189 protein-coding genes, 8 tRNA genes, 2 pseudogenes and 2 riboswitches (1 of these 201 cut by a window edge) are annotated in these 230,686 nt (G+C 46.1%); of the genes and pseudogenes, 82 read left to right on the top strand and 117 right to left on the bottom strand.

Annotated elements, in window-relative coordinates:
* Positions 1-366 precede the first annotated feature (366 nt).
* Positions 367-4,830, top strand: a complete 4,464-nt coding sequence (gltB, locus tag NKU06_RS09355) for a glutamate synthase large subunit (RefSeq protein ID WP_254730306.1) — start codon at positions 367-369, stop codon at positions 4,828-4,830.
* 119 nt (positions 4,831-4,949) lie between these two features.
* On the top strand, positions 4,950-6,371 hold the full coding sequence (locus NKU06_RS09350; RefSeq protein WP_254730304.1) for an FAD-dependent oxidoreductase: 1,422 nt from the start codon (positions 4,950-4,952) through the stop codon (positions 6,369-6,371).
* A 382-nt stretch (positions 6,372-6,753) separates the two neighbouring features.
* Here NKU06_RS09350 and NKU06_RS09345 read toward each other — a convergent pair whose 3' ends face one another.
* The gene (locus NKU06_RS09345) at positions 6,754-6,984 is read right to left on the bottom strand and encodes a hypothetical protein (protein WP_254730302.1); all 231 of its coding nucleotides are present in this window, start codon (positions 6,982-6,984) and stop codon (positions 6,754-6,756) included.
* A 296-nt stretch (positions 6,985-7,280) separates the two neighbouring features.
* On the opposite strand from NKU06_RS09345, the gene NKU06_RS09340 reads away from it, so the two are divergent.
* The gene (locus NKU06_RS09340; protein ID WP_254730299.1) at positions 7,281-7,622 is read left to right on the top strand and encodes a hypothetical protein; all 342 of its coding nucleotides are present in this window, start codon (positions 7,281-7,283) and stop codon (positions 7,620-7,622) included.
* 87 nt (positions 7,623-7,709) lie between these two features.
* Here NKU06_RS09340 and NKU06_RS09335 read toward each other — a convergent pair whose 3' ends face one another.
* From NKU06_RS09335 to NKU06_RS09295, 9 genes and pseudogenes are all read right to left on the bottom strand, one after another.
* Positions 7,710-8,099, bottom strand: coding sequence for a hypothetical protein (locus NKU06_RS09335; protein WP_254730296.1), 390 nt, complete (start codon positions 8,097-8,099; stop codon positions 7,710-7,712).
* A 148-nt stretch (positions 8,100-8,247) separates the two neighbouring features.
* A complete protein-coding gene (locus NKU06_RS09330) occupies positions 8,248-8,631 on the bottom strand; it encodes a hypothetical protein (protein ID WP_254730293.1) in 384 nt (127 codons plus the stop codon).
* 120 nt (positions 8,632-8,751) lie between these two features.
* Positions 8,752-8,994 (bottom strand): annotated as a pseudogene (locus tag NKU06_RS09325) (integrase core domain-containing protein); the annotation flags it as partial.
* Between the two features lie 71 nt (positions 8,995-9,065).
* Entirely contained in the window at positions 9,066-9,992 is a 927-nt protein-coding gene (locus NKU06_RS09320) for an IS3 family transposase (RefSeq protein WP_254769553.1), read from the bottom strand.
* Complete coding sequence (locus NKU06_RS09315) at positions 9,989-10,240, bottom strand: transposase (protein ID WP_254769551.1); 252 nt, start codon at positions 10,238-10,240, stop codon at positions 9,989-9,991. The genes NKU06_RS09320 and NKU06_RS09315 overlap by 4 nt, the downstream gene beginning before the upstream one ends.
* A gap of 35 nt (positions 10,241-10,275) precedes the next feature.
* A complete protein-coding gene (locus NKU06_RS09310) occupies positions 10,276-10,746 on the bottom strand; it encodes an outer membrane protein assembly factor BamE (protein ID WP_254730286.1) in 471 nt (156 codons plus the stop codon).
* Positions 10,747-10,825: 79 nt separating this feature from the next.
* Positions 10,826-11,023, bottom strand: a complete 198-nt coding sequence (locus NKU06_RS09305) for a YadA C-terminal domain-containing protein (protein ID WP_253223428.1) — start codon at positions 11,021-11,023, stop codon at positions 10,826-10,828.
* A gap of 72 nt (positions 11,024-11,095) precedes the next feature.
* Positions 11,096-11,593, bottom strand: a complete 498-nt coding sequence (locus NKU06_RS09300; RefSeq protein WP_253223427.1) for a hypothetical protein — start codon at positions 11,591-11,593, stop codon at positions 11,096-11,098.
* 131 nt (positions 11,594-11,724) lie between these two features.
* Positions 11,725-25,641 carry an ESPR-type extended signal peptide-containing protein gene (locus tag NKU06_RS09295; protein ID WP_254769552.1) on the bottom strand — a complete coding sequence of 4,639 codons (13,917 nt, stop codon included), beginning with the start codon at positions 25,639-25,641 and terminating at the stop codon, positions 11,725-11,727.
* Between the two features lie 1,126 nt (positions 25,642-26,767).
* Between NKU06_RS09295 and cysT the strand changes: the two genes are divergently transcribed.
* From cysT to NKU06_RS09270, 5 genes are all read left to right on the top strand, one after another.
* Complete coding sequence (cysT, locus tag NKU06_RS09290) at positions 26,768-27,652, top strand: sulfate ABC transporter permease subunit CysT (RefSeq protein ID WP_254730278.1); 885 nt, start codon at positions 26,768-26,770, stop codon at positions 27,650-27,652.
* 15 nt (positions 27,653-27,667) lie between these two features.
* Positions 27,668-28,513, top strand: a complete 846-nt coding sequence (gene cysW / locus NKU06_RS09285) for a sulfate ABC transporter permease subunit CysW (RefSeq protein WP_254730275.1) — start codon at positions 27,668-27,670, stop codon at positions 28,511-28,513.
* 37 nt (positions 28,514-28,550) lie between these two features.
* Positions 28,551-29,270, top strand: a complete 720-nt coding sequence (locus tag NKU06_RS09280) for a sulfate/molybdate ABC transporter ATP-binding protein (RefSeq protein WP_254730272.1) — start codon at positions 28,551-28,553, stop codon at positions 29,268-29,270.
* Positions 29,271-29,454: 184 nt separating this feature from the next.
* Entirely contained in the window at positions 29,455-29,748 is a 294-nt protein-coding gene (locus tag NKU06_RS09275) for a hypothetical protein (protein WP_254730269.1), read from the top strand.
* 36 nt (positions 29,749-29,784) lie between these two features.
* Complete coding sequence (locus NKU06_RS09270; RefSeq protein ID WP_254730266.1) at positions 29,785-30,555, top strand: hypothetical protein; 771 nt, start codon at positions 29,785-29,787, stop codon at positions 30,553-30,555.
* 92 nt (positions 30,556-30,647) lie between these two features.
* Here the strand turns inward: NKU06_RS09270 and NKU06_RS09265 are convergent, their stop codons facing one another.
* From NKU06_RS09265 to cydD, 4 genes are read right to left on the bottom strand one after another with little or no spacing between them, the layout of a single operon-like run.
* Positions 30,648-31,556 carry an IS3 family transposase gene (locus NKU06_RS09265; RefSeq protein ID WP_254732049.1) on the bottom strand — a complete coding sequence of 303 codons (909 nt, stop codon included), beginning with the start codon at positions 31,554-31,556 and terminating at the stop codon, positions 30,648-30,650.
* Positions 31,547-32,071: a helix-turn-helix domain-containing protein gene (locus NKU06_RS09260; protein WP_254729162.1), complete on the bottom strand. Its 525-nt coding sequence runs from the start codon at positions 32,069-32,071 to the stop codon at positions 31,547-31,549. Before NKU06_RS09260 ends, NKU06_RS09265 begins: the two co-directional genes overlap by 10 nt.
* 59 nt (positions 32,072-32,130) lie before the next feature.
* On the bottom strand, positions 32,131-33,843 hold the full coding sequence (locus NKU06_RS09255) for an amino acid ABC transporter ATP-binding/permease protein (RefSeq protein ID WP_254730263.1): 1,713 nt from the start codon (positions 33,841-33,843) through the stop codon (positions 32,131-32,133).
* Positions 33,843-35,630, bottom strand: coding sequence for a thiol reductant ABC exporter subunit CydD (gene cydD / locus NKU06_RS09250; RefSeq protein WP_254730260.1), 1,788 nt, complete (start codon positions 35,628-35,630; stop codon positions 33,843-33,845). The genes NKU06_RS09255 and cydD overlap by 1 nt, the downstream gene beginning before the upstream one ends.
* A 121-nt stretch (positions 35,631-35,751) precedes the next feature.
* Here cydD and NKU06_RS09245 point away from each other — a divergent pair, with 121 nt between their 5' ends.
* From NKU06_RS09245 to NKU06_RS09235, 3 genes are all read left to right on the top strand, one after another.
* Entirely contained in the window at positions 35,752-36,324 is a 573-nt protein-coding gene (locus tag NKU06_RS09245) for a 5-formyltetrahydrofolate cyclo-ligase (protein ID WP_253223419.1), read from the top strand.
* A 618-nt stretch (positions 36,325-36,942) separates the two neighbouring features.
* Positions 36,943-37,194: a transposase gene (locus NKU06_RS09240; RefSeq protein WP_254769551.1), complete on the top strand. Its 252-nt coding sequence runs from the start codon at positions 36,943-36,945 to the stop codon at positions 37,192-37,194.
* Complete coding sequence (locus NKU06_RS09235) at positions 37,191-38,117, top strand: IS3 family transposase (RefSeq protein WP_254769550.1); 927 nt, start codon at positions 37,191-37,193, stop codon at positions 38,115-38,117. Before NKU06_RS09240 ends, NKU06_RS09235 begins: the two co-directional genes overlap by 4 nt.
* A gap of 222 nt (positions 38,118-38,339) precedes the next feature.
* On the opposite strand, the gene NKU06_RS09230 is transcribed toward NKU06_RS09235, so the two are convergent.
* Together NKU06_RS09230 and NKU06_RS09225 are read right to left on the bottom strand one after the other, a co-directional pair.
* Complete coding sequence (locus tag NKU06_RS09230) at positions 38,340-39,629, bottom strand: adenylosuccinate synthase (RefSeq protein ID WP_254730254.1); 1,290 nt, start codon at positions 39,627-39,629, stop codon at positions 38,340-38,342.
* 60 nt (positions 39,630-39,689) lie between these two features.
* Positions 39,690-40,967, bottom strand: coding sequence for an ATP phosphoribosyltransferase regulatory subunit (locus NKU06_RS09225; protein ID WP_254730251.1), 1,278 nt, complete (start codon positions 40,965-40,967; stop codon positions 39,690-39,692).
* Positions 40,968-41,391: 424 nt separating this feature from the next.
* Here NKU06_RS09225 and NKU06_RS09220 point away from each other — a divergent pair, with 424 nt between their 5' ends.
* The 3 genes from NKU06_RS09220 to NKU06_RS09210 all read left to right on the top strand — a co-directional run bounded on the left by NKU06_RS09220 (position 41,392) and on the right by NKU06_RS09210 (position 46,384).
* Positions 41,392-42,759 (top strand): magnesium and cobalt transport protein CorA, encoded by a 1,368-nt coding sequence (locus NKU06_RS09220; protein WP_371928008.1) that lies wholly within the window; start codon positions 41,392-41,394, stop codon positions 42,757-42,759.
* A 228-nt stretch (positions 42,760-42,987) separates the two neighbouring features.
* Positions 42,988-44,826 carry a monovalent cation:proton antiporter-2 (CPA2) family protein gene (locus NKU06_RS09215; protein WP_254730248.1) on the top strand — a complete coding sequence of 613 codons (1,839 nt, stop codon included), beginning with the start codon at positions 42,988-42,990 and terminating at the stop codon, positions 44,824-44,826.
* A gap of 104 nt (positions 44,827-44,930) precedes the next feature.
* Positions 44,931-46,384 (top strand): IS3 family transposase gene (locus tag NKU06_RS09210; protein ID WP_254728775.1). Its coding sequence is split into 2 segments (ribosomal slippage): positions 44,931-45,441 and positions 45,441-46,384, totalling 1,455 coding nucleotides; the frame shifts between segments, so codons are not numbered across the junction.
* A gap of 73 nt (positions 46,385-46,457) precedes the next feature.
* On the opposite strand, the gene carB is transcribed toward NKU06_RS09210, so the two are convergent.
* The 4 genes from carB to NKU06_RS09190 form a co-directional block, all read right to left on the bottom strand.
* Positions 46,458-49,694 carry a carbamoyl-phosphate synthase large subunit gene (gene carB / locus NKU06_RS09205; protein ID WP_254730245.1) on the bottom strand — a complete coding sequence of 1,079 codons (3,237 nt, stop codon included), beginning with the start codon at positions 49,692-49,694 and terminating at the stop codon, positions 46,458-46,460.
* 34 nt (positions 49,695-49,728) lie between these two features.
* Positions 49,729-50,670: a restriction endonuclease gene (locus tag NKU06_RS09200; RefSeq protein WP_254730242.1), complete on the bottom strand. Its 942-nt coding sequence runs from the start codon at positions 50,668-50,670 to the stop codon at positions 49,729-49,731.
* 6 nt (positions 50,671-50,676) lie between these two features.
* Positions 50,677-51,876, bottom strand: coding sequence for a glutamine-hydrolyzing carbamoyl-phosphate synthase small subunit (gene carA, locus NKU06_RS09195; protein ID WP_254730239.1), 1,200 nt, complete (start codon positions 51,874-51,876; stop codon positions 50,677-50,679).
* Positions 51,877-52,202: 326 nt separating this feature from the next.
* Complete coding sequence (locus NKU06_RS09190; RefSeq protein ID WP_254730236.1) at positions 52,203-53,279, bottom strand: DUF475 domain-containing protein; 1,077 nt, start codon at positions 53,277-53,279, stop codon at positions 52,203-52,205.
* 416 nt (positions 53,280-53,695) lie between these two features.
* Here NKU06_RS09190 and NKU06_RS09185 point away from each other — a divergent pair, with 416 nt between their 5' ends.
* From NKU06_RS09185 to ybeY, 5 genes are all read left to right on the top strand, one after another.
* Complete coding sequence (locus tag NKU06_RS09185; protein WP_254730233.1) at positions 53,696-54,175, top strand: hypothetical protein; 480 nt, start codon at positions 53,696-53,698, stop codon at positions 54,173-54,175.
* Positions 54,176-54,370: 195 nt separating this feature from the next.
* Positions 54,371-54,455: transfer RNA gene (locus tag NKU06_RS09180), tRNA-Leu, on the top strand.
* 128 nt (positions 54,456-54,583) lie between these two features.
* Complete coding sequence (locus NKU06_RS09175) at positions 54,584-54,982, top strand: diacylglycerol kinase (protein WP_253223410.1); 399 nt, start codon at positions 54,584-54,586, stop codon at positions 54,980-54,982.
* A 39-nt stretch (positions 54,983-55,021) separates the two neighbouring features.
* Entirely contained in the window at positions 55,022-56,101 is a 1,080-nt protein-coding gene (locus tag NKU06_RS09170) for a PhoH family protein (protein ID WP_254730230.1), read from the top strand.
* A gap of 104 nt (positions 56,102-56,205) precedes the next feature.
* Positions 56,206-56,640, top strand: a complete 435-nt coding sequence (gene ybeY / locus NKU06_RS09165; RefSeq protein WP_371928048.1) for an rRNA maturation RNase YbeY — start codon at positions 56,206-56,208, stop codon at positions 56,638-56,640.
* A 61-nt stretch (positions 56,641-56,701) separates the two neighbouring features.
* On the opposite strand, the gene pyrF is transcribed toward ybeY, so the two are convergent.
* From pyrF to rpsA, 4 genes are all read right to left on the bottom strand, one after another.
* Positions 56,702-57,391: an orotidine-5'-phosphate decarboxylase gene (gene pyrF, locus NKU06_RS09160; protein WP_253223407.1), complete on the bottom strand. Its 690-nt coding sequence runs from the start codon at positions 57,389-57,391 to the stop codon at positions 56,702-56,704.
* Positions 57,392-57,462: 71 nt separating this feature from the next.
* Positions 57,463-57,855, bottom strand: coding sequence for a LapA family protein (locus NKU06_RS09155; protein ID WP_253223406.1), 393 nt, complete (start codon positions 57,853-57,855; stop codon positions 57,463-57,465).
* 27 nt (positions 57,856-57,882) lie between these two features.
* On the bottom strand, positions 57,883-58,191 hold the full coding sequence (locus tag NKU06_RS09150; RefSeq protein WP_253223405.1) for an HU family DNA-binding protein: 309 nt from the start codon (positions 58,189-58,191) through the stop codon (positions 57,883-57,885).
* Positions 58,192-58,426: 235 nt separating this feature from the next.
* The gene (rpsA, locus tag NKU06_RS09145; RefSeq protein WP_254732044.1) at positions 58,427-60,106 is read right to left on the bottom strand and encodes a 30S ribosomal protein S1; all 1,680 of its coding nucleotides are present in this window, start codon (positions 60,104-60,106) and stop codon (positions 58,427-58,429) included.
* Between rpsA and NKU06_RS09140 the strand changes: the two genes are divergently transcribed.
* Positions 60,105-60,299 (top strand): hypothetical protein, encoded by a 195-nt coding sequence (locus NKU06_RS09140; protein ID WP_254732199.1) that lies wholly within the window; start codon positions 60,105-60,107, stop codon positions 60,297-60,299. The genes rpsA and NKU06_RS09140 overlap by 2 nt on opposite strands.
* 18 nt (positions 60,300-60,317) lie before the next feature.
* Here the strand turns inward: NKU06_RS09140 and cmk are convergent, their stop codons facing one another.
* The 5 genes from cmk to ppsA all read right to left on the bottom strand — a co-directional run bounded on the left by cmk (position 60,318) and on the right by ppsA (position 65,814).
* A complete protein-coding gene (cmk, locus tag NKU06_RS09135) occupies positions 60,318-61,028 on the bottom strand; it encodes a (d)CMP kinase (protein WP_253223404.1) in 711 nt (236 codons plus the stop codon).
* 28 nt (positions 61,029-61,056) lie between these two features.
* Positions 61,057-61,521 (bottom strand): tRNA adenosine(34) deaminase TadA, encoded by a 465-nt coding sequence (gene tadA / locus NKU06_RS09130; RefSeq protein ID WP_254730224.1) that lies wholly within the window; start codon positions 61,519-61,521, stop codon positions 61,057-61,059.
* Between the two features lie 95 nt (positions 61,522-61,616).
* Positions 61,617-62,327, bottom strand: a complete 711-nt coding sequence (gene ung / locus NKU06_RS09125) for a uracil-DNA glycosylase (protein WP_254732042.1) — start codon at positions 62,325-62,327, stop codon at positions 61,617-61,619.
* 9 nt (positions 62,328-62,336) lie between these two features.
* Positions 62,337-63,278, bottom strand: a complete 942-nt coding sequence (locus NKU06_RS09120) for an RDD family protein (protein ID WP_254730221.1) — start codon at positions 63,276-63,278, stop codon at positions 62,337-62,339.
* A gap of 160 nt (positions 63,279-63,438) precedes the next feature.
* Positions 63,439-65,814 (bottom strand): phosphoenolpyruvate synthase, encoded by a 2,376-nt coding sequence (ppsA, locus tag NKU06_RS09115; RefSeq protein WP_254730219.1) that lies wholly within the window; start codon positions 65,812-65,814, stop codon positions 63,439-63,441.
* A gap of 339 nt (positions 65,815-66,153) precedes the next feature.
* Between ppsA and NKU06_RS09110 the strand changes: the two genes are divergently transcribed.
* From NKU06_RS09110 to sthA, 3 genes are all read left to right on the top strand, one after another.
* Entirely contained in the window at positions 66,154-67,017 is an 864-nt protein-coding gene (locus tag NKU06_RS09110) for a pyruvate, water dikinase regulatory protein (protein ID WP_254730216.1), read from the top strand.
* 39 nt (positions 67,018-67,056) lie between these two features.
* Positions 67,057-67,413, top strand: a complete 357-nt coding sequence (locus NKU06_RS09105; protein WP_254730213.1) for a DUF4377 domain-containing protein — start codon at positions 67,057-67,059, stop codon at positions 67,411-67,413.
* A gap of 93 nt (positions 67,414-67,506) precedes the next feature.
* Entirely contained in the window at positions 67,507-69,084 is a 1,578-nt protein-coding gene (gene sthA, locus NKU06_RS09100) for a Si-specific NAD(P)(+) transhydrogenase (RefSeq protein ID WP_371928047.1), read from the top strand.
* Positions 69,085-69,159: 75 nt separating this feature from the next.
* On the opposite strand, the gene NKU06_RS09095 is transcribed toward sthA, so the two are convergent.
* A complete protein-coding gene (locus NKU06_RS09095; RefSeq protein ID WP_253223399.1) occupies positions 69,160-70,233 on the bottom strand; it encodes a mechanosensitive ion channel family protein in 1,074 nt (357 codons plus the stop codon).
* An 83-nt stretch (positions 70,234-70,316) separates the two neighbouring features.
* Positions 70,317-71,525 (bottom strand): Mrp/NBP35 family ATP-binding protein, encoded by a 1,209-nt coding sequence (locus tag NKU06_RS09090; protein WP_254730207.1) that lies wholly within the window; start codon positions 71,523-71,525, stop codon positions 70,317-70,319.
* A gap of 140 nt (positions 71,526-71,665) precedes the next feature.
* On the opposite strand from NKU06_RS09090, the gene queA reads away from it, so the two are divergent.
* Both queA and tgt read left to right on the top strand, forming a co-directional pair.
* On the top strand, positions 71,666-72,748 hold the full coding sequence (queA, locus tag NKU06_RS09085; protein WP_254730204.1) for a tRNA preQ1(34) S-adenosylmethionine ribosyltransferase-isomerase QueA: 1,083 nt from the start codon (positions 71,666-71,668) through the stop codon (positions 72,746-72,748).
* Positions 72,749-72,831: 83 nt separating this feature from the next.
* Positions 72,832-73,995, top strand: coding sequence for a tRNA guanosine(34) transglycosylase Tgt (tgt, locus tag NKU06_RS09080; protein ID WP_254730201.1), 1,164 nt, complete (start codon positions 72,832-72,834; stop codon positions 73,993-73,995).
* Positions 73,996-74,061: 66 nt separating this feature from the next.
* Here the strand turns inward: tgt and NKU06_RS09075 are convergent, their stop codons facing one another.
* The 5 genes from NKU06_RS09075 to prmB form a co-directional block, all read right to left on the bottom strand.
* Entirely contained in the window at positions 74,062-74,478 is a 417-nt protein-coding gene (locus NKU06_RS09075; protein ID WP_254730198.1) for a hypothetical protein, read from the bottom strand.
* A 214-nt stretch (positions 74,479-74,692) separates the two neighbouring features.
* Positions 74,693-75,097, bottom strand: coding sequence for a hypothetical protein (locus tag NKU06_RS09070; RefSeq protein ID WP_253223394.1), 405 nt, complete (start codon positions 75,095-75,097; stop codon positions 74,693-74,695).
* 269 nt (positions 75,098-75,366) lie between these two features.
* Positions 75,367-75,834, bottom strand: coding sequence for a Cys-tRNA(Pro) deacylase (gene ybaK / locus NKU06_RS09065; protein WP_253223393.1), 468 nt, complete (start codon positions 75,832-75,834; stop codon positions 75,367-75,369).
* Positions 75,835-75,923: 89 nt separating this feature from the next.
* Positions 75,924-77,012 carry a chorismate synthase gene (aroC, locus tag NKU06_RS09060; protein WP_254730196.1) on the bottom strand — a complete coding sequence of 363 codons (1,089 nt, stop codon included), beginning with the start codon at positions 77,010-77,012 and terminating at the stop codon, positions 75,924-75,926.
* Between the two features lie 3 nt (positions 77,013-77,015).
* Positions 77,016-78,128: a 50S ribosomal protein L3 N(5)-glutamine methyltransferase gene (gene prmB / locus NKU06_RS09055; RefSeq protein WP_254730193.1), complete on the bottom strand. Its 1,113-nt coding sequence runs from the start codon at positions 78,126-78,128 to the stop codon at positions 77,016-77,018.
* Between the two features lie 268 nt (positions 78,129-78,396).
* Here prmB and NKU06_RS09050 point away from each other — a divergent pair, with 268 nt between their 5' ends.
* Positions 78,397-79,539 (top strand): cupin domain-containing protein, encoded by a 1,143-nt coding sequence (locus NKU06_RS09050; protein WP_254730190.1) that lies wholly within the window; start codon positions 78,397-78,399, stop codon positions 79,537-79,539.
* A 143-nt stretch (positions 79,540-79,682) separates the two neighbouring features.
* Here the strand turns inward: NKU06_RS09050 and rplI are convergent, their stop codons facing one another.
* From rplI to NKU06_RS09025, 5 genes are all read right to left on the bottom strand, one after another.
* Positions 79,683-80,159 (bottom strand): 50S ribosomal protein L9, encoded by a 477-nt coding sequence (gene rplI / locus NKU06_RS09045; RefSeq protein ID WP_253223389.1) that lies wholly within the window; start codon positions 80,157-80,159, stop codon positions 79,683-79,685.
* Between the two features lie 16 nt (positions 80,160-80,175).
* The gene (rpsR, locus tag NKU06_RS09040) at positions 80,176-80,403 is read right to left on the bottom strand and encodes a 30S ribosomal protein S18 (protein WP_049235696.1); all 228 of its coding nucleotides are present in this window, start codon (positions 80,401-80,403) and stop codon (positions 80,176-80,178) included.
* 16 nt (positions 80,404-80,419) lie between these two features.
* Complete coding sequence (gene rpsF, locus NKU06_RS09035) at positions 80,420-80,821, bottom strand: 30S ribosomal protein S6 (protein WP_253223388.1); 402 nt, start codon at positions 80,819-80,821, stop codon at positions 80,420-80,422.
* A gap of 167 nt (positions 80,822-80,988) precedes the next feature.
* Entirely contained in the window at positions 80,989-81,474 is a 486-nt protein-coding gene (locus tag NKU06_RS09030; protein ID WP_253223387.1) for a hypothetical protein, read from the bottom strand.
* Between the two features lie 111 nt (positions 81,475-81,585).
* Positions 81,586-81,906, bottom strand: a complete 321-nt coding sequence (locus NKU06_RS09025; RefSeq protein ID WP_254732040.1) for a YcgL domain-containing protein — start codon at positions 81,904-81,906, stop codon at positions 81,586-81,588.
* 183 nt (positions 81,907-82,089) lie between these two features.
* Positions 82,090-82,218: riboswitch (glycine riboswitch) on the top strand.
* 17 nt (positions 82,219-82,235) lie between these two features.
* A riboswitch (glycine riboswitch) is annotated at positions 82,236-82,366 on the top strand.
* A 132-nt stretch (positions 82,367-82,498) separates the two neighbouring features.
* On the opposite strand from NKU06_RS09025, the gene gcvT reads away from it, so the two are divergent.
* The 4 genes from gcvT (at position 82,499) to gcvP (ending at position 87,436) form a co-directional block, all read left to right on the top strand.
* Entirely contained in the window at positions 82,499-83,602 is a 1,104-nt protein-coding gene (gene gcvT / locus NKU06_RS09020) for a glycine cleavage system aminomethyltransferase GcvT (RefSeq protein ID WP_254730187.1), read from the top strand.
* A gap of 51 nt (positions 83,603-83,653) precedes the next feature.
* Positions 83,654-84,034, top strand: coding sequence for a glycine cleavage system protein GcvH (gcvH, locus tag NKU06_RS09015; RefSeq protein ID WP_254730184.1), 381 nt, complete (start codon positions 83,654-83,656; stop codon positions 84,032-84,034).
* 61 nt (positions 84,035-84,095) lie between these two features.
* Positions 84,096-84,563, top strand: coding sequence for a hypothetical protein (locus NKU06_RS09010; protein ID WP_253223383.1), 468 nt, complete (start codon positions 84,096-84,098; stop codon positions 84,561-84,563).
* A 17-nt stretch (positions 84,564-84,580) separates the two neighbouring features.
* Positions 84,581-87,436, top strand: a complete 2,856-nt coding sequence (gene gcvP, locus NKU06_RS09005; RefSeq protein WP_254730181.1) for an aminomethyl-transferring glycine dehydrogenase — start codon at positions 84,581-84,583, stop codon at positions 87,434-87,436.
* 130 nt (positions 87,437-87,566) lie between these two features.
* On the opposite strand, the gene NKU06_RS09000 is transcribed toward gcvP, so the two are convergent.
* Complete coding sequence (locus NKU06_RS09000) at positions 87,567-88,178, bottom strand: FxsA family protein (RefSeq protein ID WP_254730178.1); 612 nt, start codon at positions 88,176-88,178, stop codon at positions 87,567-87,569.
* Positions 88,179-88,294: 116 nt separating this feature from the next.
* Between NKU06_RS09000 and ruvC the strand changes: the two genes are divergently transcribed.
* Positions 88,295-88,885: a crossover junction endodeoxyribonuclease RuvC gene (ruvC, locus tag NKU06_RS08995; protein WP_253223380.1), complete on the top strand. Its 591-nt coding sequence runs from the start codon at positions 88,295-88,297 to the stop codon at positions 88,883-88,885.
* Positions 88,886-89,036: 151 nt separating this feature from the next.
* On the opposite strand, the gene NKU06_RS08990 is transcribed toward ruvC, so the two are convergent.
* Entirely contained in the window at positions 89,037-89,918 is an 882-nt protein-coding gene (locus NKU06_RS08990) for an META domain-containing protein (protein WP_254730175.1), read from the bottom strand.
* A 329-nt stretch (positions 89,919-90,247) separates the two neighbouring features.
* Here NKU06_RS08990 and NKU06_RS08985 point away from each other — a divergent pair, with 329 nt between their 5' ends.
* A complete protein-coding gene (locus tag NKU06_RS08985; protein WP_254730172.1) occupies positions 90,248-90,955 on the top strand; it encodes a TerD family protein in 708 nt (235 codons plus the stop codon).
* A 128-nt stretch (positions 90,956-91,083) separates the two neighbouring features.
* Here the strand turns inward: NKU06_RS08985 and NKU06_RS08980 are convergent, their stop codons facing one another.
* The 4 genes from NKU06_RS08980 to NKU06_RS08965 form a co-directional block, all read right to left on the bottom strand.
* Positions 91,084-92,676: a Na/Pi cotransporter family protein gene (locus NKU06_RS08980; RefSeq protein WP_254730169.1), complete on the bottom strand. Its 1,593-nt coding sequence runs from the start codon at positions 92,674-92,676 to the stop codon at positions 91,084-91,086.
* A 70-nt stretch (positions 92,677-92,746) separates the two neighbouring features.
* On the bottom strand, positions 92,747-93,469 hold the full coding sequence (locus NKU06_RS08975; RefSeq protein ID WP_254730166.1) for an LrgB family protein: 723 nt from the start codon (positions 93,467-93,469) through the stop codon (positions 92,747-92,749).
* A complete protein-coding gene (locus NKU06_RS08970) occupies positions 93,469-93,846 on the bottom strand; it encodes a CidA/LrgA family protein (protein ID WP_253223374.1) in 378 nt (125 codons plus the stop codon). The genes NKU06_RS08975 and NKU06_RS08970 overlap by 1 nt, the downstream gene beginning before the upstream one ends.
* 72 nt (positions 93,847-93,918) lie before the next feature.
* Complete coding sequence (locus tag NKU06_RS08965) at positions 93,919-95,202, bottom strand: FAD-dependent monooxygenase (protein WP_254730163.1); 1,284 nt, start codon at positions 95,200-95,202, stop codon at positions 93,919-93,921.
* A 404-nt stretch (positions 95,203-95,606) separates the two neighbouring features.
* Here NKU06_RS08965 and NKU06_RS08960 point away from each other — a divergent pair, with 404 nt between their 5' ends.
* Positions 95,607-96,785 (top strand): MFS transporter, encoded by a 1,179-nt coding sequence (locus NKU06_RS08960; RefSeq protein ID WP_254730160.1) that lies wholly within the window; start codon positions 95,607-95,609, stop codon positions 96,783-96,785.
* 41 nt (positions 96,786-96,826) lie between these two features.
* Positions 96,827-97,429, top strand: a complete 603-nt coding sequence (locus NKU06_RS08955) for a glutathione S-transferase N-terminal domain-containing protein (protein ID WP_254730157.1) — start codon at positions 96,827-96,829, stop codon at positions 97,427-97,429.
* Between the two features lie 124 nt (positions 97,430-97,553).
* Here NKU06_RS08955 and NKU06_RS08950 read toward each other — a convergent pair whose 3' ends face one another.
* Together NKU06_RS08950 and NKU06_RS08945 are read right to left on the bottom strand one after the other, a co-directional pair.
* Entirely contained in the window at positions 97,554-99,590 is a 2,037-nt protein-coding gene (locus NKU06_RS08950; protein WP_254730155.1) for a UvrD-helicase domain-containing protein, read from the bottom strand.
* A 255-nt stretch (positions 99,591-99,845) separates the two neighbouring features.
* The gene (locus NKU06_RS08945) at positions 99,846-100,838 is read right to left on the bottom strand and encodes a polyprenyl synthetase family protein (RefSeq protein WP_253223369.1); all 993 of its coding nucleotides are present in this window, start codon (positions 100,836-100,838) and stop codon (positions 99,846-99,848) included.
* A gap of 320 nt (positions 100,839-101,158) precedes the next feature.
* Between NKU06_RS08945 and NKU06_RS08940 the strand changes: the two genes are divergently transcribed.
* The 8 genes from NKU06_RS08940 (at position 101,159) to NKU06_RS08905 (ending at position 108,937) form a co-directional block, all read left to right on the top strand.
* Positions 101,159-102,232 carry a 3-deoxy-7-phosphoheptulonate synthase gene (locus NKU06_RS08940; RefSeq protein ID WP_254730153.1) on the top strand — a complete coding sequence of 358 codons (1,074 nt, stop codon included), beginning with the start codon at positions 101,159-101,161 and terminating at the stop codon, positions 102,230-102,232.
* A gap of 78 nt (positions 102,233-102,310) precedes the next feature.
* Complete coding sequence (locus tag NKU06_RS08935; RefSeq protein WP_253223367.1) at positions 102,311-103,015, top strand: Smr/MutS family protein; 705 nt, start codon at positions 102,311-102,313, stop codon at positions 103,013-103,015.
* Between the two features lie 31 nt (positions 103,016-103,046).
* Entirely contained in the window at positions 103,047-103,535 is a 489-nt protein-coding gene (locus tag NKU06_RS08930; RefSeq protein WP_254732197.1) for a glutathione peroxidase, read from the top strand.
* Between the two features lie 217 nt (positions 103,536-103,752).
* Positions 103,753-103,828, top strand: a tRNA-Val gene (locus NKU06_RS08925).
* 4 nt (positions 103,829-103,832) lie between these two features.
* Positions 103,833-103,909 (top strand) — tRNA-Asp (locus NKU06_RS08920).
* 558 nt (positions 103,910-104,467) lie between these two features.
* Positions 104,468-105,856, top strand: coding sequence for a DASS family sodium-coupled anion symporter (locus NKU06_RS08915; RefSeq protein WP_254730150.1), 1,389 nt, complete (start codon positions 104,468-104,470; stop codon positions 105,854-105,856).
* A 337-nt stretch (positions 105,857-106,193) separates the two neighbouring features.
* Positions 106,194-107,687 carry a 30S ribosomal protein S12 methylthiotransferase RimO gene (rimO, locus tag NKU06_RS08910; protein ID WP_254730146.1) on the top strand — a complete coding sequence of 498 codons (1,494 nt, stop codon included), beginning with the start codon at positions 106,194-106,196 and terminating at the stop codon, positions 107,685-107,687.
* Between the two features lie 101 nt (positions 107,688-107,788).
* On the top strand, positions 107,789-108,937 hold the full coding sequence (locus NKU06_RS08905; RefSeq protein WP_254730144.1) for a sugar transporter: 1,149 nt from the start codon (positions 107,789-107,791) through the stop codon (positions 108,935-108,937).
* A gap of 117 nt (positions 108,938-109,054) precedes the next feature.
* On the opposite strand, the pseudogene NKU06_RS08900 reads toward NKU06_RS08905, so the two are convergent.
* The 19 genes and pseudogenes from NKU06_RS08900 to NKU06_RS08810 form a co-directional block, all read right to left on the bottom strand.
* Positions 109,055-109,692 (bottom strand): annotated as a pseudogene (locus NKU06_RS08900) (nicotinamidase).
* A gap of 12 nt (positions 109,693-109,704) precedes the next feature.
* The gene (locus NKU06_RS08895; RefSeq protein WP_254730141.1) at positions 109,705-110,508 is read right to left on the bottom strand and encodes a ferredoxin--NADP reductase; all 804 of its coding nucleotides are present in this window, start codon (positions 110,506-110,508) and stop codon (positions 109,705-109,707) included.
* Between the two features lie 99 nt (positions 110,509-110,607).
* Positions 110,608-112,086 carry an NADH-quinone oxidoreductase subunit N gene (locus NKU06_RS08890; RefSeq protein ID WP_254730138.1) on the bottom strand — a complete coding sequence of 493 codons (1,479 nt, stop codon included), beginning with the start codon at positions 112,084-112,086 and terminating at the stop codon, positions 110,608-110,610.
* Between the two features lie 2 nt (positions 112,087-112,088).
* A complete protein-coding gene (gene nuoM / locus NKU06_RS08885) occupies positions 112,089-113,789 on the bottom strand; it encodes an NADH-quinone oxidoreductase subunit M (RefSeq protein ID WP_253223360.1) in 1,701 nt (566 codons plus the stop codon).
* Between the two features lies 1 nt (position 113,790).
* Complete coding sequence (nuoL, locus tag NKU06_RS08880) at positions 113,791-115,662, bottom strand: NADH-quinone oxidoreductase subunit L (RefSeq protein ID WP_254730135.1); 1,872 nt, start codon at positions 115,660-115,662, stop codon at positions 113,791-113,793.
* Positions 115,663-115,665: 3 nt separating this feature from the next.
* The gene (gene nuoK, locus NKU06_RS08875; protein WP_371928046.1) at positions 115,666-115,944 is read right to left on the bottom strand and encodes an NADH-quinone oxidoreductase subunit NuoK; all 279 of its coding nucleotides are present in this window, start codon (positions 115,942-115,944) and stop codon (positions 115,666-115,668) included.
* Positions 115,945-116,036: 92 nt separating this feature from the next.
* On the bottom strand, positions 116,037-116,678 hold the full coding sequence (nuoJ, locus tag NKU06_RS08870; protein ID WP_254730132.1) for an NADH-quinone oxidoreductase subunit J: 642 nt from the start codon (positions 116,676-116,678) through the stop codon (positions 116,037-116,039).
* A complete protein-coding gene (nuoI, locus tag NKU06_RS08865) occupies positions 116,675-117,223 on the bottom strand; it encodes an NADH-quinone oxidoreductase subunit NuoI (RefSeq protein ID WP_253223357.1) in 549 nt (182 codons plus the stop codon). The genes nuoJ and nuoI overlap by 4 nt, the downstream gene beginning before the upstream one ends.
* 12 nt (positions 117,224-117,235) lie before the next feature.
* Positions 117,236-118,219: an NADH-quinone oxidoreductase subunit NuoH gene (gene nuoH, locus NKU06_RS08860; protein ID WP_371923548.1), complete on the bottom strand. Its 984-nt coding sequence runs from the start codon at positions 118,217-118,219 to the stop codon at positions 117,236-117,238.
* A gap of 47 nt (positions 118,220-118,266) precedes the next feature.
* Positions 118,267-121,326, bottom strand: a complete 3,060-nt coding sequence (nuoG, locus tag NKU06_RS08855) for an NADH-quinone oxidoreductase subunit NuoG (protein WP_254730129.1) — start codon at positions 121,324-121,326, stop codon at positions 118,267-118,269.
* A complete protein-coding gene (gene nuoF, locus NKU06_RS08850; RefSeq protein ID WP_371928045.1) occupies positions 121,326-122,696 on the bottom strand; it encodes an NADH-quinone oxidoreductase subunit NuoF in 1,371 nt (456 codons plus the stop codon). Before nuoF ends, nuoG begins: the two co-directional genes overlap by 1 nt.
* A 53-nt stretch (positions 122,697-122,749) precedes the next feature.
* On the bottom strand, positions 122,750-123,259 hold the full coding sequence (gene nuoE / locus NKU06_RS08845; RefSeq protein ID WP_253223353.1) for an NADH-quinone oxidoreductase subunit NuoE: 510 nt from the start codon (positions 123,257-123,259) through the stop codon (positions 122,750-122,752).
* Between the two features lie 34 nt (positions 123,260-123,293).
* Positions 123,294-125,051 carry an NADH-quinone oxidoreductase subunit C/D gene (gene nuoC, locus NKU06_RS08840; RefSeq protein ID WP_254730121.1) on the bottom strand — a complete coding sequence of 586 codons (1,758 nt, stop codon included), beginning with the start codon at positions 125,049-125,051 and terminating at the stop codon, positions 123,294-123,296.
* A gap of 88 nt (positions 125,052-125,139) precedes the next feature.
* Positions 125,140-125,811 (bottom strand): NADH-quinone oxidoreductase subunit B family protein, encoded by a 672-nt coding sequence (locus NKU06_RS08835; protein WP_254730117.1) that lies wholly within the window; start codon positions 125,809-125,811, stop codon positions 125,140-125,142.
* Positions 125,812-125,947: 136 nt separating this feature from the next.
* Positions 125,948-126,550, bottom strand: coding sequence for an NADH-quinone oxidoreductase subunit A (gene ndhC / locus NKU06_RS08830; protein ID WP_371923490.1), 603 nt, complete (start codon positions 126,548-126,550; stop codon positions 125,948-125,950).
* Between the two features lie 233 nt (positions 126,551-126,783).
* The gene (locus tag NKU06_RS08825) at positions 126,784-127,002 is read right to left on the bottom strand and encodes a heavy-metal-associated domain-containing protein (RefSeq protein WP_253223350.1); all 219 of its coding nucleotides are present in this window, start codon (positions 127,000-127,002) and stop codon (positions 126,784-126,786) included.
* A gap of 95 nt (positions 127,003-127,097) precedes the next feature.
* Positions 127,098-127,799: a DUF305 domain-containing protein gene (locus NKU06_RS08820; RefSeq protein ID WP_254730114.1), complete on the bottom strand. Its 702-nt coding sequence runs from the start codon at positions 127,797-127,799 to the stop codon at positions 127,098-127,100.
* A 65-nt stretch (positions 127,800-127,864) separates the two neighbouring features.
* Positions 127,865-128,536 (bottom strand): outer membrane lipoprotein chaperone LolA, encoded by a 672-nt coding sequence (gene lolA / locus NKU06_RS08815; protein WP_254730111.1) that lies wholly within the window; start codon positions 128,534-128,536, stop codon positions 127,865-127,867.
* Positions 128,537-128,833: 297 nt separating this feature from the next.
* The gene (locus NKU06_RS08810) at positions 128,834-130,999 is read right to left on the bottom strand and encodes a cation-translocating P-type ATPase (protein WP_254730108.1); all 2,166 of its coding nucleotides are present in this window, start codon (positions 130,997-130,999) and stop codon (positions 128,834-128,836) included.
* 210 nt (positions 131,000-131,209) lie between these two features.
* Between NKU06_RS08810 and NKU06_RS08805 the strand changes: the two genes are divergently transcribed.
* Both NKU06_RS08805 and NKU06_RS08800 read left to right on the top strand, forming a co-directional pair.
* A complete protein-coding gene (locus tag NKU06_RS08805) occupies positions 131,210-131,755 on the top strand; it encodes an SH3 domain-containing protein (protein WP_253223346.1) in 546 nt (181 codons plus the stop codon).
* 21 nt (positions 131,756-131,776) lie between these two features.
* Positions 131,777-132,670, top strand: a complete 894-nt coding sequence (locus NKU06_RS08800; protein WP_254730103.1) for a M15 family metallopeptidase — start codon at positions 131,777-131,779, stop codon at positions 132,668-132,670.
* A gap of 59 nt (positions 132,671-132,729) precedes the next feature.
* On the opposite strand, the gene NKU06_RS08795 is transcribed toward NKU06_RS08800, so the two are convergent.
* Together NKU06_RS08795 and argC are read right to left on the bottom strand one after the other, a co-directional pair.
* Complete coding sequence (locus NKU06_RS08795; protein ID WP_253223344.1) at positions 132,730-133,674, bottom strand: D-alanyl-D-alanine carboxypeptidase family protein; 945 nt, start codon at positions 133,672-133,674, stop codon at positions 132,730-132,732.
* 180 nt (positions 133,675-133,854) lie between these two features.
* The gene (argC, locus tag NKU06_RS08790) at positions 133,855-134,928 is read right to left on the bottom strand and encodes an N-acetyl-gamma-glutamyl-phosphate reductase (protein ID WP_253223343.1); all 1,074 of its coding nucleotides are present in this window, start codon (positions 134,926-134,928) and stop codon (positions 133,855-133,857) included.
* Between the two features lie 288 nt (positions 134,929-135,216).
* Here argC and NKU06_RS08785 point away from each other — a divergent pair, with 288 nt between their 5' ends.
* Positions 135,217-136,494 carry an O-acetylhomoserine aminocarboxypropyltransferase/cysteine synthase family protein gene (locus NKU06_RS08785; RefSeq protein ID WP_254730100.1) on the top strand — a complete coding sequence of 426 codons (1,278 nt, stop codon included), beginning with the start codon at positions 135,217-135,219 and terminating at the stop codon, positions 136,492-136,494.
* A gap of 112 nt (positions 136,495-136,606) precedes the next feature.
* On the opposite strand, the gene NKU06_RS08780 is transcribed toward NKU06_RS08785, so the two are convergent.
* The 14 genes from NKU06_RS08780 to NKU06_RS08715 all read right to left on the bottom strand — a co-directional run bounded on the left by NKU06_RS08780 (position 136,607) and on the right by NKU06_RS08715 (position 153,966).
* Positions 136,607-138,133, bottom strand: a complete 1,527-nt coding sequence (locus NKU06_RS08780; RefSeq protein ID WP_254730098.1) for an acetyl-CoA hydrolase/transferase family protein — start codon at positions 138,131-138,133, stop codon at positions 136,607-136,609.
* A 352-nt stretch (positions 138,134-138,485) separates the two neighbouring features.
* Complete coding sequence (locus NKU06_RS08775) at positions 138,486-138,614, bottom strand: methionine/alanine import family NSS transporter small subunit (RefSeq protein ID WP_253223340.1); 129 nt, start codon at positions 138,612-138,614, stop codon at positions 138,486-138,488.
* Positions 138,615-138,624: 10 nt separating this feature from the next.
* Complete coding sequence (locus tag NKU06_RS08770) at positions 138,625-140,112, bottom strand: sodium-dependent transporter (RefSeq protein WP_253223339.1); 1,488 nt, start codon at positions 140,110-140,112, stop codon at positions 138,625-138,627.
* 269 nt (positions 140,113-140,381) lie between these two features.
* Positions 140,382-141,155 carry an acyl-ACP--UDP-N-acetylglucosamine O-acyltransferase gene (gene lpxA / locus NKU06_RS08765; RefSeq protein ID WP_254730095.1) on the bottom strand — a complete coding sequence of 258 codons (774 nt, stop codon included), beginning with the start codon at positions 141,153-141,155 and terminating at the stop codon, positions 140,382-140,384.
* A 2-nt stretch (positions 141,156-141,157) separates the two neighbouring features.
* Entirely contained in the window at positions 141,158-141,685 is a 528-nt protein-coding gene (gene fabZ, locus NKU06_RS08760) for a 3-hydroxyacyl-ACP dehydratase FabZ (protein WP_253223337.1), read from the bottom strand.
* 26 nt (positions 141,686-141,711) lie between these two features.
* On the bottom strand, positions 141,712-142,725 hold the full coding sequence (gene lpxD / locus NKU06_RS08755; RefSeq protein ID WP_254730092.1) for a UDP-3-O-(3-hydroxymyristoyl)glucosamine N-acyltransferase: 1,014 nt from the start codon (positions 142,723-142,725) through the stop codon (positions 141,712-141,714).
* Positions 142,725-145,211 carry an outer membrane protein assembly factor BamA gene (gene bamA / locus NKU06_RS08750; RefSeq protein ID WP_254730088.1) on the bottom strand — a complete coding sequence of 829 codons (2,487 nt, stop codon included), beginning with the start codon at positions 145,209-145,211 and terminating at the stop codon, positions 142,725-142,727. The genes lpxD and bamA overlap by 1 nt, the downstream gene beginning before the upstream one ends.
* Positions 145,212-145,416: 205 nt before the next feature.
* Positions 145,417-146,793: an RIP metalloprotease RseP gene (rseP, locus tag NKU06_RS08745; protein WP_254730086.1), complete on the bottom strand. Its 1,377-nt coding sequence runs from the start codon at positions 146,791-146,793 to the stop codon at positions 145,417-145,419.
* Complete coding sequence (gene dxr, locus NKU06_RS08740) at positions 146,790-148,037, bottom strand: 1-deoxy-D-xylulose-5-phosphate reductoisomerase (RefSeq protein ID WP_254730084.1); 1,248 nt, start codon at positions 148,035-148,037, stop codon at positions 146,790-146,792. The genes rseP and dxr overlap by 4 nt, the downstream gene beginning before the upstream one ends.
* A 30-nt stretch (positions 148,038-148,067) precedes the next feature.
* Entirely contained in the window at positions 148,068-148,916 is an 849-nt protein-coding gene (locus NKU06_RS08735) for a phosphatidate cytidylyltransferase (protein ID WP_254730082.1), read from the bottom strand.
* A gap of 100 nt (positions 148,917-149,016) precedes the next feature.
* Positions 149,017-149,778, bottom strand: coding sequence for a polyprenyl diphosphate synthase (uppS, locus tag NKU06_RS08730; protein ID WP_254730080.1), 762 nt, complete (start codon positions 149,776-149,778; stop codon positions 149,017-149,019).
* Positions 149,779-149,920: 142 nt separating this feature from the next.
* Positions 149,921-150,475 (bottom strand): ribosome recycling factor, encoded by a 555-nt coding sequence (frr, locus tag NKU06_RS08725; RefSeq protein WP_254730079.1) that lies wholly within the window; start codon positions 150,473-150,475, stop codon positions 149,921-149,923.
* Between the two features lie 108 nt (positions 150,476-150,583).
* Positions 150,584-151,309 (bottom strand): UMP kinase, encoded by a 726-nt coding sequence (gene pyrH, locus NKU06_RS08720; RefSeq protein ID WP_253223329.1) that lies wholly within the window; start codon positions 151,307-151,309, stop codon positions 150,584-150,586.
* A 1,121-nt stretch (positions 151,310-152,430) separates the two neighbouring features.
* Positions 152,431-153,966, bottom strand: coding sequence for a helicase HerA-like domain-containing protein (locus NKU06_RS08715; protein ID WP_371928044.1), 1,536 nt, complete (start codon positions 153,964-153,966; stop codon positions 152,431-152,433).
* A gap of 222 nt (positions 153,967-154,188) precedes the next feature.
* On the opposite strand from NKU06_RS08715, the gene NKU06_RS08710 reads away from it, so the two are divergent.
* The 4 genes from NKU06_RS08710 (at position 154,189) to NKU06_RS08695 (ending at position 157,413) form a co-directional block, all read left to right on the top strand.
* Positions 154,189-154,449, top strand: a complete 261-nt coding sequence (locus NKU06_RS08710) for a DUF2798 domain-containing protein (RefSeq protein WP_254730076.1) — start codon at positions 154,189-154,191, stop codon at positions 154,447-154,449.
* Between the two features lie 14 nt (positions 154,450-154,463).
* Positions 154,464-155,057 carry a DUF2939 domain-containing protein gene (locus NKU06_RS08705; RefSeq protein ID WP_254730074.1) on the top strand — a complete coding sequence of 198 codons (594 nt, stop codon included), beginning with the start codon at positions 154,464-154,466 and terminating at the stop codon, positions 155,055-155,057.
* A gap of 90 nt (positions 155,058-155,147) precedes the next feature.
* The gene (locus tag NKU06_RS08700) at positions 155,148-156,308 is read left to right on the top strand and encodes a WG repeat-containing protein (protein WP_254730072.1); all 1,161 of its coding nucleotides are present in this window, start codon (positions 155,148-155,150) and stop codon (positions 156,306-156,308) included.
* Positions 156,309-156,459: 151 nt separating this feature from the next.
* The gene (locus NKU06_RS08695) at positions 156,460-157,413 is read left to right on the top strand and encodes a WG repeat-containing protein (RefSeq protein ID WP_254730070.1); all 954 of its coding nucleotides are present in this window, start codon (positions 156,460-156,462) and stop codon (positions 157,411-157,413) included.
* A 74-nt stretch (positions 157,414-157,487) separates the two neighbouring features.
* Here the strand turns inward: NKU06_RS08695 and NKU06_RS08690 are convergent, their stop codons facing one another.
* From NKU06_RS08690 to NKU06_RS08675, 4 genes are all read right to left on the bottom strand, one after another.
* Positions 157,488-159,641: a M3 family metallopeptidase gene (locus tag NKU06_RS08690; RefSeq protein WP_254730068.1), complete on the bottom strand. Its 2,154-nt coding sequence runs from the start codon at positions 159,639-159,641 to the stop codon at positions 157,488-157,490.
* A gap of 162 nt (positions 159,642-159,803) precedes the next feature.
* On the bottom strand, positions 159,804-161,423 hold the full coding sequence (locus NKU06_RS08685; protein WP_254730066.1) for an efflux transporter outer membrane subunit: 1,620 nt from the start codon (positions 161,421-161,423) through the stop codon (positions 159,804-159,806).
* 9 nt (positions 161,424-161,432) lie between these two features.
* A complete protein-coding gene (locus NKU06_RS08680) occupies positions 161,433-164,573 on the bottom strand; it encodes an efflux RND transporter permease subunit (RefSeq protein ID WP_254730064.1) in 3,141 nt (1,046 codons plus the stop codon).
* A gap of 19 nt (positions 164,574-164,592) precedes the next feature.
* Positions 164,593-166,029 carry an efflux RND transporter periplasmic adaptor subunit gene (locus NKU06_RS08675; protein ID WP_254730062.1) on the bottom strand — a complete coding sequence of 479 codons (1,437 nt, stop codon included), beginning with the start codon at positions 166,027-166,029 and terminating at the stop codon, positions 164,593-164,595.
* A 522-nt stretch (positions 166,030-166,551) separates the two neighbouring features.
* Here NKU06_RS08675 and NKU06_RS08670 point away from each other — a divergent pair.
* Together NKU06_RS08670 and NKU06_RS08665 are read left to right on the top strand one after the other, a co-directional pair.
* Positions 166,552-166,625, top strand: a tRNA-Cys gene (locus tag NKU06_RS08670).
* Positions 166,626-166,698: 73 nt separating this feature from the next.
* A tRNA-Leu gene (locus NKU06_RS08665) sits at positions 166,699-166,785 on the top strand.
* A gap of 71 nt (positions 166,786-166,856) precedes the next feature.
* On the opposite strand, the gene tsaA is transcribed toward NKU06_RS08665, so the two are convergent.
* A complete protein-coding gene (gene tsaA / locus NKU06_RS08660; protein WP_254730060.1) occupies positions 166,857-167,573 on the bottom strand; it encodes a tRNA (N6-threonylcarbamoyladenosine(37)-N6)-methyltransferase TrmO in 717 nt (238 codons plus the stop codon).
* Between the two features lie 54 nt (positions 167,574-167,627).
* Here tsaA and NKU06_RS08655 point away from each other — a divergent pair, with 54 nt between their 5' ends.
* From NKU06_RS08655 to NKU06_RS08645, 3 genes are all read left to right on the top strand, one after another.
* Positions 167,628-168,281, top strand: coding sequence for an IS1595 family transposase (locus NKU06_RS08655; protein ID WP_254728721.1), 654 nt, complete (start codon positions 167,628-167,630; stop codon positions 168,279-168,281).
* A gap of 155 nt (positions 168,282-168,436) precedes the next feature.
* A complete protein-coding gene (locus tag NKU06_RS08650) occupies positions 168,437-169,210 on the top strand; it encodes a ferredoxin--NADP reductase (RefSeq protein WP_254730058.1) in 774 nt (257 codons plus the stop codon).
* A gap of 101 nt (positions 169,211-169,311) precedes the next feature.
* The gene (locus NKU06_RS08645; RefSeq protein WP_254730056.1) at positions 169,312-169,935 is read left to right on the top strand and encodes a hypothetical protein; all 624 of its coding nucleotides are present in this window, start codon (positions 169,312-169,314) and stop codon (positions 169,933-169,935) included.
* Between the two features lie 85 nt (positions 169,936-170,020).
* On the opposite strand, the gene NKU06_RS08640 is transcribed toward NKU06_RS08645, so the two are convergent.
* Entirely contained in the window at positions 170,021-170,446 is a 426-nt protein-coding gene (locus NKU06_RS08640; protein WP_254730054.1) for an HIT family protein, read from the bottom strand.
* Positions 170,447-170,550: 104 nt separating this feature from the next.
* Between NKU06_RS08640 and NKU06_RS08635 the strand changes: the two genes are divergently transcribed.
* On the top strand, positions 170,551-171,213 hold the full coding sequence (locus NKU06_RS08635; RefSeq protein ID WP_254730052.1) for a hypothetical protein: 663 nt from the start codon (positions 170,551-170,553) through the stop codon (positions 171,211-171,213).
* Positions 171,214-171,454: 241 nt separating this feature from the next.
* Here the strand turns inward: NKU06_RS08635 and NKU06_RS08630 are convergent, their stop codons facing one another.
* Positions 171,455-173,137, bottom strand: a complete 1,683-nt coding sequence (locus tag NKU06_RS08630) for a BCCT family transporter (protein ID WP_254730050.1) — start codon at positions 173,135-173,137, stop codon at positions 171,455-171,457.
* A gap of 582 nt (positions 173,138-173,719) precedes the next feature.
* On the opposite strand from NKU06_RS08630, the gene ilvD reads away from it, so the two are divergent.
* Positions 173,720-175,618 (top strand): dihydroxy-acid dehydratase, encoded by a 1,899-nt coding sequence (gene ilvD / locus NKU06_RS08625; RefSeq protein WP_254730048.1) that lies wholly within the window; start codon positions 173,720-173,722, stop codon positions 175,616-175,618.
* Positions 175,619-175,741: 123 nt separating this feature from the next.
* Here the strand turns inward: ilvD and NKU06_RS08620 are convergent, their stop codons facing one another.
* Positions 175,742-177,511 carry a glutamine--tRNA ligase/YqeY domain fusion protein gene (locus NKU06_RS08620; RefSeq protein ID WP_254730046.1) on the bottom strand — a complete coding sequence of 590 codons (1,770 nt, stop codon included), beginning with the start codon at positions 177,509-177,511 and terminating at the stop codon, positions 175,742-175,744.
* 202 nt (positions 177,512-177,713) lie between these two features.
* On the opposite strand from NKU06_RS08620, the gene NKU06_RS08615 reads away from it, so the two are divergent.
* Positions 177,714-178,223 carry a peptidylprolyl isomerase gene (locus NKU06_RS08615; protein ID WP_371928007.1) on the top strand — a complete coding sequence of 170 codons (510 nt, stop codon included), beginning with the start codon at positions 177,714-177,716 and terminating at the stop codon, positions 178,221-178,223.
* A complete protein-coding gene (locus NKU06_RS08610; RefSeq protein ID WP_254730044.1) occupies positions 178,223-179,017 on the top strand; it encodes a UDP-2,3-diacylglucosamine diphosphatase in 795 nt (264 codons plus the stop codon). Before NKU06_RS08615 ends, NKU06_RS08610 begins: the two co-directional genes overlap by 1 nt.
* Before the next feature lie 45 nt (positions 179,018-179,062).
* Here the strand turns inward: NKU06_RS08610 and NKU06_RS08605 are convergent, their stop codons facing one another.
* From NKU06_RS08605 to orn, 4 genes are all read right to left on the bottom strand, one after another.
* Complete coding sequence (locus NKU06_RS08605; RefSeq protein WP_254730042.1) at positions 179,063-179,860, bottom strand: transporter substrate-binding domain-containing protein; 798 nt, start codon at positions 179,858-179,860, stop codon at positions 179,063-179,065.
* Between the two features lie 93 nt (positions 179,861-179,953).
* Positions 179,954-180,829 carry a pirin family protein gene (locus tag NKU06_RS08600; protein WP_254730040.1) on the bottom strand — a complete coding sequence of 292 codons (876 nt, stop codon included), beginning with the start codon at positions 180,827-180,829 and terminating at the stop codon, positions 179,954-179,956.
* Positions 180,830-180,940: 111 nt separating this feature from the next.
* Positions 180,941-181,816: a pirin family protein gene (locus tag NKU06_RS08595; RefSeq protein ID WP_254730038.1), complete on the bottom strand. Its 876-nt coding sequence runs from the start codon at positions 181,814-181,816 to the stop codon at positions 180,941-180,943.
* Positions 181,817-182,097: 281 nt separating this feature from the next.
* Entirely contained in the window at positions 182,098-182,685 is a 588-nt protein-coding gene (gene orn, locus NKU06_RS08590) for an oligoribonuclease (protein ID WP_254730036.1), read from the bottom strand.
* A 296-nt stretch (positions 182,686-182,981) separates the two neighbouring features.
* Between orn and NKU06_RS08585 the strand changes: the two genes are divergently transcribed.
* From NKU06_RS08585 to NKU06_RS08575, 3 genes are all read left to right on the top strand, one after another.
* On the top strand, positions 182,982-183,653 hold the full coding sequence (locus NKU06_RS08585; RefSeq protein WP_253223305.1) for a DUF2062 domain-containing protein: 672 nt from the start codon (positions 182,982-182,984) through the stop codon (positions 183,651-183,653).
* Between the two features lie 238 nt (positions 183,654-183,891).
* A complete protein-coding gene (gene metK / locus NKU06_RS08580; RefSeq protein ID WP_253223304.1) occupies positions 183,892-185,052 on the top strand; it encodes a methionine adenosyltransferase in 1,161 nt (386 codons plus the stop codon).
* A 122-nt stretch (positions 185,053-185,174) separates the two neighbouring features.
* Positions 185,175-185,507, top strand: a complete 333-nt coding sequence (locus NKU06_RS08575) for a DUF3144 domain-containing protein (protein WP_253223303.1) — start codon at positions 185,175-185,177, stop codon at positions 185,505-185,507.
* Between the two features lie 47 nt (positions 185,508-185,554).
* Here the strand turns inward: NKU06_RS08575 and NKU06_RS08570 are convergent, their stop codons facing one another.
* From NKU06_RS08570 to NKU06_RS08560, 3 genes are all read right to left on the bottom strand, one after another.
* Positions 185,555-186,445, bottom strand: a complete 891-nt coding sequence (locus tag NKU06_RS08570; protein WP_254730034.1) for an ABC transporter six-transmembrane domain-containing protein — start codon at positions 186,443-186,445, stop codon at positions 185,555-185,557.
* Positions 186,438-186,869 carry a MarR family winged helix-turn-helix transcriptional regulator gene (locus NKU06_RS08565; RefSeq protein ID WP_254730032.1) on the bottom strand — a complete coding sequence of 144 codons (432 nt, stop codon included), beginning with the start codon at positions 186,867-186,869 and terminating at the stop codon, positions 186,438-186,440. The genes NKU06_RS08570 and NKU06_RS08565 overlap by 8 nt, the downstream gene beginning before the upstream one ends.
* 77 nt (positions 186,870-186,946) lie before the next feature.
* Positions 186,947-187,192, bottom strand: a complete 246-nt coding sequence (locus tag NKU06_RS08560; protein ID WP_254730030.1) for a DUF333 domain-containing protein — start codon at positions 187,190-187,192, stop codon at positions 186,947-186,949.
* Between the two features lie 260 nt (positions 187,193-187,452).
* Here NKU06_RS08560 and ppc point away from each other — a divergent pair, with 260 nt between their 5' ends.
* From ppc to NKU06_RS08545, 3 genes are all read left to right on the top strand, one after another.
* Positions 187,453-190,206, top strand: coding sequence for a phosphoenolpyruvate carboxylase (gene ppc / locus NKU06_RS08555; protein WP_254730028.1), 2,754 nt, complete (start codon positions 187,453-187,455; stop codon positions 190,204-190,206).
* Positions 190,207-190,273: 67 nt separating this feature from the next.
* Positions 190,274-191,590: an ArgE/DapE family deacylase gene (locus NKU06_RS08550; protein WP_254730026.1), complete on the top strand. Its 1,317-nt coding sequence runs from the start codon at positions 190,274-190,276 to the stop codon at positions 191,588-191,590.
* A 340-nt stretch (positions 191,591-191,930) separates the two neighbouring features.
* Positions 191,931-193,082, top strand: a complete 1,152-nt coding sequence (locus tag NKU06_RS08545; RefSeq protein ID WP_254730024.1) for an ArgE/DapE family deacylase — start codon at positions 191,931-191,933, stop codon at positions 193,080-193,082.
* Between the two features lie 85 nt (positions 193,083-193,167).
* Here NKU06_RS08545 and lolD read toward each other — a convergent pair whose 3' ends face one another.
* Positions 193,168-193,842: a lipoprotein-releasing ABC transporter ATP-binding protein LolD gene (gene lolD, locus NKU06_RS08540; RefSeq protein ID WP_254730023.1), complete on the bottom strand. Its 675-nt coding sequence runs from the start codon at positions 193,840-193,842 to the stop codon at positions 193,168-193,170.
* Positions 193,843-193,852: 10 nt separating this feature from the next.
* Positions 193,853-195,097: a lipoprotein-releasing ABC transporter permease subunit gene (locus tag NKU06_RS08535; RefSeq protein ID WP_254730022.1), complete on the bottom strand. Its 1,245-nt coding sequence runs from the start codon at positions 195,095-195,097 to the stop codon at positions 193,853-193,855.
* Positions 195,098-195,319: 222 nt separating this feature from the next.
* Between NKU06_RS08535 and NKU06_RS08530 the strand changes: the two genes are divergently transcribed.
* Positions 195,320-196,285 carry a hypothetical protein gene (locus NKU06_RS08530; RefSeq protein WP_254730019.1) on the top strand — a complete coding sequence of 322 codons (966 nt, stop codon included), beginning with the start codon at positions 195,320-195,322 and terminating at the stop codon, positions 196,283-196,285.
* A gap of 67 nt (positions 196,286-196,352) precedes the next feature.
* Here the strand turns inward: NKU06_RS08530 and NKU06_RS08525 are convergent, their stop codons facing one another.
* Positions 196,353-196,745 carry an ArsC/Spx/MgsR family protein gene (locus tag NKU06_RS08525; protein WP_254769549.1) on the bottom strand — a complete coding sequence of 131 codons (393 nt, stop codon included), beginning with the start codon at positions 196,743-196,745 and terminating at the stop codon, positions 196,353-196,355.
* 121 nt (positions 196,746-196,866) lie between these two features.
* Here NKU06_RS08525 and leuS point away from each other — a divergent pair, with 121 nt between their 5' ends.
* The 10 genes from leuS to NKU06_RS08475 all read left to right on the top strand — a co-directional run bounded on the left by leuS (position 196,867) and on the right by NKU06_RS08475 (position 206,832).
* On the top strand, positions 196,867-199,497 hold the full coding sequence (leuS, locus tag NKU06_RS08520) for a leucine--tRNA ligase (RefSeq protein WP_254730015.1): 2,631 nt from the start codon (positions 196,867-196,869) through the stop codon (positions 199,495-199,497).
* Positions 199,497-200,012, top strand: a complete 516-nt coding sequence (locus NKU06_RS08515; protein ID WP_253223291.1) for a hypothetical protein — start codon at positions 199,497-199,499, stop codon at positions 200,010-200,012. The genes leuS and NKU06_RS08515 overlap by 1 nt, the downstream gene beginning before the upstream one ends.
* On the top strand, positions 200,012-201,031 hold the full coding sequence (gene holA / locus NKU06_RS08510) for a DNA polymerase III subunit delta (RefSeq protein ID WP_254730013.1): 1,020 nt from the start codon (positions 200,012-200,014) through the stop codon (positions 201,029-201,031). The genes NKU06_RS08515 and holA overlap by 1 nt, the downstream gene beginning before the upstream one ends.
* Before the next feature lie 413 nt (positions 201,032-201,444).
* Positions 201,445-202,779 (top strand): efflux RND transporter periplasmic adaptor subunit, encoded by a 1,335-nt coding sequence (locus NKU06_RS08505; RefSeq protein ID WP_254730010.1) that lies wholly within the window; start codon positions 201,445-201,447, stop codon positions 202,777-202,779.
* Positions 202,780-202,787: 8 nt separating this feature from the next.
* On the top strand, positions 202,788-204,821 hold the full coding sequence (locus tag NKU06_RS08500) for a MacB family efflux pump subunit (protein ID WP_371928006.1): 2,034 nt from the start codon (positions 202,788-202,790) through the stop codon (positions 204,819-204,821).
* A gap of 109 nt (positions 204,822-204,930) precedes the next feature.
* Complete coding sequence (locus NKU06_RS08495; protein WP_254730008.1) at positions 204,931-205,836, top strand: 1,4-dihydroxy-2-naphthoate polyprenyltransferase; 906 nt, start codon at positions 204,931-204,933, stop codon at positions 205,834-205,836.
* A 164-nt stretch (positions 205,837-206,000) separates the two neighbouring features.
* A tRNA-Lys gene (locus tag NKU06_RS08490) sits at positions 206,001-206,076 on the top strand.
* Between the two features lie 20 nt (positions 206,077-206,096).
* Positions 206,097-206,172 (top strand) — tRNA-Lys (locus tag NKU06_RS08485).
* A gap of 4 nt (positions 206,173-206,176) precedes the next feature.
* A tRNA-Asn gene (locus tag NKU06_RS08480) sits at positions 206,177-206,252 on the top strand.
* 274 nt (positions 206,253-206,526) lie between these two features.
* On the top strand, positions 206,527-206,832 hold the full coding sequence (locus NKU06_RS08475) for a CopG family transcriptional regulator (RefSeq protein ID WP_253223287.1): 306 nt from the start codon (positions 206,527-206,529) through the stop codon (positions 206,830-206,832).
* A 109-nt stretch (positions 206,833-206,941) separates the two neighbouring features.
* Here NKU06_RS08475 and sppA read toward each other — a convergent pair whose 3' ends face one another.
* The 11 genes from sppA to ccoN all read right to left on the bottom strand — a co-directional run bounded on the left by sppA (position 206,942) and on the right by ccoN (position 219,512).
* Positions 206,942-207,964: a signal peptide peptidase SppA gene (gene sppA, locus NKU06_RS08470; protein ID WP_254730006.1), complete on the bottom strand. Its 1,023-nt coding sequence runs from the start codon at positions 207,962-207,964 to the stop codon at positions 206,942-206,944.
* Between the two features lie 94 nt (positions 207,965-208,058).
* Positions 208,059-210,632, bottom strand: coding sequence for a ComEC/Rec2 family competence protein (locus NKU06_RS08465; RefSeq protein ID WP_254730004.1), 2,574 nt, complete (start codon positions 210,630-210,632; stop codon positions 208,059-208,061).
* 28 nt (positions 210,633-210,660) lie between these two features.
* Positions 210,661-211,395, bottom strand: a complete 735-nt coding sequence (gene ispD, locus NKU06_RS08460) for a 2-C-methyl-D-erythritol 4-phosphate cytidylyltransferase (RefSeq protein ID WP_254730002.1) — start codon at positions 211,393-211,395, stop codon at positions 210,661-210,663.
* A gap of 98 nt (positions 211,396-211,493) precedes the next feature.
* On the bottom strand, positions 211,494-211,913 hold the full coding sequence (locus tag NKU06_RS08455; RefSeq protein WP_253223283.1) for a septum formation initiator family protein: 420 nt from the start codon (positions 211,911-211,913) through the stop codon (positions 211,494-211,496).
* 3 nt (positions 211,914-211,916) lie between these two features.
* On the bottom strand, positions 211,917-213,230 hold the full coding sequence (gene eno / locus NKU06_RS08450) for a phosphopyruvate hydratase (RefSeq protein ID WP_253223282.1): 1,314 nt from the start codon (positions 213,228-213,230) through the stop codon (positions 211,917-211,919).
* A gap of 65 nt (positions 213,231-213,295) precedes the next feature.
* Complete coding sequence (kdsA, locus tag NKU06_RS08445; RefSeq protein ID WP_253223281.1) at positions 213,296-214,159, bottom strand: 3-deoxy-8-phosphooctulonate synthase; 864 nt, start codon at positions 214,157-214,159, stop codon at positions 213,296-213,298.
* Between the two features lie 100 nt (positions 214,160-214,259).
* Entirely contained in the window at positions 214,260-215,894 is a 1,635-nt protein-coding gene (locus NKU06_RS08440) for a CTP synthase (protein ID WP_253223280.1), read from the bottom strand.
* Positions 215,895-216,138: 244 nt separating this feature from the next.
* Positions 216,139-217,218 (bottom strand): cytochrome-c oxidase, cbb3-type subunit III, encoded by a 1,080-nt coding sequence (gene ccoP / locus NKU06_RS08435; protein ID WP_254730000.1) that lies wholly within the window; start codon positions 217,216-217,218, stop codon positions 216,139-216,141.
* On the bottom strand, positions 217,215-217,391 hold the full coding sequence (locus NKU06_RS08430) for a CcoQ/FixQ family Cbb3-type cytochrome c oxidase assembly chaperone (protein ID WP_253223278.1): 177 nt from the start codon (positions 217,389-217,391) through the stop codon (positions 217,215-217,217). The genes ccoP and NKU06_RS08430 overlap by 4 nt, the downstream gene beginning before the upstream one ends.
* Positions 217,391-218,029 carry a cytochrome-c oxidase, cbb3-type subunit II gene (gene ccoO, locus NKU06_RS08425; protein ID WP_253223277.1) on the bottom strand — a complete coding sequence of 213 codons (639 nt, stop codon included), beginning with the start codon at positions 218,027-218,029 and terminating at the stop codon, positions 217,391-217,393. The genes NKU06_RS08430 and ccoO overlap by 1 nt, the downstream gene beginning before the upstream one ends.
* A 10-nt stretch (positions 218,030-218,039) precedes the next feature.
* Positions 218,040-219,512 carry a cytochrome-c oxidase, cbb3-type subunit I gene (gene ccoN / locus NKU06_RS08420; protein WP_254729998.1) on the bottom strand — a complete coding sequence of 491 codons (1,473 nt, stop codon included), beginning with the start codon at positions 219,510-219,512 and terminating at the stop codon, positions 218,040-218,042.
* A gap of 629 nt (positions 219,513-220,141) precedes the next feature.
* Between ccoN and NKU06_RS08415 the strand changes: the two genes are divergently transcribed.
* The 3 genes from NKU06_RS08415 (at position 220,142) to NKU06_RS08405 (ending at position 222,972) form a co-directional block, all read left to right on the top strand.
* Entirely contained in the window at positions 220,142-220,525 is a 384-nt protein-coding gene (locus NKU06_RS08415; protein ID WP_253223275.1) for an SCP2 sterol-binding domain-containing protein, read from the top strand.
* 297 nt (positions 220,526-220,822) lie between these two features.
* Positions 220,823-222,262: a cytochrome c oxidase accessory protein CcoG gene (ccoG, locus tag NKU06_RS08410; RefSeq protein ID WP_253223274.1), complete on the top strand. Its 1,440-nt coding sequence runs from the start codon at positions 220,823-220,825 to the stop codon at positions 222,260-222,262.
* A gap of 71 nt (positions 222,263-222,333) precedes the next feature.
* Entirely contained in the window at positions 222,334-222,972 is a 639-nt protein-coding gene (locus tag NKU06_RS08405; protein WP_254729996.1) for a FixH family protein, read from the top strand.
* 61 nt (positions 222,973-223,033) lie between these two features.
* Here NKU06_RS08405 and NKU06_RS08400 read toward each other — a convergent pair.
* The 4 genes from NKU06_RS08400 to NKU06_RS08385 all read right to left on the bottom strand — a co-directional run bounded on the left by NKU06_RS08400 (position 223,034) and on the right by NKU06_RS08385 (position 226,624).
* A protein-coding gene (locus NKU06_RS08400) for an IS3 family transposase (protein ID WP_254728775.1) occupies positions 223,034-224,487 on the bottom strand; the annotation gives its coding sequence in 2 pieces (ribosomal slippage) (positions 223,034-223,977 and positions 223,977-224,487; 1,455 coding nt in all).
* Positions 224,488-224,557: 70 nt separating this feature from the next.
* Positions 224,558-225,538: a LysR family transcriptional regulator gene (locus NKU06_RS08395; RefSeq protein ID WP_254729994.1), complete on the bottom strand. Its 981-nt coding sequence runs from the start codon at positions 225,536-225,538 to the stop codon at positions 224,558-224,560.
* A gap of 81 nt (positions 225,539-225,619) precedes the next feature.
* Positions 225,620-226,048, bottom strand: a complete 429-nt coding sequence (locus NKU06_RS08390) for a hypothetical protein (RefSeq protein ID WP_254729992.1) — start codon at positions 226,046-226,048, stop codon at positions 225,620-225,622.
* An 81-nt stretch (positions 226,049-226,129) separates the two neighbouring features.
* The gene (locus NKU06_RS08385; RefSeq protein ID WP_254729990.1) at positions 226,130-226,624 is read right to left on the bottom strand and encodes a L,D-transpeptidase; all 495 of its coding nucleotides are present in this window, start codon (positions 226,622-226,624) and stop codon (positions 226,130-226,132) included.
* Positions 226,625-226,867: 243 nt separating this feature from the next.
* Here NKU06_RS08385 and argG point away from each other — a divergent pair, with 243 nt between their 5' ends.
* The 4 genes from argG to NKU06_RS08365 form a co-directional block, all read left to right on the top strand.
* Positions 226,868-228,211, top strand: coding sequence for an argininosuccinate synthase (gene argG / locus NKU06_RS08380; protein WP_078253426.1), 1,344 nt, complete (start codon positions 226,868-226,870; stop codon positions 228,209-228,211).
* Between the two features lie 279 nt (positions 228,212-228,490).
* Entirely contained in the window at positions 228,491-229,552 is a 1,062-nt protein-coding gene (pyrC, locus tag NKU06_RS08375; RefSeq protein WP_254729988.1) for a dihydroorotase, read from the top strand.
* The gene (rnt, locus tag NKU06_RS08370; protein ID WP_254729986.1) at positions 229,552-230,232 is read left to right on the top strand and encodes a ribonuclease T; all 681 of its coding nucleotides are present in this window, start codon (positions 229,552-229,554) and stop codon (positions 230,230-230,232) included. The genes pyrC and rnt overlap by 1 nt, the downstream gene beginning before the upstream one ends.
* A gap of 35 nt (positions 230,233-230,267) precedes the next feature.
* Positions 230,268-230,686, top strand: partial view of a YajQ family cyclic di-GMP-binding protein gene (locus NKU06_RS08365; RefSeq protein ID WP_254729984.1) — the 5' portion only. The gene runs 70 nt beyond the window's last position; 419 of the gene's 489 nt are visible here — the first part of the coding sequence; it begins with the start codon at positions 230,268-230,270; its stop codon lies beyond the right edge, outside the window.

Below are 230,686 nucleotides of genomic sequence, written 5' to 3'. Positions count from 1 at the left end.
GAGTAAGTATAGCAAATTTTTACACATTTGCATAAGACCGCCCAAATTTTACCCAACCAATCCTTTGCTTATATCCTTGATAACTGCAAGTTTTTTCACGATTATTTTTAAATATCGCCCTATTTATCATAAAAAATGATATAGACATAATAAATTCAAATGAAAACTAGATTTTTTATAAAAAAAAGTATAATATATCCGATGTCGTCAGTGCCTGCCCTGATTTTTGTATGAATTTTATACAAAATAATGCTAGCGCGCGACTTTGTACAGAGTGATGTTAGCGATAATAACAAGGACAAGCCAAGCGTTACTCAGTTTTGCCATTTTCCAAGCGTTTTGCTTGGTTTTTTAAAAGGATAAGCCATGTCAATGATCAGCTCCACCAGCCATTTGGCAAGCCCAAATGATTTTTCTGATAACTGCGGTTTTGGTTTGATTGCCCATGTCGAAGGGATGCCAAGCCACGACCTAGTCAAGACCGCCATTCATTCACTCAGCTGCATGACGCACCGTGGTGGTGTCGCTGCTGATGGCAAAACTGGTGATGGCTGCGGCCTGTTGATTGCTAAGCCTGAAGGGTTTTTTAAGGCGGTAGCCAAAGAATTGGGCTTTGAACTATCTGAAAATTTCGCGGTCGGCACAGTGTTTGTTAATCTGGACAAAGACAAAGCTGCACACAGCATTAAAGTCTTTAATGACGCCATCATCGCTGAAGAGCTGAGCGTCGCTGGCTGGCGTGATGTGCCTGTCAATCTTGACATCGTCGGTGAAATCGCTCGCGAAAGCCTGCCTGATTTTAAGCAAATTTTCGTCAATGCGCCAAGCGATATGCCTGCTGAAGTGTTCAATCGCAAGCTGTTCGTCGCACGCAAAAAAGCTGAGCTTGCCCTAACAGATGATGAGCTGTTCTATGTCACTGCGCTCAACTGCCAAACTGTGATCTATAAAGGTCTTGTGATGCCTGCCGATTTGCCAAATTTCTTCTTGGATCTGCAAGATGAACGCTTGGCATCGCACATTGTCGTGTTCCACCAACGCTTCTCGACCAACACCCTACCAAAATGGCCACTGGCTCAGCCGTTCCGCTACCTTGCGCACAATGGTGAATTGAACACCATCACAGGTAACCGCAACTGGTCTGTGGCACGCACACCAAAACTAAAAACCGACAAACTGCCAAGCCTACAGCAGCTTGCGCCACTGGTTAATACCACAGGTTCTGACTCATCTAGCCTTGATAATATGCTAGAAGTCTTGATGAATGGTGGCATGAGCCTATTCCATGCGATGAGCATCCTTGTGCCACCAGCGTGGCAAAATGTCGATAGCATGGACATGGATTTGCGTGCATTTTATGAATTTTATTCACAGCACATGGAAGCGTGGGACGGCCCTGCAGGTCTTGTAATCCAAGATGGTCGCTATGCAGTGTGTATGCTTGACCGCAACGGCTTGCGTCCATCTCGCTGGGTTACGACCAAGAATGGCTACATCACCGTTGCATCAGAAGTCGGTACTTGGGATTATGCCCCTGAAGATGTCACTGGCAAAGGTCGTATCGGCCCAGGTCAAATGCTGGTCATCGACACCCACAGCGGTCAGATCATGGACACCAAGACCATCGCAACCATCTTGAAAAAAGCCCATCCATATCGCAAATGGCTGCGCGAAAATGCCATGCGCATCCGTGATGTCGAAGCTATCGAAAAAGCACAAGCGGCTGATGTCAAAGACACTGACACCATCGCATCGCTACAAAAGATGTTCCACATCACCAGCGAAGAGCGCACCGAGATCATCCGCCCTGCTGCCGAAAACGCCCAAGAAGCGGTCGGCTCAATGGGTGATGACACGCCGATGGCAGTGCTGTCACGCCACATTCGCCATGTCGCTGACTTCTTCCGTCAGCAGTTCGCTCAGGTGACGAACCCACCGATCGACCCACTGCGCGAATCGATCGTGATGAGCTTGCAAACTTGCCTAGGTGCTGAGACAAACATCTTCACCCCGTCGGCAAAAGACGCACACCGTATCATCTTATCATCACCGATCCTATCAGCAAGCAAGATGGCGCAGCTAGAAGCCTTGCAAGATCCTGCGTTCTTAAGCCGTCGCATTGATCTTAATTATGATGAAAACTTAAGCCTAAAAGCTGCAATCGAAAATATCTGCGCTGATGTGAAAGCTGCGATCGAAAGTGGCTATACCTTGATCATCCTATCGGATAAAAACATCGCCAAAGGCAGAGTGCCAGCCAATGCGGTACTGGTCACAGGCGCGGTACATCATTACCTGATCAAACAAGGTCTGCGCACCAATGCCAATATCGTCGTTGAGACTGGCTTTGTACGCGATCCACACCATGCAGCGGTACTGATCGGCTTTGGTGCAACCTGTATCTATCCATACCTTGCTTATGATGTGATTGATAATCTGGTAGCAACTGGCGAAATCGAAATCGACGCCATCACCGCGCGCGCCAATTTCCGTAAGAGCATTGATAAGGGCTTATTAAAAATCCTATCAAAAATGGGTATCTCAACCATTGCATCTTATCGCGGCGCACAGCTGTTTGAAGCTGTTGGTCTGTCAGAAGAAATCGTTGAGCTGTGCTTTGTTGGTGTGGCAAGCCGTATCAAGGGCGCAACTTTTGAAGATTTGGCAACCGATCAAGCCATCCTTGCCAAAAATGCCTTTAATCGCCGCACACCGATCGATAAAGGCGGCTTGATTAAGTTTGTCTTTGATAAAGAATACCACGCGTTCAACCCTGATGTGGTGCGCGCACTACACGCAGCAGTGCGTTCAGGCGATTATAGCGAATACCAAAAATACGCTGACATCGTCAATAATCGCCCTGTCGCCACCATCCGCGACCTGCTATCGCTCAAAACCGATGGCGAAATCAGCATCGATGAAGTCGAAGGCATCGAAAATATCCTACCGCGCTTTGACTCAGCAGGTATGTCACTCGGCGCACTATCGCCAGAAGCGCACGAATCAATCGCAATGGCAATGAATACCATCGGCGGTCGCTCAAACTCTGGTGAAGGCGGTGAAGACCCTGCGCGCTATGGCACTTTGAAAAACTCAAAAATCAAGCAAATCGCATCAGGTCGCTTCGGTGTAACCCCTGCATATCTGCGCAGTGCTGAAGTCCTACAGATCAAAATCGCTCAAGGTGCAAAACCAGGTGAAGGTGGTCAGCTACCGGGTGGTAAAGTCAATGGCTTGATCGCACGCCTACGCTACTCAGTACCGGGCGTGACACTGATTTCACCACCGCCACATCATGATATTTATTCGATTGAAGATTTGGCGCAGCTGATTTTTGATCTAAAACAAGTCAATCCAAATGCCCTAGTTTCAGTGAAACTGGTCTCTCGTCCTGGTGTGGGTACGATTGCCACAGGTGTTGCCAAGGCTTATGCAGACCTAATCACCATCTCAGGCTATGATGGCGGTACAGCGGCATCGCCATTGTCATCGATCCACTACGCAGGCTCGCCATGGGAGCTAGGCTTGGCTGAAGCACATCAGTCTCTGCGCGTCAATGGTCTGCGTGATAAAGTGCGCATCCAAACGGACGGCGGTCTAAAAACTGGCCTAGATGTGGTGAAAGCTGCCATCCTAGGCGCAGAAAGCTTCGGCTTTGGTACGGCACCAATGCTCGCTGTCGGCTGTAAATATCTGCGCATCTGCCACTTGAACAACTGCCCAACTGGTGTTGCCACACAGCGCATCGACTTGCGCGAAGAGCATTACATCGGCGAAGTAGATATGCTGATTAACTTCTTCAAATTCGTCGCTATGGAAACGCGCTACTGGATGGCGAAACTGGGCGTTCGCACGCTAGAAGAACTGGTCGGTCGCACTGATTTGTTAGAAATCCTAGAAGGTGAAACTAGCAAACAAAACCATCTGGATCTAACGCCGCTACTGTACAGCCACCCACGCGCCCAAGGTGCGCCGCACACTTGCCAAGTGGCGAACAATGAACCATTTGACAAAGGCGTACTGGCTGAACGCATGGTCAGCGATATGGCGATCAACATCAAAAAAGGCTACGGCGGCGAGTACAGCTACCGCATCAATAACTGTGATCGCTCAATCGGTGCGCGCATCTCAGGTGAGATCGCTGCCACTTGGGGCAACCTAGGCATGAGCGATAAGCCTATTAAGCTGCACTTAACAGGTACTGCAGGTCAGTCACTGGGTGTGTGGAACGCAGGCGGTCTGAACATCGAGCTTGAAGGTGATGCCAACGACTATGTCGGTAAAGGCATGGCAGGCGGCGAAATCGTCATCTACCCACCACGCACTGCCCACATCAAGACCAGCGAATCTGCCATCATCGGCAACACTTGTCTATATGGTGCAACTGGTGGTGCACTGTATGCCGCTGGTACTGCAGGCGAACGCTTCGCGGTGCGTAACTCGGGCAGCCATGCCGTCGTCGAAGGCGCAGGCGATCACTGCTGTGAATACATGACAGGCGGTGTGGTGACAGTACTGGGTCGCACAGGTCTGAACTTCGGTGCAGGTATGACAGGTGGCTTTGCTTATGTGCTTGATATGCAAGGTGATTTCTTCGACCGCTGCAACCACGAGCTGATCGACCTACATCGCATCTCAAGCGAGCAAACCGAAGAACATCGCATTTATTTGCGTAAAATCATCGAAACTCATGTCGAAAAAACAGGCAGCGTCTGGGGTCAGACCATCCTAAGCGACTTTGAACATTATGTTCGTAAGTTCTATTTGGTCAAGCCAAAAGCGGCAAACATCGCCACTTTGGTGAAATCAACCATGGCCGATCCACAATAATTGACTGTTTTTACTAATTTTTGATATGAATTTTGGGTGTTGATTGTTGGTGTGAAAGCATTTTGACATCATGGACAATTTCAAAATACGACTCAATCAGCGCCAAAGGAGATAACTAAATGACTGCTCGCTTACATAATGATTTTCAGTTTTTGGATACGCCACGCACCGATCCAAGCAAAAAATCCATCGAATCTCGCAAAACTAAGTTTATCGAGATTTACAAACCATTTGACCAAAAATCAGCCACCGAGCAAGCGCACCGCTGCCTTGAGTGCGGCAACCCGTATTGCGAATGGAAATGCCCTGTACATAACTACATTCCAAACTGGCTAAAGCTTGCCACTGAAGGCTTGATCGAGCAAGCTGCCGAGCTGTGCCACACCACCAACACCCTGCCCGAAGTCTGTGGCCGTGTCTGCCCACAAGACCGCCTGTGTGAAGGCGCGTGTACGCTGAACGACGGCTATGGCGCGGTGACGATCGGTAATATCGAAAAATACATCAACGACACCGCCTTTGAGCGCGGCTGGCGACCCAATATGAGCAATGTCATCTGGACGGACAAGCGCGTCGCAGTCATCGGTGCAGGTCCTGCAGGTCTTGGCTGTGCGGATATCTTGGTGCGTAATGGCGTGCGTCCTGTGGTGTTTGACAAGCGCCCTGAAATCGGCGGTCTTTTGACTTTCGGTATTCCAGAATTTAAGATGGAAAAAGAAGTGATGATGCGCCGTCGTGAGATTTTCACCGACATGGGCATTGAGTTTCGCCTAAATACCGAAGTTGGCAAAGACATCACTATTGAAGAAATCTTAACTGAGTTTGATGCTGTATTTATGGGTATGGGTACTTATACCTATATGCGCGGCGGCTTTGCAGGTGAAGATTTGGACGGTGTGTATGACGCACTGGATTTCTTGATTGGTAATGTCAATCACTGCCACGGCTGGCAAAGTGATGCTGAGCCGTACATCGATATGAATGGCAAACGCGTCGTGGTATTGGGCGGTGGTGATACCGCCATGGACTGTAACCGTACAAGCATCCGCCAACAAGCTGCATCGGTCACCTGTGCCTATCGCCGTGACGAAGACAGTATGCCAGGCTCAAAGCGTGAAGTGACCAATGCACGCGAAGAAGGCGTGAATTTCCTATTCAATCGCCAGCCTGTCGAGATCGTCGGCGAAAATGGCAAAGTCACGGGCGTCAAAGTCGTTACCACCACGCTTGGCGAGCCTGATGCCAATGGTCGCAGAAGCGCGGTGATCGTCGAAGGCTCAGAAGAGATCTTGCCTGCTGATGCAGTGGTGCTTGCCTTTGGTTTTCGCCCAAGCCCTGCCGAGTGGTTTGCCGCCCAAGGCATTGAGATGCACGCCGATGGCCGCGTGATCGCTGCTGAGAAGCAAACCTACAAATTCCAAACCAGCAACCCAAAAATCTTCGCTGGTGGTGATATGGTGCGCGGCTCAGACCTTGTTGTGACTGCGATTTGGGAAGGTCGTGAAGCTGCCAAAGGCATCTTGGATTATCTGGAAGTCTAAGATAATTTGACAAGCCAAAAAAATAAGCATATCGATGAGTGTCGGTATGCTTATTTGTTTGGGTATATTTATGAGTGCGTAGGCTACACACTATGCACCGTTGATTGAATGGTTTTTTTGATGGTGTATGATATATACCCCACACTTACTTTAACGCATCACAAAATTTTTGCGAGAATAATGAGAAGGCTTGTAAATGAGAAGTAGTAAAGTTTTTCTTTTATTAATTTGTATTTTTTTATTTGTTTTTATTGTATATAGCATATTATCAAATCATATAATTGGAACTCTTTATTAAATAGTATGCAGTGTGTACACCGTGCACCATTGATTAATTATCTTTTTTGATAGGACACGGTATGCACCTACTGGACTAATCATATCAGCCAACAAACACCCATCCCATGACAAGACCAACCATCATCAGCCACCACAGATATTTTGCCCATCGGTTCATCTTGGTGAGCATAACATCACCCCATTGATGCGCATATCGACCAAGCACGGCATCCACCACCCTACCTGCCAACCATACCACAAGCCCCACTGCCAAAAACTGCCCCCAAGTCATCCACGCGCCCTGTCGGTCAAATCCATAGTGCTGTGCAATCATCTGATTTCCATAGATAAACAAGAGTAGACAGATACCGTTAGGTAAGGCATAAATCCATCGATATTGGGTAAAAAATTGCTTTCGACGCTCTTTAGTGAGTTTCATTGTTATCTCCCTGAATATTTTCTTGATATTTTATATTAAATAATAATGATTATCAATATCTTTGAGAATTGGGAATGCTTTTAAATCTAAGTCATGCGGTGCATAGGGTTCACACCGTGCACCGTTGATAGACGGGTTTTTGATGGCGTATAATATGCATATTACCTCCACTTACAAAAAAGTAATCATTCATGAAAATTGAAATTGTGTTATCCCATGAACATCCAGCACAAAATGAAAACTTATTCAGACTAGGCTACCTAAAAGTTATCGAAGAAGAAAATGAAATTTATTTTTTCAAAGATAAGACTTGTATGATTTTTTTGACTATCGATAGCTTGGCTGAATTTTTATTTAGCAAGAATAAACATTGTAGATGGGTCGGAGAAGACTCTGGAATGGTTTATAGCATAAGAAAACATAAAGAGAGCTTAATTTTTTCAGGGGATGATTTTACTTACACATGCAATGAATCTGAATTTACAAATGCCTTATTTTGTGCAATGACTACTTTAGCTATTTATAGTGCGTAGGCTACACACTATACACCGTTGATTGAATGGTTTTATGGTGTATGGTATGTACCCTGTTGGGCTGACCGCCGAGTAGATCATAAGCAATTAATTACACTTTCCATTTAATTTAGTTTGGCTTTCTGTTCGGCATTCGTGTTCAGAAAAATATATGTAATTTTTATTTTCCATACAATCTTCTATTTCCTTTATGCGTTTTTTTACATCATTAGCACTCATGTCTGGAGTTCCAGCATTCATGTCCAAAGTTCCATTCATATAGTCTTTTACACCACACTGCTGAAAATCTCTCCAGCGTTGTTCGGGGTCGGTATCACCAATACTGTCCTTTTTTTGCCAACGCTGTACTACTTTCACCTCTGGACGAGCAGAACAATCAGCACTCTGTGGATAAATCCAACACCCTTTTGAATAATAACAACTACTTAAAAATACTGTAAACAAACCAAGAATAATGATTTTAGCTACGCTCATCATTGACCTCCTAATTTAAATAGAATTACAAAAAAATCTGAAGATAGCACATCAGTGCGTAGGGTGTGCACCGTGCACCTTTGATTGAATGGTTTTTGATGGTGCGTGGTATGTACCCTGCTGGGCTGACCGCCGAGTAGGTCATAAGCAATTAATTACATTTGCCATTTAATTTGGTCTGGCTTTCTGTTCGGCATTCATATTCGGTAATAAATATATATCCCTTATCTTTTACGCATTGGTACTTTTTAGACCTTCTGACCTCAAAAGCATCGTCAGATTCATTGGGGCGAGTACCATTAAAAATAGCCATGCCATAATCAACACCTCCTACTCCACATTCTTTTAAATCCCTTATTCGCTGTTCAGGGTTGGTGTTGCCAATACTATCCTTTTTTTGCCATTGCTGAATGCCTTTCACTTCTGGACGAAAAGGACAATCAGCACTCTGCGGTCCATAGATACACCCCTTTGAATAGTAACAACCAGATAGCATGGCTGTTACCAAACCCAAAATCATCATTCTTAACATCATTGACCTCCCAATTTTAATAGAATTACAAAAAAATCTGAAGATAGCACATCAGTGCGTAGGGTGTGCACCGTGTATCGTTGATTGAATGGTTATTATGGTGTATGTACCGGTCAACTATTTTCAAACAACCCCTAAGAGGGTTTTGTTAAAAAACTGTCGTTCTTTTTCAACAGGGCTTAGGTAGTTATTAAAGCTGTGGGGTCTGAGTTGACTGTAATAGCCAAGGATATAATTTGCCACGTCTACTTTTGCTTCTTGGATATTCTCATAGCCATGTTTTGGCATCCATTCAGTTTTAAAACTTCGAAAGAAACGCTCTGTTGGTGCATTATCCCAGCAGTTGCCCTTTCTACTCATACTGTGTGTCATCTTACATCTAGCAACGGCATCAGCAAAGGCGCGACTGGTGTAATGAGTGTACCGGTCAACTATTTTCAAACAACCCCTAAGAGGGTTTTGTTAAAAAACTGTCGTTCTTTTTCGACAGGGCTTAGGTAGTTATTAAAGCTGTGGGGTCTGAGTTGACTGTAATAGCCAAGAATATAACTTGCCACATCTACTTTTGCTTCATGAATATTCTCATAACCATGTTTTGGCATCCACTCATATTTAAAACTTCGAAAGAATCTTTCTGTTGGTGCATTATCCCAACAGTTGCCTTTTCTGCTCATACTGTGTGTCATCTTACATCTAGCAATAGTATCAGCAAAGGTGCGACTGGTGTAATGAGATCCTTGATCTGAATGAAATAACACACCGGTTGGTTGAAAGCGTATGGTATAAGCCATGGCTAAAGCTTTGGTGGTCAGCTCACTGTTTGGATGATCACTCATGGCAAAGCCAATGATGTGTCTGGCATATAAATCCATCACCACAGCCAAATAACAAAATCCTGCTTTGGTGTGAATATACGTCACATCCGATACCCATACTTGATTGGGTGCAGCTGGTGCAAACTGCCGTTTTAGCAAGTTGTCATGCGCTGTATGTGCTTGATCAGCTAAGCGATAGCGATGCTTGATGCTTTGGCGACTGATGAGTCCTTGTGCTCTCATTAATTGACGCGCTTTATAGCGTGTTAGTTTAATCTGATGAGCACGACTAACCATAGCAGCAATACTTCTAGAGCCTGCCGATCCTTTAGAGCAATCAAATGCTTGTTTTACCCATAGGCGCAGATTAATCTCTTTACGTGTTGGCAGTTTTGGTTTTTGCTTGACATAATAAGTACTTCGGCAAATACCAAATAGCTGACACAGCTTTGCTTTACTGATGCTGTATTGCCCCATCAATTGCTCTATTAGCGGGATAGTAAGCTGTCTTGAGCTAATAGAGCGGATGCCTTTTTTAAAATATCTCACTCAAGTCTTAGCTGGGCATTTTCTTTACGAAGTCGTTCAAGCTCTCGTTGTTCTGGTGTTAGAGCATGACCTGTGGCTAATGGCTTGCCTTGAAGTTCAAGACGATAACGTTTAAGCCAGTTTTCTAAAGTAGATTTACCGATATCATATTGCCTAGCAACATCAACAACACGCTGATTTTGCTCTTCAATGAGTTTGACCATTTCTAGTTTAAATTCGTTGCTGTACTGCTTACGCTGTTTTGTCATGAGAGATTACTCCTAGTTTGGGGTAGTATAACCTCTTATGGGGTGTCTGGGAATATTGTACCGGTACATACAATGACTTCTGGCGCTGGTTGTGCTGGTGGGCAAGCACCATCCACAGGATCTACTGGATTCCAGTAGAAGGTACGGGTGAACTTGTCTTTGTCAAATAGGACTTTGAATTGGCAAGTGGTCACATCATCAGTACCAACACCTGGGGTGTGGAAGTGGAATAGATAGTTCCACTCACGTGGACGCCATACTTCATCATAGTGTGGACGGCCAAGTAGTTGGTATAGTTGGTCTTTGGTCATGCCAGCTTTGACTTCTTTTAGGCTAGCAAGATTTGGGAAAGTACCACGGTTTTTGTCAAAGGTGACAGAATCCCAACGAGGCCATACTGGGTTATCAGTTGTACCTTCAGCGGTGACTTTGGTTGGAGTAGTACCACAAGCAGTCATGGCAGCAGCTAGGGCTGATACTGCTAGGGCTTTGTAGATGGTTTTCATGGTTAAGTCCTTATGATAAGTAAATTAGGAAAAACTACCCCATCGTGTGATGGGGAGGTTTTGTGGGTTTGGTGGTAGATTACCACTGCCAGCCCATACCAGTACCGATGGTGAAGTCACCTTGGGTGTTGGCGCTACCTGACATCTTGAAGATCAAGCGTTCGTTGTCGCTTGCACTTGAGAAGCCAACAGCAACTGCACTTTCACCTTTGTGATGACCTAGACCTACACCTAGCAAGTTCGCACCTGGACGGGTAACTTGTGGGATGTTGATCATCGCAGCAGAACCTGCGATGCCTGCACGGCTCTCATCTTCTAGGTCGTCGATACGGTTATTGACACCACCGATCTACTGATTGAACACATCTTGCAATGCATATAGCTGGCTACCATTGATCACATCTGTAGATGATGGACTGATCGCACCATTGGCGACATTGGTGATTTGGTTACCACCGACGCTTAGAGCTGGTACAGCTGTATCATCGATTTTTTGACCTGCAGAGTTATAGTTACCACCTGCGACTGTGGTTAGTGCTGTATTGCCTGCAGTACCTTGAACATTTACTGTATTGGCATTAACCGTTGGTGCTGTGACAGATTTTTCAATCTTCACATCTGGCGCCATATTATTGACAACATCGTTGTTATCTGCAGATTTGGTGATATTGATGTTGCCATCAGTATTGTTCATATCTACAGTTTCACCTGGATTTACAACTGAACCATTTGCACCTTCTGCGGTTAGTGTGAAGCCTGATTTATTGATCGCATCGGCGACATTTTGAGCAGTAGCGACCTGATTACCTGCTTTATCAAAGTAGTATAAATCCAAAATACTGCTCATGCAAAACACTTGTTGCTTGAGCAGTTTTTCTATAATGATTAATTAATCAATCTATTAGTAGATTGCATAAATAAAAACAGCGCCCACACTGTGAACGCTGTTTTTGTTGGTGTTTGCTAATCAGTCAGCAATTACCATTCCCAGCCCATACCGACACCGGCACCGAATTTGTTTTCGGTATTGGCATCGACATTCGCCTTGAAGGTCAAGCGGCCGTTGTCACTTAGGCTACTAAAGCCAACCGCAACTGCGCCTTTGTCACCATAAGAGCCTAGACCTACAGCCAGCATAGATGAGCCTGGACGATGGACTTGTGGCAAGGCAGCGACTGCACGAGCACCTGCCATACCGCCTTCCATATCGTCTTCTAGACCATTAATGCGGTTGTTGATGTTGGTCACAGCACCTTGAAGCTGATTCACATTCACTGCATCTGTGCCTTTGACACCTGGTGCGACATTGGTGATGCGGCTTGGTGCTGTCGGGCTACCGACGCTTAGCTCGCTCACGCCATCTTCGGCAGTGTTGCCAGTCATGGTTACAGGGCCGACATTCACGGTGTTGGCAGTGACAGAATCTACAGTGATGTCTTTGGCAATATCAACCGAGAACTCTTTACCACCTGTTGCGTTGGTCTTGTCGGTTTTGACAACGACATTGTCACTACCCGCAACCACAGTTTCGCGAACGTTATTCACTTTGGTTGCTGCCTCAATCTTATCTTTGGTGTCTTGTGATAGATCGATGCTGTAGTTGGTAGTGTGATTTGCCTTCGTCTCTGGAGTGACAGTCACATAGTCAGACCCTGCTGATGCTGTTGTTTTAACGGCATGAACAGTGTATGGATCAGCTTGTGTGCCCGTACCCGTCACTTCGGTGTTATCACCCGCCTTAACATAAGTCTTGGCTGCAGCAACTGTATCTTGAAGTTGTTTCACATTCACTGCATCGCCATCTTCAACACCAGCTTTGACATTGCTAATCGTCGCACCACCCACATTCACAGTTGCATCACCAAGCTTGATGGTAGTACCGCCATTGCTGATTGATGTGATGTCGGTTAGATCACCTTTGACATTGACTTTGTATGGGTCAGTATCAGTGCCTGAGCCTTCTACTGTGGTGTTTTTACCATTGACCAGTTTGGTTTTTGGTAGGTTATCAGTGTTTACAGTTAGGTTGCCATCCCTATCAAAGGTAATGGTATTGCCATCAGTTTTGATGTCAAAGGTTAGACCATTGGTTGTGACATTAGCTGTAGTGCCTTTGCCATCAACGGCTTTGACGTCTGCTTTTAGTACGCCGTTCGTTAGGGTTAGATCAACCGTGTTGGTATCTTCAACCTTAGTGGCAGCGTTGTTAAGCACGTCTTTGGCTTTGTCAGTTAGGCCTACTGCATAATCAGTGGTGGTAGTACCAACTGCTGACTTAGTGCCATTAGCAGTCACAGTCAAGAACTCGCTTGAGCCATCTTTGACAGATGCTGTAGCGGTGGTGTCTTTGGCGTTGATCACATATGGGCTAGTGGTTGTACCTTCGCCTGTGATATCAACATTATTACCTGCCTTGATTGCAGTTTTGTTCGCAGCCACTGTATCTTGAAGCTGTTTCACATTCACTGCATCATTATCATCAACACCAGCGGCAACATTGGTGATCTTGGTCGCTGAGCCGTCAGACTTACCAACATTGATATTGTTGCTCGCATCAGCTTTGATGATTGGGCCGTTTTCATTAAACTGCACTGAAGTAAATACAGGTGTATCTACCGTTGCTACAGTCAATGATGTGCCTGAGCGTGTGATGCTGATATTCTTGCCATTGACAAAGTCAACCTCATCACCTGGTTTGACCAGAGCACCTGTGTCGCCATTAGCCTTAATGGTAAAGCCTGAGTTGTTGATGGCATTGGCAATGTCAACTGCAGTCGCAAGCTTGCTCGCTTCATCACCTGTTGGGACATTGACCGTACCAGTCGCTGTATTGGTCAGCGGCGTGGTTGCTACAGATAGCTCGCCATCAGCATTTTTGACGATGGTTGTGCCATCAGTATTGACCGATAGATCAAATTTCTTCGCACCTTTCTCTGTCTTACCTTCGGTGATCGTTACTGACTTATCAGTTGACACCACTTCTTCTTGTGATGCTTGTAGCTGTTCATAGTTCACAGCATCACCAGCTTTGGTGCCGTTGGCAACGTTGGTAATCGTCGCACCACCCACATTCACAGTTGCATCACCAAGCTTGATGGTGGTGTCACCATTGCTGATTGATGTGATGTCGGTTAGATCACCTTTGACATTGACTTTGTATGGGTCAGTATCAGTGCCTGAGCCTTCTACTGTGGTGTTTTTACCATTGACCAGTTTGGTTTTTGGTAGGTTATCAGTGTTTACAGTTAGGTTGCCATCCCTATCAAAGGTAATGGTATTGCCATCAGTTTTGATGTCAAAGGTTAGACCATTGGTTGTGACATTAGCTGTAGTGCCTTTGCCATCAACGGCTTTGACGTCTGCTTTTAGTACGCCGTTCGTTAGGGTTAGATCAACCGTGTTGGTATCTTCAACCTTAGTGGCAGCGTTGTTAAGCACGTCTTTGGCTTTGTCAGTTAGGCCTACTGCATAATCAGTGGTGGTAGTACCAACTGCTGACTTAGTGCCATTAGCAGTCACAGTCAAGAACTCGCTTGAGCCATCTTTGACAGACGCTGTAGCAGTGGTGTCTTTGGCGTTGATGGTATAGGTGATTTCACCGGTCGCATCGTTAGTGACATTGGTCACTTCAACATTTGTACCAGCCTCTACCTTAGTACGTGCCGCCTTGACAGTGTCATTCAACTGCTTAACGTTCACCGCATCAGTGTCTTCAGTACCCGCTTTCACATTGGTAATTTGGTTATTACCCATGTTGATCACTGAATCTGGGCTGACTGTGAAGTTCTTCACAACTGTATCACCTGTAGCTGTTAGGTTGCTTGTGGTGATGTTGTTAAAGGTCACATCGTCTTTTGTGGCGATATTTAGCTTATTGCCACTACCAGAGATCTTGATGTTTTTACCTGCATCGATGTTTAGCGTATCGCCAGCAGTGATGTTCGATGAATCCGCTGTTGTATAGCTATTCTCACCACCATCAGCGATAGAAGCAACTTTCCATGAGACATTATTAATTGTCTTAACAATGTCACCAACAGTGGCGACTTTATTGCCTTCAGTAGTAACTGCTTGACCTGCAACCACGGTTGAAGTACCCGTATTTACTGTTGCGGTGATGGTATTGCCTGTTTTGGTGAAGTCAATGCTATCACTATCTTGAACTTCAGTCACAGCATTATTAATTACTGTCTTGGTTGCATCATCCAAACCAACGGTATAGTTAATCACACCATTAGCATCTTCTGTACCACCAGTGATTTCCACTTTACCATCAGTAGCTGCGGTCACTGTTGTTTTGGTTGCATCAACCTTATAAGTGGTTTTGTTACCATCTTTAGTTGGGGTCACTGTGGTGTTTTTACCTGATACCACTTCTGTGCTAGCAAGACCATCAGTATTCACTGTCAAGTTGCCATCTACAACTTTAATGGTTGTGCCGTCAGTCTTAACATCAAAGGTGATGCCATCAGTACCAACTTTTGCGTCAGTGGCTACGCCATCGACGAAGTTTAGGCTGTCACCGAATTTCACTTTTGCCGCTTCAGTGTTGCCATCAACTTTGGCTGTCCAGTAACCTTGATTCACTGCAGTGACAACATCTGCAACAGTTGCTACGCCATTGGTGTTTGTTACATCACCCAATGCACCATTAGCGGTTTGTGCATTGAATGTGCCTTTTTTCACATCAACATTGTAGTTTTGACCTTTGGTGTCATTCAACTTATCTTTAGTGACCGTTAGCAAGTCTGGGGTACCAGTAGATACAGACTCTTCTTTAGCAAGCTGTTCTTTGGCTGCATCGCTTAGATCAAAGACGACTTTGCCATCAGCACCAACGGTTGCGACAGTTTTGTCACCATTAGTGAAGTCTAGACCTTTGTTTAGGTTAACGGTTTGTGCATTTCCACCATTAGCTTTGTAAGTTAATGGAATAGATTCTGCAGCCTTAGTGCCATCAAAGGTGACGTTATAGGTATCTACACCATTCTCATCTGTCTTAGTTACAGCAATTGGAGCTGTACCTGTGACATTGATTGCTTCTTTGGCAGCTGTTTTGACTGCTGCTTTAGATACACCAACTTTATAAGTTTCACCTGCATTGCCTGCAGCAGCACCTGACTCAGTGCTAACGGTTGCAATGTTGTCAGCCACTGCGTCATCTAGGACGACTTTTTCGACTGATTTGGCTGCGATACGCTTGATGTCACCGATGTTTGCACCGTTGCTATCTGTATCACCGCCTGAGCCTACATTTGTCAGGGTATTGCCACCCATATCCACTGCTGAATTTGGCTTGATAGTGAAGTTCTTCACAACTGTATCACCTGTAGCTGTTAGGTTGCTTGTGGTGATGTTGTTAAAGGTCACATCGTCTTTTGTGGCGATATTTAGCTTATTGCCACTACCAGAGATCTTGATGTTTTTACCTGCATCGATGTTTAGCGTATCGCCAGCAGTGATGTTCGATGAATCCGCTGTTGTATAGCTATTCTCACCACCATCAGCGATAGAAGCAACTTTCCATGAGACATTATTAATTGTCTTAACAATGTCACCAACAGTGGCGACTTTATTGCCTTCAGTAGTAACTGCTTGACCTGCAACCACGGTTGAAGTACCCGTATTTACTGTTGCGGTGATGGTATTGCCTGTTTTGGTGAAGTCAATGCTATCACTATCTTGAACTTCAGTCACAGCATTATTAATTACTGTCTTGGTTGCATCATCCAAACCAACGGTATAGTTAATCACACCATTAGCATCTTCTGTACCACCAGTGATTTCCACTTTACCATCAGTAGCTGCGGTCACTGTTGTTTTGGTTGCATCAACCTTATAAGTGGTTTTGTTACCATCTTTAGTTGGGGTCACTGTGGTGTTTTTACCTGATACCACTTCTGTGCTAGCAAGACCATCAGTATTCACTGTCAAGTTGCCATCTACAACTTTAATGGTTGTGCCGTCAGTTTTGACGTTGAAGCTTACACCACCGTCTTTAAGTACCGCGTCTGTCGCTGTACCGTCTACGAAGTTGAGACTATCCCCAAAGTTCACATCAGCAACTTTGGTTGAACCATCTACGTTCGCTGTCCAGTAGCCTGTATTGACCGCAGAGACGACATCAGCAACGGTTGCTACACCATTGGTATTTGTAACATCGCCCAATGCACCGTTATTGGTTTGTGCATTGAATGTGCCTTTGGTAATATCAACCTTAAACTCTTTACCGCCTGAGGTGTTTTGTGCGGTGTTGTCAACAGTCACAAGACCTGAGTCACCAGCAACAACGGTTTCAACTTTGGCAAGCTCTGCTTTAGCATCATCGCTTAGATCAAAGACAACTTTGCCATCTGCACCAACGGTTGCGACAGTTTTGTCACCATTGGTGAAGTTTAAGCCTTCGCTTAGGTTAACGGTTTGTGCATTTGCACCATTGGCTTTATAAGTTAATGGTGTAGTTTTTGCTGCTTCTGCACCATTGTAGTTTACTGTGAAGGTTTCTACACCGTTCGCAGTTGCATTGGTTACGGTAATTGCTTTGCCATCACCAACAACATCAATTGCTTCTTGAGCAGCTGTTTTGACTGCTGCTTTAGATACACCGACTTTATAGGTTTCGCCTGCTTCACCAGCAACTTTACCTGACTGGGTGTTCACGGTTGCAATGTTGTCAGCAACTGTGTCATCTAGGACGACTTTTTCGACTGATTGAGCTGCGATACGCTTGATGTCACCAATGTTTGCACCGTTGCTATCTGTATCACCGCCTGAGCCTACATTTGTCAGGGTATTGTTACCCATATCCACTGCTGAATTTGGAGCAACAGTAAAGTCATTGACTGTGGTTGCGCCAGTTGCGGTCAGATCAACGGTAGTGACACTGTTGAGTGAAATATCATCTTGCAATGAATAGGTGAATACATCGGTTGCTTGATCTAGTGCCAAGTTCTTACCTGCACGCAAGGTGACAGTTTCACCTGGGTTGATCAAGGTAGTTGCGTGTGTACCTTTGGCTACACCACCATCAACCACATCACCTTTGACATTCCAGCCTGAGTTATTGATCACTGTTGCCAAGTCTTGTGCATTCACCAGTTTTTTCGCATCATCTGCTGATGGTGCATTCACTTGACCTGCTTTGTCTAGACCTGCTGCTACAGCTGTCAACGTCGTTGTTTTCACATCTGCTTGGATTTTGTTATCCGCTGTTTTGGTCAAATCAACGGTATCGGTATCAACAACATCTACTACAGCATTGTCGATGATATTCTTCGTTGCTGCATCCAAGCCAACTGTGTAGTTAATCACACCGTTTTGGTCTTCAGTACCACCAGTGATTTCCACTTTACCACCAGTAGCTGCGGTCACTGTGGTTTTGGTTGCATCCACTTTGTATGGATTTGCTTCCGTACCATCGCCTTGTACTGTAGTGTTTTTACCATCAACCAGTTTGGTTTTTGGTAGGTTATCAGTGTTTACAGTTAGGTTACCGTTGTCATCAATCTTGATGGTTGTGCCATCAGTTTTGACATCAAAGGTGATGCCTTTGTCACCATTTGCTCCGTCAACGATTCTTGCTGTTGTGCCTGTACCGTTAACGAAGTTGATGTCGTCACCAAAGCCGACTTGTTCAACTTGGTTGCCACCAACTTTTGTGGTCAAGAAGCCTTTATTCACTGCTTCAACAACATCAGCGACAGTTGCAACACCAGTGTTACCTGCTGCTAATTCACCTGTTGTGCTTGGGTTGTTGAATGTGCCTTTGGCAATATCAACCTTAAACTCTTTACCGCCCGAGGTGTTTTGTGCGGTGTTGTCAACAGTCACAAGACCTGAGTCACCAGCAACAACGGTTTCGACTTTGGCAAGCTGTGCTTTGGCATCAGCATTTAGATCAAAGGTAACAACACCATCTGCACCAACGGTTGCAACAGTTTTGTCACCATTAGTGAAGTCTAGACCTTTGTTTAGGTTAACGGTTTGTGCATTTCCACCATTAGCTTTATAAGTTAATGGAATAGATTCTGCTGCTTTTGTGCCATCAAAGGTGACATTATAGGTATCTACACCATTCTCATCTGTCTTAGTTACAGCAATTGGTGCTGTACCAGTGACATTGATAGCTTCTTTGGCAGCATCTTTCACAGCTTGTTTAGACACACCGACTTTATAGGTTTCACCTGCATTACCTGCAGCATCACCTGATTCGGTGTTCACTGTTGCGATGTTGTCAGCCACTGTGTCGTCTAGGACGACTTTTTCAACAGACTTGGCTGCGATACGTTTGATGTCACCAATGTTTGCACCGTTGGTGTCTGTATCACCACCGCTTGCAACGTTAGTAATCACTGTATCGCCTGCATTGATACCATCTTGATTGATGGTGACAGGACCTACAGTTAGGTTACTTGCTGACACGTTGTTGAAGGTGACGTTTTCAGCGGTTGCGAAGGTGAACTCATTGCCTACACGTTTAACGGTTAGGTTTTTACCTGCGCTGTAAGTGATTTCTTCACCTGGGTTGATTAAGGTTGCTCCCTCTTCATTACCTTCAGCTTTGTTACCGCCTGTTGTGACGTTAAAGCCGATTTTGTTAACCGCTTCGATTACGTCAGCTACGGTTGCTACACCGTTTTTCGTGCCAGCAGTATTTAGAGCACCTTCTGTTGTTGCACCATTGAAAGTACCTTTGGTGACATTCACAACAAAGTCATTACCGCCTGTTGAATTCTTGGTGGCATTGGTAGTGACTGTAACAAGGGCAGGTGTGCCTGTAGAAACGGTTTCTTCTTTAGCGATTTGAGCCTTAGTTGCTTGATCAAGATCTAGGCTATAAGTCGTGGTTTCTGTACCGTTCGCATTGGTTGTTGTGGTTGGTGTTACAGTAATATTAGAGCCTGTTGCTGGTGCAACAACTGTTTTATCTGCATGAACAGTGTAGTCCGTGCCACCTGTCGTTGCATTTGGTGCAGAAGTAACCGCAGTGTTATCCCCTGCCAATACCGCTGTCTTAGTTGCATTTAACTGTTGTAGGTTAACTGCATCTGTTGCATTCGTACCATTTGCTACATTGGTGACGGTGTTGCCACCCATGTTCACTGTACCACCTTGGTTTACAGTGAAATTATTGGCTGTCACATTGTTGAACGTCACATTGTCTGATGTTGCGATATTTAGGGTATCGCCCTCACCACTGATTGCAATGTTTTTACCTGCGTTGATGTTTAACTTATCTCCTGCACTGATCTTAGATGTATCAGTTACTTTGTAAGTATTTTCACCACCTGTAGCTACTGAGTTTACAGACCAAGACACATTGTTAATAGCATTAACCACATCACCTAGGTTTGCTACCTCATCCGTATCAGTTGTGATTGCTTTGCCATCACCACCCGCTGTTGATGTACCTGTGTTGACTGTTAAGTCTTTAGCACCATTTGTACCATCAGTGATACTGATAGAGTTATCGCTTGAGACCAGGTTCACATCATAAGTGATGTCTTGGCCTGAGATACGTGCAGTTGTACCTTTGCCGTCAACAAAGTTGATGTCATCACCAAAGCCTACTTGCTCAACTTGAGTACCGTTAACTTTTGTGGTTAAGAAGCCTTTATTTACTGCATCTACAACATCTTTAACTGTTGCTACGCCTGTATTACCTTCGGCCAACTCACCCGTCGAGGTTGGATTATTGAATGTACCCTTAGTTACATTCACCACAAAGTCATTACCACCCGTTGCATTTTTCGTTGCATTGGTCGTTACTGTTACTAAATCAGGGGTACCTGTAGAAACAGTTTCTTCTTTAGCGATTTGATCTTGTGTCGCTTGATCTAGCGCAACATTGTAAGTAGTGACGTTATTGCCAGTATCACTTGGTGTAACTGTCAGACCTGTACCTGTTGTGACGACAGTTTTTTCTGCATCAATCGTATAGGTCGTTGTACTACCTTCTGTTTTAGACGCTACATTAGTGTTATTACCTGCAGCAACGACTGTTTTTGGTAGTGCATCGGTATTCACTTTTAGGCTGTTGGTAGCTTGATCAATTTGGATGGTAGAGCCGTCAACATTGGTGTTATAAACTACAGCACCATCTTTGACTGCAGCGGTTGTGCCCGTGCCATTAGCAAAGTTAAGCGTATCACCAAACTTAATGTCAGCTGCTTTTGAGCCATTAGCATTGACAGTGAAGAAGCCTGAATTCACCGCAGTCACGACATCAGCTACAGTGGCTACGCCTGCTGTCGTACCGTCAGCATTTAGCTTACCTGCTGTTGTTACACCATTGAATGCACCTTTGGTGATGTCAACGGTATAATCAGTAATCTGTGTAATACCATCAGCACGAGTAGCATCTGCTTTAGTAACAGTCACTAGGCTACCATCTGCTGCTTTGACGTGTGCAGAAGTATCGGTGTTGGTATCGGTATCAACGACTTTTGATTTTAGCTTACCATCAACGACTTCAAGGGTATTTTCATCAATGCTTAGACCGACTTCATAGTTAGTCACGCCAGTTGCTGATTTAATACCTTCTGTGACGGTGATTGGTGAGGTTGCTGCTTTTGATACCGTGGTTTTTTCTGCATCCACTGTGTAAGTCGTGGTTGTGCCATCAGTCTTGCTTGAAACTACTGTGTTATTACCCTGTGCTACCACAGTTTTTGGTAGTGCACTGGTATTCACTTTTAGGCTGTTGGTAGCTTGATCAATTTGGATAGTGGTGCCGTCAACATTGGTGTTATAAACTACAGCACCATCTTTGACTGCAGCGGTTGTAGCTGTGCCATTAGCAAAGTTAAGCGTATCACCAAACTTAATGTCTGCTGCTTTTGAGCCATTAGCATTAACAGTGAAGAAGCCTGAATTAACTGCAGTCACGACATCAGCTACAGTGGCTACGCCTGCTGTCGTACCGTCAGCATTTAGCTTACCTGCTGTTGTTACACCATTGAATGCACCTTTGGTGATGTCAACTTTAAACTCTTTACCGCCTGTGTCATTGTTGTTTGGTGAAGTCACAGTCACGAGACCTGAATCACCTGCGATAACCGTCTCGACTCTATCGAGTTTATTTTGTGTCTCTTGATCTAGCGCAACATTGTAAGTGGTGACGTTGTTTGCACTATCTCCCCCTGATGTACTAACAGTTAGACCTGTACCAGTGGTGACGACAGTTTTTTCTGCGTCAATCTTATAGGTCTTGCCATCAGCCGACGGTCTTGCGGTGACATAAGTGTTATTACCAGCCACGACAGATACACGCGTTGCATTCAGCTGTGATAGATTCACTGCATCATTTGGTTCGGTGCCGTTAGCAACATTGGTAATTCTTGTCGCTGATCCATCCGGTTTTGCGACTTTGATGTTAGTACCTCCATCATTAGTGATTTTCGGTCCGCTACTGCTAACAAACTGTACGCTATCAAAGATTGGGTTGGTGGCGATTTGGATTTGTACGCCTTGATTATCAACTACCGTTTGGACGTTACGCGCACTGTAGTTGCCAGTAGTTGCCGCATCAGCATTACGCGATAGTTGTGTTCCTACGTTCGCACCCTTGATAACAATCTCATCGCCCAAAATACGTTCTAAGCCATTTTCACTAGCAAAGTTCATGGTGGCATTCGCACCATCTTTGTTGCTATTGGCCTTAAAGGTGATTGGCTTAGCTGCTTGATGTGCGACAGCATAGAGCTGCGAGCCATTGATGGCGTCTGTTGATGTTTTTGAGATTTCACCGGCGGCGACGTTTTGGATACGACGTTCTGCACCTGATGAGCCGACAGAGACTGCACCATCTGATGTCGCACCTGCAAAGGCTTGACCACCAACTGAGGTTGAACCATAAGTAAGATAACCGACAGTAGCTGTCGAGACTGTGCCACCAGCACCTGCAGTTGTCGCTGTGGCGCCACTTTGCTGGTCTTTATCCCATGTCTTAAGCGTACCAACGCCGTCACCACCGACACTGCCTGTACCACGAGTAACCTCTGATTCATTACCAAGATAGACAGAGTTAGCTACCGTTCCTTCGCCAGAATCAACCGCCAAATCGGTCGAGCTACGGCCGATACCGCTACCTAGTACAAAGGTATTAGCCGATGTAATGGTATTGTTATTACCAATCGCATACGAGCCATCTGCATCAGCCGTTAGGTGTGATGGATCACCGAATGCACCTGCGTTGTCAGCTTCGATAGTATGACCCACGCCCACAGCAACCGATTGATTGCCTGTTACATTTGAGCTTTTACCGATGGCGATAGATTCAGTGCCCAACGCTTTGGTACTTGTACCGATGGCGATGGTGTCTGCTTTTGCAGTATCAAGCTTGGCTTTGGCAGTAGTAAGAGCCTGTTCCAGACCTGGTTTGGCAGCTGCTAGATTGTTTAGTTCAGTTTGGTATTTGGTAATATTTGCCGTGTCATTTTTAGCAGTAGCTGCAACCAATAGCCCTTGATTAACTCGGGTATTACGCTCATTAGTGAATAAATCATTTTGTGCTTTGGTAAAGGCATCCACATCCGCCTTAGCGATACCCGCCAACGAAGACTGACCAATAGCAATACCATTTGTACCTGATGCCGTTGATGACACACCTATAGCGGTGGCATTATCACTTACCGCATAAGCACTGTGACCGTATGCAGCAGAACTTGCTCCTGTACTACGAGAACCTCTACCCACAGCGGTAGAATTTGCTCCATAGTTACGTGCTGCTGTACCAATTGCGATACCATTTTCACCCTTGCCAATAGCATACCAACCTTGTGCAATCGTAGCTGTAGCGTGTGCTTCGGACATATCGCCAATTGACATTGAGCGGTCAGCACCACTATGTACCAATGACCCCTTACCTAATGCAATAGCAAGTGTACTTTGCGATGTTGCCTCTGAACCGATTGCGGTTGCACCTTCTTGGCTAGCCAAACTGCCTGAACCAATGGCGGTTGTATAGTTTGCGCGAGCCTTAGAATCAAAACCAACCGCAACCGCTTGTTGTGCATCAGCAACCGAGCCAACACCATAGGCACTTGAGCGATCGCCCAATGCACGGCTATTAACACCTACTGCGGTAGCAAATTGCGATAGACCTGCATCCGCCGCTTGACCGATTGCCACACTCGCGTCTTTGGCTGTTGCCTTCGCACCGATTGCAATCGCTGTACCAAGATCAACTTCTTCGCCATTACGCATGGTAGTGTTAGAAACTTTCACGCCTGCCGCTGTTGCACTTTGACCGATAGCAATAGATGCCGGTTGAGATCCTTTGGCTGCACTTGCACGAGCATTCTCACCAATTACAACTGCACCATTTGCACCCTGCTGAACATCTTCTCTATTTGGTGTATTGGCATCATCTGCCAAACCTGTTGCTGCGGCATTTGCACCAATCACAACGGCAGAACCCGTTGAGTTTGAGTTTTTACCAATTGCAATACCGTATTGAGAAATGGCTTTGGCTTCTACACCCGCAGTAACAGAAAACGCACCTGTCGCACCTGCTTTGTCCGTAATACGACCTTTGTTGGTCACAGGATCGCCAGCACCTTGGTTGGTGTTGTCATTGGTATGGAAATAAGTGCTCTCAATCTCACCGCCTAGCGCAGCAGCGACTGCATATAGCTGTGAGCCGTTGATGGCATCAGTTGAAGTCTCACTCAAGCGACCTGCAGCGACATTGGTGATGGTGCGTTTTACATTATCATTACCCACACTGACCGTTGAGACAACATCATTGCCATCAAAATTATATTTAAATGAACCAAGAGTTGTATTTTCTGTTTTGATTGCTGGCGTTGTCTTAGAGTTACTACCCAGTGCAACACTATTCTCTTGATCTGCAATTGTACCACGACCTAGCGCAAGAGCATTTGCGCCACTTGCGACAGACTCATGACCCATCGCCGTTGCAAAATCCCCTGTCGCATCCGCTTCGTTACCCACTGCCGTTGCACCTGCTTTGGTCGCCGTGGTATTACGACCGACAGCCACCGCAGATTCGCCACTGGCTGTTGAGTTCACACCCGCTGCGACAGCATTCTCACCTGATGCATTTGATTTAAAACCCGATGCAGTTGAATGATTACCTTCAGCTTTGGCTTGTGCACCAGTTGCAGTTGCTTTTTCTGCTGCTACAGATTGGGCACCTGAAGCTGTACCATCACGACCAGTGACATCAGCGTGATAACCGACTGCCGTACCTTCATCACCGTTAACCATCGTGAAGGTACCTAGTGCGGTTGAACCCCAGCTAGATGCATTTGCTTGTCCACCCAGTGCATTAGCGTAAGAACCAGTCGCCTTAGATTGTACACCCGTTGCTGTACTCCACGCAGCCGACGCATTTGACTCCTGACCTGTTGCAATACTTGCATATCCCACCGCTTTGGCATTCTGACCAGTTGCTGTTGACAGCATCGCTGCTTCAGCAGCTTCACCAAGGGCGGTTGCTTGCTTACCGCGAGTTATTGCATTTACACCGATGGCAACGCTTTCTGCTCCCGAGGTATCGCCACCAGCCAAAACTTGTGCGCTATGACCGATAGCGATGCTTTTAGCCGCATGAACAAACGAGCCTGCCCCCAATGCCATAGTGTTCGCATTTAGAGGATTCCCTTTTTCATCACGTGGTGGATTGTCATTAACATTACCACCCCATGCTTCGATAATACTTGCCGATGTTGTCACCGGCGTAGCCGCCTGTGCCTGTCCACCTATCAACGCACTCCCTGCAACTGCCAGTGATACCACGGCAGCAGCTTTTGATAGTTTTGCTCGCTTATCCGTCTTGGACGAAGTTTTACCTTTTGCTTGAGCGATCTCAGATACCGCTACCCATGTTTGGGTTGCGTGGTTCCAAATAACCTTATAGACCTTGTTCATACATCACCTTATATATGAGCTAATGAATGCAATATGTGCTTTATTATTGATTGGTACATTTATCAATTTTTTATGATAAATCACCAAACAATACTCCAAATAAATCATGATCAAAAAACTCAGTAGATAGACCATGAACAGTATTATTTTAGCAATAAAATTTATACAATGCTACACCCCCCCCTCTGCAGAAAATATGAAAACACGATAGATAAATATTTGATATTATTTTATAAGTTATTGTTTTATAATATATTTTATTTTTTTAAAATTGGTATATAATACTTAATTTTATTTATTAATACTTAATTAAAATAATGATACAAAGTTACTAGATATTCAATTATTACCATAAGTTATGTAAATTAATGTAATATATAAAAATGTTATAATAATACGATATGTTTAAATTTTATTCATATAAGTTTTTGATTTATAGAGAAAAATCTGATATATCCAAAAAGTTTATAATTAATAACAAAATTATAATTATATAAAAAGTCTATACTATATTGCATTTATTGGGATTGATTATCATTAACCTTTATTAAAATTAAATTTAAAAGTGCGGATTATTAAGCAAGCCTTGATATTTCTTTGCTACGAAAGTTGAATTTATATTTTTTTGTAAATTTTTATATAAATTTATAGTTTTGTATGTTTTTTAATCAATCCATAAACTTTGTAGGGAATTTTTTGTTTATTTTTTAGGCAGTTAGGCAAGCCGTGCTCAGTGAACAAGTGTTGTGTTATATTGGTTTTATTAAATTTTTATTGATAATTTTATGGGTTGTACGATATTTTCATTCAACCATAAAATAGCAATGCATCACCAAGTACGAGTGATGACAAATAAAAAGGGACTGTCTTAGATAACTAAACCAAACCACCCCTAACTAATTGTTTTAAAAATGGAGTTTTTGGTCATTATCTAGGATAGCGCCTTAAATAATTTATCTTGTTTGTCTTATCATGCCTTTAATTCTAATGCCATCTCTTAAATTCCAATATCGAAAATAAAAAGTCCATTTTGTTAGTAGTGTTTTGGTGGGTGATATTTTAAAGTACGCTATCAAATATATTATCCATTATCATTGATTTAGCAGTCGCCATCACAGGATTTATTATGAGTGTGTCATCATCCACCAACCAACCAAAAAACCGCGCCCATCGTGTGATGCCGTTTTTTGGGCTAAGCCTTGGTGTTAGCGTGTTTGCCCTATCGCTATTGGTTGTGTTGCCTTTTGCGATGATGATTTTGACGACGCTTGAGATGGGCTTTGCTGACATCATTCGCACCATCCGTGAGCCACAGGTCTTTGCCGCCATCAAGCTATCATTGAGCATGGCTGCGCTTGCCACCTTGACCAATGTCATCTTTGGCACGCTGATTGCTTGGGTGCTTGTGCGCTATGACTTTTGGGGCAAATCCATCATCAATGCCCTGGTTGATTTACCTTTCGCCCTGCCGACAGCGGTGACTGGTATTGCACTTGCGACACTCTATGCGCCCAACGGACTATTTGGTCAGTGGTTTAGCCAACTTGGTATCGCCTTGACTGGTGAGCCGATTAAGATTGCCTTTACGCCGATTGGTATTTGGCTTGCGCTTGTCGTTGTAAGTTTCCCATTCATCGTGCGTGCAGTACAGCCCGTCTTGGCAGAATTATCTGTCGAATTTGAAGAAGCGGCGGCGGTGATGGGTGCGTCTCGCTTGACGACATTTCGCCGTGTGGTATTGCCTGAGATTACCCCTGCGATTTTGATTGGCTCGGGGATGATGTTCGCTCGTGCGACCGGTGAATACGGCTCGGTGATTTTTATTGCTGGTAATATCCCGATGCAATCAGAAATCCTGCCCTTGATTATCGTCTCAAAGCTTGAGCAATTTGATGTCGCAGGAGCGGCGTGTGTGGCGTTATTTATGCTGCTACTATCACTCATTGTGCTATTTGGCATCAACTTTGCCCAATGGAAACTATCTGCCCGCTTGGGTGCAAAAACCAATTAATCACACAGGTCAGCTATGGTAAGTTCAACTCAATACGCATACCAAAACAATCCTGCCACTCGTGATAAACCATGGGTCAAATGGCTACTGATTAGCCTTGCCTTGCTATTCATGGGTGTGATGCTTGTCGTACCTTTATTATCGGTGTTTTATGAAGCATTGCGTGAAGGTTGGGCGGCTTATCAGGCAGCACTCGTTGAGCCTGATGCGCTCTCGGCGATTAAATTGACGCTCATCACCACTGCCATCGTACTACCAATTAACACCCTTATTGGTGTAGCATTGGCATATTTGATTACTCGCCATAAATTCCGTGGTAAATTTATCATCACCACCTTGCTTGACCTACCCTTTGCGGTATCGCCTGTGGTAGCAGGCCTGATGTTTGTGCTGGTTTTTGGTGCCAATACGCTGCTTGGCGGTTGGCTTGAGAGCATGGGCATTCAGGTGATTTTTGCGACGACAGGGATTGTGCTTGCGACTTTATTTGTCACTTTTCCGTTTATTGCTCGTGAGCTGATTCCGCTGATGCAAGCCCAAGGTGACAGCGAAGAAGAAGCAGCATTGACCCTAGGGGCGAATGGCTGGCAGATGTTTTGGAAAGTGACTTTGCCAAATATCAAATGGGCGCTACTGTATGGCATCATCCTAACCAATGCTCGCGCGATGGGCGAATTTGGTGCAGTGAGTGTCGTCTCAGGGCATATCCGTGGCGAGACCAATACCATGCCGCTGATGATTGAGATTGCTTATAACGAATACGCCTTTACTTTGGCATTTGCACTATCGAGCCTATTGGCACTATTGGCACTGGTGACACTGATTATCCAAGGCATCATGACGCGCAAACAAAGTCACTGATTATCTATTATTTATAAATATTGCATTGAGAATTACCATGAGTATCGAAATTAAACACATTCATAAGAAATTTGGCGACTTTGTGGCACTTGGCGATATTAATATCGAAGTCCCAACAGGCGAGCTAACCACCTTGCTTGGCCCATCAGGGTGTGGCAAAACGACACTGTTGCGCATCATCGCAGGGCTAGAAAATGCCGACAGCGGCCGCATCGCCTTTGAAGGTGTGGATGTCACCGATATCCCTGTCCAAAAGCGTGGTATCGGCTTTGTGTTTCAGCAATACGCCCTGTTTCGCCATCAAACCGTCGCCCAAAACATCGCCTTTGGTTTGACGCTACTACCAAAAAGTGTGCGCCCTGACGCTCGCGGTATTGATCAGCGTGTCGATGAACTACTTGAACTGGTGCAACTTCCCCAAACCAAGCATCGCTATCCACACGAACTATCAGGCGGTCAGCGTCAGCGTATCGCGCTGGCTCGTGCACTCGCAACCAAGCCGCGCCTACTGCTACTCGATGAGCCATTTGGCGCACTCGATGCCAAAGTGCGTAAAGAGCTACGCACCTCACTCAAGGATATTCAGCGTGAGATTGGCATCACCAGCATTATGGTGACGCACGACCAAGAAGAAGCGCAGGCGATATCGGATAAAATCGTCATCATGAATCATGGTAAGGTAGAACAAATCGGCACGCCTGCTGAGCTGTTCGCCACACCAAATAGCGATTTTGTGGTGGATTTTTTGGGTTTGTGATTTGCTAAGTTTGCAGTTATTTATTTTCACCGCTGTTATGGCGGTGATTTTTTTGGGTGGGTGACTGTGGTTGTTATTTGATTGAAATAGCCCCATAACAACCCGCATTATGCACCCACAGCCCCAATCTGCCCACATAGTAGCCCGTAGGTTGGGTTAAGCTTGCAAAACCCAACATTTTTCTATGAAAATAACTTCTTTATTTAATGACAATGTTGAACAATTGGGTTGGTTTTTGGCAAAACTTAATTTATGTGTAGCATTGCTCTTTGAATTCATTCCACACATTAATTCATCACAAGCATTTGATTTAAATAAATTTTATAAAAATCTTGGGCAATTGTCGATTGACTGCCCTAACAGCACACCCATACTCAATTTTTTGAATAAGTGCCAACACTCACCACCATTGTATCAGCTTTGTCCACAAAATGCTTATTTACCATCAAAAACACACTTCTTGGCAAAAATTTGTTAAAATGGACAAATTTACACACAAAACACAGCCAAAACCATGAATGACACCACAAATTCCAAGTACGATGCCAACGAAATCGGCGCAGAATGCTACGAAGAAACCTTTGATGCAGCGCGATTGTTTGATTCTTTTTTGATCGGTTGGCAGCAGACTTTGGGCAATATTAAGCATAATTATGCCACTGCTGCTGACAGTTATATTGATGAAGTTTTATTAACAGTCAGTGAACAGCAAATCAATGATGCGCTGTATCGCTTCGTCACGCGCAATGTCAAGATGCTGCACGATGTACATCTTGATCTGCATGATGGCTGGCTCAGATTGTATTGCACTGTTGATTTTCATGGGATTTTTGCCAGTGTCGCCAGTAATTTTGAATTGGTGAATCTACAGCTAGATCGCCATCATCAGCGCCTGATCCTAAGACAGATCAGCGACACCGATGTCATCGAACTGCACACGCGCCAATGGTACAAAGCACCGCTTGCCAAGTTCGCCGTCGCAAGCTATCGTGCGATCATGCGTAAAGATCCACTACCGTTTATTTTAAGTTCGATTAAAATTAAAGGCGTGCCATTTACCGAGCATAAAGACGATGTGATTTATTTGGACATCGGTCGTTGGCTTAAGGCTGACCATAAGGACAAATTGCGCCAAGCGCAGGTCAATCACGCCACGCTCAAAAACGAACAACTACTGCTCAAGCTACAGCCGAACTTCACCGAAATTTTCAGCTTCGGTGATCCTAATGCCGACATCATCACCGCTAAAGATAACCCGAACAAAGCGGATAAAAAGGCGGATTAGCGATAGCTTGGCAATATATGCAAAAACGGCTGATTATCACTGAACCGACCCCCAAATCTTAGACAAAGTTAAGATTAAGGACTAGGTTTAAATTAAGTGGTTTGGTCAAGGACTAAGCGCCTGTATTTTACAGGACTTAGTCCTTTTAGTTTAATCTTTATTCTATCATGATTGTAGTAATGGATGTACTCATCAATCGCTTGTTTAAGCTCATCAATGGAGGTAAATCTTCTTTGATGTTTGTCATGAAAGAAGATTTCTTCTTTTAATGTGCCAAAGAAGCTTTCTATCACCGCATTATCCAAGCAATTGCCCTTTCTTGACATACTTTGAATGATGTTGTTGTCTTTTAAGGTTTGTTGATAATTTTGCATTTGGTAGTGCCAGCCTTGATCTGAATGCAGAATCAATTGTGGTTTGCTGCTATCGTTGCCAGCATTATCATCTGCTTGCAGTCGCTTTAGTGCCTGATCAAGCATCTTGGCAACCAAGCCATAATTTGGGCTACTGTGCATCTGATAGCTAACAATTTCTCCATTAAACAAATCCATGATGGGAGACAAGTAAAGCTTTTTGACATTACCTTGTTTATCCAACACTTTAAACTCAGTGACATCAGTCGCCCATTTTTGGTTGGGTCGATCTGCTTTAAAATCACGCTTGAGTACATTATCAGCGATTTTACCCACCTTACCCTGATAAGCACTAAATCTGCGTTTAGAGCGAATCCGTGCTTTCAGTCCCATTTGGTTCATCAGTCGCCACACTTTTTTATGATTGATGACAAAGCCTAACTGTTTTAAGGCAAGGGTGATTCTGCGATAGCCATATCTGCCTTGATGGGTGTGATATATCTTTTTGATTGCATCTTTGATGTCTTGATGTTTATCCTTTTGCTTGAATTGCTTTAAGTGATAATAAAAGGTTGCTTTGGCAACACCAAGATAAGTCAGTAATTGTTTTAATGGATAAATCTGCCTTAGCTCGTCAATCACTGTGATTTTATTGATGATGATTTGCTTTTTCTTTGCTGACGCTCCAAGGCTTCTAACTTTTTTAAGATGTCATTCTCCATGCGTAAGTGTTGTAATTCAGCAATCAATTCAGCATGGGTCTTTTGTTCATCAAGTTTGGATGTTTGGCTTGCTTTGCTGGTCTTTAGCATAGATTGCCTGCCTTTGGGTTTAGGAGTCAGTCCCATGATACCATGAGTTTGATAAGCTTTTAACCATTGAAACAGCACACTTGGGTTGCTGATATTTAATTCAATCGCCAAAGTGCGTATGGATTTACCAGCAAGTAGTTGTAATACTGCAGTGTGTTTGAATTCTGGTGAATAACTAGCTTTGCTCTTTCTGATACGAATACCATCAACACCATGAGTTTGGTAGAGTCTCACCCAGTTTTGGACAATAGAGCGTTTAATACCAAAAGAGTTGGCTGTGTTGTGGTAACTATGTCCTGTTAAATAATGATCAATGACTTCAAGTTTAAAGTCAATTGTGTATTTGGTCATAAAAACACCCCAAAGGTTGTCTAACTTTTGGGGTGCGGTTCACACACCAGCCGTTTTTATTATTCGCCCACTTTCAGCACATCCACCGCGCCCATCTCATCCCACAGCTGATGTGTGGAGATGATCAACAAGCCGATGCGTCCTGCACGCTGTTCGTCTGCCAAATACTGCCAAACGATTTTGCGCGTATCGCTATCAAGCCCTGCAAATGGCTCATCCAACAGCAGCAGTGATTTTGGCGCAAGCAATAAACGCGCCAAGGCTATGCGCCGCGCCTGACCGCCCGATACCGCCATGCCATATTCGCCCAGTGGCGTGGCAAGACCCTGCGGCTGCGCGCGCACCCAGTCGCCCAGACCCACCGCATTCAGCACCGCGTACAGCTCATCATCGCTGGCAGTTGGCTTTCCTAAGCGTAAATTATCCGCCAAAGTCTGATCAAAAATATCCACCGCCTGACCCAAAAAGCCCATCGACGCACCAAAATCTACCGTCTGAAGCTCAGCCGATTGCACAGCATCAGCAAGGCACATCTGCCCTGCCACTAGCTGATGCTCTTGGGCAATGGTGTGGAGCAGTGTCGATTTGCCCGCGCCTGAAGCGCCGACGATTAGGCAAGGTTTATCATGCGTAATAACGGCGTTCAGATGACTTGCACCGATAATGGCTTTGGGCGCTTTGACTGTGGCATTTTCAATTTTTAATGATAGGTGATTGATGTCATATTCATCAATATGCACAGATTTGGCAATGTTATCTTCATCAGCGATCATCGCATTTAGGCGATCTTTGGCGACCAATGAGCGGCCATATGCCAAAGGCTCAGCCACCAAATTTTGTAAAAATTCACCCAAGCCCACCAAACCCAAAAACAGCGCCAAAGCCACTGCCGAGCTCATCATCGGATAGTCATTTAGCAGATGCTCGGTAAATGGCACGATGTCAGCCGCCGCAAAAAATTCGCCCATCGCCCATAGTAATAGTAGCAAGGCAACAGCGTGTAGTATCTGAATCACAAAGGCACTGATACGGCGCAGTCCGTGTGTGGACAATGTAAGCGCGTGCCGCTGATTTTCGATATGGGTCAATTGTGCGGTTTGCTTACGCCATTGCCCCCAAATCAGCAGCGATGTCAAGGCAGGCAAAGTGTCTAACAGCTGTGATTTGTGCTGTTCGTGCAGTGTACTTTCTTGAATGGCAAATGCCTTAGCAAGATAAATCACCACGACTGCGACCGCCATCGCCGCGATGAGTAGCAGCACCGACAGCCACGCACTTGGCAAGACAGTGATCATCACCGCGCCCACCGCAAGCACCGCGCCGACTGCCATCACCCACGGCGTGACGAAGCGCAGGATAAATTCATTCAGTACATCGATGTCTTTGACCAGTCGGTGCATTCTTTGGCTGCTTGAGCCTGCTTGCGCACTGCGTGTGGCGAAACTTAAGCTTGCCCAACGCTGAAAAAACCGCACGCGCAAATCTTTCAGCAGCCCAAATACCGCATGATGCGACACCATCAGATCACCATAACGCGACAAGGTGCGCACGATGGCAAAGCCACGAATGATCCCCGCTGGCATCATATAATTAAAGGTATGACCGCCGACCGCCACAAGCCCTGCCGCCGCCGACATGGTGACGAACCAGCCTGAGAGTATGGTCAAGCCAAGCACCGACCACACGGTCAATAAGCCTAGAAACCACGCCAAAACCCACACGGCTGTCTGCGTGCCGATCAGTTGGCGCAGTTGAAATTGTGTCTTTTTCATCACGCCCCCATATCCGCGTGCGGCGCGCCCAAGCGATGACATACCGCGAACGATGCCGCCGTCTCATCATCATGCGTCACCCAAATAACCGTCCTACCCACCGCCAAACGCTTCAGCAGCGCCGTAATCCGCTCAGCCGTCTCAGCGTCCAAATGCTCAGTCGGCTCATCCAATAGCCAAATCGCAGCGTCTTGTAATAATAGCTGCGCGATGGCAAGCCGATGCGCCTGACCACCCGATAAACCACCGCCGCGCTCAGCAAGCACGGTATCTAGCCCCTGTGGTAATGCCGTCACCACATCTTGTAAGCCCACTGCGTCCAGTGCAGCCATCAGCTCATCATCGATGGCATCAGTCTTGGCAAGTCGTAAATTATCCGTAATCGACATCGGCAATAATGCTGGCGTCTGTGCCAAATAGCCGATTTGTTCGCGCAGCTTAACAATATCTAGCGTATCCAATGAATGCATCTGCACACCATCATCAAAGGTGATCGTGCCTGTAAACTGTCCAAAGCCAAGCAAAACTTGTAAAATCGTCGATTTGCCAGAGCCGCTTTGACCTTGCACGCCTGTGATTTGCCCTGCTTGAAAATCAAGACTGGTCGGCGGCAAGCGCAGTCGCCCATCATCACCAAAGACGGTGACTTTGTCCAGTCGGATGCTTGTTTTATCCGTGATGATCAGCGGTGTTTTGCCAGTTTGTGCAGGTTTGAACGCCAAAAAATCCACCATCGCCTTTGCCGCGCCTTGTGCTTGTCCTTTGACATGATACTCCGCCCCAAGTCGGCGCAGTGGCGCATAAAATTCAGGCACAAGCAGCAAAATCATCAGCGCTGCACTGTAGCTCGTCACCATCACACCCGTCTGCCACGGCAAAATCCCCATCAAGCCAAAACCCAAATACACCGCCACCAGTGCAATCGATAAAGCAGATAAGAACTCAAGCACCGCACTGTTTAAAAACGCAATCTTTAGCACATCCATGGTTTTTTGGCGGTAGGATTCGCTCGAGCGCTCAATATCCTGCGTTGCGATCTGTACTGCATTTAGCCGAGCTAAAGTATTCACACCGCGAATCCAGTCAAAAAACCGCCCGCCAAGCTGTCCCATCGCATCCATCTGCTCACGGCTTTTGCGCGCGGTCGCCATGCCAATGATCGCCATAAAAATCGGCACAAGAGGCGCGGTAGCGAGCAAAATCAGCGCCGATACTTTACTAAAAAAACTGATGCAAATTGCCAATAAAATCGGCGTCGTCACCGCAGTCATTTTCTGTACTTCAAAGCGCGCAAAACCAAGCAAATGTTCAGGCTCATCGACGACTTTGCTTGCCAAAACCCCATCCGAGCCAAAAAATCTACGCGCCACGCCCATCCCGCCAAGCTTCGCCATCAATCGCGCGCGTACATCGCCTGCCACCTGTACGCCCACACGCGTCAAGATCGCATCTCGTGCATAACCCACCAACGCACGACATACAAACACCAAAAACAGCACTGCCAAATACAACCACAACGCAGCAATAGCCATCGCATCATGATGGGCAAACTGAGGGATGAACGGCAATAACCATCCATCAAAAATCAGCACAATCACCCACGCCTGCACCATGAGCAATAGCACATTGACAACATCACACAGCCATGCCAGATAGATGGATTTTTTGACAGGTTTAAAGGTTTGTTTTAAAAAATTATTAGCAGCGATGTCAGCAGGATCGCGGCGAGAATTTTTGTCTTTACTGGCGCGCTGTTTGGTGGGCGGGGCGGTGGTTGTGGCGGTCATGGTGGTTAAGATTTATAATTATCAACAAATGTGCTATTATCCCCAAAAAGCTTCAGTTTTTCAACAAATCCGCACGAAATTCTTGGCTTTTTATTCACTCATTCATCCATACCGACCAAATATGATGACAGCCAGCCCCATTTCTCGTAAAACCTTTACCAAACAGCGCCGCGCCCTATCCGCCAAGCAGCGGCAAACGACAGCATTTTTAGCAAGTCGGCACTTGCTCAAATTATTTCGCCAATTGCCACGCCATGCCAAAATCGGTATTTATTTGGATGATTTTGGTGAGCTGCCAACCGATGTAATTGCCAAGCTTGCCATGCGTTTGGGATTTGAGATTTATCTGCCGATCACCAAAGCCAATCAAGCCTTGCGATTTGCCAAAGCAGTCCTGCCTATCACAAAAACTGCCGTCATGCGCCATTACCTAGGTATGCTTGAACCTGTTACCCAAGATATTATCGCTGCGGCTCATCTGGACGCCATCATCTGCCCTTTGGTCGCGGTGGATATGCGTGGTGTACGCCTTGGCATGGGTGGTGGCTATTATGATCGCACTTTTGCCAAATGCACCAAAACCATCAAAGTCGCTTGGTGCTATGAGTTTCAAGTGGTGGATAATCTGCCAAAACAACCTTGGGATCAGGCGGTGGATATGGTGCTGACCGAGAAACGGATAATGCGGGTTTAGGGGTGTAAGATTAGGTGATTGTTAGATATATTTCACACACTAATAAAATACAAGCAATTGATTTAAAATAATATTTTTAGGATATTGACATTTCGGATGTCTCACTGGTGCATGGATGCGCCCTTACCTTTGCTACTATTGCAACTCAAGTAACCGTAGGGTGTGTTCCACGCACCAATTTATCACAAGCATTTGATTTTTAAAATAAAATTTAATAAAATCTTGGAAAAATTGATATATCGGTTGTCTTTACGGTGCGTACAACACACCCTTGTATCTTACCACCTAAGACTAGCTATCTTGGTGGTAGCATGGTAGATTATACCATCAACCTAAGTTACTTGTGAGTTTTTACGCACCCTAAGTACTTTGATGCTGTTTTGTAGATTAAACCCAAGTAACTTCCTTTTCATCGTAAATCTGAATGGTATCCAAGCACTTGATTGTCATACAATCAATGATGCTGAATGAACAAGGCGAGATGACAATGACTTATTACATCGGTGTTGATGTCAGTAAACATAAACTGGATGTGGCTTGGCTCAAAGACTGTACCGGTACAATATTCCCAGACACCCCATAAGAGGTTATACTACCCCAAACTAGGAGTAATCTCTCATGACAAAACAGCGTAAGCAGTACAGCAACGAATTTAAACTAGAAATGGTCAAACTCATTGAAGAGCAAAATCAGCGTGTTGTTGATGTTGCTAGGCAATATGATATCGGTAAATCTACTTTAGAAAACTGGCTTAAACGTTATCGTCTTGAACTTCAAGGCAAGCCATTAGCCACAGGTCATGCTCTAACACCAGAACAACGAGAGCTTGAACGACTTCGTAAAGAAAATGCCCAGCTAAGACTTGAGTGAGATATTTTAAAAAAGGCATCCGCTCTATTAGCTCAAGACAGCTTACTATCCCGCTAATAGAGCAATTGATGGGGCAATACAGCATCAGTAAAGCAAAGCTGTGTCAGCTATTTGGTATTTGCCGAAGTACTTATTATGTCAAGCAAAAACCAAAACTGCCAACACGTAAAGAGATTAATCTGCGCCTATGGGTAAAACAAGCGTTTGATTGCTCTAAAGGATCGGCAGGCTCTAGAAGTATTGCTGCTATGGTTAGTCGTGCTCATCAGATTAAACTAACACGCTATAAAGCGCGTCAATTAATGAGAGCACAAGGACTCATCAGTCGCCAAAGCATCAAGCATCGCTATCGCTTAGCTGATCAAGCACATACAGCGCATGACAACTTGCTAAAACGGCAGTTTGCACCAGCTGCACCCAATCAAGTATGGGTATCGGATGTGACGTATATTCACACCAAAGCAGGATTTTGTTATTTGGCTGTGGTGATGGATTTATATGCCAGACACATCATTGGCTTTGCCATGAGTGATCATCCAAACAGTGAGCTGACCACCAAAGCTTTAGCCATGGCTTATACCATACGCTTTAAGCCAACCGGTGTGTTATTTCATTCAGATCAAGGATCTCATTACACCAGTCGCGCCTTTGCTGATGCCGTTGCTAGATGTAAGATGACACACAGTATGAGTAGAAAAGGCAACTGCTGGGATAATGCACCAACAGAGCGTTTCTTTCGAAGTTTTAAATATGAGTGGATGCCAAAACATGGCTATGAGAATATCCAAGAAGCAAAAGTAGACGTGGCAAATTATATCCTTGGCTATTACAGTCAACTCAGACCCCACAGCTTTAATAACTACCTAAGCCCTGTTGAAAAAGAACGACAGTTTTTTAACAAAACCCTCTTAGGGGTTGTTTGAAAATAGTTGACCGGTACAGGTATCTACAGGTAATTACTATTTTTTATATCCAAAAGGTGCTTATATTGAGTTAGCTTGTCTGTTTGCATATTCTCTTTCCTTATTTTGATATCACCGTTCTTTATTTATTCAGACATAAGGCATACCCCACACAAGACCAAGACCGCCACCCCAAACAAAAACCGCCAATCATCACAATCGGCGGTTTTGTGCTTTTAGCGATTAGGCATCATACGGATCGCGCAGTACGATGGTCTCATCACGGTCAGGGCCTGTTGAGATGATGTCCACAGGGCAGCCGACTAGCGTCTCGATACGCTTGATGTAGGCTTGTGCATTAGCCGGCAAGTCTTCAAACTTGGTCACGCCGATGGTTGATTCGCTCCAACCTGGCATGGTTTCGTATTTTGGCGAAACTTTTTCGTAGTATTCTGCATCAAATGCACCTGCGCACTCGCCTGCTGGTACTTCATACTCAGTGCAGATACGGATTTTTTCCAAGCCGTCAAGTACATCAAGCTTGGTTAGGCAGATGCCTGACATTGAGTTTAGCACCACCGCACGGCGTAGGCTCACTGCATCGAACCAGCCACAGCGACGCGCACGACCTGTGGTCGCACCAAATTCATGGCCGACTTTGGCAAGGTGTGCACCCACATCATCAAATAGCTCGGTCGGGAATGGACCTGAGCCGACACGCGTGGTGTATGCCTTGGTGATGCCCAGTACATAATCTAGGTACAATGGGCCAAGACCTGTGCCAGTCGATACACCGCCTGCTGTGGTGTTTGAGCTGGTGACGAATGGATAAGTACCATGATCGATGTCAAGCAGCGTACCCTGCGCACCTTCGAACATCAAGTTTTCGCCCTTTTGACGGCGTGATTCTAGTGCTTCGGTCACATCGACCACCAAGTCTTTTAGCTCAGCTGCCCATTCTTGGCACAGCTTAAGCGTCGCTTCATAGTCAATGGCATCGACTTTGTAGTATTGGGTCAGTGCAAAGTTATGATACTCCAGCAGATTTTGTAGTTTTTCTGGTAGGTCATCACGGAACAGATCCGCTACTTTCAGCGCACGGCGTGCAACTTTATCTTCATAAGCAGGACCGATACCACGACCTGTCGTACCGATTTTACCACTGCCGCGCTTGATTTCACGCGCTTGATCCAGTGCCACATGATATGGCATGATCAGTGGACACGCAGGCGAGATGCGTAGACGCTCACGCACAGGCACGCCTTTTTCGATCAAGCCGTTCATTTCTTTAAGCAGCGCATCAGGGGCAAGCACCACGCCATTACCGATAAAGCAAGTCACACCTTCACGCAAGATGCCTGATGGGATGAGATGTAGTACGGTTTTTTCGCCGCCAACGACCAGCGTATGACCTGCATTATGACCACCTTGAAAGCGTGCTACCGCTGTCGCTTTTTCGGTTAATAGATCAACGATTTTGCCTTTGCCTTCGTCGCCCCATTGGCTACCAAGTACTACGACATTCTTACCCATGATAATTCCTTAAGTTTAGATAAACATGAAATTGAATGAATTAAATTTAATTAAAATAGATTAAAAATCATCACCAACCAACTGCACCGACCACTGCGCCTGCTCTGTATCGAAATGCAGCACGCCATCGATACTCTGCGGCTTATCATCAGCAGATAATGGCTTGATGACGATACAGCCTTCATTTTGTAGCGTTTTGATTTGCTCATTTAGGTCGGCTTTTTGTTCAGCGCTTGCCGCTTGCAAATCATTAAAATCCACCACAATCACGGTGTCTTCTTGCAGCTCGACAAATTCAAGCAAGCGGTTTAGATCCATACTAAAGCCTGTCGCCGCGCGATCTTGGCCATCAGCAGATACGCCCTTGAAGCGACCGCCGCGCACCAAAGCTTGAGTCTGTGCGGTTTGGCTGTGGTTCAAATAGACATTGAACACCACGCCTGTGTGATAGTGATAGCCTGACAATTCGGTAACATCAAGGCTAACACCCATGCCAAGCGTGCGAATGTGCGCGATCAATGCGACGATTTCATGGGTCGCAGCGACGATGGTGGTATCAGCATTCGCTTGGGCTGATAATTTACCCAATAAATTGGCAGCATTTGGCACGCCATCTTGTGCAAGGGTATGCTTGGCAAGCACGACAAAGTCATTTGCACCTGCCGGATTGGCAAGCTCATCGCCTAAAGCTTGACAAAATACCGCAAGCTCAGGCATGGCTTTTTTATGATAAATCGCCATCAGCTCATCGACTTTTGCCGCTGGCACGCCATGAATCTGGCACAGCTGACGGAAAATCGCCACATGACCGACATCGACATGCAAGCTTTCGCGCGCAAGCCCAATCTCATCCATCAATGCCGCGAACAAATCCAACAGCGAAATCTCTGCATCAATGGTATCAACGCTGAAAATCTCCGCGCCCATTTGTAGCGGCGTACGCAGACCAAACAGCCCAGTTGGCAAGGTTTTCACCACCTGACCGACATAGCAATAACGGCTGACGCCTTGGCCATATTTACTGTCAATGCGTAGAATCTGCGGCGTAATGTCTGCACGCAAGCCCATCAAGCGACCGTTTAGCTGATCGATGAATTTGAAAGTTTGACGCTTAAGATCTTCATCAGCATTACCAAGCAGGCTCTCAGTATATTCGATTAGGGGCGGTGAAACCAAGCGATAGCCGTGCGCCGTCAGGACGAACAGCAAGGCATCGCGCAGACTTTCTTGTTTTTGCGCATCCTTGAACAAGACATCCGCCACCCCATCAGGCAACAGCCAATTTTGGTGAATCTGCTTGGTGGCAAGTTGGTCGGTATCGGTGCAATTGTGTGGCACAACAAACCCCTGTTAGGCAAACAAAAGGCGGTTAAATGAACATTCACTTAACCTACAAAAAGAATAAATACAATGCGGTGAAAAAATTGGAAGCGCAGCCAAAGCGAATGGCGAATAAGAATTTTTTCCTATCTAGTGTACCACACAAACCAATCCTTGCAAGTGTAAATTGCAAAAAATTTCTGATTTTTTGTCCATTGTCATCATTAATGGATAATTTTAATAAAATTAAGTGATAAATTTAAACAATAAAACCATAAAACCTGGCTAAATTCTTGCTTAAATTCTTGAAAAATAGATGAAATTTTACCAATTTATTGCTATAATTACTCATTTTGGCAGTTGCAAGAAATTTCATTGGCTATATTTGATGGCATTTGGGTTTTTGGCGACATCTTTTTGGTAAACTTTGGGGGAATTTGTGATGACTTTAAAAAACGACACAGACTTAAGCACCACCCCACGCCGACAGCCAAACTCCCAGTCCGCACAAGATGCAGCCGATTTGCACCAAGATGTATCAGCAGATGCGCCGCAAACTTTGCCGCAAGATGACAAGCCCGATCAAGCCGATTTGTTCGATGATGAGCCGATCGATGACGATGCCAAGCGTGATGATGATTATCTGGATGAAGCAGAATCGCGCGAAGAAGCCGAACCAAAATCTGCCGAAACCTTCCATGACACGCACGACAGCTATATCTATGGCGACTCTGATGCCACGCTCGAAGACACCATCGAGACGATGACTGTCTATGACCCTGATGCTGATCGTTTTGAAGACATTGAGCAATCAGGGGATAACGAGACCATTGTCTGCTACTCATATTCTCGTAAAACAGGCGCACCGATTGAGCCTTTGGTAATCGAAGATGTCAGCCGCGCCTTGACCAATAACAACCAGTTCATCTGGCTTGGGCTATATGATCCAAGTCTTGAGACGGTCAAAGAAGTGCAAGACGCCTTTGATCTGCATGAACTTGCGCTAGAAGATGCATTTGCCGATCATCAGCGCCCAAAAGTCGAAAGCTATGGCAATGATACGATTTTCGTCGTCGTGCGTACCGCCAAGCTTGAAGACAACCAAATCCGCTATGGTACGACCGCGATTTTTATGGGTAAAAACTTTATCATCAGCGTGCGTCGTGGTGCATCGAACTCATACAGCCCTGTGCGTGAGCATTGCCATCGCCGCCCTGAGAAGCTGCGCCTTGGGCCGATTTTCGTGCTGCACGCGATTATGGACTTCATCGTCGACAACTACTTGCCAATCACCGACCGCTTGGGCAACTACTTACGCGAACAAGAGCGCAATATTTTCTCGTACGAATTTAGTAAATCAACACTCAAAAGCCTGTACGAATTAAAATCACAACTTGTCCATATGCGTGCGGTGATTTTGCCTGTGCAAGATGTGTGTAATTTCTTTATCAACCACAAAAAAAATGAGCTAGTTGCTGCCTTCCCTGCTGCCGCCAAGCCGTATTTTCGCGACGTCAACGACCACCTGCTTCGCTCGATCGATGCGGTCAATGGACTTAACGAAATGCTGTCTGTGGCGATGGATACCTATATGGCGATGGTAACCATGGGGCAGAACGATGTCGTACGTAAGCTGGCTGCTTGGGCAGGTATCGCTGCGGTGCCGACAGCGGTGGCAGGCATTTATGGCATGAACTTTGATTATATGCCTGAGCTGCATTGGCAATATGCCTATTTTGTCGTGGTTGGCGCAGTCGTGACGGTGTGTCTGTATCTGCACCATAAATTCCGCAAAGCGGGTTGGTTGTAATTTATAAGTTTTTATGATGATAAAATCATATTTTCTTATTTTTCGTGATGTTATTTGATAAATTTATCAATAATTCGCTATGATGACAGCATGGATGTTGCTATGCTGTCTTTTTATTAATTAAAAAATATTACTTAAAAACGATTTAAAACTTATTAAATACTGCACAATGCACAACTGAGTGTATCAGTGCAAATTGTTCCATTTTTAACAAAACAAGGTAAAACTATGGCTGAAGCAGGTATGGCAGCTGAGCTGATCAAAGTCGTGACCCTATTGGGTGCGGCGGTGATTGCAGTGCCGATTTTTCGTAAAATTGGCTTAGGTTCAGTGCTTGGCTATTTGGCAGGCGGGCTGTTGATTGGTCCGTTTGGACTGGGGATTTTCACCGATCCTAATACCATCATTCATGTGGCTGAGCTTGGCGTGGTGATGTTTTTGTTCATCATCGGGCTTGAGATGCAGCCTGCGCATTTATGGGGATTAAGACGGCAGATTTTCGGCTTAGGTTCATTGCAAGTACTTGGTGCGACTACCTTGATGACCGCGGTGATCATGCTGTTTGGTGCGTCGTGGCAAGTGGCATTCATCGGCGCGGCAGGCTTTGTGCTGACTTCGACCGCGATTGTGATGACAAGTCTTGGCGAGAATAACGAGCTGAGCACCCCAAAAGGTCAAAGCATGGTGTCGATTCTACTATTTGAAGATTTGCTCATCGTACCACTGCTTGCCATCGTTGCCTTTCTTGCGCCTGTGGTACAGACGAGCGATACCCCTGCTTGGCAGTCGATTTTGATCGCGATTGGTTCGCTGCTGGCGCTGTTTTTCGCTGGTCGCGTACTGATTAATCCATTGTTTAAAATCCTAGCCAAGACTGGCGTACGCGAGATCATGACTGCGGCTGCCTTGCTTGTGGTGCTTGGCTCTGCTCTATTGATGGAACTTGGCGGACTGTCGATGGCGATGGGTGCGTTCGTCGCTGGTGTGTTATTATCCGAATCCAGCTTTCGCCATCAGCTAGAAGCGGACATTGAGCCGTTTCGTGGTTTGCTCTTAGGTCTATTTTTCTTAGGCGTCGGTATGGCGCTAGATTTATCAGTTGTCGCGGATAACTGGCAGCTGATCAGCCTTGGCGTGCTGGCACTGATGGCGACCAAAGGCGTGTGGATTTATCTGGTGGCGCGCACGACCAAATCCGATCATGCTATAGCACTTGAGCGTGCGGTGATGATGGCACAAGGCGGTGAATTTGCGTTTGTGCTATTCTCGGCAGCTGCTGCCCAATCGGTGATCGATGCCACCACGCACGCCAACTTAACAGCAATTGTGGTGATGTCGATGGTGCTGACGCCGCTGTTTTTGGTCATTCATGGTAAGTTTGCCAAAACTGCCGATCGCACCACTGCTCGTGAAAATGATTTTATCGATGAAGAAAATCCCATCATTATCCTTGGGCATGGTCGCTATGGGCAGGTGGTCAATGGCGTGCTGACTGCGTGCGGCTATCACACGACCTTGATCGACTCAGATGCCGACCATGTCGATGGCTTGGCAAATCTTGGCATTAAGACTTATTTTGGTGATGCGACACGCTTTGATTTGCTTGAGATGGCAGGCATTGCCAAGGCAAAACTTGCGATGATCACCATAGATGATCCCCAAAAATCACTTAGCATTGTCAAGCACCTGCGCCATGATTTTCCAGATTTACCCATCGTGGCGCGTGCTTATGATCGCATTCATGCTTATCAGCTGCACCGCGCTGGTGCAAATGCGGTCATTCGTGAGACCTTTGACTCAGCGGTGCGCAGTGCCAAGACGGGGCTTGAGCTGCTTGGCATGGACAGCGACACTGCCGAGCGTATCGCGCATTTATACCATCATCGCGATCGTGATGGTGTGGCAAAAGCGGCAGAATCGTATGATCCTGACATCAGTCGCTACAAAAACACGCATATGATCAGCCTATTGACCGAGCATCGCGCTGACACCAAAGTGATGATCGATAAGCTGATGCGCGGTGAAGAGATCGAATGGCAGCCTAAGCGTGGGACTTATTTGCCTTAAATGCCTTAAGCTTCGTTGATTATTTTACAAATTTGATCAATAAAAAAATACCGACAAGCATTTGAACCGCACCCCAAAAGTTAGACAGCCTTTGGGGTGTTTTTATGACCAAATACACAATGGACTTTAAACTGTCCGTCATTCAACATTATTTAACAGGACATAGTTACAATCAGACAGCCAAATTTTTTGGCATAGAAAGCTCTATCATCCAAAACTGGGTGAGACTCTACCAAACTCATGGGATTGATGGCATTCGCCCAAGAACAAGCAAAGCCAGTTATTCACCAGCATTTAAACACACAGCAGTATTACAATTACTCTCTGGCAAATCTATGCCAACAGTTGCCACTGAATTAAACATCAGTAGCCCAAGTGTGCTCTTTCAATGGTTAAAAGCTTATCAAACTCATGGTATCATGGGACTTACTCCCAAACCTAAAGGCAGAAGACCTATGAGCAAATCAACCAATAAATCAGATAAAGTAGCCAAAGCAACGAAAACAAGCAAAGTAGCTAAAACAGCCAAGGTGGACAGGACAGATAAAACACTAACCAATGAACACGCCGAGTTACTCAGACGCATTCAATATCTAGAAGCTGAGAATGCTTATCTAAAAAAGCTCGATGCCTTAATTCGTCAAAAACACAACGCATCATCACCCAAGAAAAAGTGATGATTGTGCAAGAATTAAGGCAAACCTATCTGATTGATGATTTGCTTAACGTGTCACACTTACCAAGAAGTACTTTTTACTATCATCTAAAACAATTAAGCAGACCTGAGCAAGACACTGTTATCAAAGATAAAATCCAAAACATCTACCACGCTCACAAAGGCAGATATGGCTATCGGCGTATTACCCTAGCACTAAAGCAGTTAGGCTTTGTTATCAATCATAAAAAAGTGCAACGGCTAATGCACGAGCTTGGGCTTAAAGCAGTAATTCGTCGTAAGCGAAGCAAACACAGCACTTACCGTGGACGAGTAGGCAAAATCGCTACCAATGTCTTAAACCGTGATTTTAAAGCAGACAAGCCCAATCATAAATGGGCAACAGATGTCACTGAGTTTAAAATACAAAGCAAAACTTATGATGGCGGTATCAAAGAGCAAAAGCTGTATTTATCACCCATCATTGATTTGTATAATGGTGAGATCATTAGCTACAGTATCAAAGACAGACCGACTTATGAGTTAGTGCAAGACATGCTACACAAAGCCATAACAACGCTAACTGGTGATGACAAACCCATCTTGCATTCTGACCAAGGCTGGCATTATCAAATGAGCAATTACCAACAAACCTTAAAAGACAATGACATTATCCAAAGTATGTCAAGAAAAGGTAACTGCTTGGATAATGCAGTGATAGAGAGTTTCTTTGGGACATTAAAAGAAGAGATATTTTATGAGAAAACTAAATTCACTTCACCAGATGAGCTTAGAAAAGTGATTGATGAGTACATTCACTACTACAACCATGATAGAATAAAGAGCAAATTAAAAGGACTGAGTCCTGTACAATACAGAACTCAGTCCTTGATGAAACCTTAACCGTTAATCTTAGTGTCTAAGAATTGGGGGTCGGTTCAATTAAACCTGTCGGTATTTTTTATTTGTGCGGATATTATGCGTGCAAATCTTGCAGCTTATACACATCAAATGGCAGTTTGACTTGGTACGCCATGCACACCGCTTGAGCAGCACTCATCGTGGTCACATAGAACACCTTGTTTTGTAGGGCGCTGCGACGGATCAAGAACGAATCTTCTTGAGCTTGCTTGCCTTCGGTGGTGTTGATGACCAAGTGGATTTCACCATTTTTTAGCATATCAACAATGTGTGGACGACCTTCGTTGACCTTATTGATACGCTCACAAGCGATGCCTGCATCCGCCAATACCTGCTGAGTGCCACCTGTCGCCACAAGCTTAAAGCCATAACCGACAAGCTGCTTACCAAGCTCGGCCAGATGCTTCTTATCACTATCACGCACTGACAAGAAGGCTTTTTTGACTTCGCCTGCTACCGGCAAGCCTGGTAGGCGTTCGTTTGAGCCGATGACAGCTTTGTAGAAAGCTTCGCCAAAGGTCTTGCCCACACCCATCACTTCACCTGTTGATTTCATCTCTGGGCTTAGGATTGGATCCACACCTGGGAACTTGGCAAATGGAAATACCGCTTCTTTGACCGAATAATGTGTCGGGATGATTTCACTGGTAAAGCCCTGCTCTTCTAAGCTCTTGCCTGCCATACAACGGGCAGCGACTTTGGCAAGTGATGTGCCGATACATTTTGAGACAAATGGCACTGTACGGCTCGCGCGTGGGTTCACTTCTAGGATATACACAGTGTTATCTTTGACCGCATATTGCACATTCATCAGACCGACCACACCCAACTCTTTTGCCATGGCGATCGTCTGCTCACGGATCTGATCTTGGATGTCATTACTCAACGAATACGGTGGCAAGCTACACGCTGAGTCGCCTGAGTGCACGCCTGCTTGTTCGATGTGCTGCATGATACCACCTATGACGACGGTTTTGCCATCAGACACACAATCCACATCCACTTCGATGGCATCATCCAAGAAGCGATCTAGTAGTACTGGTGCTTCGTTCGATGCTTGTACCGCCTCACGCAGATAGCGTTTGAGCTCATCTTCGTTATACACGATTTCCATCGCACGGCCACCTAGGACATAGGATGGACGGACAACTAGTGGATAACCGACAGATTGTGCTTTGACGATACCATCTTCGCTACTGGTCGCCAGTGCGTTTGGTGGCTGATTTAGGTTCAGCTGATGTAACATACGCTGGAAGCGTTCACGGTCTTCGGCACGGTCGATGGCATCAGGGCTTGTGCCAATGATTGGCGCACCTGCTTCTTCGAGTGCACGAGCAAGTTTCAATGGCGTTTGACCACCATACTGCACGATGACGCCTTTTGGTTTTTCGGTGCGGATAATCTCAAGCACATCTTCTAGCGTTACAGGCTCAAAGTATAGGCGATCTGATGTGTCATAGTCTGTTGAGACAGTCTCTGGGTTACAGTTTACCATGATGGTCTCATAGCCATCTTCACGCATGGCAAGTGCTGCGTGCACACAGCAGTAGTCAAACTCGATGCCTTGACCAATACGGTTTGGGCCACCGCCGATGACCATAATTTTATCTTTGTCGCTTGGGCGTGCTTCGCATTCATCATCATAGCTTGAATACATATAAGCGGTCGAAGTCTCAAACTCTGCCGCGCAGGTATCGACACGCTTATACACAGGATACACACCAAGATCCCAACGCTGTTTACGCAGTTGTTTTTGGCTGATGCCCATTAAGTTGGCGATACGAAGATCGCTCATACCCTTGCGTTTAAAGGCGCGCAGATTGTCAGCAGTCAGACCACCAAAGCCCAGTGATTTGATTTCGCTTTCGGTTTTGACGATGTCTTCAATTTGTACCAAGAACCAAGGATCGATTTTGGTGTATTGATAGACTGCATCCAAATCAAAACCATGGCGAAACGCTTCAGCGATATAGAAGATACGATCAGGCGTTGGAATCGACAGCTTGTTTTTGATTTCACTATTGATGGCATCGGCTGACTTGCCTTCAAGCTCAATGATTTCATCAAAGCCAGTCGCACCCGTTTCTAGGCCACGCAAAGCTTTTTGCATTGATTCTTGGAAATTACGACCAATCGCCATCACCTCACCCACCGATTTCATCTGAGTGGTCAAGGTATTTTCGGCCTGTGGGAATTTTTCGAAGTTGAAGCGTGGAATCTTGGTCACGACATAGTCAATCGATGGCTCAAAGCTTGCTGGCGTTTTGCCACCTGTGATGTCATTTTTTAGCTCATCTAGGGTGTAGCCGACAGCCAATTTGGCGGCGATTTTGGCGATTGGGAAACCAGTTGCCTTAGATGCCAATGCTGATGAGCGACTCACACGCGGGTTCATCTCAATCACCACCATGCGACCATTGGCAGGGTTGATACCAAACTGCACATTTGAGCCACCAGTCTCAACACCGATTTCACGCAGTACTGCGATCGATGCATTACGCATCAGCTGATATTCTTTATCAGTTAAGGTTTGTGCTGGGGCAACGGTGATTGAGTCGCCAGTATGCACGCCCATTGGGTCGAAGTTTTCGATTGAGCAGACGATGATGCAGTTGTCGTTCTTGTCACGCACCACTTCCATCTCATACTCTTTCCAGCCGATCAAGCTTTCGTCAATCAACAACTGATGCGTAGGTGATAGATCAAAGCCACGCTCACAAATTTCAATAAATTCATCGCGGTTATAAGCAATACCACCACCCGAGCCACCCATGGTAAATGAAGGACGGATAATCACAGGGAAGCCAAAGCGTGCCTGAATCTCAAGTGCTTCTTCCATCGTCTCAGCGATGTCAGCGCGTGGGCATTCTAGGCCGATTTTTTTCATGGCTTTGTCAAACAGCTCACGGTCTTCGGCTTTTTCGATGGCATCTTTGGTCGCACCAATCAGTTCACAGCCATATTTGGCAAGCACGCCATGCTTATCCAAATCTAGTGCACAGTTCAGAGCAGTTTGACCGCCCATGGTTGGCAAAATAGCATCTGGACGCTCTTTGGCGATGATACCCTCAACAGTCTGCCAAGTGATCGGCTCAATGTAAGTCGCATCCGCCATCACAGGGTCAGTCATGATGGTTGCAGGGTTTGAGTTCACTAGGATAACTCGATAACCCTCTTCTTTTAGGGCTTTACAGGCTTGAGCGCCTGAGTAGTCAAACTCACACGCTTGACCGATGACAATCGGGCCTGCGCCGATGATTAGGATACTTTTAATATCATTGCGTTTTGGCATAATCTTACCCTTTTGGTTAAATCTTTAAATCTAGTTATTCAAAAAAATCTTCGTCAATTTCACAAATTTCAAGCAATTGTTTGGTCTGAATACCAACTTTGTAGCGAATCATCAGCGTCACCAAATCCTGACCATCAATCAGCACCACCTTACCCAATAGCTTTTCAGCGTACTCTTTAGCAGATTTGGTAAATGATGATGTGGTGATAAACACACCACGCTCAACGCCGCGACCTTGCAACGCACCAACAAACGACTGAATTTCTTTACTACCAATCGTGTTGCCATCATGATAGCGTTTGGCTTGGATATAGATATTTTGGATACCAAGCGGATCTTGCTTAATCACGCCATCAATACCGCCATCATGCGATTTACCGACATGTTCAAACAAATTTTCTTTACCGCCATAACCCATCGCAAGCAAAGTGCGAATCACCGCCTTTTCAAAAAATTCAGGTGTCTGAGTCCGCAGTCGCTCAAGCAAATCCACCGCCAACAAGTTTTCAAGCTCTTGCACCGCTGTGATGGCTTGTTGTTCATAATCAATCTCGACATCAAGGTCAGTATCGTTCAGATTCACTGCCAAATGATCGGTTTGACTCTGCTGTGTTTTACGGGCTTTGATTTCTGCTTGGTAATTATCCCAATCAGCCAAACCCACAAATTGCTTTTCGCTAATACCTTGCAAATCACGCCACTCTTTGGCTTTGTTGGTGCCAAGCGGTGTAATTTGATAAGTAGCTCTTGCCAATCTTTTAAAAATACCTGCTTTGGTAAAGCCAGAAATCGCCCAGCCCAAAGAATTTTCGACACGGCTTTGACCCGATGCCAACGGTGCTGCCAATTCTTCTTTAGTGATGTTGGCAAGTTTAGCAGTATCTGCATAAATCTGATGGCGGGTGCGTACTTGCCCATCCGCCATCAGTGCCAATACCCAACGGCGAGATACATCGTGGCTGGTAATCACTTGCATGACCAACTAGCCCTTAAACTCGCTCATCTGCTCAATAAATTGATCAAACAGCACTGCACAATCATGTGGGCCTGGGCTAGCTTCTGGATGTCCTTGGAAGCTAAATGCAGGACGATTGGTCAGCTCGATGCCTTGGTTTGAGCCATCAAACAATGAGCGATGTGTCACACGCACTTTGGCAGGCAGGCTTGATTCATCGACCGCAAAACCGTGGTTTTGGCTTGTGATCATCACAGTACCATCTAGGATATTTTGGACTGGATGGTTCGCTCCGTGATGACCAAACTTCATCTTCAAGGTCTTCGCCCCACTTGCCAATGCCAATAGCTGATGACCTAGGCAGATGCCAAACACTGGAATGGCGGTCTCATTAATAATATGACGAATCGCATCGATGGCATAAGTACATGGCTCAGGGTCGCCAGGGCCATTTGACAAGAAAATACCATCTGGATTATGCTTTAGCACTTCAGCCACAGGCGTGGTCGCAGGTACGACAGTGACATGACAGCCACGATCGACAAGCATACGCAAGATGTTGGTTTTGACACCAAAGTCATAAGCCACAATATTAAAGCGATGCTCGATATCTTCACCAAGCTTACGGAAGCGGCCACCAGTCTCGGTTGTCTTAGCATTGCGACCATCATTGGCAAGCTCCCATGAGCCTTCAGTCCAGATGTAGCCGTCTTGGTCGCAGCAGACCTTGGCAAGGTCTTGACCTTTCATCGATGGTGCTGATTTGGCAAGCTCAATCGCACGAGCTTCATCGATATTGCCATCGCTATCGGCTGTCATGATGCAGCCATTTTGAGCACCTGTGGTGCGTAGTAATGTGGTCAGCTTACGAGTGTCAATGTCAGCGATCGCCACGACATTATTGGCAATCAGATAATCTGACAGCGAGCCTGTGGCACGAAAGTTTGAGTGCAGTAGCGGCAAATCACGAATAATCAACCCTGTCGCCCACACCTTATGGATGCGACCTGATTCACGATCTTCATCGTTACAGCCCGTGTTGCCGATGTGCGGATAGGTCAAGGTGACCATTTGTCCTGCATAGCTTGGGTCGGTTAAGATCTCTTGGTAGCCTGTCATCGCTGTGTTAAATACCACTTCACCGACAGTTTCGCCTGTGGCACCGATGCTTACGCCACGGAAGATTGTTCCGTCCGCCAGTGCTAAGATTGCTTTTACTTTTGCCATCACCCGCTCCGATTAATGCTTATTACTACTAGATATCTGCTATAAGGCATTGATTTTTAAGAATTTTCCCAAAAAATAGCCCGCAAAAAAGCGAGCAAACTAAAGAAAAATAAATAACTTAAATTGCATATAAGGCAAGATTTAAGCTACTCTTTTTCATGTTCACTCGCTTTGATATAGATTTTGCACATTATACAAAAAACTTTACAAAAATACCAGTGATTTTTTGACAAATTTATCAAATTTCCATACTCATATCATTATCCACTTCACATAAAAAAATACCCACCATCAAGGCGGGTATTGTCAGCATTTAGACATTTTGACTAAGATGCTGGATTTCTGCGATTGTATTGTACAGAGTTAAAGATCGACAGTGCAATAAATGCCACACCAATCAGACCTGTCACAATCTCAGGAACGTGGAATTTGGTCGATAGCAGCATAATAATCGCCAATGCACCGATGGCGTAATGCGCACCATGCTCAAGATACACAAATTCGCTCAGCGTGCCTTTATCCACCAAATAAATGGTCATCGAACGCACAAACATCGCACCAATTGCTAGACCAATCATGATGATAATCACATCGTTGGTGATGGCAAATGCACCAATCACACCGTCAAAACTAAACGACGCATCCAGCACTTCTAGATATAGAAAACCTGCCACACCACCTTTTAGGATGGTTGGTGATACACCTGCGGTATTGGTGATGACATTGCCTTTGGCATCATAAACCACTTCGTCAGGATCACTCTCACCTTCAAGCAGTGCCGAGAGTACGCTGACACCCAGATACACCAAGATACCCCAGATACCTGCCACAAGTACTACGCCCTGCTTGGCTTCATCGACCCAAGTCATCGAAATCATCAGCACAACCAACGCCACAAACACGCTCATTGCATCGACTTTACTAAAGCGGACAAGGCGCGCTTCTAGCCAGCGGAACCAATGGATGTCTTTGTCGCCGAACATGAATTTTAGGAAAACCAGCAATAGGAACATACCACCAAATGCCGAAATCTCAGCATGATGCGCGTTCAAATGCTCTGCATATTTGGTTGGGTTGGTCAGTGCCAAATTCACCACTTCCATCATGCCAAGATTAGCAGTGACGGCAACGATGACGATTGGGAATACCAAACGCATACCAAATACCGCGATGATCATACCGATGGTCAAGAAGATTTTTTTCCAAAAATCGCTCCAGCCCTTAAGAATGGATGCGTTCACCACCGCATTATCGAATGATAATGACACTTCCATGATCGCCAAAATCGCAGTCACACCCAGTGCCAAAAACATCGCCGAAATACCGCCGTGGCTATAACCCCACCACGCTGCAATAATAAAGCAGACGACGGTAAAAATAATATCAAATAAAAAATGTCGCATAAGTGCCCATATATCAAGGATTTGCGCTCATTGATTGCGCTTGACAATCATAAGCTTTTTTACATTCATAATGTATGTTTTTGACACAACAAAAAGCCAAAACCATCACGGTCTTAGCGCATAAGTCAAACTTCAAGAAAATAAGTAATTTTTCTTAAAACATCATTTACAAACTAATCTGTATATTATATCCAGTGCTTTGCGACTTTGCAACGCTGAAATGCAGTATTTACAATTTCTCTATACAAAATTACACCCATCAATTTATGCATAATTAAGATGTGTTTATCAGAGATAATTTACCAATGAATAACAATTTTATCCACAATCCACATTGTCAAGCCAAACAAAAACCGCTAGACTAATACAAAACCCTGCCCAATTTGGGCTTTTTGGTCAATTTTTTTGGAAATTGTATGAAAAAATTCGCTTTTTGTATTTTGGTTGCTGCCCTTGGCGTAAGCAGCCAAGTACAAGCCGCTAACGAACCTACCAGCCAACTGGCAGCAAAAGGCGGTCGTTATACTTTTGGTATCTTCCAAGAGTCTGCCAATACCCTACGCCCACAGCCGACCAATGTAATCTCACGCTCAAATCCCACCCACCGTGCGTGTTGGAGCGTGATCGCTGGTACGCCTGTTTTTGGCAGCAAAGTCAATGTCAAAGAAGTCTTCACATCGCCAGCAGGCAGCAGCTTCACCGATGGCAAATCAATCGTCCAAAGCTCAATCGACGGCACTAAGCACACCGTGAGCAACATGGCGGACAGCATTGCGCAGTCATCGGTACAACGCTGCTGGAAGTTCGATAACAACGACCCTATCGGTACTTATACGCTGACTGTCGAAGTTGATGGCGTTCCAACCCCTGTGCAAACCTTTGAAGTTGCACCATAATTAGTTTGATAAATTATTGATTTTATTGAGATTTTTATGCTTACAAATTAAGTCAGGCTATAATGGTCTGACTTTTTTTGATTTTTTTACAAAAAACACTTGCCAAATAAAATTTTTGCGCTATAATAGCCGACATTGAAACGCACTACACTATCTTGATGATAGCTTGATAGACAATAGTTTCAAAGACAACTTGGGGTCGTGGCGGAATTGGTAGACGCACTGGATTTAGGTTCCAGCGCCGCGAGGTGTGAGAGTTCGAGTCTCTCCGACCCCACCATATTTAAGAAACTCACAGCTTTTGCTTGTGAGTTTTTTGTGCCTTTTTAAAAATAGTTTGGCAAAAACCCTTTAAGAAACACCCAAAGACCGATATAATAAGACATCTATTGTTGTTAAGCGTTTTATATGAACCAAAAACCTAGCTACGCCCAAGACATGAAGGGCAAAACAGGCATTCGCCGCATCATCAAAGCAGCAGGTTATTCGATTGATGGCTTTAAGGCGGCCTTTAAAAGCGAAGCTGCCTTTCGCCAAGTAAGCCTACTGAACATCTTATTAGTCATCGTTATTTTCGCCCTGCCCTTTACACTCGCCATCAAGATGATTTTGCTGTTAGTCAGTGCTTTATCCATCATTGTTGAGCTATTTAACACTGGGCTTGAAGCGGCGATTGATCGCATTTCGGATGAATTTCACCCATTATCAAAAGTCGCCAAAGATGTCGGCTCGGCCGCGCAGATGGTGATTTTGACCTTGCAATTTGTCCTATGGCTGATGGCATTGTATCAGCTATATTTCACTTAACATATTGTATTTTATAATTTATCAACAAAAGGAAAACCCTTGAGCATCACTCGCACCATTACCCTTGAGATTGACACCCATGAACTGCGTACCCTATTGGGTGAATATAATAAACACTTAAAATACATTCAAGAAAGACTAGAAATCCAAATCATCAACCGCCAAAATCAGTTCATCATCACAGGCGACTTGACCGCCGTAGAACGCGCTGAGATCATCCTTGCTAAGCTTGCCGAACTTGCCCAAGAGCAAGACGACATCGACGGTGAAGAGCTGCATTTGGTCATCCAATCCAGCTTATCGCGTAAAGCCGATGCACCAAGCCAAGCCAAAACCCCTTATGCCGACATCAGCCTGCGCACGCGCAAAGGCAAAATCACCCCACGCGGCTATAATCAGCAGGAATATGTTAAGAAAATCTTAATTTCTGATGTGTCTTTTGGCGTTGGTCCTGCAGGTACAGGTAAGACTTATCTTGCTGTGGCGTGCGCGGTTGATATGCTTGAGCGCGGTGAGATTGAGCGGATTTTGCTTGTGCGTCCTGCAGTTGAAGCGGGTGAAAAATTAGGCTTTTTACCAGGGGATTTGACCCAAAAAATCGATCCGTATCTGCGCCCACTGTACGATGCGCTGTATGAGATGCTTGGCTTTGAAAAAGTTGGCAAGCTGCTTGAGCGCCAAGTTATTGAAGTTGCGCCACTTGCTTATATGCGCGGTCGCACGCTGAATAATTCTTTTGTAATTCTCGATGAAGCACAGAACACCACGCCTGAGCAGATGAAGATGTTTTTGACGCGTTTGGGCTTTGGTTCACGCGCGGTGATCACAGGCGACATGACGCAGGTCGATTTGCCACGCGGTCATAAGTCAGGTCTTGCTCAGGCTCTGCAAATCCTATCAAAAATTGATGAAATTCATATCACTCGCTTTGATAGTAAAGATGTCGTGCGTCATCATTTGGTGCAAAAAATCGTCCAAGCCTATGATGCGTTCGATGATGAACAAGAAAAAATCCAAGCGCAGAAAAAAGCCGAACGCCTAGCTGTCAAGCTTGCCGAACAAAGCGATAAGATCGAATCAAACACTCAAACTTCCACCACTCAAGGTGAAGCATCATGAGTCATGAAGTTTTTGTCAGCTGCAATGATATACTTGATGGCGCGCTTATCGCCCAATATGATGGCTTTGATTTTGAAACGGTACTTGCCACCGCCCTATCTGTGATGGATGATAAATTGGCAAATGGTGCATCATTTCGCTATTTTGATAATGCGGTGGATTATTGGCATAAGCCTAAGACCTTAAGCATCTATATCACCGATGCCCAAGAAGGTCGTGCGCTCAATCTTGATGCACGCGGTAAAGATTATGCCACCAATGTGCTGTCTTATCCGAGCGAATTGCCAAGCTATTTATTGGATGAATTGCCTGAGATTGAATTGGGTGAGTTGATTTTTTGTCATGATGTCGTGGCAAAAGAAGCTGACGAACAAGGCAAACGCTTTAATGATCATTTAACGCACTTAACCGTACACGGCATTTTGCACCTGCTTGGTTTTGATCATGAAATCAGCGATGCTGATGCTGATGAGATGGAAAGTTTTGAAATTGAGATTTTGGCGAAATTGGGGATTGGTAATCCTTATTTGGATCAATAAACCCTACAAACAAAAAGCCTTGGCTGTATTGCACAACCAAGGTTTTTTTGCTATAAACCACTTAAATCTGCGACAAAATCAGTCTTAGCTTGTCATTAGGATTATCCGCAGTAGTAATCGAACGCCCAATCACCAGAAAATCTGAGCCATTATCAAGCGCATCTTTTGGCGTGCAGATGCGTTTTTGGTCATCTTTGGCATCCTCCGCTAGACGAATACCCGGTGTAACCAATTTAAAATCCGCGCCGAATTTGGCTTTTAATTTCGTCGCTTCTTGCGCTGAACAGACTACACCGTCCAAACCTGCGGTATGTGTCAAGCCTGCCAAATGCTCCACCTGCTCGGCAACGCTGCGATTAATACCCAGCTCTTGCAAATTGGCATCTGTCATCGATGTCAGCACCGTCACCGCAATCAAAAGCGTATTATAGCCACTTGCACTCAATCGCTCTTTACACAGTCGCATGGCATCAACGCCAACGCTGGCATGAATGTTAGTCATCCACACGCCCATATCCGCCGCCGACAGCACTGCTTGCGCCGTGGTATTAGGAATGTCGTGAAATTTCAGATCCAAAAACACATCAAAGCCACGCTGATGAAATGCTTTAACCACATCAACACCGCAAACAGTAAACAGCTCTTTACCCACCTTTAGTCGGCATAGTGATGGATCTAAGCTATCCGCCAGTGCCAAAGCGTCAGTTAAGTTGTGCTTATCCACCGCAACAATCACAGGCGATGTACTCATAATTCACTCCAGATTAAATTTTTGGCAATAAAAAAACCGTTTGAAATAACGGTTTTTATTTTAACACATCTTTATTGTTGTGTGTGCCCAACTTGTTGTTGTGGCGCATTGACAGTTGTTTCAGTCATTGCAGCCAAAGTGTCATTTTGACGCGCCATCTCAAGCTGTTTGGCTTGCTCAGCAAGTTTTAGATTGGCATCTGTCAATTGCGCTTGGACGGTATTGACTTCTTTTTTCAAGCGGCTGATTTCCCATTTATTTTGGAATACACGGAAAATAAGCAGCGCAAGCAAAATACCGATCAACACACCAAGAAAAATGGTCGCAACCAGTACCAAACCCAAGCTCATATCCGCCACTTGTGAAAACAGCAGATTAACCGTGATGGCTTGGTTATTTAACACCACCAACGCCAATGAATAAGCAAAGGCGATGACCAATAAGATAATCAGAATAATATGCATAAAAAAACTCAATGTCTTTCGGGTGGATCAGTCATTGACTGCATTGACGGCTTCGCGAAGTGCTTTACCGGGCTTGAAAAATGGTACTGCCTTGGCATCCACCTGAACCTGCTCACCCGTGCGTGGATTACGCGCCATGCGTGCTGTACGATGATGTAAACAAAAACTGCCAAAGCCGCGAATTTCGATACGACCATCATTGACCAATTCATCGACCATCATCGCCATGATCAGACGCACCGCTTCATCAACCGTATGCTCTTCTAAGCCTTCGCTGACCGCAGCCAAATTGGTAATTAAATCAGACTTGTTAATAACAGCTTGTGCTGATTGCATGAACACCATCCTTTTAGCACCAATAACTTTCAAACCTTTTTTGTCATCAGTCAAATCAAACTCATGTTCTGTAATAATAGCGTAATTTTCGCAAAAAGTGAACGAATATTTTGTTAAAATTCATTGAATTAAGCAGTGTTTTGTAAATTTTATCATTTGCGCACCGGTTCAAATGATGTAAACACAAAAAAAGCGATGGGTAAAACACCCATCGCTTTTTTAAAAGTGCTAGTGATTAGCCTTTTAGCGCATCACCGAAGATGTCGCCAAGTGTTTTTGGCTGTGCTTCAGTTGCTGCAGTGTTTGAAAGCTCTTTGATGGCTTGACGCTCATCTGCTTCATCTTTAGCCTTGATAGATAGGCTGATGCTGCGAGATTTACGATCTACACCAACGATTTTTGCTTCAACTTCATCACCAACATTCAATACTTTAGAAGCATCTTCAGTACGCTCGCGTGCGATGTCAGCAGCGCGTAGGTAGCCTTCTACCTCTTCAGCCAAAGTGATGACTGCACCTTTAGCGTCAACTTCTTTTACAGAACCTTTAACAATGGCACCGCGATCGTTCGCTAGTAGGTATTCGTTGAATGGATCTGAGTTCAGTTGCTTGATACCTAGGCTGATGCGGTTTGCTTCTGCATCTACAGATAGAACAACAGCTTCTACAGTGTCGCCTTTTGAGTAGTTGCGGATTACTTCTTCGCCAGCTTCAGTCCAAGAGATGTCTGATAGGTGAACCAGACCATCGATACCACCTTCTAGGCCGATGAATAGACCAAAGTCAGTGATTGACTTGATGGTACCGCTGATTTTTTGACCTTTTTCGTGGTTCTTGTCAAACTCTGCCCATGGGTTTGGCATGGTTTGCTTGATACCTAGGCTGATACGACGACGCTCGCCATCGATCTCAAGAACCATCACATTCACTTCGTCGCCCACTTGAACAACTTTTGATGGGTGGATGTTCTTGTTGGTGTGATCCATTTCAGAAACGTGTACCAAACCTTCGATGCCTTCAGCGATCTCAGCGAAGCAGCCATAATCAGTTAGATTAGTTACGCGTGCTTTGGTGATTGTGCCTACTGGATAAGTTTTTTCAACTTCGTTCCATGGATCAGTACCAAGTTGTTTTAGACCTAGGCTAACACGGTTACGCTCACGGTCAAACTTCAATACTTTAACTTTTAGGTCTTGACCAACTTCAACAGCTTCTGATGGATGCTTGATACGCTTCCAAGCCATGTCAGTGATGTGTAGAAGACCATCGATGCCACCTAGATCAACGAATGCACCGTAGTCAGTTAGGTTCTTAACGATACCTTCTACTTCCATACCTTCTTCTAGTTTGGCTAGTAGTTCATCACGCTCTGCTGAGTTTTCAGCTTCCATAACGGCACGGCGAGAAACCACGATGTTATTGCGTTGCTTGTCGATCTTGATAACTTTGAACTCAAGCTCTTTGCCTTCTAGGTGAGTTGTTTCGCGTACTGGGCGAACATCTACTAGAGAACCTGGTAGGAACGCACGAACAGAACCGATTTCAACAGTGAAACCACCTTTAACTTTAGAAGAAATAACACCTTTAACGATTTCGTCGTTTTCGTGTAGCTGCTCAAGTGCACGCCAGCTTTCTTCACGCTTCGCTTTTTCGCGTGATAGCACAGTTTGACCCATGCCATTGTCCACAGCTTCAACAACCACATCGATGCTGTCGCCTACTGCTACTTCAAGCTCACCAGCTTCGTTTAGGAACTCTTCACGAGCAACGATGCCTTCAGACTTAAGACCAGTGTCCACTGTAATCCAATCGCTGTCAATCGCAACCACAGTACCTGAAATCACTGAGCCACGCTCAATGTTAAGACCTTGTTCTGATTGGCTTGCTTCAAACAGTTCAGCAAATGATACCATTATGTTTACCTTAAAAAATATAGCCACAGCCTGCCAGCACAGTGTGGTTCAGTTAAGCATGATGCCAAGCATTGCTGGATTTTCACTTCGCTCACGCATTAAAAAATTTAAACCGCATTATTTTACATCATTTTTAACCAAAAATCACCCAATTTTTACAGTTTTCTTGAGCTTTTTTGGTGTGATGACGGATTAAAAAAATGCTCAGCGTGCCTTAATTTGTAAAGACAACACCTTTTTGTTCACAAAAAGCTCGCACCCTGGCATAGACTTGCGACGCATCAAGCTCAGAGCTATCCAGCACCAACGCATCATCAGCAGGCTTAGACGGGGCAACACTGCGGTTCTCATCGCGCTCATCACGCGCTTTGATGTCATTTAAAATCGCATCATAATCCGCCGCTTTGCCTGCTTGCTTTAGCTGTGCCACACGGCGATCGGCGCGCGCAGCAGCACTGGCGGTCAAAAATACCTTCACAGGCGCATCAGGAAATACCACCGTTCCCATGTCGCGACCATCGGCGATCACGCCATTTTGGGCTGCCATGTTGCGCTGCACATCAAGTAGCGCGGCACGCACTTTAGGAAAGACCGCAACTTTTGACGCATAGCTGCCCACCGTTTCATTGCGAATATCATCTTGTAGTGGTTTGCCATTGATGACAATTTCCACCGCCTTGGTATCGTGGTTGATCACAAAAGCAAGGTTTAAAGATTGGGTTAATTTTTCTAATTGCACTTCCAAATCTGCCACGCCATCGACAAGCAAGCCTGCTTGATGCGCAAGCAAGCCAACGATGCGATACAGCGCGCCACTATCCAGTAAATTATAGCCCAATTCATCCGCCAAGCGATACGCCAGCGTACCTTTGCCCGCGCCACTTGGGCCATCGATACAGATGACGGTGTGTGTTTGATTTGTCATAATAAATTCTCAAACCTGTTTAAAGTTCTTAACTTTTTGCCAATTTTTCTGATCGTTTATCTTTACGGCGTTGTTTAAAAAAATTACTCAATACTTGTGAGCATTCACACGCCAATAAGCCATTTTGTACCGCGATATGATGATTATAAAAATCCATCTGATGCAAACTTAACCGGCTGCCAACCGCGCCAGATTTCGGCTCACTTGCGCCATATACCACACGAGTGACGCGCGCATGAATCAGCGCCCCAAAGCACATGGTACAAGGCTCAAGCGTCACATACAGCGTGGTATCCTTAGGCAGACGATAATTATTCAGCCGCGCACAAGCATCCTGCAGTGCAGCGATCTCAGCGTGTGCCGTGGGATTGTGCGTACCGATTGGGCAGTTATAACCCTGCCCGATGATCTGTCCATCATGCACAAGCAGCGCGCCGACAGGGATCTCGCCTGCTGCCGCGCCCTGCTTTGCCAATGCCAACGCCTGCTGCATTATCGCCACATCAAACAATGACCAAAATTGACAATGGCGAAAATGAATATCAGCCCAATTGGCTATAGGTTTCTTAAGATTAATTGACATTATCTTTAGGGTAACTGCCAATCAATCGGTGTTTTACCATGCTTGATCAAATAAGCATTGGTCTTAGAAAACGGACGGCTGCCAAAGAATCCACCGCGATTTGCCGACAGTGGCGATGGATGATTTGCCGTCAAAACCAAATGCTTGCTTGTGTCAATGAACCGCCCTTTATTCTTGGCATAACTGCCCCACAGAATAAAAACCGTACGGTCGGTTTGTTCGTTCAACACCTTGATCACATAATCGGTAAATTCTTCCCAACCTTGCTTTTGGTGGCTACCCGCTCTACCCATTTCTACGGTCAAAGTAGCATTGAGCAGCAGCACGCCTTGGGTCGCCCAATGGGTTAGATCGCCATGATGACTGACAGGAATACCCAGATCTTGCGCAAGTTCTTTTAAGATATTCTGAAGACTTGGCGGTTTTGGGATGATCTTTGGCACACTGAACGATAAGCCCATCGCCTGCCCTGCACCATGATAGGGATCCTGCCCCAAGATCACCACTTTCACCTGCGATAATGGCGTCAGATGAAAGGCGTTAAAAATCTGCTTGGTCGGCGGAAAAATCTCTTTGCCTTCTGCGTATTCGCCTTGTAAAAAAGTCCGCAAGCCATCCATCGTCGGGCTTAATAACGCAGGCGCCAGTGCCATTTTCCATTCATCGGGCAGCTGTACACGCGCAAGGGTCGCCTGTGCTTGTTCTGTCAATTGCATCATTTTATCTTATTTCTTTTTGAAGGGAACAGATGAAGTTTTGACCACCACAGTGCCTGCCAATTTATCATGCCATCCTTGTCTGTTGCGATCACGACTTGCGATGAAATAGTTAATCATCAATAAAATCAATGATAAGTTAATCGGCACAGGTAAGCCTGATGCTACTTGATAAATCACAAACAGCAGCAGTACGCGCAAAATCACGCGCTTAAAGAAATTGGGCTTGTCATGCGTCTTATCATCGACCGTGCGAATACCGACCACCATTTTACCAAATGACTGACCGCGCGCGATGATCAAAATCAGCTGAATCACCACATATGACAAAATCAGCGCACTGGTCAGCGTCATCGCCTGCGGTGCAATCTGTGTCGCAAGCTCTTGGGCATATGCCATGCGCTCAGTGAATGCGCCTGTATTCAGCTTGACAGGATCAGGATTGAGCGACATAAAGCTTTGTAAAAACGGCAACAGGCTCAATAAAAACAGCACAAAATTCACCACCGTCGCCAAAAAGCGCGAACCGATGCTGGCATAAATCGCCTGCTCACCTACTTTAGGTTGCATGCTTTGCGGTGCGCGCTCTTGGGTGGTTTTAGCTTGCTCAGGGGTAGCGCGACCATACAAATCAGCAACACTGACGCGTTTTTTATCTTCAGTCTTTGGCAGAGCATCATCAGTCGGATGAAAATCAGGATTATCCCCAAAATCGCGCTGCTGTGGTGCAGTTGTGGTTTGGCTTGGTGCGACTGTGCTGGCAGACTTAGGCAAAACAGGCGCATAATGCAATTGACCTTGGGTTAATTCGCCCAATTTTTGCCATTGACTCATTCCCTTATGCCACGCCAAATCATCCAGCAGCACTTCGCCTGATGACAGCATGGTGTTTAGTTCATCTAGGGTATAAGGCCCTGCTTGCACATTATTTCTTGCCAAATAGATTTTCATAAACCGCCTAATTGTTTTACTTAAATTTTTAAATGCAACAACCTAGTATTGTAAACCATGTGATAGAAATAAAAAAGGCTTCAGCCGATAAATTGATACAAAAATAAAACAGCACAAGTATCGTACTCATGCTGCTTTATTCAGTTTAACTCATAACTACTTATGATTTATTCTTATCATCTGCTAGGAACAACCAAGTATCAAGCACTGTATCAGGGTTTAGCGATACTGAGCTGATACCTTGTTCCATCAGCCAATAGGCAAGATCTGGATGATCTGATGGGCCTTGACCACAGATACCGACATATTTGCCTTGTGCGCGGCAAGCATCGATGGCAGTTTTTAGCAGTTTTTTCACCGCTGGATCACGCTCGTCAAACAGATGCGAGACAATGCCTGAGTCACGGTCTAGACCTAGGGTCAGCTGCGTTAAGTCGTTTGAACCGATTGAGAAACCATCGAAATATTGCAAGAATTCATCTGCCAAAATCGCATTGGTCGGCAGCTCGCACATCATGATAATTTCAAGACCATTTTCACCGCGTTTTAGACCATTTTTCTCAAGTAATTCAATCACTTGCTGTGCTTCGCCTGTGGTACGCACAAATGGAATCATGATCTTGACATTGGTCAAGCCCATGTCATCACGCACATATTTTAGCGCGCGGCATTCAAGCTCAAAGCAGTCGCGGAAATTTTCTGACACATAGCGGCTGGCACCACGGAAACCAAGCATTGGATTTTCTTCTGATGGCTCGTACAGCTTGCCGCCGATTAGGTTGGCATATTCATTTGACTTAAAGTCAGACATACGCACAATCACAGGCTTGTTGCGGAACGCCACTGCCAAGGTTGAGATACCTTCAATCAATTTATTGATATAAAACTCAACTGGTGAGTTGTAGCCTGCCATGCGCTCTTGTACCGCTTGTACGGTTTCTTGTGGTAGGCTATCGATGTTCAATAGCGCCTTTGGATGCACGCCAATCATGCGGTTGATGATAAACTCAAGACGCGCAAGACCCACACCTTCGTTCGGGATTTGGGCAAAATCAAAGGCACGATCTGGGTTGCCAACATTCATCATCACCTTAAAGCCAAGCTCAGGCATGGTGCTGATTGAATTACGCTGTACTTCATAGTCCAGTAAGCCTTCATAAATAAAGCCAGTATCACCTTCAGCACATGATACAGTGACTTCTTGACCATCGGTCAGCACTTCGGTGGCATTACCAGAGCCGACGATCGCAGGCACGCCCAATTCACGAGCGATGATCGCCGCATGGCAAGTACGACCGCCACGGTTGGTGATGATCGCTGATGCGCGCTTCATCACTGGTTCCCAATCTGGATCAGTCATGTCTGATACCAGCACATCACCGTCTTGGACTTTGCTCATCTCATTTAGATTGGTGACGATACGCACCTTGCCGCCGCCGACACGCTGACCGATAGAGCGACCTTCGGTAAGTACTTTTGCACCTTTAGAATTGATGACATAGCGCTCCATGTGGTTTTTGTCTTGGCGAGACTTGACCGTTTCTGGACGCGCTTGCACGATGAAGATTTCACCTGTGTCGCCATCTTTTGCCCATTCGATGTCCATCGGCTGACCGTAGTGCTTCTCGATGATCATCGCTTGCTTGGCAAGGCGTGTCAGCTCATCGGTGGTTAGGGCAAATTGATTGCGATCGGCTTTTTCGACATCGACAATCTTGGTTGATTTGGTGGTGCTGCCTTCATCGCCATAGACCATTTTCTTTTGTTTTGAGCCTAGGTTACGGCGCACGACCGCTGGGCGATTTTGTTCAAGCAATGCTTTTGATAGATAAAACTCATCTGGGTTCACCGCACCTTGCACGACCATCTCGCCCAGACCATAGCTTGCAGTGATGAAGACCACTTCATCAAAGCCCGACTCGGTATCTAGCGTAAACATCACGCCTGAAGTACCTGTCTCTGAGCGCACCATGCGCTGAATGCCTGCTGACAGCGCTACGCCTGCGTGCTCAAAGCCTTTGTGCACGCGATATGCGATCGCACGGTCGTTGTACAATGAAGCAAAGACTTCTTTGATCGCGATCAGTACATTGTCAATACCGCGAATGTTTAAGAAAGTCTCTTGCTGACCTGCAAATGATGCATCTGGCAAGTCTTCTGCTGTTGCTGATGAGCGCACCGCCACCGCGATGTCTTGACCGCCTGATAATTCATCGAACGCTGCACGGATTTCATCTTCTAGATCTTTTGGCAATTCTTGGTCAATCACCCAACCACGAATCTTCGCGCCTGTCTCGGTCAAAAGCTCAACATTATCAACATCCAAGCCTTTTAGCTCAGCATTGATCTTATCCAATAGACCTGTTTCGTTCAAAAAGCGGTTGAACGCATCAGATGTGGTGGCAAAGCCATTTGGCACATTCACACCTAAGTTGCCCAAGTGGCTGATCATCTCGCCCAGTGACGAGTTTTTACCGCCGACCAGTTCAACATCGTGCTTGCCCAGCTGATTAAATGGAATGACTTGCTTGCTCATGGTGATAAACTCCAAATAAAGGAATGCTGTAATAAGATTTCATTCATCTGCCATCATAACGATGGTGTGATTTGATATTAAATCTGTATCAAAGCAATTTATAAGATTTGTCGATTATAACGACAAAAAAAACAATACACAATGCATTTATCGTTATATTTTTGAATTATATACTGACATTTTTAAAATATATATCAAAACCCTTGAATTTTTTATTATTTTATGATTCAAATTCATTCAATGATACAAAACACAACACAGCCGCCGTGCAATTTACTCACAACTTTTATTTTTTATGCTATAATCAGCCAATATGATTGTTTAAAAGGTGCTTTTGACATGTATGTCCACACCCCCACACCAAGTACCCTACCCAAAGACCCTGTTCGCAGTGCGTTTTTTATCTCTGATGGCACAGCGATCACCGCAGAAACGCTAGGCAAATCGCTATTAAGCCAGTTCGCTGATGTTGAATTTGATATTCAAGTCATCCCTTATGTTGATAGCGTTGAGCTTGCTAAGGATGCAGTTGCTCGCATTAATAAAGCTTATAAAAATACCAATCTGTTGCCACTGGTCTTTGATACCATCGTCAGCGATGAGATTCGCGAAGTCATCAATACTGCCAATGCGTGCAATCTTGATATCTATGAAGGCTTGATCACGCGTATTGCCACCGAGATCAACCACAAGCCAAATCCACACGCAGGCATGGCGCACAGCAGTGTCGATTCGGATGACTATAAAGCGCGTATCGATGCGGTGCATTTTGCCTTAGATAATGATGATGGCGCGCGTATTACTCATTATGATGGCGCAGATATTATTCTGGTCGGTCTGTCGCGCTCAGGCAAAACACCGACTTCGCTGTATCTTGCCCTACAATACGGTATCCGCGCAGCGAACTATCCATTGACCGAAGAAGACTTGGACACCAGCAACCTACCACCTGCCCTAAATGCACATAAGCATAAATTATTCGGTCTAACCATCGATACCGAACGCTTGGTGCGCATTCGCCAAGAGCGTAAAGCAGGCAGCCGCTACGCAAGTCTTGCTCAATGTCAAGCTGAGCAGCAAGCAATCCAAGCCATCTACAGCACCCAAAAAATCCCCAATCTGAATGTTTCTGAAATGTCTGTCGAAGAGATCGCCACGCGTATCCTTCAGATGACTGGACTGAAGCGTCGCATTGGGATGTGATTGTAAATTATTTATTTTTAATTATTATTTAAATTTATTATGAAAAAAATTGCTTTAATTACCCTAAGTTCTGCCCTACTACTGACTGCTTGCCAAAAAAGCGTGCCGAAACCTGAACCGCTATATGCGCCAAACATCACCCTTGCCCCATCGCAAGTGCTAGAGATCGCACCGACACGCTCAATCTGCCAATCATCACAGCCAATGCAATGCTTGACTGTCAAAGCACAAGGCGCAAGCGATCAAAATGCGTTCGGTATTGGTTATAACAACATCAAAGGCTTTGAGCCAAAAACTGGTATCAGCTATAAGATCCGTGCTGCACAAGAGATCGACCAAAATACAGGGCAGCCGACAGGGTTTTGGCAATTAAACGAAGTGCTGTCACAATATTAATAACTGTCCAAAGATAGCCAAAAACACAATGCGGTAATTTAAGGATTGCGAATGACAAAAAAAAGCAAACAACCCAATAATCAACAACACAAAATCAATAAGGTAGCCGCCGTGACCAATGAAACTCTCGACGCGGCAGTCGAAACTGCCAACACCCAAAGTACTGCCACCCAGCAAGGCAACACCTTTGAACATGTGGATCACGACCATCTGCACCCAAGCCTAATCAGCCCCTTAGATGGTCGCCGCATCGGTCTGAACACACATACCAAAAGTAAAATCAAGCACGGCTATGAATACGACGCCATCGTCCTAGGTGCAGGCCCTGCTGGTGAAGCAGCAGCGATGAAGCTTGCTAAATCAGGCTACCGTGTCGCTGTCATCGATCCGCGCGAACAAGTCGGCGGTAACTGCGCGCATGTCGGTACGATTCCAAGTAAAGCACTGCGCCAATCGGTATTTAACCTGATCAGCTTTCGCCGTGATCCACTATTTAATAAAGCCAAAGAAAGCTATCAAGTGCCACTGAATAAAGTACTGAGCCGTGCGCGTGAAGTCATCCGCACACAAGTACAGACACACAAGCTATTTTATGAGCGTAACCAAATCGAAGTCATCCAAGGCTGGGGCAGTTTCATCGATGCGCATACTTTGGAAGTCTATACCCACGATCATGAACCTACCAAAACCATCACCTTTAACCAAGCAGTGATCGCGGTCGGTTCACGCCCTTATCGTCCTGATACACTTGACTTTGAGCATCCGCGCGTCTTTGACTCTGATACTATCTTGCAGATGGATTATATCGCGCGCAAGATCATCATCTACGGTGCAGGCGTCATCGGCTGTGAATACGCATCGATTTTCACAGGGCTTGGCTATGTGGTTGATTTGATTAACAATAAAGAGCAGCTGTTAAGCTATTTGGATGAAGAGATTTCGGATGCATTAAGCCACGACTTACGCCAATTCGGTGTGCGCATTCGCAACCACGAAGAGATTGATCGTCTTGAGACGCACGATGACTGCGTGATTCTACACCTAAAAAGCGGTAAAAAGATCAAATCAGACGCTATTCTATGGTGTAACGGTCGCTCGGGCAATACCGACAGTCTAAACCTAGAAGCCGTGGGCTTAACCGCCAACAACCGCGGTCAGCTGGAAGTTGATCAAACCTATCGCACCAGCGCGCCACACATCTATGCGGTCGGTGATGTCATCGGTTGGCCATCACTGGCATCGGCTGCCTATGACCAAGGTCGTAATGCGGCAGGCTTTATGGTCGGTGATAAAGATGCCGAGTTCATCAGCAGCGTACCGACAGGTATTTATACCATTCCTGAGATTTCAAGTATCGGTAAAACTGAAGCTGAACTGACCGCTGAGCAAATTCCTTATGAAGTCGGTCAAGCCTTCTTCAAGCACTTAGCACGCTCACAGATCATTGGTGAACGCTCAGGCGTCCTAAAAATCCTATTCCATCGCGAGACCCTAGAGATCTTGGGCATTCATTGTTACGGCAACCATGCATCTGAGATTATTCACATCGGTCAGGCGGTGATGAAGTGCGGTCATACGCTTGAATATTTCATCAATACCACTTTCAACTACCCAACGATGGCAGAAGCCTATCGTGTGGCGGCTTTGAATGGTATGAACCGAATCTTCTAAGTGTTTATGCTAAAATAAAATCACGCTCAAGTTTGGTGCTTGGGCGTGATTTTTTGATATGCTAAAAAAATAAGCTTAATCAGGGGTTTGACTATCAGCCGTACTGTCTTTTTGGACAGGTTTGGCTACTTGTGCCAGTTTTAATAACTCATCCAAATGCTCAATCTGTATCGTGCGATTCGGATAAGGAATGCCTATGCCTGCATCATCCAAGGCATATTTGACTTCTTCTAACAGCTCGCACTGCACTGTGTACCAGTCATCATTCGTCGCCCATACGCGCAGGAGTAGATCAACTGAACTCTCACCCAGTGCCGTCACCACCACCGTTGGCTCTGGATCGGGCAGCACCTTACCGTGTTCTTTGGCAAGCTCAACCATCACCTTGCGTGCTGTGCGAATATCGGCATCATAACTGATACCCACAGCGATATCCACACGGCGCGTTGGTAATGATGAAAAATTGGTGCTGGATGAAGTCATGATGTCACCATTTGGGATGATGATTTCATGATTATTAGCCGTCTTAATGCGCGTATTGACAAGCGTGATGTCAAGCACCGTGCCCGTTTTTCCGCCCACTTCCACGACATCACCACGCCCAAAGGGACGAAAAATCACAATCAAAACACCCGCTGCTAGATTGGATAATTGATCTTTTAGCGAAACACCGATCGCTACGCCTGCTGCACCCAAAATGGCAACAAATGAGTTGGTATTGACGCCCAATTTATTCAGCGCTGCCAAAATCACCGCCACCAGCATAATGCCATACAGCAAATTACCCAAAAAGTTTGCCGCCGTGCTATCCAGACGGCTGCGCGCCATGATGCGTTTGGCGACATTGACAATGCGCTTGCCAATCCATTTACCGACAAAGAAAATGATCAGCGCAAGAATGATCTTGCCCGACATATCGATCGCCATCTGGGTCAGTGTCGCAATATCAATAGGAATACCCAAAAACTCAAGCGCGTTATTCGTGCTATGCTCAAGCGATTCTTTGGTCACTTCAGCAGCGTGCGTGGCAGCTTCTTTGGCAGTTTCAGCGGCTTTTTGGGCGTCGCTTGCCGCTTGTGCGACAGTGTCTGCGGTTTGCTCTACCGTTTTTTCAACGACTTTTTCTGCTGCTTTGGTCACATCGGTCATAGAATGGTATCCATTTTTTTAATTTAAATTTTAAATTTATTGATCAATAAACAGCTAAGAACTGTATGAATTTTTAACAAAAATCAGAAAAACCGACCAGTTGGTTTTTTGGCAAATTGTCCAACGCGCGCATCCACCGCCGTTGCAATCGCTTGATAATGCTCGCCCAAATGATTCTCATGCAGCACACTTGGCGCGCCTTCATCCATAGAAACGCGAATCTTAGCATCCAATGGTAACTGCCCTAATAGTGGTACACCATAAGCCGTCGCCATCTCATCACCGCCACCACTGCCAAAAATCGCTTCGGTATGACCGCACTGGCTACAAGTATGCAGCGCCATATTTTCAACAATCCCAAGCACAGGAATCTCAGTTTTATAAAACATCTCAATGCCCTTTTTGGCATCCAATAGCGCGATGTGCTGCGGCGTGGTGACAATCACCGCACCCGTCACAGGGATTCTTTGGGCAAGTGTCAGCTGAATATCGCCCGTTCCTGGTGGCATATCAATCAGCAGATAATCCAGCTGTGGCCAGTTGGTCTGATTATACAGCTGCATCAATGCCCCCGTTGCCTTGATGCCACGCCAAGCCACAGGGGTGTCTTCTGATGCGATCAGGTTGCCAATTGACAGCACCGCCATACCACCTGCATCGATCGGTACAAATTGATCATTTTCTACTTGTGGCTTGACTTCCGCAATCCCTAGCATAGCTGGAATGGATGGGCCGTAGATGTCGGCATCTAGGATACCGACTTTTTTGCCAAGCTTTTGTAGTGCAAGTGCCAAGTTCACCGTTGTTGTCGATTTGCCCACACCGCCCTTACCTGACGCGACAACGACAATGTTACTGATACGCGGGTGCGCGCTCAGCTCGCTTTGCTTAGGTGCAGCTTTGGCAGGCTTAGCATCATCTTGATGGGTTGGGATTTTGTCATCGGCTTTGGGCGCGGGCTGATACGACTGCACCACTGCATCGCTTTTGGCTTTGGCAGTATTATCAGCTTGGGTATCGGCATAGGCGATGGCTTCTTTGGCAATCGAAACATTGATATTAACTTCATTGACACCCATCGGATACAGGCGCTGCTGCAAGCTGCGATACTCGCGCTCAAGCTCAGCGGTATCATCACTCATGCCAATGCGCATGGCAAGCTCAAGCACATCACCTTTTAGCTCCGATGATTTGACAAATCGCATAAACGGCTGACCAAACAGACTGCGCGACTCAAGCTCTGCTTGCACTTGTTCTTGTAATGACATTTTCTTTTTAAATATATTAAACATAGTCTGCCTTTGGTTTTTAATTCTCAACAAATCGCCTTATTTTAGCACAATTTGGACCGATTGACACCGCCAAGAGAAATCGCTAGAGAAACGCCTGATTTTTTGGTAAAATAAGCAGTTTTCATTATCATTACGACACCATGAGCCAAACCAATACCCCTTTGCTGGTCAGCGATTATGATTATCATCTGCCTGATGATCTGATCGCGCGCCATCCACTTGCTGAGCGTAGCCAGTCACGCCTGATGCACCTTGCTGATGGCAAGATTAATGATCGACAGTTTGCTGATTTATTAGATTTATTAAATGAAGGTGATCTGTTGGTGCTGAACGATACTAAGGTTATGAAAGCACGCTTATATGGTCAAAAAGCTACAGGCGGTGCGGTGGAAGTGCTGGTTGAGCGACTTTTACCCGATGAAGATGGGATGCTGCCACACCGTGCGCTGTGTCATGTTCGCTCAAGCCGTGCGCTCAAAGCGGGTCAGACGCTGTCTTTGGCTGATGGTCAGATGACAGCCATCATGCTCGGTCGTCAAGAGAATTTATTTATCTTAGCATTCGCTGCGCCGATTTTGCCTGATTTGGATCGCTATGGTGAGATGCCGATTCCGCCATATTTTGAGCGTGATGCCGACGATATGGACGATGAACGCTATCAGACCGTGTTTCACAATCCTGACAAGGCCGCAAGTGTCGCTGCGCCGACTGCAAGCCTGCATTTTGATGATGAATTATTAGATAAAATTAAAAACAAAGGCGTGCAAATTGCCTTTGTGACGCTGCATGTTGGCGCAGGTACTTTTGCCCCAGTTAAGGCAGATGATTTGCGTGATCATATCATGCACGCAGAATTTGCTCACTTGTCCCAAGCGACTGCCAACATCATCAATGCCACCAAAGATGCAGGCAAGCGCGTGATTGCGGTAGGCACGACGGTGACGCGCACACTTGAGACCGCGCATTTACACCGTAAAGATGGCAAGCTTGTCGAATGTGCAGGTGATACGACGATTTTTATTTATCCGCCTTATCAATTTGGTGTGGTGGATTGCTTAATTACTAATTTTCATCTGCCAAAATCAACGCTTTTAATGCTCGTTTCTGCTTTTGCAGGCGTTGATAATATCAAAAATGCTTATCAGCACGCCATCAATCAACAATATCGATTTTTTAGTTATGGCGATGCGATGTTTTTACAGAAAAATGATGGCTTTTCTTAAAATCAAAATCAGTTATTTGAAATAAAGTGATCTTTTTTTGAATAATTATTTTAAATTTTCGAATTGATATTTTAGAGAAATTTATGAAATTTACCCTACACAATACCGATGGCGGTAATAATCACGCGCGCCGTGGCACAGTGCATTTGGCACATGGCGAAGTACAAACCCCTGCTTTTATGCCAGTTGGCACTTATGGTACAGTCAAAGGTATGCTACCGCGCGATATCCACGGCATCGGCGCGGACATCATTCTTGGCAATACTTTTCATCTGTGGCTGCGCCCTGGGATGGAAGTGATTCGCAAATTTGGCGGATTGCACAATTTCATTCATTGGGACAAGCCGATTTTGACCGATTCAGGCGGCTTTCAGGTGTTTAGCCTTGGGGCGATGCGCAAGATCACCGAAGAAGGTGTGGCGTTTCGCTCGCCTGTAGATGGCGCGAAGGTGTTTTTGTCGCCTGAGGCTTCCATGCAGATCCAAAATGATCTGAACTCTGACATCGTCATGCAGTTTGACGAGTGCACGCCTTATCCTGCCACGCACGAAGAAGCGAAAAAGTCGCTTGAGTTGTCACTGCGCTGGGGGCAACGCTGCATTGATGAACATCAGCGACTGGGTAATAAAAACGCCCTATTTGGCATCATCCAAGGCAGTATGTACAAGGATTTGCGCGCGCAATCCCTGCAGGGCTTATTAGATATGCCGTTTGATGGCTATGCTATCGGCGGTCTGTCTGTAGGCGAGCCAAAAGATGAGATGATCGGCGTGCTCAATTATCTGCCGAAAGCCATGCCAAGCGACAAGCCACGCTATCTGATGGGCGTCGGTAAGCCAGATGACATCGTCGAAGCAGTACGCCGTGGCGTAGATATGTTTGACTGCGTGATGCCGACGCGAAACGCGCGCAATGGTCATTATTTCGTCACAGGCAATAGCGAAAATAAAGGCATCGTGCGCATCAAAAACAGCCAATATCGCCTAGATACTGCGCCGCTTGATGAGCATTGCGACTGCTACACTTGCCAAAACTTCAGCCGCGCCTATCTGTATCATCTGCACAAGTGCAAAGAGATGCTCTCAGCGCAGCTTGCCACCATTCACAATCTGCGCTACTATCAAAGACTGATGGCAGACATTCGTAAAGCCATTGATGAAAATCGCTTTGATGAATTTGTCGCCGAGTTTTATGGCAATTGGGGCATGGCAGTGCCCGAATATGATAAGGATGAGCATCGGATTTGACAGCCGCGCAATAAAAAAATCCGCCAAGCTGAATGGTTTGGCGGATTTTTGGTATTTAAATTGCAATCATGACGCAGGCTTAATATCCACTTCGATCTCAAAATCTAGGACATTTGGACGCGTGGCGATGGCATCGTATTCTACACGGATGACATGGCGACCATTGTCCGTCACAGTATAAATACCATTGGCAAAGTCATGAAAAACAGGCATTCTCAGCGTTGGTTTTAGGCTACTATTTGAAACCACGACCGAGATTTGATCGCCCACTTTAGGATAGATAAAATAGTCACAAGAACTGGCAGAGATGCTCTCTTGGCGTACTGACTGGGTGGTATCGACACGCTTTTGGATCAAGCGCGGGCAAGCATCAGCAGCACTGCGTCGCGTCACGACATCATTCTCACCTGCCACAGTATTGTCGATCGTCTGGGTGGTTGGCTCGGTTTTTTGGGTGTTTTCGCAGGCGCTGAGTATACACATCGCCAACACAGCAACGCCAATCGTTCGACTTGTTTTTTCAAAAAAATATTGCATCTGGTCAATTCCCGATTCACCAAACAGCTGATACCTTCTGGAAGCATCTTTCGCCCATTGCCAAGACCGCAACTGCTTTTACTATTTACAATTATAACACAGTTTTTACAAAAGTAAACAAAAAGCCTTGAAACCAATATTCTCAAGGCTTTAGCATCAATTACTGACCCAAAAAGCTGGTTGCGCAAGCATTGATGGTCTTGGTCACCGCCGATGCTACCACTTGGGTACGCGCTGCAGGACTTACCGCCGCTTGAGCGATTTCGGTGATGGTGACGCTTTGCGGGGCTTTTTCAGCGACACAGCCGCAGACATTGTTTTCAAGTGCAGTTTTTTGTTCGCTACTTAGCACCATTGACGCGGTTTTATAAATCGGTTGGTTGTTTAGCTCTGTACGGCACTTGGCATCGACTGCTTGTTGGAAAATCGCCATACCGACATTGGTCGCTGTACCCACGCCGATCGCCGTCGCATCACCTGCAGTCGCTGCACCTGTCGTACCGCCAGCCGCACAGCCCGTCAATGCCGCCACTGCCAAAATCGCTGCACCAAAACTCTTTTTCATAAGACACCTTTATTAATTAACATACCAATGAACACTTGGCTTGTAAAACTTGATCAAAAATACACCACCACTTTATTTATATTTATGCAAAATTACCTGAAAATACAAACAAGTAGGTATAAGGTGAATGTTAAAAGGATTGTGCGATTTTTACAAGTAGCAAACTACAAACTGATACTTCAAAGTACAAATAAGTACAAATCATTACATTTGGTTACGCTTGTATCACTAAGCTTGTCAGAGTGGTGACATGGCTCAATGACTACCATTCAAGCATCAAGCACATCTGCGACAGTCGCAGATAAAACTTGCACCAAATCATCAGGATGAATGCCAATATCACAGCCACGGCGACCACCACTGATATAGATTTTGTTAAACTGCTTAGCAGAAATATCCAATACGGTTTTTAGGCGTTTTTTCTGTGCAATCGGACTGATACCACCGACGATATAGCCTGTGATGCGCTCAGCGTCTTTTGGTTCTGCCATCTGTAACTTTTTTACCCCGACGGCAGCAGCAACCTTTTTAAGATTTAATTTATGATTGACAGGTAAAATCGCCACAAAATAAGTCGCACCATCAGTTACAAGCAAGGTCTTAAACACTTCATCGACCGACAAACCCAATGCTTCAGCTGCTTCTAGCCCAAAATCATGGCGGTTTGGATCGTGCTCGTATTCATGGATACTGTGGGTGATTTTTTGCTTTTTTAATAAATTAATCGCAGGAGTCATGGCTATCCTTATTGTAAATTTCTTAAACAATATAAAATCTTAAAACCCAACAAAAAACCACAAACGCAACGCACTTGTGGTTTAGAAAGTTAAGCAATCGGCTTTAATGGCGGTACGACATCGGCATTTTGTGCGCGATGACGCATCAGATGATCCATCAGCACAATCGCAAGCATCGCTTCAGCAATTGGCGTTGCGCGTACGCCGACGCACGGATCATGACGCCCTTTGGTGATGACATCGACCACTTCACCGTCCAGATTGACGGTTTTACCTGGTGTGGTGATACTCGCGGTTGGCTTAAGTGCGATGGTAACCTTAATCGTCTGACCGCTTGAGATACCGCCCAAGATACCGCCTGCATGATTTGCCGTAAAACCATTTGGCGTCAGCTCATCACGGCTTTCGTGACCAAACTGCCCAGCCACCGCAAAGCCATCGCCGATCTCCACACCCTTAACCGCATTGATACTCATCATCGCATGAGCAATGTCGGCATCAAGTCGATCGAACACAGGCTCGCCCAGACCCACTGGCACATTCTCAGCATAAATCTCAAGGCGCGCGCCACAGCTTGTACCTTGTTCACGCAGCGAAGTCACCAGAGCTTCAAAACGTGGCACAGCATCAACATCGCCACAGAAAAATGGGTTATTGCCCACTTCATTCCAATCCAGCTTTTCAGCCTTTTCTGTGCCGATTTGGGTAACATGGCCACGAATGACGATACCGCATTTTTCTGCCAAATATTTCTTGGCAATCGCCCCAGCTGCCACACGCATTGCCGTCTCGCGCGCCGATGAACGACCGCCGCCACGATAATCGCGAAAGCCGTATTTCATCGTATAAGCATAGTCGGCGTGATTTGGGCGAAAAGTTGTTGCGATATTGCCATAATCTTTGGATTTTTGGTCAGTGTTACGAATCAAAAGCCCTATTGGCGTGCCAGTGGTTTTGCCTTCAAAGACCCCTGAGATGATCTCGACTTCATCAGGTTCTTTGCGCTGCGTGGCAAATTTGGAAGTACCTGGTTTGCGGCGATCCAGCTCAATTTGTAAATCTTCTTCCGACAGCGACAGTCCTGGTGGCACACCATCGACGATCGCCATCAAGCCTACGCCATGTGACTCACCGCAAGTGGTAACGGTGAACAGTTGTCCAATCGTATTGCCAGCCATGAGTTACAAGCCCCCTTTGACACGCTCAACTTGGCGCGCAAAATCTTCACGATATTCAAGCAGTTCTTCACAACTGATGGCAAACACACCGCTGCCGCCCTTTTCAAAAGTCAGCCATTCAAACTGAATCTCAGGATAAGCTTGGCGCAATGCCCATTCGCTATCACCCACTTCACAGACCAACAAACCATCACGCGTCAGATAATCAGGCGCGTCATGCAAGATTTGATGCACCAAATCCAAGCCATCTTGCCCTGCTGCCAAGGCGTGCTCAGGCTCGTGCAAAAACTCAGGCGGCAAATCTGCCATCACCGCAGCATCAACATATGGCGGATTGGTCACGATCAGCTCGTATTGATTCTCAGCAGGAATCTTGGCAAACAAATCAGACTCAAGTAAATTCACCTGATGCTCAAGCTCATGATGCTCAACATTCGTCCACGCCACTTCTAGCGCATCTTTGTCAATATCTGTGGCATCAACATTGGCATCAGGAAATGCCTTGGCAAGCGCTATGGCGATACAGCCAGAACCTGTACAAAGGTCCAAAATACGCTCAGGCGCGGCAAGCTGCTTTTCTTCCAAGCCATGATCAAAAAACTTATTCTTACGCGCGTCATCGACATCAAAATACGGGTAAAATTGCTGATTGATCAGCTCAGCAATCGGCGAACGCGGAATCAAAACGCGCTCATCGACATAAAATGGCAAACCGCAGAAATATGCCAAATTAATCAAATAACTCAATGGCTTACGCTGAATAATGCGCTCGGACAACAAGGTCAGCACTTCTTGCTTTTCGCTTGGGGTGAGTTTACAGTCCAAAATCTGCTCATCCGCCGACCATTGCAATGACAATGAATGTAGCACAATCGCCGCCGCTTCAGCAAATTCATCAGTCGTGCCTTGTGCTACTACCACATCATATTGGCGCAGTTTCGTCACAACAAAACGGATAAAATCACGAATGGTCACCAAAGCTTGCTCAGCTTCGCCAAGCTCAGCGTACAAAGCCGCGATGTCTGCTTGGGTCAGCTCGCCATTTTCGCTTGGAATGTATTCAAATTCATGCTCTAATAAGTCGTCATGATTTGCAGTTTCATTAAATTCTGACATAAATAACCTTAAAATTCGGATTTATCCACAGGCGCGATTGGCAAGTTCATCCACATCACCCATTCACGCCCAAAATTGGGTGAAAATTACCCTTATTATAAAGAAAAGCGGTGAAAATTGCCACAATTGCCACAGTGAATTTCTAAAATTTTCATCATTTGATAAAGATCAATCATAAAGCGCGCGATTGGGTTTGGATTTATCCAGAAAAATTGCTACACTATGCAAAAGCTTTTTTGATTTTAATTGAAATACACTGGACAACTGAATGAAACACAATGAATATTGCTTGCCTAATGGCATGAGCGCTGAGACTTTTTTGGCAGAATATTGGCAGAAAAAGCCGCTTTTGATTAAGGGTGGTTTGCCTGCTTTGGTGGGAATGTTTGAACCTGAAGATGTGCTTGGATTGACTTTAGAAGATGGTGTATCGGCGCGTCTGATCAGCCAAAGTGACGCCGATGAAAGCCAATGGTCATTGAAAAATTCGCCACTTTGTGAAGAAGATCTACAAAATACACCAAAGCTTTGGACGATCTTGGTACAAAATCTTGAGCAGTGGTCGCCTGAATTAGGTGAGTTGTGGTCGCATTTTGACTTTATTCCAAAATGGCAACAAGATGACATCATGGTCTCGGTCGCGCAAGCTGGTGGCTCGGTGGGTGCGCATTATGATGAGTATGATGTGTTTTTGGCGCAAGGTTATGGCTCGCGCCGTTGGCAGCTGGGCAAGATGTGCGACGATGGCACGCCATTTGTACCTAATCAGCCTATCCGCCTATTGGATAATATGGGCGAGATCATCTTTGATGAAGTGCTGGAAGCGGGCGATGTGCTGTATGTACCGCCGATGCTGAGTCATCATGGTATCGCTCAAGATGATTGCTTGACTTTCTCATTTGGTTTTCGCCGCCCAAACCTTGTACAGATCATCGATGAAGTCGCCGATGTCGCAACCAACCACTCAGAACTTTTCCGCGTTTTGACCTTGCCACAAGCCGCACAAGCCGATGCTTATGAGCTGAGCCGTGATAGTATTGCCGCGATGAAGCAGGCGCTGCTTGACCTACTTAATTCAGAAACAGGTGATCAAATCATCGCCGATGCAGTGGCTGAACTGGTCTCAAAACGCCAATATGAACTACTTGCTTTTGAAGATGAGCTAAATAGCCAAGAATTAAAATTACGCCTAAGTGATGGTGAGTGCCTGATGCTCAATCCTGCTTGTCGCTTTGTGCGTGTGAATGATGACTGGTATGTCAATGGCGAGTGTATCTGCCTGAATGATACCACCCTATCGGTGTTTGTACGCTTGATTGACGGCGAAGTCCTAAGTTATGATGATGTGCCAAATGCCACCATGGATGAAATCACTGGCTGGCTGAATGATAATTGGTTGGTGTTGGTGTAAGTTTATTCTGCTGATGACCCTGCCATGATCTGATAATGGATTGTGGCAGGGTTTTTGTTTAACTTATCAAATTCACTATTTTATTAACAAAAACAAAAAACCCCCAAAGCTATACACTTCAGGGGTTTGTAATCCTTTAAGGATTATTCTTCGTCAGCATCAGCAGCTGGTGCATCTTCTGATAGGATAGTTACCAAGATGTCAGCAGAGATATCATGGTGTAGTTGGATGGTAACTTTGTACTCACCAACTTGACGGAATGCGCCTTCTGGCATCTTCACTTCTTGACGATCTACTTCTAGGCCAGACTTAGTCAAGGCATCAGCGATGTCACGAGTACCGATAGAACCGAATAGCTTGCCCTCATCACCAGACTTAGCACGCATGATGACATTTACATCAGTTAGTGCTTCAGCGCGTTGCTTAGCAACTTCTAGTTCTTTTGCTTCGATCGCTTCTAGTTCAGCACGGCGTGCTTCAAACTTAGCGATGTTCGCTTCAGTTGCAGGTAGTGCTTTGCCTTGTGGGATTAGGTAGTTACGACCGTAACCAGCTTTTACATCAACCGTTTCACCAAGTTTACCAAGATTAACGACACGCTGTAATAGAATAACTTGCATGATTTATCTCCGTTAATTACTTGTGGTTGTCAGTGTATGGCAATAGAGCCAAATAGCGAGCTTGCTTGATCGCCACAGCCAATTGACGCTGATATTTGTTAGAAGTACCAGTGATACGGCTAGGAACGATTTTGCCATTTTCGCTGATGTATTGCTTTAGTAGTTCTACATCTTTGTAATCGATGTGAGTGATGCCTTCAGCGGTAAAGCGGCAGAACTTACGACGACGATAAAAACGTGCCATGATGAAATCTCCTTAATTAGTTATCGCTGTCAGCGTCGCTCTCACCTTGCTCGGTGCGAACTTCGTTACGACGGTTAGCTTTGCGAGTGCGCTTATCTTCTGCTTCTTTCGCTAGTGGCGATTGTTCAGTGATAGCTGCTTCGCGGCGGATAACTAGGCTACGGATGATGGCATCGTTGTACTTGAACAATTCTTCTAGCTGAGCTAGAGTTTCGTCGTTACATTCGATGTTCAGTAGCACATAGTGTGCTTTGTGGATTTTGTTGATTGGGTAAGCCAATTGACGGCGACCCCAGTCTTCTAGACGATGGTTCGCACCACCATTCTCTTCAACGATAGTACGGTACTTAGTTACCATGTCGGCAACTTGGTTGCTTTGGTCTGGATGAACCAATAGCACCACTTCATAATGTCTCATAAGGACTCCCTACGGATTAAAACAGCCACCATCAGACCGTATCTGACAGCAGCAAGGAGATTGAAAAACAAGGCTTGGCAAGCCAAACCTATTTAACAAAGCGCGTATTATACACACAAAATTAACCAATGACAAGTTTTATTTTACTTAACCATTGGCAATCAAACTTATGCCTGTGACTGGTTTTGGTTCATTTGGCGTTTTTGTTCTTGGATGCGTGCGGTTTCTGCTTGATTTTCGGTGGTATTTGCGATTACGCTACGCAGCATTTGCCAAATCGCACCAACGACAAGCAAGGCTGCAAACACTGCCAAAATCGGCAAAAACGCCACCACAGCACCCGCAAAATCTTTCATCAAAATCGCATGAAACACACCAAGCATCGCAGGTGCAACTTCACCGCCGCCGCCAGCTGCCTGACCAGGTGCGAACAAAATCGCTGCCACCATCACCCAACTGATACCCTTAAAAGGACGCGGAAACAATCGCGCAATCAGCCACCACAGAGCCAACACCAGCACACATCCCACGACATACACCGTCAATGGCAACTGCGCCGCAGGTATTGAGTCTGTGACATTAGCCCACCATGCAAAAAATCCTGCCAAGGCTTCGCTGATTTTCTCAAGCGGCAAATCTTTCAACCAATTCATGGATACTACCAACTATGAAATTTTCGCCTATTTTATCATGCTTTTTGTCAAAAACTGTTAAAAATTCGTAAAATGGCAAAAATTTGCATAAATTCAATCAGTTATGTATGCTTAGTCGTACTTTTTATCTTGGGCGTCACGCGCTTTAGCCAATGCTTGTGCTGCCAAAATATCCGCAGGCGGTGCTTGCACATAATAACCCTGCTCACTAAGCTTAGCACGCACTTCATCGATATTGGCGCGTGCCAATTTATCACGCGCTGACAAATCCAAATGTAGTACAAACTGCCCCATACCAAGCTTAGTACGCATCGCAGCAGGCAGCACGCCAAGCCAATCGGTCAGCTTATCGGTGTCATTGGGATAATCAGGACGCGCGATATACACATACCAATCTTCGTTTTTTGGAAATTTATACACATCACAATGCATGGACTCACCTTTATTCATCTTTTAAATATTCATCAGTGCTTTTTAATCACAAATTACCCACAAAGGCAAATTTGGCGTGAAAATCAAACAATTCTTACGCCAATTTTACACAAAAAGCAATATTTTTGGTAAAAGTCGATAATTTTACTTGTAAATTGTAGCATTATTTTTCATAATAAGGGGGTCTGATTTTCAGGAGAGCGTGTTTTTGTTTTTAAATGGAAGGATAAAACAGCAAAACACCACCGAAGGCGTAAACTGTGCTTGACACATTCCCCATAATCGCTCAGGTAAAAGGACTGAAAATCTCGATAAACCTCAATGGTTTATCAACACAATCTGGAGAGTGGCGGCTTGTACCAATGTACCAAACACACAAGCTTTGCCCACCGAAGGGAAGAAGATTGCTTTTGTCCTAAAAGTAATTGAAAATCTCAGGTCAAAGGACAGATGGGGTGCTAATTGTTAGGCGTAATTGCCCTAAATTTGTCATAATTGCGTGTTATCATTGATTTGATACTATACATCAATTTGATACAAAGCAAGACAAATTGCGATGTTTGCACTTTTTTCTGAAAATAAGGAATTTACCATGACCGCACCACAACGCACCCCTTTATACGATTCTCATGTCGCTTTTGATGGCAAGCTGATTGACTTCGGCGGTTGGGAATTGCCTGTCAATTATGGCTCACAAATCGCCGAACACGAAGCTGTGCGTACCGATGCAGGGATGTTTGATGTCTCGCATATGCTTGTTACCGATGTCACAGGCGATAATGCCAAAGCATTTTTCCAAAAACTCATCGCCAACGATGTCGCCAAGCTGTCTTTCGTCGGTAAAGCCCTTTATTCAGCAATGCTAAACGACAACGGCGGCGTAATCGATGATTTGATCGTGTATCGCACCAATGAAGCTGAGACCGCATATCGGATCGTCTCAAATGGCGCGACGCGTGAAAAAGACTCAGCACAGTTTGCCAAAGTCGGTAGTGAGTTTGGTGTCACCCTAACCCCACGCTATGATGTGGCGATGATCGCCGTACAAGGTCCAAAAGCAGTAGAAAAACTACTGACCGTCAAGCCTGAATGGGCAGAAAAAGTAAATGCACTTAAGCCATTTGTTGGTGTTGATTTGGGTGATGATTGGTTCGTTGCGCGCACAGGCTACACAGGCGAAGATGGCGTGGAAGTGATCATGCCTGCCGATAAAGCAGGAGAATTTTTTAAAGCGCTAGCAGATGCAGGCGTACAGCCATGTGGTCTGGGCGCGCGTGATACCTTGCGCATGGAAGCAGGCATGAACCTATATGGTAACGACATGAACGACGATGTCAGCCCACTAGAAGCAGGCATGGCATGGACTGTCGATCTAAAAGATGAAAGCCGCAATTTCGTCGGCAAAGATAAGCTTGTCGCCCTAAAAGCTGCTGGCGTCAAAGTCAAGCAAGTCGGTCTGCTACTAACCGGTAAAGGCGGCGTGCTGCGTGACGGCATGGAAGTCGTAACCGATTTAGGCAATGGCATCACCACAAGCGGCGTATTTAGCCCAAGCCTAAAACAATCTATCGCCATCGCACGCATTCCGGCTGAGTTCACTGGTGATGCTGCCAAAGTCATCATGCGTGGCAAAGAAGTCGATGTCCGTGTATTGAAATTGCCATTTGTCCGTAATGGTAAAAAGCAGTTTAATTAATTCATTATTTAACCCTTTTAAAATACAAACCCCACTCACAGGAGAGAACCCATGAGCAATATCCCAGCTGATCTAAAATATGTCGCAAGCCACGAATGGCTACGCCTAGAAGCAGACGGCACCATCACTGTCGGCATCACTGACCACGCCCAAGATTTGCTTGGCGATGTGGTATTCGTTGAGCTACCAGAAGTTGGCACCACTGTTGAAGCCGACCAAGAAATCGCTGTCGTTGAATCTGTCAAAGCTGCCTCTGATGTCTATGCACCGATCGCTGGTGAAATCGTTGAGATCAACGAAGAGCTGGTAGATAGCCCAGAGCTTGCGAACGAAGACCCATACGGCAAAGCATGGTTCTTTAAAGTTAAGCCTGCCAATCCTGCCGATTATGACAGCCTAATGAGTGCAGAAGAGTACGAAAGTAGTCTGTGATTAAAAAGTCATGGCGTGAGTTTGATATTCACGTCATGACTTTTAATTTTAGCAACATTAAATGAAAGTAGAAGTTTTAGAATACGACAATTACTCAAAAATTCATTATTATAATGATGGTATGAGTTATCGTGTTTTAATTTTGGATAATAACAAACACATTATCCAAGATGAAATCTCTGAATATGACCCAAGCGGTAAATTGATTGCTGATGTTGTGTTTGGTATAGACCACACTACAATTATTGGTATGCGTAAATATACGGAGCATGGTTTTGAAGATTATCGCAAACTCAATGATAAATTAATTTTAACCCAATCTCAAAAAACAGAATGGATTGAAGTTGATAAAAAAGCCAAAACATCATTTTATGACACAAATGGCGATTTGGTTTATTATGATATTTTTGAAAAAGATGATGATTGTGGCATGGTCATTATGGGTTCTTTTGACAAAAATGACATACAATTTTTTTGGGATAATTCACCCAATGAAGTGAAATTATTACAAAGCTATTCTGATTACTAACCCTAAAAGGATAACTTATGTTATTTAACACCTTTTCCGATTTATTTTATGAAAATGCTTTTGTCCATCGCCATCTTGGCAAGGATGCAAGCGAACAACAAGCCCTGCTAAAAGCTGTGGGCTTTGATGATATGGACAGCTTTATCGACGCTGTCGTCCCAAAAGCCGTCCGCTTAGGTAAAGAGCTTGATTTGCCAGCGGCGGTGAGCGAACACAACGCCCTAGCCAAGCTGCGTAAAATGGCGGACAAAATCACCGTCTCAAAAAGCTACATCGGTCAAGGCTACAGCCCAACTCGCCTGCCTGCAGTCATCCAGCGCAATGTACTAGAAAACCCAGGCTGGTACACCGCCTACACCCCATACCAAGCTGAGATCGCCCAAGGTCGCCTAGAAGCTTTGCTAAATTTCCAACAAGTCTGTATTGATTTGACTGGTATGGATTTGGCAGGTGCAAGTTTGCTTGACGAAGCGACCGCCGCTGCCGAAGCGATGGCAATGGCAAACCGTGTAAGCAAATCAAAATCTAACGCATTTTTTGTAGATAGCCGTACCTATCCACAAACCCTTGATGTCATTCGCACTCGTGCCAAATATTTTGGCTGGGATGTAGTTGTCGGTGATTTTGACACTGCCAAAAATGGCGATTTCTTCGGTGCGTATTTCCAATACGTCGGTAAAGAAGGCGATGTGGTTGATTTGACTGACATCATCGCAGCTGTCAAAGAAAAAGGTGCTTATGCCATCGTCGCCAGTGATATCCTAAGCCTAGTCCTGCTTAAATCCCCTGCCAGCATGGGTGCTGATATTGCTCTAGGCAGCACACAGCGTTTTGGTATCCCAATGGGCTTTGGCGGTCCACACGCAGCGTATTTTGCATTCAAAGATAAAGATAAGCGTTCTGCCCCTGGCCGTATCATCGGTGTATCTATCGATGCTCAAGGCAACACCGCTCTACGCATGGCACTACAGACTCGTGAACAGCATATCCGCCGTGAAAAAGCCAACTCAAACATCTGTACTTCTCAAGTACTACTTGCCAACCTAGCTGGTATGTACGCTGTCTATCATGGCCCAGTGGGTCTAAAACGCATTGCCACTCGCATTCATGCACTGGCGGTCGCATTCAGTAACGCCGTCAAAGCCAAATTCGCTGTCGTACATGGCACATTCTTTGATACCGTGCTTGTGGATGTGGCGGACAAAGCGACAGCCGATGGCATCATGCAAGCTGCCAAAGCGGCAGGCTATAGCCTATGGCGTGATGGCGATACTCGCATTTCGGTAGCGTTTAACGAATTGACTGACGAAGAAGAATTTAACGCTCTTTGTGGGTTCTTCGGTGTCGCTGGTACTCTAGATGAAGTCAAATCAGTGCTTGGCTCACAAGTGCGTACTGATGACATTTTGACCCATCCCGTGTTCAACAGCCACCACACTGAGCATCAGATGCTACGCTATTTGAAATCTTTAGAAGACAAAGATTTGGCGATGAACCGCTCAATGATTTCGCTTGGCTCATGCACTATGAAGCTAAACGCTACAAGCGAAATGCTACCAATCACTTGGAATGAGTTTGCCAATGTGCACCCATTCGCACCACGCGACGAAGTGGTCGGCTACATTGAGATGATTGACAGCCTACAAGACCAGCTAAAAGCCATCACAGGCTTTGATGAAATCAGTATGCAGCCAAACTCTGGTGCATCTGGTGAATATGCCGGCCTACTTGCCATTCGTCGCTATCACGAAAGCCTAGGTCAAACTGACCGCAATGTCTGCCTAATCCCACGCTCAGCACACGGTACCAACCCTGCGACCGCTCAAATGATGGGTATGAAAGTCGTCGTTGTAGCGACCGATGAACAAGGTAACGTTGACCTAGACGACCTAAAAGCCAAGTGTGAAGAGCATTCAGCCAACCTAGGCGCTTTGATGATTACTTATCCATCAACACATGGTGTGTTTGAAGAAGGCATCCGTGATATCTGTGATCTGATTCACACTCATGGCGGTCAAGTCTATATGGACGGCGCTAACATGAACGCCCAAGTCGCCATCATGCAGCCTGCTGATGTCGGTGCGGACGTGCTACACATGAACCTACACAAAACCTTCTGTATCCCACACGGCGGTGGCGGTCCTGGCATGGGTCCGATTGGTCTGAAAAAACACCTAGCGCCATTCATCGCAAGCCACAGCGTCGCCCCTGTGCATAATGCTGTCGAAGGTCAATCTGCTGTCTCAGCAGCACCGTACAGCTCTGCAAGCATCCTGCCAATCTCATGGATGTACATCACCATGATGGGTCGTGATGGTCTATTGGCAGCGACCAAGCAAGCGCTACTTAACGCCAACTATGTGGCAAGCCAGCTATCTGCTGACTACCCTGTGCTATACACAGGTAAAAATGGCCGTGTGGCACACGAATGTATCATCGATATTCGCCCACTCAAAGCAGAAACTGGCATCACCGAGACTGACATCGCCAAGCGCCTGATGGACTACGGTTTCCACGCGCCGACCATGTCATTCCCTGTGGCAGGCACCTTGATGATTGAGCCGACCGAATCTGAGAGCAAAGATGAGCTTGACCGCTTTATCTCAGCATTGAAGCAAATCAAACAAGAAGCCCTAAAAGTACAAGCAGGCACCGACGGCTGGACAGCGGACAATAACCCACTGGTGAACGCACCGCACACCCAAGCAGTCGTCACTGGTGAATGGGATCGCCCATATAGCCGCACTGAAGCTGCTTTCCCACTAGACTACATCAAAGCACACAAATTCTGGCCATCAGTCGGTCGTGTGGATGATGTCTATGGCGACAAGAATTTAATCTGTTCTTGCCCAAGCATTGACAATTATGAATAACTCATGATTTAGCAGTGCAAATCGCCCATCGATCAATCGGTGGGCGATTTTTTATATACTTAATAACTTTGTTGAAATTCAAACAAAATAAAAACCAACCGACTGGTTGGTTTTTAGCATTCAATCTGGCTCAATCATCATTCGCTGATGTGATGCGTTTGACATTTTTATTCACTGGTGTGGCATCGCCATCGACCGTCGTACCGCCAAAGCCTGATTGACCAAAAGGATTGCCTTGACCGAATGGATTTTGGCCATTCATACCACCAAAGGGATTACCACCCATGCCGCCCATCGCACCGAATGGACTTTGACCGCCCATTTGATTTGCCATCATTTTCATCAGCTTGTCTTGATTTTTCATGGCATAGTTTTTCGCCGCAGTGGTTAGTTTGCGCTGCACAAATGGTAACAGCAGCACAACCGCCGCCACATCGCTGATCAGACCTGGTAACAAGAACAACACACCTGCAATGCCTGACGCCACTGCCTTAGTCACTAAGCCTTCTGATGGCTGATTGGCAGGATTGGGGATGACGCCACTTTGCATCGCTTTCATCTGCTGCGCCATTGGGTTTAGCGTGCCTGCCGCCTTACGGATAAAGCTCAATCCGATAAATGCCGCTGCCACGAACCAAAAGAACACATACCAGCCGCTCATACCCGGCATTTGGGCAACCAAATACCACACCAGCATCTCGATGATGAACCAAACCAAAGCAATGCCAACCAAAGCACCCATAGCAATTCCTTATAAAAATTCGCAAAAATAGAAAAATACGCTATACTAACAGACTATTTGGGCGATTGACAAGTTTTCAAGCCCTTTATACTTATTAATTACGCAATATAAACATTATGACCCTAATCATCGGCATCGACCCCGGTTCGCGCAAGACAGGCTATGGCATCGTCAGCACCGAAGGCGACAAAATCACCTTTTTGGACGCAGGCACCATTCGCACAAACAGCACCGAGATGAGCGAGCGCATCGCGCAGATTTTTGCAGGCATCACGCGCATCGTCACCCATTACCAAAAATACAGCGACAAGCCCATGCACGCCGCCATTGAGCAAGTATTTATGGCGGAAAACCCCGATTCAGCATTGAAGCTTGGGCAAGCGCGCGGGGCTGCCATCGCCGCACTGACCGCGCTTGATTTATCCGTCTCAGAATACACCGCGCGCCAAATCAAACAAGCCGTCTGCGGCTACGGTGCAGCGGACAAGGATCAGGTCAGCGCGATGGTCTGCCGCATCTTATCACTTGAAGTAATCCCCCAGCAGGACGCCGCCGATGGGCTTGCCTGCGCCATTTGCCACGCACATTCAAGCCATTCGATGCATAAGCTCATCGGTAACACCGCCCTACTCGGTCGCGCCACATCCAAGAAAAAAGGACGCTGGCGACTGACTGATGATGATTTATTAAATTTAAAAAATAGATGATTCGGGAAGATTAATTGGAAGCAAACAACCTGATGATGTTAATTTACTTAGTGTAGTCAAGTGATGTACTTTGTTGAGATACGATAATTCACCACCAATACAAAAACAGGACAATCATTTAATCGCCCTGTTTTATCGATGATTTTGTCAATCAGCGAATCACTTCGCTCTCGACCATCTGATCAAAGACATAATAAGGATTTGGTTCGCCGTTTGGATTGTTAAACGCGTTCAAACGGATGATTTGGCGGATGTTTGGGTCAAATTTAAAACCATCAATCTGACCATCGAAATTACGCCACGCGCCTGCGCCTGTTTTGATGCCTTGTTCATCATAATTGACATTGCGCACTTTTAAGCACAGCTGATCATTGCCCGCGTCATCGACACAAGCCACCTTCTCAGGTGCGATCTCCCAGTATAGCTGTACAGGCTTGCCATAGCGGACTTCAGGCTTCATCGCGCCCTGCCAATGCATCACCAAGCCACCTTTCGACTGAGTCATCTCAGCGGTGAAATTGGTTTCATCAATTTTTAGCGTTAATAAACTGCCGTCCAGATCATGCGCAAAGCGATTTTCGGCATTTGTCAGATCGCCACAGTGGATCAGCGTGCTGAATGCATCACCTGTAAAAGTAACCTGACCAAGCTCCAACTGATACTCACCGCCCGCGCTATTACAGCCAAAAGTATAGCCATAACGCTGCGCACCATTATCACTACTGAAGGCCAAAGACCCTTGTTGATTTTTAATAATATCTTGATAAACTTGCAATGGCGCACCCTGCATTGTCGCATCAACCAAGCGCCAATGATATTTCGATAAAGTTTGATAACCTGCATAAACCGTGTGCGATTGGTCAGGTAGCGCCGCCACAGACTGAATCGTCTTCTGCGGCAGATGCACTTCGCTGACCGCACCATTCACCGCTTCACCGACCTGCTGACAACCAGCCAAAGCCGCAGTAAAAGCAATACTGATGGCAGTGAGCGTCACAGTGATGGGCAAGGGGCGAAAAGTCGGCAGTTTCATAGTAGTACCATTATTTTATGAAATTTTTAAAATATCTTTTCAAATACTATAAATATTTAGTGGGTTTAGGATTGACAAATCCTGATGATGGATAATGACAATCATCAAATTTTTACCGTAGTTATTTTAGCATTTTCACCCCAAAATCACCACCGAATAGCACCGCGACTTTGTATTGATTATACGAGTAAATGTGTGTTTTTGTTAATGAATGTCGTACAATTGCAAATACACTCGTTCACTCATTACACAGTTGCGATTAGGGTAGGAATTTATACATAAGTTTGCTAGAATAGGCTTTTTATATTCTGATGACTTAAGCATTTACCATGACCGATTTTACTCAGACGAGCACAACCCCAGCACCAAGCGCGCCATTGATCGAGTTTTTTGAAGATCAAAAGCTCAATCACTTAGGCTTGACAGGCAGCAGCCTGCACGCGTGTGTCGATTATGATGAGACTTTAGTGCCTAAGCGCGGTTTGGATGCGCTCCTTGGTAAATTACCACTTGGTAGTAGTGCGCCTGTGTCGATGGATATTGATCTGTACTGCTTGGTGTTTGACCGTCAGCATCAGCTGCTAGAGCAGATTTGGTATGGTAATCTGCGTAATGATAGCGCGTCGATTCGCCATAAAGGTGATGCCCTGATCGGTGCGCAGTGCTTTGAAGACAGTCTGATCAGTCAAGAAGAGATTTGGATTCGTCCTAATGAGCTTGATGAGCAGTGCAATCAGCTTGTATTTGTCATGGCAAGTTATCACAATCAGCCGCTACGCCTTGCTAATAAAGGTATTGCCACTTTTCGCGACAATGAATACAACATCGCCCATCGTATCGAATTATCTCAACTGGACAAAAAAACATGCGCCATCATCGCATGGCAGCTGACGCGTGACGGCGGTGATTTTCGCCTGTCTGCGCCATTGGCTGCACTTGATGGCTTTCAATCCAAAAATAGTGACAATTTAGCTACTGCGGTTAAAGATTGGCTAAAAAGCCATCAGCAGCGTTGGGCAGCAGATGTCAGTTCATAATGTTTAATAATTTGACATTATTATTAATTTTTAAACATTGAAATTTTAAAATTAAATAATAAAAACAGCAATGATGAATGATGGTTATTGCTGTTTTTTATTCAGATGGTATCAAGTATATTATTTAATTAAATCATCTCATGTTTTATCTTTGGAGATTCAAGCACCAAAAGCATTTTGGCTGTATGCTTAACCAAGCGGTCCAACCAGCGGCGTGCCACAATCAGATTGAGTGCATCTGCTGCGTGTGTCTGTGTATGTGCTGAATACTCAATGATCGCAAGGCGTACATCGGTTTTTTGTGCTTTCATTGAGTCGCCAAACTGTACAAAACTTGCCACAAATTCACTCGGCAGATATTCATGCTCTTGTGTCAAATATGCCGCCAACTGTTCAAACTTCGCCGTCACTTCACGCATCAATGATGCATCGGCATAACCATGCAAAACATCAATGAATTCAGCGTGTATCAGATCTTCACGAATCACACGGATATAGACGATGAGCTGTAATAAGCGCATGAGTTTTTCTTGATCGGCTTGCGACTGCGGCACAGGCATTTTGTTCAGATATTCATCCACTTTTTGTAAACAATCATCCAGCTGCGCGACATCAATAGCAGTACCCGACATCTCGCCGCGGCAAGCTTTCACCAGTTGGCTGAGTGTTGCTGCAACAGTTTGATTCAGTGCAGATTTGGCAGCGCTGATGGCGACTGCTGGTACAGAAAACAAGCTTTCGTCCAGATAAAGCGTGTGTGCGCCATCTATGCGCTCAGGAATCATGCGCTCAAGCACCCATTGAAACTGACGCGTAAACGGCATAAAAATCATCGCACCCATGATACTAAATGCTGTGTGAAATAAGGCAATCACCAAGACATTGTCCCAATCTTGTAACCACCCTGTACGCACTTGCCACAACAGCAGCGGCATCAGCACAAAAAACGCCACCACCGCCGTCAAGACATTGAACACCACATGCACCGCCGCGGTACGCTTCGCGCTCACCGTTGCGCCGATGGCAGCAAGTACCGCAGTTGCCACCGTGCCGATATTTTGCCCAATGACCAGTGTCAAGGCTTGTGGCATATCAATCGCCCCGCCTGCCAATGCCGCCAAAGTCGCGGTAATCGCCGCACTCGATGACTGCAGCAAAATGGTCATCACAATGCCAATCAGCACCAAAATCAGCCGCGTCAAGACATCATTATTCGACCAACGCGCCAAATCCACTTGCTCAGCAAAGCCTGCCATCGCACTTTGTAGAAAATCAATGCCGATAAACAACAAGCCAAAACCTGCCAAAGCAAGCCCTAGCAGCGCGACAGTATTTTTGCCAAGCAATTTCATCATCGCGCCGACACCAACCATCGGCAAGGCAACCATCGATACTGAGAATTTCAGCCCAAGCAGCGCCACCATCCAGCCTGTGCTAGTCGTGCCGATATTAGCGCCGATGATCACGCCGATGGCTTGGGTGAAGCTTAGTACCCCTGCACTGACAAAGCCAATGGTCGCAAGCGTCGTCGCCGTCGATGACTGCACAACCAGCGTAAAGCCGATGCCTGACATCATCGCCTTAAATGGCGAACCTGTAAATCGTCCAAGCCACTGCCGCAAGCTTTCGCCCGCCATCGCCTTTAGGCTGTCGGTCATCAGGCTCATGCCAAGCAGGAACATACCGATGCCACCTGCCAACTGAATGATGATTTGTTGCATAATTATCTGCTTGTTCGTTTAAATTATCTTAAAATTATCAGTGGATGAAAATGATTTTTTCCGCCAAAATTCATAACAAATACGGCACCAAAATCGGCGCTAAAAACGCCGTCATAACCCCATTTAGAATCAATCCCAAAGTGGCGTAGGCGACATATTTTGCACCCAGCTGCATCGATCGCACCGTGCCTAAAGCGTGTGATGCACTGCCCAATGACAGCCCCATTCCCATGGGCAGCTTAAGCCCAAAGCGGTGTAAAATCCACACGCCCATCACTTGCCCGACCACGCCTGCGATCAAGACCGTCGCTGCCGCAATGCCAACCACACCGCCAAGCACCGTCGTCACTTCGATAGCAATCGGCATGGTGACCGATTTGGCAGCTGTCGCAACCGCGCTCTGATCACTACCGCCAAGCACACGCACCAAGCCCACTCCTGTGACAATCCCCACCACACTGCCAATGATCTGCGAGACGATGACAGGCAGCCACTGCGCTTTGATTTTTTGCCATTGGATATATAAAGGCACAGCAAGGCAAACCACCACAGGCTGTAGCCAAAAAGTGATGTAGTTGCTTGCTTTTTCAAAACTCGCCCAGTCAATATCAAACAGCATCAGCACACCGATTACCACCACTGTCGTGACCAGCGTCGGATTAATCAGTGGCTGACCAGTGCGATTGCGCAGCCATACTGACAATTCAAACACGCCAATCAGCAGCATCAATAACAAAAATGGACTGCGCAGCAGCTCATGACTTAGAGCAAGATACTGATCGACCATCGCCATCACGCACCTGCCTTAGTGCGTTTTTGCTGGTGCGACTTTTGTAGTTTTCGCAGCCAAGTATAAGACCCTGCCGTGCTGATCAGCACCAATACAGTGCTCAATGAGACCGCGACAATCAGCACCCACAAGTCATCACGGATGATGTCAAGATACTGCATGATCGAAATACAAGCAGGAATAACAAGCAAAACTAAATAATCCATCAGCACTTTGGCAAGCTTTTCGACCGTTGCCAATTGCACCACGCCCGTTTGTAGCGCGATAAACAACACCACAAGCCCAATGATACTTGGCGGTAATGGCAAATCAGTCAGTGCAATCACCACTTGACCAATGAACAAACAGCCAAAAATCACCAAAAATGCCTTTAATATCATCCGTTATCCTTGTTATTTTTCATTATGCTAATAATTTTATTAAAATAATTATACAAACCGCTCAATGCCAATTTATGATTTTAAACCCATCGCATAAGTCGCTACCAATGGCTTAATCCCAGGGATTTTATCAAAACACACAAGACCAACATTACGCGCAAATTTCATCACAGGATTGGGGTGGCAGAAGCTACCGACGACGGTATCGCAGAATTTGATCACGCGTTTTTGGTCTTTTAGGCGTGATTGTTCGTACGCTGCCAAGCGATCATAACGCCCAAAATCCACCGCATCACCATCATCGGCTCGCGCTTTGGCAAGCAGATTTGCCATCGAATATGCATCGCGCAGACACAGATTAAACCCTTGTCCCGCCACAGGATGCAAGGTGTGCGCAGCATTACCCATGATGACAAATCGCCCTGAGACCTGACGATGTGCCAGCACCTTAGTCAGCAGATATGCACCGCGTTTGCCTGTGGCGACAAATCTCCCTGCTGCTGTGCCAAAGACTTGCTGCAGGGTTTGTAGGTACTTGTCATCATCATTAAGATATTGATTTTCTTCGCCTTTTTTACAGATAAATACCACCGAGCGGCGATAACCTTGGGTGCTGCCTGTGCCGCCATCGCCCCTGCCATCAGTCAGTGGCAGCACCGCCAATGGCCCTGCCGTGCTGAATCGCTCAATCGCACTGTGTCGATGCGGCTCATCGGTCTGCACCACGCCGACGATGCCCACTTGACCATACTCATGCGTATCGACATCGATGCCAAGCAGCTTACGCACGCTAGAATGCTGACCGTCGCACGCCACTACAAGTGTCGATGTCAAAACACGGCTTTCACCTGTGTCAAACTGCACCGTCACGCTTGCCGACTGCTCATCTTGGGCAATGTCCGTCACACTTGCGCCATCATACAGCGTGATGTATGGACTGTCCTTGACAGCAAGCAAAAGCTGCCTGCCAAGATGGGCGTTCTCCATCACCTGCCCAAAGCTTTCCACGCCTTCAGCGTCTTTTTCTAGGCTTGCCTTGCCAAAGCTGCCCACTTCACTGATCAGCACGCGATCGATACGGCAGGCATGGCTTTGTAAGCGATCCCACAAGCCAATCTCTTGATAAATTTGCACCGTGCGGCGCGACAAAGCGGTATTACGGCTGTCCAAATACTGCGTACGCTCACGATCATCATCGACTTCTATGGTCGGATAGCGAAAATGCTCAAGCAGCACGCAGTCAATCTGATGATGTGCCAATAAAAGCGCAAATGACAAACCGACATTGCCACCACCGACAATGATGATGGACTGATGCGTGCTTGTGGTCTTATTATGCTGTGTGTCGGTGGTCATGGTCGTAATTCCAAAATATGAATGCGAAATTTAATGATAAAGTTTAATGATAATGAATGAATGATAATTATTCTACAAATCGCATTATTTTAGCAGATTTTTGGGGAGTTTTGGCGGTTTTTGCTTAAGGATTTTGGGTGGATATTTTTAAATAAATTTATATTATTTTTACAAAACATCTTTATCAAGATGCACAAATCTGATTAATATTATAGAATTTTATTAAAATTTATAAAAAAAAATATATTCATTTAAATGATTTCAATTTGTTTTAAAAATCTTCCCATCAATCCTGTCCAATTCATCATCGAAATCTATAAACCCATTATTATAACTGATATATCATTGCAACCATGCCAAACTGTGTTACAATGCCTAAGATTTTTGTAAATTTTATATCAATCATGAATACCATCGCCCCACACAAAGCTGCGCCCACTTTGGCAGAGAAATTCACCGTCGCCATGATTGGCTTTTTTGCCTTTTTACAAGTCTATTCAGTGCAAGCGATTTTGCCCGTGCTGATTCATGATTTGAATGCCAATGAGATCGAAGCTGGGATGGCGGTCGGCGCAACGGTACTTGCCATCGCGGTGATGTCGCCATTTATGGGGATGCTGTCTGATGGCTTGGGGCGTAAGCCTTTCATTGTCGGCGGGCTATTTTTACTTGCCATTCCCACAGGGCTCATCGGCATCAGTAGCAGCATGAGCGAGATTACGGTGTGGCGGTTCTTACAAGGGATTAGCGTACCAGGGATTACGGTGGTGCTGATCGCTTATATCAGCGAAGAATACAGCGAGCATCTGGCGACGATGATGGCGCTGTATGTGTCAGGCACGGTGCTGGGCGGGTTCAGCGGGCGGTTTTTTGCAGGACATCTTGAGCATTTTATCGGTTGGCGTTATGGCTATGGCGTGATGGCGATTTGTACGCTGATTGGTGCGCTGTGGGTGATGAAAACTTTGCCAAAATCGCGCAATTTCATCATCAGCGAAAGCTTTAAAAACGCTTTTGAGACGCTATTATCCCACACCAAAAATCCCCATGTCATCAGCAGTAGCGTACTGGGCGCGTGCGTGCTGTTTACCTTGGTAGGCTGCTTTACCTTTGTTAATCTGCACTTAGCGAACGCACCATATCAGCTAAGCACCGCAGCCCTTGCCAATATTTTTAGTATTTATCTGATCGGCATGGTCATCACGCCGATGTCAGCCAAAGTCACGGCGCGCTTTGGCACGACTACGACCATCATCGCCGCTGTGGTCACATCCGCCATCGGCATTGCGCTGACTTTGGCGACGCCGCTGTGGGTCGTCATCGCAGGACTGACTTTGATGTCGTCAGGCGTGTTCGTGACACAGTCGGCAACCATCGCCTATCTGACGAGCCATGTCTCACAAGGGCGATCGCTTGCCACGGGGATTTATTATATGTCCTACTATGGCGGCGGCTTTATCGGCGCGTGGATTTGTGCTTTGGTTTATGCGCGCGGACAGTGGGATTGGACAGTGATGGCGATTTTGCTACTGCAAGCCATTGCCTTGATGATTGTGCTGATTTTTATGCGTGGTCGTGATTGATTTCTATAAATTTTAAGTTAATAGAAAATTAGGAAAATATGATGAATAATATCCAAAAACCCACTTTATATGTCAGCACCACATCGCCATTTACACGGATGATCATCAGCATTGCGCATCTATACGGCGTGGATGCCAAGCTTGAATTTGTGTTGCCGTGGCAGACACCAAGTGAGCTGACCCAAGCCAATCCCTTAAGCCAAGTGCCTGCTTTGGTGCTGGCAGACGGTACGGTCATCACCGAAACGGCTTTGGTGCTACAAGCCTTAGTACCACAAGCGTTTGATACTCAAACACTGCCCACACTCAGTAAGGCATTGGGGCTGTTACACCTAGGCGTGCGCAGTTTTACCATCGTGTATTTTGGCAAGAGTGATTGTGGCGATCATCCTTTGGTCACGCGTTCCAATACCTTATTGCAGCAAGCATTATCCGCCCTACCACCGCTTGAGTTTCAGCATAGTGCAGGCGACATCGCGCTGTATTGTGCGCTTGCGTGGCTTGAGTTGCGCTTACCACAAATTTATGACAGCTTAAGCGATATAAATAAACAAGCGGTTGCAGCTTTTGGCAATGATGAGCTGATACGAAAAACTTCGGCAGATGCGCTGGAGAAGCTTCCGAAGAGTGTGATGGGTTTGTAAAAAACTTACTTTAAAATCAAATATCTGTGCACAAATGCACCCTGCAAGCCCTACCAAAAAGCAAAATCGATTTGTAAAAATAAACCCAAGTGATGAGCTTGGGTTTATTTTTAAGTATATCAATCTACCCCTTCTTCTTCGCCGCAAGCATCGCTTGAATATTAGCAAGATATTCACTTGCCACTTGCTTGGAGTCTTTTTTGACCGCGCCTTTTTTGGCAGGGTAATCGATATGCTCAAGCGGCAATTCGTCTAAGAATCGCGATGGCGTTGTGGCTTTTAGATCTTTGCCAGCACGGCGTTTTTGGGCAAGTAGCAGCGTCAGCTCAAGGCGCGCGCGCGTGATGCCTACATACATCAGCCGCCGCTCTTCTTCGATGCTGTCGGTCAAGATCGAATTGCGATGTGGCAAAATCTCTTCTTCACAGCCGATGATATATACAAAGTCAAACTCAAGACCCTTAGCGGCGTGTAAGGTCATTAAGTTTACCTTATTGGTATTTTCTTCTTCTTGCTGCTGCTCCAGCATATCAAGCAGCACAAGCTTACGAATCACCGCATCGATGGTTTGCTCATCTTCATCTTCAGCGCGATTGATCAGCGCTGTGATGCTCGAGTACAGCGATTCGATATTATCAAGGCGTACCTTTTCTTGCTGCGGCGTTTTGGCATCATCTTTAATATAGTCAATGTAGCCAATCTCAACAATCATCTGACGCACAAGCGGCATCGGATCAGGATTGTCATATAGATCGCGCGTATAGCGTTCGATAAATTCGCCAAAATCCGCCAAGGTATTGCTTGCCTTTGCACCTACTGCCGCTTTTAGTCCTGCATGACTGCACGCAGACAGCAGCGAAATGCCGTATTCTTGGGCAAGTAGTCCCAATTTCTCAAGCGTTGCCGAACCCATACCGCGCTTTGGTGTGTTAATAATTCTTAAAAATGCTGCATCATCATCTGGATTGATAATGATCCGCAGATAGCTCATGATGTCTTTGATTTCGGTGCGTGCAAAGAATGATGTGCCGCCTGATAATTTATAAGGAATATCAAGCTGCCGCAATTCAGTTTCTAAGATTCGCGCTTGAAAATTACTGCGATACAGCACCGCATATTGATCCCAAGTATTACCATGACGCAAGCGATGCGTTAAGATTTCCTTAGCAACGCGTTCCACTTCATCAAGATCGCTTGGGCAAGTCACCACGCGAATTAGCTCGCCATGCCCTTTATCCGACCACAACGCCTTTTCAAAGATATGCTCATTATTGGTGATCACTGAGTTGGCAGCGTTCAAAATGCGGTTGGTCGAGCGGTAATTTTGCTCAAGCTTAACCACGGTTAATGATGGAAAATCTTCTTTTAATAGCGCCATATTTTCAGGCTTCGCACCACGCCACGCATAGATCGATTGATCATCGTCGCCAACGACGGTAAAGCGCGCCGTAACACCGACCAAAAGCTTGATCAGCTCATACTGCGCGGTGTTGGTATCTTGGTATTCATCGACCAATAAATAGCGGATGCGATTTTGCCACTTATCGCGCACTTCTTTATTTTCGCTCAAAATCCGTACTGGCATCACGATCAAATCATCAAAATCCACCGCATTATACGCGCGCAAATTCCGCTCATATAAGGCATACAGATGCACAAACATCATATCTTCAGGATTGTCAATGGTCTCAGCAGCATCTTCAGGAGCGACAAGATCATTTTTCCAATCAGAAATCATCTTAATCGCCTTACCAACAAGCTCACGACTCTCCGCACCGCTCATGTTGTCGCGCATCATCAGCTCAGTCAAAAGTCGCTTAGAATCATCGCTGTCCATGATCGAAAAATTGGATTTCAGTGGTGTATTTTTTAGTTCAAATCGTAAGAATTGTAAGCCAAAATGGTGAAATGTCGAAACCGTCAAACCTCGCGTTTTCTCGCTTGGGAGTAGCTTTTGCACACGAGCTTTCATCTCACGCGCCGCCTTATTGGTGAAGGTCATCGCCGTGATGCGATCGGCTGGGATGTTGCAATTTTGAATCAGATGGGCGATTTTTTGGGTGATAACCGAAGTCTTGCCCGACCCTGCGCCCGCCAAAACCAACAAAGGCCCTGACACATGGATCATCGCTTCATGCTGTCGCGGATTGAGTTTGCTCATAGTGCTGATACTTCTTGATGATTATGAAAACTGTTTATTATACGAGATTTTTTGCGGATTGTGGGAAGTTTCTTACTGCTGTTGCTGGGTTTGTTACTGGTAGTTGATATTATATTAATTAGTTTTATAAATTTATATTATAAATAATTAATTACACTTTTTCCTATGAAAAAGTGTAAAATCCAAAATTTAAGCACAAAAAAAATCAGCCAATTTCAACTCAAACTTTGAAAATGGCTGATTTTTATAAGGATTTTACACCAATCGACTGCTCGCAAGCTCCGTCAATTGATATAAGCCATCACGGTAGCGGTTAGCAGGTAGGTTCTCAAGCGCCTTTTGAGCAAGGCGTGTCTCTTCTAGCGCGCGTGATTTACAATAATCCAGCGCACCTGATGACTGCACAAGTCCGATCAACAGGCTGACATCTTCCACCTTGCCTGTCTGCACCGCGATACGCAGCGTATCATAATGTACATCATTATTTTGTTTTAGAATTTCTAAAGTTTTGATGATTGGTAATGTCGGCTTACCTTCTGCCAAGTCATCGCCAAGATTCTTACCCATTACCGCCACATCACCTGTGAAATCCAGCACATCATCAATCATCTGAAACGCATTACCAAAATGATAAGCAAACGCACCCAAATCATCCAGATACTCATCACGACCTTGTAAAATCGCTGCACCCTTGGTCGCCATCATAAACAGACGCGAAGTCTTGCCATCGATGATTTGTAGATAATCAGCTTCTACTGTCTGTGGATTGTGCTGATGCTGCAGCTGCAATACTTCCCCTTCGGCGATGTCACAAGTCCCATCACTGAACAGCTTAAGCAGGGGTAAATTATTAAATCCTACCAATAAATTAAATGAACGAGCAATCAGATAATCCCCCACCAGCACCGCCGTTGGATTATCCCAAGTGGCGTTCGCCGTCGGCTTACCGCGGCGCATACCCGACGCATCAATGACATCATCATGCACCAGTGTCGCCGTGTGCAGCATCTCAGTGATCGCCGCCAGCTGCATCGCCTGCTCACTTTGTACATCTTGTAGCATTCGCGCGGTCAAAAGCGTGATCAGCGGACGCATTCGCTTGCCGCCAGCATCGATGACATGCTTAGATACACTCATCACCAGCTGCACTTTAGAATTCAGACTGCCAAAAACCTGCTTATCCATGATGGCAAAATCTTCAGCGACGATCGATTGGATATTGGCATAAGTCGGGGTAGAAGTCGTCATAAATCGCTCAAACTTATTATTGAAAAAATCGCTTTATCATACCACAAGCGCGGCAGTTACTCAAAAAATTTCCATGACTTGGCTTATGCAATGGGTTTATTAAATTGAGTGTATAATCCTTTGTATTTTAGCCAATCAATCCAGCAAGACTCATACAGTTGGTTTGCTTAGAACTATTTTTCATAACTATTTGACATATTTTTCTAAACCAAGTGTACATTAGTGCTTGTAATACACGCCAACAACAGGCATAATGTGGCATGAAATTTTGTGACGCTGCCCCTTGGTAGCCACAAACCCACCGACTAGGAAAGCCCATTATGATCACCCAAAATAAAGACATCGACGACGTGAACATCGACAAAATCATTCCGCTAATTACACCAAGCAGCCTAAAAGCCGAGCTACCACTATCTGATACCGCGTACCAAACCGTACTAGACGGCCGCAAAACCATCCAAAACATCCTAGATGGCATCGATAAGCGCGTACTGGTCGTGGTCGGCCCTTGCTCAATCCATGATCCTGTGGCAGCACATGAATATGCAGATAAACTAAAAGTGCTTGCAGAAGAGCTGAAAAATGAGCTGTTCATCGTCATGCGTGTCTATTTTGAAAAACCACGCACCACCACAGGCTGGAAAGGTCTGATCAATGACCCAGACATGAACGACAGCTTCGACATCGAAAAAGGTCTGCACATCGCAAGAAAGCTGTTGCTTGAGCTGAACGAAAAAGGCCTGCCGTGCGCTACCGAAGCCCTAGATCCAAACACACCACAATATATGCAAGATCTGATCAGCTGGTCAGCCATTGGCGCGCGCACCACCGAGTCGCAGACACACCGTGAGATGAGCTCTGGTCTGTCTTGCCCGGTTGGCTTCAAAAACGGTACTGACGGCAGCATGACGGTCGCGGTCAATGCCATGCAAGCGGTGCAATCAGGTCACAGCTTCCTAGGTCTGTCAGCCGATGGTCAAGTGGCTATCATCAAATCAAAAGGCAACAAATACGCCCATGTGGTGCTGCGCGGTGGCAATGACAAGCCAAACTATGACGAAACCGCCGTCGCCGCTGCCGAAAATGAACTTGCCAAAGGCAAAACCAATGGCAAAATCATGATCGATGCAAGCCATGCCAACAGCGGCAAAGACCCATACCTACAGCCGATGGTCATCAACAATGTCGCAGGTCAAATCGCCAAAGGCAACAAATCAATCATGGGTCTGATGATCGAAAGCCACCTAAAAGGCGGTCGCCAAAATATCCCAGCCAATCTTGCAGATCTAGAATACGGCAAATCAGTCACCGATGGCTGCCTAGATTGGGAAGTGACAGTTGAGACTTTACGCAGCTTTGCTAAAGAAGTCAAAGAGCATCTGCCAAACCGCTAATCGCAGGACACTACACAAAAGCCGTCGCCTTGACGGTTTTTGTCATTATATATTGATCAAAATTATTCAGAGTAACTTATGTCAAATCCAAGCTTTAAAGATTTATTATCCAAAGAACTACACGACAATCTCAAATCCCTTGCCAAGCCAAGCTCCAAGCCTGACAGCGAAACCGGCAAACCCACCGAACCTGTCGCACTGATGAACGCCAAGCAAGTGGCGGGCGAAGTCAAGCGCTTCAATCATGAACAAATCGACGAAGATAAAGTGCTGTTCATGCAGGCGATGAGCGGGGTTGCGCCCCTAAAAACCGATGAAGTGGTGCTTCACAAACCTGCCAAAGCCGACGAAAACGCCCTACGCCGCCGCGCTGCTGCTGAAGGCGGAGAAGACATCGGCGGCAACCTGTCTGATATGCAAGCGCTACTTAATCCTGTGGCAGGCGAAGCTTATCTGTCTTATAAAAACCCAACACTACAAAACAAAATCTTCGAGCAGCTAAAACAAGGCAAACTGCGCTGGTATGATGCGGTGGATTTGCACGGCTCAAGCATTGAAGATGCGCGCAATGCCGTACAGCTGCTGATTCACAATGCCATGACCAATGGCGAAACCGTGGTGAAAATCGTCCACGGCAAAGGTAAAAATGCCATCATCAAAACCTGCGTCAATGGTTGGCTACGACAAATCAGCGATGTCATGGCATTCGTCTCCGCCCCTGCCAATGACGGCGGTAATGGCGCGGTGCTCGTGCTATTAAAGCGTAAGAAGTTTGAGCAATAACATCAAAGCCATCACGAATACGGACAACGCCATGACCGCCATTTATGACTTTTGCGCCCAAGATTTACAGGGTAACACCATCAATTTTGCTGACTTTACTGGCAAAGTGCTAGTCATCGTCAATACTGCAAGCGAATGCGGCTTCACCCCACAGTTTGCAGGACTGCAAGCCCTACATGAACAATATCACAATCAAGGGCTTGTAGTGATTGGTTTTCCATGCAATCAATTTGGCAAGCAAGAGCCTAATCACGGCACGGCGATCGGTGAATTTTGCCAAAGAAATTATGGGGTAAGCTTTCTGATGATGCAAAAAATCGATGTCAATGGCGAGCACACTCACCCGATTTATACTTGGCTCAAATCACAGCAAGGCGGACTCTTGACCGATGGCATCAAGTGGAATTTCACTAAATTTCTCATCGGTCGTGATGGCAAAGTCATTGACCGCTATGCTCCGATGACCAAGCCTGAAAATTTAGCAGCAGATATTGAGACAGCTTTAGCAAAATCGCCCTAAGTTTGATGAAAATAAGTTGTTAATTTTCAATAGTTTATAAAATTTATCACAAATTTATCAAATTTTTGATAAAAAATGTTTGACACCTGTGTAAATTTCTATATAATACGCACCACAACGAACGAACACAGCAACACACTGTAGCGTGTTTGGTTCAAGACTTAAAATGTGATACCTTGACACAGTATCAATTTTCCAAATCGGAAAAGACATTTTAGGGTGGTTAGCTCAGTTGGTAGAGCATCTGCCTTACAAGCAGAGGGTCAGCGGTTCGATCCCGTTACCACCCACCACTATGCAGCGGTAGTTCAGTTGGTTAGAATACCGGCCTGTCACGCCGGGGGTCGCGGGTTCGAGCCCCGTCCGCTGCGCCACTTTTAGTGTAGCTTTTATAAGCTTTTCACTTTCTCCCCAAGTCTCCCCTGGCTTGGGGATTTTTTCTTTTGGTGGTTTCGCGCCTGCTTTAAGCTTTGGCATTATCACCTCCTTCTTTTTTCAATCTTATCTTTTTTGGCAAACCCCCTCCCAACCTCCTCTTTGAAAAGGAGGAACTGTTCCTTTTCAGCTAATGCTTACAAGATACGGCTCCCTCCCCTTAATCAAGGGGAGAGCTGGGTGGGGTTTGATGGAAAGAAAAAGAAGGGAAAATCACTCCTTTTTTAGCTAACACGAATCCCACCACAAATTATCTGTATATGTTATAATTTGTATAAATAATTTGGATGACTCCCTATTGCATCCCTACTTTTGTTATTCAATCCAAAATCACACCATTTAGACAATAATAATCTAACCATGGAAAATGATGCCGTAGCCTTGCGCCTGCTTTAGCAATATGGTGCAGATGGGTAGGCTGGCGGTTCACAATGAAATACAGTTGATTCACTTTGCAAGACTTGAGCGGCTGTTGTGCTTTACTTAGGAGTATGTTGATGAATTTGTTTTCGCAATTTCAGCAATCCAAACATCGAGGCTTAATCATCTTAGCCTTGGATTTGATTTTATTTTTCATATTGATTCACACGCTACCTTTTAGCCCATCAGAAAATAAGGGCTTGGCGCTGCTGGTTTTTGCTGGCGTCTTATGGCTAACCGAAGCTTTTAATATCACCGTTACCGCGCTGATGATTCCTATTTTAGCCATCGGCATGGGATTATTAAAAACCAAAGATGCCTTTGCCACCTTTTCTGAGCCGATTATTTTTATGTTCTTTGGCGGCTTTGTTTTGGCAGCGGTCTTGCAAATTCAAGGTTTGGATAAAGTCTTGGCGCATTTTATCATCAAGCTTGCCAAGGGTAATTTGAAAAAGACAGTATTTTATCTGTTTTTCGCTACCGCCTTTATCTCCATGTGGATGAACAACACTGCCGTGGCTGCGATGATGCTGCCTTTGACCATAGGCATCCTAAGTGGTGTAAATATCGCTGAAGATCGTCGCACATACTCATTTGTCCTAATGGGCATTGCCTTTAGTGCCAATATTGGCGGTATCGGCACCTTGGTTGGTAGTGCACCCAATGGTATTTTGGCATCACAGTTGGATATTACCTTTGCCGAATGGCTAAAATTCGGCATGCCTGTTATGCTGCTACTATTGCCAAGTATGCTATTGTCACTATGGGTAGTCTTGCGCCCAAATCTCAATGCCAAATTCGACTTTAAAGTCGATGCCATCAAACTCACCCCACAAAACAAAACCACCCTAATCATCTTCTTTACCACCGTCCTGCTGCTGTGCTTTGGCTCAATCATCAACCCAATCATCTCAGGCGTTTTGGGTCTAGATGGCAAAATCGCAAGCTTTGATAGTGTCGTGGTGATGGTTGCGGTGATTGCCTTGATCGTAGCAGGTACGGCGACTTGGACGCAAATCCAAGAGCGTGTCGAATGGGGTATTTTAATGCTATTTGGTGGCGGTCTGACACTGAGCGTGGTGCTCAAAGACTCGGGTGCAAGCCAAATCATGGCAGACACCATCGTGCATTTGGTCTCTAGCCAACATTGGCTGGTGATTACGCTTGCTTTGACGGCATTTATCGTGTTTTTGACCGAATTTACTTCCAATACCGCAAGTGCTGCCTTGCTGATGCCGATTTTTATCGCAGTTGCACAATCACTGGGCATTGAACCGATTGCCCTTGCTGCCATCATCGCTTGTGGTGCCAGCTGCGCCTTTATGCTGCCAATTGCCACTCCACCAAATGCGATTGTCTTTGCTACAGGACATATTAAGTTTAAAGAAATGGTGCGTGTCGGCTTGCTATTAAACATCTGCTCGGTATTAATCATTGGCGGCTTGGCTTATTTCTTCTGGAAATAAGAATGACAAAAAATCAGCATGGCGATCGCTATGCTGATTTTTTTGATTCTAGATATTGTATTTACAGCATGGTGGTAATCACCCCGATTCTTGGTAGTTAGTAGCAGAAACCGCTTAGTGTCTTAAATTCCGTGACTTAGTTGATTTTAGTTTGATGCTTTAACCAAAAATAAGAAGTTGCCTAATAACACTTTTGACAGTATAAGATGATTTTTTGCTATTACTTCTCCATTACCGACCCAATCAATCACACCACACCAAACCACCCCATACAATTCCCATGCATTTTATGCTAAAATAAGCAATTTTATTCAAGATAACTTGCCAAGAGTGCATCATGACATCACCGACCATTTTTGATCCAAAAAACCAAACACCAAACCCGAGCGAGCCTGCCTATCACCATAAAGCCAATCACAACCAAAATCGCAGCATTGATGAATCCGCTGCCGCCATCGCACAAGCCACAGGTAGTGCACCCAAAGTTGGCTTTGTCTCCTTAGGCTGTCCTAAGGCCCTCGTTGATAGCGAACGCATCATCACCGAGCTGACTCGTGAAGGCTACCAAGTCGCCAAAGATTATGACGGTGCGGATTTGGTCGTGGTCAATACCTGTGGTTTTATTGAGTCGGCCGTCCAAGAGTCGCTCGATGCCATCGGTGAAGCCATCAACAAAAACGGTAAAGTCATCGTCACCGGCTGTCTAGGCAAAAATGCCGACAAAATCCGCACCATGCACCCATCGGTGCTGGCGGTCACTGGTGCACACGCCTATGATGAAGTGGTATCAGCCGTCACTCATCATGTACCAAAACCTGCCAAATCAAAGACTTATGATCCAAAAATTGACCTCATCAACGATGCAGGCATCAAGCTGACGCCCAAGCATTATGCTTATCTAAAAATCTCAGAAGGCTGTAATCATCGCTGTACATTTTGTATTATCCCATCATTGCGTGGTGATTTGGTCAGTCGTACCATTGATGGCGTAATGAAAGAAGCCGTCGCACTCAAAAATAGCGGTGTCAAAGAGCTACTCATCATCTCCCAAGATACCTCTGCCTACGGTGTCGATACCAAGTACAAGACAGTATTTTGGGATGGTCAGCCGATTAAGACGAAGTTTTTTGATCTGTGCGAGCAGATGGCAAAGCTAGGCATCTGGGTGCGTCTGCACTATGTTTATCCTTATCCCCATGTCGATCAAGTCGTACAACTTATGGCAGATAGCATGGCAAAATCAGGCGGTACAGGCGGACTGTTGCCCTACCTTGACATTCCATTCCAACACGCCAGCCCAAGTGTGCTAAAAGCCATGAAACGCCCTGCAATGAGTGAAGACACCCTTGAGCGTATCCGTGCATGGCGTGCGATTTGTCCCGATATCGTCATTCGCTCAACTTTTGTGGTGGGCTTCCCTGGCGAAACTCAAGAAGATTTTGAATACCTACTTGACTGGCTAAAACAAGCTCGTCTTGATCGTGTCGGCTGCTTTACTTATTCAGAAGTCGAAGGCGCGGTGGCGAATGACTTGCCAAACCCTGTACCTGAGCACATCAAACAAGAACGCTATGAACAACTGATGGCACTTCAACAACAAATCAGCAGTGAAAAGCTTGCCGAAAAAGTGGGCAAACGCCTAGTCGTGCTCGTCGATGAGATTGATACCGAAGAAAACATCGCCATCTGCCGCAGCTATGCCGATGCGCCTGAGATTGACGGTCATGTGTATGTGGACAATATCGATACGACAGTCAAAGCTGGCGATATGCTGACGGTGACGATTGATGAAGCCAGCGACTATGATTTGTTTGCAAGCTTTGGTTCTTGATTCGCTTTTAAATAACTTTATAACCACCCAAAATCTACCACAAGCCATTCGCTGAATGGCTTTTTTTATCTCATATAATGATAACTAAATAATAACTAACCATGACCAACACCAACCAAAGCTTTCTACCTGTCATTATTCTTGCGTTATCCGCATTTATTTTTAATACCACTGAGTTTATCCCCATCGCCCTACTGACAGACATCGGTACCAGCTTTGGTATGACTGCCAGCCAAACAGGTATCATGATGACTGTGTATGCATGGATTGTTGCTGTGCTATCTTTGCCAATGATGCTTGCGACCGCTACCATCGAACGCAAAAAGCTACTGTTGATTCTTTTTGGCTTATTTGCCATCGGTCATATCGTCTCATACCTTGCTACCAGCTTTACCATGCTGCTTGTGAGCCGTGCGATCGTGGCGATTACCCATGCAGTATTTTGGTCAATCACTGCAAGCCTTGTCGTGCGTCTAGCACCCATTGGTAAAGAAACTCAAGCATTGGGACTACTATCCACAGGCAGTGCATTGGCAACCGTGCTAGGCTTGCCACTGGGTCGTGTACTAGGTCAGGCACTGGATTGGCGAACCAGTTTTGGGATGATTGGTGTGATTGCCATGTTTATCATGCTACTGCTCGCCTATCTACTACCGCGCTTACCTGCCAAAAATTCAGGGAATCTATCTAGCCTACCAAGCGTCATCAACAACAAGCCCTTGTTATCCGTCTATGCCATGATTGTGCTGACTGTTACAGCGCATTTTACTGCATATAGCTATATTGAGCCATTTGTGCTTGATATCACAGATTTTGGTGCAGATTTTGCGACGATGACTTTGCTGCTGTTTGGCGCAGCTGGGATTGTAGCAAGCATTTTGTTCGGTCGATATTACGAAAAACTGGGTGATCGATTTATTACCATAGCATTTGGCGGTATGCTTATTGGACTTGTTGGCTTGATGCCGATGGCTGACATACAGGGTATTTGGACAGTTTTGGTGTTTATTTGGGGCGTATCGCTGACCGCTTTGGCACTGTCATTACAGATTCGCGTGCTAAAACTTGCACCAAAAGCCACTGATGTCGCCATGTCGATTTTTTCGGGAATTTTCAATGTCGGTATTGGTGGCGGTGCGATGGTTGGCGGTCTTGTGATTGCAGGATTTGGCTTACCAATGATTGGCTATGTGGGTGCATTGATTTTGATGGGTGCGGTTGGGGTGTTTTTATACAGAAAAAAAGCATGACAACCGCCATGCTTTTAATTTATTTTAAAGATAATAGTCAAACAAATTTGAAATAAGGCAAGGAAAACAGGCGAAGTTGCACAAGCAGTACACGCACGAGTTCAACACAGCATTATTTCAAAGTTGGCAGACTGTAAATTTCTCAAAATCCAAATTCACCCCAAGTGCCTGCATATCATCAATGGCGTCTTGCAGTGAGCCATCTTGATCAATGGCAGCGGTCGCATCCATCAGCACCGTGCATTGATAGCCTAGGTTCACCGCATCGATCGTGGACCAAGTCACGCAATAATCGGTCGCGATACCAACAAAATACAAAGTATCAATGCCGCGCTGCTTCAGATAGCCATCCAAGCCTGTCATCGTGCCATCTGCTTCCATGAACGCCGAATAGCTATCCACCTGCGCATTATAACCCTTACGCAAAATCAGCTCGGCGTGCGGAATTGATAAATCGGCATGAAATTCGGCATCTTGTGTACCTTGCTCGCAGTGATTCGGCCACAGCACCTGCTCGCCATACGACAGCACAATGGTATCAAATGGCTTTTGCCTTCGTGATGCTTGGCAAATGAAATGTGATTGCTCGGATGATAATCCTGTGTCAAAATCACATGGTCGAACTGCTTGGCGATTTCATTGATAATCGGCACGATACGCGCAGCATTTGGCACAGCCAGATTGCCTGTGATAAAGCCATTTTGGACATCGACCACAATCAGTGCTGTGGTGGCTTGATTAATATTTTTCATCATTTTTTCATCCATTTACCAATAATTCTCAACAGCGATATTGCCCACGCCGCGGCGATTCATCGTCAAGCCTTTGGCTTTGAGTGCTTCTTTGGTATCATCAACCATCTGCGGATTGCCACACAGCATGGCATGGCAGTCTTGATCAAATGTGATGCCTGCAGTTTTTTCAAGCTCGCCATTGGCAATGAGCATCGGCAGTCGCTGATTTAGACAGCCCGCCACCGCTTCACGCGTGACGATTGGCACATAGATGAACTTGGCAGGATTATCCACTAAACTTGCAAAATCATCAGCAATCTGGTGGATGTTATCTTGATACGCCAATTCACTCGCCGTACGCGCGCTATAAGCAAGCACAATATTATCATACTGCTGCCAAGTGTAGAGATCTTGCAGCATTGATAAAAATGGCGCAAGCCCTGTTCCTGTTGCAAGTAGCCACAGCGTATTTGGCTTTGGCTCTTGATAGCGCGATAAAGTCAAAAAGCCAAATGGCGTAGTGTTCAAATACAGCGCATCGCCCACTTGCAAATCTTTAAGCTGCGATGTAAACGCGCCACCAGGCACAACCACTGAGAAAAATTCCAGCGCTTCATCATAAGGCGATGACACCACCGAATACGCACGAAAAATGGTCTCATCGGGCGCATCCTTGCCTTGATTGGCGGTAAGCTTACTTGGATTGACCCCAAGGCGGACGAACTGCCCTGCTTCAAAACGAAAACCATCTGGTCTTGTGGTGGTAAAACTGAATAAAGAATCCGACCAGACGGTTTTTGATAATACGGTTAAGACGACGGCTTTGTCATCACTCATTGTTAAATTTTTCCTTATATTTTATCCTGTTAACTATACCAAAGCTCACAAAACAAAACAAGCACCATTTTGTGGTGCTTGTTCGGTCATGGGCGCGATTTAGCCAATGGTTGCAAATGACACCATCTGCATTAGACCTTCTGGCAAGATACCAAAGACCACCACCAGAACGGTGACAATCATCACCATGATACCACCAGCCTTGATGCCCCAATGCTCATGCGCATCGTATTCTAGCTGTACTTTTGGTTTTTGGTACAAGGTTACCAAAACGCGCAAATAGTAGTACAAACCGATGGCGCTGCCTAGGATCACCATACCTGCTGCCCAAAAGCGCACGCCTTGAACCGCGGTAAAGAAAATGGTGAACTTAGTGACAAAACCTGCCGTCAGCGGAATACCTGCCAATGACAATAACATCACTGTCAAGACACCTGACAGTACAGGACGACGCCAGAACAGACCTTGATAAAAACGCAGCTCATCCGCTTCGCCACTGATCGATGTATGACCGCGCTCACGGTACGGGCTTGACATCAAAGCAATCACACCGAATGCACCGATCGAAGTCAGCGCATACACCGCCATATACATACTGATGACGCTTGTGCTGCCTGAGCCGACTGACAGCAGCGCGATCAGAGCATAGCCAATGTGCGCAATCGATGAATAAGCAAGCATACGCTTTAGGTTCTGTTGGCGAATGGCAAGTAAGTTACCCAATAGAATTGACAAGGCAATGATCAAAATCAGCACATTATCAAAGGCAGGCATCACAGGTACCATACTACCGATCATAAAGCGCAGTGCCAATGCCATCATCGCCACCTTGCTCACACTTGCTAAGAATGCCGCCACTGGCGCAGGTGCACCTTCATAGACATCAGATACCCACGCGTGGAATGGTGCTGCTGATAGCTTGAAGGCGATCGCTGCCATCATCATCACAGAACCTGCGACGAATAGGCTTGAGACTTGGCCTGAGAACAGCAGTTTTGCCAATTCACCAAAGTACAAAGTACCTGCATCAGCATAGATCAGCGCCATCCCCATCAATAGGGTTGCTGATGCTGCTGCCGACATCACGAGGTATTTTAGACCAGATTCTAGCGAACGCGCGCGCAAGAAAGTATAAGCAAGCATACCATACATCGGCACAGACAATAGCTCAAGGCTCATAAAGAATGATGCCAAATGCTGCGCGCCTGTCATCAGCATCGCGCCCATCGTTGAGATCAGCATCAATAGATACAGCTCGTCTTTATTGTCTTTCAATGTCTCAAAATAACCATAAGACAGTGTACAGCACGCTAATGCTGCGATGACGATCACACCCATATTGAACTTGGCAAATCCGTCAAATAGGTACAGATTGCCAAACGCTTCACCTGAGATGATCAAGCCTGATGCTTGTGCGATCAATGCCAACAAGGCAATGTTCAAGCCGACGACGCTTAAGGTCGCCACCCAAAAATGCGAACGCTTGATGGCGATGGCAATCATCACCACGAGCGCTGTCAATGCCACCACAATCACTGGCAGCAGTGACGAAACAGATGCAAAAACCATACTATTCATAATCACTCCCCATGATTGTGGTTATCGCCCACTGGGCTAAAAGATTGATTTTCACCGCGCTCATACAAGCGATCGTGATTGTCGTGCATATATTCCGCCATCGACCCATCAATCAGACGCACACCATGCGCAGGCTCGGTAGCTTGTACTTGATTGGCATACGCTTGGGCGATCCACTGCATTGAGCCTTGTGATTTATCCATCACAGGCTGTGGGTATAGACCAAGCCATACCAGACCCGCGCCCAAGGTCAATAACAAGACCAATTCGCGCTTGCCAAGATCTTTTAGCTTACCGCCATTTTGCTTGACCAATGCCACAGTGGTGTTGTCACCAAATAGTGCTTGATAAATCATGATCAGCGCATATAGACCTGCTAAGACAAGGCTTGCTGTAGCGATGACAGTTGCGATCGGATGTAGTTCAAACGCACCAAGCAGAATCAAGATCTCACCGATGAAGTTACCCGTACCCGGAATACCGAGTAGTGCTGCACTAAAGAACATCAGCAGCGGTGCAAAGTAGCGGAACTGACCCCACATACCACCCATCTTAGTCAAATCACGCGTATGCAAGCGTTCGTACAACTGACCTGCCATGATAAATAGCGCCGCACTCGACAGACCGTGCGCAATCATCTGCACCATCAAGCCTTGTAGCGATACCAAAGTACCAGCGAACACCGCCAATACCACAAAGCCCATGTGTGACACACTCGTATAAGCAAGCAGACGCTTGATGTCGGTTTGGGCAAAGGCAAGTAGTGCGCCATACACCACACCGATCATACCAAGCACGATGGCAACCGGAGCGAATTCAGCCGATGCTGTTGGGAATAATGGCAAGACAAAGCGCAACAGACCAAATGCCGCTGTCTTGATCAAGATACCTGCCAAGTCCACCGAACCTGCTGTCGGCGCTTGTGCGTGCGCGTCAGGCAGCCAGCTGTGTAGTGGGAATACTGGCAATTTCACCGCAAAACCGATGAAGAAGCACAGCATGATGATGTATTCCCATGCGCCCAGATTCAGACCCAGTAGGTCATGATAATCAAAGCTTAGCACGCCAGTTTGGCTAAAGTGAATGATGACAAGCAGCAAAATACCGATCAACATCACAAGACCTGATGCTTGGGTGTAGATGAAGAATTTGGTTGCGGCATATTCTTTGGTGCGACCGCCTGTGGCATTATGACCCCACAGCGCAATCAAGAAATAAATCGGCAACAGCATCATCTCCCAAAAGAAGAAGAATAAGAATAAGTCAATTGCCAAAAATACACCAATAACGCCGCCTAAGCTCCACAGCAGATTCAGCATAAAAAAGCCGACGCGTTTTTGGATTTCACCCCAAGAACAGCCCACCGCCATGATACCAAGAAATGCTGTCAAAGCCACCATCAATAGTGACAGACCATCCATCGCTAGGTGGAATTTGATGCCTAAGCTTGGAATCCAAGGTAGCACAAACTGCGCTGCCCAAGGTAAATTTGCCTTATCTGCCATGCCATCTGTTGCAAGCAAGGTATTAAAATTCCCCTGCTGCCACAACACAAGCGATAGACCAAATGTCACAATCATTGCAATCAAGGCAATCCATCGTGGCAAGCGATCGCTTACTTTTTCAATAAGCCAGCACAGCACACCTGCAATAAATGGAATTGCAATCAATGCTGGCAGTATCCAATTTTGTTCTAATGCCATCTTACACCACCATCATCATTGCCAAGATTAGAATAATTACCAAGCCAAAACCAAAGCCTGCCATGTGGGTGCGCAATAGCCCTGTTTGGGTTTTTGCAGTGATTTTGTTGCCCACAGATGCCAATGTCGGGAAAATACCGATCAGCTTATCGACAGGATCAGCTTTTAGCCCTTTGGTGATTGCCAAGAACGGCTTGACAAATACAATATCATACAAAGCATCAAAGCCCAAACCGTGATAGCACCAGTGATACAGCGCACCACCGATGGCAGTCTTTTTAAAGCCATCAACCAAGCGACCTTTATTCACTGCATACAATAGCACCGCCAAGATCAAGCCTGCCGCCATAAAGCCAGTGGCAATCAGTTCAGCCGTGTGCTTGGCGTGTGCTTCACCTGCAGCTTCAAGTGCCGCACCTGGACCCAATGGCAAGACATCAGCCAATGGCGTTACGATCATTGCACCGATACCAGTCGATAGCACAAGCAACACCACCAATGGCAGCCAGTATGAGATGCCCGATAGCTTGTGTGCGTGGGTTTTTTCTTCACCAAAGAAAGTGATCCAAATCATACGGAAAGTATAGATTGATGTTAAGAATGCGCCGACGACACCTGCCCAAAACAGCGTTTGGTAACCGCCAGCGTACGCTTCCCAAAGAATCGCTTCTTTAGAATAAAAGCCCACGGTAATCCAAGGCAGCGCAACCAGCGCACCACCACCGACAACAAAGCAAGCGAACACTAATGGGATTTTCTTATATAGACCACCCATTTTAAAGATATTTTGCTCATGATGTACTGACAAGATCACCGCACCCGATGACAAGAATAGCAATGCCTTAAAGAATGCGTGCGTCATCAAGTGGAAAATCGCCACTTGCCATGCGCCCACGCCCAGTGCGATGAACATATAACCAAGCTGACTCATGGTGGAGTATGCCAAGATACGCTTGATGTCGGTCTGCGCCAAGGCACAAAAACCCGCCACCAACATTGAGATTGCGCCAACACCACCAACCCAGTACAGCAGTACTTCAGGCGTCAGGATAAATAGCGGATGCATACGCGCGATCAGATACACGCCAGCTGTAACCATCGTCGCTGCGTGGATCAGTGCTGAGACAGGTGTCGGACCTGCCATCGCGTCAGCCAGCCAAGTGTGCAGCGGAATCTGCGCTGACTTACCCCAAGCGCCACCAACCAACATCATGGTGGTCAAAATCATCGTTGGGTTATTGAGCGTAAATACTTCAGGTGCTTTGGTAATGATCTCAGAAATGGTCAAAGTGCCAAATTCACGGAACAATAAGAACAGACCAATTGCCAGGAACACATCACCGACACGCGTCACAGTAAATGCCTTGATCGCTGCACGACCATTAGCACGCTCGGTATAATAAAAGCCGATCAATAGATACGAGCAGATACCGACACCTTCCCAACCTAGGTAAAGTAGCAATAAGTTATCCGCTTGTACCAAAAGCAGCATACTTGCCACAAATAGGTTCAGATAGCTAAAAAAGCGTGCAAAACCTTCTTCACCCTTCATATACCATGAAGCGAATAGATGAATCAAAAAACCAATGCCAGTGATAATCCCTGTCATAGTCAAGGTCAAACCATCAAAATGCAAACCAAAAGCAGGGGCAAACTCACCCACTTTCAGCCATGTCCACAACGGCACATTGATTGCTTGACCATTATAATTATTCAAATACTCCATTGATGCCATCAATGCCGCAATTGCTGACAATGCCATCGAACCCACACCGATGATGGTTGCCATCATCTCAGATAGGCGATCTCGCAAACTCGCTAAGATCAAAAAACCAATCAGTGGGCAAATAAAAGTCCATGCTAACATATTCATAATTTACCCCTTCAATCTGCTGGCTTGATTCACATCAAGATTGCGGAATCGATGATAAAATTGCAACAAGATAGCCAAACCAATAGCAGCTTCAGCAGCTGCCAAAGTCAGGACAAAAATAAACATCACCTGCCCATCAGGACTGCCCCAAATATTACCGCCAACAACGAAAGCCAACGCGGTCGAGTTCATCATGATCTCAAGGCTCATCAGCATAAACAGCACATTGCGGCGCGCCATCACGCCAACCAGACCGATGGCGAATAAAATCGCGCACAACATCAGCGCGTGTGATACAGGAATGCCCAAATTGGCAATCTGTTCACCTGCTTGTGCTGCAGCTTGTGTGACTGATGTCTGCAAATTTGTCGCCATTACAGACCCCCTTTGTTATTATTATGTTGTGTAAAAACTGGTCCATCTGGCTGATGGTTCGGTGCATTTGCGCCTGCTTCAGTGTCTTGATAATGACTGAAGTTCTCATCATCCAAAGCTTTTTTGCCCAAGTGATATGCTGCGACCAACGCACCCAATAATAAGAATGCCGCCACTTCCACCAGTAGCACATACTGGGTAAATAGGCTTGTACCCACCGCTTTGGCATCTACTGTTTGGGCGTTTAGCATCTGAGCGCCATTTGGTGATGCGCTGATGATACCAACCAATACCGCAGCGATGATCAAAGTTAAGCCTACTGGTGTCGCCCACGCATTCGATGTCAGCCATGATTTTTCTTCACTGACATCCGTGCCAAGATTTAGCATCATGATCACAAAGACGAACAGCACCAAAATCGCACCGGCATATACGATGACTTCCAAGACACCTGCAAACGGCGCACCCAAAATAAAGAAAATCCCTGCCACTGCCAATAGTGATACAATCATCGACAAGATGGCGTGTACTGGATTGGCGTGCGTTACTACACGGAAACTGGCATAAATCGCCACCGCTGCCAAGGCATAAAAACCCACCAAATTGGCATTGCTTAAAATATCAGATAAAATCGTCATCATGGTAACAAACTCCGCACATCAATCGGTGTCGCTTCGTTTTGGTGCGAGCCTTTTGGTTGTTTTTCGGTCGCCATGCCAGTGACACGGTAATAGTTATAATCAGGATATTTGCCTGGTCCTGAGATCAGCAGATGCTCTTTTTCATAGACCAAGTTTTGGCGATTGTACTCACCCAATTCAAAATCAGGGGTCAGCTGAATCGCTGTCGTTGGGCAAGCTTCTTCGCACATACCACAAAATACGCAGCGCGAGAAATTAATACGGAAAAATTCTGGATACCAGCGACCATCTTCACGCTCGGCTTTTTGTAGGCTGATACAGCCCACAGGACACGCCACAGCACATAAGTTACACGCCACGCAGCGTTCATCACCATCAGGATCACGCGTCAGAATAATGCGACCACGAAAACGCGGCGGCACTGGCACGGGTTGTTCTGGATATAAAATCGTATCACGCGGACGCAAGGCATGGCTATTGACCATCCACAATGAGCGGACGATACTGATGATGCCAACTGCCGTATCTTTTAGAGTTGTAAACATATTTCACCAGCCTTATTGTACTAATAAAATGACAGCTGCAGTTACAAGCAAATTCACCAAAGTGACTGGCAAACACACTTTCCAACCAAAGTTCATCACCTGATCATAACGCGGACGCATCAATGAGCCACGCGCAAGGATAAACATGGTCATAAAGAACAAAGTCTTTAGCATGAACCACACCACAGGGGCGATGAATGGAATGTCAATGCCAAACGGTGGCAGCCAACCGCCAAAGAACAAGCAAGTCATCAGCGCCGAAATCAGCACGACATTGACATATTCACCGATGAAGAACATACCAAATTTCATGCCTGAATATTCAACATGATAACCTTCAGCAAGCTCTTGCTCAGCTTCTGGCTGGTCAAAGGGATGGCGGTGCGTCACTGCTACGCCTGCCACCACGAATGCCAAAAAGCCAAAGAATTGTGGAATGACATTCCAAACGGTCGCTTGTGCTTCAACGATGTCGCGCAGGTTAAACGATCCCGCCATCGCCACCACACCCATCAGTGATAAGCCCAAAAAGACTTCATAACTGATGGTTTGGGCAGATGAACGCAGACCGCCTAGTAACGAGAATTTGTTCGCCGATGACCAACCACCAAACATCACTGCATAGACAGCTAGTCCTGCCATGGCAAAAAAGAACAATAAGCCAATATTCCAATCTGCTGCGCCCAATGTTGGGCTTAGTGGAATGATGGCAAAGCTTGCCAAAGCAGTGAACATCGCAATCGCAGGCGCTAGGGTGAAGATTTTTTTGTCAGCAAATTCTGGCGTCCAGTCTTCTTTGAAAAAAATCTTCAGCATATCCGCCACCAGCTGTAGCGAACCTTGCCAACCCACACGGTTTGGGCCGTAGCGGTCTTGCCACAGTGCAAGCATACGGCGCTCATAGACGATCATCAGCGCCGCGACAATCACTAGACCTAGGAAAATCACCAAAGCCTGAATGACCAAAAACAATACCGACCACACATCAAAGCTCATCGCATTCGCCAAAAATGCTGGTACTTCTGGAATAATACGAGATGACATTACACAGCCTCCATGGATGGTGCGACATTCACAGGCGTATCACTTGCCTTAAATAATGGATTGTTGTGACGGCTTGGCAGATTCTGCACGCTCAGCTGATAAGCAGGCTGATAGACAGGATCTACGCTGTCAGCACGCTTGATGGTCGTTGGCACTTTTGGTGATAGTGGCACTTGACCTGCGGCATAGCCGATGCAGCCTTCAGGGATGAACTCATTAATCAGTACAGGCAATACGATCTCGCCTTGTACGCTTTGGATACTGAGCAAATCCCCTTCGCGCACTTGCCAATGATTGGCATCTTCTTCATTGACATACCAACCGATCGGTTTGATTTGACCTGCTACCACTGGGCTTCGGCTCGCCATCGGTGATGATGAGAAGATATTATGCACAGGCACTAAGCGCACGATACCATTAAATACACTGGTCGATGCAGGATCCTGGATCTCAGTGCGATGGCTGTGATAAGTCGTATCCAATCGTGGCAAAATATCAAACAGACGCACGCCGACATCACCGCCTTTTAGCTTACCACCGACTTTATCTTGGTATTTGTTCCAAGCTTGTGGTGAGTTCCACCCTGCCGCCCATGCAAATGGGATGCTCGCTGGGTTGGTTTGGTTCCCCACATAGCCCTCCATCGAGAAAGTCAACGCTGTATCTAGATCCTTTGGCTGCATTGGCTCATGGATTGATAGTGGCGCACGCATCGCGGTACGGCCTGAGTAGCGGCGTGGTTCACGCGCGATTTTCAGACCTGTGATGCGATAGTCGGCATTCGGTGCGGCTGCTTTGATATTTGCCAAAGCAGGTACTTCATTGCCAATATCATCAATGACTTCGTCCAAGTGCGCTGCGCTCGCGCCTTTACCAGTCTCAAAGCCAAGTGCATACAACCAACGCCACGCGTCTTTGATCTCTGAAGTTGGCTCATAATATTTTTTATCATAAGCTTGGAAGAAACGCTGCGCGCGACCTTCGGCTGAGACAAGTGTGCCATCACTTTCGGCAAAGCTTGATGCTGACAGCACCAAATCCGCGCCATCATGCCACGGATAATTTTGATGATCGATAACAATCACAGTCTTGTCATGAAGCTTGCCCAAGACATTGATACTGGCAAGTTGGCTCAAATCATTTTCTAGTACCACCGCCACTTCAAAGTCTGACGCCAGCACTTCTTCGATTGATTTACCACCAAGCAAGCTTAGACCTGCGCTGTTCGCCGCTGGTAAGGCAAGATAAATGCCCGCCACAGGTGCAAAGCGCTTATCTAAGGCTTTTGGCTCTGGAATGCGTACCAGTTGCGCTTGCTCTGCCTTATCTGTATTCGTACCTTCATGCTCAGGCTTGGCTGCCAATTGTGGATCATGTTCAGGCAGTTCTGCTGCGTTCAGCGCATCCACTTGCGCTTGATATGCTTGTAGCTCAGCATCGTTTTGCGCTTTGATCGCTTGGCGTTTTTTGGTCAAGGCGGTCGTGATAAAACCTGCTGCATCAATCACATGGCTTGATGACAATGAAGCACCTGAGATGACCAATGGCTGATTAGCAGTGATTAGATCTTTGGCGATTTGATAAGCCAAATCCAGCATTTCATCGCTGGCATTCAAGCTTGGCTTGGCAAGACGATCCAAATCCGTGCCGAAAGTCTCAATCACTTCACCGACCAAGTAGCCCAAGCGCGCAACATCTTCGATCGTCGCCACAGCAGACACCTTAGCAATGTCATCAAGCTTGGTATCGACCACATCGACGACATAGATCGGACTATTGGCATTTTGACCAATACGCTTGACAGGCTCAGCCAGCCAATGCTCAGTACGCAGCGCTGTCGCCATGTCTTTGGCTTTATTTTTCGCTGCTTGGCGTACAGACAGTGCCACACGCGCCGAAGTCTGCGTGATGTCTTCACCCAAAATGAATACTGCATCAGCTTGCTCGATTTGGGCAACCGAAACATTATACACGCTATCATTACGAAGAATTTGCACCGATTTATCAATCAAACTTTGGGTTGCTAATGATTGACCTGTGCTGTAATTATCCGCACCGACCAGTTTTTTGAGCGCAAAGTTATTCTCAATGCTGCTTGCATCTGAGCCGATACCGATGGCTTTTTTACCTTTTAATAATTCAATGGCGGTATCCAATGCTGCATCAGCGGTGAGTGCTACTTTGCCATTGGCGGTGTTTTGGCATGGGGTCAATGGGCGATCGGCACGATTGACATAACCATAACCGAAGCGGCCGCGGTCACATAGGAAATAACCATTGACATCATGATTATAGCGGTTTTCAATGCGGCGCAGCTCACCATAACGCTCGCCTGCTGAGATGTTGCAGCCTGTAGAGCAACCATGGCACACGCTTGGCGCGTACTGCATATCCCATTTACGGTTGTAGCGGTCTGAATGCGTGGCGTCGGTAAATACACCTGTTGGGCAGACTTCGGTCAAGTTACCGCTAAATTCACTTTCAAACTGACCATCTGCTTCACGGCCAAAATACACGCGGTTGTTCGACGCATACACGCCCATGTCTTCGCCGCCTGCATAGTCTTTATAAAAACGCACACAGCGATAGCACGCGATACAGCGGTTCATCTCATGATTGATGAATGGGCCTAAATCTTGGTTGTGGTGCGTGCGCTTGGTAAAGCGATAACGGCGCTCGCGATGACCTGACATATAAGTCATGTCCTGTAGATGGCAGTGACCACCTTCTTCACAAGTTGGGCAGTCGTGCGGATGGTTGGTCATGATGTACTCAACGATACGCTTACGAAATGCCTTAGCTTCATCATCATCAACCGAGATATACATATCATTGGTCGGCGCAACCATACAGCTCATCACCAAACGGCCACGACCTGCGGCATAATCTTCGGCGTTGTTGTATTGCTTGACTGCGCACTGACGGCATGAGCCGACCGAGCCCAAAGCAGGATGGTAGCAGAAATACGGGATGTCGATGCCCAATGACAAACAGGCTTGTAATAGGTTATCAGCACTATCGACTTCGACAGTTTTACCATCAATATGAATGACTGCCATCACACACCCCCTTGTTGTGCTGATTGCTCAGCTGCATCTGGTGCAGGCTGATTGATTTTATTGTCAAATTCATGGCGGAAATATTTCAATGCACTCATCAATGGCTCCATCGCCCCTGGTGCGTGCGCGCAGAAAGTCTTACCAATCCACAGATCGCGTGTCAGCTCGGATAATTTGTCAATATCTTCAGGCTTGCCGTGACCATTGTCGATGGCATCAAGCATTTTTACACCCCAAGGCAGACCGTCGCGGCATGGTGTACACCAGCCACAGCTTTCGCGTTGGAAAAATTGCTGTAGATTTTTTGACAAGCTCACCATGTCCTGAGTCTCATCCACGACCATCATTAAGCAAGTACCCAAGCGACTGCCTGCTTTCATGATTGGATCAAAGTCCATCACAAGATCAAGATGCTCATCGCTTGCGGTCAGAAAATCGGTACTTGCACCACCTGGTAGCCAAGCTTTTAGCTTCAGACCATCTTGCATACCACCAGCCAGCTCAATCAACTCACGCGCAGTATAACCAAATGGCACTTCCCACAGACCTGCGTCCTTGACACGACCTGAACAGCCCATGATCTTGGTCCCTGGGGTTTCTGATTTGCCTTTTTTCTTTGGTAAATCCAGGTACCACTGCACGCCATTTAGCATGATGGCTGACATATTATTCAGTGTTTCGACATTGTTCACCACCGTCGGACGACCCCACGCGCCTGAGACTTGTGGGAAAGGCGGCTTAGTGCGTGGATTGGCACGGCGACCTTCTAGGCAGTTGATTAGAGCTGTTTCTTCACCGCAAATATAGCGACCTGCGCCCGTATGCACATGCAGATCAAAATTAAAACCACTGCCAAGAATATCATCGCCCATAAGGCCCGCTTCATGCAGCTCTTTAATTGCAGCTTCTAGGCGTTCAGCCGCTAGGATGTACTCACCACGGATAAAGATATAGCCGACACTAGCACCGATGGCATAGGCGGTAATCAACATCCCTTCGATCAACTGAAATGGCAGACGCTCCATCAATAGACGGTCTTTAAATGTCCCTGGTTCCATCTCGTCAGCATTACAGATCAAGTAGCGCACACCGCCATCTGGTGGTGTCATGAATGTCCACTTCAAGCCTGCGTTAAAGCCTGCACCACCACGACCACGGACATTGGCAGTTTTGATCATCTCGCCGACTTCTTTTGGGGTTTTTGATAAGGCGATTTTTAGACCTTCAAAGCCTTTTAGAGCAAGGTAATCAGCAAGTTTTAGCACCGCATCTTGGTGGAACAAGCGCCAAGTCAATGGATGCGTAAGACTGGTTGGCGCTTCACCTTCTGCCAAGCCCACACCATAGATCGGCACGCGCTGATTATTCAGCTGACTTGGTGCTAAGCCATTTTTACGAGCATCGATTTGTTCTGCAACTGTTTTCATGCGTATTGCTCCAATAATAATGACACTTCGCTTGGCAGTACAGGACCATAAGTATCTTCACCGATCAGCACGCTTGGGCCTTTATCGCAGTTACCTAAGCAGCAGATTGGCAATAGCGTAAATCTGCCATCGGTAGTGGTCTGACCAAAGTCAATACCCAGCTGCTTTTTGAACTCATCTGCCAGTGCTTCATAGCCTGTCAAATAGCAGGCGATCGAGTCACAGATCAAGATCACATGACGACCAACAGGGCTGCGATAGATGCGATTAAAGAATGTCGCCACACCTTCCACATCAGTCACAGCGATGTCAAGCATATTGGCAATCGCCGCCACTTGGGCATCATCGACCCAACCGTTGCGTTTTTGAACCAATTTAAGTGCATCAAGTACTGCAGCACGCGCTTGTGGGTAGTGATGAATATATTCATCAATGCCTGCAATTTCTTCCTTGGTCAAAATGGATGCCACATCCACTTTGGGGGTTTTATCAGTTACAATTTTCATATAAACCCTTATTTTTGTTATTATCACATCTTAATTATCGATCACAATCCGCCATGACAATATCAATACTTGCCAAGTAAATGATCGCATCAGACACCAATGAACCATTGATCACGCTTGGCATTTGTTGCAAGTGTGCAAAGGTCGGTGTGCGAATACGCGTACGATAGCTCATCGTTGAGTTATCTGAAGTCACATAGTAGCTGTTCAGACCCTTGACACCTTCGACCATTGCGCAGCTTTCGCCCGCTGGCATCACAGGACCCCATGAGACCGATACGAAGTGGTTGATCAAGGTCTCAATGTCTTGGAGCGTGCGGTCTTTTGGTGGTGGTACAGCCAGCGGATGCTCGGCTTTATAAGGGCCTGATGGCATATTGTTCAGGCACTGCTCAATGATGCGCAGACTTTGGCGAATCTCTTCAATTTTCACCAAGCAGCGATCATAAGCATCACCGTTATAGAATACCGGCACTTCAAAGTCAAAGTTTTCATAACCCATATACGGGCGCGCCTTACGCAAGTCAAAATCAATACCTGTCGCACGCAGACCTGCACCTGTCACACCCCATGCCAAGGCTTGCTTAGCATCGTATTGGGCGACCGCTTGGGTGCGGCCTTTTAGCACCGTGTTGGTCATCGTCGCTTTGAAATATTCATCAATACGCTTTGGCATCCAGTCAAGAAAATCTCGCACCAGTTTTTGCCAGCCATTTGGCAAATCATGTGCTGTACCACCGATACGGAACCATGCAGGGTGCATACGATAGCCTGTCACGGCTTCGATGACATCATAGGCCTTTTGGCGGTCGGCAAACATATAAAAGACTGGCGTCATACCGCCGGCGTCTTGGATAAATGTGCCCCAGTACAACAGGTTGTTAGTAATGCGGAAAAATTCACTCATCATCACACGGATGGTCTGAGCACGCTCAGGCACAGTGATGCCTGCCAATTTTTCGACTGCCATGATATACGGCAACTCATTCATCACACCGCCCAGATAGTCGATACGGTCGGTATAAGGGATGAACGAATGCCAAGTCTGACGCTCTGCCATCTTCTCAGCACCACGATGGTGATAGCCGATGTCAGGGATACAGTCCACAATCTCTTCACCATCCAGCTGTAGCACTAGGCGGAATGCACCGTGTGCTGATGGATGGTTCGGGCCGATGTTTAGGAACATGAAGTCTTCATCACGACCCGAGCGTTTCATGCCCCACTCTTCAGGCACAAAGCGTAAGTTCTCTTGCTCAAACTGCTGCTTGGCGGTATTTAGAAAATATGGTGTAAATTCGGTCGCACGCGCGTGGTATTCTTTGCGCAGCGGATGACCTTCCCAGTATTTTGGCAATAAGATACGCGTCAAGTGCGGATGACCATCAAAGATGATGCCAAACATATCGTACACTTCGCGCTCATACCAGTTGGCATTTGGATAAATCTTGGTCGCTGATGGGATGCTTTGACCTTCTTTTAGCGCGACTTTTACGCGGATATCTTCATTGCGCTCAAGGCTCATCAAGTGATAAAACACAGTAAAATCACTTGGCGGCAAGCCATAGCGATGGGTGCGCAGACGCTCGTCAATGGCAGACAAATCCACCAGCATGACATAGGGCTTTGGCAAGGTGCGCAGCGTCATCAAAACATCCAACACATGATCAGCGCTCACCCAAATGGTCGGAATACCATCTGCTGTTTCTTGGATGGTATATTGCCCATGATGCTTAACATTTAACGCCGTAAAAATCGCGTGATGCTTCGGCGCAGTATCATTGAAACTCATTTTGTTATTATCCTTAGTGATGTTCAATCAAAACATCAAACACCGATTAAATTAGAAAGTAACAAGCGATCGATGATCGATTAAAATCTTACCAAGCATCATCTTGGCTGCGCAGATTGACCGTTTTGATGCGTTCTGCGTTTTTGCGATCGCGCTCTGGGGTCATCACAGGCTGGATGATACCATGCTCATCTAGGTGAATGCCCAATGGACGGCGTTCGTGCGTGATTGATTCTTGTAGCAGCATCAAGGCTTGGATCAGTGCTTCAGGACGCGGTGGGCAACCTGGGATATACACATCCACAGGCAAAATCTTATCAACCCCTTGTACGACCGAATAGATGTCATACATACCGCCTGAGTTGGCGCACGCACCCATAGAGATGACCCACTTCGGCTCTAGCATTTGCTCATACAGGCGCAAAATAACTGGCGCCATCTTCACAAAGCAAGTCCCTGCTACGATCATCACATCCGCCTGACGCGGTGACGCACGGATAACTTCTGCACCGAATCGCGACAAGTCATGCACGCCTGTCAAGGTGGTGGCGTATTCGACATAGCAGCAGCTTGTACCGAAGTTAAACGGCCACAGTGAGTTTTTGCGACCCCAGTTCGCTGCAGCGTGTGTTAGGTCTTCAAGCTTTGCCATAAAGACATTTTTCTCGACTTCAGCTTGTGTGATGCCGTCAATCAGCTCGCGCGATTGTTTTGGGAATTGTTCTTTTGATGGATTGGCTTTGGTTAGTGTGTATTTCATAGCGGTACACTTCTTATTTTGGTTATTGGTGATCGATCGGCTCAGAACCGATCGCTATCCCTACGCTAAACTTCCCTAGATGTCCTTGTCATTGATAAAACAAAACGCCACAGCACTCGCCGTAACGCTTGTTTATTCAGTCATCCTGTTGGCGAAAGTCTTGAGTGGTAACTCGGCCAGTGGTGTTAATGTGGTCGATGTTCGCCATGTGCGCACGGTTTTTCTCAATGTCATTTGAGACATTGATACGGCCTGAAGATTGCGCTGGTACTTTACCTGTTGGGTCGGTGTGCAGCTCATCGATGCCATTGAAGGCAGTGATGCTCGCTAGATCAAACCCTGCAGGCTTAGATAGGATGCGTGGTTTTTTCTTGCGCTTATCTGCTGGCGCCCAGTTCATCGCACCCAAGCGCATTTCATAGATCAAACCTACAAACAAAATGGCGATAAAGATGGCAGCTGCAGTAAAGCCATACCAATTGACTTCACGCACGCTCACCGAATAGGCGTATAAAAACAGTGCTTCTAAATCGAAAATGACAAAGAAAATGGCAACCAAATAGAATTTGGCAGACAGTCGAATGCGCGCCGAACCTGCTGACACCACACCCGCTTCGAAGGTTTCTTGTTTTTGGAGACCTGATGACCGACCGCCCAAAAGACGCGGTACAGTCAGCATAAAAACGACTAGCCCAGCGGCGGCTAGCAAAAATGCGATCGCTGACCAATTGGCTAACATAATCACCTCTGTGTGATTTCTTTTATTAGAATAAAAACGGCGGTATTATAACATAAATCCAACAATTACGACATTTTAGTGATGAATTTGATTGTAAATTATTATTTCTTATTTTTATGCCGCCATATCCATGACAAATAATCTTGCTTATTTTTTACACAAAACTTGCTTTTTTATGATTGATAATTATTGTTAAAGCAATGATTTTTAATTTTTCAAGATTTATTGTGAATTTATGCAGTGATAATCTCTGGCTCAAAGCCCGCATCATCAATGGCTTGTAAGATCGCATCTTGGTCAATCTGCGCTTCATCATAGCCAATCACCGCTTGACGAGATGGCAAATCAATAGAAATCGATGTGATACCGTCTAAAGCTTGCACGGCTTTTTGGACACTGGCAGTACAGCCGCCACAGGTCATGTCTGAAATGGATAAGTGTAATGTTGTCATTTGTTATTATCCTTGTTGTTGTTTTGTAGCGTGGTTATTTTACGATATTTTTGGCAAAAATGCAAAAAAACCAATGCTAAAACATCGGATTTTGTTCATGGATTATTGATTTGCTTAAGCCAATTATTAAGCTCTTTATTATGCAGCGTATGGTCATCGATATTTTGCTGCGCTAATGCCAAGATCTCATCGTCCGCGCCAAGCTTGATGATTTGGGCAGATAAATCGATCGCCAGTTGGTTCTGTAACAGCATCGCATGAGCAAACAGCACATCAGGCGTCTGTAGATCTGATGACAGACCCTTGTCCAGTTGATCCAATTTACCCTGCAGATTCTGCTGAAGACTCAGCCATTTGCCCTGCATCTGCGCCGCTTGATCATCATCTGTCTGCGCGCGCTGCTGCCAGTCACGCATCCACTGTAGCTCAGCTTGCTCGCCATCGATGATCGCTTGGGCGAACTCGCGCATTTGGTTATCTTTGCCATAGCGAAGCTCGGTATAAGCCATCGTGATCGCCGCTTGGTGATGCGCACTCAACGCCTGCACAAACCTGCCTTGTGCCGATGGCGCATCGATCGTCTCGTGCTGCATCTGCTCGATGGCATCACGCAGTTTTTGGCGGTATTTTGATGCTTGTATCTGTGCGGTATCGGCACTGTTTGTTTGCTCGGCTTGCAAGGAAGCTGATTGCGCACCTGCTTTAGTGTTGGTTTTGGCGGTATTTTGGCTACACGCCGTCAGCACCAAAGCGGCAAACATCGCCGTCAGCCCTTTATGACGAAAAACCCAAGTCATAGACCCAACCATTTTTCAAAAAATCCAAGAAAGCTGCCATGCGCACAGCATGGCAGCCTTTGATATTATTGACTGATGACATCCACGCCTGCAGGTGGCTTGAAGTTAAATTGTGATGCATCAATCTTTTTATTCATGGTGATTTTGCTAAAGCGAATACTGGTGGTCTGACCTAAGTTGTCATTAAGCACCATCATCACAGGCTTGCCACCATTAAAGCTGATCGAGACATTTTTAAAGTTGGCGTTGTTTGATTTTGGTGTTAGGACAAAATAGTACTTGGCAGCATTCGGCTGACTGACGGTGAAGTTACGGTTGATTTGATTGACATCACCTGACAGTAGCAAGGCTGGCGTTTCGCCGACTTGGTTGCCCACCGATTGCTTGGTTGCTTGTTGTAGGTCTTTATCATACACCCACAGCGTATCACCATTGGCGACGATCAGCTGCTCTGCTGGTGATTTGGTTTCCCAGCGGAACTGGTTCGGACGCTGTACGCTCATCGAGCCGCTGAACTTGGTGGTTTTTTTGCCCGCGACTGTGGTTTGGGCGAAATCCGCACTCATTGATTTGGTGTTGCTAAGTAGGCGATTTAGCTGCTTGACCGCGTCTGCTTGGCTGGCTGGGGCAGCATATACTGTGGTGGTTAATACAGGGGCTGCGATCGCACCCATGACAGTGGTCGCCATCACTGCTTTAAGAAGGCTTGCGCGCGCTGTTTGGTTAAAATTTGACATAAGTAAACTCCGAAAAATTCATCTATTATAAATGAAAACGCGAGAAAAGCACATCAAAACGCGTCATCGATATGGGTGCATTGTGCCAGTTTTATATGTTGCAATCTAGATGAAAAATGCTAACAGCTGCACGCATTTGTAACGCAATTGCTCAAATTTTCGGCAAATGACGCAATTTTTGGTAAGAATTGGCAATTTTCGCAGTATTTGTAACAAATTATGACAAATTAGCAGTGTTGTCAAGTGAAATGTTGTACACCAAAACCAATCCTTGCACTTGCCAACTTAAGCTTAAAATCAAAGCTTTGTGGTCAAATCCAAGCGTTTTAGGCGAATGGCGTTCAGTAGTACCGAGATTGAGCTTAATGCCATCGCCGCTGCTGCCATCGCAGGGCTAAGCAGCCCCAATGCCGCAAGCGGTATGCCGATGCAGTTATAGATTAGGGCGAAAAATAGATTTTGCTTAATCGCAGCTAGAGTGCGCTGTGCGATGTGATAAGCATAATACACATGGCTGAGTGATTCACCGAGTAGTGTCGCTGATGCAGTGTGGCGCGCGACATCGGTTGCGCCACCGACCGCGAAGCTTGCCTGTGCTACCGCCATCGCTGGTGCGTCGTTCACCCCATCGCCGACCATCGCCACCTGATGACCATCAGCCGCCAAACGCTCAATGGCGGACAATTTATCGCGTGGTGACATTTGCCCTGTGGCATGAGTAATGTTCAGCGCATTTGCAACCTTGGCGACCGCAGAATTCCGATCTCCGCTCATCAGCACCGTCTGCACGCCTGCACCTTGTAAAGCGGTGATAATCTGTGCTGCTTCGTCTTTGATGGTGTCATCCAGCGCAAAAATCGCCGCAGGCTTATCATCGATCGACACTGCCACAAGCGTTGATGCCGCTGATTTCTCTTGCCAATCAGTATCCAGTCCTGCCAACACCTGCTCATCGATACCGACAAAGCTTGGCGTACCAACACGCACTCTGCCAACGCCTGCGATCTGCCCCATTAAGCCCGATCCTGTGACGGTGCTGACATCTAGGGCGGTGTACAGCGGTAGGCGTCTGTCTTGGGCGTGACTGATGATGGCGTGCGCAAGCGGATGGGCAGCGTATTGTTCAAGGCTTGCTGCGATGGATAACAGCTCATCGGCGTGATAACGATGATTAATGATCTGCATCGCGGTCACGCTTGGCTTGCCTGTGGTCAGCGTCCCTGTTTTATCAAAGACAATGGTATCAATGCGCCCTGCTCGCTCAAGGCTCACCGCATCTTTATACCACACGCCGTGGCGCGCACCAACGCCCATTCCTGCCATGATCGCAGCAGGCGTAGCAAGCCCCAAGGCACACGGACAAGCAATCACCAATACCGCCACCGCACGCATCAAGGATGTGTCAAAACCCAAACCAAAACCAAAATTTACCACAAAAGTAATGATCGAAATCGCCACCACCACAGGTACGAATACCGCCGAGACACGATCAGCAAAGCGCGCAATATCCGCCTTACTGCCTTGGGCATCAGCAAGCGCACTCATCATATCACCAAGCTTGGTCGCCTGACCTGTCGCCGCCGCACGATACACCACACTGCCATCACCAAGCGTGCTGCCTGCATAGACAGTGTCGCCGATGGCTTTAGGCACAAGCATACTTTCGCCTGTCAGATGCGCTTCATTGGCAAGCGCGCCGCCTGTCACCACCATGCCATCGACAGCGATTTTATCCCCTGTATTGGCAAGCAGCTCATCACCAACAGCCACACTCTCGATACCCACTTTAACAAAGCCGTCAGCGACTTTTTTATGCACCATACTTGGGATCAACTGGGTCAATAGCTCAATACTATCTAGACTTTGGGTCTTGGTACGATGTTCAAGAAATTTACCCAATCTTACAAAAGCAATCACCATCACCGACGCTTCAAAATACACCCCATGCATCGCGTGCGGATCGGTGAGCCAAATATAAGTCGAATACGCCCAAATCGCTGTCGTACCGATGGCAACCAGCACGTCCATATTGGCAAGTCCTGCTCGCACGCTTGCCCACGCCCCTTGATAAAAGCGCGCGCCAAATACCACCTGCACAATCGTCGCAAGCACAAACTGCGCCCACACAGGCATCATCAGATCATGGCGACCCATCATCATACCGATCATCCCCACCATAAATGGCAGCGCAAGCACAAACAGCACCCACAGCTGCCACGGCACGCGTGTATCGACTTTGGGTTTATCGATCGTAGCTTCAAAGCCAGTTTTCTGAACCCATGCGATGATCTCATCGCTGCTTGTGGCATCGGCTTGATAATCCACCTGCAGTGTCTCGGTGGCGAAATTCACCGTCGCTTTATTGATCGCAGGTTTTTTGTTCAGCACTTTTTCGATACGATTGGCGCAGGCTTGGCAGGTCATGCCTGTGATGGCAAATTGTTGGTGAATTTGTTTACTCATGATCAGATCCTTTTTTGTATATGATAAACCCTGACCTTGGGTAAAAGTCAAGCAGTTTCAACCAGTTAGCACAGCCATGGTGATCAGCTTAGTAAGATTATGGATAGATTAATTTACAGTTTAAGCATATAAATAAATTTCATTGATAAGGCTGTAAGAATTTGGTAAAATTTGATTGATGAGTGTTAATTGGTTAATTTAGGAGTTGTTATGAAACGCATTTTTATGATCGCAGGGGTAAGCCTTGCATTGACTGGCTGTGATGGGGATATCATCAAGAGCATCGCACGCGCTATCTTGGCAGATGAACAACCACAGCAGCAAGCACAAGTTGCACAGCAGCCACAAGCAGTACAACCTGTGATCGTTCAAGATCCAAATGCACAAGTGCAAGCACAACAGCCAGTAGAAGTGGTCCAGCAGCCACAAGTCGCTGCGCCTGTACAAGCTGCGCCAAAACAAAAAACAACAGCAACACCTGCACCTGCGCGTAAAGCAGCACAGCCTGCCTATTCTGAAACTCCTGTAAATCTGCCCGCAACCGTCATCACACGCCACGGCAGCAATGTCATGGTACGTCGCAGCCCATCACGCAGTGCGGGTAAAGTCGGCTATCTATACACCACTGAGCAGATCTATGTCATCGCTGAAACCAACAAATGCGAAACCATCAACGGCATTTATAACTGTTGGGTAAAAGTTCAGGACGCGACAGGCTTGACAGGTTATAGCTTTGGTGGCTATTTGAATTACTAAGCCCATACGGTTGGATATATAATGAAAAAATACGAAACAGGCAGCGTCAAGACGCTTGGCATTTTGATTTTTCTTGCAGGCGCATTGATGGCGTTGTACTTTGGGCAAAAGATTTTTGTCGGTGATCAGCAGTCAGAGTTGGCAGATAATACCGCCCAAGAACCTGTGGCAATCGGTGAAATCAAAACACTGGATGAGACAGCAGAGCAAGAGCCACAAACTACCCAAGAGCAACCAGTCAAGACCAATGCCTTGACCGCTGATCAAACACCAACGACCGCAGCACCTGCACCAGCAGGCAAGCTGTCTGAAGTGCATGGCGTGGGTAACGATCATGTACTGGTCGGCATTCCAAGCCAATACACCACCAAGGCTGAACAAGTGCATAAAGATGTCTATGACCCACTGATGCAACTGATCGCTGCCGCCAAAGCTGATGGCATCAATCTGACAGTGGTTTCTGCTTACCGTTCCTATAAGCGCCAAAAGCAAATTTGGGAAAATAAATGGGGCGGTACTGCTGACAATGATACCCAAAAAGCATTGGATATCTTAAAATGGTCATCATTTCCCGGTACAAGTCGCCATCACTGGGGTACTGAGATTGACTTTAACAGCGTGGCATTGAACTACTGGAATGGCAAAGAAGGTATGCGCGTGCATCAATGGTTGGCCGCCAATGCGCCAAACTATGGTTTTTGCCAAACCTATGGTCCAAACCGCACCAAAGGCTACAGCGAAGAAGCGTGGCACTGGTCACATATCCCAACTGCACAGCAGTATTTTGACCAAATCCGCGATCCACAAACTCTCGCTCTAGTCACCAGTCAATCTATCAAAGGTGCAGCAGCCCTGCGCGAACTTGGCACAGTCGCTGACTATGTGACTGGTATCAGCCCTTGCCACCCATCATAAATCATAAGATGACAAGCATAAAAAAGAACCTAACTTTAGGTTCTTTTTTATTGGGCAGATTATAGACAATCACCATTTTTCAACAGTCGCTTGGCGGTATCTGTACCTTTAAACTTCCAATGCCAACTTTCTTCAGCTACGCCACTTTTGGCTGAATATTCCTTGGTAAAAGTCTGATACCAACCGTAATCGGCTGCATTATCCAGCAGCCATTGATAGCCTTTGGTGTTGGCAAAGGTGTCATTGATCGGTGAAAAATCCACCGCCAAACCTGTATGATGCTCAGAATACCCAGATGGCGCTGAGAAACGATAAATCTGTTTGGCAGGTTTCTTTTCTCTTGTTTTGCGATTGATAATATCCTGCTGATGCGACAACGAGCGAAATGCCGAACCCAAAGTCAAAGGCGCGCGAGCTGCTTTGGCATCTGCCATCATCTGACGCAAAGACGGCGCTGCATCTTTATGCACCAAATATTTACCCACGCTGACTAAGTCAGTTTTTGGCGTTTCTTCAAATTTAAAATGACTGATGCCAACACTTTTGGCGGCTTTATTTGGTGTACATTCGGGCATGACATCGACAGTGTTATCAGCATCTTGTTCAACTACTGATACCAATGCTGATTTTGGCGCGATCGTAGGTGTGCTTGGCATCACCACACTTTCAAACTTACTGGCAGCAACAGGCGTATGCACGCGACCGTTAATTTCAAAAGGCACAGTCAAAGGGTTTTGCATGGCGGTAACTGTCGTAGGTGCTACAGCGGCATCGGTCGCATAATTTTGCCCACTGACGGCATTTTGTTTTAAAAACTGTGACAGCGGCTTGGCTTGTATAGGCTCAGCAACGGTTTTTTGTGGTACAGGTTTTTGTTGCTGATTTTCATAAGTAGAATGATCTGTGACCAAAAAATTACGCTTGGTGGCAGTTTGTGTATTTTGCGCATGGGCAGTCATACTTACAACCACTGCACCCAATAGCAAATAGTGCGCTGATTTCATACAGTAAACACTCATCTAAAATAAAATGATTATAACGGATTTTAATCTGCTTTTCTATCAATTTTAAAAATCTTAACATTTAACCATGATTGTGAAATCGTCGCCCTATTTTATTCAAATCAAAAAGCCAAACTCATCACGAATTTGGCTTTTTTATTCATCTAATATCAAGAACTACGCTCAAGGAACGACAGGCACAAGCTCAAGTCCCATCGTCTCAGGCAGACCGCACATCACATTCATGTTTTGTACCGCTTGCCCCGCCGCGCCTTTGACCAGATTGTCCTGCACTACAATGATGGTCAGCATATCGCCATCTTGATGCACCGCGATACGCAGCTTATTGGACGCACGCACCGAGCGCGTATCAGGCAGCGCACCTTTTGGCAGTACATCGATGAAATATTCATCAACATATACCGCTTCAAACACCGCTTGCCAATCCACCTGCTCGCCCGTCTGTGACAGCGGCACATGAATGGTGCTGAGCATACCGCGAATCATCGGTACCAGATGCGGCACAAAGCGAATCTTATGCGTAAAATTCGCACCTAGCACCGCCTGTACACCTTGAGCGATCTCTGGGCTGTGGCGATGTCCTGCCACGCCATAAGCACTGAAATTATCCGCCGTCTCAGCATAGCTGATGCCTAGCTTGCCTTGGCGACCTGCACCCGAGATGCCTGATTTGGCATCGATGATAATACGACCATCGATAAGCGGCTGATTTTGGCTGTTTTCGGTGTCGATCACAGGCTTTAGACCCAAAATCGCCGTCGTCGGATAGCAGCCCGGATTAGCGATCACTGATGCCGTCGCTACCTTATCGCGCGTCACTTCGGTCAAACCATAGATGCTGTCTTTGAGCACATCTGGGCAAGTGTGCGCCATGCCGTACCATTGCTCAAATTCGGCAAGTGATTGTAAGCGAAAATCCGCACCCAAATCAATCACCTTCACGCCTTTTGCCACCAGTGCAGGCGTGTGTGTCATCGCCACCCCGTGCGGCGTCGCAAAAAACACCACATCGCACTCATCACCCATCTGCGCCATCGTCTCATCAGTCATATCACTAAAGGCAACTTCGCACACGCCGCGCAGACTTGGGAAAATTTCACTGACGCTTTTGCCCGCTTCACTGCGAGAAGTCAGAAATTTGACCGACACCTGTGGATGGCGGCTCAAGATACGCAATAGCTCAACGCCTGTATAGCCTGTACCGCCGACGATACCAACTGAGATGGTTTGTGACATGAGTAATCCTTATTGTAATGTAAAAATACGCCCTAATCTTAGCCCAAACTGTCAGTAATTGCAATGAGAATGTATTTTATTTAATAAATTATAATTGATAATTTAGACTGATTATGAAAATCACTCATAAGCTTGTGGCAAAACAGCATTAAGAAGCCTAATGATTTTCGTTATACTATTTCAACCTCATCATTGAAATGTCGAACAATAAAACCCTGCCTTGTATTCTATGCAAACAGTGTACTTTTAACTGACTCTACTATTTTTACAACCAATGGAGTGTATAACATGAGCTTTAAAGATGAAACCCTTGCCATTCATGCAGGATATAGCCCTGACCCAACCACCAAAGCCGTTGCCGTCCCAATGTATCAAACCACCTCTTATGCCTTTGATGACACGCAGCACGGCGCAGATTTATTTGATCTAAAAGTACAAGGCAATATTTATACCCGTATCATGAACCCAACCACCGCTGTGCTTGAGGCGCGTGTCGCAGCACTAGAAGGTGGGATTGGTGGTCTAGCCCTAGCCTCAGGCATGGCTGCCATCACCTATGCCATTCAGACCATCACCGAAGCAGGTGATAACATTGTCTCGGTCAGTCAGCTATACGGTGGCACTTACAACCTTTTTGCTCATACCCTGCCAAAACAAGGCATCGAGGTAAGATTCTTTGATGGTAATCAACCAGAACAAATACGCGATAAAATTGATGATAAAACCAAGCTAATCTTTGTCGAATCTATCGGCAATCCCTTGGGTAATATTGTAGATTTGACTGCCATCAGCGCCATTGCGCACGAATATGGCGTACCAGTCATTGTTGATAATACCGTTGCCACACCTGCACTTCTTAAGCCTTTTGAGCATGGTGCTGATATTGTTGTACATTCTTTGACCAAATACATCGGCGGTCACGGCACCAGTATTGGCGGCATAATCGTTGATAGTGGTAAATTCCCATGGGGTAAATATCCTGAACGCTTTAAATCACTCAACACGCCCGACCCAAGTTATCATGGTGTAAATTATGTTGAAGCTTTGGGCGAGGCGGCTTATATCGCGCGCGCTCGAGTTGTACCACTTCGTAATACAGGTGCAGCCATCAGCCCCATGAATGCGTTTTTAATTTTACAAGGTTTAGAAACCTTAAATCTGCGCATGGAGCGCCACACTGAAAACGCCCAAAAAGTCGCTGAATACCTACAAAACCATCCAAAAGTCAGCTGGGTAAATTATGCTGGTCTGCCAAGCCATCCACAGCATCAGCTGGCGGTAAAATATCTTGGCGGTAAACCATCTGCGATCTTATCTTTTGGGGTCAAAGATGGTAAAGCTGGCGGTACACGATTCATTGATGCTCTGCAGCTATTTACTCGCTTAGTCAATATTGGTGATGCAAAAAGCCTAGCTTGTCACCCTGCCACAACAACACATCGCCAACTCAATGCCGAAGAGCTAAAATCTGCTGGCGTGAGCGAGGATATGGTACGCTTATCAATCGGCATTGAACATATCGATGATTTGATTGCAGATTTGGCGCAGGCATTGGATAAGGTATAATCAATCAATACCAACCCAATCCACAAAAACCATTGATTGCAATGCGTTTATCATTCCCATAAACAAAAAACCGCCCGAAAACTTTCGAGCGGTTTTGGCTAATGATAGCGGATTATTTGATACGCATATCACCAGTTTCAACGAAACGCTGATGCCATGACAGTGCTTCAAGCAGAATGTGTGGCGTGTGGATGCCGCCTGCTTTTTCGCTCGCTGCCAACGCGCGATCGTAGTAATCACGCAGCATATCACGATAATCTGGGTGTGAACAGTTTTCGATAATTAGCTTAGCGCGTTGCTTAGGTGCTTTACCGCGCAGATCTGCCATACCTTGTTCGGTGACGATGAACATCACATCATGCTCGGTGTGGTCGTGGTGGCTGACCATTGGGACGATTGATGAAATCGCGCCGCCTTTTGCGGTCGATGGACTGACATAGAATGAGAAGAAGCCGTTACGGGTAAAGTCGCCCGAACCACCGATACCGTTCATCATGCGCGTACCCATGACATGGGTTGAGTTCACATTACCATAGATATCCGCTTCGATCATCGCGTTCATGCCGATGATACCAAGACGGCGGATAATTTCTGGGTTGTTGCTGATTTCCATTGGGCGTAGGATCAGCTTATCGCGTAGGAATTCGATATTGTCATTGAAGCGTTGTAGTGCATCTGGGCTAAATGACAATGCAGTCGCTGATGCGTGCTTCATCTTACCAGCCAAAATCAGATCCAGCATACCGTCTTGTAGTACTTCGGTGTAACCGGTCAAATCTTCAAATGGTGCATCTAACAGACCTGCCATCACCGCATTCGCGACATTACCCACGCCTGATTGTAGTGGCAATAGACTCTTAGGTAGGCGACCTGCTTTGACTTCATGGTCGAGAAAATCGATGATTTGCGCTGCGATACGCATTGAGACATCATCAGGATCAGCAAATTTCGAGTTACGGTCACCACCGTTGGTTAGGACGATTGCCGCAACTTTGTCTTGAGCGCACTCGATGTATGGCGTACCGATACGGTCAAAAGCACCGACCAATGGGATTGGCTTACGATGTGGTGGCAAACCCACTTCACCATACACATCATGCATACCTTCTAGGCCAGTATTTTGTGCAGCATTCACTTCGATGATTACTTGCTTGGCTGATTTGATCGCTTCTACTGCATGACCGATACCCATCGCAGGGATGATGTGACCTTCTTCGGTGATGCCTGATGCTTCAACGATGGCGATGTCAAGTTCGCCATAGAAACCTTGACGCATTTGCTGCTCGACATGCGACAGGTGCATATCTTGATAAGCGGTACGGCCTGTATTGATGTTGTTGCGCAAGGTAGGATCTGATTGGAATGGTGAGCGGAAATGTACCGCGTTCGCTTCTGCCAAGACGCCATCACACTCAGGGGCGGTTGATGCGCCTGTTACCATACCGATGCTGAATTTTTCGCCGCGTGCGTGTGCTTCTTTAGCTTTGTTTGCGATGGCAGTTGGCAAGGCTTTTGGATAGCCTGCGCCAGTAAAACCAGTAATGGCAAGGTTCATGCCATCTTTGACAAATTCTGCAGCTTGCTCTGCGCTCATTACCTTGTCACGCAGACCTGCATGACGAATACGATCGATAGACATAATAATACTCCTAGTGATATTGTTTTATCCAAAAACTTGGTAAAACGAAAAATTTACAACTGTAAATTGATAAAATTGTACCACTAGATGACGATGAAATAAATAGGCTGTACAAACATTTTGCGAATTTTTAGATTTTTGATTTTAAATCATTTAAAATTATTGTCAATTTCGTCCAGAATCATCTATCAGACTATGTACCTTACCATGACAAATCTTGTTAAAAATCATCATATTTTAAAAAGTTTTTCTTAATTTTCAAAACAGCCAAATCTATGATAATAAAGTAAATCCACCCCAAATAAAAAACACGCCAAATGCAGCACTTGGCGTGTTTTTGTAACCGATAAGATCAATGATCGGCAGGCACTTTATCCAAATCAATATCTGGATTTTTGATCAGATGAATGGATGATAAAATCAAACCGCCCCAAATCGCGATCATCGCCACGATCATGACAATCAATGCTGTAGAACTCATGGCTCACTCCTTATTTTTCGTGCGTTTCATGACCTTTGACACTTGGAAGAATCAAAGCAGCCAAGGCAGCCAAAATCACCACACCCCAACCAAAGATCACTTGCGTCATCGTCGGATAGCCGCCATAACCTTCAGTGAATAGCGTCTGTAGCGACAATGCCAAAGTAACGATCAAGACCACTGGCGTCACCACGGTCAGCATGAATGACCACACAAAGCCAACCTTCACACTTGAGATGGCGTTGATGTGATTGATCAAAGTCGGTAGTAAACGGCGGTTTAGCCATGTTACCCAGATGATCGATAGGATTGCACCTAGCACGATGCCGATGTTGTTCGCGAAGTTATCGATGACATCGACGAAAGTGATGGCGTTCTTTGTGCCAAATAGCGCGATAGAAACGATCGCTGAGCCCAGACCCACGATGGTGACGGCTTTGTTTTTTGACCAGCCAAATTTATCCTGCACTGCTGAGATTGGCACTTGTAGGATCGATACCATTGATGTGATACCAGCGACTGTCAATGAAGCAAAGAACAAGATACCGACGATCGTGCCTGCATCACCCATGGTAGAGATGATTTTTGGGAAAGCGACGAACGCAAGACCGATACCACCTGAGACCACTTCTGATACTGGTACGCCTGATGCCTGCGCCATAAAGCCAAGCACCGAGAAGATACCGATACCTGCCAATAGCTCAAAGCTTGAGTTGGCAAAACCAACCACCAAGCCTGAACCTGTCAAGTTGGCATTGCGGTTCAGATACGATGCATAAGTCACCATGATACCAAAGCCGATCGACATCGAGAAGAAGACATGACCATAAGCCGCTAGCCATACTTTTGGATCAGCCATCTTCGCCCAATCTGGGTTAAAGAAAGTATCTAAGCCCATGGTAGCACCTGGTAAAGTCACCGCACGGCCAACCAAGATACCGAACATCACCACCAATAGCGGGATGAAAATCTTGTTCGACAGCTCAACGCCTTTTTGGATACCACCATACATAATCAACAGCACCGCCGCCCAAACGATCACAAGACCGATCAGAAGCTCCGATGAATACGCCATCGTCATCTCACTGGCGTTCTGTAGATAGGTGTTAAAGAAAAAGCCTTCGGTGTCTTCGCCCCATGCTTGATCAAAGGCAAACACCGTATAGCTGCCTGCCCAGCTTAGGACTGACGCATAATAAATACCGATGATGGTACACACCACCACCTGCCACCAACCGATGCCTTCAGCAGATTTCACCAAACGGCGATAAGCAGTCGGTGGCGCGCCCTTATAACGCTGACCAACCACATAATCTAGGAACAATAGCGGAAAACCTGCAGTCGCCAGTGCAATCAAATACGGAATAAAAAACGCACCGCCACCGTTTTCGTAGGAAACATAAGGGAAACGCCAAATGTTACCCAAGCCGACAGCCGATCCGATGGCTGCCAAAATAAAGCCAGAGCGTGCTGACCAACTTTCGCGTTGTGCCGACATAAGCCCTCCAAATCAATAAAATAAAATCAAATTCAAACATTGCTATTTTGCAATGTCGATGTTCATTGTCCATAACCAAGATGTCCTGCCATGTCATGTTGGCACAAAAACATCCCTGAAACTACATTAAGGTTACAAAACCTAGAATGATAGTTTGAATTAAGAAACAAAAAAAGTCAATTTATAAATGAAAAAATACCCATAATATTGTGCATTATGGGTATTTACTTTGCAAAAATTCGCAGTCTTTGGGTGTTTTTGTCGCCAAATCAGCGGATCAGACCACGCTCGCTGTTTTTGATTGAGTTGATCAATAGCTGAATTTTTGGTTCGTCTTTGACCAGCTCTTCTAGCTGTGCCACCGCTTCATCGCGCAGTAGTCCTGAGCGGAAGATCACGCGATAAGCATTATCAATGGCTTTGATCGTCTCAGCAGACCAGCCCTTGCGACGCATACCTTCTTTATTCAGACCGTGTGTCTTGGCAGGATTACCAGAGACAGTGACGAATGCCGCGACATCTTTTAGTATCAAGCTTGCGCCACCGATCATGCTGTAGTCATCAATACGGCAAAACTGATGAATACCTGACTGACCACCGATGATCACATGATTACCGATGTGTGAATGCCCTGCTACACCAACATTATTGGCAAGCACATTATAATCACCGACCGCGCAGTCATGCGCGATATGGACATTGACCATGAACAGATTATGGCTGCCGATTTTGGTGATGCCGTGATCTTGGGCTGTGCCGCGGTGAATGGTGCAAGACTCACGAATGCGGTTATAATCACCGATCTCAAGATAAGTCTCTTCGCCTGCGTATTTTAGATCCTGTGGATTTTCGCCGACGCTTGCGAATTGATAAATGTCATTGTGCGCGCCAATCGTAGTATTCTCACCAATGATGACATGACGGCGCAAGACAGTATGCGCGCCGATCTTGGCATTTTTGCCGATGATACAGTATGGACCGATGGTGGCGGTTTCGTCGATTTGTGCGCTTGGGTCGATAATTGCTGTTGGATGAATGCTCATATTTACCCCATCTGTTCAACTTTTTGGCGCGCAAGCATCAGCTCAGCACTGCAGACCAGTTGTTCATCGACATAAGCACTACAGGCATATTTATAGATATCGCGCTTATTCATGATGGTTTTGGCACGGATCACCAGCTGATCCCCCGGTTGCACCAGACGCTTAAAACGCACCTTATCCACACCAGCGAACAGATACAGATAGCCATCATCCGATGACTGGCCTGCACTGATGAAGCTTAAAATCCCAGACAGCTGCGCCATCGCTTCGACCATCAACACACCCGGCATGATTGGATTGTCAGGGAAATGACCGTTGAACAGCTCTTCATTGATACTGATATTCTTGTAGCCTGTGATCCACTCATCACAGCGCACTGCCGTAACGCGATCGATCAGCATGAATGGATAACGATGTGGCAAATAGTGCTTGATCTGATCATAGCGCAGCGGCAATGTCACGCCGCGTTCATTCAAGGCAGCGATGTCGGCATCGCTTAGCAGTTCGTGATCAATCATTGATACTGACATACTGTGATTTTCCTATGAAAGATAAATTATTTTTCGCCCATTTGGCGGAATTTGACAGCGGCGCGGCGCCATTTGGCTTGTGGCATAGCGACTGTACCTGATGAATAAGTACCTGCTTCAGTGACATCACCGATGACCATTGCCATGCCTGTGAAAGTTACGCCATCAGCGATGGTTAGGTGTCCATTGATACCAACCGCACCACCGATGATACAGTTACTGCCAATGGTGGTCGAGCCTGCGATACCTGCTTTGGCGGCGATGGCTGTACCGCGACCGATACGGACATTGTGCGCGATCTGCACCAGATTATCGATGATGACATGATCGCCGATGACAGTATCTTCGACCGCACCGCGATCGATACAGGTACTACTACCGATACGCACATCATCGCCGATGATTACACGACCCAGCTGCGCGATACGCTGCCACTGTAAGCCATCTGCCGATACCGCAGGGGCAAAGCCAAAGCCTTCTGAACCGATACTGGCATGACTATGCACACGCACGCGTGCGCCCAAGACACAGCCATGACCGATAAATACATGGCTTGCGATCATGCTATCAGCACCGATGATCGCACCATCAGCGATCACAGCGTGCGCACCGAGACTCACACCATCGGCGATGACTGCGCCTTCACCGATCACTGCATAATGACCGATACTGACACGCTCACCGACCATGGCAGATGCAGCGATCTGCGCTGTCGGTGCGATGCTTGGCGAGATACTTGGTGCAAATAGCACACTTGCGCACGCATACGCCAAATATGCATCTTTGACCACCACCTTAATGGCGTCAGTCTGCATGGCTTCATCGGCGGTGGCGAATTTCTCAGAGATCAGCACCACGCCAGCTTGCGAACCAACAAGCTCAGGCAAATATTTGGCCTGCGCCAAAAAAGCCAACTGCGATGCATTGGCAGTGGCTAAATTGGCAACGCCTGTCAGCTCATGTGTCAAATCAAGCTGATCTTTATTGAGCACCGCTTGACGATGCTCAATCGCGTCAATGATCGTAGCTAATGTTACCATCAGAAGATACTACCGATTTGGAACTGAATGTTGTCAGTTTCGTCGTATTCTTTGGCGTTCAGCGGCTTAGCATAGCTGATCGAGATCGGGCCGATGGCGGTGTACCAAGTCACACCAACACCTGCACTATAACGCAGCTCATTGTCGCTTCTCATCAGCTTAGCTTGACCAGTTAGATTTGGGTTAATGGTTTTTAGGTCAATGACTTGATCTTTATGATCAGTGGTATCAAAGACTTGACCGCCTTCGACAAACACCACAGGACGCACTTGATCCGCCCAATCACCCTTAAACGGCATTGGTAAAATCAGCTCAGCACCGAAAGTTGCCAAGGCATTACCGCCGACTTCTTGACCGCGGAAATTACTGTTACCATCTAGGATTGATTGAGCCAAAGCACGGTTTTCTGCACTGTTGTCAGCATTATTCACACCAACGGCAGCAGCTTCGATATTACCAACGGTTTGTGACAATGGACCTAAGCTTGATTGGTCAAAACCACGCACCGAGCCATAACCACCGGCATAGAAGTTCTCATAAAACGGCAAATTATGACCATAGCCCAACTTAGCATAACCGCGTAGGATTGAGCCTTTGATGAATGGATGGTAGTAGTTACCGTTATAGACGACTTTTTGATAATTCTTATCACCAAAGCCCAAAGTCAGATCCACCGAGTGGCTTTGACCTTCGGTTGGGAATACTGGGCGGTCAAGGCTAGAGTAGTTCCAACCGATCAAGCCGTTATAAGTATTGTATTTATTGTCAAATGTTTCGCTATAGCCATTGGCATTGCGCTTGACATTACCATCATCGACGATCAGATCATAAGCATTGCTCAAACCCATTTGGTTACTACCCTGTACCTTGACGCTGTCTAGGTTGATACCGCCGCTGATGCGTTGGTTTTCATCGATCGGATAGCTGTATGTCAAGTTACCGCCGAAAGCATCGATGACATAGTTACTCAGGTTGCGCGTGTCGTATTTGGTCTTACGATAGTATGCACCGATGGTCTGTGAGACGCCATTGACCGTGAAATACGGATCGGTCATCGACAGATTGTACGAGTCGCGTGTCTCTGAACGCGACAGACCTGCTGAGACGCGATTACCTGTACCCATGAAGTTATTTTGAGATACATCGAACTGGAATGTCATACCGCCACTTTGTGAATAACCAGCGGCGATGGTCGATGAGCCTGATGGCTGTTCTTCGACGACGAAATTGACATCGATTTGATCAGGTGAGTTCGGTACTGGCTGTGTATCGACGACGACATTTTTGAAAAATCCTGTACGCAACAGACGCGCGCGCGACAGCTGAATTTTTTGGTTCGATGCCAATGCACCTTCTAGCTGACGCATCTCACGGCGCAAGACTTCATCTTTGGTCTTGTGGTTGCCGCTGAAGTTGATACGGCGTACATACACAGGACGCACAGGATCGACATAATAATCAATATCCACAGTGCGCGTGGCATCATTGATGCGGCTTACTGGACGGATTTGGGCATAGTAGTAGCCATCATCACCGAATTTATTGGCGATGGCGGTACTGGTCTCATCCATCTTGGCTTGTGAATAAGTATCCCCTTCTTTAAAGGCGACCAACTCATTAAGCTCTGAGATTGGATAAGTGGTCTCGCCAGCAAAGCTTGCTTTACCAAACTTATACTGCTCACCTTCAGTCACTGCCACTTCGATAAAGACTTTTTCTTTTTCTTCATCGATGTTCAGATTGGCGTCATTGATGGTGAAGCGCACAAAGCCATCGTTCAAGTATTTGGCGCGCAGCTTCTCGATACTGGCTGCCATTTTTTCTTGGGTGTAGCGGTCAGAGCGTGACAGCGGATTCCATGAACCGTCTTTTAGGATAAACTCTTGGCGCAGATCGTCATCGCTAAAATGCTCATTGCCAATGATATTGATATCCACGACGCGTGCGCGCTTACCTTCGACGAACTCAAGATCCAGCTTGACGCGGTTGCCATCTAGCTCGGTTTGTTTGACATTGATCTCAGTGTTGTAATAGCCTTGGCTGGCGTATTGGTTTTCAAGCTCGTTTTTGATCGCGTGAATGGTGGCTTGCTTTAATACACCACCGACGACCAAGCCGCTTGATTTTAGACCTTGTTCAAGGGCGTCTTTTGGAATCAGACGGTTGCCATCAAAATTAAGCTCAGCGATGGTTGGGCGCTCGGTCACGCGAAACACCACTTGATCGCCATTGACATCAGCTTGCACATCGCTGAAATTACCAGTCGCGTACAAGGCGCGGATGCTCTGGGCAAGCTGTTCATCAGTGACGGTCTGCCCCATGCGAATCGGCAAAGTGGTTTGCAAGCTTTCGATCGTCACGCGTTGCAAGCCATCGATGGCAATGTCATTGGCAACGAAGTCAGCTTTTGCTTGTGCACTCATCACCATCACAACAGCGGTCGCGATGGCCGTTTTAGCAAAGCCAGAAAAATAAGAACTACGCATAAGTCTATCCAACTAAAATTAAAAATCAGTGCCTTCATCCCTTTCGGATAAATCGGCCCACCAAACACCAAATAACGCGCGATCAGCAGGCATCTGTCGTTCATGTGAATAATAAAACACTAAAGGTAAGCGAAAACGCCGCATTTGGCAAGTACAAAAACGCAAATATACAAAAAATAATCTTACTGTAGCATAAAAACAGTGCTTAGCCAAAAACACGCATGATGTCGTTACTAATTGCAAGCACCATGAAACATAAAAGCAATATCGCACCCATGCGAAACGCCACCGCCTGCACCGTTTCTGACATCGCCTTACCGCGAATCAGCTCATAAGTATAAAATATCAAATGCCCGCCATCAAGCACAGGAATCGGTAATAGATTCAGCACAGCTAGGCTTAGGCTAATCATCGCCGCCGTCGATAGCACCTGCTTCCAACCCATCTCAAAGCTGTCTTTGGACACTTCAGCGATGGTGATCGGTCCTGACAGATTATCAAGCCCAATCATCCCTGTGATCATCTTGCCCAGTGAGCTGACCGTCATCACCGACAGCTCATAGGTGCGGCTAAATGCCTTGCCGACCGCTTCGACTGGCGAATACTGGATGGTCTTGATGTATTCAGGTGGAATCAGCTGTTCATCGCCGATGTGTGGCTTGATACCAAGCTGACCGATGACGCCATCTCGCGTCTTAATACCGCGTGGCATGAGCTTGATCGGTAGCTGCTTGCCATCACGAATGATGACGACGGCAAGCATCTTCTCAGGGCTTTTGCGGATAATCTCGGTGGCACTTACCCAGTCATTGACCGCGACACCATCGATGCTGACGAATCTATCTCCGACTTGTAGCCCCATCAATGCCGCCGCACTGTCTGCCGCCACTTCACCTACCACAGGTGCGATCACGGGCTGATATGGCAAAATCCCTAGCGCTGTCAAAGGGTCTTGGGTCTGCGTCTGCTCACCTGTCGACTGCATGAATCGCTCAACAGCAACATTCTGCGTCAAGGCTTGCTCATCACGCACTACGCCCACCACGATATTACGGCTCTCGCCCATGCTATCGGCAAGCGCGTAGGCGGTATCCTGCCAAGTGCTGACAGCGCGCCCATCAATGCTGACAATCTCATCACCGACGACAAGTCCGCTGCTTTGGGCAGGTGAATCGGTGACGATCTTGCCAATGCGCGTGGCAAGCTGCTCACTTGGGAATAATAGCAGCACCCAAAATAAGCTGATAGCGATGATGAAGTTCATCACAGGCCCTGCTGCGACGATGGCGATTTTCTTTAGGGGGTGTTGGTTATTAAATGCAACCGACTTTAGCTCATCTGGCACAGCTTCGGCACGCTCATCAAGCATCTTGACATAGCCACCCAAAGGAATGGCAGCAATTTGATAATCAATCCCAGAACGGCGACTTGTCCAGCCGAATAATTTTGGTCCAAAGCCAATCGAATAAGTCAGCACCTTCACACCGCACAGTCGCGCGACGATATAATGCCCAAATTCATGCAGCGCCACCAACGGCCCAAGCACGCAGATGGCGGCAAGTATCATGTACAAGGCATTCATGCTGACTGCTCCAGTTGAGCAATCTTAAGCTCAGCGACTTCACGCACAAGCTGATCTAGCGCCATGATATGATCCAGTCCTTGATTTTCATCGCTGAAATCCTGCCCAAACTGCGATGTGATGCGCGTATCATGTAAGCACAGCTCCACGACTTTGGCGATGTCGGTTAGGCGAATTTGCTCATTTAAAAAAGCCGCTACCGCCACTTCATTGGCGGCGTTGAGCGTAATGCACGCGCCTGTGCCTTGCTTGGCAGCCGCTCGCACAAGCTTTAACGCGACAAATTTATCCAAATCAGGCTTAATAAATTTCAAATCCGCAAGCTGATACAAGTCAAGCGTTGCCACGCCTGAGTCGATGCGCTCAGGATAAGCTAATGCATGCGCAATCGGTGTGCGCATATCAGGACTGCCAAGCTGCGCTAAGAAACTGCCATCAGCATATTCCACCAGTGAATGCACCACGCTATTTGGGTGAATCACCACTTGGATGTCTTGTTCATCCAGATTAAACAAATGACATGCTTCGATCAGCTCAAGCCCTTTATTCATCATTGTCGCTGAGTCGATGGAGATTTTTTGTCCCATAGACCAGTTGGGATGCTTGACCGCATCAGCAACTGTCGCCGCTGCCATCTCATCGATGGATTTGTACAAAAACCCGCCACCTGATGCCGTCAGCCACAGCTGCTTAATGCCGTGTTTGGCGTGATGAATGGCGGTATTATCCGCTTGCACCGCTTGTGGCAGACACTGATAAATGGCGTTATGCTCAGAATCGATCGGCAAAATCACCGCGCCATGCTGCCGCGCTGCATTCATCACAAGCTTGCCTGCCATCACCAGCGATTCTTTATTGGCAAGTAAAATTCGCTTACCTGCACGCGCCGCTGCCAATGTCGATGACAAGCCTGCTGCGCCAACGATGGCAGCCACCACAGTATCCACCTGTGCATCACTGGCGATCTGCACCAGTCCGTCATCGCCTGATAGCACTTCAATGTTAAGCCCTTGCTTGGCAAGTTTGTCTTGTAAAATCGCATGATTATCCGCGGATGTGCAGACCTTGACGGGGCGAAATTCACACGCCAATTCAAACAATTTATCCACACGCCCAAAGCCTGACAGCGCATAGATGCGATAACGCTCGGCATGCTGTCTGATGATGGCAAGCGTACTGTCACCGATTGAGCCTGTCGCGCCAAGCACGGCGATATTTTGTGGGGTTGTGGTGTGATTTGTCATTGTATTGAATGGTTATGCTAATTTTTCAAATTAAAAAGGAATGCGCATGGCGGCAAAGTGCATCTTAATCCACACTTCGGTAAAGACGCCAAGCTTTAATAATAGCCAAAAACCAAAGGCAAACACAGGCGTGGCAGATAACAGCGAATCGATGCGATCTAGCACACCGCCATGCCCTGGTAAGATACTGCCTGAGTCCTTGATGCCTGCGCGGCGCTTAAGCATGGATTCGAACAAATCACCCAGCACACTTGCCAAGACAGTCACAGCGGATAATAATAAGAACAGTGCCAAAGCCGTGCCTGATAACTGCAGATAATTACCAACAATCACCGTCACAATCCCTGCTGTCACCAAGCCACCGATCAAGCCTTCGATGCTTTTATTAGGCGATACATTTGGTGCAAGCTTGCGTTTGCCCAGTTTACGACCGACGAAATACGCGCCGCTGTCTGCGCACCACACAAGCAAAAACACATACATCAGCCACCACGGTGACATCTGCCACAGTCCATACATCGCGGTAATCGCCGCGGTCAAAATCACCGCGCCCATATATACCAGTCGCTTGCCGTACCATTTTTCTTGGGCGGGATACTGTAGCACCCACGCGGTCGCCATTACCCAAATACCAAGCGATACCGCCCACCAAGCCACCCAAGTCCACGGCACAAAGACCGACAATATGGTCAAAAGCAGTACCGCCAAAATAAAACGCGCAGGATATTTGACCTTGGGCATCAGCTTCGTCCACTCATGCGCAGCAATCAGCACACCCGCCGCCAATAATGGCAGAACGAAAATCGGCATCGAGCTTGCAAAGAGTGCAAAACCCACGATGATCACAAGCACGATTGCGGTTTTGATACGCTGCCACATGGTTTAGGTTGCCTTTGTTTGATGTAATTGTTTGGTGTAATAATCTGTTTGGTCGATAAATTCAGTATGATAATTACTGGATAAATACAAAATCAGTCAATCATTCAGCCGTCTGTGCTGCACTGCTTTGGACTTGCTCACTGGTCATACCAAAGCGGCGTTCACGATTGGCAAAATCCTGCATCATCCGATCAAGCTCATCAGGGGTAAATTCTGGCCACAATGTCGGCGTGAAAAATAGCTCAGCATACGCCGCTTGCCACAGCAAAAAATTCGAAATGCGATACTCACCGCCTGTGCGAATCAGCATATCCACTACAGGCAGATCTGCCAGCTGCACCACCTGACCCAGCGACTCGGCAGTGATGTCATCAGGCTTGATACTGCCATCTGCTACTTGTCGCGCCAAGCTTTGTGCTGCATTGGCGATGTCCCACTGCCCGCCATAGCTGATGGCGATCACCAAAGTCATCGCGTCAAACTGCGCCGTCGTCGCTTCAGCATCGCTCATAAGCTTAGCAAGCTGTGGTGATAATTGACTGCGATCACCGATAAAACGCAGACGAATGCGATATTTGTGCATTCTTGGCATCTGCTCGTGAATCGTCTGCTCAAGCAGCTGCATGAGTAGCTCAACTTCATTGGCAGGTCTTGCCCAGTTTTCGCTTGAAAACGCAAACACCGTCAGCACCTGCACGCCACGCGCCAAGCAATGCTCAACGATCGGATCAAGCGCATCTTTGCCTGCGATATGCCCTGCCCCTGCAGCAAGCTTTTGGGCTTTGCCGTAGCGGTTGTTCCCATCCATGATGATGGCGATGTGCTTAGGGGTGGTTGCCAGTGGCAAAAGCGTGGTGGTCATAATCTTCGCTGTTACTGTTCGCTGTGTGTCGCTGTCTGTTTTGTCGCCTGCTTACTGCTGTGGTTTACAGCATTTCAAGCAGCTTGATAAATGAATAAACATGGGCGAAGACCATCTTCACCCATGTTCTGTGATGACTGGATTATACTTCCATCAGCTCTGCTTCTTTTTTCTCTAGGCGAGAATCGATCGCAGCGATGAATTTATCCGTCATCTTTTGGATGTCGTCCGCTGCACGGCGTTCATCATCTTCTGAGATTTCTTTTTCTTTTAGCAAATCTTTAATATCACCCAGCATATCACGGCGGATATTACGCACAGATACACGCGCTTGCTCAGCGTCATGGCGAGCGATTTTTTGCATATCGCGGCGCGTCTCTTCGGTCAAAGCTGGCATCGGTACGCGGATGACATCGGCGGTCATTGGGTTCAGACCCAAATCAGCTTCACGGATCGCCTTATCTACCGCTTGTACCATTGAACGATCAAACGGCTGTACCAATAGCGTGCGCGAATCTTCGACATTGATGCTTGCAACTTGATTCAGTGGTGTGTCTGAGCCGTAGTAGCTGACCATCACGCTTGCCAATACACCTGGATGCGCACGGCCTGTACGCAGCTTACCAAAAGCACCTTCTAGCGCTTCGATTGATTTTTGCATACGGCTTTCGCCATCTTTTTTGATGTCATTAATCATGGGACTTTCCTTTAAAATTTTTACACAATGGGTTTTAAAATTCGTATCAACTTTTTCTAAGTTAAATATCATTTATTTGATAATTTTTCTTTAATATCAGAAATATCATCAATGATAAACGCGTGTACCTTCTGCTTCGCCCATCACCACATTCAATAGCGCGTTTGGCTTATTCATGTCAAATACTTGTAGTGGGACATTATGCTCACGACATAATGCAATGGCGGTCAAGTCCATCACGCCAAGTTTTTTCTCAAGCACTTCATCGAAGCTTAGGCTATCAAATTTCACCGCGTCTTCGTTGGTGGTTGGATCTTTGTCATATACACCATCAACCTTGGTAGCTTTTAGGATCAGACCTGCTTCGATCTCAATACCGCGCAAGCACGCTGCGGTGTCGGTGGTGAAAAATGGATTGCCCGTACCGGCAACGAAAATACACACCTCGCCATTATTCAGATGGCGAATCGCATCACGGCTTGAGTACGACTCCACCACCGTGTCGATGGCGATCGCTGACATCAGACGCGTTTTGATATTACGGCGCACCAAGGCATCGCGCATGGCAAGACCATTCATCACCGTGGCAAGCATACCCATCTGATCGCCTGTGACGCGACCCACCAAGCCTTCTTTTTGCAGCTGGCTGCCGCGGTACAAGTTACCACCGCCGACGACGATACCGACTTGCACGCCCAAGCCACGCAAATGCGCGATCGACAAGCTCATTTGGTCTAGGATCGCTGCATCAATACCCATGCCGCGACCGCCCGCTAAGGCTTCGCCCGACAGTTTTAGAAGAATACGAGAAAATTGTGGATTTTTATCAGACATATCGACCCCGACTGGCTATGGGTGATTTAGCGTATAAATCAACCCGTTTATTAGACAAATTGCGTTTATTGTAGCATGAAGTGCAAATTTTTGATAGGGTTGGCTGAGATTTGTGGTGAGAAATTTAACCAAAATTATTTGGACGCATCTAAAGTGGCATTGCCTATTTTTTGGCATATTGTTGCTTTAACAGTGCCTTGATTTGATGCTTAATATCTTGCGATGCTTGAAAATGTGCCCTACATATGATCAATAATTCAGGCGCGGCCGCCTTTAGAAATAAGGTAATTACATCGATACTTTTTTGAATGTTTAGATGATAAATTGGCTCGTGATGCGCAATTCTATTTCTCAAAGTTTTGATATGCTTAAATTACTGCTGCAGCTCACTGATAAATTCACGAGCACTCATCCTTTGTGGTTTGTGTACAAATACATCGTCAATATACTTTATCCAAATTTGATTTAAAAATTTCGGCGACACCACTTCCTTCAAGCCAAATTGACAGACTTAGTGACGCAATCACATCATTTTTATCAAACGCACCATCTTCATTTGTGCAATATTTTACAGCCGTTTCGATGGCTACGCGTTTTTGCTACTTAATCATTGATAAAAATGCTGCATTTTCAACCCAAGTCTCCGAAAAAGATTGAGACAATGCCTTATCAACCAAATTACGCAATACAACTTCATAATAATGTATCGCAGTCCACAGACTAGCCCCCAGCTTGGCATTCAGTTCATTCATATAGTGCAAATGCACCGGCAGGCGTTGCTGTATTGTTTAGATATTTTTGAGTTCGCGAGACGGAAAGATATCCAAAGATTTTTTGTATTAATACTAGATTATTTAAATTATTCATTGATACTTGATCGCCTAGCACTGACTGTCTATCATTTACTCAAGCCAGTTATTTAACTCTTATGATTGCCAATAAATAAATTATTTGATATAACTAGCAAATGAGCTTGGGAACCGATCGTAATTTTATTATGACCCCAAGACACACCCCGAAAAAGCCTGCCATTGCATTGATGATGGTGGGCTTTTTTATTGATGGATCTGATTAAAATTAGCCATTCACTCAAGGCAAATGGCTAATTTTAGAGCATTAAATCACTTTAACAAATTCTTAATCACACCCATCAATCCGCGGCTGATGGCTTGTGTGGCTTGCTTGTTCAGCTGACTACCAAGCGCATCAGCGACATTATAGGCGGCGCCCTGTCCTGATTTCTTACGACCGCCTGTCAAGCCACCCAAAAAGCCTTCAAGCGCGCTGCTGCCTGCGGTTTTTTCTTCGCTTTGCTTGGCGATATTTTGCGCCTGTAAAGTCTCGGCAGTGGCTTGTTCTGCTTGCGCTTGCTCCTGTGCTTTTTGTTCATTTAAAGCTTCGAATGCCGAATAATTATCCACCATATCTTTATAATAGCGGTACAGCACATCGCCTTGATAGGCTTGGTCGCGCTCATCAGCAGTCAGTGGCGCAAGCTGTGATGATGGCGGCAAAATATATGCGCGCTCCACCACCGTCGGCATACCTTTTTCGTCAAGAAATGACACCAGCGCCTCACCGACACCCAGCTCACTGATGACTTCTGCGACATTAAGATTATCATTACTGCGGAAAGTCTCAGCGGCAGATTTGACTGCTTTTTGGTCTCGTGGCGTAAAGGCACGCAAGGCGTGTTGGATGCGGTTACCCAACTGCCCTAGGATGGTATCTGGTAGATCCAGCGGGTTTTGGGTGACAAAATACACGCCCACACCTTTAGAACGAATCAAGCGCACCACTTGCTCGATCTGCTTGGTCAATGCCGCTGGCATATCATCAAACAATAGATGCGCTTCATCAAAGAACAGCACAAATTTTGGCTTGTCAAGATCGCCTACTTCTGGAAAGGTCTCAAAAATCTCCGCCAAAAACCACAGCAAAAACGCACCATACAAGCGTGGCGAACGCATCAGCTTTTCAGAATTTAGGATATTAATCACACCCTTATCGCCTTCAGACTGCACCCAGTCTTCTAGGTTCAATGACGGCTCGCCAAAAAACTCATTGCCGCCCTCGCTCTCTAGCTGTAGTAGCTGACGCTGAATCGCACCAATACTCGCTGCCGACACATTGCCGTACTGCACACGAAACTCAGCGGCATGATCTGAGACATAGACAAGCATACTACGCAAATCTTTGAGATCCAATAGATGCCAGCCACGATCATCAGCGACTTTGAACACCAGATTCAATAGGCCTTCTTGAGTGTCATTGAGCCCCAATAGACGCGCAAGTAGCGTACTACCCAACTGCGAGATGGTCACACGCACTGGAATGCCTGTTTCGCCATACACATCCCAAAAACGCACCGGAAAGCCTGTCAGATAATCATCACCAAGCCCAAATTCTGTCATACGCTCGCCGACTTTGCCAGTGGCTGTGCCGGCATTGGCGATGCCTGATAGATCACCTTTGACATCCGCCAAAAATACTGGCACACCAAGACAGCTAAAGCTCTCTGCCATCTTACGCAGGCTGATGGTCTTACCTGTACCTGTCGCCCCTGCGATCAAGCCGTGGCGGTTCGCCATCTTGGTATGAATACCCAGATCAGTGCTGCCTTGTACGGTTTTTGCTAGTGTTAATTGCATAGGTATTTCCTTGAAAAAAGACGCATAAATAAAGATGCATAAACCAGCTCATTATACTGCGAATATCCATCAGCTGTGCAGTGAAATTTTGTAAATGACGGCTAAAAGATGGTATCAGAGCGATGTCATTTATGAATTTTTGGTGATGATTCATAATTTTTAATCAATGGCGAAATTGCTTTGGCTCAATTACAATAAACCAACCCCCCCCAATTATCAGGATTACTTATGCGACCTACTCAGCGTTTTGCCGTCATCCCTGCTCGATTTACACACATTGCTTTTGCTTTTTATATGGCGGGGATCATGGCGTTTTTGATGTCGATCATTTTGGTGTGGATCAACACAGGGTGGAATGATGGGTTTTTTGATCGTGTGCTGCATTCTTATGTCATTTCGATGCCGATTGCCGGCTGTTGTGTTATTATGGTGCGACCTTTGGTTCAAAAACTCATCAATTTCACGGTCAAATCCCAAGATCCGCCGTGACACAGGATTTTGTTATGAAAAAATTGCTTGCATGGGCAGTCATTATCTGTGCCCTTATCTTTGGCGGCTATTATGTCGCATCGCCGTATTATACTTTATACCAACTAAAAAATGCAGTAGAAAAACACGATACAGCCACGCTGGTCGATGCGGTGGATTTTGTCAGTGTCAAAGCCAGTATCAAAGATCAGCTCAAAACCAAGCTTGCCACCGAACTGCCTGATACCAATGATGAATTTGCCCTACTCGGTGCGGTATTTGCCACCGTCATGATTGATGGTCTGATCGATGCTGTCGTCTCGCCAAAGTCGATGGAACTACTCATCCAAGGCAAGGATATTACTCAAGATCTATCATTAGCCAAACTACAAGATAGTATGACCAATCAAGCCACCGATGCCCAAACTCCCGCCAAGACTGATCAAGCGACCACCAATACTTCGTCGTCTATCGCCGATGAACTTGAGTATCATCCCAGTTATCAGACACTCAACACCTTTAGTATCGACATCAAAAAACCATCAGCCAATCAGCCCTTGACCGTCATCATGCAGCGATATGGACTATTTACTTGGAAAATTGTTGATGTACGACTACCGATGGAGTAACTAGGTCAGATAACGCTAGCCTCACTTGCCCAACTTATCAAATTTTGCTACATTATCTAATTATTTACTTAGACTTACTAAGGATATGTGATGAACTATACCATCCGCCATCTCTCATCCGCCCTACTACTGACAGGCGGTATCTTATGCAGCCAAAATCTCTGGGCGTGTGAGCGACCAGAAGTGACTGGGTATGATTATGTTGAATGTCTGTCGGAAGGATTGGCAAGCGTTAAGCGAAATGATACATATGGATTTATTAATAACAACGGTAAAGTGGTGATTCCTCTAAACTATGATTCAGCTTGGTCTTTTAGCGAAGGATTGGCAAGAGTTTCACAAAATGACAGATATGGATTTATTGATAAGAGCGGCAATGTGGTGATTCCTCTAAACTATGATTTAGCTTGGGATTTTAGCGAAGGATTGGCAAGAGTTGAGAGAAATGGTAAAGTGGGATTTATTGATAAAGCTAGCAAGGTGGTAATTCCGCTAAACTATGATGATGCTTGGTATTTTAGCGAAGGATTGGCACAGGTTCGGCAAAATGGCAAATGGGGGTTTATTGATAAAACTGGTCAGATAGTAATTCCGCTAAAATATGATTGGGTTTGGAATTTTAGCGAAGGATTAGCAAGTGTTTCACAAAATGACAAATACGGCTTTGTTGATAAAACTGGTCAGGTGGTGATTCCACTAAACTATGATTGGGCTTGGTCTTTTAGCAAGGGATTGGCAATGGTTAAGCATAATGACAAATTCGGATTTATTGATAAAACAGGCAAGGTGGTAATTCCGCTAAACTATGATTGGGCTTGGTCTTTTAGCGAAGGATTGGCAATGGTTAAGCGAAATGGTAAATATGGCTTTGTTGGTGACACTGGTCAGGTGGTGATTCCGCTGAAGTATGATGAGGCTGGGTATTTTAGCGAAGGATTGGCAGCGGTTAAACAAAATGACAAATGGGGGTTTATTGATAACACTGGTAAGATAGTGATTCCACTTAAATATAATTCGGCTGAGTCTTTTAGCGATGGATTGGCAATGGTTAAGCATAATGACAAATTCGGATTTATTGATAAAACTGGCAAGGTAGTAATTCCACTACAATATGATGAAGCTTATTCTTTTGATAATGGCGTTGCGAGTGTTGTAGATTACTCCACTGGCGAAGCGTTTTATATCAATAAACAAGGTGAGCGCCTTGATTGGTCAGGTGAACCCATCTTTATTGGCTTTAATGATCAATAATCACACAGTCAAACCACCTTTTACAATTCTAAACCACATCCCAAAAGTTAGACAGCTTTTGGGTGTTTTTTGATTGATCATTGATTATATTTGCCCAATTTACCAAAGTCTGATACATTATTTATCAAACCATTCTTACCATGGAAAATTTATGAAACGCCCTATCACTCATACCATCCGCCATCTCTCATCCGCCCTGCTACTGACAGGCGGTATCTTATGTAGCCAAAATCTCTGGGCGTGTGAGCGACCTGAAGTGTATGGATATGATTATGTTGAATGTCTGTCGGATGGCTTGGCGAAGGTTAAGCGTGATAACAAATACGGCTTTATTGATAAAACTGGCAAGGTAGTGATTCCGCTAAACTATGATGGTGCTTACTCTTTTGGCGAAGGATTGGCACTGGTTAAGCAAAATCGCAAATACGGATTTATTGATAACACCGGCAAGGTAGTGATTCCGCTAAATTATGATTGGGCTGGGTCTTTTAACGAAGGATTGGCAGTGGTTGAGCGAAATGACAAATGGGGATTTATTGATAACACTGGTAAGATGGTGATTCCGCTGAAGTATGATATGGCTTACAATTTTAGCGAAGGATTGGCAGTGGTTGAGCGAAATGACAAATGGGGATTTATTGATAACACTGGTAAGATGGTGATTCCGCTAAACTATGATGAAGCTGGGTCTTTTAGCGAAGGATTGGCAAGTGTTGAGCGAAATGGCAAATGGGGATTTATTGATAAAACTGGTAAGGTGGTGATTCCGCTGAAGTATGATTGGGCTGGGTATTTTAGCGAAGGATTGGCAAGGGTTCAGCAAAATGACAAAGCAGGATTTATTGATAACACCGGTAAGGTGGTGATTCCGCTGAAGTATGATTCGGTTGATTTTTTTAACGAGGGATTGGCAAGGGTTTCGCAAAATGGCAAATACGGATTTGTTGATAACACTGGTCAGGTGGTGATTCCGCTAAGCTATGATTGGGCTGAGTATTTTTATAATGGCATAGCGGCTGTTTTGGATCGCTCCACTGGCGAAGCGTTTTATATTAATCGACAAGGCGAGCGTCTATATTGGTTAGGCGAGCCGTGGTTTGATTGATTTAATCGTGAGTAAACAGCGATATCAAGCTATATAAAGCCACCTTGTATAATCCATACAAGGTGGCTTTTTGCTTATTGAATCCCATAATTAGCAAGTAAGGCATCAAGTTTTGGTGCTCGACCACGATACTCGACATACAGATCCATCGGCGGACGAGAGCCGCCTTGGGCTAGAATAGTATCTTCTAGGCGTTTACCAGTGACTGGGTTTAGCACGCCCTCTTCTTCAAACTTGGCAAAGCCATCATTGGCCAGTAGCTCCGACCACAGATAGCTATAATAGCCTGCCGCATAGCCGCCTGAGAACACATGAGTGAAAAAGTTCGGACGGCGCACATAGTCAGGCATGGCAAGCACGCCAATCTGTTTGGTCACATCCAAATACAGCTGCTGGGCGAAATTGGTGGGCTTATCCGCTGTATATTCACTATTGACTCGCATATCAAAAATCCCAAACTCAAGCTGACGCGTCAAAGCAAACGCCCCTTGATAATGCTTGGCTTCGATCAGCTTATCAAGCATCTCATCAGGCAGCGGCTCACCAGTTTTGTAATGCGCTGAGATCATCGGCAGTGTCGTGCGATCCAGTGCAAAGCCTTCCATCAGCTGACTTGGCACTTCCACCACATCCCACGGCACGCCATTAAGCCCTGTTACGCCCATCACATCCATCTGAGTCAGCATCAAATTCAGCCCATGTCCGAACTCATGAAACAGCGTCGTTACTTCATCATGCAATAGTAGCGACGGCTGACCATCAGCAGGCTTGCGAAAATTACACGCCAGTACCGCCACAGGCAGCTGCACTCGCCCATCAGTATCGCGCACACGGTCGATCGCCGTGCTCATCCACGCGCCATCACGCTTGTTGTCACGCGCGTATAGGTCAAGATAAAACGCCGCTTTTTGGCGATTGGCAGCATCATACACTTCAAAGAACCGCACCGATTCATCCCATACATCGGCTGATTTTTCGCGTACCTTAATGCCAAATAATCGCTGTAAAATCGCAAACAGCCCTATCAGCACCTTCTCTTCGGGAAAATACTCGCGCAGTTTTTCTTTATCAAAATCATACAGTTTGGCTTTATGCTTTTCGGTATAATAAGACACATCCCAAGCATTGAGCATTTCTTTGCCGTATTCTTGCTTGGCAAAGTCGCGAAGCTCATCGATCTGCGCCTGCGCCTGATCACGGCTACGCATCGCAAGCCCAGTCAAAAACTCCATCACCTGCTGCGGCGTGTCCGCCATCTTGGTTGCCAGTGAATATTCGGCATAATTTTTAAAACCAAGTAATTGCGCCATCTCAAGACGCAGCTGCAAAATCTCAGCGATCACGGGCTGATTGTCCCATTTGCCTGCATTGGCGCCTTGATCAGATGCCTTGGTTGAGAACGCGCGGTACATCTCTTCGCGCAGCTTTTCATCATCGGCATAATTCATTACCGCCATATAGCTTGGCATATCAAGCCCGATATAATAGCCGCTTTTGCCTTTATCAGCCGCTTTTTGTTTGGCGCTTTCAAGGGCGGCGGCGTTCAAGCCTGTGAGCGCAGCTTCATCGACAATCTTCGACCAACCATTGGTTGCATCCAGCACATTATTGCTAAATGCCGTGCTAAGTTCAGATAAACGCGTGTTAATCTGCGCCAATCGCACCTGCTGATCGCTCGGCAGATCAATGCCTGATAAGCGAAAATCACGCAGCACATCATTGATGGATTTTTGTTCGGCGATGCTAAGCGTGGCAAATTCAGCAGAGTTTTTGATCTTGGTCACGGTGTCAAACAGCCCCTTGTGCATACCGCGCCAAGTACTGTACTCAGTCAAACTCTGCTGCGCCTTGGCATAAGCATCACGAAGCGCATCATCGTTACGCAGCGCGTGCAGATTCGCCACCGCACCCCATGCTTTTGACAGCTTATCATCGGTATCAAAAAGCCCAAAATAATAACTTTGCCAATTCGGTGCAGGATTTGCCACCACTTGCGCAATTTGGCTTTTGGATTGTTCGATCAAAAACTCAATCGCAGGTACAACATCATTTGCTTTGATCTGGCTGTATTTTGGTAAACCGCGAAAATCCAAGAGCGGATTATCCAGCAGATGATCAGGCAGCTGCATGGCAACAGATGGCACCATCGCTGTGGCAAGCTTAGGCAAACCCACCAAGCTTAACGCGGTCAATGACAAAGTGCCTTGTAATAACTGACGACGCTTCATAAAAAATTTCCTTGTAGCATTCATATCCTTATAAAATACACAACTTTTACACAACTTACCAGTGCAATTTGTACCAAAATAACTTACTCAATCATTGCGCACTTTTTTTGGCAAAAATAAAAGCACCCAAACTGAGTGCTTTTATATTGACAAAGTACAAGCTTATTTCGCTACTGGCTCAACCACAGGAATGCTGCTTGGTGCAGGCTGAGCGATTTGGGTCGCATCAGTGCTGACAGCTTGTGGCTGTACGGTACTGATCTGTGCTTGGTTGGCAAGTTCAGCGGTACGCATCGCATCGCGCTGGGCATTTTTGGCAGTGATTTGTTCTGCGCTCAGATCCGCGCCGCCGCCTAGAACTTGGTACAGCTGAATTTGGCTCAGCATACTTTGCAGCTCAAGCTGTAGAATGCTTTGCTGAATGCTGAACAATGAACGCTCTGCATCAAGCACCGTCAGATAATTATCCAAACCCGAACGGAAACGCGCAAAGGCGATGTCATAGGTTTGTTGATAATTACGCTGTAGGCGGTACTGCGATTCTAGCTGACTACCCAAGGTTGCGCGCGTAGCAAGCACATCTGCCACTTCTTTGAACGCCGACTGGATCGACTGCTCATAGCTGGCAAGTGCTGACTGCTGTGCAATTTGTGCCATTTCATAATTGGCACGGCGCGCACCTGCATCAAAGATCGGCAGACTTACCGATGGACCGAACGACCAACCCATCGCGCTTGATTTTAGTAGATTATCAAGGCTTGAGCTACTAAAGCCGACATTAGTCGCAAGGCTGATCGATGGGAAATACGCCGCGCGCGCGACATTAATGTTCGCACCTGCTGCCTTGAGCGCGTGCTCGGCTTGGACGATGTCAGGGCGATAGTACAGCAGCTCACTTGGCAGACCTGTGCTGAACAAAGTCTGCGCGGTGATTGGATCGACATCAGTCTTATTATTGCCCAGAATATCAGGCAGTAGCGCATCAGGGATCGGCGCACCGAGTAATAACTGCAAGGCATTGCGCGCTTGCAAGATATTGGTATCGGCTTGATATACCGCCAGACGCGCTTGCTCAAGCGAGCTTTCGGCTTGTAGGCTTGGTGAGCGTGAATCCACACCAGCTTCGAAGCGTTTTTGGTTGATCATCAGCGAGCGTTCGCGCGTCTGCATGGTCGCTGCCGCAAGCTTACGCTGAGCCACTGCATAGGCAAGGTTGGCATAGCCTTGGGCAACACTTGAGATCAGTGAAATTTGCACCGCATCTTTGGCAGCATTGGTTGCTAAATAGTTATGCAGCGCTTGCTCTTTTTGGCTTGCGACCTTGCCCCACAGATCCAGCTCATAGCTACTCATCGCCAAATTGACATTATAGCCTGTCGATGGATTGGCATCGGTGCGATGATTCGCCGAGCGGCTGACCCCGCCCGATGCACCGACTGTCGGCAAGCTGCCTGCTTCGGTGATCTGATACTGCGCGCGTGCTGACTGCACTGCCAGTACGGCTTTTTCTAGATTTTTGTTATTGTCCAAAGCCAGTTGAATCAGTGATTTTAGCTTCGGATCGGTGTAGTATTCTTGCCAACGCATTGATGCGACACTCGGCGCTTCGCCGCTGCTGAGCGTTTCTTTATCCAAGACTTCATAAGCTTGGTCAAGATCCACATTCGGCACAGCAAGCACAGGTTTGCTTGTATCGATCTTTTTTGGGATCGTGCTGCAGGCAGCCATACTAACCGCCAGTGCCGTTAGCCCAAAGATGCGTACAGTGTGTGTTGTTTTCATAATTACCTCTTAGTGATCTTGTGTCATCTGGGCAGGCTTTGACTTATATGGGAACAAAGTACGCACCCATACATAGAACATCGGGATAAAGAACACACCCAATAATGTCGCCGTAATCACCCCACCAAGTACGCTTGTACCAACGGCATTTTGGCTGCCTGAGCCTGCACCTTTTGCCAAGTATAATGGCACAACACCAATACCAAATGCAAGTGATGTCATGATAATTGGGCGCAGACGCATACGAGCTGCCTGCATCACTGCTTCTTTGAGTGATTTGCCTGACTCTTGGAGCTCTTTGGCAAACTCAATAATCAAAATGGCGTTTTTGGCAGATAGACCAACAACGGTCAACAGACCCACTTGCAAGTACACATCATTGCTAAGCCCATGTATGGTGGTTAATAAAATCGCACCCAACACGCCCAATGGAATCACCAGTAGCACCGAGAATGGGATTGACCAGCTTTCGTACAATGCCGCCAAGCACAAGAACACCACCACGACAGCTAGTGCGTAAAGGAGTGGTGCTTGACCGCCAGATTTTTGCTCCTCTAAAGACAAGCCGCTCCACTCGATACCAACACCTTCAGGCAACTGCTTGGCAAAATTCTCCATCTCGGCCATCGCATCACCCGAGCTCTTACCCGGTACAGCATTGCCCGATAGCTCCATCGATGGTACGCCATTATAACGGACGACACTTGGGCTTGCGTATTCCCATTCACTGGTCGCAAAGGCACTGTATGGCACCATCTGCCCAGTATTATTACGCACATACCATTTGCTGATGTCTTCAGGTGTCACTCGACTATCAGGCTCACCTTGCATATAGACTTTTTTGATACGACCACGATCGATAAAGTCATTGACATAGCTACTACCCCACGCCATTGCAAGCGTTGAGTTGATATTGGTTGCAGGAACGCCAAGCACTTGGGCTTTTTCGTAATCAATGTTCAGCTTAAGCTTCGGAGCATCTTCTTGACCACCTGGACGGACACCAGTCACTACCTGACTTTGTGATGCCATACCAAGTAGCATATTACGCGCTTCAAGCAGCTTATCTCGACCAACACCACCATTATCTTTGAGCTGTAGGTTAAAACCATTTGAATTACCAAAACCCATAATCGCAGGCGGTGCCATTGAAATTACCATACTTGCTTCAGGAATGGTCATATTCATCATCATGGCACGATTGGCGATATTTGCCGCGGCATTCTCATCGCCCGTACGCTCGCTCCAGTCTTTGAGCTTGATGAACGCCATACCCATGTTTTGACCACTACCCATAAAGCTAAAGCCAGTAATCGAAAATACGCTTTCGACATTCTTTTCTTCTTGGGTTTGATAATACTGACGAACCTTGTCCATCACTGCTGAAGTCTTCTCTTCGGTTGTGCCTGCTGGCATCTGCACCATCGCAAATAGCACGCCTTGGTCCTCTTCAGGGACAAACGCGCTTGGCAGACGCACAAAGAAAAAGCCAAGTACAGCAATAATCGCCGCATAGACAACGACATAAATCAGCTTGGCATTAAAGGTTTTGCCAACAAATTTTTCATAACCGCTACTTGCCTTATAAAAAGCACGGTTAAACCAACCAAAAAAGCCTTTTTGGGTTTGAATATCATGGTGTTTTTTGCGCTTAAGAATCGACACGCACAGTGCAGGCGTAAATACCAACGCCACAATCGCCGACAGCACCATACTGGTAATCAGCGTCACAGCAAATTGACGATAAATCACCCCTGTCGAACCACCAAAGAAAATCATCGGAACAAACACGACTGACAAAATCAGTGCAATACCAATAACCACTTTACTGATCTCTTGCATCGATTCAATGGTGGCAGTCATTACTGACATTTCAGGATTTTCTTCAAGTAGGCGCTCAACATTCTCCACGACGACGATCGCATCATCGACCAGTAGACCAATGGCCAGTACCATTGCAAACATCGTCAAGATATTGATACTCATACCAAACATCGACAGCACAGCAAATGTACCTAGAATTACCACAGGCACCGCCAAAGTCGGGATGATGGTCGCACGCCAGTTTTGAAGGAATAAGAACATCACCACAAATACAAGTGCAATCGCCTCAAGTAGAGTATGCACAACTTGCTCAATCGACAAGCGGACAAATGGCGTGGTATCAAATGGCACAACATAGGTCAAGCCTTTTGGAAAGTTGGCTGACATTTGAGTCATTTTATCTTCGACCGCCTGACGCACTTCAAGCGCATTAGCACCAGATGCTAGGCTGATTGCCATACCTGCTGCGGTTTTACCATTGTACTTGGTGTTACTTGAATAATCTTGAGAGCCAAGTTCCACACGGGCGACATCTTTTAGATATACCTTTGCCCCTGCGGTATCAGTTTTTAGCAGAATATTTTCAAACTCTTCTGGAGTCTGCATCAGGCTTTGAACGCCAATACTAGCACTAATCAAAGCACGCTCATTATTGGTCGGTAGGCTAGCCAACTGACCTGCTGAGACTTGCACATTCTGCGACTGAATCGCCGCTGAGACATCAGATGGCATTAGGTTATAGGCACGTAGCTTGGCAGGGTCTAGCCAAATGCGCATCGCATAAGATGAACCAAACACCTCTACTGAACCCACGCCCTCGACACGGCTTAGACCATCAACAATATTGGTATTAAGATAATCACCAATATCCGCCTCATCCATACTGTCATCTTCTGAGACAAAGCCATAAACCATCAAAAAGCCACTGGATGACTTATTGACCGAGACGCCTTGACGCTGCACACTTTCTGGTAATGAACTGGTCGCTGATTGTAGTTTGTTTTGCACTTGGACTTGTGCTGTATCAGGGTCAGTACCACTTTCAAAGGTAAGCGTAACGCTTGCTTGACCGTTTGCAGATGAGCTAGATGACATATACATCAAACCATCCAAGCCTTTCATCTGTTGCTCAATCACCTGCGTCACTGAGTTTTCGATGGTCTGTGCATCAGCACCTGGATAGACAGCGGACACCTGTACAGTTGGGGGTGCAATCTGCGGATACTGCTCAATAGGCAATCCACGAATGGACAAAATACCCACCAACATAATCAATAATGCAATGACCCAAGCAAAAATCGGTCTTTGAATAAAAAATCGAGACATAAATTACCTATTTGTTGGGTTATTGAGCTTGTTTTGTGGTTTTGCCATCTACTTGCTCAGCAGGTCGTGCCATTGGCACAGCTGGTTGAGCTGGTGCTTGAGTTGCACTTTGTGCAGGCACACCCTGCTCAGTAGAATTGGATGTTGGCGCAGTTTGCCCCTGAGCTTGTTCTTGGCTGACACCTGCTGGTGGCAACTCACGTACATCCACTTCTTGATCCGCTTTGACTTTTGAGCCACCGATGATGACAACACGGTCGCCATTATTGATGCCACCTGTCACGATCCAGTTACCATTATAAGTGCCTGCGGTGGTAACATCACGCACTTCGATTTTGTTTTGGGCGTTGACCACATAGACTTGGGTTTCACCTTTTGCGGTGCGAGTGATGGCACTTTGTGGCAACAAGGCAGCATTTGGCACGACCGTCTGAATCAGGCGTGCATTGACAAACATCCCTGGCAATAGCTGACCGTTAGGATTTGGGAATAAGGCACGCAAAGTGACCGCACCTGTTTTTTCATCCACTTTGGCATTAGCAAGCAGCAAGCGACCAATGATAGGATAAGTTGTACCGTCTTCTAGTACCAACTGCACCTCTGGGCTACCTTGACCCATCTTGCCTGATGCAATTTCTTCACGCATCTTGAGCATCTCAGCAGAGGATTGACTGATATCGACATAGACTTGGTCAAGGCGATTGATGGTCACCATCGACTGCGATTGGTTCGCTGAGACCAGTGCGCCTGCGGTGACATTCGAGATACCGATACGACCTGTGATCGGTGCGCGTACGATGGTACGACCGACATCTAGCTCGCTTGCGCTTAGGCTTGCTTGTGCATTACGCACGGCTGATTGCGAACTTTGGATGATAGCTTCTGCTTGCTGAACAGCAGCGCGCGCGGCAGCGACATTCGCTTCAGCGGTGCGTACTGCGGTGATCGCTTGGTCATAGACTTGGCGAGAGACCGCTTCGACTTCGATCAGCTCTTTATAACGCGACAAATCTGCACGCGCCTGCGCAAGGTTTGCTTCTTGGGATTGCAGGTTCGCTTGTGCAGATGCGCGCGACGCCTTGGCATTGTTCACTGACGCTTCGGCACTAGCGATCGCTGCACGCGCCGACTCGATGGCACTGGTGTAGCTGTCCACATTGATGCGATACAGCGGCTGACCTGCTTGGACAATCGCCCCTTCGCGGAATAGCACTTCATCGACGATGCCTGTCACCTGCGGACGGACTTCAGAAGTCTCGACAGCCGCGACACGACCTGCGAAGGTCTGAATGATCGGCACAGGCTGCAATTGAATGGTTTGGATATCGACGGTCGCTTTTGGCGCTTGCTGTTGGGCTGCGGCGGCTTGCTGCTCGTCTGACTTGCTGCACGCAGTCAGTACACCAGTACCTGCCATCAGCGCAACGATCATCGCCACTTGAAATTTCACTTTCATAAGTATCTCATATTGGCTTTTAGATTATAATTAATTATAAAAATTAATCAGTTAAAGTTAAAAAATATCGTTCTATATCACTAAGCTTTTCATTTTGCCACATTTCAAAAAAAAAAAACGATTTCTATTAAATTTTTTAAAAATATAGCAATTTCTTCTAATTAATATAGAAACTGAATGATTGTATATAAAAACTGCATTTATTGACTGAGAACATCACCTAATGCCTTATAAATTGTTATAATATATAAGTTAAGTTGGATACATCGCGGTATGATTAGGTCACTCAATACAAACAATACAGCATGAGAGAAATATTTTGATTATAGCATGTTTTTCCTGGTGATTTCGAGCTATATTTTTGCTTTTTCGCCTTAGGTGACAAAAATGTGTCTTGCTTTTTGGTGATTTTTGTGTACAAAGCACTGACAAATCCTGCAAATTTGCGTTTTTTTGTCAAAATTTGAAAATTTCGCTTGTATTTTTAAAAATTTTTGGTAATATAGCACCCACTTCTTAAATGGCTGGATGGCAGAGTGGTCATGCAGCGGACTGCAACTCCGTGTACGCCGGTTCGATTCCGACTCCAGCCTCCATTTTTTTAGTTTACCAGCTTGTTTAATGATTTTTGCGTGATGATGTAAAAAAACATAAAAACAAGTAATTAATGCCCGGGTGGTGAAATTGGTAGACACAAGGGATTTAAAATCCCTCGCTCTTTTGAGCGTGCCGGTTCAAGTCCGGCCCCGGGCACCACCGTATGATCAAAGCCTTTATCGATAGGATAAGGGCTTTTTTGTTGCCATAAGATTTACCCGCCACTACTGCTATTCATCTACCACTCGTAAGCCTGTGATGACCATCACACCCATTTCATTCATCCAAAAATCCACATCCACCGCACCATATCGCATGGTGCTGGTCACTTCGATTTCAGCTTGACGATATGCCACTCGTGGGTCTTGGGCGATGAGATGTTGGATGATGCTTTTGTCTATCATCGCAAGCCTACCGTCTTGGCATAGTGTATCAAAGTCAGTACTTGCCTGCGTTGTCATAGCTACCGTCTTGGTCGTCGGCACATCGATCTCGCCACTGATGGCATCAGGCACGCTATCGACAAACGGCAGATACGGCTTGATATCGACAATCGGCGTACCATCCACCATATCAGCACCGATGATATGCAGTCGCACGCTGTGATGGCGAATCTCTACCTTTGACAGTCGCACCACTGACAGTCCGATCGCTGATGGGCGGTACATACTGCGAGTAGCAAACACACCGACTTTGTCATTGCCACCATAACGGGGTGGACGCACCTGCGGGCGGAAGTTGCCTTGGGATTTGTTTTGATGAAACTGCCACATCACCCACAGATGGCTGAATTTCTCAATCCCAACAAAGGCGGACGGCGTATCATATGGTGGCACAAACTCAATCACGCTTGCCACTTCGACGAGATTGGGCTGTCTTGGTGCGCCAAATTTTTGCACCAATGGCGAGTGATGATGTCCGATGATGGGTAACTGAACAGTAGTCATAGAGAATTTTTCTTAGGGGCTGTAGTAGATTAGCACTTATGCTATACTACAAACATGAAGATAACTCGTTGTAAATTAAGTAAAAAAGTTCAAATAAAACTGCTTGAATTTTTTGTTGCACAAGTTACTGCTAGAACAGCAAGTGATTTGCTTGGCATTCAGCACAATTCAGCAGCTTTATTTTACCGCAAAATCAGACTTGTGATAGAATATAATCTCAACCTTGAAGCTCACACTTTGTTTGATGGTGAAGTAGAGCTTGATGAAAGCTACTTCGGTGGCATTCGCAAAGGTAAGCGAGGTCGTGGCGCTGGTGGTAAAACAGCTGTATTTGGTCTTTTGAAGCGTAATGGCAAGGTTTATACTGTTGTGGTAAAAGATACCAAGCAAAGCACCTTAATGCCTATCATCTCAAGCAAAATCAAGCCAGATAGCATCGTTTACACAGATAGTTACAGAAGCTATAATGCTCTTGATGTGAGTGAGTTTAAACACTTTCGCATCAATCATTCCAAAGAGTTTGTCAAAGACCACAACCACATCAACGGCATTGAAAATTTCTGGTCTCAAGCTAAACGAGTACTTAGAAAATACAATGGCATTGACAAGAAAAACTTCCATCTTTTTATCAAAGAATGTGAGTTTAGATTTAACTACAGTACACCATCTAATCAGCTTAAAATATTGAGAAAATGGTGTGGGATTTAGACCTTATCTACTACAGCCCCTTTTCTTATTTATGCTAAAATAAACGGTGCTTATTCCAAATTTACGCTAAACCATTGGGTAAAAACTCGCTATTATAGCCAAAATTTCAATCATTGGCATATCCATTGCCAAGTATCCAATAATAAGAGTTCACTATGTCAAAGTTTATCACAGAAACCGTCACTTATGTGCATCATTGGAATGATAGCCTATTCACCATCAAGACCACCCGTGGCGATAGCCTTCGTTTTCGTAATGGTGAATTTGCGATGATTGGTATCATGGTCGATGGCAAGCCATTGGCTCGTGCGTACTCTATCGCTAGTCCAAACTGGGCAGAAGAGCTGGAATTTTTCTCAATCAAAGTGCCTGATGGACCGCTGACTTCTCGCCTACAGCATATCAAAGTTGGCGATGAGCTACTTATCAGCAAAAAACCAACGGGCACGCTTGTACTAGATGACCTACTACCAGGCAAACATCTGTATATGCTTGCCACAGGTACAGGCCTTGCACCATTCTTGTCGCTATGCCGTGACCCTGAAGTCTATGAACGCTTTGAAAAAGTCATCCTAGTGCATGGCGTGCGTCATGTCGATGATTTGGCGTATCGTGATTTCTTTGAGAATGAATTGCCAAATGATGAAGTCTTTGGCGAATGGGTGCGTGAAAAATTCATCTATTACCCAACGGTCACCCGTGATGAGTTCAAAAATACCGGTCGTGTGACTGACTTGATGAAATCAGGTAAGCTGTTTGAAGACATCGGTCTGCCTGTGATGAACAAAGACGACGACCGTGTGATGATTTGCGGTAGCATGGCGATGAACAACGACACTTGTGCTATCTTGGATGGCTTTGGTCTCACCATCTCGCCGCGTATGGGCGAACCTGCTGATTATGTGGTTGAGCGTGCGTTTGTGGGTTGATTGATTTCATAAATGTGAAAAGACGCACTAAGCAGTGCGTCTTTTTTTACACTTAATTTAAACTATGCTATAGTAATCTAAACTCATCAAAAGGATTGTTTATGAAAAAGTTTGCTATCGCCCTGCTATGCACTCTACCCTGTGCTACTTTTGCCGCCGATTGGACGCCGGTATTTAAGCCATGGGAGCAGTGCAAATCATCATCTATAGTCACCAAAATCGACAAAGCAGTCATTGGAACTCGTGCCGATTATCAAAAATACATCGATGCATACGATCTTGCAAGCCAAAATTGGCATGGTGATTATGATGATCCACGCTACAATGACCATTTGGCAAGCTATGGCGTCGATGACAATTTACTGGTATCAAAAAATGCTCTGCAAGGTAAATTCCCTACCATACCAACGCAATATCGCAAAGATATGGGCAAGGCTTATATCACCGATGGTAGCCATAGCAGTTCCATTTACATTCATGTACCACTTAATAATGCCAGACTGTACGGTATACCCATCAAGGAATATGTCGCAGGATTTGGACTTGAGACCGAAAGTCCGCCATCTTATGTCAATTTTGGCAACATTAGCGATGCTCAACTTGCCAAATTAAAGAAAATCAAGCTGAAATCAATTTATGAAGAAGCATTTGATGTAAATATTTCAGCTAGCTTTAATCGCAATGAAGAAACGGGCGAAGTGTGGTTTTATGATTGCACTTACTAATTACCAATCAAAAAAGCCAACATTATAATTTGTTGGCTTTTTGCTTTTTTGATAAACACTTTTATAAAAAAGAGTGATTTGGTAATTATTCACCAATGGCGGTGCGTAGCTGTTCTGCCAATTTGGCCAGTTCGTCTTGGTCGCCCATCTTGCTTTCGTGATGAGCAAAGGCACTAAAATGCGTCGGCACAAGGTGCATATGATAATGAAACACCGATTGACCTGCATCTGAGTGATTCAGCTGCATCTGGGTGATGCCTTGTACGCCAAGCACCGCACGCTGTGCTGCCATCACTTTTTGTGCAGTCTTAAACACCGCGCAAGCATATTCACACGGCAAATCCGACAGCTCGACCGCTTGGCACTTTGGAATCACCAGCACATGACCTTTTGCCACAGGCATGATGTCCATAAAAGCAAGCGTCTTATCATCTTCATAGACCTTGTGCGATGGGATCTCACCACGCAAAATCTTAGCAAAAATATTGGTATCGTCATAAACAGCAGTCATCATATTCCCCTTGATGCTTGGATGCAGAAAGATTTTACCAACATTCTACCACGATTTTATCAAAATATGATATAGTAGGATTTTTTGTTTAACCAGTTAGCATCATGAGCCAAAGCGCCGATATTTTAGAGCTTGAATTACAATCCATCTTAGTCGATGAGTCGTTTGTGTTTCGCGTGCATAATGTCAAAAATGTGCAAGTGACGCACCAGCTTGACTTGCCGCAGATGTTTTTGGCGCATTATGACAGCCTACCTGATGAGATCAAGGCAGACACGCCGCTCACCGCCAATTTGCTCAAAAAAATCAATCTGAAAATGAGCGCAAACGATGCCAATACCCTGCTTGGACTGCCCGCAGGCACGATTCGCCCTGCGCATCATATCAAAATCACAGGCACGACAGTCATCGTCTGCGATGATTTGCCATTAGCGCTGCATCTGAATTTTACCAACACCGCCAAGTCATCACAAGCCTTATACGGCAATGATCTGACCGAGATGATCACCAATGAAGCGGACAAATGGCAAATGGCAGGTCTTGTCAATGTCCTACACAAAAGCAGTCAGTTTCATCTAAATAGTCAAGATATGAGCGGTGGGATACTCACTATCGCGCCATCGACAGGCTTTGTGCAGCTGCCCAATGCCCACGCCCTTGCCACCACGTACACCATCAATACCATCAAGGCAAACACCCCTGATCGCTTGCAGTTTTTGCACGAGCGTATTATTGATGCAGTTTTGGCAAATGATGGTTTGGCATAATTTAAATTATCAGTATTACAAAAATCTTGAAACCATCCTAGTTGTTGTGCGACATCCGCACCATCAGGGAAAAGACATATCAATTTCTAAAATTTTCTTTAAAATCAAATACCTTTACCTACATCGATGTGTACAACACGCCCTACATATTTTATTTTTTAAATATAACAATTTAAAAAAAATGGGCGTATTGGATACATACGCCCACAGGTGGTTTTAAGATTAAATCAACATCACCAAATCATTTACCGTCATCTTCAGGCAATGCAAGCGGCCCTTTGAGCAGATGCTCATCAACCATCTCATCGGCTGAGTTATGATCGGCAGATTCTTGGGTAATGTACCACTGGCTCTTACGATACAAGGTCAAGCGATCGCGCCCAAGCCCCCGAAGCAGCGCGTACATCATCACAAATACGACCACCGCGAACGGCACACCAGCCACAATTGCAGCAGCTTGTAATGCTGTCAAGCCACCCGCGGCAAGTAGCACCACCGCCATCACACCTTCAGATGACACCCAAAACAGTCGCTGAATCTTCGGCGCGTCAGTCTCACCACCTGCTGTCAGCATATCCACCACAAGGCTTGCGCTATCAGCAGAAGTCACGAACCATAGTACGATCATCACAAGGATAATCACCATCAAGCCCTTGGTAAATGGATAATATTCCAACAGTTTAAAAATCGCACTGCCATAGTCAGCTTGCACCGCTTCGACCAAGCCAAAGTTGCCACCAAGCTCCATTTGTACCGCCACACCGCCAAACGCCGTGAACCAAAAGAACAGCAGCAACATCGGCACAAACAGCACACCGAACAAAAACTCACGAATCGTACGACCACGCGAAATGCGCGCGATGAACACACCGACAAATGGCGACCAACTCACCCACCACGCCCAATAAAACACCGTCCAACTCGCTTGCCAATTACTATCGCTATAAGCTTCATTCCACAGCCCAAGGGTGATTAGATTACCCGCATAATTGCCGACATTCTCCACAAAGCTATCAAAAATAAACTGCGTCGGACCAGTCACCACCACAAAGCCAAGAATCAGCAAAGTCACGATGATCGTCGCATCACTCAAGCGCTTCACGCCTTTATCCAGACCTGCCAACACCGATGCCGCCGCACACGCGGTGATACCAGCGATCAAAATGACTTTAAGCGTCATGCTCGGCGTAATGTCAAACATCTGCACAAGTCCTGTCTCAAGCTGCATCACGCCCAAGCCAAGACTGGTCACCACACCAAACATCGTGCCGAACACCGCCAAAATATCGACCGTATGCCCCCAACCGCCATAAATACGCTTACCAATCAGCGGAAACAGCACCGAACGCACCGACAGCGGCAGACCACGACGATAATGAAAATACGCCAAAGACAGCGCCACCACCGCATACACTGCCCACGCGTGCAGACCCCAATGCAAAAATGAAATCTGCATCGCTGCCTTTGCCGCTTCGACGGTCTGCGCTTGTTCAACGGGTGGCGAGACAAAGTGATACAACGGCTCAGCCACACCCCAATACAAAAGCCCGATGCCGATACCTGCCGAAAACAGCATTCCAATCCACGAACCGAAGCTGTACTGCGGCGTCTCGGTCTGATGCCCTAGGCGAATATCGCCATAATGACTCATCGCCAAATATAAGCAAAACACCAAAGCAATGTTAAATAAAATAATCAATGCAAAGCCAAAATGCGTACTGATCCACGACTGCAGATGTCCGAACAGCCAGCCAGCATGATCACTAAACAGCGCGCCATACAGCATAAACACAATGATCAGCGCCGCAGAAATGGCAAACACAGGCACACTTACCTTGGGGAAAATCCCAAAACGGCTGATATTCACGCCTGCTTGCATGATTTTTTCATCATGGCTTTGTGTCGATTTATCGGTTTGATTCATAAATCTCATCCTTTATCAAAAAGCACTTTGTTGGGATGGATTTTTAGTTGTATTATTTGACTGGTTAAACACTTTAAGTCAGACAAATTTGAAATAAAACGAGCGAAGTTGTACAAGCAGTGCAACAAGCAAGCTTAACGCAGTATTATTTCAAAGCTGTCAGACCATATCTCCCATGATGTCAATTTCGCGCAATCGGGGTGATCCCCATTTCCTTTTGCACAGAAAAATACAATTAAAAATCAATCATGTTTGGCAAACAGCCTAGCAAGATTTGCTTGATATTGCAAATTTTCCGATATATTGATGATGAATTTGGCAGTCATTTATTGATAATAAATTATCATAACTTATTGATTTATAATAATAAATATGCTTATATTTTAACTTGTATCAACTTTGTAATTATATATGAAAAGCCAATAAATTATTATATAACGAGAAAATTTGGCAAACTTTTGGTTGGGTCGGAATTAGCGCAAAGTTCGGCTAAAAAGCTGTCCAAAGCGCGTCAAACAATGCTAAAATAACCGAACAAATTTCATTCATGTCAAGTTTGACAAAATTATAGGAATAACATTTATGCCAGTTTATCGCTCCAAAACTTCTACCGCTGGTCGCAACATGGCAGGTGCTCGTGCCCTATGGCGCGCCACAGGTATGACGGATGACGATTTTAACAAGCCAATCATCGCCATCGCCAACTCATTCACTCAGTTCGTGCCAGGTCATGTGCATCTTAAGGACTTAGGTCAGCTGGTCGCTCGTGAGATCGAAGCTGCCGGCGGTGTCGCCAAAGAGTTCAACACCATCGCTGTCGATGATGGCATCGCGATGGGTCATGGCGGTATGCTGTATAGCTTGCCTAGCCGTGATTTGATTGCTGATAGCGTCGAATATATGGTCAATGCCCACTGTGCCGATGCACTGGTCTGTATCTCAAACTGCGACAAAATCACCCCGGGTATGCTGATGGCAGCGATGCGTCTGAATATCCCAACCATCTTTGTCTCTGGCGGCCCGATGGAAGCAGGCAAGGTACTGGCAAGCACACTTGGCGATGGTCATACCGTGCATGAGACTGTGACCGATGAGAGCGGTCAAAAGGTGCGTAAGCTTGACCTAGTCGATGCGATGATCGACGCGGCTGATGATCTGATTAATGATGCTGATGTCGCGACCACCGAACGCTCAGCCTGCCCAACTTGTGGATCATGCTCAGGTATGTTCACCGCAAACTCGATGAACTGCTTGACCGAAGCACTTGGTCTATCACTACCAGGCAATGGTTCACTGCTTGCGACGCACGCCAAGCGAAAAGATTTGTTCCTAGAAGCAGGTCGCCGTATCGTCAAGCTTGCCAAACGCTACTATGAACAAGATGATGCATCGGTGCTACCACGCTCGATCGCCACCAAAGCCGCTTATGAAAATGCCATGAGCCTAGATATCGCCATGGGTGGCTCGACCAATACCATCTTGCACCTATTGGCTGCTGCCAATGAAGCAGGTGTGGACTTTAAGATGGCGGACATTGATCGCCTATCTCGCCAAGTACCTTGTCTATCAAAAGTCGCCCCAGCTACCCAAAAATATCACATGGAAGATGTGCACCGTGCCGGTGGCGTGATGGGCATCTTAGCCGAGCTTGACCGTGCAGGGCTACTACAGACTGATGTGCCGACTGTACACAGTGCGACGATGGCTGATGCACTTGCCAAGTGGGATATCATGAATCCTGACAATACCCAAGCACGTGACCTATATATCGCAGCCCCAGGCGGCGTACGCACCACCCAAGCCTTTAGCCAAAATAAAGTCTGGTCAAATCTCGATGTCAATCGTGAATCAGGCTGTATCCGCAGCCGTGAACACGCCTATTCTCAAGATGGCGGACTTGCGGTACTATTTGGTAATATCGCTGAGCGTGGCTGTGTGGTCAAGACCGCAGGTGTGGACGAAAGCATCCTAACATTCACTGGCCGTGCTCGTGTGTTTGAGAGCCAAGACTCTGCAGTCGCTGCCATCTTGGATGATCAGATCGTCGCAGGTGACATCGTCATCATTCGCTACGAAGGCCCAAAAGGCGGCCCTGGTATGCAAGAGATGCTCTACCCGACATCTTATCTGAAGTCAAAAGGTCTAGGCAAAGCCTGCGCCCTACTCACCGATGGTCGCTTCAGCGGTGGTACATCAGGTCTGTCTATCGGTCATGCCAGCCCTGAAGCTGCCGAAGGCGGTGCTATTGGCTTGGTCGAAGAGTTTGACACCATTGAGATTGATATCCCAAATCGTCGTATCCATCTAGCAGTATCAGACGAAGTACTGGCCGCTCGTCGTGAAGCGATGCTGGCTCGTGGCAAACAAGCCTTCAAGCCCGTCAATCGCACACGCCAAGTCTCAGCCGCCCTGCGCGCCTATGCAGCGATGACCACCAGTGCTGATACTGGTGCTGTGCGTGATGTCAGTCAGGTTGAATAAGCTATCTAATTGACCAAAGTACCAATCAAGCCGTCAAATGATGGCTTGATTTTTTTATAGCAATAAAACAAAAGCCCTATTCCGTCATGAATAAGGCTTTGGTGTATTGATTTGACTACCGCATCACTCAGGCTTAAAGCTGTCTTTTAGCCCTACGATTTGGTTAAATACTGGCAAATCAGCATTGTGCTCGATGGCATCAGCGATAAAGTAACTCTCACGCTCAAACTGGAAACGCTCGCCTGCCGCAGCTTTTGCCAAATCAGGCTCAACCACCGCTTGACAGATGGTGAGTGAATTTGGGTTCAGATGCTGCTTGATCCACAGCGTATCAGCATCGGTATCGGCATCGATGATTTCTTTTTCGTGTAAGCTAACATCACTAATCTCATCATCTTCGAGCAGTAGATGCTCATACAGACGCACCACCGCATCGACACCATGACTGGCTGATACCCAGTGGATGACACCTTTGACCTTGCGACCTTCTGGGTTGTTACCCAGTGTATTTTCATCAATAGTAGCAATCAGCTCAACCACTTGACCTGCATCATCCAGCTTATGCTCATTGACTTTTAGGACATAGCTATTACGCAGGCGGATTTCAGGATTTTCTGGCGATAGACGCTTGTAGCCTGCTGGTGGCACGACTTCAAAGTCGGTTTGGTCGATATAGATGGTCTGGGTAAATGGAATACGGCGTTCGCCCATATCCAAGGACGGATGCTTTGGCTGGGTGAGCCATAGCACTTCACCATCAAAATCAGCCACAGTTTTTGGGTTTTTGAGTTCGTCAAATTTTGCCACCGCTTCATCAAAGTTGGTGATGGTGACCTTCAAGGGACGCAATACCGCCATACCACGAGCGGCGGTGTCTTCGAGCGATTTACGCACGCTAAACTCAAGCATACGATGATCCACCAGGCCATCAGATTTGGTAATGCCCACACGCTCACAAAAATCACGCAAGCCCTCAGGCGTATAGCCACGGCGACGCATACCAGCCACGGTCGGCATACGCGGATCATCCCAACCTGACACCACACCCATATCCACCAGACGCTTCAGTTTACGCTTACTGGTCAGGGTATGATCGATGTTTAGACGACTAAATTCGTACTGATGTGGCGGATTATTAAAGCCCACTTTCTCAATCACCCAATCATAAAATGGGCGATGATCTTCAAACTCTAGCGTACACAGCGAGTGCGTAATGCCCTCAAGCGCATCAGACAAAGGATGGGCAAAGTCATACATCGGATAGATGCACCAGTCATCGCCCGTCTGATGGTGATGAGCGTGCATCACCCGATAGATGACAGGGTCACGCATATTCATGTTTGGATGTGCCATATCAATCTTGGCACGCAGTACTGCACCACCATCAGGATATTTGCCGTTTTTCATGTCATCAAAACGAGCCAAATTCACTTCCACACTCTCATCGCGTTGCGGTGATGGCTTGCCCACTTCGGTGAATGAGCCACGATTGGCACGGATTTCATCAATGCTTTGTAGATCGACATAGGCATCCCCTTGCTTGATGAGTTGTACCGCCCAAGCGTGCAGCTGATCAAAGTAGCTCGATGCATAACGCACATCACCCGCCCAGTCAAAGCCAAGCCATTTGACATCTTCTTTGATACCATCGACATAGTCTTGTTTTTCGGCAGTTGGGTTGGTGTCATCAAAGCGTAAGTTACACGCACCATCAAACTCGCCTGCCACACCGAAGTTTAGGCAAATCGACTTGACATGGCCGATGTGCAAATAGCCATTTGGCTCAGGTGGAAAACGGGTCAAAATGCTCTCATGCTTGCCTGATTGCAGGTCATCACGGATGATGGTACGGATAAAATCGTTTTTTTCGGGTAGCTCGTTAGCAGTGGTCATATCTTTGTCCAAATTATTATCAATCAATACAAAATAAACCTTGATACTTTAGCATAATTGGCATGATTTTTCATCTGTTTAATCAGCAATTTCTTGGCGGATTTATCCTTGAAATCCTTTGAAATCGATAAAATCATCCCCATATTTATCCGACAACTGTGCTATAATAGCCAAAATTTCACTCACTTGATTAGGATTTATTATGGATATGCCCATTGTAGAATTTGACACCACTTATGGCAACATCGTCATCGAGCTAAACGCCGAAAAAGCACCTGTAACGGTCGCCAACTTCATCGACTATGTCGAGTCTGGTCATTATGACGGCTTGATTTTTCACCGTGTGATTGATGGCTTTATGATCCAAGGCGGTGGCATGGACAGCGAAATGAACGAAAAACGCACCGGCACACCAATCAAAAACGAAGCAGACAACGGCCTAAAAAACACCACAGGCACTATCGCCATGGCTCGCACTTCTGATCCACATTCGGCGACAGCACAGTTTTTCATCAATGTGCGTGACAACGATTTTCTAAACTACACCAGCCCAACACCACAAGGTTGGGGCTATGCCGTATTCGGTCGCGTCATCGATGGCATGGATGTCGTGAACCAAATCAAAGGCGTGCCAACTGGTCGCTTCGGCTATCACGCGGATGTACCGACCACACCGATCGTGATCAACAGCGCTAAAGTTATTAAGAAATAATGCACAGCGCTGATTATTATTTCACCACAAAGCCGTCTGAAATTCAGGCGGTTTTTGTTAGTGATTTGCACTTATCAGCACATACGCCCAAGCTTGCAGCGGCATTTATTCGCCTGATTGAAGATCTGTGCCACCTGCCGAATTTGAATAGCTTATACATTCTTGGCGACTGGTTGGATGCTTGGATCGGTGATGATGCTTATTTAAGCTTGGATAAACAAACCAAAGACATGCATTGGCTCACACCCATCATCAAAGCCCTAAAAAAACTGTCTGACAAAAAGGTGCAAATCTTAGTCATGCATGGCAATCGCGATTTTGCTTTGTCTGATAAACTCACCAAATTATTTGGCGGTGCAATCATCGCAGAGCCTTATTATCTCACGACATCCACGCATCGCATCCGCCTAGAGCATGGCGATGCGCTATGTACGGATGATGTCAAATACCAGCAATATCGCGCCATCATCCGTCATCCTGCGGTGCGATGGCTCCTGCTGGCTACGCCATTATCTTTTCGCTCAAAGCTTGGTAAAGATATTAAAGATAAATCACACAATGATAAACGCCAAAAGTCAGCTACCATCATGGATGTCAATCATGATGCAGTTCAAAAAGCATTAACAGACTGTGATATATTACTACATGGTCATACCCACCGCCCTGCTGTGCATCTATTGGGTAACAAAGCTCGACTAGTGCTCGGTGACTGGCGATATGATGACAGACAGGTGACGGCAGAAATCGGGCTGCTCATTGGGTATGAGATTGTTTTGGCGAATTTTAGCGTATAAAAAAAACACTGCCAATTAGCAGTGATTTTGAGCTTATCGCTTTGATTATTGCTTGGGTAGCCATTTGTTGATGACTTTATCCAAATTGCCCGATAGCTTTTCTAGGTGGAAAAACTGATCCACATAAGCCTTGAAGCGAAAATCATTATTAGGAATCAGCCAGCCATTTTCGGCAGGTTTGAGCGGCTTATCAGGATTCACGCCACATAGCACGCCTTTGTGCTCATGCGTCTTGACGATGGCTTCAGCCGCTTCGGTGACAAATACATCCGCACGACCTTCAGCCACTTCATTAAAAATCGTCAAATTTTCAGGATGCATCGTAAGCTTTGCCTTGGTCAAAACAGTGCGAGCAAAGTTCTCATTACTGCCACCAGGATTGGCTACGATACGCACCGTTGGCTGATTGATCTGCTCGATGGTTTGGTATTTGGCGACATCTTCACAGCCCACCAGTGGCGTTTTGCCATTGGTAAAATAAGGCTCGGTAAACAGCGCCTGCTGCTGACGCGGTAAAGCAATCGAAATGCCACCGATGGCAATATCGCACTTACCCGCGGTAAAATCACTCATCAGATTTGACCAACTGGTCTTAACCATCTGAACTTCTGCACCCATACTGTCTGCCAACAGCTCAACCAAGTCATTATCCACACCTTCAAACTTACCCTGATGATCAAAGCTAAACGGCTTATAATCGCCTGGTGAACACACGCGCAAAGTCTTAGTCTTCATGACCTGCGCCAAAGTATCAGGCATCGCACTCGTCTGCGCTTGCACGCTTGGTGCCATCATAAGATTTGCGCTGCAGCCACCATGCTTAGGGTAAACAGTTTTTTTCACCCTACACTCCATTGGTTGATAAATTGAAATAGCATTATAACGAAAAATAAAAAAGACGAAAACCATCAATTTTCGTCTTTTGCATAATTTGTATTAATCCACCCACGGCGGACGCGGCGCGTCATAGCGATACGGCGCATCTACTACAGGGGCAAAGCGTGCATTTTGTGCTTGCCAATCACCGAATGCCGTGCCGATATAGCCCTTATCAGGACCGACAAAGTTCCACCACATAGTCACAGGATAATCAATCGGCACGCCACCGATCAGCAGCACACGCGCATGAGCAGGCAAGCTGATGGTAAGTGTACTCGCGCCTGCTTGCTGATAATACAGATGATGCATCGGCACAGTACTATCCGCCACTTGCGCTTCGCCAAGGCTGACAAATATACCGTATTCGAACTCAGTATTCAATGGCAAAGTCAGCATCTGCGCCGTATCGCTGTCATTGTGTAGATCTAGACCCACAAGCGGCGTATAGACCTTAGCAGCGGAGCGTTGATCAGCAAATTCACCAACCAATAAAGTATGCGTCACACCCTGATCTGTCCACACAGGCAGCTGTGATAAATGTTGAAAATCCGCCGCGCCATCATATCGATCAGGCGGCAAGGCAATCCACAGCTGCACCGCGTGCATATCGCCCGTGCTGTTCGGTGCATTCACTTCAGTGTGTGCGATACCATGCCCTGCCGTCATGATATTGATCTCACCTGGACCTACGGTATTGGCATTGCCCAAGCTGTCATGATGCAGCGTCTCACCTGCGATCATCCAAGTAAAAGTCTGTAGTGCTGTATGTGGATGCTCGCCGACATTAAGCGGCTTATCCGACTTGGTTGGACCCAAATGATCCAAAAAGCACCACGCGCCAATCGTGCGACGACCACGCTGTGGCAATACGCGATTGACATACAGTCCTTCATTGAGCAGTGCCTCACGCGGCTTTAAGATATTATCACTCATCTTGGTGATCCTTGTGTATGAATTTTCCGCCCAAATTCACATGATAAGATCAAATTTGAACGGAAAATTTTTTAATTCATCTTATTAATATAGACAACTTATGCGGATGGTTTATTCAGCCATCACATCGGCTTTTTCGCCCAATCTGCCTGCGCGATAATCATTCATCGCATCGATGATTTGCTGTTCGGTATTCATCACAAATGGACCATATTGGACGATTGGTTCATTCAGCGGCTTACCTGCGATCAATAAGAATCGCGCGTCTTCATCTGCATCGATGACCACGCCATCACTGCCTGCATCATTTGCCAAGATCGCCATGGTATCAAGCGCAACTTTTTTACCATTGATGCTGACACTGCCGCGGAAGACAAAGATAAAGGCATTGTGCGTATCTGGCAGCTGCTGCTCAAAACGCGCACCTGCAGGCATTTTGACATCCAAATAAGTCGGCTCAGTCACTTCTCGCGTCACCGCGCCATCGACACCATGACTATGACCTGCAATCACCGTGACATCCACGCCATTATCCAATCGCGCGTGCGGTAGATCCGCCTTAGCAAAATCCTTATACCAAGGCTTGTTCAATTTATCCTTGGCAGGTAGATTCAGCCACAGCTGAAAGCCTTCCATCACACCGTTTTCTTGTTGGGGAATCTCAGAATGGATCACGCCATGCGCTGCCGTCATCCACTGCACGCCGCCATCTTCAAGTAGTCCGCGATGCCCTGCGCTGTCATGGTGCAGCATACGACCTTGGATCATAAAGGTAATGGTCTCAAAGCCACGGTGCGGATGATCAGGAAAACCTGCGATATAGTCATTTGGGTCATCGCTGCTGAAGTGATCAAGCATCAGATATGGATCAAGGCGTTTTTGTAGATTGTGCGTCAGTACGCGCGTCAAATTCACGCCTGCACCATCAGAAGTTGGCATACCTTTGTTTAATTGTTCGACTTGTCGGGTGTGGGTGACAGTAGTCATGGAAAGCTCCTTATTGATTATTATTTAATTATGAATTTATTATAATGTTAATATGCCATTTATTATGTGTAGATTATCGGCATTGTCACGCTTTGGATAATTATACAGATACCCATAAAATCATCAGCGGTGATTATACTATAAGGATGGCAGGGCAATTTTTCAAGAAAAAAAAACGCAATCTTAATCAATGATCTGATGATGAGTCATTGATTTTTAAACCAATTTATAAATAAAAACGGAACACACTCACTGCGTTCCGTTGATTCATTGCACAGCCATCAATCCAATAACTTAAAAAAATGCTCACGATAATGGCGCAGCTCGCGGATTGAGTCGCGGATGTCGTCTAGGGCAAGATGCGCGCCGCCTTTATGGTAGCCACTTGCCACATCAGGACGCCAGCGATAGCACAGCTCTTTGATACTTGAGACATCTAGGTTGCGATAGTGAAAATAACGCTCAAGCTTCGGCATTTGGCGCGCCAAGAATCGGCGATCTTGACAGATGGAATTACCACACATCGGTGAGATGCCCGCATCCACCCACTTTGACAGAAATTCAATGGTCTGCGCTTCAGCATCTTTAAGCGTCACTTTACTGCGGCGCACGCGATCAATCAGACCAGATTGTCCGTGTTGGTTCTTATTCCAGTCATCCATACCATTTAGCACCACATCGCTGACCTTGATGGCAAGCACGGGACCTTCAGCAAGGATGTTCAAATCATCATCCGTGACGATGGTTGCAATCTCGATGATCTCATCGCGCTGGGTATCAAGCCCTGTCATTTCAAGATCAATCCAAATCAAGGCTTTTTTGGCTTTTGTCGATGGCTTTGGTGTGGCGATTTTAATTTTGTCAGTCATGAAATTATCCTTTATCAAACCTTGCCATTGTAGCACAGCTTGCACGCGTACGCCATGATTTAAAAAGCATTCATCAGATGATTATCAGATACATTGACAAACTGGCATGCGCTTTATCTTAGCAAATACGCTTGGTAAATACTCTTAGCAAAAATCATTGTAGCAACAGATACAGTTTCCGATACCGCTTGCTTACAAAAACACACGCTTTAACATCGAAATTTTTATAAAATTTTGTTATAATCAGTGACTTAAATTTATCACCAACCATCCATGCTACTCGCGACCAGATTTTCATGCCAAAAAATAAAATCAAAGCCTGGCTGCCTACCCCCGAAAAGCTGCGTGAAAATCGCCTGATCGCGATGTTTGCACCGTTTTTGGCAGATCCGCGCCTGTGGCAGATGAATCGTGGTTCGCTCAATCGTGCGGTATATGTCGGCGTGTTGGCGGCGTTTTTTCCACTACCAGGGCAGATGCCGCTTGCCATCATCGGTGCGCTGCTTGTGCGTGCCAATGTACCGATGGCGGTGGCTTTGACATGGATTACCAATCCTTTGACAGGCATTCCTGTATTTTGGGCGGCGTATTCGCTTGGCGCGTGGCTGCTTGGTGAGCCGATGATCGGCATTCGCAGCATTGGCATCATCTTAAGCGATTTAACCCTTTGGGTGACGACAAGCGACGCTATTAACCCCTTTACCCATCACAAGATTTTCTCTTGGCAAACGATGGTGGTCGGGCTTGTGCTGTCTGCGATCATCACCAGTATTGTGCTGGGCGTGGCGTTTCGGATTTTTTGGCATTATCGCACGGTGCGCGACTGGCAAGCACGCCACGGTTATAACGCCAAAGCGCCGCGATTTAGCAAGCAAAAAGGTCATAAAGCCCGCGAAAAAGCCCGCGCCGAACAAGAAAAAGTCCAAGCCCAAAAGTCTGCCAAGTCTTCTGACGATTTTTCTATTTGATCAATTTCATCACATTCACAACCGTAAGCGTAATCATTTTCATCTTTATATGAAAATTTTTCATTGGTTTTTATCACACTTTTCAAGTATAATTTTCCGCCAAATACCCAAAGATTTTTCTTATCGATGAATGATTGATTCAGACCAAGCCTTTTGCGAGTGGGTATTTGTTCTGTCAAGCCTAAAAAAGCCACCAGAATCGCACACTTTTTTTCTTCTTTTTTATAGTGAAAATCTTATGAATTATTCCGTATTTACTTCAGAATCTGTCAGCGAAGGCCATCCAGATAAGATGGCAGACCAAATCTCTGATGCCCTACTTGATGCTATCTTAGAACAAGACAAAGATGCGCGCGTGGCGTGTGAGACCTTGGTAAAAACAGGGGCGGTGGTATTAGCTGGCGAGATCAGCACACACGCGAACATCGATGTCGAAGCCATCGTCCGCGACACCGTAAACAACATCGGCTACAACCATTCAGATCTTGGCTTTGATGGCTCAACTTGCGCAGTGATTAACATGATCGGCAAGCAGTCACCAGAGATCGCCCAAGGTGTCGATCGATCACGCCCAGAAGACCAAGGCGCAGGCGACCAAGGCTTGATGTTCGGCTATGCAACCAACGAAACTGAAGTACTGATGCCTGCACCGATTCAGCTATCACACCGCTTAATGGAGCGTCAAGCTGAACTTCGTAAAAACGGTACTTTGCCTTGGCTGCGTCCAGACGCCAAAGCGCAAGTCACCTTGCATTATGATGCAGCGTTCAAGCCATTTGCCGTCGATGCGGTGGTGCTATCAACTCAGCACAGCCCAGAGATCAGCCAAACTGACCTACATGAAGCGGTGATGGAAGAAATCATCAAAAAAGTCATCCCAGCTGAGCTGCTACACGCAGGCACACAATATCACATCAACCCAACGGGCAAATTCGTCATCGGCGGTCCTGTCGGTGATGCTGGTCTGACTGGTCGTAAAATCATCGTCGATACCTATGGCGGTATGGCGCGTCACGGCGGCGGTGCATTCAGTGGTAAAGATCCATCAAAAGTCGATCGCTCGGCTGCTTATGCAGGTCGCTATGTCGCCAAAAACATCGTCGCAGCAGGCCTTGCTGATCGCTGCGAAGTACAAGTCAGCTATGCCATCGGTGTCGCTGAGCCGACTTCAATCTCGGTTAATACCTTTAACACAGGTAAAATCAGCGACGCACAAATCGTCGATCTAATCCGCGCGCACTTCGACCTGCGCCCTTATGGTATCACGCGTATGCTTGATCTATTGCAGCCGATGTACCAACAAACCGCCAGCTACGGTCACTTCGGTCGCACAGGCTCAGACCATGCCTTTACTTGGGAAAAAACCGATAAAGCTGAGCTGCTGCGCACCGCGATTTAATCAGTAAATCTCTTGCTTAAGCATGATAAAAGCCTTAGAATAAGCGTGTTCTAAGGCTTTTTTATAAGCTGTATTTGATCTTTAAAAAGTCATTTAACCCATTGATAATACTAGGAAAAATTATGAGTAACAAACCAGAATTTAACGAAGAAGAATTCCAAGCGCAGATGAATGCGTTTTTTGAGCGCGCTGATCAAGTGATCAATCTTGCCAACAGTCAGCTGAGCCCACAGTCGCACGCAGGACAAGTCGCCGCAAGCCTAAACTATGCCGCAGCGCGCTTTGCGGTATCAGCAGCAAGTATCGGCTTTGTTAAAGGCAGCGATCTTGCCAAAGAAAAAGACGACATCATCAAGTTTTACACCGAAAAATATCAACAAATGCTGTCAGAGAACCTAGATCAGTATATTGAGAATTTCGATCAATATACCAATGTCTCAAAAGCTGAAAAGTGATTTATCGTACAATGTGTTGGGCTATAAACTGCCCAGCACATTACCCATCACACCGCCACCGCTTCACCCCGTCCTACTTCCACGCGCTTGCCAATATCTTTGAGTTTAGATAATTCTTCCACTAATCTTGGCATATCATCAAGGCTAATGGCAAATGTCCACAAATAAGTAATCACCGCATAAATATGCCCAGCCGTTACGCCATTTTTCAGCGTTAGCACGGTGAGCGTTACGCCAAACAAAATCGCCATCGCTACACCAATACACAAAAAACTCACCGCTTCACGATTGGAAATCAAAATCCGCAACCGTTCCACTAAGCCATAATGTTTGGAGAGTTCTCGATGACTGGCACGCTCCACGCAATCCACTTCTTTTTCAAGGCGATTATTGAGCTTAAAATACAGCTTATCATTCATCTTGATATAATTTGGCAAAATAAAAGCAAATACCATGACAATGCCCAACGCCACCACACCTGACCAAAATTCAATCAAAAGCAACATCACCACCGCCCCAACAATAGAAAAAGCAGATGTGATAAGTATCGGCAAATGCTGTTCAAAAAAATTAACAAATTCCCTTGATAACGCCACTCGAGCAGTGGTCGTGGATACATCAAAACCCTTGTGTCGTTGCCCCAAAATCACAGGCACGGCAAGTTCACTATAAATCCGAGTAAACGCACGAGTATCCACCGCACGCCGTGCCGAACCAACCGCCCAAATCACCAGCACCATCAACGCATAAGCCAACGCTGACAATAAATTGCCAGCCAGCACCGCATTGACCGCAAAACTACCCACCAGTGGATAAAGCAACAAAAGCAAATTTTCCGCAAATACAAGGCTAAAGGTAGCAAATAAGCGTTTTTTGTGTTGTATCGCAATGCTTTTAAGCGTGCGAAACATGGTCGGTTCTAAGGTTAAATCAGTCATGTGTAGCAACTTTTTGATTAAAAATAACACTAAATTCGTGCATTAAAGCAAATAATTGAGCGGTTTTTTCTGTACCAAATTCAGCAAACACTTGCTTGCTTATATCATGCGTTTTTGCCAAAATCGGCTCGGCAACCGCCCTGCCTGCGTCTGTCAAACGCATGATTTTTTCACGCTTATCGGTCGCACTTGGGTAAAATTCAAGCAAGCCTTTTTCCTTATATTCTTTACAAATATTAAAAATGGTTTGCTTAGGAATATACCACTCATCGCAAATCTGCTTTTGAGTTGTGCCATCTGCATTGTCCGCCAAGCTATACAACACCGCAAAATGATTATAAGTTAAGCCAAGTTTGACAATCCAATGCTCAACCGCACCATCAATTTGAGCAATGGCATTGCCAAGTTCATTAAAATAATTCATCACATCTTCTTAATATTCCCTAAAAAAAACATGGCGTAAATTATATTACGCCATGCCACAAATGGTGAGAACAGGTATTATTTGCTATGCTTGCGAAAATAATCCCATTCTTCTACCACTTGACCATTTGGCAAATGACACATCGCATATTCACCGCCATCTTTATCTTTACGAGGTTCTAATTTTCCGCCTTGTTTTACGCAAAATTCTGAAGCAGGATTTGCCATACCAATCATAGGCTCTGGTTCGGTAGTATTATTGGTTGTAGTGCAAGCGGTTAAAAGCATGGCAACTCCCAATGTCGCTAAAGTTAAAATTTTCATAAAAATTCCTAAAATGCTGAATGGATAAATTAGTCTTAAAATTTACTAATTTTGGCGTATTATACCGAAAAATTGGGGAAATGCAAGGGAAAGCAGTCTTATTTTTTACTAAATTTACCAGCCAAGAAAGTCTGCATTTTTGACTTTAAAATTTCATCAAACTGGTGTAATATGCCATAAAGTATGAATAAATTTTCTTTAGATAAGTTTTGTTTATTAATAATGTAAACCATGTAATTTTGCATGATAAGGAAACCACCATGAGCAGCAAAAAATCCAACCAAAACACACCTGCTGAGTTTCTCGACCAAGAAAAAGACCTACCACTGATCGCCGATACTGAGCTATTAAGCCGCGCGCTACTTGATGTGCTTGAAGAGCAGACTTCGCCGATCGTCGCTGAGACCATTCATCAGCTGATCGAAGGTGGCAACCCTGAAACCGTGATCAAAAAAGCGCTGCCGAAGCTCAACAGCCGCCAAACCGAAAACCTAATCCGCGCCTGCAGTCTATTTGCGCAAGTATTAAATATCGCTGAAGATCATCACCATGCGCGCCGTCGCCAAAGCTATGAAGCACAAGATTTAACGCCGAATTCATCAAGCTTTGCAGGCGTATTAAACCAAATCGAAAACAGCGGCATTACTCCATCACAGTTACAAAGCGAATTAAACAAAATCAATATCAGCGCTGTAATGACCGCACACCCAACCGAAGTACAGCGTCAAAGCGTGCTAAAGCTTCATCGCCAAATCCGCGCGCTATTGACCGATTTTCAATTCGCGGTCGGCTATCAAAAACAAAAACTCACCAACCAAATCAAAACCGTGCTGCTATCCCTATGGCAGACCAATGAGACGCGCCCGTTTAAGCTCAATGTCTCTGATGAGATCATCAATGGTGTGGCGTATTTTGATTTAAGTTTTTTCCAAGCCTTGCCGCGTCTGTATGCGCGCCTAGGTCATCAGCTGAATGAAGCTTATCCACAGACGATCTTGCCTGATGTCATTCGCATCGGTGGCTGGATCGGTGGCGACCGTGATGGCAACCCTTTTGTCGATGCTGATACGCTGCGCCAAGCCTTCAAGCGTCAAAGTGCGGCACTGTTTTATTTTTATCGCGATCAATTGGGCGAGCTGTATCAAGAGCTGCCGCTGTCGATTCGCCGTGTGAAAGTCAATGATGATGTGCTTAAGATGGCAGAAAACTCGCCAGAAAAGCTGATTTCACGCGCCGAAGAGCCGTATCGCTTAGCGGTTGCGCTGATCTCTGCGCGTATCGTTGCGAGCAGTAATGCACTGGGTCTGGATTATGGCTGTCGCTTTGGCAAGGCGAATGCTTATGCCAATAGCGATGAGTTTTTGGCAGATTTACAAAAACTGCACCGCTCGCTGACCGATAATGGCAGTGAATATCTTGCCCAAGGTCGCTTGACTGATTTAATGCGCGCGGTGAGCTTGTTCGGCTTTTATCTGATGCCGCTGGATTTGCGTCAGCACGCGCAAATCCATGCTGAGACGGTGCATGATTTGTTCAAGCACGCCGATTTGGAAGATTATCTAAGCCTATCTGAGACCGCGCGCCAACGCGTGCTACTGCGTGAGCTTGCCACCGCGCGCCCATTGTACAGCCATTATGTCGAGTACGATGCGCAGACCACCAAAGAGCTGAATATTTTCTTGGCAGCGGCAGATATCAAAAATCGCTATGGTGAAGCAGCTATCGAACAAAGCATCATCTCAAACTGCGAAACCATCAGCGATATGCTTGCACTTGCCTTGATCATGAAAGAGACAGGGCTTTTGAAAGTAGAAAATGGCGTGCCGACATCGCGCGTCAATATTGTGCCATTGTTTGAGACCATCGAAGCTCTGCAAAACTGCATTGGCGTAATGGATGAGCTACTTGCCAAACCGTGGTATCAAAGCCTGCTCAAAAGCCGCAACAATACCCAAGAAATCATGCTTGGCTATTCTGACAGCAACAAAGATGGCGGCTATGTCACCAGTCAGTGGTCACTGTATCAAGCCGAAGAAAAATTGGTGCAGATTTTTGAGAAACATCAAGTGCAGATGCGTCTATTCCATGGTCGTGGTGGCAGTGTCGGTCGCGGTGGTGGTCCATCATTTGAAGCGATTTTGGCACAGCCTGCAGGCTCGGTGGCAGGTCAAATCCGCATCACTGAACAAGGCGAAGTCATCACTGCCAAGTACGCCGAAGCCAATAATGCCGAGCACAATCTCGAAGTGCTGGTCGCTGCGACGCTCAAAGCTACCGTGCTACCAAATGCGACCATGACGCCTGATTTTGGCTTGATGTCATCGCTGTCCGAACGCGCGTTTAACCATTATCGTGCGCTGATTGAACATCCTGCGTTTATTGATTATTTCTTGCAAACCAGTCCGATTACCGAGATTGCGACGCTGAACATTGGCTCGCGCCCAGCTAGCCGTAAGAGTCTTGCACGCATTCAGGACTTACGCGCCATTCCGTGGGTATTTTCTTGGATGCAAAACCGCTTGATGTTGCCTGCGTGGTATGGCTTTGGTACTGCGATCGAAAGCCTAATCGCTGATGATAATGATCATTTAGAGCAGCTGATCACCCATGCCGATGACAGTGCATTTTTCTACGCGATGCTATCAAACATGGAGCAGGTGCTTGCCAAGACTGATTTGTCCATCGCCAAGACTTATGTCGAACTTGCCGAAAACCAAGAATCCGCCAAGGCAATCTATGCGATGATCGAAGCAGAATATCAGCGCAGTAAATCAGCCCTGTTAAAGCTGACTGGGCATAAAACTTTGCTTGAAGACAACCGCTCGTTGGCGCGCTCATTGGCACTGCGCCTACCGTATTTGAATGCATTAAACTGGCTACAGGTACTACTACTCAAAGAACGCCGTGGCGAGCAGTCGCTAGATCGCAGTGATAATTTTGATGATGCTCGATTATTACAGCTGATTCACTTGACCATCAATGGCGTAGCACAGGGTCTGCGAAATACTGGCTGAGCCATTCATCGGCGAAACTTATGGTTTCACCTTTTTCATTTTATAAACCAAAAAAAAAGAGTATCCTATGTGCGAAACTTTATTAGATCACTTATCTACCGATTCAAATGCCACTAACAATAACAAACCCACTGCTCCACAGATCAGTAACGAGCAGCGTACAGCATTGACGCTGCTGTGCGACTTAATCAAAATTGACAGCCAAAACGATCATGAAGCCAAAGTCGCTCTTCATTTACAGGAATTTTTGGCGTCTTATGGTATCTCATCAGAGCTGGTTGAGTTTTGTAAAGATCGGTCAAGTTTGGTTGCTGAAATTCATAATGGCAATGGTAAGACGCTTGCCATCTCAGGACATATGGATGTGGTGAGTGCTGGTGATGTTAGTCTTTGGACGCATCCGCCATTTTCGGCACACATCGATGATGATGGTGTGCTGTGGGGCCGGGGTGCATCGGATATGAAATCAGGCCTTGCTGCACTGGTGATGGCGATGGTTCATCTGAATGAGACCAAAAACTTCACTGGCACGATTCGCCTGATGGCGACCGTCGGCGAAGAAGTTGGCGAATACGGCTCTCAGCAGCTGACCAAGCTTGGTTATATGGATGATGTCGATGGCTTACTGATTGCTGAGCCGTGCAATGTCGGCATCATCCATGCCCACAAAGGCTCGCTGAATTATAAAGTCATCGCCAAAGGTGTTGCTACGCATTCATCTATGCCTGAGCTTGGCAATAACGCCATCGAGCAGCTGAATAACGCCATGATGCAGATCACTGCCGATATCCGAACCAAGGCTGATGCCATCACCAATCCACTACTTGGCAATACCCTGCATAATATCACGCTCATCCAAGGCGGCACGCAGGTAAATTCCATTCCAGATCATGCTGAATTTGAAGCCAATGCCCGCACCATCCCTGAGTATGATAACCAAGCGGTCATCCATGACATCCAAGCCATCATCGATACGCTGAACACCCAAGACGGCTATGAGCTAAGTCTAATCATCACCGCCGATCAGCCGCCTGTATACGCCGCACCAGATTCACCATTGATTCACAGCATCATCGATACCACCCAAGATCTGCCAAGATTACAAGTACCTTATCTACTAGATAGCATGGGTCAAGTACTGAACCAAGACTTAAGCACCCTTGCCAAAAGATTCCCCAAGGGACTTGCGCCGATCACAGCATCGGGTACGACCGATGCTGCACAGTTTTTGCGCCATCAAAATGATGTAGATTTGGCGGTTTATGGGCCAGGTATCCCAATGCTGAACCATAAGATCGATGAGCGGATCAATATCGGACAGTATTTTGATTTTATTGATGCATATCAAGCAATCATTGCCAATTATTTAAATAGCAAATCGTAATCTTGGTCATGCACATTGATCTGATTGATTTAGCCATGCAACGATGTGCGCATGGCTTTTTTGACCCTGTGGTCAAAGTTTGGATAAGCGCTCACCTTGCAAACTTGCCATTAACGCTTTAAAGTATACTCATATCATACAACGGAGTGTACCATAAAAGCCTTGATGTCATTAATGCTAGTAACAGGATTGCTATTTGGGACGCCTGCTTTAGCAAGCACCAAGCCAACTTATGATCCCGCCACCAATGAATCCATCCGCATTTTGCGAGATATAATCCAAATTCCATCAAAAAAACAACCATGAAGCCCGGGTTGCTGAGTATCTGCATCTGCGTGATGTGCTTAAATCGCACGGCATTCAGGCGACTTTGATTCTCTATGCGCCTAGTCGCAGCAATCTAATTGCCGAGATCTGTAATGGCAAGGGTAAAACGCTTGCCATCTCAGGGCACATGGATATCGTTGATGCTGGCAACCCTGCCGAGTGGTCGCATCCACCGTTTTCGGCACACATCGATGACGATGGCGTAATGTGGGGTCGGGGTGCGACAGATATGAAGTCGGGACTGTCGGGACTGGTGATGGCGATGATTCGACTGAATGAGACCAAAAATTTTACTGGTACGATTCGTCTGATCGCCACCGTCGGTGAAGAGGTTGGTGAACTTGGTGCAAATCAGCTCACTACCCTTGGCTACATGGATGATGTCGATGACCTACTGATTGCCGAACCAAGTAATGTCGGCATCATTCATGCACACAAAGGATCGCTGAATTATAAAGTCATCGCCAAAGGTGTTGCTACGCATTCATCTATGCCTACCACAGGTAAAAATGCCATCGACGCACTCACGCTAGCGAAGATGATCATTAATGGCGAGCTCCAACAAAAATTCAATACCGCCGATAATGCCATACTTGGCAAAGGATTTAGCAATGTCACTTTGATTAAAGGTGGCAATCAAATCAATTCCATCCCAGACCATGCGGAATATCAAGCCAATGCTCGCACCGTGCCTGAATTTGATAATCAAGCAGTGATTGCCGAAATTCAACGCATCATTGATCAACTCAACAGCGAACAAAAACTCAATCTCTCCTTAGAAGTCACCGCCGATCTGCCGCCAGTAGAAGCCAAAGCATCATCACCACTGATCGATGCCATCATCGACACAGTCAAGGATCAGCCCTCACTTGGGGTGTCGGCGCAGTTCGATCTGATGCAGTCTGTACTTAAGCAAGATCTGAGTGCTGCCAAGCAGCGATTTGGCAAAACGCAAATCTCACCGATGGCCGCCTCAGGCACGACCGATGCGGCGCAGTTTTTGCGGCATCGTGATGGCATAGACCTAGCCATCTATGGGCCAGGTATTCCAATGCTCAATCATAAGATTGATGAGCGGGTACCACTTGAGCAATATTTGGCATTTATTGATGTCTATGAACAGGTCATCAGTCGCTATCTGACATCCAGTACCACATCCAAATAATCCAAGCTTAACAATACAAAAGGCAGAAATCAAATTTCTGCCTTTTGTCATTTTGTACTTTTATTATGAGTCATTTAACCTAGCATTATGCCCACTGACCACTTTTCATCTCAAGAATCTTGTCAGCACGGGCAGCCAGCTGTCTGTCATGCGTCACCATCAGTAGTGCCATGCCGATGGATGACTGCAATTCGGTCAATAGCTCAAACACTGCAGTAGCATTTTCATCATCCAAATTGCCCGTCGGCTCATCTGCCAAGACCAGTGCAGGCTCCGTGACCAAAGCACGAGCGATCGCCACACGCTGACGCTCACCACCAGACAGCTCGCTTGGGCGATGATGCAGTCGATGACCCAGCCCTACACGCTCAAGCAATGCATTGGCACGGCGTTCAGCTTCTTTGATGCTGATATCAGCTCGCATCAGTAGTGGCATAGCGACATTTTCGGTGGCACTAAATTCAGCGAGTAGATGGTGAAACTGATACACAAAGCCCAGATGCTGATTGCGTAGCTCGCCACGGCGTGTCTCATTAAGCTGATTTAGGCAGGCACCTTTTAACCATACTTCGCCTGTGGTTGGTGTATCCAGACCACCCAGCAGATGCAGCAGTGTCGATTTACCCGAACCGCTACTGCCGACGATGGCGATACGCTCGCCCGCCTGGACGGTGAGATCCAATCCCGATAGGACGGTGGTTTTGATTTTGCCTTCGTCATAGACTTTGCTGATATTTTTGGCTTCTAAAATGATACTCATCACACACCCCTTATTCGTATCGCAAAGTCTGAGCAGGCTCGATGCGAGATGCTCGTAGTGCTGGATAAATCGTCATCAAAAAGCTCAGTAAGAACGACGCGGTCATGATCATCACCATATCCAGCACTTGCACTTCTGATGGTAAAAAGTCCACAGGATACACACTGCCGTCAAACAAACTGACACCAAACACACTGCTGATACCGACGACGATGTCATTGACAAATACCGCCAAAGTCACCCCAAGTGCCGTTCCCACGACCGTACCAATCACGCCGATGATCATACCTTGTACCATAAATACTTGCATGATAAGCTTGGGCGATGCACCGAAGGTCTTTAAAATAGCAATATCTGATTTTTTGTCAGTGACAAGCATCACAAGGCTTGAGACGATATTAAAGGCAGCGACGACGACGATTAAAAATAGCAATAAGCCAATCATCGCTTTTTCCATCTGGATCGCACCGAACAAGCTGCCATGCGTCTGCGTCCAGTCCGTGCTATGTAGGCGCATCGGATCGATATTGACCGCATTATTTGCCACTTTTGGCGCGGTGAAAATATCATCAAGCTTCATGCGCAAACCTTGTGCCCCTTCAGGTAGCCTAAGCATCACACCAGCATCACGCATCTGCACAAAGCCCATCACATCATCAATCTCTTTATTGATATGGAATACGCCAACCAAGGTAAACCGCTTAAAGCGCGGAATCACCCCTGCTGCCGATGGCGTGGCTTCTGGCAGTACCAAGGTGACTTGATCGCCCAGTTGTAACCCCATCGAATACACCATCGACTCACCAAGCACAATGCCAAACTCACCTGCTTTTAGATTATCAATACTGCCTGCGGTCATGTGCTCATCGACGATCGAGACCTGCTTTTCGTATTCAGGTTCGATGCCCGTCACCATAATGCCAGCCACCTGCCCTTGCGCGGTGAGCATCCCTTGTAGCTGAATAAATGGCGCGATTGCTTGCACATCTTTATTTTCGGTTTTGATACGCTCAGCCAAAGGCTGCCAGTCGCTGATGATATCCGATGACATCACTGCCGCCTGCGGAATCATGCCTAGGATGCGCGATTTGATTTCGCGATCAAAGCCATTCATCACCGACAACACCGTGATCAGCACCGCCACACCCAGCGTAAGCCCAATCATCGAGATCAGGGAAATGAAAGAAATAAAGCCGTTTTTGCGCTTTGCCTTAGTATATCTAAGCCCAATAAACAGCGCCAAAGGACGAAACATAGATTTTTCCACTTAAGTAAATAATCCGATTAGTTTAGCATTTTTTCACCCAAACACCAACAAAAGCCTCGCCAAAGCCTGATAATTTACCAATTTTTATACCATTGGGAGAATTGACAGCAAATTTTTTACCGCGTTTGTCTTGGCGAAAATCACCATATTTAGGCTTGATATTTTTGTGCTTATCCCCATGTAAGGAACAATTGTCACTGAGAATTTATCATGAGCACTCAAACTTTTAAGTTTCACTACTCACATGAAACCACTCCAGTTAAGATCGATTTGCCTTGTGATGTCAATGCCAGCCACGGCGATCATTGGGCAATTTTGACCGATGATATCGCAGGGGATGTCCCGACTTGGCTGCAGTCGATGCTGGATAAAGCAACCTTGCCACATGGTCTAAGCCGCCAAAACAGCGAAAATAACAGCAAGCTTTTACTTGGCATGAATGACACTTGTCATATCAAACAAATCTTAACCATGTCTGAAGGCAAGCCACAAGCATTCATCAATGCTTTCCCTGCGGTACACAGCCCATACGGTATGACTTGCCAAATCGATCGCATCATCCGCTGTGATTCGACATCGGATGCGATTTTGTGCCTAAGCACCCCAGATGGCGCGACCGTCTATGCTTTCGATCAGCTGTATGCCGCCAATCGCACCGACTATCGCACACCGAAGAAATACTATGTTAATTTCAGTGCGTGGGCGTACCACATCGAGCCGAGTAACCAAGACGAAACCATCTTGGTCGAAGATCAAGAAGCCATCCGCCATCATCGCGCCTTTAATGACATCGTCGCCAAAAACAACGGCAAAATCCCTGATGACATCGATGAGAAAATCCGCGCATGGCAACCTGAAGACAGTGGCGAGCTTGCCCCTGTTGAGATCAATCTTGGGCATATGTGCGCTTATCTGTATGGTGAAACATTTGGTCAAGAAGATGAAGCCTGGTGCCAAGGTCAAGTACTTGGCAAATCACAGACCAAGTTTTTTGACAAAGACATCACCTTGTTTGATGTTGTGATACTGCGTGAGCCTGATGCTGATCCATTCGTCGTGCGTATCGCTGCGGTGAGTAATGACACCACCGATGGCATTCAAGTGCATGATTATATCCAAGCCAATATTTGGCTACAATGCGCTATCTATGCGGATAATCAAAAGCAGGTGAAATAAGCCAATACCACAAAAAAAATCGTTCATAGCATCCAGTTATGAACGATTTTTTATTATCTTTGATGAATCAGCCAAACACCGCTTGATATTCACCATCATCAAAGCCAATCACCACAGCTGCCTTACCATCTTTTTTTTCCCCAATGATGATTGGGCGTTTTAACAAGCTTTGATTATCCTTAGCAATCTCATACAGCTTTGCGATGTTCTCATCACTTGGATTACCGATGGCATCATCGATCAGCGCTTTGGTTGCATCGTCAAATTTACGGTAGGTTGTGCCTTTTTTATTCACCACTTTATCCGCGCCAAACTTGGCAATAAACTCCGCAAAAGTCTTGCCATCAAGTACTGATTTTTTATAATCGAAAAACTCATAAGCTACGCCAAGTTCGTTCAGTTTATCAAAGGCTTTTTTCATGGTATTGCAATTTTTGATGCCATAAACTGTGATTGTCATCATATCCCCCCAAAGTTTTTTGGTTAAATTTGGCAAATTATAGCAAATTCTTGGCATTTTTCGGTATAATACGATGTTATTTTTCACAATTTAATTTTAATTTGCTATTTTGGATAAAGACATGAAAATTTCTTTAGAAAATTATGATTTTGCCAGCATCGAAAGCCAGTTGCAAGCCCAATGGGATAATGACAAGCGCTATCACACCACCAACGAGCCAAGCGATAAACCGACTCGCTATATGCTGTCAATGTTCCCTTATCCAAGTGGCAAACTGCATATGGGTCATGTGCGTAACTATGCCATCACTGATGTACTAAGCCGTTATTATCGCCAAAAAGGCTATGATGTCATGCAGCCGATGGGCTGGGATGCGTTCGGTCTGCCTGCCGAAAACGCCGCCATCGCCAATGCGGTCGCCCCTGCCAAGTGGACCTTCCAAAACATCGATAATATGCGTGAGCAGCTAAAGGCATTGGGTCTATCGATTGACTGGTCTCGTGAATTTGCCACCTGTACGCCTGAATACTACCGCTGGGAGCAGTGGCTGTTTTTACAACTCTACAAAAAAGGCTTAGTATACAAAAAACTTGCCACCGTAAACTGGGATCCTGTGGATAATACCGTCCTTGCCAATGAGCAAGTGGTGGATGGTCGTGGCTGGCGTTCAGGTGCGATTGTCGAAAAACGCGACATCCCGATGTACTATTTTAAGATCACCGACTATGCTGATGAGCTACTTGATGACCTAAAAACCCTAGAAGGTCATTGGCCAAAACAAGTACTATCAATGCAGCACAACTGGATTGGCAAAAGCCGTGGCATGGAGCTAGATTTTGCTTATCATATCGATGGTAATGACGATGTACTGCGTGTATTCACCACTCGCCCTGATACGGTGATGGGTGTCAGCTATCTGGCTGTGGCCGCCGAGCATCCATTGGCACAATACGCCGCCAAGCAAAACGAAGCCATCGCTCAGTTCTGCGCTGAATGTAAACAAGGCTCTGTGGCTGAAGCTGACCTCGCCAAAGCCGAAAAAGTCGGCATGGATACTGGTCTATTTGCCAAGCACCCTATCACTGGCGAAAATGTCCCTGTCTGGGTCGCCAACTATGTACTGATGAGCTACGGCTCAGGTGCAGTGATGGGCGTTCCTGCGCATGATGAGCGTGATTTTGAATTTGCCAATAAATACAACCTGCCAATCACCCAAGTCATTGACTTCAAAGACAAACAAGGTCAATACGACAGCCGTGAGTGGCAAGAATGGTACGGCGATAAAGACACAGGCTACTGCATCAACTCAGGCGTACTTGACGGTCTGTCATCAGCTGATGCCACCGCCAAAGTCGAAGAAATCGTCAGTGCCAAAAATCTTGGCAAAGCCACCATCCAATACCGCCTGCGTGACTGGGGCGTGAGCCGTCAGCGTTATTGGGGCTGCCCAATTCCGATGGTAAACTGCGAATACTGCGGTACCGTCCCTGTCGATGAAGCGGATTTGCCAGTGGTGCTACCGACCGATGTCATCCCTGACGGTCGTGGTAATCCACTCAAAAATATGCCAGAATTCATCAACTGCACCTGCCCAAAATGCGGTCAGCCTGCCGAGCGTGAGACAGATACTTTTGATACTTTTGTGGAGTCTAGCTGGTATGCACAGCGTTTTGCCAGCCCACATGATGATGCGCAAATGATTGACCGTGCTGCAGCTGACAAATGGCTGCCTGTGGATCAGTATGTTGGTGGTGTTGAGCACGCTGTCCTACATTTGCTATACGCACGCTTCTTCCACAAGGTGATGCGTGATGAAGGCTTGGTGAGCGGTGATGAGCCATTTGCAAATCTACTTGCCCAAGGTATGGTGCTGGCTGGTACTTATTATCGTGAAAATGCCGATGGCTCAAAGTCATACTATTTCCCACATGAGATCGACCTTGTGATGAATGGTACTGAAGTCAGTGGCGCGACACTCAAAGCTGATGGCGAACCTGTCATCATCGGCAAAATCGAAAAAATGAGTAAATCAAAAAACAACGGTGTCGATCCCCAAGAAATCATCGAGCAATACGGTGCAGACACAGTGCGTCTATACACGCTATTCACCGCCCCTGCTGATCAGACTCTCGAATGGTCAGATTCAGCACTCAAAGGCCCGCATAACTTTGTCAAAAAAGTATGGCGTACTGTTGGCGAACATATTGACGCCATCAGCAATAAAACCGTTGGTGATATCGATAAAGCCAATTTATCAAAAGCTGCCAAAGACCTACGCCGTAAGACACACGAAACCATTGCCAAAATTGATGTCAGCCTAGGTGAGCATTTGGCACTAAATACACCAGTCTCTAGTCTGATGGAGCTGTGCAATGAGATCGCAAGCTTTAGCGTGAGTGATGACAATGACCTTGCGGTGCGTGATGAGTCGATCCACGCACTACTGACCATGCTGTCGCTATACGCGCCACATGTGGGTGAGTACCTGCTTGATGCGCTTGGTGTCGATGTGCGCACGGTTGCTTTCCCTGCGCTTGACGAATCCGCCTTGGTCAATGACACCATCACCATGGTCGTGCAAGTCAATGGTAAAGTGCGTGGCAAGATGGAAGTCGCTGTTGGCACGGACAACGCCACTTTAATCGCCAATGCCAAAGCACTAGAAGGCGTGGCAAAATTCATCACCGGCGAGATCAAAAAAGAAATCGTCGTACCAAACAAACTGATCAGCTTCGTCGTAGCAGGTAGCTAATGAAAGCCAATAACCTAATCCGTGCAAGCCTACTTGCGGTGAGTGTCTTTTCACTGACCGCCTGTGGCTTTGCGCTGCGTGGCGTGGGGACCAATAGCCAACAGCTTGCCCCTGCCTATCATCAAGTCACCATCAGCACTGCCGATGATCCAACGGCATATGCGTTCAAATACAAGCTTGAAACGCGTCTGTCTCAGCTTGGCGTCAATAGCACAAGTGATGCCGCTCAGCAGATTCGCATTGATAATTTGCGCTATCGCCGCTATGAACTGCTTGGGATTTTGACCGAAGTGCGTCTATTATTGATGGCGGATGTCACTTATCAAGTCGATGGCAAGACCCACAGCTATCCGATCCAAGTCGAGCGCAGTTATCAGTACAACCAAGGTACTGTCGCCACCAGCGATCAGCAAGGCGAACAAGCACAAAACTGGCTGCAAAATAACTTAGCCGAGCGCATCGCCGAGCAGTATTACGCGCTTGCCACACAGTCAGGCAGCAAGGGTACACCCTAGTGCAGCAACGCTTTTTGGCGATTTTACAGTCACTTGCCAAGACCCCTGCTATCAGTGGCTTGTGGCTTGCGCATTCTGATGAACCATTGACCTTGCAGTGGCTCATTGATGCCTGCCGTCCCAGTTGGCGCGCGCATCATCAAGTCATTAAGCGTATTGAGCTTGGCAGCCCTAAGCAGTGGCAAGAAGTCATCAATGAACTTGGCAGTCTGTCACTGTTTGATGATGCCAGTGCCATCATCGTGACAGGCAAGCACAAGCCTGATGCCGCCGCCCTTGCCGAGCTTGAGCGATTCGCCCAAGATGTCAAAGATGGTCAAAGTCGGAACCATTTGATTTGGCTTTTACCCAAGCAAGACAAAAAAGCCCAAGCTACCAAAGCTGTAAAGCTGTTTGAAACGCATGGCGCGCTGATCGATGCCAATGTCTATAACGAAAATCAGCGGCAAGAAATCCTAGCCTTTAAAGCACAGGAACTCTCACTCAGTCTTGACCGTGGTGCATGGCAAGTGCTGATGAGCCATACCGAGCATGATTTATTGAATGCTTATCAGACCTTGTGGCGATTGTCATTTAACCATACCACGCCCAATCAAAGCACGCCGACCGCCATCGATGCTGACACCTTGATGACGCTACTGACCGATGGCGGCAGCTTTAGTGTGTTTGATTTATCCGATGCACTGATTCAGCAAAACGCCACGCAAACTTTAAAAATCCTACACCACCTTAAGCAGACCGACACCGCGCCAAGCATCATCCTATGGGCAATTAATAAAGATGTGCAAGCCGTCGCAGGACTGCAAGCAGGCAAAGATCCACAAAGCCTTGGCATTTGGCGCAATAAAGAACACAGCTATCGCACACTGTCGCACCATTTATCACCGATGATGATTAATCAGCTGCTGAGCGAGATTTATGCCATTGATAAAAGCATTAAAGGTCTTAGCGATGATAATACTTGGCGGCAATTTGAACGGGTTGTGATGATGATTTGCGGTGTGGGTTTGTTAGCTTAATTGACAATTCATAAAATAAAGTCAGCAGCATAAAGCTTGTTCCACGCACCGATAAGAGCCAAAATTTTTATTTTGGGAAATAACTCATTTAAAATCAAATAATTATATCTCATTAATACATACAAAGCACCCTAAATTTTTTAATTTTTAAAATATCTGATTATAAAATTTATAAATTAAACCACCACCCCAACCCCAAATTTACAAAAATACAACATTTCACTACATAAGTTACATTCGTTCAAATTTTTCTCTAAATAAAAATTGTTATCATTCACACGGATTAATTTTAACAATACGACGATAAAACGGTCATTTTATCATCAAAATAAGATGTGCAAATAAGCACAAGCTTGAAATGCGCCAAACTTATCTTTTGATTGATCAGACCATGCATTGACCCAAGTAATTTTATGACTTCTAGCAAACCTGTTCGCAAACCGATCAAACTCACCCCGTATATCAAATGGATCGTCTTAGCCATTATCCTTGCGATATTGGCTTTTTTTGGTTATAAAAAGCTAAACCCCGACCCCGTCGCTCCTGAATATCTCACCACTACCGTCAAAAAAGGCGACATTGAAAACACCGTATTGGCATCAGGCAAAATCAAAGCCATCGAAACGGTTGATGTTGGCGCGCAGGTCTCAGGTGAAATCGTGCGTCTGTATGTCGATGTCGGCGATCAAGTCAAAAAAGGCGATGTCATCGCACAGATCAGCCAAGTCGAGCAAAAAAATGTCGTCTCCAATGCCGAAGCCAGCCTTGCTCAAGCACAGTCTAATCTCAATCAAGCACGCGGTGATCTTGCCAGTCGCGAAGGTGATGTCGTCAGTGCCAAAGCCACGATTGCCACGCGCCAAGCTGAGCTAAAAAAAGCCGAACAAAGCTTTAATCGCTTAGCAGGATTGATCGACATCGATGCCATCAGCCGCGAAGAATACGACGATGCGCGCGCAACACTGGACATTGCCAAAGCCAATCTTGCCGCTGCACAAGCCAGTTATAATAACGCACTCACCGAAGTGAGCAACGCACGCCTTGCCATCGACAGCCAACAAGCCGCCATCACCAAAGCACGCAATGATGTCGTCACCGCCCAAGAAGATTTGCGCTATACCACCATCACCGCACCAATGGACGGCACAATCGTCTCAGTCAGCCAAAAACAAGGCACCACCGTCAATGCCAATCAGTCAGCGCCGACCATCGTCACCCTAGCCGACCTGAGCCGCGTGCGTATCAATGCGCAGATCTCAGAAGCGGATGTCGTGAACATCACGCCAAATATGCCAGCGCGCTTTAATATCATTGGCAATCCTGACATTCAATACGATGCCATGCTACGCGGTATCGAGCCTGCACCTGAGACCATCAGCAGCACGAGCAGTACCGACAGCGCGGTGTATTACATCGGCTATCTGGATGTGGATAATCATGAAGGTAAATTTCGCGTCGATATGACCGCGCAAGTCAATATCATCATCAATGCTGCGCGCGATGTACTGATCGTACCATCGTCAGCACTGATCGAACAAGACGGCAAAACCTTGGTGCGTATCCTAGGCGAAGATGGCTTTGCCAAACCTGTAGAAGTCAGTGTCGGCATCAATAACCGCGTCAATGCTGAAATCACATCAGGGCTAAAAGATGGCGACACCATCATCATCGGCGAACAAAGCAGCGATAATGGCAGCGGCAATAACAGTGACAATAATCGCCGCGGCAATGCACCGCGCTTGATGTAGGTGATGGCATGACGGATATTTCCAATAAACAGCCATCAGAACCAATGCTTGCAAATCAATCGCCACCAGATAAAGTACCATTGATCGAAGTGCGTGATTTGGTGCGTGATTTTCCTGCAGGCGATAGCAGCATTCGCATTTTGCACGGGATTAACCTGACACTATACCAAGGCGAGATGGTCGCCATCATCGGTCAGTCAGGCTCGGGCAAATCAACCCTGATGAATATCTTAGGCTGCCTTGATAAAGCAAGTGGTGGACAGTATCGCATCTTTGGGCGCGCGGTCGATGAGATGGACACCGAAGAGCTGGCACGCCTGCACCGCGAACATTTTGGGTTTATTTTTCAGCGCTATCATCTGCTTGGTGACATCGATGCTTTGGATAATGTCACGGTGCCTGCTGTCTATGCAGGGATGGATACCGTTAAGCGTAAAGAGCGTGCCGCGCAATTGCTTGGCGAATTGGGACTGGGCGAAAAACTACACAACCGCCCCAATCAACTCTCAGGCGGTCAGCAGCAACGCGTCTCCATCGCTCGTGCTTTGATGAATGGTGGTGATATCATCCTAGCTGATGAGCCGACAGGTGCACTTGATAGTCACTCAGGCATCGAAGTGATGAAAATCTTGCACAAGCTCAAAGATCGCGGACACACCATCATCATGGTCACGCACGATCCGAAGCTTGCCAGTGAAGCTGAGCGCGTGATCGAATTAAAAGACGGTCAAGTGATCAACGATTATTATACCGATCACGCCAAAGTACGCACGCCAAGTACGCACGATGATCATAGCCGTGAAAAATCGGTGAGTAAAAACGCCCTATTGGGATTTTTTGACCGCTTAACCGAAGCCTTTAAGATGTCGATCTACGCGATGAAAGCGCACAAAATGCGCACCTTACTCACCATGCTTGGCATCATCATCGGTATCGCATCGGTGGTATCCGTGGTCGGTCTAGGACAAGGCTCACAACAAAAAATCCTAGCCGACATCAATCAGCTGGGCACAAACACCATCACCGTCATCGACGGCTATCCCTTTGGCGATCCGCGCCGCCGCTATGGACACGACAATCTCACCACCGCCGATGCCGATGCCGTCGCCGCACAGCCGTATGCCAAAAGCGTCAGCCCCCAAGTGGATAGCAATGTCACCGCACGCTACAAGAACATCGAAGCCACCGCCAGTGTCAGCGGTGTAGGCAAAGATTATCTGACTGTCACTGGTGAAAAACTGGTGATGGGGCAAGGTTTTAGTAGTCAAAATATCAATGATCTCACCCAAGACATCATCCTTGATAATAACGCTTATCAAACCTTTTTTAATGGTCAAGGCAATCCGATTGGCGAAATCATCTTGGTTGGCAATGTACCAGGGCAAGTGGTTGGCGTTTTATCAAGCAAAAACACGAGCTTTGGACGCGTCAATAACACACCACAGCTGTATATGCCTTACACCACCGTGATGCATCGAATGCTTGGCACAAGCTACCTAGACCGCTTTGTGGTGCTGATTGATGATGCGACACCATCGAGCGTCGCCGAGACCGCCATCAGTGATCTGATCAAATCTCGCCACGGCACCGATGATTTTAATATCATGAATACCGATTCCATCCGTCAGACGGTCGAATCCACCACAGGCACGATGACCTTGCTGGTATCGTCCATTGCCATCATCTCGCTCATCGTTGGCGGTATCGGCGTGATGAATATCATGCTCGTCTCAGTCACCGAACGCACCAGCGAAATCGGTGTGCGCATGGCGGTCGGCGCGCGCCAAAGCGACATCATGCAGCAGTTTTTGATCGAAGCGATTTTGGTGTGCTTACTTGGTGGTATCTTGGGCGTTGCGCTTGCTTTTGGCATTGGTGAGCTGATTAATAAATTTGCTGGCGGGAATTTTAGCGTCGTATATTCGACCTTATCCATCGTCGCAGCTTTTATCTGCTCAACACTGATTGGCGTGGTCTTTGGCTTCTTACCTGCGCGCAGTGCATCACAGCTAAATCCTGTGGATGCGTTAAGCCACAACTAACCCAAACAGCCGATGATGCACACAGCTATCATCGGTTTTTTATTGCAATCTTAAATATCGCTTTATACAATACAAGCATCATTCAAATCATCATTACAAACCAAAACCCATGCCGAATCCTTGGATCATCACCGCTCGCCCAAAGACTTTGCCCGTCGCTGCTTCCAGTATCATCACGGGCAGTGCGCTGGCATTTTGGCAAGACGCATTTGAGCCAACCATTGCATTATTATGCTTAGTCACGACGCTCCTTTTGCAGATTTTATCAAACTTTGCCAATGATTATGGCGATCACCAAAAAGGCAGTGACACCGCCGAGCGCATCGGACCTGTGCGCGCCATTCAGACAGGCAGCATTGACAGTCATGCCTTGCGCCGAGCACTGATGGTGGTGATTGCGCTGTGTATCATCTCTGGCAGTACTTTACTGTTGGTGGCGGTACAAAGCATGGTGGATTTGTTGATATTTTTAACCCTAGGCTTGTGTGCCATCATTGCAGCGATCGCCTATACTATGGGCGCACGACCCTATGGCTATCGCGGACTTGGCGATGTGTCGGTGCTGATATTTTTTGGTATATTGGGCGTTGGTGGCAGTTTTTATTTACAGACACATATCATCACACCGCTGATTTTTCTGCCTGCCATTGCCACAGGATTGCTGGCTGCTGCTGTGTTAAATATCAATAACTTACGCGATATTGAGCAAGACTATCAAGCAGGCAAACTCACCCTTGCTGTCAAGCTTGGCGCGCATAATGCACGCCATTATCACGCACTGCTACTCATCTTGTCGCTCTGCCTAGATGTTGCCTTTGTATTGATAACAGACGGCTCGCTGTGGCGATGGCTATTTGTGCTTAGCATTCCGCTACTTTATTGCCATCTGCGTGCTGTGTATCACTGCCAAAGCCCGCTTGAATTGCGCCCACTACTTGCACAAATGGCGATTTTGACGCTTATTTTTAATGGCTTGTTCAGCTTGGGTTTGATCTTGGATAAAATTTTTGGCTAAAATCTGACTATCAAAACCCTTGCCGTATAAGGCTTTGGCAGATCATTTTGATAAAATCGCAAATTTTTTGAATTTTTTGCAAAATAATGCTTGCAATCATAAAAATTATGCGTATAATATGCACCACATTAGCGATACGGAGTACCGTATCCGACTAGATAAATGGGTCGTTAGCTCAGTTGGTAGAGCAGTTGACTTTTAATCAATTGGTCGCAGGTTCGAATCCTGCACGACCCACCATTTATCCTAGTATCGCTAACGGGTCGTTAGCTCAGTTGGTAGAGCAGTTGACTTTTAATCAATTGGTCGCAGGTTCGAATCCTGCACGACCCACCATCATTCCCCAATAGCTCAGTCGGTAGAGCATCGGACTGTTAATCCGTGTGTCCCTGGTTCGAGCCCAGGTTGGGGAGCCATATTCGAGAAGCCCTTGGTGATTGCCAAGGGTTTTTTCTTATGTGAGATTTACAAGATAGCGATTAATTATGATCACAAGTATGCAGATTATACATGCATAGTCAAACAAATTTAAAAATAAAGCAAGGAAAACGAGCGAAGTTGCACAAGTAGCACTACGAGTGAGTTTGACGCAGTATTATTTTAAAGTTGGCAGACTATCAGTTTGACAAGTATCTTCATCATGTTATAATCATCAACAATCAATTCCAAGACATCATCAAGGGACGACCCATGCTACCCCCACATATCAAAAATCGCTATTCTGATCATCCGCAGGTCATCATGCGCCCTGTGCATCTGCGCCTGTCTGAAGAGATCATCAAGCATCTAGAAGAGACCGCCAGTGTGCATGGTTTTAACCGTATTCAAGGCTTGATTCGTCTGTATATCCGCCAAGGACTTGACCGCGATAACAGCAACTACAGCCTTGCCAATGATGTGCTGTTCATCGAAAAGCTGCGCAAAAAAGGCGTCAGCCAAAAAATCATCGATGAAGCACTGAACGATGTCAATGGCAAATGCGATTTGGAAAAGTGATTGAAAAGCAATTTAGAATATTGATTAATATTCCACCAAATTTAGCCCATAAAAAAATCTGCGTATTATAAATAAGCGGATTTTTTTATGATTGGGCTTTTTACAAAACTTACTTCAGCTCAGCGCTCGGCTCGCCAAAGCTGAGTTTTACACCTTCACCTAGCCCTTTGCCAATTTGTACCCCGAAGCGATCAAAAAACTTATTCATCGGATCGATGTAGGTATAATCAACCGTGTCAAGCTCAAGCTGTTTTTTCAATTGGCTAATGCCGCCAGTTTTATCAGCCAGTCCCAATTTCACCGCTTCATTACCATTCCAAAATAACCCTGTAAATAGCTGATTTTGTTCAGGATTTTTAAGTTTATTACCACGACCTTGTTTAACAGCATTGATGAAGTTTTGGTGCGTGTCGTCCAGCAGTTTTTGGACATGGGCTTGTTCTGTCGCAGTCATCTCGCGGCTCATACTCAAGATATCCTTGTACTCGCCTGCAGTCATGGTGCGATCTTGTACGCCCACTTTACGCATCAGCTCTTCGACATTGTAGCCTGACATGATCACGCCGATTGAGCCGACCAAGCTTGATGGATTAACCCAAATCTCATCGGCAGCCGACGCGATATAATATGCACCCGACGCGCCGACATCGCCGATAATGGCATAGAGTTTTTTGTCTGGATTTTCTTTGCGCAGATCCATCACCATTTGCCAAATCTCATCTGACTGCACTGGTGAACCACCTGGTGAATTGATGTTCAGCACCACGGCTTTGGCTTGGCTATTGTCAAACGCATCTTGCAAGGCGTCATTGATATTCGCTGCATTGGTATCGCTATCACTGCTGATCGCACCTGTGACATCGATCATGGCAATGTGTGGCTCGCCAACGCCCACACGCTCAAGCGATGTCGATGATGCGCTGCAACCATAGCCAAGCGCAATGATGACAAACAGCAAATACACAAAGGTCAATAGCTTAAAGAAAATACCCCAACGGCGGCTGGATTTTTGCTCTTCGATACTGGCAAGCAAGGTCTTTTCAAGCAGTCGCCATTCTTGCCCTGTGCTTGGCGGTGTCAGCTCGCCTTTTGGCAGATTGTCAGATTTATTTGGATTTGGTGGCCATGCCATAATGTTTATCCCAATGAAAATTCATGCTACATTCTACCGCAAAATGCGCTCAAACGGTAGAAAAAGATATACTGAAAAATCCATACAACATCAATTACGGCGATAACTGCATCTGCTGTGCTTGCTTGTCTTGCAAAGCATCAGGCATGGTCTCGGTCGCATTCAGTAGTAATCGTGGGCGAGTGCTTTTTGTCAAATCCAAATAAAGATCTGTTACACACATCATCTGCCACAGCTGCCAAAGTATCGGTGCTTGACTGGTCGCGGTGATCAGCTGCACCCCTTGCTTATACTGCATCGGCGTATTATCAGGCGCATCATCGTAACGATCAAGCTCATCGACGGCAATCATACCATCTTGAGCACGAGTATCGGTCAGCTCAAACGGTAGCTTACTGTCAATCTCAAGCTCACAATGCCACACACGCTGATCGTCAATCTGCCGCCACCCTGTCAGGGTGCGGATCGCAAGATGATCACTTTGCCAGTTCAGCCCTGCAACGCAAGTGTCGTGATGTAGATGCGGCAGTGGCTCGTGCTGCCCTGCTTGCCAATACCGCCCCACTGCCACGCGCTCATTGATGGCGGCGACAGCAGGGACGAACAATGCACTTGGACTTTGGACGATGATACCATCAAGCCCACCTTGTGCCACACCTTGAGCAAATAGCTGATCAATCAGTCGCTGTATCTGCACATCACTAAGCTTATTCGCCTCTTGGTCAGATAAAATCAGCCATCGTGAAAGCTTGCCATCAGCATACGATTGCAGCAGCCATTGCGTGGTTTTTGGTGCGCCATCAAGGATGATGAGTTCTGTTTTTGGCGTAATGCGTCCGATACTCACCAAAATCAACGCCGTCATGATAATCACAAGCAGCGATCGCGGCACTACATTGGGCAGCAGCCAAATTACAACCGCCATCACGCACAGCACAAAGCCCGCCATACCAAACGGTGCATACAGCCACGCACTGACACCACCCCACTGATCCACCAAAGCCACTTCAAGCAGCTGATGCAAAAACCACAAAATCTGCGATGACACCGCCCATAACAGATCTGCTGCCCAAGGCATGATGGCAAATAACACCCCTGCAAGCAAATTAATCGGCACAATCACCATGCCAAATAAGCCGATAGCAAATAAATTCACCACCAAGCCCCATAGCGACACCTTGCCAAACAGCAGCAAGCTGATCGGCAGCATACTGATAAATAGCCATGCTTGCAGCTTTGCCAATTGCACAAATCTCCGCCACCATGACTGCGTGCGCAAGCTGCCGCCATCACTCTGTGTCTCATCAAGCCCATAACGCGCAAGGATAATCACTGCCACGAACGACAGCCAAAACCCTGCTTGCCACAATACAAAAGGATCTAGCCAAATCATCACCAGCGCCGTAATCACCACCGCTGACACCACCCCAATCGGCAATGCCAAATAGCGCACCAGCCATACGACGACAAGCATATACACCGTACGCACCGCAGGCACTTCAAAGCCTGTAAAAACAGCATAAATCAACCCTGCTGAGACCATCACCGCCATCTTGATCTGCCATCTGGGCACACGCTGATAGATGCGCAGTGCAGCACGATCAAGCACGCCAACCACCATCGCCGACAGTAGCACCGCTAAGAACAGCACATGCGCACCTGAAATAGCAAGCAGGTGCGAAATCCCTGCCAGTTGATACAGCTGCTTGGTCGGATTATCAATCAGCGCGCGATCACCAGTAAGCAGGCTTAAAGTCACGGCGCGTGCCTGTGCTTGATCCGTGCTGTATGCTTGCCAATCTTGATAAAAATGCGCACGCAATCGCGCTCGATATTGCTCAAGCGTAAGACGAAACTTGGCAAAGATACCGTTTGGTAAATCCTGAACAGGCTCACCCACCGCCAAAATCTGCGCATTGGCATGGATATGGCGTGTCGTCAGCCACTCTGCAACATCAAATCCATTGGCGCTGCTTTTGGTATCGATCGGCGTGATCAGCAAAGTCATCGGCACACGATCGCCGACAGTTATTTTGCCTAAAGCGGATAAATCACTTTTGGCAAATGCTGGATTGGCATGTAGCATGACAGTTATGTCATTTAGTGCATCGACATCATCGCTGTGCGTATCGGTATCCGTGTGCAGATTGACATCATCACCACCAAATGGATTATGCACCGTCAGCAATCGCCCGCTACTGGTGGCATCATCCAGCTTGACATCATCAATGCGCGCCACTTGGCGAAAACTGCGCTCAAGCACAGGATCGTACACGCCATCACTCAGCTGCTCTATATGTACTGCGGCAGTGATGATATGGCGCGATTGGGGCAGCTTGGCTTGATAAGCATCAAACACAATCATCGTCCGAAAAGCAAACAGCACAATGATGGCGATCATCAGCCCAGTTTTAGCAAGCTTAAATAAATGCTTCTGCCCGATTTTTAGATAAAAAGATTTGGATAAATCTGATGAGAAATAAGAAGGGTTGAAATTTGAAAGTTTAACAAAAATAAATAGCAGCAATAATAATATTAGCGTAAGCCCCAAAGTGCCACTGCCTGTGCCAAGCTGCGATACCAAATCAGCATCGAGCATAAAGCCATCCATCACGCCAAGCACCGTCAAGGATACCAGCGTAATCAGTACAAACAGCCAGACACTCATGCCAATTTATCCCGCACTCAAGCCATCATTAGCCGTGCTGCGCTTGATGTGCCAAAATCATCGTCAATAGCGGCAAATCATCAGGATAAGTCAGCTTGATATTCATCTTTGATGCTGGGATAATTTTCACCATTTTACCAAGAGATTCATAAGCACTGGCTTCATCAGTAATGACAAGCTTGTGCGTCGCTACATGATCAAGCACCGAAATCAACCCACCTAAGTGAAACACCTGCGGCGTCAGTGCTTGCCACAGCCCATCACGGCTGACGGTTTCAAGGATTTTGCCATCATGTGCGCGCTTTAGCGTATCGACCACAGGACTTGCCAAGATCAACGCATCGGCCGCATCCTGCCCTTGATCGATCTGCTCAATCGCATCAATCAATCGCGATAAATCCGCCATCGGTAAGCACGGACGCGCCGCATCATGAATCAGCACCCATGCATTATCAGCCACGCCACGCGCCTTTAGAGACATTAGCCCTGCCTGCACCGACTGCCAGCGCTCATCACCGCCTAGCGTGCGATAAATCGGCTTATTGCAGCGATCAGCGATTTGCCGCACCGCTTGATCTGCATACACATCATCTGCCGCCAGTACAAAGGTTAAATCACTAATGCGCGGTTCATTGACTGCAAGCGCACTATGCACCAACACAGGTAGATCATTGATCTGTAGGTACTGCTTTGGGCGATCAGCACCAAAGCGCGCGCCCTTGCCAGCGGCAACCATCAAGGCATGGATAGTTGGGGTGTTCATGGTGAATTACTCATAATAAAAATCGCCAAACGAAAGTTGACGATTTTTGGGAAATTTGGTCGGTGTAAAAGCTTATCAAAGCTCACACCATCCACGCATTAAGGGGCGACAGCTTCAGGCACAGCATCGACCGCTTCCACCTGATCTTCAGCACTCGGCGCTACCTGCCGACTGTAGGTAATCGGCGCATTCGACAGCTGCATGAACACTTCACCTTGCTTGATCAAACCAAGCTCAAGGCGCGCATGCTCTTCAATTGCCGACAGCCCTGATTTCAGATCTTGTACATCAGCCACTAGGATACTGTTTGTGTACATCTGCTCTTCGATCAGTCGCTGACGATCCTTAAGATCAAGCTCAAGCTTTTGCAAATTGACATGACCATATTCGCCATACCAATATTGATACTGTAGCATCGCAAGCACCACAGACGCAAAGACAATAGCGATTAGATAGCCGATGTTATTGCCAATGCGTCGCTTAGGTGCATAAGTCAAACTCTGTGTACTCTTTGCCATCTCTTAGCCGCGCAGACCGATAAACTCTTCGCGACCGCGGTAAGCAGCGCTCACTTGCTCTTCGATACGAAGCAGTTGGTTGTACTTGGCGACACGGTCAGAACGGCATAGCGAGCCTGTCTTGATTTGACCTGCTGCTGTACCCACTGCCAAATCAGCGATGGTTGAGTCTTCAGTTTCGCCTGAGCGATGGCTGATGACGGTCGCATAGCCGTTTTGCTTAGCCAGATAAATCGCATCTAGGGTTTCTGATAGCGTACCGATTTGGTTGAATTTGATCAAAATCGCGTTGGCGATGTTTTTATCGATACCTTCTTGTAGGATTTTTGGATTGGTAACAAATAGGTCATCACCAACCAACTGAACTTTTTTGCCCAGTTGCTGAGTCAAATATGCCCAACCTTCCCAGTCGCTTTCATCCAAGCCGTCTTCAATTGAGATGATTGGGTATTGGTTGCACAGACCAGTCAAATAGTCGCTAAAACCTTGGCTGTCAAAGGCTTTGTTGCCTTCGCCTGCTAGGATATATTGACCATTTTTATAAAACTCAGACGATGCACAGTCTAGTGCTAGGAAGATATCTTGACCTGCTTTATAGCCCGCTTTATCAATCGCTTGCATGATCACAGTGATCGCTTCTTCGTTTGAGCGCAAGTTTGGTGCAAAACCACCTTCATCACCAACCGCAGTGTTCAGACCTTGTGCTTTTAGCACTGATTTTAGGCTGTGGAAAATCTCAGTACCTGCGCGCAATGCTTCAGAAAATGAGCTAAAACCAACTGGCTCAATCATAAACTCTTGGATATCAACAGTATTATCCGCGTGCGCACCGCCATTTAGGATGTTCATCATCGGTACTGGCATGGTCAATGCAGTCTGACCGCGCAGATTGGCGATGTATTGATGTAGCGGCAAGTTTTGAGCCAGTGCAGCAGCTTTTGCCGCAGCCAGCGACACAGCAAGCATGGCATTCGCACCCATATTGCCTTTATTCTCAGTGCCATCAAGCTCGATTAGGATATTATCAATACCTTGTTGATCTGTGACATCTTTATCTAATAGCGCACTGCGGATTTGGCTATTGGCATTGGCGACAGCTTTTTTGACACCCTTGCCCAGATAACGGCTTTCGCCATCGCGCAGCTCTAGGGCTTCTCGCGAACCTGTTGATGCACCACTTGGCGCAGCGGCACGACCACAGATGCCATTGGCAAGAATCACATCCGCTTCGATGGTTGGGTTACCACGAGAATCTAGGATTTCGCGCGCGCGAATGTCTTTGATTTCAATTTGGTTTTTGGTCTCTTCAGCGTACATAGTCACTCCTTTAATCAGTTATCAATCGCCAGTTGGCATAAAAATTAGTACAATTAAATATTTGCTTATTTGGTGTCAAGCACCGCAAAGCCCTTGACCAAGTCATCAAGCTGCTTGATCTGTGTCAAGAATGGCTCAAGTTGGCTTAGTCGCAGCGCACTTGGACCGTCGCACTTGGCAAGATCAGGATCTGGATGCGCTTCTAAGAACAGCCCTGCTAATCCTGTTGCCATACCTGCACGCGCCAAAGTGGTGATTTGGCTTCGACGACCGCCTGCACTGTCCGCGCGACCGCCCGGCTCTTGTAGTGCGTGCGTGACATCAAAGAATACAGGCACATTCATTGCTTTCATGGTGTCAAAGCCAAGCATATCAACGATCAGGTTGTTATAACCGAACGCAGAACCACGCTCACATAGAATGATTTGATCATTGCCTGCTTCTAAGCATTTATTGATGATATGACGCATCTCATGTGGTGCTAGAAACTGGGCTTTTTTGACATTGATCACCTTACCTGTACGCGCAATGGCACTGACCAGATCAGTTTGGCGCGACAAGAACGCAGGCAGTTGCAGCACATCAGCGACTTTCGCCACTGGTGCAGCTTGGTATGGCTCGTGCACATCAGTGATGATTGGCACATTATAAGCTTCTTTGATGTCATTAAGCCATGTCAAACCCGTCTCTAGACTTGGGCCACGGAATGAATGCAGGCTTGAGCGGTTGGCTTTATCAAAGCTTGCCTTAAAGACATAGCCAATGCCTAGTCGTGTACAAATGTCGATGTACTGTTCAGCGATTTCGAATGCCAATTCACGGCTTTCTAGCACATTCATGCCGCCAAACAGAACAAATGGCTTGTCGTTGGCGATCTCGATGCCGCTGACAGTAACCGTAGATTGAGCAACGGTAAGTGGCTGTGTCATAATGATTACCTTTATTTGCTACCTTAGTAGGTGGATTATAGCATTAAATTGGCTCAAAAGGATAAAAGCACACCAAAACTTGTTTGGTGCGCTTATGTATTTAGGCAGATTTCACATCAATTGCCGCTTTGATGAAGCTATTAAACAATGGATGACCGCCGCGCGGTGAGCTTGTGAACTCTGGATGATACTGTACCGCCACGAACCATGGGTGGCTGTCAATCTCGACCGCTTCAACCAAATGCTGCTTGGCTGAGTAGCCTGAAATTTTCATACCTGCCGCTTCTAGTGGCTCGATATAGCGATTGTTCATCTCATAGCGATGGCGATGGCGTTCGGTGATGTTGATCGCGCCATAGATTTTGGCAAGTTTTGAACCTGCGACCAATTCCGCTTCCTGCGCGCCCAGACGCATCGTGCCACCAAGATCAGAATCATCTGAGCGGATTTGTAGCTCGCCTTTTTCATCGAACCATTCGGTGATCAAACCGATGATTGGATTGGCAGTTTTGCGATCAAATTCGGTTGAGTTAGCTTCTAAACCCAAGACATTACGCGCGTATTCAATCACCGCAAGCTGCATACCTAGGCAGATGCCCAAAAATGGCTTACCGTTTTTACGAGCGTATTCGATGGCTTTCATCTTGCCCAAAGTACCACGCTCACCAAAGCCACCTGGTACCAAGATTGCATCCGCTTTTTCGATCTCAGCCATGGCTGATGTGTCAGTCTCTAGCGTCTCAGCACTGACATAATGAATGCGTACTTTGGTCTTATTATGAATGCCTGCGTGCAGCAAGGCTTCATTGACTGATTTATAAGCATCAGGCAGTTCGACATATTTACCCACCATCGCAACAACGATTTCACCTTGCGAGTTGAACAAATCGCTCACCACTTGATCCCAATCAGACAAATCTGCTTCAGGAGCTGTGATACCAAAACGCTCACAGATCAAATCATCCAAATCTTGCTCATAGAAACGGCGTGGGATTTGGTAAATTGATTTGGCATCTTCGCACAAGATCACGCCACGCGTCTCAACATTGGTAAATAGTGCGATTTTTTGGCGATTGTCTTCTGAGATTGGCTGTTCAGAACGGCAAATCAGCACATCAGGCTGAAGACCAATAGAACGCAACTCTTTGACAGAATGCTGTGTTGGCTTAGTCTTAGACTCGCCTGCTGACGCGATGTACGGTACAAGCGTTAGGTGCATTAATAGTGAATTATTGCGACCCAATTCCACTTGCATTTGGCGCACGGCTTCCATGAATGGCAAGCTTTCGATATCGCCCACTGTGCCACCGATCTCAATGATGGCGATGTCATAGCCTTCACCACTGGCACGGATTTTGTGCTTGATTTCATCGGTGATATGCGGAATGACTTGCACTGTACCGCCCAAATAATCGCCGCGGCGTTCTTTGGCAAGGACGGTTTGATAAATGCGACCGCTGGTGAAGTTATTTGCCTTAGTCATTTTTGAGCGGCGTAAGAAGCGCTCATAATAACCTAGGTCAAGGTCGGTCTCAGCGCCGTCTTCGGTGACAAAGACTTCACCGTGCTGGAACGGGCTCATTGTGCCTGGGTCAACATTAATATAAGGATCCATTTTGGTCATGGTGACTTTCAGGCCACGCGCTTCCAAAACAGCAGCTAATGAAGCAGCAGCAATGCCTTTGCCAAGTGATGACACGACACCGCCGGTAACAAAGATAAATTTAGTCGTCATAGTAATGCATCGGTTACTGGTAAATGTGAATTTTACTAAAATTTACGCAAAAAATATAGGGGGTGAATCATTTTTTTGTAAATATGGTCATAGAAAAACAAAACAAGACTGGGCACTAACCCTACGATAGTACATATAGTACAGCAAGACGCGTGGGCGCTGTATTATTTTGATTTTTATAGTCCATAAAAAAGAGCTGCAGTCATCGCAGCTCTTTTTGGCAGTACAGCATTGACTATGTCAATTACTGTGCTTGGTTTTGTGACAATGAACGCACATAAGCAGCCAACAGCATCACACGCTCGTTACCAAGCTTGCTGTGCCACTCTGGCATCACACCACGACGACCGTAACGGATCGAAGTTTGGATGGTATCGCGATCACCGCCAAATAGCCAAATGTCATCAGTTAGGTTCGGTGAACCAACAGCGATTTGACCTTTAGCATCTGGGCCGTGACATACTGCACAAGTCGTTTCAAAGATAGCTTTACCTTGAGTGACTTTAGCAGCGTCTAGCTCATAGCCATTTTGGTTACCAGAAATGCTCAGTACATACTCAGCAACCGCTTTTACGCCTGCTTCACCGATGACTTTTTGCTGATTTGGCATACCAGCAGTTTCTGCCAAGTTACGACCGTTGTGGATGGTCAATAGGATTTGATCCGTATTACCACCATGCAGCCAATCGTTGTCGGTTAGGTTTGGATAACCTGCCGCGCCTTCAGCATTCGAGCCGTGGCACAGTGCGCAGTTTTGTAGGAATAGACGGTTACCGATTTTTTGAGCTTCTGGATCGGCAGCTAGCTTCTCTACATACGGTGCAAGCAATGTGATTTGGTCATTGATTTGCTTTTGTAGATCTGCATTTTCTTCACCTGGTTTTTGCTGAGCTTGCAGATCATTCAATTTTGCCAAAATCGCAGTGGCTTCTGATGCGCCTGCATTGGCTAGGATGTTTTGTTCAAAGTTTTCGATGAAGACTTTGTTGTTTGCTTGTAGCTGGCTGTTTAGCTCATTGGCAGAAGTCCAGTGAACTGGCTGACCATCCACTTCAACAGTGGTCACGCCTTTCCAAGCATTTGGCATGATCGCTGGGAATAGTACGAAATAGCCCAAGCCCCAGATCAAAGTACCAAAGAAAATTACCAACCACCATTTTGGCAGTGGCTTATCATATTCACGAATACCATCATATTCATGACCTGTTGTGCCGTCTTCTTCAAGTGCTGGTTTAGATTTTAGCGTCCAGACCAAAACACCGAAGATAAATAGCCAACAGCCTAGCGATAGGATGGTAATCCAAGAACCCCAAAAAAAGCTCATTGTGTATCCTTAGTGCGTTGTTGTGATGATGAACTTTCAAGATCATCTAACGCAAGTTGTGCATCTTCTTCAAAGCGTTTTTTATTTTTTGGTGAATATGCCCACCACGCGATGCCGATGAATGCAATGAATGCACTCACCGTCGCAATACTATGCAAAACGCCCAAATCCATTAGCGCTGACCTTTCATGGCGATACCTAGCTGTTGTAGGTATGCTACCACCGCGTCAAGCTCTGTTGCGCCCAGTACTTGGTCTGGTGCTGCTTCGATATCAGCATCTGTATAAGGCACACCGAAACGCTCTTTAAATAGACGCATTTTTTCTTGTACCTTTTGACCATCAACTTCATTCTTGGCTAGCCAAGGATAAGATGGCATAACAGACTCTGGCACGACAGAACGCGGATTGATCAAATGGTCAATGTGCCATTGGTCAGAATAACGACCACCCACACGAGCTAGGTCAGGACCAGTACGCTTAGAACCCCATAGGAATGGGTGATCCCATGCTGATTCTGCTGCACGGCTGTATGGTCCATAACGCTCAACTTCTGCACGCAGTGGACGCACCATTTGGGTGTGACATACATGGCAACCTTCGCGGATATAGATGTCACGACCTTCTAGCTCTAGTGCTGTCCATGGGCGCATATTTGGCAATGGTTTGTTCACGCCGCCATCTTCTGGTGCATTGCGGTCAAAAATCAAAGGAACGATCTCAACCAAGGTCGCAAAGCTGATGGCGATCACGATAAAGGTAACGAGTAAACCTGTGTTTTTCTCAAATACTTCATGAGTTAATTTAGACATTGCTTACCCCTTATGCTTGTACAGTCGCAGCTTCGTCAGCTGACTTTGGCTGTGCCACTGGTTCAACGACGCTTGGCATCTTGATGGTACGATAGCAGTTATACGCCATCACAACCATACCAGCAACATACAAAGCACCACCCAAAGCACGCACCACATATGGCCAGTGTGATACCACAACTGTTTGGATGAAGTCATATGCCAAAGTACCATCTGGGTTGGTCGCACGCCACATCATACCTTGGGTAATACCCGAGATCCATAGCGCAACGATATATAGCACTGTACCTGTGGTTGCAAGCCAAAAGTGTAGTGTGATTAGGTCGGTTGAGTACATTTTTGCTTTGTTATAAATACGCGGCAACAGCACATAAATCGAACCGATTGTTACCATACCTACCCAGCCTAGTGCACCTGAGTGTACATGGCCAACTGTCCAGTCAGTGTTATGGCTGATAGCGTTCACCGCTTTAATCGATAGCATCGGACCTTCGAAGGTACTCATCGCATAGAATGATAGTGCAACGATCAAGAAACGGATGATAGGGTCAGTACGCAATTTATCCCAGCTGCCTGATAGGGTTAGAACACCGTTAATCATACCACCCCAAGATGGTGCAAATAGGATCAACGAGAACACCATACCCAAAGACTGAGTCCAGTCAGGCAATGCTGAATAATGTAGATGGTGACCACCTGCCCACATATAAGAAGCAATCAATGCCCAGAAGTGTACGATCGATAGACGATATGAATACACTGGGCGACCGACTTGCACAGGAATGAAGTAGTACATCATACCCAAGAATGCAGCAGTTAGGTAGAAACCAACAGCATTATGACCATACCACCATTGAACCATAGCATCAGTCGCACCGCCAAATAGCGAATAAGACTTCAACGCACCTACTGGAACCGAAAAGCTATTGACGATATGCAGTAGCGCAATGGTAATAATGAACGCAGCAAAGAACCAGTTTGCTACATAGATGTGTGAAGTTTGGCGTTTGATAATCGTACCGAAGAATACGATGGCATAAGCAACCCACACCAAGGCAATGGCGATATCAATCGGCCATTCAAGTTCAGCATACTCTTTAGCTGATGTATAACCAAGCGGCAAAGTAATCACTGCAGCGACAATAATCGCCTGCCAACCCCAGAATGTAAACCACGCCAAATACGGGGCAAATAGTCTGGTTTTACAAGTACGCTGGACGATATAGTAAGATGTTGCAAAAAGTGCCGATCCCCCAAACGCAAAAATCACCGCATTGGTATGTAGCGGTCTTAAGCGTCCAAAAGATAGCCATGATGTATCAAAGTTCAAAACTGGCCATGCCAACTGCGATGCAATAAAAACACCGACAGCCATGCCAATGATGCCCCAAACCACCGCCATGATGGTAAAAAATCGCACGATGGTGATTTCATACTCATGATCAACGGATAGCGGAGCCACTGCTGATTTGTATAGACTCATTGGATATTTTCCTGTGCAGCCCGATTTATTTAGCTTGAGTGACTTTTGGTGGGTAAATTTTACCCAAACCTTCACTTGCTTTCATTTGTGTGTCTATTGTAACGCAAAGTTTGGCAAATATCATCCTTGCAAGCGTGCAAAATACAAAAAATTCCCCAATTTTTTTAAGGAATGTCCAAAAACACCGACAACGGTCATCAAATCCGATGTCAAACGGCGATACAAACGGCGAAATTTGCGACTAATGATGCGATTTTGACAAACTTTTGCGTACTATTGTTGGCAGTGTTTGCCAACTTTTGCTCATACCCATACTAATAATAAGGTATTATTAGCGGTTTATCACCTTTTATTATACAACACAAATGTAATTTTTGGGTATATTTTGTAAAAATATTGAAATTTTTTGGCAATAATCGCTGAAATTCTCGCCAATTTTATCGAAATTCCTAATAATTTCAACCAGTTATCATTGTTACTGGCTGCTGTTTTACTTATTGTTTTGCCAAACTTTGTCTATTCTTACACGGTTTTTGGTGTTTTTTCACAAATAGACAGCAAAGTTTTACGCATTTGTACGCTTTTTGCCTTATAATAAACCAATGATTTTTTTATAAGGATGGATCACAATGGCAAAATTTCTTTCACAAGCTTGGTTTGATGAAGTCGCGGCACTAAACGCACAAGCTGGCGATTTAAACCTTGCGCCAAATCTTGACAGTGTACTATTAAACGCCATCATCACAGGCGATGATGCTGCCGAGCTACACCTAAAAAATGGTAAAATCGCACAAGGCTTGGTGGACAATGCCAACAGCACTGTGACTGTCGATCGCGAAACTTTGGTTCAAATCATCTCAACAGGCGATGTCAATATTGCCATCGAAGCCTTTATGCTTGGCAAAATCCGTGTCGATGGTGACATGACCCAAGTAATGGCATTACAATCTGCCAAGCCAAGCCAAGAACAAAAAGCATTATTCAAGCAGATCCTTGCGATTACTGAATTTTAATCATTCTATAAGTGATAAATGCAGCACAAGGGGCGAGATTTCGTCCCTTTTTTGTGGGTTAATTTTGGTAAAATTCACAATAAATAAGCAACATTTTCAATTTCCCATACAAAAACCCTACAAAAAATGGTAATATAAGCACCGTTAATCTTATGAAAATTCATCATAAGTTTTTACCATTTTCGATTAATTTCGCTTAAGCCATGTGGATGATGTGAATGCGTCATTGTTTTTGTTAAATTAACCAAAATTTCGCATTTTAGCACGCATCAACCATAGCCAGCCAAGGTGACGACAATGTCCGAACAAGAAAAACCAAAGAAAAAGCCCCGCCCCGCTCCCGAAAAAATCATTCCAACATCCAAAGACATGGACGCGACCAAGGTGCGCGTGCATCCGCGATTTGTCAAAGGTAAATATCAAAACATTCGCCTAGTGAGCATGTATGCCATTTTGATTGGCTTTTTGATTTTGCCGTGGATTCGCTGGAATGGGCGACAGGCGATTTTGTTTGATGTGATTGAGCCGAAGTTTTATATCTTTGGCGCAACTTTCATGCCACAAGATTTTTATTTCTTTGCCTTTGTCTTTATCATCGCGGCGATGCTGCTATTTATGGTGACAGTCTATGCTGGCCGCGTGTGGTGCGGTTATGCCTGCCCACAGACCATTTATGTGCATCTGTATCAGCATATTGAGAAGTGGATCTTGGGCGAGCGTAATAAGCGCATGAAGTTCGACCGTGAGCCGATGAGTGCATCTAAGGCAATGAAGCTTGTGCTGATTCACTCGATATGGGGTATGATCTCTGCGGTGACAGCATTGACCTTTATGGCGTTCATCGTTGGCACCGATACGCTGATTTTTAATGGCAATCCGCTGTTCTTTATGGAATGGGGTAAGATGAGTTGGATTTTCTTCATTCTCATCACCCTAGTCACGCAGATCAACGGCGGCTATATGCGCGAGCATATGTGCGTGTATATTTGCCCTTATGGTCGTTTCCAATCGGTGATGTTCGATAAAGACACCTTGATCGTCTCTTATGACTATGAACGCGGCGAGCCACGCGGTGCACGCAAAAAAGGCGCAGAACACGAAGGCTATGGCGACTGCGTGGACTGCACCATGTGTGTGCAAGTCTGTCCGACAGGTATCGATATTCGTGATGGCCTGCAAGTTGAATGCATCCAATGCGCGGCGTGTATCGATGCGTGTAATGAGATCATGGACAAGGTCGGCTATCCGCGCGGCTTGATTCGCTATACTACCGAGCGTCAATTGGTCGAGAAACAAAAAACCAAAATCATCGGCTGGCGTATCTTCGCTTATATCGCGGTGCTTGGCGCCTGTATCACAGCAGCGACCCTAGTGGCTGTAGGTCGCGCACCGCTTGAGATGGAAATCCGTCACAACCGTCAGCAGCTATCAACCATCGATCGTGATGGCATGGTGAAAAATAGCTATGTGCTAAAAATCGTCAATAAAACAGACGAACGCCATGTCTATCGCGTGCACCTAGAAAATCCCGGCGAGATGAAACTACAGTCACGCTTTGAAAAATTGCCATTGAACGCCAATGAGCCATACGATCTGCCTGTGAACATCATCGCGCCTGCAGCCAGCCTAAGCCAAGAAAGCACGCCGATCACCATCACCGTATATAGCGAAGATGGCCAATACAGCGCATCTGCACAAGATACCTTTATCTACCAAACTTCAAAAGATAAAAAATAACTTGCTGCAGCCCTGCCATTCAAGCCCTGTTGTGTTACAATAGGGCTTGATTTTTGTTCTTTGGAAAGTTTATGCCTACCCGTGAAACCAACAATTCAGCCAATGTCTGGTACAAAAACTACATGGTACTGGTCTTCGTCATCGGTCTGCCTGCACTGGTGGTGATTGTATGTTTATTCTTTATTTTTTATTCAATAAAAATTCAAGACAGCACCGTACGCGATGATTGGTATATGGATGGCAAAACCCTGTACCAAGACGCTTCACGCGATAAGATGAGCCATGATCTAGGCATCACTGGCATCATGCGCCTGTCATCAGATGGTGATGATACGCAAGTGCGCTTTGAGCTGAATTATCCTAGCGACAGTTTATCATCGGGTAAATTTCACGATGGCACGCCACTGACCTATCCAAGAAGCCTAGCTGTGCGCATCTCTCATGCGACAGATAATGATAAAGATCGCGATTTTACCATCACGCACAGCACAGACAATGTCTATACTGGAAAAGTGACACTCGATCCAACACCTGCCAAATATTATGTGCAAATCAGTAACGATGGCGCACACAATTGGCGATTGGTACAGCATGAAAAATTCCCCGTACAAAACATCGCCTTTCGTCCGCTATCAAGCTTCGATAAAGATGGCAGCACCCTGCCTGATCAGCGAGATAAGCGCGCGCATTTGGAAAATAAAGCTCAGTAAAACAAAAAAGATTGTGGGTCAAATGAACCGACCCCCAATTCTTAGACACTAAGATTAACGGTTAAGGTTTCATCAAGGACTGAGTTCTGTATTGTACAGGACTCAGTCCTTTTAATTTGCTCTTTATTCTATCATGGTTGTAGTAGTGAATGTACTCATCAATCACTTTTCTAAGCTCATCTGGTGAAGTGAATTTAGTTTTCTCATAAAATATCTCTTCTTTTAATGTCCCAAAGAAACTCTCTATCACTGCATTATCCAAGCAGTTACCTTTTCTTGACATACTTTGGATAATGTCATTGTCTTTTAAGGTTTGTTGGTAATTGCTCATTTGATAATGCCAGCCTTGGTCAGAATGCAAGATGGGTTTGTCATCACCAGTTAGCGTTGTTATGGCTTTGTGTAGCATGTCTTGCACTAACTCATAAGTCGGTCTGTCTTTGATACTGTAGCTAATGATCTCACCATTATACAAATCAATGATGGGTGATAAATACAGCTTTTGCTCTTTGATACCGCCATCATAAGTTTTGCTTTGTATTTTAAACTCAGTGACATCTGTTGCCCATTTATGATTGGGCTTGTCTGCTTTAAAATCACGGTTTAAGACATTGGTAGCGATTTTGCCTACTCGTCCACGGTAAGTGCTGTGTTTGCTTCGCTTACGACGAATTACTGCTTTAAGCCCAAGCTCGTGCATTAGCCGTTGCACTTTTTTATGATTGATAACAAAGCCTAACTGCTTTAGTGCTAGGGTAATACGCCGATAGCCATATCTGCCTTTGTGAGCGTGGTAGATGTTTTGGATTTTATCTTTGATAACAGTGTCTTGCTCAGGTCTGCTTAATTGTTTTAGATGATAGTAAAAAGTACTTCTTGGTAAGTGTGACACGTTAAGCAAATCATCAATCAGATAGGTTTGCCTTAATTCTTGCACAATCATCACTTTTTCTTGGGTGATGATGCGTTGTGTTTTTGACGAATTAAGGCATCGAGCTTTTTTAGATAAGCATTCTCAGCTTCTAGATATTGAATGCGTCTGAGTAACTCGGCGTGTTCATTGGTTAGTGTTTTATCTGTCCTGTCCACCTTGGCTGTTTTAGCTACTTTGCTTGTTTTCGTTGCTTTGGCTACTTTATCTGATTTATTGGTTGATTTGCTCATAGGTCTTCTGCCTTTAGGTTTGGGAGTAAGTCCCATGATACCATGAGTTTGATAAGCTTTTAACCATTGAAAGAGCACACTTGGGCTACTGATGTTTAATTCAGTGGCAACTGTTGGCATAGATTTGCCAGAGAGTAATTGTAATACTGCTGTGTGTTTAAATGCTGGTGAATAACTGGCTTTGCTTGTTCTTGGGCGAATGCCATCAATCCCATGAGTTTGGTAGAGTCTCACCCAGTTTTGGATGATAGAGCTTTCTATGCCAAAAAATTTGGCTGTCTGATTGTAACTATGTCCTGTTAAATAATGTTGAATGACGGACAGTTTAAAGTCCATTGTGTATTTGGTCATAAAAACACCCCAAAGGCTGTCTAACTTTTGGGGTGCGGTTCAGTCAAATCACAATCTTTTTTTATTCGGTTTAATTTTTATTTGCACTTTTCACCGCTTGCTCTTCTTCGGCGATGACTTGACGCGCGACATGCAAAATCAGCTGCCGCAACCAGCGATGTGCAGGATGATGCTGTAATAGTGGTGACCACGCCATCGTCAGCTCAAATTCGGGAATAAAAAACGGCGGTTCTTTGACAACAATTTGTGAATTATTATCCGCCTGTAGTTTTGCCACACGAGTGGGTAGTGTCGCAATCAAATCCTTATTTGCCGCAAGCATCGCAGGCATCTGATAATGACGGGTAAAGACGCTGATTTGGCGTTTTTGACCAAGTCGTTGTAGCGCTTGGTCGATAGAGCCAAGGCCGCCTGATTTTTCGGGATTGACCCCAAAGCCGACACCCATCCCCGTCTTTGATACCCAGACGTGCTGCGCTTTTAGGTAGTTTTTTAGATTAAAGCGATTGACATACGGACTTTCGGCGGACAACAGACAGCTGAATGTATCACGCCACACCAAGACCTGATGGAAACTTTGGGGGATTTCATTAAAGCGGTTAATCGCCAAATCCACCCGCCCTTGTTCCATATCTCGATATGACACATCTGACGGTGTCAAAAAGTCCAAAATGACATTTGGCGCTTCTGAACGCAATGCCTTGACCAGCCTAGGCACAAGTGTCGCTTCGGCATAGTCACTGGTCATGATACGAAACACGCGCGATGTGCTATACGGACGAAACTCAGTGCGCGGCTCAAGCAAAGTGGTGATGTCTGACAGCACTTCACGGATACGCGGCTGTAGCTCAAACGCACGCTCGGTTGGCGTCATACCTTCAGACGAACGCACCAATAACGGATCATTGAACAGCGAACGCAGACGGCGCAAAATATTACTCATCGCAGGCTGAGTGATGCCAAGCTGTTCAGCTGCGCGCGTGACATTTTTCTCGCGCAATAGCACATCCAAATAAAACAGCAAATTCAGATCGACTTTTTGAAGATTCATGACATTACCTTTTTTTATTATTTTAAGATAATTACTTTGCAATAATTAACTTAAAATAATCAATTTCTAACCACTCTAAACTCATTGCACATTTGGCAGACCAATCTGATGCACTTGGCTTTTTGTGACGCCTAATACGCCATTAATCTTCTTATACGATGAAATGGTCGGCTCAATACTGTGATACATTGGCTGAATGGCAATGCCGCTTATGTTTTTGTACTCGTATAGCAGCGTATCGCCACGGCGTTTCACAAGCTCAAGCACCGCATCTTTTGCCGATGGTTCAAATAAAATGATCAAGCTGCCCGCTGTGGCATTTTGTGCCACTTGTGGTGCGTATTCAAGTGCATCTGCCGATGGCTTAGAATGCTTGGGCGCGGTCGTCGGCACGGCGGTGGTTACGCCATCTTTTTTGGTGATTTTTAGACCATTGTGATTAACGCCATTAGTGGATTGGCACGCGGTTAAGATACTCATCGTTGCCAAAATCAGTGCAAATTTTTTCATCCTCTCACCTTTTGTTTTAAAGCCATTTTATCAAAGCCTTCACTATCAAAGCGACTGCTTTGCAAACTGATCAACTTATACCTATTTAATCACAACTTCACAGCCAATATCAACTTGATTATACAGTTTTTCTAAATCATCAAGTCGCATCCGCACACAGCCGTGCGAGCGTGGCACGCCCATCGGCTCGCTATCAGGCGTACCGTGGATATAGATGTAGCGAGATTTGGTATCGACGCAGATACCATCGGCATCACAGCCTTTATTGATGCCATCTTCACAGCCATCGAGCCACAGTATCCGACCCAAAATCCAATCTCGCTCAGGATACTCACAGGCAAGCTTATCATCATACAGCTCACCGGTGAATTGACGCGCGACAAAGACAGCGTTATTTGGCAAGTCATCACCGAATTTTTCGCTAATCTTATGCTTGCCAAGCGGTGTACAGCCCGTGCCTTCGGCTTGTCCTGTGCCATTTTTGGCGGTTGAGACCAAAAAACTTCGCAGCACTTGACCGTCTTGGATTAGGCTTAGGGTCTGCGTCTGAGTATCGATATGTAGCTGTGTCGTCATGGTATTTTCCATGCTTGGCACGGTATTCAGCCGATGCATGAATGCCCTACCAAGAAATAATCATCATTTCTAAAATTGATAGTATAACAAAGCTTTGAGCCTTTTGGGTATAAATATCAAAGTTCACTGACAAAATTTATCATTTTTTTAAGAAATTTTCTGCAAAAGCCCCCACAACAACCGCCAAAATGTTATAATCAGCCATGACCTTATTTCTTTTTGTGATAAATCAAGGATTATGCAATGAGTAATGCAACCATTTTACAGCACCTGCCTGTCGGCAAAAAAGTCGGTATCGCTTTTTCGGGCGGTCTGGACACTTCTGCTGCCCTACTTTGGATGAAACAAAAAGGCGCTGAGCCTTATGCTTATACCGCCAATCTAGGCCAGCCTGATGAAGATGATTATAACGCCATCCCTGCCAAAGCTGAGCAATACGGCGCAGTCAAGGCACGCCTAGTCGATTGCCGCCTACAGCTCGCCCAAGAAGGTATCGCAGCCATTCAGTGCGGTGCATTTCATGTTACCACAGGCGGTATGCCGTACTTTAATACCACGCCACTTGGCCGTGCGGTGACAGGTACGATGCTCGTGTCAGCCATGCGTGAAGATGATGTCAATATCTGGGGTGATGGCTCAACTTATAAGGGCAATGACATTGAGCGTTTTTATCGCTATGGCCTGCTTGCCAATCCTGAACTAAAAATCTACAAGCCATGGCTTGACCAAACTTTCATCGATGAGCTTGGCGGTCGTGCCGAGATGAGCCAATTCTTGATTGATAATGGCTATGACTACAAGATGAGTAAAGAAAAGGCCTACTCAACTGACTCAAATATGCTTGGCGCAACACACGAAGCCAAAGACCTTGAGTATCTCGATGCCAGCCACAAGATTGTCGAGCCAATCATGGGCGTACGCTACTGGGATGAGACTGTCGAAATCAAACCTGAAACCGTCAGCGTCACATTCGAAGAAGGTGTGCCTGTCGCCATCAATGGTGAGAAATTTGACAGCCTAGTTGATTTGATTCTAAAAGCCAACGAAATCGGCGGTCGCCACGGTCTAGGCATGACTGACCAAATCGAAAACCGCATCATCGAAGCCAAATCTCGTGGTATCTATGAAGCCCCAGGCATGGCACTACTGCACATTACCTATGAGCGTCTGGTGACCGGCATCCACAACGAAGACACCATCGAGCAGTACCGTATCAACGGTCTGCGTCTCGGTCGCCTACTGTATCAAGGTCGCTGGTTCGACTCACAAGCCCTAATGCTGCGTGAAACAGCACAGCGCTGGGTCGCTAAGGCAATCACAGGCACAGTTACCCTTGAGCTACGCCGTGGTAATGACTACAGCATCCTAAATACCGAGTCACCAAACCTAACCTACGAAGCTGATCGCCTATCGATGGAAAAAGTCGAAGATGCGGCATTTACCCCGCTTGATCGTATCGGACAGCTGACCATGCGTAACCTTGACATTGCTGACACCCGCCAAAAACTGGGTCTGTATGTCCAATCAGGTCTGCTTGGTCTAGGCGGTGGCAATGCTGTGCCACAGCTTGAGAATAAAGGCAAATAAGCCAGTTTCTTTAAAACCATCAAATTCCCAATCGTACTGACGGTTGGGAATTTTTTTGCTTTTTTGCCGACTATCAAATGCTTTTTTAGACACTTTTTTAGACATACAGTATCAATTTGGTTTTTTCTGCCCTGCTTGAGAAATTTATCCTGCAAACAGCTTGACAAAACCGCCCCATGCTAGAATAATGGCAAGATATTGATTTTAGCCATTTCATTGAGAAATATTGTATAATTTATCAATCACTACTCAATAGACATACAGCCAAGTGAGCCGATTATGACCACTACTCTTACTCTCATTCAGCCTGATGACTGGCACATCCATCTGCGTGATGGCGATGCCCTAGCGACGACTGTGCCACACGCCGCAGGTAGCTTTAACCGTGTGATTTGTATGCCAAATTTGGTGCCACCTGTCAAAACCACAGAACAAGCCATCGCTTATCGTGAGCGTATCTTGGATGCACTGATGGCAAGCAATTTGGCGCAAGCACGCAAAGATGCCTTTGACCCACGCATGGTGCTGTATCTGACTGACCACACCACGAGCGATGACATCCGTGCAGCGGTCGCATCAGGTGTCGTGTCAGCGGTCAAACTATACCCAGCAGGCGCAACCACCAATTCAGCCGATGGCGTCACCGATATCAAAGGTCGCTACAGTGTCTTTGAGACCATGCAAGAGATTGGCTTGCCACTACTGGTACATGGCGAAGTGACGCACAGCGATATTGACATCTTTGACCGTGAAAAGCGATTCTTGGATGATGTATTAAGCGATATCATCAGCCACTTCCCATCGCTCAAAGTCGTCTGTGAGCATATCACGACAAGCGACGCAGCGGATTTTGTCCTAGCGCAAGCTGACAATGTCGCTGCTACCATCACGCCGCAGCATTTATTGTTCAATCGCAATCATCTACTGGTCGGTGGTGTCAAACCGCATTATTATTGCTTACCAATCCTAAAACGCCAAAGCCATCAACAGCGTCTATTACAAGTCGCCACCAGTGGCAATCCGAAGTTTTTCTTGGGTACGGACTCTGCACCGCACGCCACCCATACCAAAGAATCCGCCTGTGGCTGTGCCGGCTGTTATAGTGCCGTGCACGCTCTACCGCTGTATGCCGCTGCCTTTGAACAGATGAATGCACTGGATAAGCTTGAAAACTTCGCATCAGTCTTTGGTGCGAACTTCTACGGCTTACCTATCAATACCAGCACCATCACGCTTATCAAACAATCCCAAACCGTCCCATCGCATTATGACTATTTGGGTGACAAGACCTTGACGCCACTACTGGCAGGTACGGAAATTGACTGGCAAGTGGTGAGCTGATGAGTGATGCTGTAACACCAACGATTGCCAATCGTTTTCGTGGATTTTTGCCTGTGGTGGTCGATGTTGAGACCGCAGGGTTTAATGCCGCCACCGATGCACTGCTTGAGATTGCTTGCGTGCCAATTTTGATGGATGAGCATGGCAAGCTATACCAAGGAGAAGCGCTCAATGCACATATTGAGCCTTTTGCAGGGGCAAATCTTGAACCTGCTGCGCTCAAATTCACCGGCATCAATCCTGATAGCCCATTTCGCAAAGCTATCAGTGAAGACGAGAAACTCGCCTTGCGTCGTATTTTTAAGCAACTAAAAGCACTCAAAAAAGAACATGGCTGTCGTCAGTGCATCCTTGTTGGGCATAATGCACATTTTGATTTGGGATTTTTGAATGCGGCAATCGCCCGCACCAATAGCAAAAATCACTCGCCTTTTCATGCCTTTAGCGTGCTAGATACCGCAAGCTTTGCCGCCCTTGCCTATGGACATACGGTGCTGGCTCGCACTTGCATCATGGCAGGGATTGAGTTTGATAATTCACACGCCCACTCTGCCTTATACGACACCCAAAAAACTGCCGAACTGTTTTGCCATATCGTCAATCACACACCGCTACTATCACCAGTCGCTTGTGATGATGCATCAACCGATGATGCTGATGGTAATGGTGTAGAGTGTTGATTTTAAAGAGTTAATGAATAAATTGGAGTAAAAATATGCCATCTTTTGATATCGTTTCTGAATTAAATGTTCAAGAAGTCCGCAACGCCATCGGCAATGCTGATAAAGAAATCGCCACTCGCTTTGACTTTAAGGGCAGCGACATCAGCATCGAGATGAACGAAAAAGCCAAAACTATCACCATCACCACGGATAATGAGCTACAAGCGGACAACGTCTATGCCATCTTGGAAAAACAGCTGATCAAACGCGGTGTGGACCTACAGTCGCTTGACCCACAAGACAAAGCCCAATCAGGCAAGCACACCAAACAAGTCATCAACCTAAAAGACGGTCTGGATGCCGACAGCGCCAAAAAAATCGCCAAAGCACTCAAAGAGTCTGATCTGAAAGTCGCCACCAGCATCCAAGGCGATAAAGTGCGCGTGACCGACAAGAAAAAGGACAATCTACA

This window comes from Moraxella sp. FZLJ2109, assembly GCF_024296965.1.
Taxonomy (GTDB): Bacteria; Pseudomonadota; Gammaproteobacteria; order Pseudomonadales; family Moraxellaceae; genus Moraxella.
This window is presented reverse-complemented; position numbering and strand designations above follow the sequence as displayed.

Coding starts and splice junctions, on each gene's coding strand:
- gltB (WP_254730306.1), top strand. CDS start 367: ATGTCAATGATCAGCTCCACCAGCCATTTGGCAAGCCCAAATGATTTT.
- NKU06_RS09350 (WP_254730304.1), top strand. CDS start 4,950: ATGACTGCTCGCTTACATAATGATTTTCAGTTTTTGGATACGCCACGC.
- NKU06_RS09345 (WP_254730302.1), bottom strand. CDS start 6,984: ATGATTGCACAGCACTATGGATTTGACCGACAGGGCGCGTGGATGACT.
- NKU06_RS09340 (WP_254730299.1), top strand. CDS start 7,281: ATGAAAATTGAAATTGTGTTATCCCATGAACATCCAGCACAAAATGAA.
- NKU06_RS09335 (WP_254730296.1), bottom strand. CDS start 8,099: ATGATGAGCGTAGCTAAAATCATTATTCTTGGTTTGTTTACAGTATTT.
- NKU06_RS09330 (WP_254730293.1), bottom strand. CDS start 8,631: ATGATGTTAAGAATGATGATTTTGGGTTTGGTAACAGCCATGCTATCT.
- NKU06_RS09315 (WP_254769551.1), bottom strand. CDS start 10,240: ATGACAAAACAGCGTAAGCAGTACAGCAACGAATTTAAACTAGAAATG.
- NKU06_RS09310 (WP_254730286.1), bottom strand. CDS start 10,746: ATGAAAACCATCTACAAAGCCCTAGCAGTATCAGCCCTAGCTGCTGCC.
- NKU06_RS09305 (WP_253223428.1), bottom strand. CDS start 11,023: ATGATCAACATCCCACAAGTTACCCGTCCAGGTGCGAACTTGCTAGGT.
- NKU06_RS09300 (WP_253223427.1), bottom strand. CDS start 11,593: ATGAGCAGTATTTTGGATTTATACTACTTTGATAAAGCAGGTAATCAG.
- NKU06_RS09295 (WP_254769552.1), bottom strand. CDS start 25,641: ATGAACAAGGTCTATAAGGTTATTTGGAACCACGCAACCCAAACATGG.
- cysT (WP_254730278.1), top strand. CDS start 26,768: ATGAGTGTGTCATCATCCACCAACCAACCAAAAAACCGCGCCCATCGT.
- cysW (WP_254730275.1), top strand. CDS start 27,668: ATGGTAAGTTCAACTCAATACGCATACCAAAACAATCCTGCCACTCGT.
- NKU06_RS09280 (WP_254730272.1), top strand. CDS start 28,551: ATGAGTATCGAAATTAAACACATTCATAAGAAATTTGGCGACTTTGTG.
- NKU06_RS09275 (WP_254730269.1), top strand. CDS start 29,455: ATGAAAATAACTTCTTTATTTAATGACAATGTTGAACAATTGGGTTGG.
- NKU06_RS09270 (WP_254730266.1), top strand. CDS start 29,785: ATGAATGACACCACAAATTCCAAGTACGATGCCAACGAAATCGGCGCA.
- NKU06_RS09260 (WP_254729162.1), bottom strand. CDS start 32,071: ATGACCAAATACACAATTGACTTTAAACTTGAAGTCATTGATCATTAT.
- NKU06_RS09255 (WP_254730263.1), bottom strand. CDS start 33,843: ATGAAAAAGACACAATTTCAACTGCGCCAACTGATCGGCACGCAGACA.
- cydD (WP_254730260.1), bottom strand. CDS start 35,630: ATGACCGCCACAACCACCGCCCCGCCCACCAAACAGCGCGCCAGTAAA.
- NKU06_RS09245 (WP_253223419.1), top strand. CDS start 35,752: ATGATGACAGCCAGCCCCATTTCTCGTAAAACCTTTACCAAACAGCGC.
- NKU06_RS09240 (WP_254769551.1), top strand. CDS start 36,943: ATGACAAAACAGCGTAAGCAGTACAGCAACGAATTTAAACTAGAAATG.
- NKU06_RS09230 (WP_254730254.1), bottom strand. CDS start 39,629: ATGGGTAAGAATGTCGTAGTACTTGGTAGCCAATGGGGCGACGAAGGC.
- NKU06_RS09220 (WP_371928008.1), top strand. CDS start 41,392: ATGACTTTAAAAAACGACACAGACTTAAGCACCACCCCACGCCGACAG.
- NKU06_RS09215 (WP_254730248.1), top strand. CDS start 42,988: ATGGCTGAAGCAGGTATGGCAGCTGAGCTGATCAAAGTCGTGACCCTA.
- carB (WP_254730245.1), bottom strand. CDS start 49,694: ATGCCAAAACGCAATGATATTAAAAGTATCCTAATCATCGGCGCAGGC.
- NKU06_RS09200 (WP_254730242.1), bottom strand. CDS start 50,670: ATGCAAGTGATTACCAGCCACGATGTATCTCGCCGTTGGGTATTGGCA.
- carA (WP_254730239.1), bottom strand. CDS start 51,876: ATGGCAAAAGTAAAAGCAATCTTAGCACTGGCGGACGGAACAATCTTC.
- NKU06_RS09190 (WP_254730236.1), bottom strand. CDS start 53,279: ATGCGACATTTTTTATTTGATATTATTTTTACCGTCGTCTGCTTTATT.
- NKU06_RS09185 (WP_254730233.1), top strand. CDS start 53,696: ATGAAAAAATTCGCTTTTTGTATTTTGGTTGCTGCCCTTGGCGTAAGC.
- NKU06_RS09175 (WP_253223410.1), top strand. CDS start 54,584: ATGAACCAAAAACCTAGCTACGCCCAAGACATGAAGGGCAAAACAGGC.
- ybeY (WP_371928048.1), top strand. CDS start 56,206: ATGGATGATAAATTGGCAAATGGTGCATCATTTCGCTATTTTGATAAT.
- pyrF (WP_253223407.1), bottom strand. CDS start 57,391: ATGAGTACATCGCCTGTGATTGTTGCGGTGGATAAGCACAACTTAACT.
- NKU06_RS09155 (WP_253223406.1), bottom strand. CDS start 57,855: ATGCATATTATTCTGATTATCTTATTGGTCATCGCCTTTGCTTATTCA.
- NKU06_RS09150 (WP_253223405.1), bottom strand. CDS start 58,191: ATGCAATCAGCACAAGCTGTTATTAACAAGTCTGATTTAATTACCAAT.
- NKU06_RS09140 (WP_254732199.1), top strand. CDS start 60,105: ATGTTTACCTTAAAAAATATAGCCACAGCCTGCCAGCACAGTGTGGTT.
- cmk (WP_253223404.1), bottom strand. CDS start 61,028: ATGACAAATCAAACACACACCGTCATCTGTATCGATGGCCCAAGTGGC.
- tadA (WP_254730224.1), bottom strand. CDS start 61,521: ATGCAGCAGGCGTTGGCATTGGCAAAGCAGGGCGCGGCAGCAGGCGAG.
- ung (WP_254732042.1), bottom strand. CDS start 62,327: ATGCAATTGACAGAACAAGCACAGGCGACCCTTGCGCGTGTACAGCTG.
- NKU06_RS09120 (WP_254730221.1), bottom strand. CDS start 63,278: ATGAAAATCTATTTGGCAAGAAATAATGTGCAAGCAGGGCCTTATACC.
- ppsA (WP_254730219.1), bottom strand. CDS start 65,814: ATGAGCAAGCAAGTCATTCCATTTAATCAGCTGGGCAAGCACGATGTT.
- NKU06_RS09110 (WP_254730216.1), top strand. CDS start 66,154: ATGTATGTCCACACCCCCACACCAAGTACCCTACCCAAAGACCCTGTT.
- NKU06_RS09105 (WP_254730213.1), top strand. CDS start 67,057: ATGAAAAAAATTGCTTTAATTACCCTAAGTTCTGCCCTACTACTGACT.
- NKU06_RS09095 (WP_253223399.1), bottom strand. CDS start 70,233: ATGACCGATGTGACCAAAGCAGCAGAAAAAGTCGTTGAAAAAACGGTA.
- NKU06_RS09090 (WP_254730207.1), bottom strand. CDS start 71,525: ATGTTTAATATATTTAAAAAGAAAATGTCATTACAAGAACAAGTGCAA.
- queA (WP_254730204.1), top strand. CDS start 71,666: ATGAGCCAAACCAATACCCCTTTGCTGGTCAGCGATTATGATTATCAT.
- tgt (WP_254730201.1), top strand. CDS start 72,832: ATGAAATTTACCCTACACAATACCGATGGCGGTAATAATCACGCGCGC.
- NKU06_RS09075 (WP_254730198.1), bottom strand. CDS start 74,478: ATGTGTATACTCAGCGCCTGCGAAAACACCCAAAAAACCGAGCCAACC.
- NKU06_RS09070 (WP_253223394.1), bottom strand. CDS start 75,097: ATGAAAAAGAGTTTTGGTGCAGCGATTTTGGCAGTGGCGGCATTGACG.
- ybaK (WP_253223393.1), bottom strand. CDS start 75,834: ATGACTCCTGCGATTAATTTATTAAAAAAGCAAAAAATCACCCACAGT.
- aroC (WP_254730196.1), bottom strand. CDS start 77,012: ATGGCTGGCAATACGATTGGACAACTGTTCACCGTTACCACTTGCGGT.
- prmB (WP_254730193.1), bottom strand. CDS start 78,128: ATGTCAGAATTTAATGAAACTGCAAATCATGACGACTTATTAGAGCAT.
- NKU06_RS09050 (WP_254730190.1), top strand. CDS start 78,397: ATGAAACACAATGAATATTGCTTGCCTAATGGCATGAGCGCTGAGACT.
- rplI (WP_253223389.1), bottom strand. CDS start 80,159: ATGCAAGTTATTCTATTACAGCGTGTCGTTAATCTTGGTAAACTTGGT.
- rpsR (WP_049235696.1), bottom strand. CDS start 80,403: ATGGCACGTTTTTATCGTCGTCGTAAGTTCTGCCGCTTTACCGCTGAA.
- rpsF (WP_253223388.1), bottom strand. CDS start 80,821: ATGAGACATTATGAAGTGGTGCTATTGGTTCATCCAGACCAAAGCAAC.
- NKU06_RS09030 (WP_253223387.1), bottom strand. CDS start 81,474: ATGAATTGGTTGAAAGATTTGCCGCTTGAGAAAATCAGCGAAGCCTTG.
- NKU06_RS09025 (WP_254732040.1), bottom strand. CDS start 81,906: ATGCATTGTGATGTGTATAAATTTCCAAAAAACGAAGATTGGTATGTG.
- gcvT (WP_254730187.1), top strand. CDS start 82,499: ATGACCGCACCACAACGCACCCCTTTATACGATTCTCATGTCGCTTTT.
- gcvH (WP_254730184.1), top strand. CDS start 83,654: ATGAGCAATATCCCAGCTGATCTAAAATATGTCGCAAGCCACGAATGG.
- NKU06_RS09010 (WP_253223383.1), top strand. CDS start 84,096: ATGAAAGTAGAAGTTTTAGAATACGACAATTACTCAAAAATTCATTAT.
- gcvP (WP_254730181.1), top strand. CDS start 84,581: ATGTTATTTAACACCTTTTCCGATTTATTTTATGAAAATGCTTTTGTC.
- NKU06_RS09000 (WP_254730178.1), bottom strand. CDS start 88,178: ATGGGTGCTTTGGTTGGCATTGCTTTGGTTTGGTTCATCATCGAGATG.
- ruvC (WP_253223380.1), top strand. CDS start 88,295: ATGACCCTAATCATCGGCATCGACCCCGGTTCGCGCAAGACAGGCTAT.
- NKU06_RS08990 (WP_254730175.1), bottom strand. CDS start 89,918: ATGAAACTGCCGACTTTTCGCCCCTTGCCCATCACTGTGACGCTCACT.
- NKU06_RS08985 (WP_254730172.1), top strand. CDS start 90,248: ATGACCGATTTTACTCAGACGAGCACAACCCCAGCACCAAGCGCGCCA.
- NKU06_RS08980 (WP_254730169.1), bottom strand. CDS start 92,676: ATGCAACAAATCATCATTCAGTTGGCAGGTGGCATCGGTATGTTCCTG.
- NKU06_RS08975 (WP_254730166.1), bottom strand. CDS start 93,469: ATGGCGATGGTCGATCAGTATCTTGCTCTAAGTCATGAGCTGCTGCGC.
- NKU06_RS08970 (WP_253223374.1), bottom strand. CDS start 93,846: ATGATATTAAAGGCATTTTTGGTGATTTTTGGCTGTTTGTTCATTGGT.
- NKU06_RS08965 (WP_254730163.1), bottom strand. CDS start 95,202: ATGACCACCGACACACAGCATAATAAGACCACAAGCACGCATCAGTCC.
- NKU06_RS08960 (WP_254730160.1), top strand. CDS start 95,607: ATGAATACCATCGCCCCACACAAAGCTGCGCCCACTTTGGCAGAGAAA.
- NKU06_RS08955 (WP_254730157.1), top strand. CDS start 96,827: ATGAATAATATCCAAAAACCCACTTTATATGTCAGCACCACATCGCCA.
- NKU06_RS08950 (WP_254730155.1), bottom strand. CDS start 99,590: ATGAGCAAACTCAATCCGCGACAGCATGAAGCGATGATCCATGTGTCA.
- NKU06_RS08945 (WP_253223369.1), bottom strand. CDS start 100,838: ATGACGACTTCTACCCCGACTTATGCCAATATCCAATCGATCGTCGCT.
- NKU06_RS08940 (WP_254730153.1), top strand. CDS start 101,159: ATGATCACCCAAAATAAAGACATCGACGACGTGAACATCGACAAAATC.
- NKU06_RS08935 (WP_253223367.1), top strand. CDS start 102,311: ATGTCAAATCCAAGCTTTAAAGATTTATTATCCAAAGAACTACACGAC.
- NKU06_RS08930 (WP_254732197.1), top strand. CDS start 103,047: ATGACCGCCATTTATGACTTTTGCGCCCAAGATTTACAGGGTAACACC.
- NKU06_RS08915 (WP_254730150.1), top strand. CDS start 104,468: ATGAATTTGTTTTCGCAATTTCAGCAATCCAAACATCGAGGCTTAATC.
- rimO (WP_254730146.1), top strand. CDS start 106,194: ATGACATCACCGACCATTTTTGATCCAAAAAACCAAACACCAAACCCG.
- NKU06_RS08905 (WP_254730144.1), top strand. CDS start 107,789: ATGACCAACACCAACCAAAGCTTTCTACCTGTCATTATTCTTGCGTTA.
- NKU06_RS08895 (WP_254730141.1), bottom strand. CDS start 110,508: ATGAGTGATGACAAAGCCGTCGTCTTAACCGTATTATCAAAAACCGTC.
- NKU06_RS08890 (WP_254730138.1), bottom strand. CDS start 112,086: ATGAATAGTATGGTTTTTGCATCTGTTTCGTCACTGCTGCCAGTGATT.
- nuoM (WP_253223360.1), bottom strand. CDS start 113,789: ATGGCATTAGAACAAAATTGGATACTGCCAGCATTGATTGCAATTCCA.
- nuoL (WP_254730135.1), bottom strand. CDS start 115,662: ATGAATATGTTAGCATGGACTTTTATTTGCCCACTGATTGGTTTTTTG.
- nuoK (WP_371928046.1), bottom strand. CDS start 115,944: ATGTTGTGCGCGATTTTATTCGCCATCGGTCTGGTTGGCGTGATGGCG.
- nuoJ (WP_254730132.1), bottom strand. CDS start 116,678: ATGATGACGATTTTATCTGATATTTTAAGCAATGCCAATTTGGTGGGT.
- nuoI (WP_253223357.1), bottom strand. CDS start 117,223: ATGTTTACAACTCTAAAAGATACGGCAGTTGGCATCATCAGTATCGTC.
- nuoH (WP_371923548.1), bottom strand. CDS start 118,219: ATGAGCTTTGATGTGTGGTCGGTATTGTTTTTGGTCATTCAGGCTTTG.
- nuoG (WP_254730129.1), bottom strand. CDS start 121,326: ATGGCAGTCATTCATATTGATGGTAAAACTGTCGAAGTCGATAGTGCT.
- nuoE (WP_253223353.1), bottom strand. CDS start 123,259: ATGAAAATTGTAACTGATAAAACCCCCAAAGTGGATGTGGCATCCATT.
- nuoC (WP_254730121.1), bottom strand. CDS start 125,051: ATGAGTTTCAATGATACTGCGCCGAAGCATCACGCGATTTTTACGGCG.
- NKU06_RS08835 (WP_254730117.1), bottom strand. CDS start 125,811: ATGAAATACACACTAACCAAAGCCAATCCATCAAAAGAACAATTCCCA.
- ndhC (WP_371923490.1), bottom strand. CDS start 126,550: ATGTTAGCCAATTGGTCAGCGATCGCATTTTTGCTAGCCGCCGCTGGG.
- NKU06_RS08825 (WP_253223350.1), bottom strand. CDS start 127,002: ATGACAACATTACACTTATCCATTTCAGACATGACCTGTGGCGGCTGT.
- NKU06_RS08820 (WP_254730114.1), bottom strand. CDS start 127,799: ATGACTTGGGTTTTTCGTCATAAAGGGCTGACGGCGATGTTTGCCGCT.
- lolA (WP_254730111.1), bottom strand. CDS start 128,536: ATGTCAAATTTTAACCAAACAGCGCGCGCAAGCCTTCTTAAAGCAGTG.
- NKU06_RS08810 (WP_254730108.1), bottom strand. CDS start 130,999: ATGAGTAAACAAATTCACCAACAATTTGCCATCACAGGCATGACCTGC.
- NKU06_RS08805 (WP_253223346.1), top strand. CDS start 131,210: ATGAAACGCATTTTTATGATCGCAGGGGTAAGCCTTGCATTGACTGGC.
- NKU06_RS08800 (WP_254730103.1), top strand. CDS start 131,777: ATGAAAAAATACGAAACAGGCAGCGTCAAGACGCTTGGCATTTTGATT.
- NKU06_RS08795 (WP_253223344.1), bottom strand. CDS start 133,674: ATGAAATCAGCGCACTATTTGCTATTGGGTGCAGTGGTTGTAAGTATG.
- argC (WP_253223343.1), bottom strand. CDS start 134,928: ATGTCACAAACCATCTCAGTTGGTATCGTCGGCGGTACAGGCTATACA.
- NKU06_RS08785 (WP_254730100.1), top strand. CDS start 135,217: ATGAGCTTTAAAGATGAAACCCTTGCCATTCATGCAGGATATAGCCCT.
- NKU06_RS08780 (WP_254730098.1), bottom strand. CDS start 138,133: ATGTCTATCGATCGTATTCGTCATGCAGGTCTGCGTGACAAGGTAATG.
- NKU06_RS08775 (WP_253223340.1), bottom strand. CDS start 138,614: ATGAGTTCTACAGCATTGATTGTCATGATCGTGGCGATGATCGCGATT.
- NKU06_RS08770 (WP_253223339.1), bottom strand. CDS start 140,112: ATGTCGGCACAACGCGAAAGTTGGTCAGCACGCTCTGGCTTTATTTTG.
- lpxA (WP_254730095.1), bottom strand. CDS start 141,155: ATGAGCATTCATCCAACAGCAATTATCGACCCAAGCGCACAAATCGAC.
- fabZ (WP_253223337.1), bottom strand. CDS start 141,685: ATGTCAGTATCAATGATTGATCACGAACTGCTAAGCGATGCCGACATC.
- lpxD (WP_254730092.1), bottom strand. CDS start 142,725: ATGGTAACATTAGCTACGATCATTGACGCGATTGAGCATCGTCAAGCG.
- bamA (WP_254730088.1), bottom strand. CDS start 145,211: ATGCGTAGTTCTTATTTTTCTGGCTTTGCTAAAACGGCCATCGCGACC.
- rseP (WP_254730086.1), bottom strand. CDS start 146,793: ATGAATGCCTTGTACATGATACTTGCCGCCATCTGCGTGCTTGGGCCG.
- dxr (WP_254730084.1), bottom strand. CDS start 148,037: ATGACAAATCACACCACAACCCCACAAAATATCGCCGTGCTTGGCGCG.
- NKU06_RS08735 (WP_254730082.1), bottom strand. CDS start 148,916: ATGTGGCAGCGTATCAAAACCGCAATCGTGCTTGTGATCATCGTGGGT.
- uppS (WP_254730080.1), bottom strand. CDS start 149,778: ATGACCACCACGCTTTTGCCACTGGCAACCACCCCTAAGCACATCGCC.
- frr (WP_254730079.1), bottom strand. CDS start 150,475: ATGATTAATGACATCAAAAAAGATGGCGAAAGCCGTATGCAAAAATCA.
- pyrH (WP_253223329.1), bottom strand. CDS start 151,309: ATGTCTGATAAAAATCCACAATTTTCTCGTATTCTTCTAAAACTGTCG.
- NKU06_RS08710 (WP_254730076.1), top strand. CDS start 154,189: ATGCGACCTACTCAGCGTTTTGCCGTCATCCCTGCTCGATTTACACAC.
- NKU06_RS08705 (WP_254730074.1), top strand. CDS start 154,464: ATGAAAAAATTGCTTGCATGGGCAGTCATTATCTGTGCCCTTATCTTT.
- NKU06_RS08700 (WP_254730072.1), top strand. CDS start 155,148: ATGAACTATACCATCCGCCATCTCTCATCCGCCCTACTACTGACAGGC.
- NKU06_RS08695 (WP_254730070.1), top strand. CDS start 156,460: ATGAAACGCCCTATCACTCATACCATCCGCCATCTCTCATCCGCCCTG.
- NKU06_RS08690 (WP_254730068.1), bottom strand. CDS start 159,641: ATGAAGCGTCGTCAGTTATTACAAGGCACTTTGTCATTGACCGCGTTA.
- NKU06_RS08685 (WP_254730066.1), bottom strand. CDS start 161,423: ATGAAAACAACACACACTGTACGCATCTTTGGGCTAACGGCACTGGCG.
- NKU06_RS08680 (WP_254730064.1), bottom strand. CDS start 164,573: ATGTCTCGATTTTTTATTCAAAGACCGATTTTTGCTTGGGTCATTGCA.
- NKU06_RS08675 (WP_254730062.1), bottom strand. CDS start 166,029: ATGAAAGTGAAATTTCAAGTGGCGATGATCGTTGCGCTGATGGCAGGT.
- tsaA (WP_254730060.1), bottom strand. CDS start 167,573: ATGACTACTGTTCAGTTACCCATCATCGGACATCATCACTCGCCATTG.
- NKU06_RS08655 (WP_254728721.1), top strand. CDS start 167,628: ATGAAGATAACTCGTTGTAAATTAAGTAAAAAAGTTCAAATAAAACTG.
- NKU06_RS08650 (WP_254730058.1), top strand. CDS start 168,437: ATGTCAAAGTTTATCACAGAAACCGTCACTTATGTGCATCATTGGAAT.
- NKU06_RS08645 (WP_254730056.1), top strand. CDS start 169,312: ATGAAAAAGTTTGCTATCGCCCTGCTATGCACTCTACCCTGTGCTACT.
- NKU06_RS08640 (WP_254730054.1), bottom strand. CDS start 170,446: ATGACTGCTGTTTATGACGATACCAATATTTTTGCTAAGATTTTGCGT.
- NKU06_RS08635 (WP_254730052.1), top strand. CDS start 170,551: ATGAGCCAAAGCGCCGATATTTTAGAGCTTGAATTACAATCCATCTTA.
- NKU06_RS08630 (WP_254730050.1), bottom strand. CDS start 173,137: ATGAATCAAACCGATAAATCGACACAAAGCCATGATGAAAAAATCATG.
- ilvD (WP_254730048.1), top strand. CDS start 173,720: ATGCCAGTTTATCGCTCCAAAACTTCTACCGCTGGTCGCAACATGGCA.
- NKU06_RS08620 (WP_254730046.1), bottom strand. CDS start 177,511: ATGACCACTGCTAACGAGCTACCCGAAAAAAACGATTTTATCCGTACC.
- NKU06_RS08615 (WP_371928007.1), top strand. CDS start 177,714: ATGGATATGCCCATTGTAGAATTTGACACCACTTATGGCAACATCGTC.
- NKU06_RS08610 (WP_254730044.1), top strand. CDS start 178,223: ATGCACAGCGCTGATTATTATTTCACCACAAAGCCGTCTGAAATTCAG.
- NKU06_RS08600 (WP_254730040.1), bottom strand. CDS start 180,829: ATGAGTGATAATATCTTAAAGCCGCGTGAGGCACTGCTCAATGAAGGA.
- NKU06_RS08595 (WP_254730038.1), bottom strand. CDS start 181,816: ATGACTACTGTCACCCACACCCGACAAGTCGAACAATTAAACAAAGGT.
- orn (WP_254730036.1), bottom strand. CDS start 182,685: ATGACTGACAAAATTAAAATCGCCACACCAAAGCCATCGACAAAAGCC.
- NKU06_RS08585 (WP_253223305.1), top strand. CDS start 182,982: ATGCCAAAAAATAAAATCAAAGCCTGGCTGCCTACCCCCGAAAAGCTG.
- metK (WP_253223304.1), top strand. CDS start 183,892: ATGAATTATTCCGTATTTACTTCAGAATCTGTCAGCGAAGGCCATCCA.
- NKU06_RS08575 (WP_253223303.1), top strand. CDS start 185,175: ATGAGTAACAAACCAGAATTTAACGAAGAAGAATTCCAAGCGCAGATG.
- NKU06_RS08570 (WP_254730034.1), bottom strand. CDS start 186,445: ATGACTGATTTAACCTTAGAACCGACCATGTTTCGCACGCTTAAAAGC.
- NKU06_RS08565 (WP_254730032.1), bottom strand. CDS start 186,869: ATGAATTATTTTAATGAACTTGGCAATGCCATTGCTCAAATTGATGGT.
- NKU06_RS08560 (WP_254730030.1), bottom strand. CDS start 187,192: ATGAAAATTTTAACTTTAGCGACATTGGGAGTTGCCATGCTTTTAACC.
- ppc (WP_254730028.1), top strand. CDS start 187,453: ATGAGCAGCAAAAAATCCAACCAAAACACACCTGCTGAGTTTCTCGAC.
- NKU06_RS08550 (WP_254730026.1), top strand. CDS start 190,274: ATGTGCGAAACTTTATTAGATCACTTATCTACCGATTCAAATGCCACT.
- lolD (WP_254730023.1), bottom strand. CDS start 193,842: ATGAGTATCATTTTAGAAGCCAAAAATATCAGCAAAGTCTATGACGAA.
- NKU06_RS08535 (WP_254730022.1), bottom strand. CDS start 195,097: ATGTTTCGTCCTTTGGCGCTGTTTATTGGGCTTAGATATACTAAGGCA.
- NKU06_RS08530 (WP_254730019.1), top strand. CDS start 195,320: ATGAGCACTCAAACTTTTAAGTTTCACTACTCACATGAAACCACTCCA.
- NKU06_RS08525 (WP_254769549.1), bottom strand. CDS start 196,745: ATGACAATCACAGTTTATGGCATCAAAAATTGCAATACCATGAAAAAA.
- leuS (WP_254730015.1), top strand. CDS start 196,867: ATGAAAATTTCTTTAGAAAATTATGATTTTGCCAGCATCGAAAGCCAG.
- NKU06_RS08515 (WP_253223291.1), top strand. CDS start 199,497: ATGAAAGCCAATAACCTAATCCGTGCAAGCCTACTTGCGGTGAGTGTC.
- NKU06_RS08505 (WP_254730010.1), top strand. CDS start 201,445: ATGACTTCTAGCAAACCTGTTCGCAAACCGATCAAACTCACCCCGTAT.
- NKU06_RS08500 (WP_371928006.1), top strand. CDS start 202,788: ATGACGGATATTTCCAATAAACAGCCATCAGAACCAATGCTTGCAAAT.
- NKU06_RS08495 (WP_254730008.1), top strand. CDS start 204,931: ATGCCGAATCCTTGGATCATCACCGCTCGCCCAAAGACTTTGCCCGTC.
- NKU06_RS08475 (WP_253223287.1), top strand. CDS start 206,527: ATGCTACCCCCACATATCAAAAATCGCTATTCTGATCATCCGCAGGTC.
- sppA (WP_254730006.1), bottom strand. CDS start 207,964: ATGGCATGGCCACCAAATCCAAATAAATCTGACAATCTGCCAAAAGGC.
- NKU06_RS08465 (WP_254730004.1), bottom strand. CDS start 210,632: ATGAGTGTCTGGCTGTTTGTACTGATTACGCTGGTATCCTTGACGGTG.
- ispD (WP_254730002.1), bottom strand. CDS start 211,395: ATGAACACCCCAACTATCCATGCCTTGATGGTTGCCGCTGGCAAGGGC.
- NKU06_RS08455 (WP_253223283.1), bottom strand. CDS start 211,913: ATGGCAAAGAGTACACAGAGTTTGACTTATGCACCTAAGCGACGCATT.
- eno (WP_253223282.1), bottom strand. CDS start 213,230: ATGTACGCTGAAGAGACCAAAAACCAAATTGAAATCAAAGACATTCGC.
- kdsA (WP_253223281.1), bottom strand. CDS start 214,159: ATGACACAGCCACTTACCGTTGCTCAATCTACGGTTACTGTCAGCGGC.
- NKU06_RS08440 (WP_253223280.1), bottom strand. CDS start 215,894: ATGACGACTAAATTTATCTTTGTTACCGGCGGTGTCGTGTCATCACTT.
- ccoP (WP_254730000.1), bottom strand. CDS start 217,218: ATGAGCTTTTTTTGGGGTTCTTGGATTACCATCCTATCGCTAGGCTGT.
- NKU06_RS08430 (WP_253223278.1), bottom strand. CDS start 217,391: ATGGATTTGGGCGTTTTGCATAGTATTGCGACGGTGAGTGCATTCATT.
- ccoO (WP_253223277.1), bottom strand. CDS start 218,029: ATGTCTAAATTAACTCATGAAGTATTTGAGAAAAACACAGGTTTACTC.
- ccoN (WP_254729998.1), bottom strand. CDS start 219,512: ATGAGTCTATACAAATCAGCAGTGGCTCCGCTATCCGTTGATCATGAG.
- NKU06_RS08415 (WP_253223275.1), top strand. CDS start 220,142: ATGGCAAAATTTCTTTCACAAGCTTGGTTTGATGAAGTCGCGGCACTA.
- ccoG (WP_253223274.1), top strand. CDS start 220,823: ATGTCCGAACAAGAAAAACCAAAGAAAAAGCCCCGCCCCGCTCCCGAA.
- NKU06_RS08405 (WP_254729996.1), top strand. CDS start 222,334: ATGCCTACCCGTGAAACCAACAATTCAGCCAATGTCTGGTACAAAAAC.
- NKU06_RS08395 (WP_254729994.1), bottom strand. CDS start 225,538: ATGAATCTTCAAAAAGTCGATCTGAATTTGCTGTTTTATTTGGATGTG.
- NKU06_RS08390 (WP_254729992.1), bottom strand. CDS start 226,048: ATGAAAAAATTTGCACTGATTTTGGCAACGATGAGTATCTTAACCGCG.
- NKU06_RS08385 (WP_254729990.1), bottom strand. CDS start 226,624: ATGACGACACAGCTACATATCGATACTCAGACGCAGACCCTAAGCCTA.
- argG (WP_078253426.1), top strand. CDS start 226,868: ATGAGTAATGCAACCATTTTACAGCACCTGCCTGTCGGCAAAAAAGTC.
- pyrC (WP_254729988.1), top strand. CDS start 228,491: ATGACCACTACTCTTACTCTCATTCAGCCTGATGACTGGCACATCCAT.
- rnt (WP_254729986.1), top strand. CDS start 229,552: ATGAGTGATGCTGTAACACCAACGATTGCCAATCGTTTTCGTGGATTT.